Origin of the sequence: Bartonella refiksaydamii (assembly GCF_902652675.1) — a bacterium.
GTDB lineage: Bacteria > Pseudomonadota > Alphaproteobacteria > Rhizobiales > Rhizobiaceae > Bartonella > Bartonella refiksaydamii.
On sequence record NZ_LR736289.1, the window covers coordinates 1 to 229,296 of the forward strand.

A 229,296-nucleotide genomic window follows, 5' to 3' on the forward strand; every position below is an offset into this window, starting at 1 on the left:
AATGATTGTATTTCAAGATACTATCTAGATACCATCCACTATGATCAGAATAAGTAGCATAGGCACCAACGCTATAAGTGTTTATGTTACTTATACCACCTCGTGCATGCGCTACACGTGCTTGATCATAACTACCGAAACCACCAATATAAAGCTCTCCATTCATCAGCTCGCTTAAACCAGTTATCCCTAAAACTATACCCGTCTGCTCAAGCTTAAAATCTGTATGATCTTTTGCAATATTTTCTTTACTCTTAATTGCATATGTCCATAGCGCCGCATTTTTCTTATTTCTGTCTAGAATCCCTCTCCCCACACGTACAGCTTGTAACTCATTGTGAAAGACAAGCTGAGGAGCCACAGACATAGACAACACAGCATCCGTAGAGGGAGTAGTCAAAAAGTTAGAAACTGAAGGTTCCTGCCTCAATTGTGTAAAAGATTGATCCTGATTACTCGAACGCAAAATCATCTGATTGCCTAAAGATGAAGCATCTACAAAAACAACAGACTGCTGTTTCTCCTCAAAAGGATGATGGCTTCTACCTAAACGTGACACCCCAATAGCTTGATTGCTTGGAGATGAGACAGTCACAAGAACAGGAGAGGAACGTCTATGACGGAAACGCAGACAGCTACTATTCGAACATAATGACTTATTAACCGAATCTTCCTGAGTTGGGATAGTTGAAAGAAAAGAAACCTGTTGATTTTGGTCTAAATTTCGGAGAAATCTACCCCTACGCGGCAAACTGTCAATGTATACTGCAGACAAATACTAATTTTTTTTGCTTCCATCCTCACCTCTTTTTTTCAAACCATACACATAAATTCCTCCATCCGCAGTTTTAGCTTTTTCACTGGGATGATTTTTTTTTAAAAAATGAGCTTTTCCACTTTTATCAGTAATTAAATTAAATGGATGGAAAAAAGAATTTGAAATTTCAGCACTAGAATCCATAATTCTTACTTATATGCTTGCTCTCCCCCTTCTTAATTCAAAGATAATCACCATAGCGCTCTGCAAAATTAGCATTCAAATTGAAATATATACTGCCCGAAAGATCACTTAATATAAAGCAGAGTATAATATGGGCTAGACTCTGCTGAATTAGAAAAAACAAAAGTGAAAATAATACTCCCTTCATCAGTTAACTTTTAAATCAGAGAACTTGATCCATCAACTTCAGGGGCAATAGAGTATAATTTTGCTTCTTTTCCCTTTAAAATAATTTCTTCTGCTTTAGTTCGATGCTCGCCACTTCTGGCGTAAAAATGAAGCCGTCCAAAACCATCAATCTTTACTTCTCCTTGCAATACAGTACCGGAGTAAATTAACGAATTGGCTCCACTATTAATCGTTAAAGTTTCCACGCGTCCACCAGTACAGACTTCTTGTTGTAGAACTCCATTTTCCAAAGCAACGGTGTTTGCCTTACCTCCGACGAAAACGCTCTGTAGCCCCTAGCAAAAAACCTCGTATCTACGGCCAATCCCCTTGAATCTTTTAACTTTGTACTAAGATTTTGTTCTCCTCCACTCATAACATCTGTGAAAAACGCCGCTCCATCATCATACACATTCTGTTGCCCCGATGTTTCACATTCACCATGAATTTCAGCGTTATAAGCACAGCTTCCCTCTCCTAAAACACTCTGCACACCACCATAAACTTTAGCCTCCTCTGTTTGTCCTCCATACTCAACGCTTTGTAACCCATATTTACCAATAGAGTGCCTTTTGAAACATTTCCGTTCCCAACAGTTTCAACTGTACCGTTCTTAATTGTAAAATTCTCACTTACGAGCTTCTTGCCCATTTTTCCTAACTGCTCACTTACACTTGTTGATGTTAATGATTTCTCTCCTAGTGAAGTTACTTCCTTTGCAATCTTTACAAAAAACTACCAGCCATTAATGCACAAAAACTTATCCTCAATTTGCGGTGCATTCTCAACACTCCATAACTTCAAATGAAAAATTTTTTATATTTGGAAAAAGTGCATATATAAAAACAACACATCACACCTGCTCAATCTTATTTTTTCAAAATGATAAATCGTTGTATATAAAGCACCCAGTGCACTGAACCCTGATTCATTAAACACCACCGTGTGTGTTAAAACTTATACACAATCAAATAATGAAAGTAATTATTAATACACTTAAAAAGTGTTATAATTATATTCATAAGAAATTTTCTGAATATTCTTGAGATACTAAATGCTGATCTAAAAAATCAGCTGCTTTTTAAATAAACTAAAATAGTATCATGTTTTAAAAGACACAATAATACGAGATTAATGAGATGACATTGTTTATAGAAAATATAAATATGTTTTCATCTTCTATGGCATTTAAAATGGTGTCTTTAATTGTATTCAATTCGGATCATCTTACAGTGCAAACATCATTCTAAAACATTTGAGGCATACTAATATCGACTCGACACTGATTTGAAATTTCTATAACTATAAATAATTAGTTTCATAATTTGGTTTGTCATATACTGAAAGGGACATTTATGTCTATAAGCTTAGAAAAACAAGGCTTAAACCCCAAAAACTCGCCTCGTCGAATTTTGTTTGCAAGCCTTATTGGTACAACAATTGAATTCTTTGATTTTTATGTTTTTGGAACTGCTGCAGCTCTCATATTTCCTCATTTATTTTTTCCAACACAAAACGATCAACTTGCTATTCTGCAATCTTTCCTCGTTTTTGGTGCTGCTTTTTTTGCGCGGCCTTTTGGATCGGTCATTTTTGGACATCTTGGCGATAAAATTGGACGGAAAATAACACTGATCGCTTCTCTCCTCATGATGGGTATTTCAACAGTTGTCATTGGTATCCTTCCCACGTATGAAACAGCCGGTTTATTGGCGCCACTCCTTTTAACCATGTGCCGTATTGGCCAAGGAATTGGATTAGGAGGAGAATGGGGAGGAGCTGTTTTGCTCGCAACAGAAAATGCTCCACCAGAAAAACGTGGTTGGTATGCAATGTTTCCACAATTAGGCGTTCCACTGGGTTTATTTCTATCTATTGCAGCTTATTTAGGAATGTTGGCTGTATTTGATCATGACGAACTTTTTTCATGGGGATGGCGTGTTCCATTTATCGGCTCAGCTTTCCTCACAATTGTAGGATTATGGGTGCGTATTTCGATCAGTGAAACCTCCGAATTCAAAAAAACGCTTGAGCGTGAAGAGCGCGTCAAAGTGCCTATCATGGACGTGGTATTCAAACACTCACGAATCTTATTTTTAGGTACCTTTTCCGGCATAGCAACATTTGTCTTATTTTATTTGGTTTCTGCCTATTTGCTAAGTTATGCAACAAACCATATGGGATTGCCATTTAATCAAGCACTTGAAGTAGAATTGATCGGTGCAGTTTTCTGCGGCATTTTTACTATCCTAACCGGAAAGATCGCTGATCGCATTCGGCGCAGAACTTTGATGATTTGGGTAACGATAATCATTGGTATCTATTCTTTTGCAATTCCTTATCTCCTAGATTCTGGAATTGTAGGACTCTTTGTAATGTCCATTATTGGCTTATCGATCATGGGAATGATATATAGTCCTCTTGGTGCCGTTCTTGCTTCACCATTTCCGACAGAAGTTCGATATACTGGCGCATCTATAACCTTTAACTTAGCCGGTATCATAGGTGCATCTCTTGCACCGTATACTGCAGAATATTTGGTGCAAAACTTCGGTATTGCTTATGTTGGCTATTATCTTCTTCTTTCCTCTTTTATTTCACTGACTTGCTTCATTGGATTTACGGATGATGAAATATCAAACTAAAACACAATAAAAAATAACAAGACGAGTGCTGGCGGGAAAAATGCCGCCAGTTTCATTTTTAAAGACATTGTTTTAGGTACGCTCCACCATAGTATTCCAGCAAACAGCGCACTCAAAAAAAAGAACAAAATATCTGCTATAGTGCCAATATACGTGACTGAAAACATTCGTGATAAGATATGCGTTGTACCTAGCCATGAAATACAAAAAAAAGCTAACATCACAGCCCATAAAACAAGCAAAATCTGGTCAATGATCATCATCATGCTATTTAATTTTCTCGATTGTAGGACACATCTTTCGTGCTCCCAAAATAAAAATTACAATAAAAAACCAACGCCCTCCTCCTGATCCTTCCGCAATAAAGAATGCTGGATTCATCATTCTTATCAGCTCTACACAAATCAAAATAGCAGACGCTACACTCATCAAACCTGTTTTTCCCAACAGCGATCCTCAGTTTGCTGCCAATAAGCTAAATCATGATTTTCCATTTTATATTTTTTCCACTGTGCACGAACAAGATTCAACTGCTCATCATTTCGACCATCAAATATCACTGCAAGCCGTTGATAAGCATTAATATCTAAGCACACTGCTCCCTCTATGAGAAAGCGTATTTTTGAATCATTCGGATTTTCTTGTCCTGTAGTAAGAAATACAGGCTGTAAATTTGGATGCTGATCACACTCAGTACCATGTCCAATAAATGCTTCATCAGCATAAACCCATAGACGCATATCTATAGCATCACATTGTTCTTTACTCACACATTGTATTGTTACCCTACCAAAACGATCTAGTGCACGCTCCACAAGCGTTGGTAAAATATCTTCTAGCGTTGACTGCGTTAAATGATAGAAAAGAATATCCATCTTCTTAGCCCTCATCACTCTGATTATAAAAAAGCCAACACCTTTTTGGAGAAATTTTTATACCTTCAACACAAAAGGAAATAGTTGAAAATATAACGATTCCTCTTTTTCTAATTGTATGTATTATCTTTTTTTTCATGGGTATTAAAGATAGAAAAAGAAAAAAGGCAAATCATCATTTTAAAGCCTTGTAAAAAGGTTCATTTTAGTTCGTCTTCTAGTTTCTCTATAGACTACCATTGAAAATGGAATATAATGTATGGCAGAATAAGTTGAAGTTTGCTAACTATCTTATTGTTCTTTGATTTGGTAAAAATGTGCAATAGATATAAAGGTAATTTTTAAATTTTGGTTATATTTTCTAACCCAAGGTAGTGTAGAGTATCTGCTCTCTTCATTAAAGACTGAGGATGTTACCCAATCTATGCGTATTATTGAGCTATACATCCTGAAGCGCGTTCTTATCTTATTCAGTGCTGTTATGATTGCAGCAATCAGTATCAGTTGGACAGTGCAAATTCTTGCTCGGATAAACTTTCTCACAACAAGTAAACAAACGCTCTTCACGGTCTTGCACTTTTCACTTTCATTGGTTCCTTCTGTAATTTTTCTTGTCATTCCATTTGCATTAGTAATTGCAATTACAAGCACTCTTTCCTCAATGAATCAAAATTCCGAGCTTGCGATCATCAGTGCCTCTGGATTTCCAAAAAGTACTGTTTGGAAACCTATTCTTCTTCTCGCTATTATTGCATCATGTATCTCCTTTTCTATAGCCAATTTTGTTGTTCCTCAAGCACGTCTTAATATGCGACAAATGTTAGCAAGTGCTCATTTTGATCTTATTAATCTTTTCATCAGTGAAGGCAGCTTCCAAAAACTCACCAATAATCTTTACATAGAAATTGGTGAACGGAATCCAAATGGAACACTTGGGCGTCTTTTCATTGCTGACCAGCGCGATCCTAAGACTGATCTTTTTTATTACGCAACAGACGCCTCAATTGTAAGCAATAACAGCGGCAACTTTTTAGTCCTTCATAACGGTGAAATAGAAAGAATTAATCATCAAAATGACAGTGTTTCGATCGTTCAATTTAGCTCATATACCTTTAACCTAGGAGAGTTCATCCCCAACAATAAAACGCCTTCCCTTTATCCAAAAGATCAGCCTCTTTCTTATTTACTAAATCCTGATCCGAAGGATCCTTACTATCAGCGAAAACCCCTCCAATATAGAGCTGAATTTCACCGTAGGCTTACAGAATGGCTCTATCCAATTGTTTTTTCATTGATTGCATTAGCGGCAGCAGGAGATGCGCGCTCATATCGGCAAGTACGTTACTCTGCAAACTTTTCTGCAATTGCCTTTTCTTTACTGGTATATTGGATAGGATATTTTTTCGCTGAAAAAGCAAAAAGCGATCTTGCGTACGTTCCTCTTCTTTATATTACACCTATAGGAATGAGTGTATTTACTTTTTTCATGCTCTTAACAGATCATAAAATTGGTATCCCCATAAAACTTAACGAGGTTATTCAAATAGCTTTTCAAAAGTTGATCAACAAATTTGAACATCGGAAATCTCAATATCCCTCGGATGAGGTATCATGATTGGATGGACTCTTGGACGATATTTTTTTATACGTTATTTCAAAACAACCTGTTATTTTTTTTGGGGTATTTTTATTCTTGCTCTTTTAATTGACTTTACAGAAAACTCTGGTCGGCTATCCCACCTTCCCCGTTATACGGCAAAAGATGCATTTCTCGTCTCTATTTTACGCATCCCTTTTATCATGCAACAACTTATCCCCTTTATTGCACTCTTTTCTGCAATGGTAATGCTGATCTCGCTTAATCAAAAACTTGAACTTGTTGTGACTCGTTCAATCGGTGTTTCTGCATGGCAATTTCTCATGCCTGCCTGTTGTGGAGCTTTTCTTTTTGGATTATTTTCAATTCTTCTCATTAATCCACTTGCCGCATGGAGCTTTTCTCAAGCAGAAAAAATAATGACTGAATGGCGTAGTAATAATGTACTAACACCTCTTCATCATACGCGCATCCCATGGTTCACACAACGTACACATTCAGGTAGAACGACTATTGGTGCTAAATCTATCACGGACAAAGGACTTTCTCTTGTTGATGCAACCTTTGTACAATATAACGATAATGCAACAGTTAAAAATTGGATTAATACCAGAAAAGCAACATTAACAAACGGCGCTTGGCTGTTAACAAATGGAACAATCTATAAAATAGGGCATCCTCCTGAAAAATTTACTGTGTTTCAAATAAAAACCAATCTAAAACCTGAATTTTTAACTGAACGTTTAGTAAATCCAGCGACTATCCCGTTTTACCAATTGCCCCAAAAAATTATGATTGCACGTTCATTTGGCTATTCTGCCAATAATTTTGATACGTATTTACAATCTTTGATTGCATTACCTGCACTACTTGTGGCAATGACTCTCATTGCAGCAACTGTATCCTTAAACTTTACACGCTTCGGACAATCTGGAATGTTGATTCTTGGTGGTATAATCGCCGGATTCACGCTTTATGTTATTTCCATACTCGTTCAAGCTTTTGGTAATGCCGGATATATTCCACCAATTATTGCCGCTTGGACACCCGTTATTATTGCATTATTTTTGGGAATCTCCTTTTTACTTCATAAAGAGGATGGCTAAGTGAAAGCATTAACAAATAAAAAAACAATTTTAACAAAATTAGCTACACTCTCTTTAGGAAGTATTATTGGCTTTATCCTAAGTGTATCTTTATGCTGTTATGCATTCGCGCAAAACCATACCCCAAATTCCGTCCATCCTCTCTTGCTCTCTGCTGATGAACTTATCTATAATCGTGATACAAATACTGTTTCTGCACAAGGGAACGTTCAAATCGAATATGATGGAAATAAAGTTGTCGCTAAAAAAGTGACTTATAATCAAAAAACAGGCAGAATCATAGCACAAGGAAACGTTAAAATTGTTCAAAAAGATGGTAATGAAATTTATTCCGACCAAATTGATATGACTAAAGATTTTGGCGAAGGATTCGTCAATGCCTTGCGCATCGATACAGCAAACAATATCCATTTTGCAGCTGCCAGCGCTACACGCAGCAACAGCCAGACAACCGTTTTCGACCATGCCACCTATACAGCCTGTGAACCTTGCTCTTATAAACCGGATAGAGAAGTTTTATGGAAGATTAGAGCGAGAAAGATTGTATGGAACAACACCACCAAAAAAATTCGCTTTGAAAACAGCCGTTTTGAAGTTTTTGGTGTACCTATTGTACAGTTTCCAAATTTTGAGCTCCATGATCCAACTGTGAAACGTGTTAGTGGTCTCCTTGCTCCTCGTCTTTTTTATTCTGACTATCTAGGCTTGGGCATAAAAAATTCTTATTTCTGGAATCTCGCTCCCCATTATGATTTTACACTTTCTTCTACGCTCTATACCCAACAAGGACTCTTAACTGAGGGTGAATGGCGTCAACGTTTTAAAACGGGCAATTACAACATTCGCTTCGCTCATATATACCAAATGAAACCTCACAACTTTGACCATGATACGATTGATGCACAGCATAAAAACCGTTATATGCTAGCAACAAAGGGGGATTTTCGTATTAACTCACGTTGGACTTATGGATGGGATATTTTTGCACAGTCTGATCGAAACTTTAGTCGTGCCTATAAACTTGAAAACTATAGTAATCCTACACAGCTTTCTCAAATTTATTTGAATGGTCTTGCAGGTAGGAATCACTTTGATATGCGTTTTTACCATTTCAAAATTCAAGATCTAATATTGAATGACTCCCATTATGAACGCCACTCTCGGCAAGCGTGGGTTCTCCCCCGCATTGATTATTCTTTCACACCAGATGAGCCATTTTATACTGGGATACTTACCTTTCATAGCAATATGCAATCAATTTATCGTCGTCATACTGACTTCAATTTTACCGACTGGAACAATCATCCTCTTAATACAACTAGGCTTTCTGGTATAGCTGGAAATAGTTTTCGTTTAACAAACGAGCTCGAGTGGAAAAAACGCTTCAACACACGCGAAGGACTCATATTAACCCCTATTTTCTCTCTACGTGCTGATATTATTACAGCAAATATACACAAAAACCATTCTGCTTCTATAACAAAAGATTCCTCATCGATATTTCGTGGCTCAGCACTCCGTGGCATAGCAACGGCAGGTTTGGAATTACAGTACCCCTTCCTCATTACATTGAGGAGTTCTACACATATTATAGAACCAACAACACAAATTTTTATTCGTAATAATGAACAATATATCGGACAAGTCCCTAATGAAGACGCGCAAAGTTTTGTATTTGACGCAACAACTCTCTTTCAACGTAATAAATTCTCTGGTTATGACCGCGTAGAAGGTGGAACAAGAGCTAATATAGGTCTCAGATATTCCGGAAACTTTAACAATGATTGGTCTCTTTATGGTCTTATTGGACAATCCTTTCATCTTGCAGGAAAAAATTCTTTTGCAGAAAAGGACTTTGTCAACGCAGGTATTCATTCTAGCCTCGAAGCAAAACGTTCAGACTATGTTGCAATGTTTGGCGCAAACTATAAGAATAGTTTTTCTCTGGAAGCTCGTGGACGTTTTGATAAAAAAACAGGAAAAATTCACAGTAGTGAAATTGAGGCATCACAGAAATGGGAAAATTTTGGAGCAGCTGTACAATATGCCTATATCGCAAACCAACCAGATTATGAATATCCACAAGAGCGCCAAGAGATTTCTTTTCAAACTGATATTAAACTAGCTAACTATTGGTCTCTTAGCAGCAATGCTGGTTATGATTTGGTATCCGGTACATTCATAAAGCGGGGAATCAGCCTAAGTTATACAGATGAATGTTTTGGACTAACATTCGGTTATCAGCAGGTCACTAATCCAGGAAAAAAAACACCTTTGCAAAATTTTAATTTCTCTCTTTCATTGCGTACAATTGCCGATATTGGAAAAAGATAAACTCAAATTTATAAAGAGAATGTATAATAAGTTTAACTTATCGTTGTTTTTATGACAAAAAACGTATATTTTAAGTAATTAATTAGAATTCATGAACAATGCGAAGGCCTACTTACATGAAAAAATTTAAAAAGGGTATTCTTGCTTTATTTTGTATTACACCTTTGAGTATAAACAACCTGATGGTAAGTCAATTTTTAATTCCGCCAGTCTTCGCGCAAACTGTCATTGCTGTCACAGTCAATGGCAATCCTATCACAAATTATGATATACAAAGACGTGCTGCTTTTCTCAGATTACAACAAAAACAAGGTAATCTTGTTGCACAAGCTAAGAGTGAGCTTATCAATGAAATACTCAAAAACATCGAAATAAAGCGCCGTAATATTGAAGTAAGCAATAACGAAGTCGAGAGTGCTTTTGAGAATTTTGCAACACAAAATAATATGAGCATTGATCAGCTCAACCAGATTCTAATTCAAAATGATATCACAGTGCAACACTTTAAAGATTATATTCGTGGTCAAATAGGATGGGGACGTCTTGTTAATGCGCGCTATCAATCTGAAGCGACTATAATCACCGAACAAGAAGCTGTACGCAGAATATTAAAAAATGGTGGTGTGAAACCTTCAACCAATGAATATACACTACAACGAATTGTTTTTGTTATTCCTGCGCATCGTCGTTCAGAAATCTTTGAAAGACGTCAGAGAGAAGCAAACAATTTTCGTGCACATTTCCGAGGATGTGCTAACACCAGAAAACAGGCAAGTGGTATTTTAGATGTTACTGTCCGCAACTTGGGAAAGTTTCTCGAACCCCAGCTTCCTAGTGCGTGGGAGCAAGCTATTCTTGCAACGCCTGTAGGAAAAATGACCCAATTGCAAGAAACATCTGATGGAATTGAAGCGCTTGCTGTCTGCAAAATAAAAAGAGTTTCTGATGATTATGTTGCACGACTCATATTTTCTATTCAAGATAACAAGCAAAAAAGCTCACAAGAACTTGAAAAATTAAGCGAAAAATATTTGGAAGAATTACGGCGGGTAGCGCGTATTCAAAACTCATAATGGCTGCACTTGTTGTTAGTGGTGGTGATCCTGCCGGAATTGGTCCTGAAATAGTACTAAAAGCGTGGAGTTTGCGTGTTACACGTCAAGTCCCACCCTTTGTGCTTCTTGCTGATCCAAACGTTATTCGTTCGCGCGCTCGTTTTTTACATATAGATGTTGAGGTGGAATCTGTTTTAATAAATAATCCTGTAAAAAACTTTCAAGCCGCTCTTCCTATAATACCATTAAAAAACCGACAAAGCGATAAACTAGGCTCACCTTCACCGGATAATGCTGCTGGAATAATTGAAGCGATTAAACGCAGCGTTCAGTTGATTCGAGATGGGCATGCATGCGCACTCATCACTTGCCCTATTGCAAAAAAAAAACTTTACGACGCTGGGTTTAAATTTCCAGGTCATACAGAATTTTTAGCTGATTTGGCCTATACAATCTTTAACAAATGCTATCATCCGGTTATGATGTTATCTGGACCTCGATTAAAAACAGTTCCCATTACTGTTCATATTCCATTCACTGAAGTCCCCTCACATCTCACCCGCGATTTAATTATTCAAACGGCATTAATTACTGAAAACGACTTAAGAACGCGATTTAAAATAACTTCGCCTCGTCTCGCTATTGCTGGCCTTAATCCTCATGCTGGAGAAGAAGGTACAATGGGTAAAGAAGATATTGAAATTATCATTCCTGCGGTTGAATACCTTAAAAATAAAGGACTCAATATTGTAGGTCCACTGCCTGCCGATACAATGTTCCATGAAAGAGCGAGACAATCATATGATGTTGCCCTTTGCATGTATCACGACCAAGCCCTTATTCCTGTTAAAACATTAGACTTTGACAGCACTGTCAACATCACTTTAGGACTCCCTTTTATTCGTACTTCACCAGATCATGGAACTGCTTTTGATATTGCTGATAAAGGAATAGCCTCTCCTGAAAGCTTTATTTCTGCTCTTAAACTTGCAAACCAACTTGCAAAAAATAGTTTGATACCATGCCAATAGATAATCTTCCTCCTCTGCGTGAAGTAATTAGTAAATATCGATTACAAGCTCATAAATCTTTGGGACAAAATTTTCTTTTTGATCTTAATTTAACATCTAAAATTGCTCATCAAGCAGGAAATATAGAAGGAAAACCTGTTATTGAAGTTGGTCCAGGTCCTGGAGGTCTGACACGTGCCTTACTTGCAAAAGGTGCCATTGTAACAGCGATAGAGCGTGATGAACGCTGTATACCAGCTCTTTTAGAGATAGAACAGCACTATCCACAAAAACTAAAACTTATTTGTAACGACGCACTGAAGCAAGATTTCTCAAAACTCTTTGCAACATATCCAGAAAAACCACGCATTATTGCAAACCTACCCTATAACATTGGAACACAACTGTTATTAAATTGGCTATTATATGAACCATGGCCTCCTTTCTATGAATCAATGACATTGATGTTTCAACGTGAAGTTGCCCAACGTATTATTGCAAAACCTCAATCAACCCATTATGGACGTCTTAGCGTCTTAACTGGATGGCGTACCACTGCTAAAATTGCTTTTGATGTGCCACCTCAAGCCTTCATACCAGCACCCAAAATAACTTCTTCCGTTGTTCACATCATTCCGCGAACACAACCTCTTACCTGCTCCGCGCAAAAATTAAGCTTTGTCACAAAAAACGCTTTTGGTCAAAGACGAAAAATGCTTCGTCAAAATCTCAAAATACTTGGAGATGAAATGCTTTTTAAAAAAGCTGGAATCGATGGAACACGCCGTGCTGAAACTCTTTCAATTGCCGAATTTGTGGCTTTAGCTAATTTGGTGATTTAAAAAGCAAGCGTTTTTCTCATTATTCCTTTTCAAAACAATAAGAATATCAATCAATCTCTTCAGCAATAAGCTCATCAATAAAAGGTTCAAGAAATGAGCATCGCTCACGTTTTGCTGTTTCAGCTAAATAAATCGATTTAATAAGCGACAAAGACTGATTTAAGTCCTTATTAATAACAACATAATCATAAGAACGCCAATGCTGCATTTCCGTCCGTGCATTCTCCAATCGCAGATTAATGATGTCTTGGCTATCTTCTGCTCGACGATATAAACGTGAAATGAGCTCTTTCATTGATGGTGGAAGAATAAAAACAGATACGGTATCTCCTAGCATCTTTTTTTGAAGCTGCTCTGCGCCTTGATAATCAATATCAAATAACATGTCTTGTCCAGCACTCAACGCATTTTCAACGCTTTCACGTAAAGTGCCGTAATAATTCCCATGAACTTCTGCCCATTCAATAAACTCTTCACCATCACGCTTACGTTCAAACTCTTTCTTTGAAATAAAATGATAATGAAGACCATTCACTTCACTAGGACGTCTTTTCCGTGTTGTCATGCTTATGGAGAGTTCTAATTGTCCATCTTTCAAAAGTAAGCGAGAAAGGGTTGATTTACCAGCTCCTGAAGGTGAAGAGAGAATAAATAAAAAACCGCGACGTTTATCTCTTTTTTTAGCAGCCAATTCATCCTCAAAGAATGTCATCATATTGTTTTACTTTTTTTAACTTTTCTTCAAAACTTCAATAATACGTTTTTTATAGTCCTCAATTAATGTGTTGCTCTTAATGCTCGCCATTTGCGAACATTCATATTATGTTCCTCCAAAGTTCTAGAAAAAACATGCCCTCCTGAACCATCCGCTACAAAATAGAGCACATCACTGCTCGGCGGATGCGCTACCGCTTTTAAAGAATCGCGGCCTGGATTCGCAATAGCTGTCGGTGGCAAACCATTAATTTTATACGTATTATATGGTGTTTCCTTTTCAAGATCTGAACGGTAAATTGCACGACCGGATGGCATTCCTTTTCCACCAAAGAGACCATAAATTACCGTTGGATCAGATTGAAGACGCATATGTTTTGCAAGACGGTTATAAAATACAGCAGCAACCTTTGGTCTCTCTGCTGCAATTCCTGTTTCTTTCTCCACAATAGATGCCAATATAACAAATTCATCAATGGTTTTGATTGGTAAATCAGGTGAACGCGTAGCCCATATAGCATGAATTAATTTTGTCTGTCCTTCGCGCAGTCTATTTATAATTTCTTCACGCGTTGTTCCCCGAATAAAACGAACAGTATCCGTCATCAAACTGCCTTCTGGTGGCAAAACTTTTGGAAGATCTCCAATTAAAATTTCATTAGCAGCTAACCGATCAAAAACTTGTTGAACCGTTAAACCTTCCGGCACTGTAAACGTATATTCAACAGATTTTCCTTTCACAAGGATATCCATAATATCCCGCATCGAAGCACGAGCTGGAATTAAATATTCACCAGCCTTAAGATGTGTTGTCTTTTGATGGTAACCAACCCCATAAACAAAAATATCCGATGATCGAATAAGACCGCGTTTTTCAAGCAGTGAAGCAATTTCACGAATTCCCGTTCCAGGATAGATAAAAACGACTTTCTCTCCCTCTGCCATCCCCTTTCCTTCAAAAATACTTTTTCCAATATAAAGAGGAACACTTATGGCTAAAATAACAACCACAACCATCATCAGAAAAAAATGACCAAGAACTACCAGCGGATTACGTACGATAGATGACTTCTTTCGTTTTTTATGTGCTAACATACCATTATTATCTGCTAAATTATTTAAAGAGAAATCACCTCTGTCCTTTAGTGCTCTTTTATTTTTCACATCGGACACGACTACCAACCTCTATAACTTCTAGGTAGTATATTATAATTTCTCACTCAACCCCTATAACTAAAGAATAAAACTCAGAAGCAAAAGAAACAAATAAAACTCTTTACTATCCCTTAAAACGTCGCATCACCAAAGATGCATTTGTCCCACCAAATCCAAAAGAATTGGAAAGAATTATATCAATCTTTCGTTCTCGCGGTTTATGTGGAACAAGATCAATTTTTGTTTCAATAGATGGATTGTCAAGATTAAGTGTTGCTGGAGCTATATTATCTCGTATGGCTAAAATACAAAAAATAGCCTCAGCAGCACCGGCTGCACCAAGTAAATGACCCACAGATGACTTCGTTGACGACATGGACACATGTGGTGCATAATGTCCTAAAACACGTTCAACAGCAGATAGCTCGATGACATCAGCCATTGTTGACGTTCCGTGAGCATTAATGTAATCAAGTTCACTTACATTCACTTGTGCACGCTTAAGAGCCGCCATCATACTGCGCTGTGCACCTTCACCACTCTCTGAAGGAGCTGTAATGTGGTAAGCGTCACCAGATAAACCATAGCCAATAATCTCAGCATAAATACGAGCGTCTCGCTTTTTTGCATGTTCAAGCTCTTCTAAAACAACAATTGCAGCTCCCTCTCCCATTACAAAGCCATCACGATCAGCATCATAAGGACGTGAGGCTCGTTCAGGTTCATCATTACGACAAGTAGAAAGAGCTCTACAAGCAGCAAAACCAGCAAGAGATATTCGATTTATCGGCGATTCAGTTCCACCCGCCACCATTACATCTGCATCACCCAACACAATTAAACGCGCTGCATCACCAATTGCATGCGCTCCTGTCGAACAAGCTGTTACAACCGAATGATTAGGACCGCGCAAACCATATTTTATAGACACATAACCAGAAGCAAGATTAATCAAACGTCCTGGAATAAAGAAGGGAGAAACACGCCGTGGACCTTTATCACGAAGCGTATAACCAGCCTCAACAATGCCTTCAATGCCACCAATCCCCGAACCAATTAATACGCCTGTGCAAATCTGATCTTCATCATTTTGAGGAAACCACCCAGCATCTGAAAGTGCTTGCTCAGCAGCAGCCATTGCATAAACAATAAATGCATCCACTTTACGCTGCTCCTTGGGGTCCATATGCAAATCTGCATTATATGTACCACCTGTTCCATCTCCCAAGGGGATGCGAGCAGCAATCTGGCATGGCAAATCGGACACATCAAATTCAGTAATACGTCGAACTCCACTTTTCCCTTCAAGAAGTCGTCTCCAACTATACTCGACATCACCAGCTAATGGAGACACCAATCCTAAACCAGTAATAACAACACGTCTCATAACTTCTAACCTTGAATTGAGATTGCTCCCTCAAAGCTCACTTCTCAAAACAGCCCCAAAGAATATAGGCAAAAGTATTTTACACTTTTGCCTTTCAGTTATCACGCAGAAGCTTTATCGATAAACTTTACTGCATCACCAACTGTGAAAATCGTTTCAGCGGCTTCATCTGGGATTTCTACACCAAACTCTTCTTCAAAAGCCATAACGAGCTCAACCGTATCAAGGCTATCTGCTCCTAGATCATCGATAAAGCTTGCATTTTCTACGACCTTATCTGCATTAACACCAAGATGCTCCACGATAATTTTCTTAACGCGCTCTACTGTATCACTCATGTTGAAATCCTCAAATTTATATTATTTCCTATAATTTGGTTAGCTATATCTGGTCATCTAATCAAGCAATAGATGCATTATTCTAAAGATTTTAGCAGCGATTTAAAACATCCTGTGGATATCCCCTACAAAATAAACCAATCTGACACCCTGACATAAATTGATTAACTCACCATGTTAAAGAAATATATGTGTCTTTTCATTTCATTACTATCTAAAATAATAAAACTTATAAATCAATGTGGAATAAAGCAAATACTTAGATCATTGCCATCCCACCATTGATGTGTAGTGTTTGTCCTGTCATATATGCTGCCTCATCACTCGCTAAATAAACAGCAGCGAAAGCTATTTCTTGTCCCGTCCCCATACGCTTCATTGGAATCGCAGCCATAATGGTCTCTTTTTGTTTTTCGTTAAGTTTGTCGGTCATTGCAGACTTAATAAATCCCGGAGCAATACAATTAACAGTAATATTTCGTGAGGCAATTTCTTGCGCCAATGCTTTAGAAAAGCCTATTAAACCAGCTTTTGCAGCACAATAGTTGGTTTGCCCAGGGTTTCCAACAATTCCAACAATAGATGTTATGTTAATAACCCTCCCATAGCGACGTCGCATCATAGAATGTATCAATTCACGTGTTAAAGTAGAAGCAGCTGTTAGATTAACCGCTAAGACATCATCCCAGTCTTGATCTGGCATACGTACAAAAAGACCATCACGGGTGATTCCAGCATTGTTAACTAAAATATCAACACCACCCATCTCCTTTTCTGCTGCTTCAGCTAACTGCTTAATAGATTTACGCTCAGAAAGATTAGCTGGAAATACAAAAACATCTTGTCCCAGATCTGTGGCCACTTTTTTAAGCTTGTCTTCGCGTGTTCCATGGAGCCCAACAATTGCTCCTTGCGCATGGAAACACCGCGCAATTGCCTCACCAATTCCTCCAGATGCTCCCGTCACAAGGGCTTTACGACCTGTTAATTTAAACATTTTTTAGACTCCTTACGATTAAACACCAAGCACCTGTAGTGCCGCTTCTATTTCTTCAGCTGTCCCAATTGTTAATCCCTTTATGTCTTTGTTAATACGACGCGCTAAACCTGTTAATACTTTTCCAGAACCAACTTCAAAAAGCGTATCAACCCCATTAGCACCAATCCACTGTATTGTTTCACGCCACCGCACTCTCCCTGTGACTTGTTGAACAAGAAGCATAACAATGCGCTCTGGATCGCTTTCTGGCGCAACAGAAACATTAGCAACAAGAGGAACAACAGGAATCGTTCTACTAACAGTCAAAAGTGCATTCTTCATGGCATCCGCAGCAGGCTGCATTAAAGTCGAATGGAAAGGTGCAGAAACTGGAAGAAGAAGTGCGCGCTTAGCACCTTTTTGGGATGCAATCTCTACCGCTATCTTAACTGCTTTTGCTTCACCTGAAATAACAATTTGCCCACCACCATTATCATTAGCGATTTGGCATCGTCCTTCTTCAGAAACAGTTTTGCAAATTTCTTCCACATCTTGCTCATCCAAACCAATAAGTGCTGCCATAGAGCCTTCACCAACAGCAACAGCAGCTTGCATAGCATTTCCACGAATACGCAAGAGTCTTGCCGTATCAGTAAGACTAAACATACCAGCAGCGCAAAGAGCCGAATATTCTCCTAAAGAATGACCCGCAACAAATTTTATCTTTTCTTTTATATTAAGCCCCAATTGTTCCATCACACGAATAACAGCCATGGATACAGCCATTAATGCTGGTTGTGCATTTGCTGTTAACGTCAAAATATCTTCTGGCCCTTCAAAAATGATATCTGATAATTTCTCTCCTAGGGCATCATCGACTTCTTCAAAAACCATCCGCGCTGCAACAAATTGCTCTGTAAGTACTTTGCCTATACCAACACGCTGACTCCCCTGCCCTGGAAAAGTAAAAGCTGCCACCATCAAACGACTCCTAAATTGTGCAATTAAATTATCCTCTTTTGATCTTATTCATAAGCACAAATCAAGACAAAGTGCCTTATTTTGAATAAATATCTCTCTTAAAGTTATATTTTAATGGCGGTATTTGATATAAAAACTTAGGGAAATACGGTACTATAAACTGAATAACACCCCAACTTATGAAACTTCCTAAAATTATACCAGCTAAAATATCAAAAGGATAATGTACACCAACAAAGATACGCCCCCAACAGACCAAACATAAAAACACCGCTGCAAACTTAGAAGCAATTTTGTATCGATAAAAATAAAGATTCGCTATATAAGATGCAATAGTTATGGCGTGATTGCTAGGAAAAGAAGCTGTTGCACGGTGCTTAATCAGGGGTGTAGTCAAACCCGCAACAAATGGGCGTGGATGAAAATAAATAAGAGAAATAAGATAACCTATAAAAAGAGACACACAAATGCTTACGCAGATGCTTAATGCTATGCGCCGCGGTTCTATAGTTCCACCGAAAAACCACAACACACAAAGATGTAGAGGGATAACATAAATCAAAAATTTTGCACAAAAAATACTAAATGCAACTAAAACCGACCATGATTGATGATTGCCGGCGAGCATTTGAAAAAGTGCAACATCAATTCGGTTTAAAAAATTCATTCTTCTCTCCTTCATGTTTGTAGCTTTACAGCTTTGTATCTATTGCAAATAGTATGAAACGTACAAAAATATATCGAGATTTGATAAATTAATTTTTTATACGCATAAACTTGCTATTTTTAAAGATAAGCTGTAAATGTCAAACGTTCGTTATCGGCACTTTAGCTGGAGGTTGAACGGAGGGCTGGGAAATAACCAGTAGGAGATGCAATGTTTCCGACCTCCTGTGTCTCCGCTCTCGGATGTCTCAAATTGTAAACGCGTCCTTTCTTCTTTGGATTTCCAGAAAAGACAAGTCGCAGAGGCTTTGCGCTAAAACCGATAAAGTTTAATTGAAGAAAGGCAAAACAATGGCTCTTTATGAACATATGTTCCTTGCTCGACAAGATATTGCACCGCAGCAAATTGATGAACTTTTGAATGTCTACAAAGGTGTCATCGAAGCGCACGGTGGAAAAGTTGGGCGTGTAGAAAATTGGGGACTTCGCTCCCTTGCATATCGTATTCGCAAAAACCGTAAAGCTTATTATATACTGGTTAATATCGATGCACCAGCCGCAGCGATTGCTGAAGTTGAACGTCAAATGCGCATTAATGAAGATATTTTGCGTTACCTGACCATTCGCGTAGAAAAGCACGAACAAGAGAAGTCTGCTATGTTCTCACGCTTTGATCGTAATGACCACATTGGTCAAGATGAACAACGCCCTCGCTTCTCGCGCCGTCAACGTGAAGATGTCATAGAAGGAGTAGAATGATGAATGATACTAATCAAAGTGCAACACGTCGCCCCTTTCATCGTCGTCGCAAAACATGTCCGTTTTCAAATGCTAATGCTCCCAAAATTGATTATAAAGATGTTAAATTATTACAGCGTTATATTTCAGAACGTGGAAAAATTGTTCCTTCACGGATTACGGCTGTCAGCCAGAAAAAACAGCGTGAATTGGCTAATGCCATTAAACGTGCTCGTTTTCTAGGCTTGCTTCCCTACGTTATAAGGTAAGCTATTAGACACTATGCAGCCGTGGAATCTCTAGCTGCTTTTCTTGTGTGGTTCAAAAAACATAGCTGATTACGGGCTATACGAAGATATGTAAAATCCAAAAGTTGGGGCGTCGTGGTGCCCCTAACTGCAGAAGGCAGGACAGCAATCAATGAAAGACTTTCGTGTTTATAAAATAACGTCCGGTATTTTGGCGGGACTGTTTGCTGTTGTGATAGGAATGGCAATCATCAGCGTCGCGAATATCGCTCCCTATTTTTCTCTTCTTCTTGGGTGTTTTCTTTCATTCCCAATTTTCATTGTTGCGTTCGGTCAAGGGACATTAGCTAGTCTTGTTGCCTTAATAAGCGCCACCGCTGTTCTGGTCATAACTACTAATGTCTACGTTGCTCTTAGCTTTATGCTATTATTTTTCCTTCCTGCTGTTTATGCTTCTTGGCTCCTTGGGCTTGCACAACCAGCGCAAAAGGAAAATGCGCTGATATGGTATCCATTATCATCGGTTATTCTCCATTTAACTAACTTTATCGCTCTTATAGCAACCTTCATTGGGCTTTATGTCCAAAGCCGTCCATCCATACCCCTCATTACAAAAAAAATTACTGCAAACATAGCACAAGCTATGCAAAAGTCCCAGTCTCTAAAAGAAGCCGATATACTCACTTTTAATGAGTTTCTAATGACGCATGCAGCAACTTTGACAGCTATTGCTTTAACAATTTATAGTTTAATTTTTCTCATTGGTAATCTTTATTTTTCGATGATAACAGCACAACATATGAAGTGGTTAAAAAGACCTCGTGATGATTGGAGCCAGACTCTCCGCCTTCCAATCTCTGGGATTTTTATTTTCATTATTGTTTGCACAGCATCAATGGCTGAATTTAGTGCGACTGTTAATCTAAGTACCCGTGTCTTTAGCACTGCATATACTGTCATCATATCAATCAGTGGTTTAGCATATCTCCATGATATTACAAAAGGAATCAACGGCAGGATTATTATCCTCTCTCTTGTTTATATTGCCATTTTAACTGTTGTTTTTGCTCCACCCATTTCTTTCATGATGCTTTTAATGGGCATTTGGGCTGCTATTCAATACAACTTTCAATTACGAAAAAAACTTCACTAAATTTATTTATTCGAAAGGAAAAACTATGGATATTATTCTACTCGAGCGTATTCCTCGTCTTGGTCAAATGGGTGATATTGTCTCAGTTAAGGATGGTTATGCACGTAACTTCCTCTTGCCTCAAGGTAAAGCTTTACGCGCGAATGAAGCTAATAAAAAACATTTTGAAATACAACGCTCTCAACTTGAAGCACGTAACCTTGAACGCAAAAGTGAAGCACAAAAAATTGCTGAAAAACTTGATAATAAATCATTTATTGCCATTCGTTCAGCTGGTGAAACAGGGCAACTTTACGGTTCTGTCTCAACACGTGATATTTCTGAAATTATAACTGTTGAAGGGTTTTCTATTGGAAGGAATCAGGTTGAACTTAACCATCCAATAAAAACTATCGGTCTTCATACTATTACTCTTACCCTACACCCTGAAGTTCAAGTTTCTGTAATCATTAACGTTGCACGTTCAGTCAATGAAGCACAACGCCAGGCAGAAGGTGAAACTCTAATTTCTGCTGAAAAAATGTATGATATTCCGGAGGAACCCTTAACAGGCAATCAGGAAGAGCCGTTGACAGAAGAAATGAATGACAACGATGTAAATAATGTGAAAGAAGAAGTTTAATTTCTCTTCCCCCTGTCTTTATTGTATTTTTATTTTTCTACTGTTTAACATATTAGCATGTTATAAAACCCTTAGCTTTAAAAGCTAAGGGTTTTATAATTCATCCTAAACAATAAATTTGTATGGGAGAGGCAGTCCTTAGTATATTATATAATAGCGTAAAAAACAAAAAGCTATCAATGAGGCACTGGAAAACTCTTTCATACGTTATTTGTCCAAAAAAGAAGTAAAAAACTTAAGATTCGGCATTAAGAAAATAAGCTTAGTATGGATGATAATTTTTTACATCCTTACATTATCTAAAATAATTCCAACCAAAAAGAAAAGTAATCTTCCATGCTTCAATTGTGATAAGTCCATGAAATGTTAAAATATTAGAAATACAGTCTCACACTTTGAGAACGCTGAAAACGTAATTTTGAAAATTTACTCAACACTCTCTAAAATTTTTAAGTTACAAAAGATAAAGGAATATTTACATACAAGTGCTACATATATTGTTAGTAAGTGATTGAAGCTCAGAATTTTAAAAAAAATGAACGTGTGATTTTAATTTAAAACGAAGATGTGTAATCCTATTCTTTAATGTACAACACTCGATTTATTATTTAGATAGCCAAACGCAAAATCTTAGTGGAAAAAACGTTATGGAAAAAAAAAGCGCTGTCAATTTCAGCTCTTCACAAAAGGAAGATCCTCCTTCATTCCAACAACTCCCGCATAATATTGAGGCTGAACAAGCGTTGCTTGGAGCAATCCTCATTAACAATGACGCACTTGATCGCGTTTCAGATTTCTTAAAACCAGAACATTTTTTTGAACCTTTACATCAAAAAATCTACGACGTTTTGTCTTATATTATCAAAAACGGGAGGCTCGCAGAACCTCGTACTATTAAGTCCTTCATTCCAGCTGAAGAAAAGGTTGGAGATATCACCGTGTACAATTACGTTGTGCGTTTAGCTACAGAAGCGGTGACAATCATTAATTCTGAAGACTACGGACGGGTCATCTATGATCTTTTTATCCGACGCTCTTTGATTAATCTTGGAACTCAAGTTGTCAATACAGCCTTTAATGCTCCTATCGAGCTTACGCCATCCCAACAAATTGAAACTATTGAACAGAATTTGTTTGAATTAGCAGAAAAGGGGAAGTATGGGGGAGGATTTGAAAATTTCAATGAGGCGATCAAAAAAGCCGTTGACATGGCAAGTGCTGCCCAAAAGCGTTCTTCACGGTTATCAGGGATAGCCACCCATATTAAGATGCTTGATGAAAAAATGGGAGGGCTACAACCATCTGACTTAATTATTCTTGCTGGACGCCCTGGTATGGGAAAAACTTCACTTGCTACTAATATTGCCTTTAATATTGCTAATGCTTGCAATCGTGATGCTAAAATACAAGAAAATGAGGGAGGAATTGTGGGATTTTTTTCGCTGGAAATGTCAACAGAACAGCTTGCAACCCGTATTATTTCAGAACAAACAGAAGTCTCTTCCTCTGATATCAGGCGTGGTAATATTTCAGAAGAACAATTTTCAAAAATAATCCGTGCAATGAATAGCTTACAAAAAGCACAGCTCTATATAGACCAAACAGGTGGTATATCAATTACACAATTAGCTGCTCGTGCACGTCGTCTCAAGCGGCAACATGGTTTGGATGTCTTAATTATTGACTATATCCAGTTAATGACAAGCCATTCAAAGCGTTCATCAGAAAATCGTGTTCAAGAGATTACAGAAATTACTACAGGGTTAAAAGCATTAGCTAAAGAACTAAATATTCCTATTATTGCGCTTTCACAGCTTTCGCGCCAAGTTGAAAATCGAACAGATAAACGACCACAACTCTCAGATTTGCGAGAATCTGGTTCAATTGAGCAAGATGCCGACATCGTTCTTTTTGTCTACCGTGAAGAATATTACCTCAAAAATGAAGAACCTAAGATAGGTAGCCCTGAATATGTGAAATGGCAAGACGCAATGGACAAAGCTTTTGGAAAAGCTGATGTTATTGTAGCAAAACAACGCCATGGACCAACAGGAACTGTGCATCTTGCTTTTCAGTCTGATTTCACGCGTTTCAGCGATTTGGCAGAAAGTAATTATCTTCCAGAACAAATTGGGTAAGTCACTATGGCACGCAACCGTATTCAATTTATCTGCCAAAATTGTGGAACCATTTATTCACGTTGGGCTGGAAAATGTAATTCTTGTGGCGAATGGAATTCCCTTATTGAAGAAAATACGAATACTGGCATAGGCACTGGTCCTATGCAAAATGTCCGTAAGGGACGCATAGTTGCCCTTACGTCTCTTTCTGTAGATCTTGAAGATGCTCCCCGTATCCATTCTGGCATTGCTGAACTTGATCGTGTCACCGGAGGAGGCTTTGTGCGTGGATCTGCATTACTTGTTGGTGGCGACCCAGGTATTGGAAAGTCAACATTACTGACACAAACAGCAGCCGCCTTATCGCGAAAAGGACATCACGTCATCTATGTTTCAGGTGAAGAAGCTATCGCGCAAATCTGCCTTCGTGCACAAAGGCTTGGAGCAGCCAATACAGAAGTTAAACTCGCGGCTGAAACGAATGTTGAAGATATCCTTGCAACTTTAAGCGAACATAAAAAACTTGATATGGTTATTATAGATTCCATTCAGACTCTATGGTCAGATGCAGCTGATTCAGCACCAGGTACCGTCACACAAGTACGCATTGGCGCTCAAGCAATGATCCGCTTTGCTAAAAAAACAGGAGCAGCTGTTGTTCTTGTCGGACACGTTACCAAAGATGGACAAATTGCTGGTCCTCGTGTTGTCGAGCATATGGTCGATGGTGTTCTCTATTTTGAGGGTGAAGGTGGACATCATTATCGAATCCTTAGAACTGTAAAAAATCGTTTCGGACCAACAGATGAAATTGGTGTTTTTGAAATGTCCGATAAAGGATTACGTGAGGTAACCAATCCATCTGAATTGTTTTTGGGTGAACGAAATGAAAAAGCACCAGGCGCTGCTGTTTTTGCAGGAATGGAAGGAACACGCCCAATACTAGTAGAAATTCAAGCACTTGTTGCTCCCTCTTCACTCGGAACACCACGACGTGCTGTGGTGGGATGGGATGGGAATCGCCTTTCAATGATTCTTGCTGTTCTAGAAGCCCATTGCAGTGTTCCCTTTGGACAACATGATGTTTATCTTAACGTTGCAGGTGGATATCGCATATCAGAGCCAGCAGCTGATTTAGCCGTTGCAGCAGCCTTGGTATCCTCTCTCGCAAATATTCCTCTCCCAACAGATTATGTCTATTTTGGTGAAATCAGCCTTTCAGGAGCTATCCGCGCTGTTGCTCACTCAACACAGCGCATCAATGAAGCAAAAAAACTTGGCTTTCAGGGGGCTGTTCATCCTACTACAACGACTAAAATAGCGAAATCACTAAATTTTCAACGAAAAACAATCTCCAACCTCCCTGAGCTTGTTGCCGCTATTAGCTCAGGTAAAAAATAATCTACACCACACACATGATAATATAGAAAAAATTTTACAAAATACAAAAGATCTTTGCTATAAGAATAGAAAACAGCATAACAAGAAATGCATTTATATATAACTTAAAAGAACACAACTTTATGTATAAGGAACAAACAAATGGTCATAACAGTCCTTGATGGAATTGTCGTAGCTGTCATCCTGTTGTCCGCGTTTCTCGCTATGCTCCGAGGGTTTTCGCGCGAAGTGCTCTCTTTGGTTTCTTGGGCAATCGCAGCTGTTGCTACACTGTTTTTATTCAAGCCTGTCTTGCCCTTCTTTGAGCAATATCTCTCTAATAAAATGATTGCGTTGATCACAACACTGGTCACAATTTTTATTATTATTCTCATTATTACTTCAATCATCACAATGAAGATCTCTGATTTTATTATTGATAGTCGAATTGGCATCCTAGACCGTACTATCGGTTTTGTTTTTGGAGCACTCCGCGGTTTATTTATCATGGTCATCGGCATGTTACTTATTAATGCGCTTATTAAACCTGAGAATCAAACTCATTGGTTAAAAAGTGCAACAACAAAACCTATCTTAGATTCATTAGGACAAAAAGTTTGGGAAATGCTTCCCAAAGATCTCGACATTGTTCTCGAAAAGGCAGAAAATTTTTTTAAAAGAGACGATACGAATATGCACAAATAAACACTCTCATTAAGGGGTGATTTGGCAAAATGGGGAGTAGTTCATTATAGACAAAAAGTTTTAAATAATATGGGAAATATGATATAACTATCTTGTATATTACAACTGAAAGAATATGATGACAAAGAGCGACATTTCCTGTCAGGATTTTTCATTGGATGACGATACTCTACACGAAGAATGTGGAGTTTTTGGTATTCTTGGCCATGAAGATGCGGCAACATTAACAGCTCTCGGGCTTCATGCACTGCAGCATCGTGGGCAGGAAGCAGCTGGTATTGTTTCTTACTACAACAAAATGTTTCATCAAGAAAAACATCTAGGTCTTGTTGGTGATCACTATACAAACCCTGCAACACTTTCCCGTTTACCGGGGAATCGTGCTATCGGACATACCCGTTATTCAACAACTGGAGAAATAGCATTACGCAACGTTCAACCTCTTTTTGCTGAATTAAAAGTTGGAGGTATTGCTATTGCCCATAATGGCAATCTTACCAATGGTCTTACATTACGCCGCCAACTCATTGCTTCGGGTGCCATCTGTCAATCAACATCAGATTCAGAAGTTTTTCTTCATCTCATTGCACGTTCACGTTATGAATCATCATCTGATCGTTTTGTTGATGCTATTCGGCAAGTGGAGGGTGGATATGCCATGTTAGCGCTCACGCGCACTAAGCTCATTGCAGCGCGCGATCCAACAGGAATTCGCCCTCTCGTAATGGGTGATCTTGATGGTAAACCAATTTTTTGTTCTGAAACCTGTGCACTTGATATTATTGGAGCAAAATATGTCCGCGATGTTAAAAATGGAGAAATTATCATATGTGAAATAGAAAAAAATGGCGAAATTACTAAAAAAATTATAAAATCAGAAAATAAGAAACCAGAAAAACTTTGCCTTTTTGAATATGTCTATTTTGCACGTCCTGATTCAATCGTTGGAGGACGGAGTGTTTACACGGTCCGTAAAAACATGGGAATTTGTTTGGCCCAAGAAGCTCCTTGTGAAGGTGATGTCGTAGTTCCCGTTCCTGATGGCGGAACACCTGCTGCAATTGGCTATGCACAAGAAATTGGAATTCCCTTTGAACTTGGTATCATTCGCAATCACTATGTTGGCCGCACTTTTATTGAACCAACACAACAAATTCGTGCTTTTGGGGTCAAATTAAAGCATTCTGCAAATCGTTCTGTCATCAAAGGAAAACGTGTTATTCTCGTTGATGACTCCATTGTCCGTGGAACAACATCCCTCAAAATTGTGCGAATGCTCCGTGATGCAGGAGCAAAAGAAGTTCATATGCGCATTTCTAGCCCTATGATTTTCTATCCCGATTTTTATGGCATTGATACACCTAAAGTTGAAAGCCTATTGGCTAATCAATACCCAGATTTAAAATCCATGTGCAATTTTGTCGGCGCTGATTCATTAGAATTTCTTTCAACGGATGGTCTGTATCTTGCTGTAGCAGGAGAAAAACGGAATAACGCCGATCCACAATTTACTGACCATTATTTCACTGGGCAGTACCCTACACATCTGGTTGATCAAGAAAGCATCCCCAAAATTCATCAATCATCTGTCCTTAAAACAAGAGATTAATGATGACAAAACTTGATTTTAGTCTCTTTGGTCGTGTTGCACTTGTTACTGGTGCTTCAAAAGGTATTGGCTACCATTTAGCATTGGAGCTTGCAGCACGCGGTGCTCACATCATAGCACTTGCACGAACAGTGAATGGACTCACTGAACTTGATAATCAAATCCGAGGAAAAGGTGCTTGTGCAACGCTCGTCCCACTCGACTTACATCATATGGAACACATTGATAATCTTAGTGTTTCAATTGCTAATCGCTGGAAAAAACTTGATATTATGGTTGCAAATGCAGGAATTCTTGGAACGCTCTCACCAATAGCTCATATCGAGAACACGGTATTTGAAGATGTTTTTCAAATAAATCTTATAAGCCAATGGCGCTTAATGAAAGCCATGGAACCTTTATTGCGTAAATCTGATGCTGGACGAGTGATTCTGCTATCTTCAAGTGTCGCTCATATTGCACGCGCTTTCTGGGGACCTTATGCAGCCTCTAAAGCTGCTTTAGAAATTATTGCTCGTTGTTGGGCGGAAGAGTTAAAGCAAACCCTTATCAAAATTAATTGTGTTGACCCCGGTGCAACACGTACTGCCATGCGTGCACAAGCCATGCCCAGTGAGGATTCTCAGACTCTCCCTTCACCACAAGAAGTTGCAACAAAAATAGTTCACTTATCATCGCCTAATTTAAAAGAGACAGGAAGACTATTTAATGTCCGTAAAAATCGGTTTATGGATTACCATATACCTTATTAAGTCAACGCTTTGATTTATAAAAATAATTTATTATTTTGCGACTTGAATGAAAATTCTGAATACAGTAAACTTTTTCATATCGAATTCTTCTATGATGCATTAGAGAGAATCTCTTGTACATCATAAGAGGAATCAATGTGTGGATAAAGGACATTTAAAAAGAGGGTAGATACGCCTCTCATGGAGAGTCTAAATGCAAGGAGTGGTTGTGTACATTGGGAGCTTGTAAAATTATAATGATGGTGCAAGGCTTATATCCTCATAAGCATAAAGATAGCAGAACACAATGGACTTTTCGTTATATCCTTTACAAGTTTCCGTTGTAAAATGAGCTTTAGAGAAACAAATGTATTTTTTAAAGAAAGTCCATGAACTGCAGATAATGGTATAGTATTCTTAGTAAGAGATGTACCTCCATTAATCCATAGCCATAGATATGAAATGACCAATCTGAATTAAACTTCTCTCTACTTCTATTATTCTTTTTCAAAAATAAAATATAAAGTTTTATGTTTCTTGAGGAGTTTTAGCGCTGCTCTTTTTTTCTTCCAAAGCAGCCCGTTTATTATACGCTATGAAACTACAGGGGAGAAAAATCATATAGCCAACAGCTGTAATCAATAAAGTGTGCCATGTGTAAGTTGCAAGAAAACCCACATAAATAACAACGCCCAATATGCACGGTACGACAATATCACGCCTCAAACTTTGATCAATCGTTTTTGCATTCCATACCGGTAAACGACTAACCAATAGAAAAGCAATAATCACAGTATAAAGACTAAAAAATAACGCCCATCCCCAACTCGGCATCAAACCAAGAGCTCCTAGATACATAGGCAATAAAAGTAACAACGCCCCTGCCGGTGCAGGAACGCCAATAAAATAATTTTCCTGCCATTTTGGTATATCCATGTTATCTAACATCACATTAAAACGCGCTAACCGCAAACAACAAGCAACACAATAGACAAGGGCTGCTACCCAACCTACTTGATGAGCTTGAGTCAAAATAAAGGAGTAAACAATAAGCGCTGGTGCAACACCAAAATTAACCACATCAGCAAGAGAATCCATCTGCGCTCCAAAAGATGAACTCCCATCCATCAAACGAGCAACACGACCATCAGCACCATCTAGGATTGCTGCCAAAAGAACCATTAAAATAGCAGCCTCATAGCGATGCTCAAAAGCCAAACGAATGCTACTCATTCCTGCACAAATCGCCAAAACAGTGATAATATTAGGAATGATATATCGCATGGGTATAGGTGAACGCCACCGATTTGCAGCATCATCATGCTGCTCCTCAGGATTAAATGAAGAAAATAGTGAAAAATTTTTCATTGTTTGTCCTAATCAAATCTGAAGTCAGTTGTAGCACTCTTATCATCAAAAGAGCCTAGCACTGTTTCTCCAGCAATTGCTGTCTGTCCAACCGCAACACGCAATTTCATTTCAGTGGGTACATAAATATCAAGGCGAGAACCAAATCGAATCAATCCAAACCGTTCTCCAGTAATGACGGAATCCTTTTTTTTTGACCAACAAACAATCCTGCGAGCAACCATCCCAGCTATCTGTACCATACCAATTTTACCGTGCATGCTGTCAATCACCAGCCCATTACGCTCATTAAACTGGCTAGCTTTATCAAGCTCGGCATTTCTAAACTGACCTGGGTGATAAACTATAGATTCTACTGTACCACTTATGGGAATACGGTTAATATGGCACGAAAAAATATCCATAAATACGGAAACACGGATCATTTCTTTACTACCCAATCCTAATTCTTCAGGCGGGACACATTGCTCAACAAATGAGATCCGCCCATCAGCAGGAGACATAACCCAATTGGGATTCAAAGGGATCACACGCTCCGGATCGCGGAAGAAGTATATACACCACACCGTGAGAACAAGACCACACCAAAACAACGGACTCCATACCCAACCCAAAATGAGCGAAATAATAAAAAACACTACAATAAAAGGATAACCCTCTTTATGAATTGGCACAAAGCTATTATGGATCGATTGTAGAATACTCATGTAATTTCCTATTCATAGTATAACTTAAACAAGTAATAAATCTCTTTGTTCCTCCTTACCTTATTTGTACTTAATCAATCGCTCCATATAAAGTTATAAGTTACATTTTGCGCAGCTTATTTTTTACGATTAACAACGCCTGCCTCATCTTCTTCACGCATTTTACGTAATTTTTCTTCAGCTTGCGATGCTTCAAGCTGCTTATTCCACATTGAAGCATATAAACCTTTCTTACGTAAAAGCTCTGCATGAGTTCCATTTTCAATAATACGGCCATTTTTGAGAACTAAAATTTCATCCGCATTTATAACAGTAGAAAGACGATGCGCAATTATCAATGTTGTCCGTCCACGGCTTACGATATCCAATGCTTGTTGAATTTCCTGTTCCGTTGTCGTATCAAGAGCCGCAGTTGCTTCATCTAGAATAAGAAGTGGAGGAGCTTTTAACAGCGTCCGTGCAATAGCCACACGTTGTTTTTCTCCACCTGATAGTTTGAGTCCACGCTCACCTACCATAGATTGAAATCCTTCTGGAAGCATCCCAATAAATTGTGATATCTGTGCCATTTCAGCAGCTTTACACATCTCTTCCTCTGTAGCACTTGGGCGCCCATAGCAGATATTATATGCAATTGTATCATTAAATAACACCGTATCCTGCGGTACCATGCCGATAGCTTCACGCAAACTTTTTTGTGTTACATCACGAATATCTTGCCCGTCAATTGTAATGGAACCCGCATCCACATCGTAAAAACGAAAAAGTAATCGAGAAATTGTCGATTTACCAGCACCTGATGGACCAACAATTGCAACTGTTTTGCCTCCAGGGATTTCAAAATCAATATCTTTGAGAATCTGACGAGTCGGATCATAGGAAAACTTTACCTGACTAAACCGGATACTACCATCACGCACTATCAATGGTTTGGCATCTGATTTATCAATGATTTCCTGCTGAACATCTAAAAGATCAAACATGGCTTCTATATCAGTTAATCCTTGTCGAACGTCACGATAAATTGAACCAATAAAATTCAGCGGAATAGAAAGCTGTATTAAAAGCGCATTAATAAAAACGAAATCCCCTAAAGTCTGGGTCTTATGAAAAATTTCATAAGCTGACATCAACATCAGAATAGTCATTCCAATACCAAAAATAAGAGCCTGACCAAAATTAAGCCAGCTTAATGATGTCCAAATTTTTGTTGCCGCTTTTTCATAATTTGCCATAGAAGAATCAAATCGACGCGCTTCCAGAGTTTCATTGCAAAAATATTTGACAGTTTCAAAGTTCAAAAGAGAATCAACAGCGTGCGTATTAGCCTCAGTATCTGCAATATTCATTTTTTGCCGAATTCGAATGCGCCAATCACTTGCCTTGATTGTAAACCAAATATACAAACCAACCATCGTTACAACTATGAACAAATAATGCCATCCATAGCTTATGTAAAATACAAATGCTGTCAAAACAAATTCTAAAACTGTTGGCACTGTGTTCAGAATTGAAAATCTGACGATAGCTTCAATTCCCTTCGTACCACGCTCAATCACACGAGAAAGTCCGCCCGTTCGCCTTTCTAGATGAAATCGCAAAGACAATTCATGAATATGTACAAAAGTCTTATAAGCTAATTGGCGAATAGCGTGTTGACCAACGGTTGCAAAAATGGAATCACGTAACTGGTTTAATCCAGCCTGAATAATACGCGTAACATTGTATGCTAAAACCAAGATGATGGGAATAGCCCAATTGGATGGAAACCATACAGGGAGCTTAATGCTTGCATCAAGTGCATCCGTAGCATATTTAAAAAAATATGGCACACATATGAGAACGAGCTTGGCTAAAATAAGATAAAATATCGCCCATAGTACACGGATTTTCAGATCGCGCCGATCTACCGGCCACATATAAGGCCATAAATTATAAAGCGTACGTAGAATTTGCCCCGCACCTGATGACACGGTTTTTGTCATTTCACTCTGTTCCATAAAGTCCTTACTGTTTTATATTCACTCAACAGACGATAACCATCCTGTTGCTGTTTACAGATCATATCATCTCTTTGTCTATGCCTCCGGCAAACTATACGCCTTAACCTTGAGGTTAGACTGTTTTTGAAAAAGGAACAAGAAATAATCCGCCATAAGATTTATTATTTTGGTCTGTACGCTCATACCATTCTGCTGCAAATAAATTCTCAATTTTTACACGCTTTTTTTTCAATTCTGCTTGAAGCCACGTCTTTGATTTACCAATCTCTTTAAGTCCATCATCGATAATTTCGCCATTTTCTACTAAAATGACGGACTTCTTTCCCTCGTCCTTTTTAACGACAGAACACTCACCACTGGTTTCTAAATGAACAAAAGCGGCTTCATGTAAACTACAACCTTTAATTCGCAACATTGTAATCAAATCATTTACGCTGATACCTAAATTCTTAATCTTATCTATTTGAAATATACCATCTAAAACTAATGTGATATTTCGCCCTGCAATAAGACGACGAAAAAAAACTGAGTAGCGTGCAAAAAAATTAAGAGATGTCACCAAAGCTTGCCAAATACATAAAACAATCAGCAATTGAACACTACTAATATTCGGATTATAAACAACTCCTCCAATGATACTCCCCATCACAAAATTACTTACCAAATCAACTGGTGTCATTTGACTGAGGCTTCCGCGTCCCGTTGTTCTTAAAATCAGGAGGAAGGCTATAAGACCTACAACCAATTTAAATGTGACATACCCGTAATGATATAAAAAATCCATCAAACTTTCTCCCTTGTTATGAAAGCTGCTAGAATACGGAAATTATAAGCGTTTTATTTCCCACACGGTTATACGTTCACCAGTTTGTGAATCCTTGCTATCTTTGAGTAAAACCCCCTCGGCTGCAAGCTCATCACGAATTGTATCCGCAGCTTCCCACTCTTTATTATGGATAAGCTGTAACCTTTCGGCAATGCGTTGATCGATAATTTTTTTATCAAGGAAAATTTTTCTTACAAACAATGGGCATTCTACATCTCCAATCCACTCTTGCCGCAAGAGCCCAAATAAATTCATCCCATTTGCGAGAGCTGTAGCATTTCTTGCTTTATAAAATTTTCGCAAAAGAGTAAATGCACTCGGAGTGTTAAGATCATCACTGAGTGCGTTTAGCAAAGATTCATCAATCGATTCGTTGTTTCTTACTCCTTCTTTTTCACAGCGAAGCAATTGATACCAACGATAGAGTTCGCTACTAGACTGTGCCAAACGTTGAGCTGTCCAATTTAACGGTTCACGATAATGCGTTTGTAACATCGAAAAACGTGCAGACAAACCAACCCAATTTTTCTTCATTTCTTCTGTTAAAATACTACTAATCTCAACCAAATCACTCTCTAAAATAGAACGAATAGTTATAAAATTTCCAAGGCTTTTAGACATCTTTTTGCCTTCAACTTGCAAAAAACCATTATGCATCCAAAGATTAGCCATCCGCTCAGTTCCAAAAGCTGAACAACTTTGTGCAATCTCATTTTCATGGTGAGGAAAAATCAAATCGATACCACCACCATGGATATCAAAAATATTCGCTGTTGGATCATCACAGAACAAACCACCACCATAGGGTGCTAACAGCTTTGCCATCGACATCGCAGAACATTCGATATGCCATCCCGGACGACCTAAGACAGGAATTCCTGCTGGCGATACCCAACCTGGTTCCCCCTCCACAGAGGGCTTCCATAAAACAAAATCCATCTCTTCCCTTTTATAAGCAGCTACATCAACACGTGCACCAGCTCTCATTTCACCTAAAGAGCGTCTTGCAAATGCCCCATAATGGGGATGTTTTTTTATGCTGCTCACAGAAAATAATATATGATTTTCCGCTTTATAAGCATGCCCCTTTTCAAGCAACCTTTCAATCAAAGAGCGCATTTCTCCTAAATGATCAGTTGCACGCGGTTGACTCGTGGGCAGTAAACAACCAAGTGCTAGTGTGTCTTGTTGAAATTGAAAATATGTATGTTCCGTCAATTGGCGAATAGCTTCGTTAAGTGCTAGCTCTGGATATTCATAAACTGCTCGTGCATTAATTTTATCATCCACATCTGTAATATTACGTGCATATATAACATGATCACTGCCATAAACATGACGCAATAAGCGAAATAAAATATCAAAAACGATCACAGGACGTGCATTTCCTATATGCGCATAATCATAAACCGTTGGGCCACAAACATAAAGGCGTACCTTAGTTGCATCTATCGGTGTAAAATTTTCTTTTTTACGTGTAAGCGTATTATAAAATCGCAACTCTCTCATAAATTATACTCCGTTAGCGATACTACTCACCATTCTGCATGATGAATCTTACCCAAGATTATTGCATTATGTAGTTAGGTTAAAACTTTCATGTCTCTTATGTAAAATCCTCATAACTTCCCCCCTTCATCTAAGCTGTATCCATCATCTGTCACAAAAACAATCCAATTTATTTGATTGGATAAGAGCATTTTATCGATAAAAAGCATACCTTTCCTTGATGAGGAAACTGTCTTAAGAGAAAATTTGCAACGCGCTATATAACGTAAATTCATACAAAAAACGAATTACATATAAAAAATCTAAAATCTTTAACCACATAAAGATTTGTCGGAACTTTTTATAACCTCATGATGGTTTCCTTATTCTCTTTCATGCCCTAAATTCTATAACACACTCACTATTGGTAATAATACACAAAGCATTTTCGCCCTATTTTTTAACATATTCTCTACAACAAAATCATTTTATCCGCGATTGGAATCTACAAAGTCTTACTAAAAAGGAAAAGTAAAACAATGCGTAATATACTGATAAATATTACTTTTTTAACATTTTTTCTAGCTTTAACACCAACTTTTGCGCAACAATCTCCTCCCTATGAAACAAAATTGCTACGACTAGCAGAAATTTTGGGATCTTTGCACTATTTGCATAATCTTTGTAAGACTCCAACAAACCAATGGTATGACTACATGACCGCATTGATCGAAGCAGAACAACCAATGCCACAAAGACGCGCTTATTTTTACGAAGCATTTAATGAAGCGTATCGTGCCTTTTCAGAAAATTATCATCGTTGTACACGATCAGCAATTGAAGCAAATAAAAGATACGTTAAAGAGGGTAGAGCCTTGTCCGAAAGCCTTCTTACGCGTCTTAACAATTAACCCATAGAAAAATTCTCAAGCTTTCAAGATAGCTTGTCTTCACAAAATCGTTATGAGAACTTTCTACACGCACAAAATTATTCTACAAAGCCTCCTAAATCTTAATCTTGTCACGCCAAAGCTTCTATAAATTTAACAGGCTCACCTTGCGAAGGTGTGACAATTTCGCCTTCCCACATGACACGCATACCACGAATAATGGTCCCAACAGGCCAACCTTTAACTTTTTGACCATCATAAGGTGTCCAACCGGCACGCGAACCAATTAATGCATTCGTAATAATTTCTTCCCGCTTAAGATCAACAATGGTTAAATCGGCATCATATCCAACAGCAAGGCGCCCTTTACAGCTTATACCAAAAATCCGGCTAGGACCATGCGAAGTGAGATCAACAAAACGTTCAAGAGAGATCTTTCCTGCATTTACATGTGTTAGCATAATTGCCGTTGTTGTCTGTACACCAGTCATCCCTGAAGGTGAAGTTGGATAAGTTTTAAGCTTTTCCTCAAGCGTATGAGGAGCATGATCAGAACCTAACACATCAATAATACCTTGCTGAACGCCGTACCAAAGAGACTCACGATGGCGGCTTTCACGAATAGGTGGATTCATCTGAATTAATGTGCCAAACTGCAAATAATCATCAGCAGTTAACGTCAAATGATGCTGCGTAACTTCAATGGTTGCCACATCTTTATGTTTTTTTAGAAAATCAATTTCTTCCGCAGTAGAGAGATGAAGCACATGAATGCGCGCCTTCGTTTCATGCGCGATTTTCACCAAGCGCTGTGTACATTTTAGTGCTGCGACTTCGTCACGCCAAACTGGGTGTGATGATGCATCCCCTTCGATACACAACATTTTACGCTCTCTGAGCCTTGCCTCATCTTCAGAATGGAAAGCTGCACGACGGTGAATATTCTTCAAAATAAGACGCACACTCTCATCATCATCCACTAAAAGATCACCCGTAGAAGACCCCATAAAAACTTTAATTCCAGCAGCTCCAGGAAGTCTTTCTAACTCGGCTAATTCATATACATTTTCACGTGTTCCTCCAACCCAAAAAGCAAAATCACAATGCATCCGATGAAACCCGCGTTTTACTTTATCAGACAAAGCTTCCTCCGATGTGGTTAATGGATTGGTATTAGGCATTTCAAATACTGCTGTAACCCCCCCTAAAACCGCGGAATACGAACCACTTTCTAAATCTTCCTTATGTTCATTGCCTGGCTCACGAAAATGAACTTGACTATCGATAATCCCTGGTAAAATGTGAAGCCCTGTACAATCAATTACTTCACTAGCAGATACACATGTAAGATCCCCAATTTCAGCAATGCGGCCATTTGTAATACCAATATCACGCTTACTCCTTCCATCATGATTTACCACTGTTGCGCCTTTAAAAATTGTATCAAATGTTTTAAACATAGCCGTGCTCCTCATATATCCTTTCTTTATCGATTATGTAACTTTAGGCAGAAAGGCAAGATCCATGATTGAAAAACAAAATGCCATTCTCTTTAAAAACCGTAGAATTATTAAAGTTACTGGTGAAGAAGCAACACATTTTCTTCAAGTCCTTATCACGACAGATGTGACACAAATCGGCCCACAAGAAATTTTCCCTGGAGCTCTCTTATCTCCACAAGGAAAGGTTATTGCTGATTTTCTTATCGGTAAAAGAAATGATGGTTATCTGATTGATATCATTGCATCTTTAGCTGATACCCTCTACAAGCGTCTGCTTCTTTATAAGCTGCATACGAAAGTAGAAATTACACAACCATTACAAAAACTTGTTACAGTTTTTTGGAATAATGAATCAAATACTTTAAATTTTGATTCAAGTTTTATTGATAAGCGATTTACACAAAAAGAAAAAATAATACGATCCTATGGAAAAATACCTTTTTTTGCTCCAGAATATAATGATAAGTGGGATCGATTACGTATTCGTTATGCAATTGCAGAAAGCGGTCAAGATTACGAAATAGGTAAAGTCTTTCCTCATGATATTAATTACGATCAAATCAGTGGGCTAGCATTTAATAAAGGTTGCTATATCGGGCAAGAAGTTGTTTCAAGAATACATCATCGTCGCGCGGCACGTCGCCGTGTTTTAGTCGTAAAAAGCCAGCACGAATTAACCAAAGGCTCCAGCGTTAAAGCAGGAACAAAAATACTTGGTTCCCTAGGGACATGTGCTGCAAACGAAGCCCTAGTTTTAATACGCATAGATCATGTCAGAGATGCTATGAATAACAATATCCCATTTACAGTAGAAAATTCTCCCGTCACAATAAGCATTGCTGAGAATATGAATTTTACCTTCCCTGAAAGCACTGTGGAAACGCACTAATGGCTAAAACTGAATTATCAAAAAATGGAGAAGCACGTGCTTGGCAAAGAATGCTTTCTGGCCGGCGTCTCGATTTGTTAAACCCTTCTCCTTTTGATGTTGAAATCGAAGATATTGCCCACGGACTTGCCCGTGTTGCACGTTGGAACGGTCAAACACGAGGAGAACATGCCTATTCTGTTGCACAACATTCACTTTTGGTAGAACAAATATTTCAAAAGCTTTTTCCCCAATCATGTAGCAATGAGTGCTTGTGTGCCCTTCTTCACGATGCACCGGAATATGTCATCGGTGATATGATTTCGCCCTTTAAAGCTGTCATAGGAAAACAATATGAGCGCATCGAAAGACGTCTACAAGATGCTATCCACATGCGCTTTTCCCTCCCCGTTAATCCTTCTCAAAAGCTCTTAAGAAAAATCAAACAAGCTGATCGCATTGCTGCATTCTACGAAGCTATCACGCTTGCTGGATTTAATACAGAAGAAGCTCTTCGTTATTTTGGCTCTCCAAATAATATTTTACCCGATGATCTCAATTTGCAACCACACTCTACACAACAAATTGAAAATACCTTTTTAATCCGTTTTAGTAACCTTGATGCCCAGAGAGTGTACTAATATTCTTCTTGTATCATTCATCCTTTATTATTTTAGTTGAGAAGAATGCATGTATTAAGTTTTTGCCTTTTCTCTTTAACGCTTACTTGAATGAAATTATAAAAAGAATAATCCTCCCTCTTCCGTACATTATCCTATAGACATTGTTATACTCTACAACTTCTACCTCTATAATAACTTACAGCTTAAAACTAACGAAAAGCACATATTATTAATTTTAAGTTTTTGTGATATACTATCAATAAAAACTTCGAAACCTTTATGAGTTCACGAGTCAATAATATATAAATGAAATGATATATTAAAAATTACAGCTCAAATTGAATACAAACAAGAAATATATGAAAGAGTATACATTCATTATCAAAGCCCGATAACAAATGTACCCTTGGCAAACTTTTCATATTAAAGTGGATTTTATTTCAGTTTATAAACTTCTTTACCAGCTGGAAAAGCACGCGATACGACATCTTCTGCATAATTCTTGATTGCGGTCTCCATTGCTTGTTCAAGAGCACCATAACGACGCACAAATTTTGGTACATAAGTACTATAGCCCAACATATCTTCCATAACCAATACCTGTCCATCGCACTGATTAGACGCACCAATACCAATGGTCGGAATAGAAAGTTTTTTTGTAATCTCCACCGCTAAAGGTTCGACAACTCCTTCCACAACCACAGCAAAAGCACCAGCTTCTTCAATCGCTGTCCCGTCGGCTTCAATCCTTTGCCAATCACTCTCCTTGCGTCCTTGTGTTTTGAAACCGCCAAAACGATTTACCGCCTGTGGTGTCAATCCGATATGCCCCATAACTGGAATACCACGTTTACACAAAAAATCAATTGTTTCTGCTATATAAACACCGCCCTCAAGCTTAACTGCCCCACACCCTGTTTCTACAAGAATACGCGACGCATTAGAAAAAGCTTGTTCTGGACTTTCTTCATAAGAACCAAAAGGCATATCAACAACTACAAGAGCTTTCTTGGACCCACGCACAACCGCCTGTCCGTGCAAAATCATCATGTCTAAATTAACAGGAAGTGTTGTCTCAAACCCATACACAACCATACCAACACTATCACCAACCAAAAGTAAATCACAATATGGGTCAGCAATTCGTGCAGTATAAGCCTGATAAGCCGTCAAAGAAACAATCGGTTGTTGCCCTTTTCTTGATCGTATTTCAGAAGAAGTTATACGTTTCGTAGTTTTATTATGTACACTCATTTTCAGGCTTCTCTTGCAATATGTATTGATCAATAAGCCTCACTGTACCAAAGCGGACGGTGAGAAGCAAAACTGCAGGTTTTTTTAATCTCCCCTTAACCTCGCATAAGGTTTCCATATCTCGCAAATCCACCGATTCAATGATTGCGCGCGATTCTTGCTGTAAAATATCACGCACGATTTTGCATAATTTATCAACCGAGCGTTCACCTTGGCGATAAAACTTTTCAGCAGTCTTACCACTTTGAGGAATAATTTTTGCAGCTTTACGATCTTCTAATGTTAAAAGCTGATTACGTGAAGAACAGGCGAGTCCATCTTCTTCACGTAAAACAGGCACTCCAACAATTTCAATAGGAAAAGCCAAGTCTTCAACCATACGACGAATAATCAAAATTTGTTGAAAATCCTTTTCTCCAAAAAAAGCCTTATCTGGCTGGACAATGTTAAAAAGCTTAGCAACAACGCTAGTCACACCACAAAAATGCCCTGGACGTAATCTCCCTATCAAAATACGTGATAATTTTCCTACCTTCACAACTGTGTCATTTCCTAGTGGCCACATTTCTTCTAGAGAAGGTGCAAAAACATACTCAACTCCTGCTTTTTTCAACAAAGCATAATCACCCATCAAATCTTTTGGATATTTATCAAAATCCTCGTTGGGAGCAAATTGTTTTGGGTTGACAAAAATAGAAACAAATACTCTATCACACGTTTCCTTGGCTTGCTGCACTAATGCCAAGTGACCTTCATGCAGTGCCCCCATCGTTGGAACAAAACCAATCGAAAGTCCTAAACACCGTTCTTCTGCAATATATCGACGTACTTCAGAAATTGTTTTCAAGATTCGCATTTTCATATTTTATTGACTATTTATCAATTTATCAAATCAACAAATTAATGCTTGCATATGAAATTGGCGTTCAAATAATTGTATCAAATTCATGCGTACTGATGGCTGCTTTATATCCCGTGGTTCCCAGACATGACGCATTAAAAAGAAACCTGTTAGAATGAAACCGTTTATTATATCATTAAAATTTACAGGACGTGTCGTTCTTTGCACAAGAAACTGTGGTAAAATGAGAAGTTTCTCTTTCCAAGGGCGCCCCGCCTCCTCACATACAGCTCGTCCTGATTTTGGTGATACATAACAAAGTCTTTCTGTACTGCCCGTTGCAGCACAATGAGACAAATCAAGGCCAAAGCCAAGTTCTTCAAGAAGCCGCATTTCAAAACGTACAAGCAATTCTGCATTTATAAACCGCTCGTCAAAATTTTGCATAAAGAGATATAAAATATCGTATAAAATGGGATGCGGATCACGCTCAGGAAGAAGGCGTAAATGAAAAGCTATCAACTGCAGAGTATAGAGTGCCTCTGGGAAAAGAATTAATCGTGCAGCATGTAAGTTAAGCGCTTCAAGCCGAAAAAGCCCCAAATGTTCGTCTAAACGTGCCCACCATTCAGCCTCAACAAAATTCCCAGGTTGAAGAAGAGCTGCCAGACGACGCGAACGTCCCCCTTTTACTACTCCCATATAACGCCCACGCTGACGCGTCATAATTTCAAGAATAACACTTGTTTCACCATATTGGCGTGTCCCAAGGATAATGGCTTGTTCTTTCCATTTCATTTTGTTTTCAAAAATCCAATCGCATTTCGCGATAACGCTCTGGATCGGTATCCCAATTATCACGCACTTTCACAAAGAGAAAAAGATGGACTTTCTGTTCCATAATTTCCATTAATTCTTTACGTGCAGCTTGTCCAATCGCTTTAATTGTATCGCCTTTTGCTCCTAAAACAATTTTTTTTTGACTCTCACGCTCTACATAAATGACTTGATTAATTTTAACTGAACCATCCGAATACTCTTCCCAGCTTTCTGTTTCGACTGTTGAAGTATAAGGAAGTTCATCATGGAGACGGAGAAAAAGCTTTTCACGCGTGATTTCAGCAGCAAGATGACGCATGGGTATATCTGAAATTTGATCTTCCGGATAATACCAAGGACCCTCCTGCATCATTGTACTTAATACATGAAGCAAATCCTTACAACCAGAACCGTTTAAAGCCGAAATCATAAATGTCTGCACAAACGTCACTCGCTCATTAATTTGAGAGGTTAACGCTAAAAGGGATGATTTAACGACTGTGTCAATCTTATTAAGAACGAGAATCTTATCTTGTTTAATATTGTTCACAATATCTAACATTTTACAAACTTCATCCGAAAGACCACTTTGAACATCAATCAAAACTAAAAGGACATCAGCACTTTTAGCACCTCCCCAAGCAGCAGACACCATAGCACGTTCTAAACGCTTGTGGGGACGAAAAACACCTGGAGTATCAACCAACACAATTTGCGCATTATCATGAACAACAATACCACGAATTAAAGTTCGCGTTGTTTGTACCTTATGCGTTACAATTGAAATCTTCGTCCCAACTAACTGATTAACCAACGTAGATTTACCGGCATTAGGCATTCCAATAAGCACAACAAAACCAGAACGCGTTTTGGGAAGGTCATTCATGATTACTTTTTCCTATTGTTCCCATATTCCCTCTCGCCGTAAAATTTTTTCAGCCGCCATTCTTTCAGCACATCTCTTAGAATTTCCCTGCCCAATCTCCGGTGCAAAACCTAAAATGCTCACCTCTACCATAAAAACAGGATTATGATCTGGACCAGAACGCTTTATAACTCGATAATGTGGTTGTACACCGCCTTGTATATGCGCCCATTCTTGCAACTCTGTCTTGGCATCACGTCGACCAGCGTCCATCTGCTTTGCCCGACTTTGCCAATATCTTCGAATAAAGGGACGAACACTCTCCAATCCTCCATCAAGATACATCACAGCAATCAAAGCTTCAACCACATCAGCGTACATATTCGTAAGTCGACGCCCCTCGAAGTTTCTCATCTCAAAACCAACATGGATCATATCAGGTAAGCCCATTTCTTGCGCAATATCAGCACATGTCTGTGCATTAACTAAACCATTTAAACGTACTGATAATTCCCCTTCACTTGCCTGTGGAAAAAATTGATACAGCATTTCTGCAATCAAAAGCCCTAGAACCCGATCACCTAAAAATTCCAACCGCTCATAATTTCCCTGCCCAGAATCTTGTACACTAGAATGTGTTAATGCTTTTTTTAATCTCTCTTCATCTTTAAAATGATGCCCCGTCAGTTTTTCAAGCTGATCAATCATTGGACGCTTCATCGTTGATCCCTTGCTTGACAAGCGGTAAATCATGAACGGTATTGATAAAAGAAAACAAACGATTCCAACGTATATCAAATGGCCAGCGCCAAATCTGCCAAGCACTTGAACCATTACTTATAGAGAAAAAAATTATACTTGCTCGACCAATAAGATTCTCCTCTGGAACATAGCCCACATCCAAACGACTATCATCTGAATTATCACGGTTATCACCCATCATAAAATAATGCCCTAATGGAACTTCGAAAACTTTCGTGTCATCCACTTGCGGGATAAACGCTAAATCAAGTGTATTGTAGCTAACACCATTCGGCATTGTCTCACGATAAACGTCAACAGGGTAATTAACCTCTGTTATATCAGAATTATCAACCTTTCCCATAAAGTGGCGTGAAACAGCCTCGTCATTAATATAAAGAACACTTTGACGAACTTGTACACGATCGCCTGGTAGTCCAACAACACGTTTTATATAATCAATTTCTGGATTACTGGGTAAACGAAAAACCACAACATCTCCACGCCGAGGCTGAGATGCCCAAATACGTCCCGAAAAAATAGGGAGAGAAAAGGGTATGGAGAAACGAGAATACCCATATGCATATTTAGAAACAAAAAGATAATCCCCCACGAGCAAAGTAGGACGCATTGAGCCAGAAGGAATACTGAAAGGTTGAAAAAAAAGTGTACGAATAACCCCAGCTAAAAACAGAGCTTGTATTAAAACTAAAATAAATTCAAGAATTCCACCTTTTTCTTCCTTTTTATGCATTTTCTCTTTCTGGATCATTACAGACTACCTTCCCATAACAGATATAACTTATTTTTTATCATAATGTTTAAATAATAAAAGTACAATCTCCTGCAATATCTATCCACGTGGAAGCGCTTCGATAATAATAAATGCCTGCGCCCAAGGAAAATCATCCGTTATACTAAGATGAATGGCAGCCTCATGATGAGGAGGTAATAACTTTTGTAATTGTATTTGCGCACGATCTGTTAATTTCATAATTGGTTTTCCGGATGATAAATTGACTACCCCCATGTTTTTCCAACTCACACCACAAGCGATTCCTGTCCCCAGAGCCTTAGCACATGCTTCTTTGGCAGCAAATCTTTTGGCGTAAGAAGAAGATCTTTTTCGGAGATTTTCAGATTTTGTCTGCTCAACATCAGTAAAGATATGTTGAACAAAACGGTCACCATAACGAACCAACATTCTTTCAATGCGTCTTATATCAATCAAATCATTTCCAAGACCAATGATCATAAAATATCACCCAAATTTCCTTGTCACAAATGCTTTTTTTTTATTATTTTTTGATATCGCTTTTGTTGAAACCGGACGATTGCTCTATAAACACCTATATAAGATAAGCTACCCAGAGTAAAACCCAAAAGGGTACCACCTAAAATCATAGGTCTCATGATTGAATTCCATGCGTCCTTAAAAAGCATAGATACATTCGACAGTGTCAAACCATTAAACAGAAAGCGAATTTGAGAAAGAGAAATCTCATCTACATTGCTAAAAAGCGATAAACAAAAATAGCCTACCTTATAATCAGCCATAACGATTAGCAAAAATGTGAGCGGATTAGAAAAAACCGTCCCGATAATCGCTGCTGCAAAGTTTCCACGAAAAATCCAAGAAAAAAATATTGCCAAAATGATATGCATTCCGAAAAGAGGTGAACAAGCTAAAAAAACGCCGATAGCAAACCCCAACGCAACTTTATGAGGCGTCGCTGATATACGTAAAATACGCTTACGTATGTAGCAAAATGAGCGAGAAAATGAACGACGTGGCCATAACCAAAGTCGAACACGTTCTATAAAATCTACTGGTTCTCGACGACGAAAAAGCATATGATTCTCAATATATATCTTATGACAATGAAATAACCCGTATAATCCAAATTAATTTCTCCAAGCTTTTGCATAAAAAAAAGTAGAAAGACAATTAAATATTTCGACTTCCTGGCTTGATCGCTGGAAGCATAGCAAGTTCAACAGGGAGTGCGTCACTAGCATAAGATGCTATCTCATATTCAGCAAGTGCAACCAACGGAACTCCGACATCAGCCTTGCCACCAGAACGATCAAGAATACATGCACTCGCCAAAACATCTGCTCCTGCTGCCACCAGAGCCTCAGCCGTCTCATTAATTGAAAGACCTGTTGTCACAATATCTTCAACAATCACAACTCGTGCACCCTTCTTGATTTCAAAACGACGCAATTCAAATACGCCATTTACACGCTCTACCCAAAGAGAAGGCACACCAAGATGACGTGAAGTTTCGTACGAAGGAATAAGTCCTCCAATCGCGGGACCAACTACATAATCAATTTTTCCCTCAACAGATTTTTTTATTTTTTCAGCTAATCCACGACATAATTTTTCCGTCAAGTCAGCATGCATGAATACTTTCGCCTTCTGCATATAAGTCGCACTATGACGTCCCGATGTTAAAATAAAATGCCCTTCCAAGATAGCATCTGCTTGTTTAAAAATATCAATCACATCTTTTGTATTCATCGCAAAATCTCTCTTTTTCATCCATGAACCCGCCGTACTACACTAACCGAACCTGCCTCTTTTAACTGAGAAAAAATACGATTTAAATGTTTTAAATCCCAAACTTCCAGATCAATCATAATTTCTGTGAAATCTGGTGCTGTACGGATAAAAGATAAATTTTGGATATTGGCATCATTAGCAGAAATCACTTGCGTAATTTCAGCCAAAGAGCCAGGACTATTAACAACCAGAATATTAATCCGAGCAGGAAAACGCTCACTCATTTGGGCATCTATATCCCAGCGGACATCAATCCATCGTTCTGGCTGATCATCATACGCCATCAAAGCCGAAGACTGTATCGGATAAATAACAATCCCTGCCCCCGGTTGCATAATACCAACAATTCGATCTCCCGGCACTGCCCCTTCAGGAGAAAATCGTACAGGAATATCTCCATGAGTTCCTCGAATAGGTAAAGCTTTGGATTGAAACCTTTCTACCGTTGCATCCTTTTCGTTTTCTGGAACTTTAAAAATCATACCTTGAGCATTTTCAATGTTAAACCAACCTTCTTTCCCAGGCTTAAAAGACGACTTTTGTACTACACGGTGATCTTGATAATCAGGATAAACCGCTTTAATCACATCAGCGGATAGTAATTCACCACGGCCAACAGCAGCCAATACATCTTCCACATCTTTGCGTGCTAAGCGCGGCAAAACTTGCTTAAGAACATCTTCAGAAAATTGTTTTCCCATATATTCAAACGAACGCTCTAGTATACGATATCCCAAGCCTGAATATTGCTTACGTACTGCTGCACGGGTTGCTCGACGAATAGCTGAACGTGCTTTCCCTGTTACAACAAGGAATTCCCATGCCGCTGGGGGAATTTGAGCTTGTGAACGTATAATATCAACTTCGTCACCATTTTTTAATTTAGTCATTAAAGGCATAATACGACCATTGATTTTTACCCCCACACAAGAATCACCAATATCAGTATGAACGGCATAAGCAAAATCGATAGGGGTGGCGCCTTTTGGAAATGCAATCAAGCGGCCTTTCGGAGTAAAACAAAACACTTGATCTTGAAAAAGCTCAAGCTTTGTATGTTCTAAAAACTCCTCTGGATTATCCCCATCAGACAAAGATTGAATCGTTTGACGTAACCATGCATAAGCATTGGTTTCATTTGATAACTTCAAAGTCGAATAATGAGAACCATGGTCTTTGTAAATAGAATGTGCAGCAACACCATATTCAGCAATTTCATCCATAGCGGCAGTTCTAATCTGCAGTTCAACACGTTGCCTCGAAGGCCCTACAATTGTTGTATGGATGGAACGATAATCGTTCTGCTTCGGTATAGAAATATAATCTTTAAAACGACCTGGTACCATTGGCCACGTCGTATGGATGATACCAAGAGCACGATAACAATCATTCACTGTTCCAACAATAACGCGAAATCCAAAAATATCGGATAATTGTTCAAAAGATAATGCCTTGCTTTCCATTTTGCGAAAGACTGAATAAGCCTTTTTCTGACGACTTTTAACGTCTGCTTTAATGCCATGCTCGAAAAAAAGTTTTGTCAGTTCATTTTCAATCCTAGAAAGTAAATTACGATTGCGCTTCGATAGTTCAGAAAGCCGGTTGGTAATCGTACGATAACCCTCTGGATTTAAATAAAAAAAAGAGAGATCTTCTAATTCTTCGCGCATATCCTGCATACCCATACGGCCTGCAAGTGGCGCATAAATATCCATTGTTTCCTCAGCAATTCGCCGACGCTTATCATCACGCATAGCACCAAGGGTGCGCATGTTATGAAGACGATCAGCAAGTTTAACTAAAAGAACACGAACATCATCAGAAATAGCTATAAGAAGTTTACGAAGATTCTCCGCTTGTACTGCCTTCTTAGATACAAGATCAAGCTTATTAAGTTTTGTGAGCCCTTCAACCAACTTGCCAATTTCAGATCCGAAAAGTTGGTCAATTTCTGCTCGCGTGGCACTTGTATCTTCAATTGTATCATGCAAAAGAGCAACGGCAATTGTTGCTTCATCCAACCGCATATCTATCAAAATAGCAGCAACTTCTAAAGGATGAGAAAAATAAAGATCCCCAGAAGCACGTTTCTGGTGAGCATGCTTTCGCATTGCATAATCATAGGCTCTATTTAACAAAGCCTCATCTACGTCAGACTTGTAACGCTGAACACGTCCAACAAGCTCACACTGACGCATCATACGAGCATATCCTTTACATTCTCATAACCTAACCCTTATTGAACATGAATATCTCTTCAATAAAAGACAAAAAAATAACCGCTGTCGCACGATACCGTATATTTGTTCCCGAAAACAATCAATAATCGTCGTTTTTCTCTGGAACAACCAAACCTTCAATACCTGCTAAAAGGTCCTCTTCCGACATATAATCGAATGAACTACTCTCTTCTTCCGATGATGTGCCAAAAACACCTTCAGATTCACCTGAATGAGAAATCAGTTCACCTGCTATTTCTGGCTCATCCACTTCTACGTGTTTTTGCAACGAATGAATAAGATCTTCTTTCAAATCAGCAGCCGATAATGTCTCTTCTGCTATTTCACGCAAAGCAACAACCGGATTCTTATCATTATCACGATCAACCGTCATCTGCGCACCCTGTGAAATCTGACGCGCCCGATGCCCTGCTAAAAGCACCAATTCAAAGCGATTACCGACTTTATCAATACAATCTTCTACTGTTACGCGTGCCATCCATGCCTCTTTCTTAAAGATTAATAAATTTCATGGTAGGGACGAATTATATACAATAATCAAAATAAAATACAAGGAAAACAACATACACTTTAATATTTTTTGCTAAAAGAGCTTATAAAAAAAGCTTGGAAGCTTTATAAAAAGCGCAAACCCTATTCGAAGAAGTTATCAATGCCACTCTAACATGAAAAGTTCTAACGTACCGGATTCAAACGAATAAAGTACCCTCATCTAACAAAATAAATCTTCCTAGAGACTTCAGGCTTTAAAATTATTCATCACTCAAATTTATTATAAATCTTTAGAATAATCTCATGCGCACCATTTATGATAACGTATCAATTAAATTGTTAAAAAATTTACATCCACTAAACACTGTTAATTTAACATCTTTCGCATCAAAATAGGGCATTTGCAAATTTATCTCTCTTTGCAAAAATACTTAACGATATTATGAAATAGCTCATCTATTTAACCGTAAGATTGTTTACAAAGATATAATCTATTGTATACCCCATAAGCAGCTCAAAAGGATTTTGTTATAATAATGATTAATGCCTACCACCATGAATAGTCCATTAACATCTCTTTGCCCAGAACCACCGCAAAATTGCAATTTATGCCCCCGTTTACACGAATTCATCGCTGATTGGCGTATAAAAGAACCGACTTGGCATAATGCACCGGTGCGCCCGTTCTTTCCCTATAAAGGCGCAACGACAACCCGCCTTCTCATTGTCGGTCTCGCTCCTGGATTACGCGGAGCCAATCGAACTGGACGCCCGTTTACTGGTGATTATGCTGGACACTTGCTGTATTCCACTTTAAAAAAGTTTGGTTTTGCGCAAGGTACTTTTGAAGAAAAAGCAGACGACAATCTTGAACTGATTGATACAGCAATTGTTAACTCAGTTCGTTGTGTTCCACCGGAAAATAAACCCACTAGTGCAGAAATTAACACTTGCCGATATTTCTTTTCGCCTCTTTTAACAAATCTTCCCAAACTTAAAGCTGTTATCACCCTCGGCACTATTGCGCATCATTCAACATTACGTGCCCTCAATGCAAAAATTTTAGCCCATCCTTTCGGACATGGGGAAATAAGCAACATTGGAAGATTACGCATCTTTTCAAGCTATCACTGTTCACGCTATAATACCAATACTGGCCGTTTAACAGATGCTATGTTCCATCAAATTTTCAAAGCAGCAAAAACATATCTAGATCAATGTTGAAATCTTCTGAGAAACACTATTAAAAAGATATACAAATTGATCCCATCATCCATATTTTTTTAAAAGTCGTGCTTTTTCACGTCCCCAATCACGTTTCTTTTCAGTTTCACGCTTATCATAAAGCTTTTTCCCACGTGCCAGAGCAATTTCCAACTTCGCACGCCCTTTTTCATTAAAATACAGTTTAAGAGGAACAAGCGTCATTCCTTCACGAGAAGTTGCATTAAAAAAACGTGCCATTTCACGTTTTGAAATTAATAACTTACGCAAACGACGTGGCTCATGATTAAAACGATTGGCTTGCGTATATTCAGGAATATAGCTATTGATTAACCATAATTCTCCATTTTCAAAGCTAGCGTAACTCTCAGAAATATTCGCATGATTGGAACGTAAAGACTTCACTTCTGCTCCCTGAAGTACCAGACCAACCTCAAGATTATCGAGAATTTCATAATTAAAACGGGCTTTACGATTGTCAGCAATTATTTTCCGTACTGGAGCATTCCTTTTTTTATTCATGGCTTATTATATCATTTTATTTTTTAACCAGACCAGCGTGGCACAGAGCAGCATCAACAATCTTCTTTGTGGTATCTGCTAGTGGAACAATCGGTAAGCGAACAATATCGCCACAAAGTCCTAATTTCGCAGCAGCATATTTAATGCCTGCTGGGCTTGGTTCAATAAATACTGCACGATTGAGAGGCATCAAACGATCATTTAATTCTAGGGCTGTTTTATAATCACCACGTAAACAAGCAGCGTGCAGTTCTGCACAGAGTTTTGGAGCAACATTGGACGAAACCGAAATACATCCTACACCTCCATGTGCATTAAAACCTAATGCTGTACAATCATCACCAGAAAGCTGTACAAAATCTTTTCCACACTTCTCACGTTGTTCACTAACACGCTCAATTTTGCTCGTCGCATCCTTAATACCAATGATGTTTTTAAAATCGTGACAAAGGTCTCTCATCGTTTCCACAGCCATATCGATAATAGAACGACCGGGAATATTATAAATTATAATAGGTATAGAAATAGCTTTCGCAATGGAAGAAAAATGCCTGTATAAACCAGACTGATTGGGTTTGTTATAATAGGGAGTGACAACCAAAACTGCGTCTGCGCCTGCCTTTTGTGCATGTTGTGCAAGCTCTACAGCTTCACTTGTGCTATTTGATCCTGCTCCAGCAACAACAGGAACACGCTTAGCAACCTGCTCAACACACAATTCTATAGCCCTCTTATGTTCTTCATGACTTAATGTTGGTGATTCACCCGTCGTCCCAACAGGGCTTACACCATTAATACCTTGTGCAATTTGCCACTCAATAAAATTGCAAAATGCCTTCTCATCAATAGCGCCCTCATCATCAAATGGTGTGATAAGTGCTGTCACAGCTCCCTTGAGCATGATAAACTCCCTGTAATGTTCTCTTTATTTTTTTTAATAGCTTCTATAAATTACCAATGATAAAGCATAATCTTGCTCTATAATTGAAGCAAGATGTATTTCACAATGTCTCTCAAAAGATTTAGCATGTCTCTCCTTCAATTCTGAACATTTCTTTAAAGTGTCAGCTTACATTAACCCGTTTTTCACGCTTCTGTTTTAGAAATTGTTGGGTGTTTCCCAAAGATGAGGTTTCAAGGTTTTTTCTCTATGCGTGCATTATTCGTTCCCCTTTTTGTACAAACCTTTACTGCATTTATACTGGCAACAACAATTTTATTTTCAAGTGCATGGGCACAATCACCCCTTTTGCATAGGAAAGTACCAATCCCTTTGGTTCGCCCTACCTCCTTTGCCATAAAAAAAGAAGCACATAAACCTCTTAGACAGTTGCACACGCCTCCCTACAGTTCCCCACCATCCAGTAATAACTCTACACTTAAACAACTTAAAGCTGGGCTAGATGCACTTTCAAACAACAATATTGCAAAAACAATAAGCCTTCGTAATTCAATGGTAAAGAATAGCCTTGACCGCCATATTTTGACATGGGCGATCGGTATATCAAACCAAGCAAATATACCAAGCTCTGAAATATTCAATGCAATCAATGAGCTAAAAGGATGGCCAGGCATAACCACTATGCAACGTAATGCTGAACGTGCTCTTATCAATGAAACCAATTTCACACACGTGATCCTTCAAAAATTTTCTCATCATTCTCCTCTCACAGCACAAGGTATGGCTCTGTTCGCTAAAGCCCTTATTGCAACTGGACAAACCGTTCGTGCTCAACAAATCATTGCACCGTGGTGGCATAAAGAAAAGCTCAATGCAAAAGAAGAAGAGCTTATTCTGAAAAGTGCAAGCACTGTTTTAAAACCTATCGATCATCTGAAGCGTATGCAATTTATGCTTTATACACATCACTTTGATTCAGCTGAGCGCGTTGCAAAATTGGCCCATGCTCACTCTCTCTTTAATGCTTTTGTTGCCGTTGAAAAAAATGATCCTAGGGCCATGAAAAAATTACAAGCTGTGGAGCGATCATGGCAAAAAGAGCCTCTTTTTCAATTTGCCCGAATTCGCTATCTTCGGCGAACTGGACAATATAGTGCAGCTGCAACACTCATGATGAAAACGCCTAGAGATACATTAAAACTTATGAATTCTCATGCATTGTGGAAAGAGCGACGCGCCCTTTCACGTGAGATGCTTGATTTAAACAAACCTAAAATTGCCTATCAACTTGTTGCTACACATACAGGTATGACATCTTTATTGGCTGTCGATGCTGAATTTCATGCAGGATGGTATGCGCTACGGTTTCTGCATGATCCTCAATTGGCAATGAAGCATTTTTCGCGTATTCCTCAATTATCTTCTGCTCCTCTTTCTGCATCTCGTGGATATTATTGGATGGGGCGAACAGCAGAAGCTTTAAAAGAACATACAAATGCCCAAAACTATTTTCATCGCGCAGCTTATTTTGCTGCAACTTATTATGGTCAATTAGCAGCTTCACGGCTTAACCAAAAAAAGCTCAAAGTCTCCTTTCCAAAACCAACAACCGCTGAACGACAACGTTTTAACGCACGAGAAGTGATTAAAGCAATTCAACGCCTCGAATCAGCCGGCTATACTGATTTTGCTAAATTTTTTTATAGAGAACTGGGGGAAAAAATAGAAAGCCCTGGAGAACTAGCTCTTCTAGCTGTCATGGCAGAAAAAAATGGTGACTATTATACCAGCCTTAAAATTGGAAAAACCGCTGTTTTTCAAGGTAAAAATGTTGGTGCACTTTCTCATCCTATAGGGGCGATACCATCCTCTGCCCATGTTGCTTCCGCAGGACAAGCGCTTGTTTATGCCATTGCTCGCCAAGAAAGTGAGTTTAATCCAACAGCCATATCAAAAGCAGGCGCACAAGGCATTCTCCAATTATTGCCTACGACAGCAAAAACACTTGCAAAAAAGTATTCAATCACATGGTCACCCCAAAAACTTAGAAATGACGCCAGTTACAATGCTACATTAGGTGCCTATTTTCTAAGAGAACAATTAGAACGTTTTAACGGATCTTACGTATTGACTCTTATTGGTTACAATGCAGGTCCCCGTCGTGTCAATGAATGGATAAAACGCTATGGCGATCCTCGTGGACAATCTCTTGATAAAGTAATCGACTGGATTGAACGCATCCCTTATACAGAGACACGTAATTACGTGATGCGTGTTATGGAAAATTATGGGGTTTATAAAGCAAGATTTACTGGAAAAACAGATATAAAAGCCGATCTTCTCTCTGGTTGATGTAAATAATACAACCTAAATCCACCCTAAAGTAGTTCATTCTCATTTCTCAACGCATAAACCATAACATCGTAGTAATTATAAATATCAAAGTGTGTGAAAATTAACCAGAAAATCTGTGAAAATCAGCTAAATATCAATGATACTCTGATAATTTTGTTCACTTTTGCTGGAGGAGGAGGAGGAAACGAACCGACACGGTGAAGTGCCGCCATAGCTAACCGGTCAAGTTCCGGATCACCAGCAGAGATCACAACACGGCTAGAAAAAATACTTCCCTGCTCATGCACCCTAAATTCTAACTTCACCGTTCCTTTTGCACGACTGATACGCCGTTCTACAACATATTTTTTTTGCGTTTCTAATTGTGCCTGTACCTTTGCCAACCATTCTACTAACAACGCATCCTCAAGAGCTGCTGTATCACCACCATGACTGGTGATAGACGAACGTACTGCCTTTACAGAGGGCTTCTTTTTTACTATAGTCTTTGGCATCGGTATCGATTTCTTATCGAGGGGTTTATGCTCCACCTTTTGAGGAAGAGTTTTTTCCAAAGATTTGAGAACTGCAACATTATCTTTTTCCACAGTATGTTGTGGCTCTTCTGGATGAGCCTTATCTATCGGTTCCAATATCTCTGACGCTTGCTCTGTAAGATCAGGCTGCAATACTTCTGCCTCAGTGCTAATATTTGATAGATCTGTATCAATATCCGGCGAATCTGTATTAGCATCCGAAGATACAGTCTCTTGCACAAAAGTTAGAAGAATCGTTGATGAGTGTGTGTTATTACTTACACCAATAGTATGAAAATAAAACTGTGCTCCCAATGCTATATGCAAAGAGAAAGCACAAATAAACGCACCAACCCAAAGGATTAATAATCGCCTCATACTTGTAGAATCCATAGTTTCTTCCGCCGCTATTCTAGGCTTAATATTATTATTCAAATTCATTAAAACAAGCTATTTTGAAATTGCAACTTTTTTCTTGACTGATTTTGTCATGTTTAATATGGTTTCTCCGTGGTTTTGTACTGAGGTCAAATCACTCTTGCTTGGCTGGCTAATTTGTAATTCGGTGAGTCAAGTGTTTTTATATGTCAAGTTTCTAGCTAGAGAGGGGATATTTAAGAAAAGGTTATGATGTGTTATGCGAATAAAACGAGAGAATATCCATAAAAGCTGCGTGATTTTAAGTGCATTGTCGGTCTGTATACCTTCATTTGTTTTTGCACAAAACAGTGAGAGAGGAGCTGTCACTGAGCTCAAACCAATTGTTATTAAAGGGAAAAAAATAGAGGATGCTTCAGGTTCAGTAACAATTCTGACCAATCGTAAAATCGCTAAGGATATTGATGAGAAACAAATCAGTGATGTCCATGAAATTAGTCGTCTTGAACCGTCCGTAGCCTATAATTCTAAGAAGAATAGTTTTGCGATTCGTGGCTTAGATGCAGACCGTGTCCTCACAACAATGGATGGTATTGTTCTTCCGTGGCTTAATGATATATTGCGTGGTAATAGTGGAAATACAACGTTCGACTTTAGTTCTCTTTCCACATTTGATATTATTCAAGGTTCGGACTCTAGTCTTTATGGGTCTGGTGCGCTAGGAGGCGTTGTCGCTTTGCGTACTCTTAATCCTGAAGACCTTATCACTGAAGAAAAGAATTGGGGTAGTCTTATAAAAGGTGGTTATCATTCTGTGGATAATAGTTGGCGCATAAATCAAGCTTTTGCTGTGCGTGCTCAACAAACATTTTTGCTTTTTCAAGGATCTCACACGGAAGGTAATGAGCGAAAAAATATGGGAACTATAGGGGGATACCATAATGAACGTACACGTAAAAATCCCGCTCATTTTGACCAAAATAATTTGCTTTTTAAAGTTCATCAATATCTTAATGACAACCACCGTTTTGGTTTTACAGCAGAACGCTTTGATTATAGCAAAAATACGCATTCATTAAATATGGACACAAAGTACTCTCCAGGTTCCGTTTATGAACAGGACAATAAACGCCGTGAACGTCTTTCTCTTTCTTATGACTATAACGGCGACGGAGATGCGTTTTTTGATGCGTTTCGTGGGCAACTTTATTGGCTAAAACAATCAAATACTGATATTACAAGGGGATTTCGTGTTAGAGCACCAAAAGGAGATTATTTGAGAGATAATTTCGTGCGTGATACCAATTATGGTTTAAATGCTCACGCTCTCAAAAAAGTGAAGATTGGCTCTGTAAGCCATACGTTAAAGCTTGCCACTGATGCTTTGTCATCTCAATTTCATCATTATTTGCTAGGTAAAGATAGTTGTCATTTGGAAGAAAATGCACAGGCATGCCTCTTTGTGCCTGCTAATCGATCAGATTCACCGGATACAAATAGCTACAGTTTTGGTTTGGCTTTTGAAAATGAAATTGGCTTTGCTCATAATCGTTTCCGTGTAACACCTGGAGTTCGTTATGATTGGTATAAACGTATCCCTCAAAAAACTTCTTCTTATGAGAAAGCTCTGATTTCTGACAGATTTCCTTCAGAAAGAAATGGTTCACATTTCTCTCCTAAATTACGTATGGAGTGGGATATTCGCAATCAAGTGACGCTTTATGCTCAATGGGCGCAAGCTTTTCGTGCACCACGTGTTTCGGAACTTTACATCTCTTATATCAAGCCATCTGCTTATTACTCAAAAGGAAACCCTGATCTTAAAGCAGAAACGAGCAATGGGTACGATATTGGCGTAAGATATGGCGATAAAAGCTTCGGTGGTTCACTTAACGCCTTTTTCAATCAGTATAAAGACTTCATAGATACCATAGATAAAGGGCCATCAGAAGAATTCCGGTTTGCACGGCGACATTACATGAATCGTTCGAATGTACGTATTTCTGGCGTGGAAGCAAGAGTACATTTGGCTTTTAATAGTGGATTGCGTAGCAATTTTGCCCTTGTCTATTCGCAAGGAAAGGATCTTGATAAAAATGAATATCTCGACTCAATTCCACCTTTAAAAACGGTTATTGAACTAGGATATGCAAAAGAATTCTGGGGGGCGGACGTCGTACTTACTTCATCTGCAAAACGTGATAAAGTTACGAATGGATCTGACTCCAAAAAAATTCCGGGATATAACATTATTGATATGTCAGGGTGGTGGAAACCACTTGGTGAAAAAGGGCCTATTGTAAGAGCTGGTGTTTATAATCTGTTCAATACAAAATATTGGAATGTATCTGATCTTCCTTCAAGTAAAAGTGCAATAGCAAATGATTATTTTAGTCAACCTGGTCGTAACTTTAAGGTATCGTTCGTGCAAAAGTTTTAGTCACTTCTGTTAACTATTAAACCAATATTAAAATTATATCGGTAAAAGAGTAGATTATTGTGTTTTTGTTCTCGTTGTTCTTTAAATCACGAAGACTTGAAAGAAAAGCTTTAATTTTTTCTAATTTATCGATTTTTGCTTGTTCTGCTGTTTATAATAGGGGTTTATTTGGTGAAGGGTTGAGTTATTCTCTGAGAATAATCAACCCAGTGTTGTGATTGTAAAATTTTGGAAGTTAACTCTCTAAGTGACATAAGGAAAGCCCATGTTATATACAGCCGAGATGATTATTCGTTTACGTGAAGAAAAAAAAGAGATGCGGAACCGTGATTTTGCAGTCTCTATTGGTATATCTGAAGCAGAACTTGTTGCTGCCTACTGTACAATCGGCAAAGCAAAAAGACTACAAACTGATATTGCCACTCTCTTAGAAAATGCTCCTCAACTTGGAACAGTTATGGCATTGACACGCAATGAATATGCTGTTCATGAAATAACAGGATGTTTTGAAAAAATTGTTCAAAACCAACATGTCCCTATTACACTTGGTGAAATTGATTTGCGTATTTTTTCAAAACAATGGAAATTTGGTTTTGAATATGATATGATCGTTCTCGGAAAGCCTACAAAAAGCCTGCAATTTTTTGATCAATATGGCGTTGCTGTTTTAAAAATCTATTCTAAAGATACAACGAATATGGAAAAATGGAGCGAACTTGTTGAGAAGTTGCTTCATGAAGATCAGTCGTCTATTCTTGACGTCCTTCCCGCTTCTATCCAAACTCAACGTGACAATACTACAGGGTTGGATATTGAACAATTCCGAAATCGTTGGCGGCAAATGACTGATGTACATCAACTTCATAAAATTATTTCGGAATTTGAAATTAATCGACATGATGCTGTAAAATATGCTGGTAGTGAATTTGCTAATGAATTGGGAGTAGAAGCTATTGAAGTGATGCTTAACCAAGTCGCACAGCAAGGAGTACCTATTATGTGCTTTGTTGGCAATAGAGGGTGTATCCAAATTTTTAGTGGACAAGTAAAAAATATTAAGCAAATGGGACCATGGCTTAATATTCTTGATCCCAAATTCGATATGCATTTGTTACTTTCAGGGGTCAATAAAGTGTGGCATGTTCGCAAACCTACGAATGACGGTTATGTCAGTTCACTTGAAGTTTTCGATAAAAATGGCGAGATGATTGTTCAGTTCTTTGGTCTGCGAAAGGAAGGTCAGAAAGAGCGTGAAGATTGGCGCTCTTTATTGAATAGTTTGCCCTCGTATAGAGAAACAGCAATTGCCTAGAAAGGTAAATCGAACATGCTTATTTTGTGTAGACTACTGAGATTTTTTCTTATTTTTATATTGCTTTCTCTTCACCCCTTTTCTCAACCAGTAATTGCTGAACCTACAACACACTTTTCTGAAAATGCGCGTATCGTCTCTATTGGCGGCTCTCTTACAGAAATCGTTTATGCATTGGGAGCTCAAGATCAACTTATTGGCCGTGATAGTACTAGCGTTTATCCACAAGATGCGCTCAAACTTCCTGTGCTTGGATATATGCGTGCTCTTTCACCTGAAGGTGTTTTATCACTTGCTCCAGAAGGCATATTGCTCGTTGAAGGAAGTGGACCTCCTGCCACAATTGACATTCTTAAAAAAACATCAATCCCTCTAGTGGTCATACCAGAGAACTACTCCCGCGAAAATGTTATAGAGAAAGTTCGCCTTGTTGGCAAAGCCATTCATCGTGAAGCACAAGCAGCTGAATTGATTAAAAAAATAAGTCGTGACTTTGTGGACAATGATGCACTTTTAGCAAAAGTGACAAAACCAAAGCGCGTTCTTTTTATTTTTTCCGTGCAAAATGGGCGTATTATGGCATCTGGAACAGATACAGCTGCAGATAGTATGATAAAGCTTTCAGGTGGTATCAATGCCATCACCGATTACAAGGGATATAAGCTAATAAATAGCGAAGCGTTATTAAAATCAAACCCTGATATTATTTTACTTGTGAAGCATGGTAAGAGATACACTAATATTGAAAAGATTTTAGCTATACCAGCAATTCAAGCAACAAATGCAGCAAAAAATCATGCCATTAAACAGATGGATGCTATGTATCTTCTAGGATTTGGTCCACGCACTGCGGAAGCATCGAGAGAGCTCATTAATCTGCTTTATGGTACAAACAAAAATGGTAAGAGCTGATAGAAATGGTAGATAGCACATCCGTAATGTATGCATCTAAAACAAAAGAAAATAAAAAAATAGACCGTATAAATTTGAGAAAGATTGTATTATTTGGTCTTATAATATTTCTCATCTTCAGCATTTTTGCTGGAATTTTGAATGGAGCTTCAAGCGTTTCTTTTTTTGATTTTTTTCATGTAATACTTACACAAGACTTTTCAGTGAGTAGTAAAACGCGTGATTATCTCGTGCTTATTGATATTAGGCTCCCCCGTGTTATATTGGGGGTATTGATTGGATCAGCTTTAGCTGTCTCTGGTGTTCTCATGCAGGGGCTTTTCCGTAATCCTCTTGCCGATCCTGGGATTGTAGGCGTATCAGCAGGAGCAGGTCTTGGCGCTGTTTTAGCAATTGTTGTCGGTATTGCCTTCCCTGCCTCATTAGTACCTCTATTAGAGCCTTATAACGTCATCATAGGTGCCTTTTGGGGTGGACTTCTCTCAACAATTGTTCTTTATACAATAGCAACGCATCATAATTTTACCTCTATTGCGACGATGCTTCTTGCAGGTATTGCTCTTGGTGCTTTAAGCAGTGCTGTTGTTGGAACACTCATCTTTATCGCAAATGATCAACAACTCCGTGATATTACTTTCTGGAGTCTTGGCTCTCTTGCAGGTGCCACATGGTTGAAAGTTTGGCTTGTTCTCCCTTTTATATGTATTGGTCTTCTGTCTTCACCCTTTTTATCACGAGCGCTTAATGCTCTTGCTCTTGGAGAAGCCGTTGCTGGCCATATTGGTTTCCATATTCAGCATATTAAAAATATCGCTATTCTTCTTGTTGCACTTATGTGTGGTAGCGCGGTTGCTGTCAGTGGTGGTATTGGTTTTATCGGTATTGTTGTTCCACATATTTTACGTCAGCTGATTGGTCCAGATCACCGTTATCTTATTCCCTATTCTGCTCTTTTGGGGGCGGCATTACTTATTTTTGCTGACACCTTTGCACGCTTAATTGTTGCCCCTGCGGAATTACCAATTGGAATCGTTACGGCACTTTTTGGTGCACCTTTTTTCCTATGGATCCTTATCCGCAAACGAGGAACAAATTTTCATGATTGAGGCAGTCAATGTTTGCGTTCAACGCGGGAACAAACAGATTCTTAACCATATAGATATCCAAGCTAAAAGTGGTGATCTTACCATCATTATCGGTCCCAATGGATCTGGAAAAAGTACTTTTGTCAAAGCACTGAGTGGAGAACTCCCCTATGGTGGAAAAATAACCTTGAATGGTTATGATATTAGCCAAACGAAAACCTATGAAATGGCAAAAATGCGCGCAGTATTACCACAATCAACAATGCTAGTATTTCCATTCTTAGTCCATGAAGTTGTAGAACTTGGTCTTTCTGCAAACCAATTTACCATTACCAAAATCGAATTACAAAATCTTACCCAAAAAGCTTTAGAATGCGTCGGCCTTGCTGACTATGGCAACCGATATTATCATCAATTATCAGGGGGAGAACAAGCTAGAGTACAACTTGCTCGTGTGCTTTGTCAAATATGGGAGCCAGTTTATAATGGAGTTTCTCGTTGGATGATATTAGATGAACCTATTGCGAGCCTCGATATACAACATCAGCTTGTTGTTATGGATATTGCCAAAGATTTTGCCCGTCGTGGTGGTGGCGTTCTTGCTATTCTCCATGATCTCAATCTTGCTGCACATTACGCAGATAAAATGATATTGCTAAAGCAGGGAGCAATTTATTGCGAAGGAAGTGCCTCTACTGTTTTGACAACAAAAAATCTACGCGATGTTTATCATTGTGCCTTAATTGTTTCTGAATTGCCTAAAGCAGATATTCCGTTTATACTGCCTCAAACAGCAGCCTGCCTGTAAAACAACATAATTTTCCGAAAATCTGTTTGCTTAAATCAAAGAGTTAAGATGCATAGCAAAATAAAATAAACAGATACATCCAAGAGTCATTTTATCTTTGAGTGAACTCTCTTCTATATTGTGGTATGTCATCTTTTGAAAAGGAGCATACATCCCCCAAAATACCTCAGGAAAGAAAATGTGCGTGTTTAAAAGCCTTTAAGACTTTACTTGATAAAAACGTTTGAGACTTTGTTGTGCTGTTACATTTTCTTTTATAACATCAATAGGAATTGTTTCTCTATTCCTACCACTCTGATCTTTATGAAAATGACATAAAAGATGCACACGAATGATTCTGTAATGATAAGAAGGCGTAAAGTCAGATGTGTCTATTGTCATTGTTTTGCTAAATCCCCTTGATAGAATTTAGTATCTCTTTTTAATCCATCGGAGATTTATTTGTGACTTCATGGCGTTGCTTTGCTCATAAAAACGTATGTTTTATCTGTTGTTATAAATAGATAATATATTGATTTACAATGATAATTTATCAAATTTTATATTGAATAAGAACACTTAATACAGTAGTGTTTTCTCACTTACAACTTACTTTTTCTTGCAACAAGCCATACCCTCAGCCCTACAGGTATTTGAAATTGCTTCCTTATCACCCACAAAGAGTGTTTTTAAACACTCTCAAGTATCTTATTAATTAATAGCACGTGAATTCTTTAATTATTTACATAAAAAAGTAACGCGGATTTACTCCGCGTTAACAAAATCATCAATGACGAATAAATTATTTATTAACCAATAGCTTTATGATTTTATTGCATAAACAACCGTTGTATTAACAGGTCTCGTTTCTGCTTCACCCGTTGAAGAAAGAGTTACTTCATGCGTGTGCGCACCAGCTGTTTGTGTGGTCCCTGTAATGGTTTGATAGTGATAAGAGGGGTTCCTTCTGCCAATATCATTGGCACTCCATCCAACTCCAGCATACTGAAAATTGTGCGTATGCTTACCTGCCTCTTTAATGGTGCAAATATGCGTATGTGATTTAATGCTATCTTGCTGCTCATTTGCAAACAGTCTATCTGCATCTAGACCGCGACCATCATCAAAACCGCGTAAAAACATTCCTCTAAAATCAGGAACTTTAAAGGTTGTATCACTGTTTTTTCCCCATTTATCACCTATTGCCTTGAATAATTGCGGATAATCTTTGCGTTCATAGGTAGCACCATCGCATAAAAGCCAACCGTTTGGGATTTCTTGCATAGCAAAAGTTGCAATAAACCCGCAAGGAAAGGTTTCTATCTTTGGTGGTGGAAGAGGTGTAGGATTTAATAAATACCAACCATCACGATCTACCATTGAAACATTGCTATTATATACTATCTCATAGATACCATTTGTTTGTAACTCTCCGCCTTCTAATGGGATAACACCCACATCGGTTGCTTTATAGAGCGGCTTCTCCCCTAAGCTATTAACTGTTATCGTCGTTGTGCCGACGTTCACACCACGAGACTTAAAACGTATTATGATATCATTTTTATATTTCGCTATAGGTGAAGCTGTTTTCAACGTGATCAATGTTGTTTTATCTTCCGCATTTACCATAAAATTTGAGCCAATAGAGCCACCACTATCTGCAAGATATTCACGCATACGCTGCATCATCGCCCGCGCACTATCATTGACAGAACTAGGTGGCTGACCTTCTGCCCAATTAATGATACTATCTGAATGGGCATTCTCATCGGCCTTTAGTGACCAATCGTAAATATCAGACATTATAACCCCCCTTATCTCAATAACCCTTCTAGCAATTTCTTTTCCGTGCACCAGAATATAGCTCTCCCGCAATTCTTCGTTGATACATTACATACTGCTGCACTACCCGTATTTATTCATTTTATTTTCTGCACTTCTTACAATTAAATAAACTAAATCCATCACAATTTATTTATAACATCAGTATCAATGCCTCCCATTGCAATGTAATCACTTCATTTGACATTGCTTACCCATTGTTGCTTTATTGTAGTTATGCGATTGTATTTTCAAACTTTTCATATTATTGTAAAGTTTACAAATATTGTTCACAAAATCCCTTGCTCTGGATTTCATATCATCATCATTGAATATAATAACTTATCAAACTCATAGGAAACTACTGACCTATTTGGACTTTTAATGAGACCTACACTATTTTCTAACATTTTCGCTATCTTAAAACTTTCCAGTCAGAAATACTCTATAGCATCTCTTTTATATTTTATCCCTATACTTTGAACAAACAACCTCTGTCTCTTGAGCTATGATTGTAAAACTTTTATAGTTTGTTTTGCTTTATTTTTATTAAAAATAGACTACAACTTCTTTGACTATCATCTGTACCAAACAAATTGTAAAAGTTTGTTCCGGACATTTTGCATTATACATTACATCTTTATTTGCACGCAGATACCTTTTAAAACATACCCTGTTTTGTTAAATTGTTCCTGAAACTAGCTTCACCAGATAAACACCGGCACCTTTTTCGAGCACTTCTTGTCCCAGTCTATCTCACCACAGAAGATGTTCTTAATCTGTTAAATTCGTTGCCCTTTAACTTAATCTAGAAATGATATACCCTATATAAATGGGTTGAAGATACACAGCATACCTTCATCAAATCTGGAAGATACATCCGATTTCTTTACGTGAACTGAAAAATACGAACCAAGTCCCCCCACTCTCTATAAAATGCGCATTACTGATCTTTGAAAACTGACTCGCTGTAGTCGCCCGTTGCCCTCCCACACTTAGCACAACTACTTTTCTATGTATTCTATTATATATAGAATTCTTTTGCAAGGATAATAAACTCTTCTGAATAGCATCATGCAATTATCGGCATCCACCCTTCTCATTACAATACCAGAGTAAGCATTTGCCAAATTGATAATTTCTCAACTTAATAATAGTTCTTTACAAAGTCATAGCTTTCAATGTCCCATTTAATCTCTTCCAAAGAACTCTCGGCGAGCAAATTCTGAAACTGATGAGCACAAAGATTGAGCCTAGAATATCCCTCCAATACCTAATGTATGGCTTTTTAAAGCTTCTATCAAAGTATAAAATCTTGTCTTTTTAGTTCCTCTTTCTTCCAAAGCCGCACGGACCTTCTGTTTTGCCTTTAAATATCGGTATAAACTTTGTAAAACCTTAATCTGTCTGGTGCCATTTACCAAAAGCGCTATTTTCATACACCCGATCATCCCCATGGCAAGATACTGATTTATAATAAACAGCGCCAAATAAGCCTTTTGCACATAAATAAACGCTTTTGATTTATAGATATTGTTGCGCAGCATCATATTGCCTTTGAGAAAGCTAACCTTGCTAATAAAGTTGCTCTATATTAAGTGCAAGCAAGAGAATGTTTGCCTCTTGTAAGATCAAACCAAAACGCTTAGCGCCCATTTCTATTCTATTGCCAATCGATAAATAGGACTCACATAATATTTTACACGTGAAATGCATCCTTTGGCTTCTCTTGCTTTCCCAACTATTTTAAAGCATCAATGAAGGATAAGAAGCAAAAATCTTTAAAAAATCCATAAACCATCCACTCTCCCCTTAACAATAATTTTTTAATCTTATCTGTCTGTTTATAAAAACTTTATAGTTAATTACTTCATGGTACCCGCTTTCATTTCTACAAAATATATAAAAACCGTTAAAGATATATCTTTGGGATTGACAATATAAGCATTTAAGCCAACCATATCCTTGTAAGTAAAAATTTTTTAAGTGGGGGATAATGCTAATATTATGAGAGCTATTGCATCAATTTTTTCAATAAAGTTTCTTGATTTTTATCTGGTGTGTCTTGGTATAAGACCATACTACATACACTCCTTAATGCAAGCACACGTGATTGATAATTTTAATGTTTCTCTATGAACATTGCAACCTGTTTTTTTTACTATGTGTTTATAAGGAAAAAGTTTATATGCAAAAAAATATTCTATCAATTAGTTGCAACCCCTTCTCGGCCTCACGCAAAATTTATCAACAGAGTCTCCTCTTCTCCGATGTGCGTGTACCATTGCGTGAAATTTCATTAACAGACAGTAGCGAAAAACCTTTACACATCTACGATACTTCTGGTCCTTACACTGATAAAAATATGATCATTGATATTACAAAAGGCTTGCCAGCAATTCGCTCAGCTTGGCTCTCTAAGCGTGCTGATACCGAGCCTTATACTGCACGACCAATCAAACCCGAAGATAATGGAGTAGCTCATAATCAAATCCCTATACCAGCCTTTGAACAAAAACAGCCTGTTTTGCGAGCAAAAAAAGATAAAGCAATTACACAGATGGCTTATGCACGCGCAGGTATCATTACCGCTGAAATGGAATACGTGGCTATACGAGAAAATGAAGGACTAACAATAAAAGAACAGCAAACAACGCAACCGGATGCATCATTTGGTAAATCAATACCGGAAATTTATACTGCCGAGTTTGTTCGTAATGAAATTGCCTGCGGGCGTGCTATTATTCCCCAAAATATCAACCATCCAGAATGTGAACCAATGATTATTGGACGCAATTTTCGTGTTAAAATTAATGCCAATATTGGCAATTCAGCAGTTACTTCATCTATGGCAGAAGAAGTTGATAAAATGGTTTGGGCCACTCGTTGGGGAGCAGATACAGTTATGGATCTCTCAACAGGGCGGAATATTCACAATATTCGTGAGTGGATTATTCGAAATTCACCAGTTCCCATCGGAACTGTTCCTCTTTATCAAGCGCTCGAAAAAGTACAAGGTATTGCTGAAAATTTAACATGGGATATTTTCCGAGACACCCTTATTGAGCAAGCAGAACAAGGTGTTGATTATTTTACCATTCATGCGGGATTAAGATTACCTTTTATCCCTCTCACTATTGATCGGGTAACAGGTATTGTTTCACGAGGTGGTTCTATTATGGCAAAATGGTGTTTGTATCATCACAAAGAAAGCTTTCTCTATGAACATTTTAATGAAATTTGTGATATTGCACGCACTTATGACATTTCTCTTTCCTTGGGGGATGGATTGCGTCCTGGCTCTATTGCCGATGCTAATGATGAAGCGCAATTTGCTGAACTTAAAACTTTGGGGGAATTGACAAAAATTGCTTGGGGAAAAGACGTACAGGTTATGATTGAAGGACCTGGGCATGTCCCAATGCACAAAATTAAAGAAAATATGGAACAGCAATTCAATCTCTGTCATGAAGCACCTTTTTATACTTTGGGACCTCTTACAACAGACATTGCCCCTGGTTATGACCATATTACTTCAGCAATTGGTGCCGCTATGATTGGATGGTTTGGAACCGCCATGTTGTGTTATGTAACGCCCAAAGAACACTTAGGACTCCCTGATAAAAATGACGTTAAAACTGGCGTGATCACTTATAAAATTGCTGCACATGCTGCTGATCTTGCCAAAGGTTTGCCCAGAGCACAATTGCGTGATAATGCCCTTTCACGTGCACGATTTGATTTCCGATGGTATGATCAATTTAACCTTTCTCTTGATCCAGAAACAGCCTGTGCCTTTCATGATGAAACAATGCCTAAAGAAGCTCATAAATTGGTGCATTTTTGTTCCATGTGTGGACCAAAATTCTGTTCTATGAGTATTTCTCATGATATTCGTGAGGCAGCAGCAACAATAAAAACGAAAGGGGAAGGTATGATTGCTATGTCCGAGAAATATCAAAAAAATGGTGACCTTTATGTAGATGCTATTCCTGTTCAAAAAAAGAGTGTCAACAGTTGAAGAATATTCTTATCAAAGGTGCAGGAGTAGGGGGATTAACAGTTGCCTTTATGTTACAGCAAAAAGGTGTTTCTGTTACTCTATCGGCTCCCCCTCATTCACCTATAGGAAGTGCTAGTTGGTATGCGGGAGGAATGCTTGCACCTTACTGTGAAAGGGAAAATGCGGAACAAATTGTTGAAGATCTTGGTATACAAGCTATACAGTGGTGGCATAAAATGCTCCCCAATTTTGTTATACGAAAAGGTACTTTGGTTGTTGCTCCTACACGGGATAAGGTAGAACTTGAACGATTCGCAGTGCGTACACATAATCACAAAATGATAAACGGTACAGAGATCGCTTATCTTGAACCGGATCTTGAGGAACGTTTTAATTGTGCACTCTTTTATGAAAATGAAGCACATCTTGATCCACGCAAAGCACTTATTACTTTAAAAGACAACCTTATAAAAAGTGGAGCCTCTTTTGTCGATGTAGAAATATCTGAAACAAATTTTGATATTGTCATTGATGCAACCGGAATAGCACGTTTAGGAAAAGACAAAAATATACGAGGTGTACGCGGAGAAATGCTTCTCGTACGCAGCACAGATATTAAAATTTCTCGTCCAATTCGCCTGCTTCATCCACGATTTCCACTCTATGTTGTCCCTCGACAAGATAATATTTTTATGATTGGTGCAACAATGATTGAGAGTGACCTTGATGGCGCCATATCGGTGAGGTCAATGATGGAATTGCTCAATGCGGCTTATACTTTACATCCCGCTTTTGCCGAAGCAGAAATTATTGAATCTGGAGTTGCTATACGTCCATGCTATCCTGATAACTTTCCTTCCGTGTACAAGCATGGTAATCATATTTTTATTAATGGATTTTATAGACATGGTTTTCTTTTATCTCCAGAAATGGCAAAGCAAGCAATGAAGTTGGCATTGGAGTAAAACATGCAAATATTTGTTAATGGTGAAAAAATCCAAACAGGGGTTATCACTCTCGATCTCTTACTTAAAGAATTAGGTTATGAAGGAAATTGGCTAGCAACCGCTGTTAATTCGGAAGTTATTCCTGTAAATGCACGAAGCCAATTTGTCTTGCATGAAGGAGATAAAATTGAAATTTTAAGTCCAATGCAAGGGGGCTAAAACTATGCTGGATCTTTATGGACGTAAATTCTCTTCTCGTCTTATGTTAGGTACGGCTCAATATCCTTCACCAGCAATCCTTCGTGATGCTATTCATACATCTCATACAGAAATTATAACAGTTGCGTTGCGTCGAGAAACCGCAGGTGGAAAACAAGGTGGACAATTTTGGCAATTTCTTACAGAACTGGGTATAACAGTACTTCCCAATACTGCTGGTTGTTACACTGTTAAAGAAGCTATTACAACGGCAAAGCTTGCACGCGATCTTTTTAAAACATCTTGGATTAAACTCGAAATTATTGGGAATCCCGATACCTTACAGCCAAATGTTTTTTCCTTAATCGAAGCAGCACAAATTTTAAACAGTGAAGGTTTCAAAATTTTTGCTTATACAACAGATGATCTCATTGTTGCTGAAAAGCTCTTAGATGTTGGATGCCAAGTCATAATGCCTTGGTGTGCTCCTATTGGATCTGCCAAAGGCCCTCATAATACCGATGGATTGCGTTCTATCCGCGCTTACCTTCCTGATATTACTCTTGTTATTGATGCTGGCATTGGACGCCCATCACATGCTGCTGTTGCTATGGAACTTGGTTATGATGCAGTGCTTCTTAACACCGCAGTTGCCAAATCAGCTGATCCTGTCTTAATGGCTGAAGCGTTTTCTAAAGCTGTTCAGGCAGGGCGCATGGGATATAAAGCAGGACTTCTCGAATCACGTGACACAGCAGTTCCTTCAACGCCAATTATTGGAAAAGCAGTCTTTTCATGAAACTGGACCCATTCTATCTCATTGTTGATAATGCTGATTGGGTTGAACGTTTGATTCCTCTTGGAGTCAAACTCATACAATTGCGCATGAAAAATGAAAATTTAAAAGTAATCCGTCAACATATTAAGCATGCAAAAAATATATGTGATAAATTGGGAATACAATTAATCATTAATGATCATTGGGAAATAGCAATTGATGAAAAATGCAATTTCATTCATCTTGGACAAGAAGACTTAAGCAGTGCTGATCTTCTTGCAATTCGTAAAAATGGTATAAGGTTTGGTCTTAGCACACATGATGAACAGGAATTAGATATCGCACTTTCTGTTAATTCTGACTATGTTGCACTTGGTCCTATTTATCCAACAATCTTAAAAGAAATGAAATGGAAACCTCAAGGGCTAGAAAAAATCAAACGATGGAGAAAACGGATTGGTGCTATACCTTTAGTGGGCATTGGTGGTTTAACACCAGAACGCGCTCTTGGTGTTTTAAAAGCAGGAGCCAATAGTGCTGCTGTTGTAACCGATATTATCCTCCATAAAAAACCTGAACAGCGTGTCCAACAGTGGTTAAAAGTAACAAAAGCATGGCGTTGAAGCCTTCTATTCTCATTGTTGCGGGAACTGATCCAACAGGAGGCGCCGGTATTATCCGTGATATAGAAACAGCTGCACATTTTCAAATAAAAGCAAATTTAGCTATCACCTGCGTTAACGTACAAGATGATAATCATGTTGCTGAAATTGTTCCAATGCATGGAAAACTTATCACTGCGCAAATGCGCAGTGCCTTAGAAGCGAATCCAATAAGCGCAATAAAAATCGGTATGACGGGGACCAAAGCTATTGTAACAGCAATCTGTCATGTCCTCAAAGATTATCCTCATATTCCAGTTATTCTTGATCCTGTACTTGCCGCCTCATCAGGAGGAAAACTAACAACAGAAAAAATCACAGAAATTATGATCAATAAACTTCTCCCTCACGTTGATCTTTTAACACCCAATAGAGAAGAACTCGCTATTCTTAGCCAAAGTCCGCTGGCATCCCATCATAAGCAAGCAATACAGCAAGCAAAAAAACTGCTGTCATTTGGTCCACGCTCTATCTTAATAAAAGGTGGGCATGCAAACGGCCCCCTTTCAACAGATAGCTTCATTGATAAAACTGACATCATAAATATTTCCGCTCCCCGCTTGACGGGGGCAATGCGTGGCACAGGTTGCATCCTTTCAAGCGCTATTGCAGCCAATTTGGCATTAAATGAATCTATGACTCAAGCTATTAAAAATGCAAAAGCATATATTCAAACATTGCTGTTAAATCACAACCAAAAAGGTTATTAAAATCTTAATACGATGTCACAATTTTTTAAATATTCTGGCTATATTTTTTAGTTTATATGTTTTTTTCTTAAAATTAATGTAGCTTTATAACTACAGGATTATTTATCTTAATAACAAAAGAATATTTACGCTAAAAAATTTTATTGTAGACCGTTTCGGTATATCATCTTAATGGATAAGACAACGTATTTGAAAAATGCATATAATTGCCAATACTTTCCAGTGTTTTTTGTTAAAATAAAGAGGCTTATCATTGTTTGGTACATAAATTACTAAAAAACACATCATAAATCTTGAAGGATAATGTTATATGCTCTATTCCTAGGGGGTAGATTATCAGAAAAAGTAAAATGTTAAATCGAACACAGTGCTCAATCTCATATGAAGAACTCTTAAACTTTTATAAAGAAAGTGGTGCGGATGCTGTCTTAACAGATTCACCTGTCGATCGCTTTAGTCAATCTGCTTCCTTAGAAAAAAAGCTAACACAAACAATAAACACTTTTCATAATCAACAAGCATCACCAACCATAAAGTTATCCAATCATCCACTGTCTATTCCTAGTATTATACAAGGTGAACCTTCAGCTATAGAGAGTGCAAAAAATGCGAATACACTTGATGAATTAAAATCTGCTCTCCTCGCATTTAATGGATGCTCATTAAAATTGACAGCAAAAAATACCTGTTTTTCAGATGGAACAGCAGGAAGTTCGCTCATGCTCATAGGAGAAGCACCAGGACGAGAGGAAGATATACAAGGAATTCCATTTGTAGGAAAAGCGGGCATATTACTGAACAAAATCCTCGCATCAATTGGCTTAACAAGAAACAATGTTTACATAGCCAACACTATTCCTTGGCGCCCACCAGGAAATCGTACGCCTACACCAAGAGAAGTAGCATTATGCCGCCCTTTCATTGAACGACAAATTCATTTAGCTAAACCTCGTATTCTTATAGCACTAGGAGGAGTTGCTACACAGTTTCTTACGGGAGCTCAAAATGGAATTATCCGAACACGGGGGAAATGGCTTACCTATGAAGGCGAAGACAACGTAAAAATACCTGTTATGCCAACTTTTCACCCTGCTTACCTGCTCCGAACGCCCAGTCAAAAAAAGCTCACATGGATAGACTTCTTAGAAGTAAAAAAACGCTTAGATAGCTTTTTGTAACTCCTTAATTCTACCCCTTGCATCAAAACACAAACGCTTTTTCAAGTCTTTAACTTTTAAAATACAGTCAGGAAAAAATTATGCAACAATCAGCAGTCCCCATTTATCGTCTGGAAGACTACCAACCAACCCCTTATGTTATCCCCAAAACACAACTTCACTTCTCTTTACAACCGACAAAAACCCTTGTTACGGCAATATTATTGATTGAAGCGCGTCAAAATACGAAAGAAAGAACACCTCTTGTTCTTTCTGGTGATGATCTTATTCTTATTTCTGTTGCTATTAATGGCGAAACATTGTCTGAAAATGCTTATAAAAGCACGCCTTCACGTTTAGAAATTACTACCCCACCAACGGCTCCTTTTACATTGCAGTTAGTTACGGAACTAAACCCTGAAAGCAACCGCCAACTCATGGGACTTTATCTTTCGAATGGTGTTTATTGCACACAATGCGAAGCAGAAGGTTTTCGTCGTATTACTTATTTTTACGACCGCCCAGATATTCTTTCTACTTATACAGTAAAAATCGAAGCAGATTCTCGAACAATCCCTATCTTACTTTCCAATGGTAATCTCGTGAAAACAGGAACTCTTGAGAATAATCGTCATTTTGCTCTTTGGGAGGATCCTTATCCAAAACCATCTTATCTCTTTGCTTTAGTTGGTGGTGATCTTGATAAGTTAGAAGACTATTTTACTACTATATCTGGTCGACATATCAAACTTGGTATCTATGTGGAAAGAGAAAAAACCAAACGTGCAACATATGCAATGGACGCCCTCAAACGTTCCATGCGTTGGGATGAAGAATGTTTTGGACGCGAATATGACCTTGATGTTTTCAATATTGTTGCTGTTTCGGACTTTAACATGGGTGCAATGGAAAACAAAGGGCTTAACATCTTTAATGATAAATATGTTCTTGCAGATCCTGAAACAGCAACCGATCATGATTATAGAAATATCGAACGTGTCATTGCTCATGAATATTTCCATAATTGGACCGGTAATCGTATTACCTGCCGTGATTGGTTTCAACTTTGTTTAAAAGAAGGACTAACAGTTTACCGTGATCAAGAATTTTCCTCAGATCAGAATGTACGTAGTCTACAGCGAATTGAAAACATAAAAATATTGAAAGCTACACAATTTGCCGAAGATGCTGGTCCGCTTGCTCATCCTGTACGGCCTCGTCAATATAGCGAAATCAACAACTTTTACACCACAACCGTTTATGAGAAAGGTGCAGAAGTCGTTCGCATGGTGCATACCATTTTAGGTCCTGCTCTCTTTCGTAAAGGAATGGATCTCTATTTTCAACGTCATGATGGGCAAGCTTGCACAATTGAAGATTTTATCACCTGTTTTGCTGAAGTCTCTGGTAGAGACTTTTCACAATTCATGCTGTGGTATGAACAAGCAGGAACGCCTAATGTGGAAATAGACCACCATTATAGCGATGGTACTTTGACGATTCATGCAAAACAACATATTCCAGCAACACCGCAACAAAAAACAAAAAAGCCTATGCTTATCCCTATCACTTTTGATCTCTTAGGAAAAAATGGAGAATCTCTCATCTATGAGGCTGATGCAGATATTCAATCAGATGTTATGTTTCTCTATAAAGAAAACCAAACGTTCACATTAAGGGGACTGAATGAAAAACCCGTTTTATCACTGCTTAGAGATTTCTCTGCACCTATCAATCTACAAACTCCGTTCAATGAAAACGAGCTGATCTTTCTTGCCAAAAATGATAGCAATCAACCTAATCGTTGGCAGTCACTTGATCATTTGATGATGCAAGCTCTGATTCAAGCTATTCAAGATAAAACACAAGCAAAAGAAGGTATGCCTTCCTCTTTGCTCAAATTGATTGAAAACATCCTTAAAGATGAAAGTCTTGAACCAGAGTTTCGCGCATTTTGTTTAAATTTACCCAGCGAAATTGAGCTTGCTCACACAATTGGTAAAAATGTTGATCCGGATCGTATCCATTCTGTGCGCAATCAGTTTTTAACTTCACTCGCGCATACACATCAAGAGCTCTTCACAAAAGTTTATATGCAAATGGAAATTCATGAGCCCTATTCACCAAACACTACGCAAACTGGGAAACGAGCGTTACGGAATATTGTGCTAGATTATCTTTCCATTGCCGAAGCCCAACCAAACCGTTCTGCCATGCAATATGCAAAAGCTGATAATATGACTGACCGCATGGCAAGTATAACAATTTTAGTGCAGCATTTTAACAAAAGTAAGCAGGCACAAAATGCCTTAAATGATTTTGAAAACCGATATAGGCATGATCCTTTAGTCATGGATAAATGGTTTTCCATTCAAGCAATGATTGCAGGAGCATCAACACTTGACCATGTTCAAAAACTTATAAAGCATCCGCTCTTTTCACAAGATAATCCCAATCGTGTACGAGCCTTAATTGGTGTCTTTGCTTCTAATAACCTAACAGGTTTTAATAGGGTTGATGGTGCATCCTATGATTTTCTTTGCCAAATCATTTTGGAAATTGACAAAAAAAATCCTCAACTTGCTTCGCGATTACTCACAATAATGCGTTCTTGGCGACAATTAGAGCCTGTTCGGCAACAAAAGCTTGAAACCGCATTAAAAACAATTGCAGCAGCTCCTCAATTGTCAAACGATGTAGCAGATATCATCACTCGCATCCTTGCTTAAAAGAAAAAGTATTTATAATCAATGTATTATATTCTTATTGATGAAATAACATCAAAGTAGTTCTTCAGTAACAATAACACCATAAACAGATAATTTAAGCCTGTTTATGGATAATGTTAGCTTTTTTTTCATTTTCATACTCCGTGCTTAGAAGCAGTAAAATTACTTTTTCTAAAAAAAAGACTGGACAGAAGACTCCTGTTTTGATTCATTGCGGTCATGGAGTTTTATTATGAATACTGAAACAGTTTTTCAGTCATATTATTCCATAATTAGAGGAACTTAAAATGGCTAAATTGGACGCATATAATGCGCCATCAGAGATGCACGCCGCTGCAAAACCGAGCACCAAAAACCACAAGGTGCGCACAGTGTATGTCAATCTGCTTTCGGATTCAGCCTATCAAAAACTTCTCTTCATTGAACCTTGGCTGCGGCGTTCACTTCCATTTATTATTAGTATATTTCTTGTTGTGCTTGCAGCAATTCGCTTCACATCAATCTATGATTGGCGCCATACGATTGATAAAAGTACACGTTCTACCATCACTCTCTTAGCTTCTCATGTTAGCAATATCATTGATCGTGACTTACTTGCCGCCACTCAGCAAAAAAAAGCTTCTGTTCTTTCTCATCATCATTTGCAAAATATCCTTACCAATTTTCGTAACCAAGGTCTTATCAATACCAACACTGTTATTGCTATAGTAGATCAAAAGGGCAATGTCTTAGCCTCATCAAGTTCAGAGATCATTTTAGGAAAACCCTTACAAGATTTTACCCCTGAGAGCATTGCTTTACAGTCTCTTGGACAACACGCCGGTGCAATGCAAATCACAATAGGAAGAGATGAACCAGCTCTCGCTTCGTTTTACCAAACAGACAATGGACAATATGGTGTCTTCATCAGTGAAAAAACGCAACATACCTACATGGGATGGCGCAAGTTTTTCTCGTTAAATATGGTCCTTTTTCTAGGAACTACCAGTGTTATTTTAACTCTTCTCTATGCTTATTACAATCAAATCGTACGAGCACGCAATACGGATTTGATTTCAGAAAAAATTCAAAATCGTATTGATATGGCAATGATGCGTGGACGCTGTGGACTGTGGGATTGGAATATGGCAAGCGGACGTGTTTACTGGTCGCAAGCAATGTACGAAATGCTCGGCTACCTGCCTCAAGACGCACTGCTCTCAATTTCTCAAATTACCGCTATTATTAACCCAAACGATGCTAATTTTTTTGATCTTGCTCAGGAATTAATGAGTGGTAAAAAAAAGCATATCGATATTAATGTCCCCATGCGTCATGCCGATGGTCATTATGTATGGATGCGTATTCGTGCTGAAGTTACAGATGAAGAGGAACCCCATTTAGTTGGTATTGCCTTCGATATTAGTGAACAACGTCAACTCGCAGAAGAAACAGCGCAAGCCGACCTTCGTATCCGTGATGCGATTGAAAATATTTCGGAATCTTTTGTCTTATGGGATTCAGAAGGGCGTTTAGTCATGTCCAACAGCAAATTTTGCGAATATTCAGCTATTCCTAAGCAGGTTCTACAATCAGGAATCCAGCGTGCAACCGTCGAAGCAATATCCCGCCCTGCAATCAGTGAATATCCCCTCAAAGATGATGGTTCTGGTAACTTAACCAGCATTCGCCAAACAGCAGATGGTTGTTGGCTCAAAATTAATGAACGGCGGACTCAAGATGGAGGACTTGTTTGCATTGGTACAGATATTTCTGAACTTAAACAACAACAAGAAAAATTTGAAGACAGTGAAAGACGCCTTTTTTCTTTTATTCAAGAACTCAAACGTGCTCGAGGAAGTGCCCAACAACGTGCCACAGAAGTTGAAAAGCTTAATAAAAGTCTCAAGGCAGAAAAAGAGCGTGCTGAAAGTGCTAACAAAGCAAAATCAGAATTTTTAGCCAATATGTCTCATGAATTGCGCACTCCACTTAACGCTATTCTCGGCTTTTCAGATATCATGTTGCAATCTACCTTTGGTCCTCTCGGCTCGCAACGTTATAAAGAATATATGCATGATATTTACAATTCAGGAGCTCATCTTCTAACCCTTATCAATGATATCCTTGATATGTCTAAAATCGAAGCTGGAAAATTTACCCTTGATTGTAAAAGTACTAATCTTGAGCCCATCATCAGTGAAGCGGCGCGCACTCTTACACCCCAAGCTCAAGAAAAAAATATTTCTGTTACAACAAATATTGCTTCAGAACTCTACGCAGAAGTTGATAGCCGTGCCATGAAACAGATCTTCCTTAATCTCATCTCTAATGCTGTTAAATTTACACCTTCTGGCGGCAATATTAATGTTTGCGCTTTCAAGAAAAAGAATAACTTTGTTTGTAAAATTAAAGATACAGGAGTTGGCATTCCTCAATCAGCCATCAAAAAACTCGGACAACCTTTTGAACAGGTTGAAAATCAACTTACTAAAACCCATGCAGGCTCAGGACTTGGCTTAGCCATTTCGCGTTCCTTGCTAGAACTACACAAAGGAAAACTTGAAATTATCTCTAAAGAAATGAAAGGTACAACTGTAACCATTACAATGCCTATCAAACAAAGTTAAATTCATTTTAAATTTTTCTCCCTTGTTCCCGTTGTAGAAAAATCTGTTTCCACCTAAAACCCCAACAATATCCAGAGATAAAACCATTCTTACGCACCACACGATGGCAGGGAATGATTAATGCCAATTCGTTACGCTCACATACATTAGCAACCGCACGAAAAGCCTTTGGTATACCAATACGTTGCGCTAACGCCTCATATGAAATTGTTTCACCACATGGCACTCCACATAATACCATCCATACTTTCTGCTGAAAGATTGTGCCCTTTATATCTAAGGGAAAATTATGTCGTCTTACCAACTTAGGCGTTTCTATCATTGCGACGATATGTGCAACTTCTTTCTTAAATGTGTCATCATCATCTACTTGTTGTACATCATCAAAGCATACCGTAAATTCTTGTAATAATTGTTCTGTAGTGTCTCCCAACATTATATTACAAATCCCTTTATGGGATTTGACCACCAGAAGCTCTCCTATTGAAACATTTTTCAGACAAAATATTTTCTTTTTGGGAATGTTCGGCATTTTGACTTTTTTATATTTTTAAAAGATTATGAATACAGCAAATGAAATAAAGATAAGCTATCTTTTATGTCTGAAGCCTCATAACTATATGGGACCAAATGATGATGATCTTAAAGTGTAAAACTCTAGCATATTAGAACAAATGCAGTAAGTACTTTTACCTAAGGCTCTAACAATTTGCTTATCTTTTGATAAGGATTATCAATCAGCTTTACATTAAAAAACATAAAAGATTTTCTGAAAGAGTGAAATTCCTAAAATGCCTCTGTATTAGCCACATCTCAGAAGTATTCTATATGATAGAGCATAAAATTTTTATAAATAATGCAAGTAACTGAATAAAATTTCTTTTACAGTTGTACATCAATTTCTTGGTATAATAGCATATTATTATTTTAATAAATAATCTCATATACTGCTTTAAAAGCAAGTATCTTTTTTACGTATCTTATTGAATTGCTGGTATTGCCCTTAATAGTCTCAACTGCTCTTTTTTATAAAAGTCATAGAGAGCTTAAGAAACTTAAGCTTATTTGAAACAAAGATTGAAATGATTGAGTACTTTCCACTTTAACAGCTTTTGTATACTAGATAGAAGTTAATATGTTTTGATATTGTTCCATGCCATTCGCTAACATGAGAGAACAATTACAAAAAGAAAAGAAGAGTTCATCGATAGATAGCACAGATGCATGTGCTCCAGAATCCTCATTTAAACTCACTCAAGAAACTAAAAGCATTACGCTATTGCCTTCCTTTCATACCACCAATCAGAGTGGTCAATATATTCTTCGCAATCCAATATTCATGAATATGTTCGCAAGAAACGTATAAAAATATCTATAAGAATAATCAAACATAAAGCAACAAGTATATTGTTGTTTCGCTAAAAGTTTGATAGAAGGCTATCACTTTTTTTCAATCAATAACTGATATATTTTGTGTTTTATAACATTATTTATTCATAAGGTGCGTACGCTATTCCCTGTCAATCAGTCTCTCCCTATACAACAGCATGTTTGAAAGAGCTCTTAGACTTTTCTTTCAATTCTCTTCCTAGCGATACCTATAATGATATATGCAAGATCTACTTATACAACTATCTCTCACATTCGTGGAATAACAAAACAGCACTACCATTATATTTCCCCTCCCCCAATGTTGTTCTACGAATCTTGAATTAAGGTGAATTATAAAACTGTATTTAACTCATTCTGAAAAAAACTATTCACGCGTCAATCCATATTTTGATAAAAAGTATCTTTTTATTCTTAATATTATTCTTAATAAAGGTTATAATTATAAAATATAATATATTTTCTATTTTAATATAGCATTATATAACACTGATTTCTTTTCTTCATTCATCTCTTGAATGACACTCTTATTTTTTCTATCATCACTTCGCAAAACTGTTTACATAGGTTATGTCAATGCTATTATATCTGTTGAGGCATATTACAATAGTAATCCTGTTATTTAAAAATTCCCTATATTTGTGCTCTTTGTTTTTTATCTAAATGAAATATTTTATGATAACGAAAAAATAAAAGCCCCATTCGAAAATGGAGCTCTTTAATAGTTATCTTACAATAAATTAGAATTTGTACGCGACACCAACGCGAAAGTCATTCGTCTTATAACCTAATTCAGTTCTTTCATGGGCAAATTTCTTTTTGCCAAAATCTGAATAACGATATTCTGCACGCATAATAATATTATCAGTCATTGCAAAATCAACACCACCTCCAAGGGTATAGCCAACCATCGTCTTTTTTTCATCATGCAATGACTCAGAAAAACCCATTGCCCTATTTTTTGTATCAGCTTCCTTTAGCTTAAAAGTATTTTGAAGTTGCGCGTAAGCAATCCCTCCTGCAATATAAGGCATCATACGATCAATAGCAAAACCAACTCGTACCCGCGCAGCACCAGACCATTTTTGCTTTAAAGTATGTTGCACACTTTTCGTAACTGCTACTTCTTCTTCCCTTTGATATATTGCTCTGAGCGCTACACCCTCTGCATCTTCCGATACTACTCTGTTTTTCTTTTCACTCGGTGGTTTGACATCTTTCGTATCCTTTTTATCAGACAAAATCACATCCGTATCGATACCTATAATAAAGCCATTCTCGATATCAATATTGAAACCGGCATAAATACCACCTATGAAACCAGAAAGTTTAGGTAAAAATTCCTTGTCTACTGGAGTCCATTTTTCTGTATTACTCTCATCTTTCAAATAACTTAAAGTATTTTTACTGGAAAAACCACCAATTTTGCTTCCCAAGTAAACCCCTGTCCAAGAAAAAGCAGGAGATGCAACAACAGGGACCGGCTGCTCTGGTATAGTAACATCCGCCGCCTGTATTGCAGAAACTAAAGTTAAAGAAAAAATAGATGTTGTGATTAAATATTTTGTAATCATAATTGCTCCCCTAAAAGCTAAATAACAAAATAATAGGTAAATATTTTCATATTTTTTTCAAAAAATATGTAGTAAAAATGATACAGTTATAAAAAAAATAACATATCTATTTAAAAATCGTATTTTAATATTTAGATTTTATATAGTCTTTCCTTCAATAGAATTCTCATAAGCTTTCATTCGCCTCGTATATCTCATTATTTTCCAACGTTATAAACATAGTCGTAATATAAATCTTAAAAAGAAAAAGAGATTCTTTAACGTGGTCAATAAAGATTCTTCTCTCACCTTTCTCAATGTATTTCCGTCATCAGCAGTGGAATAAAGAATGATACATAGCCTACAATTTTTTGTAACATTTTGCCTCAATTTATAGAATAAAAACGATATTGTTCGTTTTTCCTAAAAAACTTTGTAACATCTCTGAGCGCATAAAAGCATCTCACTTGATATGCTTCTTTCTATAAATGAGCAATATTATTATAATGCGCATTGCATTAATGAAAAAAGATAACAAATAATAATTATTCATTAAAAACTATATATAATAAAATATATTATTTAAAATAAATTCAATATTTCATTATTTGTGTAAAAATTGAATATACTGATTGCCCAGTTTCCTCGATTAACTTTTCAACACGAAGTAAATCAGGTTCTCCAACGCTATTTAACAAAAGGTCACTTAATCCGAGTGGCATATCATTGGGATCAAGAGAAGCATTCAAGCAAAGTCGTATAATTTGGCTCAAATTTGTATAGAGGCTATAGGCATGGAGTAAATCAGAAATAAACATCTGATTAAGAAAACTATTTGGTAATCGAGACAAAGTCTCCACCGTAGTCGCTCCAATTTGAAACGCAATCACATGCGTAATAAGAGCAAATTGAGCAATAAACTCCAGATCCATGATACCGCCAGGCATCGTTTTCAAATCCCATCGATTCTCTGGCGGTTTTTCTTTTTCAATCAAAGTACGCATTTCACATACTGCTTTTGCTACATTCTTCTTATTACGAGAAAAAGAAATAATTGCACAAACTTCATTTTCTAACTTTTGTAAAAAATCATGATCCCCCGCAACACCTCGTGCTCGAGTCAAAGCAAGATGTTCCCATATCCATGCTTCCTTGCGATAATATTTCTTAAAAAATTGAAAAGAAACAGCAACAGGCCCCTTATTGCCTAACGGACGCAATCTTAAATCAACAGCATAAAGAACTCCCTGATTTGTAAGAGTAGATAAAGCTGCGACCAAGCGCTGTGTGAAACGGGTATAATATTGAGGGATAAAAAGAGGCTTTTTTCCATCAGATATTTCCGCATCCTCATCATGTTCATAAAGCACAATAAGATCCACATCCGAACCAGCAGTTAATTCACGACTTCCAAGCTTCCCCATCCCCAGTATGCCAACACGTCCTCCTTTAACATTACCATGAAGACGCGAGAATTCCTTTTTAACTACAGAAAAAGTTTTTGCTATCATAAGATCAGCAAGCGCAGTAAATGCAAAACCTGCTCTCTCTCCTGTAATGGCACCATTTAAAATTCTAATACCAATCAAAAAACGTTGCTCATCAGCAAAAATTCTTAAATGGTCAAGAATTTCTTCATGAGAAAGAACATCTTCAAGAAAACATTCAAGCCGTTTTTCTAGATACGTTTTGGTAGGCAATTCTGAAAAAATGGTTGGATCTAACATTCCATCAAAAACATGTGGTTTACGTGTAATAATTTCTGCAAGACGTGGAGCAGCTCCCATGATAAGCACTAACATCTCCAAAAGAGAAGGATTCGACTGCAAAAGACTAAAAAGCTGAATTCCTGACGGTAGCCCCTGTAGAAAACTATCAAAACACAACATTGCTTCATCAGCTCGTTTTGTCGCGCCAAAAGCTTTTAAAAGCGCGGGAGTTAATTCTGTTAATCTCTCACGCGCTTCCGCAGATTGTGTTGCTTTATAACGCCCACAATGGAGTGTGCGCATGATACGACAAATATCACTCGCTCTTTCAAAACCTAAACGACTTAATGTTATTAATGTCTCTGGATCATCTTCTTCACCTGTAAAAACTAAATTGCCAATTTCTAAACCAAGTTCTTTCTCGTTCTCAAACAGTGCCGCATAATGTTTTTCAACAACTTGAAGCGTTTTTAATAAATCGCGGATAAAGCTGCCACTCTCTTGATAGCCCATCAAATATGCAACACTCGTAAATTGAGAAACATCATTGGGGAGAAGATGCGTTTGTTCATCTGCAAGCATCTGAATACGGTGTTCCACATTTCGTAAAAAAGCATAACTTTTTACAAGGCTATCTCTCGTTTTTTCACTAATCCAACCAAGCGTATGAAGTTCTGATAACATTGCAACTGTCTGACGTCCACGCAATTGAGGAAAGCGACCACCCGCAATGAGCTGTTGTGTCTGAACAAAAAACTCAATTTCACGAATACCCCCTCGCCCTAATTTTACATTATGACCATAAGCAGCAATTTGACCATAATTTTTATATGCATGAATTTGACGTTTTATCGAATGAATATCAGCGATAGCTGCATAATCTAAATATTTCCGCCATACATAAGGAAAAAGCTCTTTGAGAAAGTTAAATCCTGCCCTTTTATCGCCAGCGACTGGACGTGCTTTAATCATAGCAGCCCGTTCCCAATTTTGTCCTCGACTCTCGTAATAACGCAACGCAGTTCTTACTGGTAAAGCCAAAGGAGTTGAACTTGGATCTGGTCGAAGCCGAAAATCGAGACGGAAAACATATCCTTCCGCAGTGCGTTCTTGAATGATACGGATCAATCGGCGTACTATTTTAGAGAATACATCGATACTCTCAGAAAGATTACCAATATGAGGTGACATTTCATCAATAAAAACAATAAGATCAATATCGGAAGAATAATTAAGTTCTCCTGCTCCCAATTTTCCCATACCTAAAATGATTAAACCACAATCTTTTTCTGGATCATCACGGTTCGACAAATTTATCTTACCATGATCGTGTGCCTCTCTTAAAAGAAAACGTAGAGCAACACCTAATGCTGCTTCTCCTAGACGTGTCATCCAAGTACATGAAATTTCATAAGTAAAAACACCACTTAAATCAGCTAAAGCAATGAGGACATGTGCTTCACATTTTTTTCTCCTTAAATTAGCCATCAATGAAGTTTCATTTATAGATTCATTCTTATCAATGGCTGCAATACCATCTATGATTTCGCTCAACCTTGTTTCTATATTAACATTCAATAAGGGAGCAAGATACGATGGATTGGCGATCAAAACCTCGCGCAAAAAAGGAGATAAGGTCATAACCGCACTTATGAATTCAATCTGCTCTCCCTTATCTAAAATAGTGGAAACAAGCGATTCTAAATTTTCTTTCCTTGCTTGTTCTTCAATGTCTCTCAGCCATTGAGAGCCACTCTCATCAAGGGGGCATAAAGGAAGGAGGTGTGTTTTAAAAAAAGCACTTTTCATCTACATTCCCCTGAAAAGCATTTCATCTTTCCACTGTATTATACGCAAAAGGAAAATAGTCATAGATATTAAAATCAAATAATGAAGAAAACATACCTTTAAGGAAATAATAAAACAGCCCTAAGCCCTGGATTTGCATTTTCAAGCAACAGCTCTCCTCCATGAAGCTTCATAACCGCTTTTGCTATACTTAAACCAATACCAAAACCAGGCTGTGTTCGACTTTCTTCAAGCCGAACAAAGCGTTCTGTTACTTTTTCACGTTTATCCGCTGCAATTCCTGGACCATTATCACTCACAACAACCAACAAATGTTCACCACGATATTCCATCGATAAGCAAACCTTCGCCTTTCTTCCATCCTTAGACGCATATTTAATAGCATTATCTATAAGATTAAAAATCGATTGTGCAATAAGCTCACGATTCAATCTAAGCTCTTTATCAAATGTATCCCCTAACCGCAAAAGAACACCCGACTCTTCAGCAAAAGGCTCATAAAGTTCAACGGCATCTTCAAGGATCAATTTCATATTCATAATCTCAAGATGCTCAATTGTACTGCTAGCTTCAATACGTGAAATCATCAAAATAGCATTAAAAGTACGAATAAGTTGATCTGATTCAATGATGATACCGTCAAGTGCCTGACGATATTCAAGCTTTGTCTTTTGCCCCGAAAGCGCTTCTTCAGCGCGATTTCTAAGGCGTGTCAGCGGTGTTTTAAGATCATGGGCAATATTATCCGATACTTGACGCAAACCAATATTTAATTCTTCAATGCGGTCTAACATAACATTAAGATTAGCAGACAATCGATCAAACTCATCACCCACCCCAGAAACAGGCAAACGCCCACTGAAATCACCATCCATCAAGCGTTGTGATGCCGCTGTAACGTGATCAATTCTTTGCAATGCTCGCCTACCAACAAAAAACCATATGAGTAAGGCCCCTCCAACCATTGCCGCAAGAGCAATCATGACTGCTTTACGAATAACCGCTGCAAAACGTTCTGGTTCATCCAAATCCCGACCTATAAGAATCTTCATCGCATTGGGCAAATCAACAACTATTGCCAAAGCGCGATGTTCACTTGTTTTGCCATGTTCTCCAAAACGTGAATACAAAAAAGAATTTGCAATAAAGCCACTACGGTTCAAAAGACCGAACTCAATACGCGCAACATTACCTGCTAAAACGCGCCCCATAGGGTCAGTAACAAGATAAAGAAAAGCTCCCGGTTGTCGTGAACGATAATCAATAGTACGCATTAATAAAGAGAGCCCACCATAATGATAAGCATTTTCAATATACTTTAATTCTTCATTTAAAGCCTGTTCTGTTTGCTCCATTAACAACGAAGCAGAAAATGCCGTCATATAAATAGTGAGTCCTGTTGCAACTAACCCAAATAATAAAACATAAAGTGCTGAAAGCCTTAGCGCAGTTGTACGCATTATATTGATCAAACGATTCATGTTTTGTTATCTGACGCTTTCAGCATATATCCAGCTCCACGCACAGTATGGAGCAGTGGAGCATCAAAATCTTTTTCAATTTTTGCTCTCAAACGGGATATATGAACATCAATGACATTTGTTTGCGGATCAAAATGGTAATCCCAAACATTTTCCAAAAGCATAGTGCGTGTAACAACTTGGCCAGCATATCGCATTAAATATTCAAGTAAACGAAACTCTCGTGGTTGTAATACAATATTTCTATCACCCCGTTTCACTGTATGTGCTAACCGATTAAGCTCAAGATTACCCACGCAATAAACCGTTTCAGCCTCTTTAGGATTTTTCCGACGTTGTAACACTTCAACACGAGCAAGAAGCTCAGAAAAAGCATAAGGCTTTGTCAAATAATCATCACCCCCTGCACGCAAACCCATCACACGATCATTCACTTGCCCTAAAGCAGAAAGGATGAGAACTGGTGTTTCATTGCCTTTAGCTCGTAATTCAGTAATAATAGACAGTCCATCACGATGCAAAAGCATTCTGTCAATAACCATCACATCATAATTTTCTGTTTCCGCTAATGCATATCCAGTATCCCCATCATATGCAACATCAACTGAATGTCCTGCTTCAAAAAAAGCTTTTTCGAGATAACGCCCCGTCTCACGATCATCTTCGATAACGAGTATCTTCATAAAACGGCATCTCCGTTATTTTATCAAGTTGCGTTGTAGGACAGAAATCTAAAAAAACTTCTATCCTACATCAACAAAATATTATTTTTTGAAAATTGGAAGGGGAACAAAACGACTTTGACCATTTGTTCGCACTTGTAAGAGTATGGCTGGTCGTCCTAGATTTTGCGCACTTTTGATTGTATCAGTAATATCAGAAGCCCTTTTAACAGGCTTATTATTCACTGTCACAATCACATCACCAGGTTTTATTCCTTTATCTGCAGCATCTGAATCTGAATCTACATCAGTTACAACCAATCCTACACCATCATCAGAAGGCGCTACAATCAAACCATAATCTTCCAACGTTTCATCTGAATTACTGCGTTCATTTGAATATTTTGACACTTCTTTCTTATCTTTACCTTCAGGCATTGAATCAAGCTTAACCTTGATACTATTCTCTTTACCAGATCTCACAATACCCAAAGTTGCTGTTTCTCCCGGTCTAATATTTGCAATACGCTTCGCCAGTTCACGAGTACCAGCAATCTTTTCACCATTTACTGAGATAATGACATCACCTGCCTTAATACCAGCCTTTTCTGCTGGTCCTTTTAACGGATCAGTAACTAAAGCACCTTTGGCCTCTTTCAAACCCATTGAATCAGAAATCTCTTTCGTCACAGGCTGAATCTGAACCCCAAGCCAACCACGCTGGACTGAGCCTTTTTCGATAAGTTGTTGCACAACCTGTTTTGCTGTCGCTGCCGGAATAGCAAAAGCAATACCAATATTCCCCCCATAAGGAGAATAAATCGATGTATTAACGCCAACAACCTTGCCATTCAGATCAAAAGTTGGACCACCTGAGTTTCCCCGATTAACAGCAGCATCAATTTGAATAAAATCATCATAAACATCAGCGCCAATCTCTCGTCCATGTGCCGAAACAATACCCGCTGTCACAGTTCCACCAAAACCAAATGGATTACCAATAGCTACAACCCAATCACCTACGCGAAGCTTTGAATCATCACCAAAATCAACATACGAAAATTTTCTTTTGTCATTTACTTTCAATACTGCAAGGTCGGTTCGTGGATCTGCCCCAATGAGTTTCGCATTCAACTCTGTACCATCATCAAGAACAACAGAATAGCTTGTACCTTCAGAAATCACATGATCATTGGTCACAATATAGCCATCAGACGAGATAAAAAATCCTGATCCATAAGCTACAGAATGGAGTTTATGTGAACGCGACGATTTAGGCTTATCAAAATCATAAAACTCTTTAAAAAATCTTTTCAAAGGATGTTGATCTGGTAATTCGTTAATAGCTGGACCACTAAAAAAATTGTTAAAGAACCACTCTTTTTTCCTTTTATTGCCCTTCACGTGCACTGTAACAACCGCAGGTTTTACTTGAGAAACAATATCTGCAAATCCCTGCTGTTGCATTGACGAAGTAAATACAGGATTTGCATGAACTGCTGTCGTCCATAAGCTCGATCCACATCCACTAAAAAACAGTGCACCTCCCAACACCGCAGAAAAACTCACTGCGACTAATGTTTTAGAGAAAGTTTTTTTTACCATTTGGTATATGCTCCTATTTAATCATATTTTTATGCCAATTTCGATCTCTTATAAAATAGTAGACCTTACCGTTTTCTGTCTAAATTGTTAAAGTTTTGTAAGGTTTAAGGTCACAACAACACATGATTATCAACAAAGCTGAATTACAAATTGAAATACAATCATTTTTTTCCTGTCGTGTCTCTTTTAACCTAACAGTATTTTTGGCTGTTTTTCTTCACCAACATTTGAAATCATTATTTTTTTATGCTTACACCGTTTTATCCGAAAAAATATAGCGTTTGCACCCATGGTGATAATTATCAAAGGTGACAACCATAAAAACCAAGTTGTTTTATTAAATGGCGGTTTCAGAAGGATAAACTCACCATATCGCTCAACAAGAAAATCAATGATTTGCTGATTGGTATAACCCATTCTTAATCGCTCCCTAATCAAAAGCCGCAAATCACGCGCTAGGGAAGCATCTGAATCATCAATTGATTGATTCTGGCAAACCGGACAGCGCAAATATGATGAAATATCTCGTGCACGCAATTCAAGAACTGAATCGTTTAAAATTTCATCCGGCTCCACTGCTATTACTAACCGCAAAGGAAAAATAACGATTAAAAAAAGCAAAGTCCAAAACAACACATTTTTCATCTCAATGTCTTTCCAAAAAATTTCAAGCAAGAAGCACTCTGTTTGTGCGCCCCAATACGAAACAAATAAAAAAGGGAAAGACAACCACCCATAGCCATCATTAATGCTCCTAACCAAACACACATTACGTAAGGCTTCCACCATATATGCAAAACAAGTCCTCGATCATCTATACGTCCGGGTACAATATATAGCTGGGATAAGCCGTGACTTTGAATACCAACTTCCGTTGTTGATGTATTTTGGCTAGAATAAAATCGCTTGGATGCAGTTACATAGCGCACGGAATTTTTATTTTCATATATTGTAAAATTAAACTCTATTGCAGAATAATTCGGACCAGCGCTATTACGTATTTCATTCAAATAAAGGGTTTTACCTGCTATTGCTACCTTATCTCCTATGTGCATGGTTAGAACACGCTCCTGCCCAAAAGATGCAACACAGATAATACCAAATAATATAACGCCTAACCCCATATGCGCTACTGCTGCACCAAAAACAGACCATGGTAATCCAATAAGTCTCTTAACCCGTATCAACAAAGCTAGCTTGCGATGTCCACTCTTTCCCCAAAGATCAGCTAAACTGCCTAAGAAAACAAAAGCGGAAAGTCCAATTCCTAAAGCAGCAAAAATATCACGCCAAGATGTAACATAAAATATTATAAAACAAACTGCACAAACTAATGCAAAAACAAGCCATAGCCGTTCAAAAACTGCAAGAAAATCACCACGTTTCCACGCCATCATTGAGCCAAATGGAGCCAATAATAACAATAAGACCATTAAAGGCCCACAGGTGAGGTTAAAAAAGGCTGCACCAACAGAAATTCGTTGCCCTGTTAATACCTCAATAAAATAAGGATAGAGCGTACCAATCAATACTGTTGCTATGATTGTTGTAAGTAACAAATTATTTAAAACAATAAAACCTTCACGCGAAATTGGCTGAAAGTATTTTCCTGTTGTCAAAACAGGTACGCGCAAAGCAAAAAGAAGCAAAGCCCCTCCTGTGAAAAAGAATAAAAGTGCAAGAATTGCTCGCCCACGTGCTGGATCAACAGCAAAACTATGAACGGAGATCAAAAGACCAGAACGAACAAGAAAAGTTCCCATGAGAGAAAGGGAAAAAGTAAGAAGAGCTAAAAATAAAGTCCAACTTTTTAATGTTTCTCGCTTTTCAAGAACAAGAGCAGAATGCAAAAAAGCTGTTCCTGAAAGCCAAGGCATAAACGAAACATTTTCAACGGGATCCCACAACCAATACCCTCCCCATCCTAGCTCATAATAAGCCCAATAGGACCCCACCATAATACCTAATGTTAAAAAACACCAAGCAAGTAAAAGCCAAGGACGAACCCAACGCGCCCAAAGCCCATCGGCATATCCCATAACCAATGCAGCGACTGCAAAAGAAAAACAAAGTGAAAAACCAACATAACCTAAATAAAGAAGGGGTGGATGAATTGCTAACGCGATATCTTGTAAAAGAGGATTGAGATCTTTTCCCTGCAATGCTGGTGGATTAACACGTAAAAATGGGTTAGACATGAAAAGAATAAATAAAAGAAAAGCGCTTGTAATCCAACTTTGGCATATTAAAATTAATGCCGTGAACTGTTCTGGCAAATGTTGGCTAAAAGACGCCAGCAATGTACTAAAAAAAGCAAGACTTAAAACCCATAATAACATAGATCCTTCATGGTTTCCCCAAACACCAGTGATTTTATACAACATCGGTTTTTCTGAATGAGAATTCTCAACAACATTCAAAACAGAAAAATCAGAGACAATATGAGCATGAACAATAATCAAAAAAGATAAGAACAATAATGTAAAAGTAATATATGTCAGGGGAACAGCTGTTTGCATTAATGAACGCTCTTTCCACCAAAAACCTATAGAGGGCAAGAAAGCCCCTAACAAACTCACGGCAAAGGCTGCAGATAAAAAAATATGACCCAGTTCAACAAGCACAATCGAATTATTTCTCCACACTGTTATGTTTATTCAAGCGATCAGCTGTTTCTTTAGACATATAAGTCTCATCATGTTTTGCCAAAATGCGCGTACCTTTAAAAAAACCCTGTTTATCAAAATGTCCTTCTACGATAATACCTTGGCCTTCACGAAAAAGATCTGGTAAGATACCATTGAAAATTACTTTTTCGTGTTCTGTATTATCCGTTACAAAAAAAACAACACCCATCTCTCCAACATATTCAATAGTTCCCTTTTCAACAAAACCGCCTAAGCGCAAAGGGCGTCCCGTTAAAATATCTTCTTTTGTAATTTCAGAAGGCATTCGAAAAAAACTTACCGTATTACGCATTGCATATATGAGAAGACTTGTCGCAATTGCCAAAATCAAGCAACACAATAAGATTGTCAGCAATCGCTTTCTTTTTCGCTGCTTTAAAATAGCTTTTAGTGAAGGAAAACTTTTTAAAGATTGATCGTTCATAGGCACTCTACGAAAACTCTTTTTATAAAGGCATTATATAAATATTAATTCATATGGCTTATCTTCTAAAAGAGCTTGGCACATCTTACATACGGGTGCAACTTTTATCCAATATCTTCGCTTCTCTCGAATCCCATCTCTGATTTTATAGTCTTAAACTGTTCATAATCACTTCCTGAATATTCTAATTGGGTGCATCACGTAACTGAACTATCATGGCTTCAATACGTGATCGTCCTGAAAAATCCTCAGGCATTGTATCAAGAAATTTTTGTAAAAGATGCACTGCCTGCAAAGACTTTCCAGCCTGATGAAGTGCTTCAGCTAGTAATAAACGAGGATAAAAATCATTTGGCTCTAAATCGGCTGCTTTTTGAAAAATATTTTGTGCTTCTTGTGTAATCATTCCACCCTCATAACCAACTAATGCCAAACCATACCCAACAAGTCTTGGAGCTGATTCTCCATTCAAGCGAAGCGCATCTAAATAAATGTTCACTGCATCCTGAAAATGACCTTCCTCGAGGTATCCTACTGCTAATGCATCTGCTAATTTTCCATCATGCGGTGCACGAAAAAAAAGTACTTGTAAAAGAACAAGCTGTTCACGCTTACTGAGTGTTTTTGGATTCTTATCCATTAACTCGCTAAAAAAATAACTTTTAACTTCTGGATTTCCTGTCAGAGCGTAAATATTCCATGTCATAAGAAGAACAAACAAAATACTCAACGCTTTAAGAGTATATCTATTTTTGTAATGCGTATAAGTCTTCTCAGATACAACCGAATACATATGACTTCTATAACTATCAACGGCTTGAACTCTCCACTTTTCCCCAGTCCCATAGTTATGTAGCGAAAGAAAAAGGATACACACCAAAAAGGTGAGAAAAAGCGATGACAAAATTAGTAATAGCATATCATTTTTGTACCAACACGAAAATCAAAAAGTATAACCAATTTATCCTCCCTTCCCCCTCTTTTATTCACAAAAAACTGATACCTGCTTACAAACTTCAAAATACATGCTTTAGAAAAAAATATATTTACCTCCTGCTTGGTAATAAAACTTTTGCACATAACCCACCCAAATCAGAACGCGATAAAAAAAAACTTCCACCATATTCACTGACCATATCTGAAACAATCGCTAACCCTAAACCTGTTCCAGGCTTGCTTTCATCAAACCGCCGTCCTCTTTTTAACGCTTCATCAATTTTATCTTCTGTTAAACCAGATCCATCATCTTCTACGAGAATGCTAAAGTATTCTGTTTCTTCAACATTTTTTTCTAAACGACAGGAGATGAGAACTTTTGTGTGAGACCATAAAGCAGCATTTTCAATCAAATTTCCTACAATTTCCTCTAAATCTTCTCTCTCACCAGAAAAAACAATATCATCGGCATCCATAACAAATCGGAACTTTTTTTCAGGAGTAAGCTTTTCCATAACCCGCACTAAACGACCAATCACTCTGCGAACAGATGTATGATAAACGATACTATCGCATTGTGCTGCAATCCGCGCACGCTGAAGGTAATGATTTATTTGAGCCTGCATTATTTTAGTTTGCTCTCTCAATAAAATGGCTTGTTCCCCGTACATCTTATCAACCTCATTTATAATAACTGATAAAGGCGTTTTTAATGAATGAGCAAGATTGCCAACCTGTGTACGAAACCGTTCAATAATACGCTGATTATTATTGATGAGAGCATTCATCTCTCGTACTAGTGGCATGACCTCACTTACTAAATCCGTACTCACATGATAAACTCTACCCTCGCGAATATCATTTAATGTACGTCGAATAAGCTTCAACGGTTGAAAGCTAAAGAAAATGATAGCAATATTTATAAGAACACTGCCTATACCAAAACTCCAAAGAAAAATCTGTAAAGTCCGTTCAAATTCCCGTACTTGTGCATGTGCCTCATCGATATTCCCAACGAGACGAAAACGCGCAATATGATTCTGATTATCAAGAACAACATCACTTTCAATGACTTGTAATTTCTGATCATTGTTGCCCTTTATCCGATATGACCGAAAAAATTTGCTGTCAAAAGGTATATCGACATCGCTTGGTGCAAATATGCTACCTGTTCCTAATGATGGAGATGCCAATCTTCCTTTTAAATTATGTGATATAGCAACAACTTCCCAATACCATCCTGCCGTTGGATCGGAATAACGAATATCATCAATCCCAACACTTCCTCTCAATTGCCCTTCTGGTGAAACCGTCACTGTCGCAATAAGACTATAAAGCTGAGCATAAAGGACACGCTCTAAGCTTTGTTCACTTGAGCGCCTATAAAATAAAATACTAACTGCAGAAATTGATGAAAGTGAAATAACAACCCATAATGTTGATAAGATCATAACGCGTAAGCTGAGAGATCTACTCACTAAAAAAAATAGCCTCCTAAAACGGTTATTCTTTTTTAAAACACTCATTAATCACCTAGTGTTTTCACGCGATATCCCATTCCTCGAACAGTCTCAATCAAATCCACCCCAAGCTTTTTACGCAATCGCCCCACAAAAACTTCAATCGTATTTGAATCCTTATCAAAATCTTGATCATAAAGATGCTCGATAAGCTCCGTCCTTGACATCACTCTATCACAATGATGCATGAGATACGAAAGAAGTCTAAATTCATAGGATGTTAATCTAATCAACTGACCATCAACAAAAACACGAGAAGTTTTAGTATCTAATAAAACCTGACCACAGCATAATGTGCTTGTTGCATGCCCAGCAGCTCGACGAATTAACGCCCGCAACCGCGCCATCAATTCCTCCATATGAAATGGCTTAACAACATAATCGTCGGCACCTGCATCAATTCCAAGCACCTTATCAGACCATCGGTCTCGCGCTGTTAGTATTAAAACAGGCATAAAATACCCTTCTTTGCGCCATTTTTCAACAACACAAATTCCATCTCTACGCGGTAAACTAATATCGATAATTACAGCATCATAAGACTCTGTACTTCCTAAAAAATAAGCTTCTTCACCATCAAAAGCACTATCTGAAACATATCCCACACTCCTTACAGCTTCTGCTAATTGATGATTGAGATTCCTATCATCTTCGACAATTAAAATACGCATCACAATATCTGCCAATCACTAATTAGCGGGGACTAAAACCTCAACACGACGCAGCTTTTCACCATCACGAGCAGGCACAACAACCACAATCATACACATATTTTTTCCATCCTGAACAGCCGACTTTGAACGTACCAATACCCCATTTTCTTGGGTCGCAACCTTTCTACCCACTTCAGCACAACCAGTAGCAAAAACAGAATCCGCCCCCATAAGAACTGCTATCATCACAAACAAGCCAAACTTTTTTATCATAGATATTTTCATAATCCATTCTTGAGTATAAAATGATCAATGGTTTTTTGTTTATTCAAAAATCATCTATCGAAAATAATAGGTAGATATTATTCTCAAATTTGGCAATTTTAAAATAAAATCTTTTTAAAGACTATAAAAACAATTGAGATAGAAACTTTTAAAAACATAAAACTAAATACATAATCTATGATAAATAGGTCGCCATAATCCTAAAATAACTATAAATAAACTCTTTTTCTGCTGGCACTATAGCAAAAAATTACTGCTACTCCATATAATCATTGTAGATTTTTTTGTTGCATTGCTTTGCTATAGGCTCTTTTTAAATGTTTAATTTTTTTAAAAAAAAGAAAGCACAATACAATAAGCCATTCCATAGTCCTGCACTTATTGAATTAGATGCACTGTTCGACACAACACTTTATCGCATCCGTTCTGCTAATAGTTCCTTCTGGAATAAAACACAGATCATCTCGCAATGTTGTCACCCCCGAGGATGGAAACGCTTTATAGTAGAAATTCTTAACGAAACACTGACATTAGGATTGATTGGTTTTACTCTTTTTACCATTGTTGGCATTTCCATTTTCGAATTAACCAAAAAAGATTGGTATTCTCCCAGGAATTTTTCTATTCTTTTTCTAGATCGCTATGGAAACCCCATCGGTCATCGTGGCGCATTACCGGCTGTATCCGTTCCCGTTGAAGAAATGCCCAATTTTGTTATTAAAGCGGTTCTTGCGACAGAGGACCGCCGTTTTTTTGATCACTGGGGTATTGATTTGCAAGGTCTCACACGGGCGATCTCACAGAATATGCGGGCTAAAAGTGTTGTTCAAGGTGGTTCAACCCTTACACAACAACTGGCTAAAAATTTATTCTTAACAAATGAAAGAACCATAACACGCAAAATTAAAGAAGCCTACCTTGCCCTTTGGTTAGAAGCAAACTTCAGCAAAAAACAGATTTTGCAACTTTATCTTGACCGTGCATATATGGGAGGAAACAATTTTGGTATTGCAGCAGCAGCAAAATTTTACTTTGGGAAAAATGTACGCAATATATCTCTTAGCGAATCCGCTATGTTAGCAGGTCTCTTCAAGGCCCCGACTAAATATGCTCCTCATAGTCACCTTTTTGCTGCTCAAACACGTGCCAATGTGGTACTTGCTAATCTTGTTAATAGCGGTTTCATGACTGAAAGCCAAATTATCAATGCCTATCGTCATCCTGCAAAAGTACTTACAAAAATAAAAAATACTCAACCTGATTATTTTCTTGATTGGGCATTCGACGAAGTCAAAAAAATGAATGACCAACTTCCAAGTCATACTTTGATCATTCAAACGACTCTTGATCCAGATATTCAAAAAGTAGCAGAAGAAGCAATCGCCTATCATTTACACCAGTATGGTCAACAATATCACGTAACACAAGCGGCCACCGTAATACTCGATAATAACGGAGCTATCTGTGCAATTGTTGGAGGACTGGATTATAGTAAAAGCCAATTTAACAGAGCAACACAAGGCGGTCGACAACCGGGCTCTTCATTCAAGCCTTATGTTTACGCAGCCGCAATGGAACGTGGTTTGTCTCCTTCAACAATAGTCTTAGATGCCCCCATCAATTGGGGAGGCTGGTCACCCAAAAATAACTCGGGTCGTTATCTTGGTAAAATCGATTTAGCAACAGCTTTAGCTTTTTCTATCAATACAGTGCCTGTCTATCTTACCTCCCAATATCTTAACCACAATACCCAACCTATCATAGATCTGATCAAAAGCATGGGCATTCATGCACATATTTTATCACACAAAACTATGGTTCTAGGCACATCCAATATGACACCGATGGATCAAGCAATTGGTTTTAATGTCTTTGCGAATGGTGGCATTGCTGGAAATCACCATGGCTTCACGCAAATCAGGACAACAGATGGACATGTAGTTTGGAACTTCGAGCATAACGGTAATAAACCACATCGAGTCCTCAGTGGACAATCCGCAGCTTATATGAACCAAATGATGGTTGGTGTTACAACACGAGGATCTGGTAAACGTGCTGCTCTCCCTATGACCCTTGTTGCTGGCAAAACTGGAACATCACAATCCTATCGCGATGCGTGGTTTGTTGGCTTTACTGGTAATTACACTGGGGCTGTATGGATGGGAAATGATAATTTTTCACCGATGAATCGTGCTTTTGGTGGTGGTGTTCCTGCCATGATATGGCATAGCATTATGCTCCATGCACACCAAAATATCATGCTAAAACAACTCTATGGTGTCAAAGATTCACTTCTCCCTTATCAGCCGCTTCCCACTTCCCGCAATGATTCTGAGGTTGTGCCTAAAATATCTTATACGCTTTCCCCCGCAACATTGAATATTGTGCGACTGATTAACAAAGATCTGAAAAAACCATCTGTAATCTCTTTGAAACTAGAAACACTTGGAGCTTTAACACATTGAATTCGAAATATTCTACAATGTTTGTTAATATTGCTGTGCCCTTTTTTATCCTTACTTTTTCTATTTTGTGTGGAACATTTAGCGTCGACTATATGCTCAATTCCTTCAATAATTTTGGACGCTTTACAATTGATAAATGGAGTGCTTACCCAGAAGCAGGAACGGCCAACACTGATCCCTATACCCGCGCACGCACTGCCAAACGAGGTGGCATTTCACTCGGGCACACAGAAGGGCTTATTTTTCAACTTTGGGAAGACAGTCATGGACATCCGCTACGCCCCCATTGCCATTATTTACTCAAAGGTCACATTCCTGAAGCCCGCCTCTTTACACTTTATACAGCTGATAAATCCCTAAAACCTTATACTTCTTCCAAGGAAATACCTTTCGAACTCTATACCAACAATGTTACCTATGAAAGTGATGGCTCTTTGCGTATCAACATCGCACCAACACCACAAACTGGAAATTGGCTTGCAACGATTAGTCAAAAAGAATTTGGACTTATTCTTACTTTATACGATACCTCAATCATTTCCGCAACGGCATTACAAACGCTTACAATGCCCTTGGTAGAACAAATTCCATCAGGACAAAAAAACTGTGACTAGATTTATTCATGCTGTGCTTCTTGCAAGCATTGGTGCTGTTATTGTTCATATTTGCGTTTTATTTCTGCTCCCCTATTGGATGCGAGATAATATATGGATAGGGCTTAAAAAATCGGGGGCTCCTTATCAATTCATTGACTTAGATGCTCGTAATCCTATTCAACAGTCTGCTGATCCCCTCTTTCTTCTTAAAGTCTGCAGATTTGATCTCGAAAATGGCCCTGTTCATTTAAAAGCTTTAAAAACAATACAATTTTGGTCACTAGCAGCCTACACATACGACGGAATGATTTTCTATAGCCTTAATGACAGAACATCCCCTGATGCTACGCTAGATCTTATCATTGGAAAACCGGTACAAATAATAGAGCTTAAACAGCCAAAATCTAAAAACAATGCCAATTCAGTTTTAATTGCTAAAAATGTAAATAAAGGTTTTGTCGTCTTACGTAGCTTTGCTCCTACAGCACTTGCAAAAAAAGAAAGTGAAGCCTTCCTTTCATCTGCCACCTGTCACATGTTCAATGGATAAAAGCACAGCGATCTTTAACTAGACTAATTTTTTCTATAAGAGTAAACAAAATATACACAAAATGGTTATTTTCAGCCTCAATTAATCAAATATCAGAATTAAAATGGGATCTTTATTCTAACTTTTAAGCAACTTAATTTTTTATTAGAGTCAAAAACCATTCTATAATCCTCACAACCCTCTTCCATTGAAACATAAATCTGCTGTACAAGTAGATGAAAAAGTAAGCATATTGATTATAAATATCAAATAGAATGAAACCTCTGTAGCACAGAATCATATCATATTCGATAGAAAAACCTCTTTTAAACCTAAAGGTGATAAGGATGGCTAAAAATTCTAAGAAAACACACTTAGAGAAACCGTAAAGCTTATCATCTAAACTTATTTCTATGTGATTACAAACCATTCCCATAAAAATTGGAACGATTACATGATAAACTATAGAGGGAGTAGTTGTTCTTTCAGAAAATGAACGAGAACAATTATAGGAGGTTATGGATTCCAGAGCATACTTGACCTAAAAAATAAGTGCTTTACTTTTGTTATGTAACTGGAAACTTTCTATAAGATATGAAATTTGAAGAAAATTCTGTTTCATGGTTGAGGGGGAAAAGGCTTCATGAAGAAGGTATATGTTCGGTTAATTTCAAGGGCAGCGGTATGGTCTCCCCGTTTTGGTGGATTGGCGTTCTTTATTTTGTTATTTGCAATGCTTTTACAGCGCTTTTCCGTGATTGACGTAACCGACTTCATAATTTTAATAGTAATCTCTGCTTGCTGTGTTGTTGTTTCTCTTTTTCTTGCTGTAAAAGCACTTTACAGTTTGTGGTGGTATGGCGCTCTAGGAGGAATGCGAGCTTTAAGAGGGATCATTTATTCGTTGATCACTGCCACACCATTGGTGTTATTCTGGGGATTTTGGTTTGCTTTACCAGCTCTTCATGATGTTTCTACTGATACCCAAAGACCGCCAGCTTTTTTTCGCACGATACGCCCCAATGATGCTTTGCCGCTTAAAAGTGTTTTAACTGAACAAGCAGCATTACAAATATCTGCGTGGCCGGAAATGTCAGGACGTCGTTATGATGGTTCACCTGATCGTATTCGTAAATCCGTTCTCAATGTTTTAGCAGCCTACGGTTGGCCTGTTGTGGCTCAACGAGAATTTAAAGGTGAAGAAAACGAGATTTATATTGAAACGGTAGCAAAAACTTTTTACCTAGGTTTTATTTCGGACATCATGATACGTTTAACCGATGAAGGGGATACAACTTTTGTTGATATGCGTTCTGCTTCGCGTTATATGCCAAGAGATTTGGGTACCAATGCTGCTTTTATTATCGATTTTATGGATGTCCTTGATACAGAAATCGCTTCACTTCCTCTCCCACAAGATGATGGATAAAAATCAAGAGAGATAAGGCACTTTATTTCATAAAAATTGCTTATTTTTCAATAAATATGATCCATAAGAAGAGAATCACTTTTCAAAAACTATAAACTGACAATTCTTATACAAAAGACAATAATCTCAACAACCCATTCTTGAAATAATTAAAAAGATTCAAAAATAGGAAATAAAAAACATAACTCTTGATGATAATGCTTGATATTAAAGACACTGTCTCACTGTAATCAGTAAACATTTTTTTAAAGATGAATAGTATATAAAAATAATAACTATGCAATTATTATAACAAATATATCTCAATAATAAAAAATAAGGTTTTATTATTACTTAATAAGATATAAAATCAATATTATAATTTATTTCATATATTTAATACACTATTAAATAACTTAAATTTATAAAATATATTCATAAAAAATATTATAAAAATAATTATAAAAATTAAACTTATTATTAGTAATAATATATTTTTTTTGTATTCTTTTGTATTATAATTTTTATATTTATTTAGTAATAATAAATAATATATAATTGTAACTACACTTATTATTGAAAATAACATATTTACAACAAAGCTAATAAAATTCATCCACATTAATAATAACCACCAAAATAGTTAATAAAAAAATATAAATCATTATAAATAATACAATTATCTAAAGTTAATTTCATTTATATAAGATTCTATTTGTACGTGAGCAAAATAACTACTCATAAAATATAAAATACATCGATATTTTATATAATATTAATTTATCAAATAATAAAGTCCAAAATATATTATAAAGTATATAATAATTGTAATTAATCCTAATTTAATAGACTTTTTCCAAGTAGGAAATTGTAATTTAGAAAAAAATATACTTAAAATTAAAAAAATGTTTGTTGCAAGTAACGCATTTTTAATATTAAACATAAGGTCAATCATAACAAACTCCAACTTAAATATATTAAGTTATATAAAAATTAACTAAAGAAAATAATAAAAAGAAAAATACAAAAAATAAACCTATTCTTATAATTGAACTTTTTCTAATATCTTTTTTAAGACAATTTTTATGTTTGTAATATAATTCAAATAAAGATATAAATATTATTAAAATAGATATCGACGTAAATAATTCAATTAATTCATTAATAATATGAAAAACACCCATAACGTATAAAATTTCCAAATTAAAATATAGAGTTATTATATAACTAAAAGCTATTTTATCAACACATATAGACACGTTAATAAAAAATATGTCTATAAAATTATTATAAACTCAGAGATATATTTCTAAATACTTTATAAATTAATAATAGAACGCGTTATACTGAGCATTTAAACCTATACCTGCTCCTACCCCATAGCCAAGACCTGCACCGGTTCCTGCACCTGCAATTATACCCGATCCGCCTGATGCAAGACCTCCGACTATACCGCCTACAAATACTCCACCAGTTCTTCCCATATCTCTTCCCACCCCTCCGTATGAACCTGCTGTAGTGAGGTAATTTCCAACAGTACACCCAGGTTGTAATCCATTGCTTGAAAAATTCATTGATGAAATATTAGACCAACTATTAGACAAACTAGAAAAACCAAATGAACCAAACATATAAATGCTCTTCTATTATTAACAAATACTTAATCATAATGATTCAGTGGAAAATTCATTATTATTCAGTTTAGAAAATGTCAAATATAATTTTAAAATTAGAAATAAAAACACTGTATAAACAATAAATATATTATGTTTATATTTATGCATGCAAAATGTATATTTTGTTTAGTAATAATACTATTTACAATACTGTTAAAATATGCGACATCCATCGTTCTTTATCTTAAATAAAATCATAAATTCAAATGAGTTATTCACAAGAAAAGCTAGTATCCTTCTCTTGGTTTACTCAAACCACCAAGAAATATATTCATTATGTCATCGAACTCAGTTGTGTAGCCATTGTTTTGCGCTTACTTGGCTTGGTGAATCCTTTTATTTTTCAGGCAATTATTGACCGTATTCTCCCTTTTCAGCGTATTGAAAGTCTTTATGCTATCGTTGTCCTTATGGTCGCTATCATGCTGTTTAGCACGGCTCTTAGCTCTCTATCAGGTTATTTGGGGGCTTATTTAGCCAATAGGCTGACTCTAGAATTTGCGCGTCGCATTTATACCCATCTTTTAAGCCTCTCCTTGCCTGTCTTACAAACTTGGCAAATGAGAGAGAATTGTTCACACATATCGGAGAAATTTATATGTTGCTAAAAACTAATAATATAATATAAAATAATATAAAAAACATAATTAATTTCAATATTTCTTTTTTAAAACTTTTTCTCCAATCATTACCTTTTAATATATAAGTAAAAATCCTATCATAATTGTTGTCAATAATTATTGAATAAAAATATTCATAGCAAAAAATTAAATATAATTATTATTTTCTACAAACCAATATACTTAATAACATAATTAAAAAAAATTATTACTATAAATACTATAATCCCCATTGACAATGATTCTTTTGCAGCGTGTTTCCAACTATAACTGTTAAATCTATAGCACAACATACCTACCAAAATACCCATAATTAGTGGAAGAAATAATTTTATAAGTTTATAAATAATATCCATAACAAAAAATCCCCCAGATATCTATTTATCATAAATAATAGATATCTCCGAAATCAGTTGTGCCATAGCTTTTAAATTATGTTACAATATTACTGATCTCAGAGACATTCAGCATTCTTTCACTTTACCTGTGAGAGCATTCGTCTATCTTATCAATCAAGGCATTACCACCTTGCTCTGCAGCACCTATTGCCGCTCCATAGCCAATACCAGATGGTCCTTTAAAGATACCAATTGCTCCTCCTACTACTGCGCCTTTAATACCATTTGCGATCACATCATAAGCATAACCACCCGCATCACACCTTTCAGAATGAAACCAACTTGATGAATGTGAACTACTACTTGAATCATTCGATGAGCTTGAACTACCCATTTTTATTCTCCTTTAATTTCTCATTATTTCTTAAAATAACGTATCGACATGATACGTTTTAAGTGACTATCACGCGTTTTAGATTAATGTCAAACATAATTTTTAAAATAGTGATAAATTATTTATAATAATATAAATACATTATGTTTATATTACATTCATGCAAAATGTATTTATTATTTAGTAATAATAATATTTACAATACTGTTTAAATATGCGACATCAATCGCTCTTTCTCTTAAACAAAATCATAAAATCAAATGAGCAATTCACCCGAAAAGCTAGTATCCTTCTCTTGGTTTACTCAAACTACCAAGAAATATATTCATTATGTCATCGAACTCAGTTGTGTAGCCATTGTTTTGCGCTTACTTGGCTTGGTCAATCCTTTTATTTTTCAGGCAATTATTGACCGTATCTTGCCCTTCCAGCGTATTGAAAGTCTCTATGCTATCGTTGTCTTGATGGTTGCTATCATGCTGTTTAGCACGGCTCTTAGCTCTCTATCAGGTTATTTAGGGGCTTATTTAGCCAATAGGCTGACTCTAGAATTTGCGCGTCGCATTTATACCCATCTTTTAAGCCTCTCCCTGCCTGCGTTACGTCATTGGCAAGTAGGGGAACTGTTTTCACGTATTGGAGAAGTTGATACAATTCGCGGTTTTTTAACGGGAACTATTGCAACAACTGTATTGAATGTTCTGTTCGCAATCATTTATCTTGCTGCACTCTTTTCCATTAGTCCGAAACTTACCTTTATTGTCCTTATCATTTTACCTTTACAAATGGGCTCTTTAGCGTTGGTTGGTCCTTTTTTACGCCGCCAATTACGCCGTGCTTTCACCCTGCAAGCGGCCCATAAATCACGCCTTATTGAAAGTTTTACCAATCTTGAAGCCATCAAAGCGCATGTAAAAGAAGCTGCTCATACGCTACGTATGCAAGAAACTTTAGCTCGTAGTTTGGATCAAAGCCTTACAACCAGTAAATTACATCTTCTCAATGGGGCATTGAGCCATATTTTTGGCGATCTTTTCACCATTTTTATTATCTTTTTTGGTGCTCAGGCAGTACTGCAAAATCAGATTACGCTAGGGCAACTTATTGCTTTTCATCTCCTCGCTGGCAATGTTTCTGGTCCTATCTTAAGCCTTGCCTCTTTATGGGAAGAATGGCAACATTTAAAAATCTCTCGCCTTCGTTTGGGTGATATTCTTAACTCCCCTTCAGAATGGGAAAAGGAAAAACCATCTCTTCAACTCACCACAACGCCCCATCTTGAAACCAGAGATATGTGTTTTTCTTATGGAGAAAAGAAAATTATCAATCATCTTGATGTATCTTTACAACCTGGGCAACCCATTATGTTGCTTGGTCCTTCAGGGTGTGGAAAAACAACCTTGGCTAAGCTCCTTTGTGGTCTCTACCACCCAACAAGCGGAAAAATATTGATTAACGCACAACCTTTACAGAATTTTGATGTCCGTAGCGTGCGTGAAACAATCGCATATTTTCCCCAAAATCCTTGCCTTTTTTCCGGAACTATTCTTGAGAATATGCTTCTTGCCAAACCAGATGCCACTAAAGATGAAATTGACGCTGCACTATATGTTAGTGCTTGCCATGATTTGATTGCTCAGTTGCCTCTAGGACTCAATACCCAAGTAGGAGAGCAAGGTGGCTTTTTATCAGGTGGACAACGCCAACGCCTAGCATTGGCTTGTTTTTTCTTGATAAACCCGCGCCTTCTTATTTTGGATGAACCGACTTCCGCATTAGATGAAGCTGCTAGCACACAGATTGTTGAGTATTTATATAAACTTTCGCAAGAGCGCATGGTTCTCGTCATTACCCATAAACATGACCTTTTTCCTCAGAACGCAACCATATTAAATTTCAATGATTTGGAGGCAAAAAATGGCAGATAAGATACCTAGCTTACGTCCCTTATCGCCAACACTTCATATGGTGGTTGCTGTTTTGATTGCTTTATTTTTCTTTATTGTGATCGGCAGCTTTATCGCAAAAACAGAAATTGTTGCACGAGGGCAAGGAAGTGTTATTCCAACCGCCTATGTTCAGCTGGTCCAAGCGCAAAATACAGGACGCATTGAGAAAATCCTTGTAAAAGAAGGGCAATTTGTTCATCAAGGTGATCTCCTTATTCAATTAGATCCTCGTGAAGCCTTAAATGAGCGCGCACGGGTTCAAGCCGATATCGCTCAACAGACTCTTCAAGCGCAAATTGCTGCTGCTATTTTAGCAGCACTGAGCGAAAGCAATCCTTTGGATAAAGATTTTGTAACAAAAGGACTGGCTTATTTGCAAATTCCTCCCTCCAACAACAATACTGCAAGAATAGAAGGGGGAAAACTCATTAGCGCTACCCTTCAATCTCTCCAAGATAAATTAAAAGCGCTAAAAGCCCAAGCTGATCGGGTCATGCGCAGTGGTGCAACACAACATGCGCAATTAGATAAGCTAGAAGATGATCTTCAATTAAGCCAAGGAAAACTAAAAGCTGCCAAAAGCCTGATGGAAACAAAAGTCATTAGCCAAGCCGTTTATTTAGAGCGTTTACATGACCTTAAAAATGTGCAACATGAAATTTTAACCAATCAAAGACGCTTAGAAGAAAATGCCGCCGAAATAGACACCCTCCGCCAACAACGGCAAAGCCTCATTTCCGATGAAATCGCTCGCTATCGGCAACTTTCGCGTGAAACAGAACTGAATCTTCAAGGGTTAAAAGCAAAACTTGATAGTACTCAATACCGCCTTGATCACTTATCACTTTATGCACCCGTTGATGGGCGTATCGATGATTTAAGTATCCATACTTTGGGCGGATTTGTAGAAGCTGGTAAAACTTTAATGCGTATTGTCCCTGGCACAGGTGGCCTCATTGTTGAAGCATTTTTTGATAACCGAGATATTGGCTTTTTAGAAAAAGACCAACGTGCTTACATCAAGTTTTCTGCTTTCCCGCCTGAACGTTTCGGCGTTATCTACGGTACAGTCGTTAATGTAGGTGCTACAGCACGCTATGATAAAGAAATTAATGGTGCTTATGCCGTTTTAATCAAAATTGACCAAGATTACATCACTTTGAATGGCAAACAACTTAAATTTATTCCCGGCATGACAGTGACAACGGATGTCATTACCTCAAAACGGCGCTTAATTTCCTATTTCTTTGAGCCTATCACCAAAATTTTAGAACAATCTCTAAAGGAAAGATAATGTGCGTAAATGAAAACCCTTCATCATCACTCATAGCTCCTCTTACAGCTTTGGGAGCTATGATGGTTTTAATGCTTCAATCCCCCTTACACCGCCGCTGGCGGATTTGGGATATCGAATTTAATGTAGGACCTGCCTTACGAACTGGACAATACAAACTCTATAAAAATGAGCGTGGAGAATTTTGTGCCTTTATCACTTGGGCTTTTTTAGATGAGAAAAATCATCTGTCTATGCTTGAAAAGGGAGAGCTTTTACCCAATGCCGATTGGCAGGGCGGAGAGTATATATGGTTCATTGATTGTGTGGCACCATATGGCCATGCTGTTACTCTCGTGCGCGATATGCAACGGCATGTATTTCCCAATCAGCAGTATTGTTATGCTATCAGACGTAATGAAGACGGTGGGATACGGAAAATTGCCCGCTGGCGTTCCTATAGAGCAAAAAATCCATCAAAATAGATTTTATAAACCAAGTATTGAAAATGAATCATTTGAGTTTTTCTCTCCCATACGCTCTTAGGAATAAGATTTCCGAAAATCAATTATTGGGAGGGATATTTGCTTATGATCAAACTGGGTACACTATCTAAAGACATTACTACGAGTGATATTTTTAGCGTAACAGCTTGATATGAATGATCATGGACAATCCAGCGGATTAGTTATGCCTTCTAAAACCTGGTAAAACCTCCTTATCCTTGCGCTTTATTTCATCCGACATCATGCCTTTTAAGACCTAAAGAGCAAATTTTGAAATCATAATGCCCCAAACTTATCAAAAGAAGAGAAGACTGTCATAATGCTTCACAAGTCAACAAGTTTAAAGCCATTTTTCTGTATGCATACGCTATCTTTTATCTGATCGCTGATTTTAGCCCCTATTTACACCATTGCCAAAGCATTTTATATGTAAAATGGATTTTTATTGTCTCACAATTTAAAGCTGTCAAGAAGTAAAATAAGCCACCTAGGTAAATATCATCACAATATAGGAAACCTTTTCAGCCGAAAATATTAAAAATGACATTGGCACGTATTAAGATAAATCTCTCCATCAAAAACGATCAAAAGAATTGATGAAATACCGAGGTCTAAACCATATGCATGGGGCGAAAAATATTAACCAACCAACGATACCAGCACTGAGAATTTTAAAGAACAAAGGTTTAGAAATAATGCGGTGAGGATGGGTAAACCACCCTTAGGGATATTGCACTATAGTAAGATTGAATTGGTGCAACTGTTTCCTTTTATTATGAGAGCCTATTGGAGTGAATAACAAATACAGCACTGTTCCCAAAAGAGCTGATAGGATGTAAAATTCATAACAAAAACTTGTATCTCATTTACACCTCTAAATTCGCACCTCTAAAATAGAGTGGGTCCTCTGTCAGCTATAAATATAAAGCAATTAGCAATCAAATTAGTAAAAAACTTCAAAAAATCTAGGGATAGGTAGAAAACAAGTTAAAAGAATCAACGGAATTAAAACTCCCGAACTTTTATATCCTATAAAAACATTGGCTGGGGTACCTGGATTCGAACCAGGGAATGCCGGTACCAAAAACCGGTGCCTTACCGCTTGGCTATACCCCAAAAAAAATATGCTCACGACCGCTTCTGCACCTTATAGCGATTCCTGTGAATGTGCGCAATATCTGAAAATCAAAGCTTTTACTTTTTTATCATAAAATTTTGAAGTCTTGTTAATACTGCACTGATGCAAAATTTGTAACAAAAACTTGTACTTGTTTATAACGATAACACAAACAATAGTTATTTAACTATTAGTCATTTTACATTTTTCGTATTTTACCATTTTATTCATTCATTTCAGGACAGGATAAAATACAAATTTTGTACTGCATCGTTATTTAATAGATTATCATGGGCTGCATTTTTTTTGATTCACTCAACTCTAAACTCTTTGACATGAAACAGAAAAACAAAAGAGCTTTATGTGTTGATGATTTATTATCTTTTAACTGCATTCTTGTTTTTTTTCAGTCTAAAATAAATCATCTTCCCCAACACACAGATTGGACCGATAATGCATAACGAAGATAATTAGCCTATCGTGGAAAATCCCATTTTTGATTAATATGTGCAAACTGTCAGTTGTAATTGGAGTTATAAAATGTTTTTAAAGTCTGTGCAAAAATCAGTAGTATCTGCAAAAGATAACCACTAATGCTCCGTTGCAAACACTGTGATAAAAACTGGGGAATACTCATATAAATAATCCGGAAAAGACCTAGTAAAAATTGAAAGCATTTTGTGAGATAGTTAAAGAAATTTTTAGGTAATAAAAACAAAGACTCATAGCTGTCTAAATTTACTTTTCATTCTTTAAAAAAAGTCATTGCATTTTTTGTTAGTCTACATATGTAAAAATTTTTCAACAGAAGTATTTGTATAACTTAATGATATTTTTTGATTAAGCGCATACATCCCCAAAAACACCTTTATAAAAAGATAATCATAAAAAATTAATTTAACACAAGCAAGCATTCAACATTTGCTTTTAGATGCTGTAAATGGCAAATTAAGTTTGTGGAGTGAGCTTAACAATTAGAATCGAGGAGATTTTTAAATGGCTTTTGAATTGGCCCCTTTACCTTATGATTATGATGCCCTTTCACCTTATATGTCACGCGAGACGCTTGAATATCATCATGATAAGCATCACCTCGCTTATCTTACCAATACCAATAATTTCGTGAAAGATTTAGGCTTAGAAAATGAAAGCCTTGAAACTATTGTGAAAAAAAGTTTTGGAAACAATATTGGTTTGTTTAATAACGCAGCACAATACTACAATCATAACCATTTTTGGCTTTGGATGAAAAAAGGCGGTGGCGGTCAAAAACTACCTGAAAAATTAGCAAAAGCTATTGAAGCTGATCTAGGTGGTTATGACAAATTTCGCGCTGATTTTATCGCTGCTGCTGGGACACAATTTGGTTCTGGGTGGGCATGGGTTGCTGTTAAAGATAGCAAGCTTGAAATTATGAAAACGACTAATGGTGAAAACCCTTTAGTTCATGGCGCTCAACCTATTCTGGGCGTCGATGTGTGGGAGCATTCTTATTATATTGATTATCGTAATGCCCGCCCGAAATATCTTGAATCTTTCGTAGATCATTTAATTAATTGGGACTATGTTCTGAAACTTTATGAAGATTGTGGATTTTAAGCTTTTTGTGCAACCTTTTATATTGTATTAAAGGCTCTATAATCTCATAAATTATGGAGCCTTTCAAAAAGAAGAACAGATGTTTAAATTAACAGCAGTTTTTCCCCACTATTTTTAGGATATATGCATAGATATATGCGACTTCTTCTAGCTTTGAAAAACGTCCAGCTGCACCTGCATGACCTGAGTCCATATTAATGCGCAATAAAATCGCATTATCGTCTGTTTTTAGGTCTCGTAATTTTGCTACCCACTTCGCGGGCTCCCAGTAAGTTACACGAGGATCTGTTAACCCTGCGATCACAAGTATAGGAGGATATTTTTGAGCTTTGACGTTATCATAGGGCGAATAAGAAGCGATAAGATTATAATCCTCTTCTGATTCAAGAGGATTTCCCCATTCCGGCCATTCTGGAGGCGTTAATGGCAGTGAAGCATCTAACATGGTAGCTAAAACATCAACAAAAGGCACATTTGCTACAATTCCAGAAAAATCCTGTGGAGCTATATTGGCAATGGCTCCCATCAACATCCCCCCTGCTGAACCACCATGAGCAATGAGTCGGTCATGGGACGTGAATTTATTATTTACAAGGTAGCGCCCACAAGCAATAAAATCTGTAAACGTATTGTATTTAAAAAGGTGTTTCCCTTTCTCATACCATTCGCCCCCCTTTTCTTTTCCTCCTCGAATATGGGCAATGGCATAAATAAAACCTCTGTTAACCAAAGAAAGTACATTGCTATTGAAACTGGCTGGAATGGAGATTCCATAGGCGCCATAACCGTAAAGCAGACAAGGTGCACTACCATCAAGAGCAGTAGTGTTGTGATAAAAAAGCGAAATAGGGATTTTCTCGCCATCATCTGCACTTGCTGTAATACGTCGTGTTACATACTCATCTTTATTATGCCCAGAGGGAATTATTTGCGTTTTTAAAAGCGTTCGTTTACGACTTTTCATGTCATAATCAAACACTTGATCAGGAGTTGTCATAGATGAATAGGAAAAACGAATGGTTTGGCTATTATACTCTGTAGCACCTTGTAGACCTAAAGAATAAACATCTTCTGTAAAAGTAATGGAATGAATCTGTTTAGTGGTACGCTCCATTACTTTTATACGAGGAAGCCCCTCAAAACGTTCGAGCCAGATAAGAAAATCTTGATATGCATCATGGGATAGTATCAAACGTCCAAGCTGATGTGGCACAAGTTCAGACCAATTTTCTGATTGTGGAGATGCATACGGGGCTATCATAATCTTGAAATCTTTGGAGTTATCTAGATTGGTCAGAATATAAAAAATATCACCGCCTTCTGTAAGTGAATATTCAATACCTTTTTGTCGCTTCCGTACACATTGGGGAACAGTGAGAGGCGCTTTGGCAGAAATCAACCAAATCTCTGACGTTTCATGATCATGAATATTAATATAAACCACATCATTAAGCTTAGAGCCACTTACATATAAAAAAAATCCTGGATTATCCTCACGAAAAATAAGCTTATCTTGCGATTGATCGGTGTTTAATCGGTGATAATAAAGTTCAGAAGGACGGTGGTTTTCATCCATCTTCGTATAGAAAAAACCTTCAGAATTAGCATCCCACACAATCTGTCCAGATGTATCAGTAATGGTGTCTACACAGTCAGATAATGTTTCCAAATTACGAATTTTAGCTTTGTAGAATTCTGATCCTTTGTCATCGTAGGTCCATACAACATGTGTATGATCAGGAGATTCTTGAACTGAACCAAAATTGAAATATTCTTTGCCTTCAGCCAAATCATCACCATTAAGGTAAATATTTTTTTCTCCGCCATTCCTTGGTGTCCGAAAATAATGTGGTTGTTGACCTCCGATAACATAAGAGACCCCATAGGCAAAAGGGCCGTGTTTTATAGGAACGGAACTATCATTCTCTTGGATGCGGCTTTTCATTTCGGAAAAAAGCAAATCTTGTAATGGCTTTGTATCAGCCATTTGATCAACCTGATAAGCATTTTCCTTTTCAAGATGATGTCGAATATTTTCGTCAAGACAACTAGGATTCTTAAAAACCTCTTGCCAATTAGATGCACGTAGCCAATGATAAGGATCATCACGACAAATACCGTGATACATTTCTTTATGAATGATTTTGGACGCTTTAGGCGGAATTACAGAAGAGCGAGTCATATACGATCCTATAAAAAGATGTTAACAGTTTCGTTTATATGTTAGAATCATATTGTTTATGCAAGTGCGTAAATCTATAGATCCCGTGCCTTTGCAAAAATATAGCTGTGATAGTTTCTATAATGACACTATGTACTTCTGTTTATCACATATCACGTGTATCATCTTTTATAAGCATAATGCCACTTTTATAGAAGTGACAAACTGAGAAAATAAGGCTATTTGGTAACGAAATTAGATTTTTCTTTAAACAATAGAACTGAATTTTGGATATACAAAGTAAAATTTATTTTAGAAATGTATTGGGAATATTGGTATTACTGACTAGAAGGAAAAAGCTTATCCTATCATATTGGATAGGCGATTTTTAAATTTATTTACTGTATTTTTTGAATTAAAAAAATATTTTAAGCTATTTTTTATATTAAATAAAGCTCTATTATGAAACAAATTTGAAATTTAGAAAGATGAACATTAATTTATAAGTATATAAAATAAAAATATTAAATTATATATTATCGTCTTATATTTAATGTTTTTAGTTCTATGCTCGCTAAAAAAATAAATAACTTTATGCTATATTATTTTTTATATGTATGATATATTTTATTCCATGCACGATATTTTATAGAACAAAAATATATTCTAAGAGGTAAGAAGCTGTTTCTTCTTAGTATATATTATGACAAAAAAGGGGTATTTATTTGATTTTTTTGTGTTTTGGCAATTTTATAGAATAATTGAATTGACAAAAAAGATTTTTGTACAATATGAAATCTATGTGCATGAGATCTCTGTATCATGAGTATGTGTGCCGTATCTCGATTTTAAATTACTCGTTAAATTAAAGGAAACAAGAATGGAACATCGTCCAGTCTTAGAGACTGAAAGCAATTTAGTTATTACATTGGTTGCTGATATTGTTGCTGCCTATGTGAGTAATAATTCTATCCGACCGACTGAAGTGCCAAGTTTGATTGCTGATGTCCATGCCGCTTTTCGTAAAGCGGGGAATGTAGAATTAACAGAAGTTGAGGTTGAGAAGCAAAGGCCGGCCGTTAACCCAAAACGCTCAATTTTTCCGGATTATCTTATCTGCCTTGAAGATGGGAAGAAATTTAAATCTTTAAAGCGTCATCTTATGACTCATTATGGAATGTTGCCGGAAGAATATCGTGAAAAGTGGCAATTGGACAGTTCTTATCCTATGGTGGCACCTAATTATGCAAAAGCGCGCTCGGCTTTGGCAAAGGAAATGGGACTTGGGCGCAAAAGCAAACGAAAAAAAAACAAGTAAACACATTTTTTTGAACAAAAGAGCGTCTTTGGTATATAAAAATGCTTTTTAGCGGATATGTTTTTGTAGAAGTTTTGCGTAGCTTTTTCTACGCTGATTTAATTTTATACATAACTCTCGCTACGAATCCGTTCAATCATTGATTTAAGACCATTTGATCGTTGTGGCGTGAGATTTTCGTTTAAACCAAGTGTTTTAAAGAGTCCTTCAGCATCCGCATTGCGAATTTCAGAAGCTTTTTTGCCTGAATAGAAGGCAAAAAGAATGTAGATAAGCCCACGCACTATATGGGCATCAGAATCACCTTGAAACGTTAATGTTGGATTTTCTGCATTATTACGTGAAGATAAAAGCCATACTTGGCTAACACATCCAGGCACTTTGTGAGCATCATTTCGCGCACTTTCAGGAAAAGGCGGTAATTCGTGCCCAAGTTCAATCACATAACGATAACGATCTTCCCAATTATCCAAAACAGAGAAGTTTTCTATAATATCATTGATTGTTTCTGCCATAATCTCAGTCCTGTCTTGTTTTTATGATTATGCTGAATGTAATTGGTTGACGGATAAGCACTTATTCTTCTTAATATAATACCAATGGCAAACATTAAAAATTTTGTTTTAAGGTGATGTTGAATGTTCCTGTTTTTGTATAGAATCCTGTAGCTCGACATTGGGAGCAATATTTGGAGAGACTGTCCTATTCTTGTCATCTAATATACGTCCAAAATATTCGTAAACTGCTTTTGCACCATAACGTGCGCGTTCGCTAAGTGAACTTAAAAAGGTTTTTCCAACTTTGCAGGCTTCTGTATTACGGTCACAAAATGCTCCTAAATCATTTAAAGCTTCCTTAAAAGCCATAATCACATCGCTCGTTGTTGTTTCACTATTTCTTTGGGTAGAGGAATGATGATTGTTAGGCTTTGCTACAAAAAATGAAATGATGACAAAAAGAAAAAACAAAAATAATAATAATTTAATCAAAAAACGTATCATGGGCAGCCAATGTACCGCAGTTATGAATGAAACAAAAATAGCAACCTATACTCTTCTTCTTTATAAAAAATTTATAAAATTGAGCATTTGTTTATCAGATTTATATCGTTAATTACGTCACAATCATAGATGATGCAGCTGTACAAAAACGAGATGCATTATCTTTTTGTTAAAAAATTAACATCAAAATTAATTATACAATAAAAAACAAGAGCATTGCAAATATGTGAGCTTACACTTTCACTACGTGTAACGAGAACGAATGTAAATGAGATAGAAAGAATTATGCGTAATAACCATAGTAGTGCATGAAAGTTACTATACTGTACAACACACATTGTAATTTTCTGTTTCTTAAAAAAACACATATATAAAAATTATATGGATTAAGCAGATAGCCTATTCTCTTGCAGAGATTTTAAAAATGACTTCCGTTGTTATTTATAAAATTTATTGAATATTAGTAGAATGAATTTATACGAGAACATATATGATATTGAGAGGCAAGTATGCTTATCATATCATTTTATGAGGATGTAATCCTATGCAGATGTACAATATTTGAAAGAAATACACGTCGCTTCAATTCTACAGCGTGATAAGCAAATGTGTTTCAGTTTTATTTCAAATGCTACACAATATATACGCAAAAAATAAGGAAATAACATAGCACTTTCAGTTTAGATGATGATATGTGATTAATGTGAATTACAAGCGTAAAAATGGTGTCGCATAGGTAGAAGCTTAAAAAATGCTGTAGAATATAAAACTGAGAAAATTGGATGAAGGCTATTGTTGATTTATCTGCTCATACATTTGTGTAAAAAGATCGTTGATTTTAACAGTTGGAAAGGAGAGAGCAACAATGTAGATGCTCCTCCCTCTTGTTATCGGAAATGAGAATAGTTTATTTTCGTTTCTGTGTAAGAAGTAACTGTAATTGGAAATAAAAAATAATGACAAAAAAACAGAAAACACGCAGAATAAAACATCGTAAACGCTATAGTAGTATTGTTATAACAATTCTTCTCATAAGTGGTCGTTTTCTCTTTTGGATTGCAAAAACATTTTATTTCCATACACGTAAAAATGCTTTTTTTTTCATTGGAGCTCTTCTTTTTACTATTAGTTTTGGATTTGTTTCATTTAATGCTTTGTTTTCGCAAATGACAATGCAACAGGATGTTTTTACTAAAATGAAGTTCACCTTCGCTCCGAATATAGAGCAAAATTCTACTTTGTCAAAAAAAGAAGCAAAATTTCATACAGTTTCTCGTGTTGCTTCTGTACCTTTCTCAAACCCTCTACACAAAAATTTATCTTCACAGCCTCTGTCAGAAGACACACTAGAAATACAAAAGAAGCTAGCAAAACTAGGACTTTATGATGGTCCTTTAGATGGGATAGAGGGACCTAAAATGCGTCGAGCCATAGCACTATGGAAACAGCAAGCTACTCGAAAGAGGCAAAACGATGTTTCACCCAACTCCACAATAGATGAAATTGCAGTATTAATTAAGCAAAGCGAGATAGAAATAGCAAATGAATCAACAAAAACAAGCGCTATGCCGCGCTCGAAAGAAACTGTTTTAGAACCTCCTGTTACAGATATTATACAAGTACAAAAAGCTTTACGTATTTTTGGTAACAGGGAAGTTATTATCACAGGTGTAGAAGATCAAAAAACAAGCGAAGCCTTAAAACAGTTTCAAAAAATGTTTGATCTTCCCATAACAGGTAAAATTGATCACATAATTTTGATGAAAATGCGTGAAGTTGGTTTGTTGAATTGAAGAAAAGCATCTATCTTACAAAGCAAACACTGAAAACATAGCGACAATATACTCTTTTACCTTATGCTTTTTTTCCTAAATACATCAAAGGAAAGCTTTTCTCTCTCCCACGCATAAAACTAAAATGTATATTGGAAATTTTCCTTTTAGTGAAAAAAATAAGGAATACATATAATTTATTCTATGCAATTAAGACAACATATTGATTTATAATAATTAACCGTTTTTATAACTTGAATGAAAGTTCCAAGTACAGCAAGATTACCTCATTTCAAACTCTTTTATGAAAGAACTTCGCTTGCATGTTACAAGAGAGAGTAGCTTTTAGATAAAAAACTTTTAAGAAAGGAATAAATATGCTTTTTATGAATTGTCTAAATGCAAGAATTGCCGCCACACAATAAAAAAACTCAAAATCTTTGTGTCTTTTTTGCAATAGCTGACTGTGCCGCTGCTAAACGCGCAATTGGAACTCGAAAAGGAGAACATGAAACATAATCTAGATCATTTTCTTCACATAAAGCAATAGAAGCAGGATCACCTCCGTGTTCACCACAAATTCCCAGTTTAATATTTCCACGCTGTGAACGACCACGCTGTGCAGCAATAGAAATAAGTTCCCCTACTCCATTGCGATCAATGGATACGAAAGGATCTTGTTCTAAAAGTCCTTTTTGAAAATACGTTGCCAAAAAAGGAGCAGCATCATCACGTGAAATTCCAAAAGTGGTTTGCGTTAGATCATTGGTTCCAAATGAAAAAAATTCAGCAGTTTTGGCAATTTCATCTGCCCGAAGAGCTGCTCTTGGAAGCTCAATCATCGTCCCAACCATATATTGAATGTCGCTTCCTTCTTTCCTTATAACTTCATCAGCTATTTGATCAATACGAGCTTTTACAAAATCAAGTTCAGATTTTAGTGCAACAAGCGGCACCATAATTTCGAGCATAACAGGAGACCCAGATTTTTGAGCAGCGTCTGCTGCTGCTTCAAAAATGGCCCGTGCCTGCATTTCGGCAATTTCTGGATAAGTAATGGCCAAACGGCATCCGCGTAATCCAAGCATAGGGTTGAATTCGTGCAACTGCTGCGCGCGTTCAGCAAGCACTTCAGTAGGAACTCCCATAACCGTTGCAACATCAAGAATTTCCGTATCCGTTTTTGGCAAAAATTCATGGAGAGGTGGATCTAGCAAGCGGATAGTAACAGGCAAACCACGCATAATTTCAAACAATTCAGCAAAATCTGAACGCTGCATTGGCAAAAGTTTATCCAGTGCTTTACGACGACCACGTTCATCATTACTTAAAATCATTTCACGCATGGCAACAATACGTTCACCAGAGAAAAACATATGTTCCGTACGGCAAAGTCCAATCCCTTCAGCCCCAAAAGAACGTCCCATACGTGCATCAGTTGGTGTTTCAGCATTGGCACGAACTTTTATCCGCCTCATCCCATCAGCCCACTCCATCAATTTTGCAAAATCTCCACAAAGCTCAGGTTGTAACATTGCAACCTTTCCTTTGAAAATTTCTCCACTTCCACCATCAATCGTAATGACATCACCCTTTTTAAAGCTCTGCGCTGAAACAATCATTGTATTTGTGTTATAATCAATCCGCACACTATCTGCACCAGAAATACATGGTTTTCCCATACCGCGCGCCACAACAGCAGCATGACTTGTCATGCCACCACGCGTTGTTAAAATCCCTTCTGCCGCATGCATACCATGGATATCTTCTGGACTTGTTTCTACGCGTACTAAAATAACTTTGCGACCTTCTGCCGATGCACTTTCTGCTTCTTCCGAAGTAAAAACAATTTCACCAGTTGCCGCCCCTGGAGAAGCAGGTAAACCACGTGCAACAACAAAACGTGCTGCTTTGGGATCAAGTGTCGGATGTAAAAGTTGGTCAAGCGATTTTGCATCAATACGCATCACCGCCTCTTCACGGCTTATCAACCCCTCCTCAACCATTTCGATTGCCATTTTTAAAGCTGCACGAACCGTTCGTTTTCCTGAACGAGTCTGTAACATCCACAATCTACCTTTTTCAATCGTAAATTCAAGGTCTTGCATATCCCGATAATGCTGTTCAAGCTTCTGCGCAATTTGACACAGCTCCAAAAAAGCTTCTGGTATAATCTCTTCTAAAGATGGTTTATTTGAACCCGCAATAATACGTGCATTTTTCGTAATATTTTGGGGAGTTCGAATACCTGCCACAACATCTTCACCCTGCGCATCCATTAAAAACTCACCGTAAAGTTCTTTTTGCCCTGTCGATGGATTCCGCGTAAAAGCAACACCTGTTGCTGAATCTTCACCCATATTGCCAAAAACCATAGCTTGTACATTAACCGCCGTTCCCCAACTTTCAGGAATATTATGTAAACGCCGATAAGTGACCGCACGAGCTGTCATCCAGCTGGAAAAAACTGCTCCAATCGCTCCCCATAGCTGTTGTTCAGGATCTTGTGGAAAAGGCTTCCCTAACTTTTCTTCAACATATGCTTTATAAGAAATAATAACATCTTTCCAACTATCTGCTGTCATTTCTGTATCGTCAGCATAACCATAGCGTGCTTTTGCCTCATCAAGAATCTCTTCAAAATACGAATGATCCAATCCCAAAACAACATTAGAATACATTTGGATAAAACGGCGATAGCTGTCATAAGCAAAACGTTCATTATTGGCTTGCAAAGCTATTGCTTTTACAGTCTCATCATTCATACCAAGGTTAAGTACTGTATCCATCATCCCTGGCATAGAAGCCCTAGCCCCTGAGCGAACAGAGAGTAAAAGTGGACTTTTTTCATTACCAAATTCACGCCCCGTTTGTTCACCAATGCGCTTAAGTGCTTGCTTAATAACTTCCCGTAATTCTTCTGGATATGATTTATCATTTGCATAATAAAAATTACAAACTTCCGTTGTAAGAGTAAATCCGGGAGGTACAGGCAAACCAAGATTACTCATTTCTGCCAAATTTGCCCCTTTGCCACCAAGAAGACTGCGCTTACTAGCATTTCCTTCCGCACTGCCATTGCCAAAACTATAAACCCATTTTACCATTGCACAAATCCTCTTATATCAGCATAAAAACATCATTTGATCTAGTCCCACAATCAAAAGCAATGATTCGACTCAAAATTAGCTAAATCAAAGAAAACATCGCTTCATAAATGCAAAAAACTAACCTTCTGAAAAGGAAATGACCATAAATATCAAATCCCATCTTTTGTAAAAAATTAGTTTTTAAGGAAACTATCAATCACCGAAAAGAAAGATTCTACCCTCATGGCACCTTCATACTTATTACCATTGATAAAGAAAGTAGGTGTCGCTTCAACACCAAGCTCTTTACCACGCTCAAAAGATGCATTTACTTCATCTAGAATGGACTGATTTGTTAAGCAAGCCTTAAAACTTTCGTCCGTAAAACCCGCCATTAAGCTAATTTTCTTCAATGGTGTTTCAGCATCTTTCCCCCAAGCCCACTCTTGCTGTTTCTGAAATAAAACTTCTATCAGAGGAAAATAGCGATCTTCTGGTGCACAGCGTGCCAACATAAAACCTGCTGTTGCTCGTAAATCAAAAGCATACTCTCGAAAAATAAGTTTCACTTTTCCTGTTTTGATATATTTTTTACGAATTTGAGGAAGTACATCGTTATAAAAGGATGCACAATGAACACATGTCAATGAAGCATATTCAATAATTGTTACCGGTGCATTTTCTTCCCCCTCAAACCTATCTTTAACCTTCCCCGATTGAAGAAGTTTAGCCATATCAACAGTTGAAACTGGTTTAGCCCCATTAGCTAAAGCGATAGCTGCATTGATTTGTACAGCTGTTATGAAGAGAAAAATCATCCCGAAAGATAAAAAAGAGCGGTACTTTACCATAAATAATACTTTTCTGTTGTTATTAAACGGATAAGAATCTAACACTCTCTCATATACTTAAAGAAAAATATATAAGATACCTTGCTATTTATTATTTTTTTCTGCGAAAATGCAACAGCCAAGTTTATAAAGTGATTGACGTAAATTTGCATTTTCAACTTCTTCAAGCATTTTTTCTATACGTTTTTTGTTTTTTTCATTTGGTCCTAGCTTTATCGGTAAGTGATTTGTTAGAGTAGATATAAACCTTTGCTCAATCTTGATATGATCAATAGCGACATATCCAAAAAAAACATTAATTCTATGGAGTAATTCATCTTTTTCATGCATAAATTTTAAGACAGCCCCTCCTTCACACGCCACAACAAGTGTTGCAGGTTGGAAAACTTCTTCTTGATGTACACGACGTTTCCAAATAATTTTTAACGGCATTGTATATTCACTAACATCACAGCCTACAATCTGTGACCAATGTTCTATAAGTGCAATATTAAGTCCTGTCCGCTTGTGCAAAACCGGATCAAGTATCTTGGATACCGTCTCAGAGAGAGAATAAAAATGACGTTTTTGAAATTTTTTGCTCATTTTTCTAAATCATCATCAAATCATTTATCAAATTATAATAATTTTCTCTTTTATCTCAGTGCTCTTTTCCTAAAGACTCATCAAATATCGCCGAAATCCGATATTTATCTATCCAGAAGTTCTATAATAAATGGACAAAAACAAACCATAAATTGCAAAATAAATGCTTTTTCCTTTTGCATTTTATATCTCTTTATGGTTGAAGACAATCATGCATGAAGTCTCTTCGCGCCTCCTTTTTTGGTACGATCAGAATCACCGCCATTTACCATGGCGTATTACTCCTGAAAAACAAGCACAAGGCACCCGCTCTGACCCCTATCGGATTTGGCTCTCTGAAATCATGCTTCAACAAACAACTGTCGAAGCTGTAAAACCTTATTTTCAGAAATTTTTGAAACTTTGGCCTGATCTCTTCTCTTTAGCAAAAGCTTCGCAAGATGATATCATGAAAGCTTGGGCTGGTCTTGGCTATTATTCACGCGCACGTAATCTTAGAAATTGTGCTAAGCAGCTTATCGAAAACTACGGAGGGCAATTTCCTCAATCCGTACAAGCATTGCGAACTCTCTCGGGTATTGGAGACTACACTGCAGCAGCCATTGCTGCAATTGCTTTTAACCATCCTGTAGCAGTTGTTGATAGTAATGTGGAACGCGTGGTAGCCCGCTTATTTGCTATCGCTTCAGTACTGCCAAAAGCAAAAACAGAAATTAAGGAAAAAACACAAAAAATTATTGCTTTAAAACGCCCTGGTGACTTTGCTCAAGCAATGATGGACCTAGGAGCAACCATTTGTACACCGCGTAAACCATCTTGTTACCTCTGCCCTCTTCAAAGTTTGTGTAGAGCAGCAAAAATGCAAATGACAGAGTCCTTCCCAGTCAAAGCCCCTAAAAAAGAACGCCCTTCAAAAACTAGTAGTGCTTTTGTTATACTGAATGAAAACAGACAAATTTATTTAGAAAAACGACAGGGGAAAAAACTTCTAGGTGGAATGACACAAATTCCTAACAATATTGGAATAGACAACAAAAACGGACTCCAAAACGCGCCCTTTAGAGCCAATTGGCAATTCAAAGGACAAATTAAACATGCTTTTACTCACTTTTTTCTGAAACTTGACGTTTACTACACCAATAGTATTCACGAAATGAATCATGAAAATGGCTGGTGGTGCGACATTCAGTATCTTTCCGAAGAAGCACTCCCCATTGTTATGAAAAAAGCCATTTCCGTAGCGATTCCCAATTCGTTTAGATTAAAATAACTCTCTTCACTGAAAAAACGAACTTTTTAATTCAATATGTAATGTTTCATTTTTTATAAAATACATTGATTTATAATGATAATTCATCGCTTTTCTGCTTGAATGAGAACCTTTAATATAGTGAGATTCCCTCATGTCAAATTCTCTTATGATGAATTATTAAAAAACGTTCACTTAAACATCACAAGCAGGATTGGTATGTGGATAAAAACATTCAAGAAAATAATCAATATACTTCTTATGAAACGTCTAAATACAATAACAATATTGAAAGTTCGGAAATATAGCGATGATGCCAACTTGCTACTTCACAGAACACCGGTTTTCAACATCTGTGAACGTATTATCATTCTTAAATTATCTATGGACTTCAACCTTCCGTTTTCCTCATAATACCAAAAAGTCCAACCGTTACAGCTTTGTGAATCTTGAGCCTTTCTTCCCATTGCATGAATAGAACCAGCTTCACCACCATGCATGATTGTACCATCAGCTCTTACAATAGCAGATACTTGCTTCTTCCTATCATAAAGAACTTCTCCAGGATACAGTAAACCAGCTTCAAGTAAGCTGTTGAATGCTACACGCGGTTCTGCTTTTTTTCTATCCAAAATTGCCAATTCTGGTTTGTCTAAAGGTTTAACCCCAGCAATCCTCTCACACGCCGCATCTATGTAATCTTGCTCGCGTTCAATACCTACAAAATCACGCCCCAGAAGTTTGGCAACAGCACCTGTTGTTCCTGAACCAAAAAATGGGTCAAGAATGACATCACCTGGCTTACTAGAAGCCATAATAATACGTGCTAATAACGCTTGTGGTTTTTGTGTTGGATGTAATTTATGCCCTGCCTCATCTTTTAAACGTTCAGCACCAGTACAGAGAGGGAAAAGCCAATCTGAACGCATTTGTAAATCTTCATTCGCAGCTTTTAAGGCGTCATAATTAAACGTATACTTTTTATCTTTTTGATCTCGAACAGCCCAAATAAGTGTCTCGTGAGCATTTTGAAAGCGACGTCCTCTAAAATTAGGCATGGGATTATTTTTACGCCAAATGATATCATTAAGCATCCAAAAACCTAAATCTTGTAATGCCGTACCAACTCGGAAAATATTATGGTAGGATCCGATAACCCAAAGCGTTCCATTGGGTTTTAATACACGGCGACAAGCAAGCAACCATGCACGCGTAAAAGCATCATAAGCAGCAAAACTTTCAAACTGATCCCATTTATCATCAACCGCATCAACAAGAGAATGATCTGGACGGTATAAAACACCATCCAATTGCAAATTATAAGGGGGATCAGCAAAAATCATATCAACTGAATGTTTTGGAAGTTTTTCCAGTACGGCAACACAATCCCCTTTGAAAATTTTATTGCGCCATAGAGTCTGTGAGGAAGTACGAACGAAATCTTTTTGAAGCTGAATAACTGTCATGAAAAACCCAACAAAATGAACTGAATTTACCCTATAATCAATCAAAATGGCTTATAGGCCCGCATTATCAGCCTATATTTACAAAATAGAGTAAACGTATCGTTAAATTCCTACGGAATTGTTATTCATTTTTTCTTTTTCAAGAAAAATAAAGGAATTTCATACTGAAAAATCCTTATTTTTCTTCCTTTCAACACACTGTTCCCATATTTTTTATTTCGTCAAATAGATAAGAATCACTTTCAAAACGTATTTTTATGAAATAAAATCGTCTCAATCGCATTTTCATGAAAGTTTTCAAGCTATAAATAATACGTAAAGGAATATCTCATGCCTCAGATAGATCTCATTATTTTTGATTGTGATGGAGTACTGGTAGATTCTGAATATCTCGCAGCAAAAATTGGATCTCAATTACTGAAACAAGCAGGATATGAAATAGCACCTGAGGAATTAAGTAAGCGTTATGCAGGACTCATTTTTTGTGATATTCTTAAACAAGTTGAACAAGAAACAGGAAAGCCAATTTCTGCTCATCTTATTGATCAAATGTCAAATCTTTTTCGGATACAAATGAAAACCGAGTTACGTGCTATTGATGGGATAAGAGAAGCTGTAGAAAATGTTAAATCTCGCTATCCTTACTGCATCTGCTCTAATGCAAAAAGTGTAGATATAAAGGAAATGCTCACTATCGTTGATCTTTATGATCTTTTTGAGGATACAATATTTTCTGCACCTGAAGTTGGGACGAAAAAAACTAAACCTGCCCCTGATGTTTTTCTTTTTGCTGCACAACAATTACATGCCAAGCCTCCAAATACTATTGTCATAGAGGATTCACTTCATGGCGTACATGCTGCAATAGCAGCGGGCATGCGCACTATTGGTTTTACTGGAGGATCGCATAGTTACCTTGGTCACTCTAACGCGCTTGCAGATGCTGGAGCTGAAACGACCATCAACAAACATGCCTATTTAGGAGAAGTCTTAGAAGCAATGGCAGTATGGCAAGACGTATCATAAAAAAGTTCCTTGAACGCATATCAGCTCATAAACTCTCTTAAAAAATATTTTAATATTTTTGCTAGGCAGTTCTTCTTTAAATTACAGTATGCTTTATTATAAATAATTAATATATAACTGCATTGGCTATATATGAAAAATAGCTTGGTATACGCCTATACCATTGTTATAGTCAGTAAAATTTTCATCCCTATACAATTTAAGCTCTGCTTCTTGTTCTTATGAAAAAATATAAATTTTGTTTTGTCTTTATAATATAGCTTTAAATTAGTACAAGCACAGATATACATATTCATTCATGTGGTTATGATAGCGTAGAGAAACGTTATAATGGATAATCCTCAAACCATGATCTCTAGATATGGGTCATAGAAACTTTTATTACGGATAATATTCTATCCATAAACTTGGTATTGATAAAGTATAGAAAAATCCTATTGATGAATTAAAAGTCAAAACTTTCAGGATGTTTATTACATGCACATTGGGAGCTAAATCAAGCATTCAATCAATTTATTATCATCAAAGTTTTGAATTAGAAATTATAGCTGAATATATTTCAAAAAATGCAATATGATCCAAACTACACTATATCATCTGTTTGAATAATTTTAAGTTTTATAAAATAGATAAAATGAATATTTTTTTATTCTCTCTATAATTAAATTTTTCTAATTAGCTGCTTATGTTATTATCTAATCATTGATTATCTTTGCTTCATATACCATATACTTGTCTATACCATGCAAACAAAATATCTCAAAAAATGTATTAAACGACAAAAAATATTCATTCTTTATTATAAAATTATCCTATTATCATAATAATTTTCTTATTCGATAAACTTTTTAAATATGTTGTTTGATTAAGTAAAATACATAATAGAACTATATTATCCATATTATTTTACAAAAAGTATTTTTTAGTTGACAATAAGCAACATAATGATATATATTGTATGTGCACAATGCAAACAATAAGTGAATTTGATATTTTTAAGTTAACTTATTGTCTCTGTAAGCATGTCTATATAACAATATTAATAACAGAAAGTACTTGAGGTAAAATTATGGTAAAAGTGTTTAAAAATCATGTGTTAAGTATTTTTATAGCAATTGCTTTTTCTCTTACACAGGTTGCGAATGTTAATGCAAACTACTTAAAAAATAGCTCTCAGCAGGAAACTACCTCTCTATCCGCAGTAAAACAAAAAGTAATCAGTATGGCTACTCTCTACGCCCACAGTTTAAATTATGGAGTAGAAAATAAAGCTATTATTGAAGGAAAAGTTGAAAAGGTGGTTGAACCACTCACAATAGGATTTGGATTACTGGCTGCTGGATACGCAATAAGCTTCATAAGTTCAATCATAGGATGGATAAAGGACATGGTATTAATATTCAAATAAAGCGGTTTAGTATAAATTATTAAGAGGTAGCTTCATTATATTTTTGTAATAATATTATAAAACACATAATGAAGCGCCTTCTTACACTGCCAAATAAATATGAGTGCGTGTGCGTCTATCTTTGCATTTACTGAGTATTGCTGCATTCGCTTACTTACATCGAAACTAGAAAATATATAAGGTAAAACTATGATGAAGGTTTTTAAAAATTACGTGTTAAATATTTTTATAGTATTTGCTATTTTTTTTTCACATGTTATGAATGTTAATGCAAATCATATGAGAAACAACCCTCAAGAAAAAAACGCTTTTATTTCCGTAACAGAACAAGAAAGAAAGAAAACGACATATATGTCTGTTTTCTATATTCCAAGTTTAAATTATGAAGCGGGAAATGAGGCTGCCTTTGAAGAAAAAGTTGAAAAGGTAGTTGAGCCTATTACATTAGGGACTTTTGGTATTGGAGTTGCAATTGGATATGCCACAACTGTTGTAGGTATGTTACTCGGGTGGGTAATAAATCTCATCAAATCTGCAATACGATAGCACCCTTTCACATCTTTTATAGTAGAACTTCATAGAATTTTTAAACAAAACGTAAATTATAACATCACGCTATATTTATTTCCATTTACAAAAATACATAATGAACTATAATATCGTGAATATTGAAAGCTCTAACTATATCTGTCTCTTTCGGCATGCTCATTGGATTCATCAAAGTGTTTGCCCAATTATATTAAAAATAAAAGTATTTGAGGTAAAATTATGGTAAAAATGTTTAAAAACCATGTGTTAACTATTTATATAGCGGTCGCTTTTTCTCTTACACAGGTCGTGAATGTTAATGCAAATAATGTGAGAAATGCCTCTCAACAAGAAAGTATTCCTGTTTCCATAATTGAGCAGGGAAAGAAAAAAGCTATCAGTATGGCTGCTCTCTATGTTCCAAGTCTAAGTTATAGAACAGAAAATGAAGCTCTCATTGAAGGAAAAATTGAGAAGGTATTTGAACCCATTACTCTAGGATTTTTCACTACAATAGGAGCTCTAGGTTTTGGCATCTTTACAGGAACTTTTATGGGTATAATTACTGGAATACTCGGATGGGCAATAAGTAAGTTTCAAGGAAAAAAGTAAAATAATTTAAAGCCATTAGCTCTTTTTTCTTTGTCAAAGGGAGAGTGATTGAATTGCATCCCGCCTTAAATCATCAGGAGGGATGCCTTTTATTCTTTCCATGAATGACTTTGCTGAAATTATTAATAAGGCTAATAAATATAATACCTATCAACATAAAAATTGACAATTTATACTAAAAAAACAACTCAATATGCGTAATCTACACGCAATACCCTAGGGTTCTCTGATCAACTCTCTCACATAAATCATAGCTAAAAACTTGATTGTGATGAATCTTTGATTGCCTAAATTAGAACCGAAAACAGACACTCCCCATTGAATTTTTATAAAAGGCTTTGAGAAATACTACTTTGTATCTTCAAAATATTCAAGAAACTTAACAAAGCAGCATAAATTATAAAATAAGCGCCCCTCCAAATAGAATTCTCTACCATAAACAAAAAAGTCCTTCGTTTTACCATTTAAATATTTTTAAAAACATGAAATATAAAATTTTATCAGTTCACTAAAAATAAATGAAAGAAAAGATTCATGAAATATATTAGCACAAGAGGTGAAGCTCCTATTCTAGGCTTTACTGAAACGATCATGACTAGCCTAGCTAGTGATGGTGGGCTTTACCTTCCAGAAAAATTTCCTCAATTATCACCTGATGCATTACGAGCGCTCCGTGGACAATCCTATACTACAATTGCTAAAACCGTTCTTTGGCCCTTTGTGAATAATGAGATCGAATATAAACCTTTCGAGAATATGATTTCCGAATCTTATGCCACCTTTCGTCATCCAGTAACCTGTCCATTATTGCAAACTGGAACAGATGAATTTATTCTTGAGCTTTTTCACGGTCCTACTTTGGCATTCAAAGATGTCGCAATGCAGTTTCTTTCTAGACTGATGGATTACGTTCTCACTAAAAAAAATAGACGCACAACAATTATTGCTGCCACATCAGGAGATACTGGGGGAGCTGCAATACAAGCCTTCGCTGGAAGAGAAAACTCAGACATTTTTATTTTGTTTCCTAAAGGGCGTGTATCACCCGTTCAGCAGCGACAAATGACTACCAACCACAGCACAAATATTCATGCTATAGCCGTTGAAGGAAATTTTGATGATTGCCAAGCACTCGTCAAAGCAATGTTTAACGACCATAATTTTCGACGAAAAAAAGCGCTTTCGGGAGTTAATTCTATAAACTGGGCACGTATCATGGCGCAAATTGTTTATTATTTTTCATCTGCACTTGCTTTAGGTGCTCCCGATAGAGCTGTTTCATTTACTGTTCCTACTGGAAATTTTGGTGATATTTTTGCAGGTTATGTCGCTGCCCGTATGGGATTACCCCTTGCCAAATTGGTTATTGCAACAAATGATAACGATATCCTCCCACGCACATTAACCAGCGGTACTTATGAAACACGACCAATAATCCATACAACATCACCTTCGATGGATATTCAAGTCTCTTCTAATTTTGAACGCCTACTGTTTGAAAGTGGCGAACGTGATCCTGTATGGATTCGTAATGCGATGGAAAATTTGAAAAAATCAGGATGTTTTAATCTTAGTGAGAAGCAGCTCAAGAATATTCGTTCTCTGTTTTCTGCTGGGAAAAGTAACATGACTGAAACGGCGCAAATGATTGACCATGTTTATAAGGAAAGCGGCTATCTCGCTGATCCACATACAGCTGTTGCGCTTAAAGTAGCGCGCGAAAATAAGCAACCATATATTCCAATGATCGTCCTTGCCACCGCTCATCCTGCTAAATTTCCTGATGCCATCAAAAATTCCTGTGGGATTAATGTCCCATGGCCATCTTGTCTCAATGATTTAATGGAACGTGAAGAACGCTTTATAAGTCTTGCTAATGATGAAAAAATAGTAAAAGATTATATTTCTTTAAAAACACGTGCATCTTATTAATGTTAGTTGCATTAATTCGAATCAAGAATATTCCAATTGCCCTGATAACAAAGCAATTGGCTTGTTAAATGGAGTTGGAGACACATGCGTGTAGATATAAGTCGCCTCAGTAATGGCTTGACTATCGCCACACACACAATGCAACAGCTTGACAGTGTGGCACTCGGAATATGGGTAAAAGTTGGCTCACGCAATGAAACTTTCACACAACACGGTATAGCCCATCTTCTTGAACATATGGCCTTTAAGGGAACAGAAAACCGCACAGCCTTTCAAATTGCAAGCGATATTGAAGATGTTGGCGGTGAAATCAATGCCACGACCAGTACTGAAACAACTGCCTATTTTGCGCGCGTTCTCAAAAGCGATGTCCCCCTTGCTATTGACATTCTAGCCGATATTTTGATGCATTCAAAATTTGAAGACAATGAATTGGAACGAGAAAAACAAGTGGTTTTTCAGGAAATTGGTGCCGCTCGGGATGTTCCTGATGATATTGTTTTTGATCACTTTACTGAAACAGCATTTCGTCACCAATCCCTTGGTCGCTCTATTTTAGGCACTCCACAAACAATTCAATCATTTACATCTGCTGACCTCCATAATTTTATGAATCAACAATACAGCGCAGACCGTATGATCGTAGTTGCGGCAGGAGCTGTACAGCATGAGAATTTCCTGCAAGAAGTTGAAAGCCGTCTTAGCACTTTTCGCCCCCATTCAACAGCGCCTCTCACTAACCTTGCAAATTATGTCGGCGGTGATTTTCGTGAATATCGTGATCTAATGGATACACAAGTTGTTCTCGGATTTGAAGGGCGCGCTTATCATGCTCGGGATTTTTATGCTACCCAAATTCTTTCCATTATTCTTGGCGGAGGCATGTCATCGCGTCTCTTTCAAGAAATAAGAGAAAAGCGTGGATTATGCTATTCTATTTATGCTTTTCATTGGGGATTTTCAGATACAGGGCTCTTTGGAGTTCACGCTGCTACGGGACAAGAGGGGCTAAAAGAACTACTCCCCGTGATTCTTGATGAGCTTTCTAAAACAAGCAAAAATATTCATGCCAATGAACTTCAACGTGCACAAGCACAATATCGTGCTAATCTTACAATGTCACAAGAAAGCCCATCTAGTCAGGCGCATCTTATTGCCCGCCAAATACTTCTTTACGGTAGACCAATTCCAATATCTGAAACCATTGAACGCTTAGATCTCATTACTCCTGTAAGATTAACTAATTTAGCGCATCGTCTTTTTATCAATTCTACTCCAACATTGGCCGCTGTTGGACCTATCGGCCCCCTTATGAATTTTGATGATTTAACATCAATTCTTTCACACAAAATCAAGTAAGATTAAATAGAATTTTCTCCAAATGCTTTCGTGTATATTGGAGATATAGAAAACTGTTTTAAAAAGCAGTAGCATAACAATGTGCTCAGGCTTTACGCTAAAATTTACCACAAAAGTTCTTTTCATTGAATAAGTTTGGGAAATATTCATCAAAGAGGCGTACAAAACTACCTGACTTCCACTTCATGTGATAAAGTATCTTATAAACGAAGGTATATCTATGAAATCTGAAAACTCATGGTTTAATTTTGCCCTACAAAAATATAAAAATCTATCAAATTCAAACTTCATTGAGGCAAGTAGATGTTTGGTTTATTTTTGTATAAAATCGTATAATTTTTCAAAAAAACAACAACCGCTTGTTATGCAGCTCAAACTATAAAAGGTAGACGTTTTTTCTTGAAAATCTAAGTTAAAATTAAACATCATAAAATATTAAGAGTGGGACATTGTGAAGAGTTTGCGTAAAATTATTGACATCATTTACATTGTAATCATCAGTTCTTTTGTCCACCTTACGTCAGCACAGGCAATTGAGCCAGTTAAAATTTCTTCTCAGGATGCTGCTCTTGACCTCTCAAAAGCAATTGAAATTCACCATACAAACAGCTCTATCTTTCAAACAAGTACAGCACCAGGACCAGATGGCATTGTATGGCGCATTGAAGTGCAAGCAAAAAGTGAAAAATTTTCTGGAAACTGGGCAGTATTTTCCCTTGCAAACCCAACAGATGAACAAATAGATCGTCTTATCGTTGCACCCCATTATCGTATAGCTCATTCAGGCTTTCTTTGGCCAGACCTCGGATCAGCGCGGATTCAATCCATAACTCCAAGCGAAGGTTTTTCTCTCGATCGCCACGCCAGTGCGAACTCTGATATTTTTCGTATTACACTTAACCCTGGTGCTGTGGTTACGTTTGTAGCAGAACTTAACTCTGCAAATCTACCACAAATTTATTTATGGCAACCTGAAGCCTATAAAGATGCAATCAATTCCTATACGCTTTATCATGGTATTCTGCTTGGTATATCAGGTCTTTTAGCACTCTTATTAACTGTTCTCTTCGTCGTTCGGGGAACCGGTCTCTTTCCTGCAACAGCTGCCATCGCTTGGGCGGTACTCTTTTATATTGGCATCGACTTTAATTTTTTAAATAAATTCTTTGCAGTGACGTTAACAACGCAACCCATTTGGCGTGCTAGTACAGAAGTAGCGCTTGCCGCTACTCTCTTCATTTTCCTTTTTACTTATCTATGCCTTAACCGTTGGCACTATCACTTTAGTTATGGTGCAATTGTATGGACCATCGCTCTTTGTGGTTTGGGAGCATTTGCTATTTATGACCCGACCAGAGCAGCGGGCATCGCTCGTATGTCATTTGGCCTCACCGCTGTGCTTGGTATCATTTTAATCAGCTATTTTTCACTCCGAAGCTATGACCGCGCAATCATGCTTATACCGACATGGCTGCTCATTAGCTTTTGGTGTGTCGGAGCTTATGCCTGCATAGCAGGGTATTTAAACAATGATATTATCCAGCCAGCATTAGCGGGAGGATTAGTGCTCATTGTTCTTCTTATCAGCTTTACTGTCATGCAACAAACTTTTTCTAATGACGCTTTCCATGAAGGAATATTTTCTGATCTTGAACAACAAGTACTTGCAGCAAAGGGGGCTGGAAATATTATTTGGGACTGGAATGTTGAACGTGACTGCATTGTTGTACATCCAAACATGGCAACCCTCTTTGGTACTGAAACCCATAAACTCAATGGACCTATGAGCAACTGGATTTCAGCCTTGCACTATGAAGATCGTGAACGCTTTCAAGCTATATTGGATATCATTCTTAAAAAGAAAAAAGGACGTATCGATCAAATTTTTAGGCTCTCTTCCGGTGGTGGTTATTATCATTGGTTTTCCCTTCGCGCACGCCCAGCTATGCAAAAAGATGGAAAAATTACACGCGTCATTGGGACGATTGTAAATATTACCAACCATAAAAAATCTGAAGAACGCTTATTGGATGATGCAATTCACGACAGCTTAACGGGACTTCCTAATCAACAAATCTTCTTTGACAGGCTACAAAATTATACCGCTTTGGCTAAAGCAAATATCAAAATTAAACCAACTGTCTTTATGATCGACTTTGATAATTTCCGTCAAATTAATCGTAAATTAGGCATAGCTGTTGGTGATACTGTATTACTCATCATCGCACGCCGTTTAAGCCGTCTTATTAATTTTCAAGATACCTTATCACGTCTTTCCGCAGACCGTTTTGCAATCATTTTACTCAGTGAAACTGAACCACAGAAAATTGCAGCATTTGCAGATCATCTGCACAAAACAATCTCAGCACCTATTTCACTTACAGAAAAAAAAATAACACTTTCAACTTCAATTGGATTGGTTACATGGAGTGAAAGCAGATCGACCGCTAAAGATATTTTAAATGATAGCGAACTGGCAATGATCCGAGCAAAACAAATGGGGGGCAACCATATTGAACCTTTTCACCCCAATTTTCGTACCTTAGGCATTGAACATAACACTATGAGGAAAGATATTCATACTGCCATAAAACGTAATGAAATAAAAATCCTCTACCATCCTATTCTTAATTTATCAGATGGACACATTATTGGTTTTGAAACAATTGTAGAATGGCATCATCCAAGTTATGGAAATTTAAATGTCTCTGATTTTATCAAGATTGTAGAAAATGAACAAATCGTTATGGATTTGGCACAATTTATCATTGATAACGCCGTTATGGATCTTACAAATGTACAAGAAAAATTTTCCAAACAATCTTTCTTCATTTCAATTAATTTACCAAGTACAGAAATGGTTCATTCTCGCTTTATCAGTCAATTGCGCTCCGCCCTGCTTCGCTACCCACTCAACAAAGGGGCGGTGATGATAGAAATATCCGAGTTTGTCTTAAGAAAAAACCCTGAACAATCAGCACACTTTCTTGAACAAATTAAAGCTCTTGGAATGAATCTTGCTTTAGATAATTTTGGAACAGGTTATTCGTCACTTACTTATCTCGTACGTTACCCATTCGACATGGTTAAATTGGATCGTTCACTTATCTCAATAGACTCTCGTAAGAAAAAGCTTGTTCTCAAATCTATAATTAATATGGCAACTGATCTTAATTTGCAAATCATCGCAGAAGGTGTGGAAAATGAAAAAGAAGCGATCTTCTTACGCCAAGAAGGCTGTAAATATGTTCAAAGCACGCTTATTACTAAGCCAATTGCTATTGAAGAATTAATCACTCTCGTTCAAAATCATTTCCCTTATACAATTAAAACATAATGGTAGGACAAAACACCATGGATAACACATTGTATAAAATCAAAAACTCGGAAAATACGTGAAACTTTACGCGTGCCCCATGTCAGAAACAAGATAGGTCGGGTTGATTCCCATGCGGGTCAAGCTTTCATCATATTTGCAATTTAAATTGCTTTCAAAAAGAAAACTAGGTGATGTAGAGCTAATCAACCAACCATTCGCAGAGATTTCTGCCTCGAGCTGTCCGGCTTTCCACCCAGCGTAGCCTAATGCTATCAATGCATGTTGTGGACCTTGTTCACAACTGATTGCTTTTAATATATCAATCGTTGCAGTAAAACAGATCTTATCTGCAATAGAAACAGTTTCTTCACAAACGTAATCATCAGAATGCAATACAAAACCACGTGAAGGATCAACAGGCCCACCATAGCGTACTGGAAATTTTTTTATTGGTTCAGAAAGACATTTTTTTTGACCACTGTTTATAACCCCAAGATGAAGCAAAAGCTCTGGAAAATCAATGTGGTGCAACTGATTGAGAATAATTCCCATAGCACCAGCATCAGAATGCGCGCAAACATAAACAACAGAACGAATAAAGCGTTTATCATTCATCCCTGGCATTGCTATGAGCAACTGCCCACCCAAAAAGCCATTACACTGCTTCATCAATCTGTTATTCTCCATAATTTACATCATAAAATTCAACTCAGTTCGTACAAAAGGAAAATAAAGCTCCAATGAAAAAAATTCAAATACTTATAAACTTACAAAATATCGCAACTTTTTTTTATAAAAAATTTTTAGTTACTTTAATCTTAACATTCATATTTTTAGAATTTCTTAACATCCCCGTCTGTGCTCAAAAAAAACAAAACGCATATCTTTTTCCAACATCTTGGCATGAATCAGATGGTGGTTGTATCAGATTAGCTATTACCGAACCCTCTCTTTCTGGAATAAGAGACGGTATTATTGAAATTCTTCTTAAACCAGGATGGAAAACCTACTGGCGGAATCCCGGCAATTCAGGCTTTGCACCATTTTTCACCTTCAACCAACAAGTTTCTTATGAAATCTTTTATCCTACACCACAGCTTTATGAAACCGAAAATGACTGGTCATTAGGCTATAAAGATAAAGTAGTATTACCCTTCAGTATTTCCGGTTCAAGCAAAAATTTAAGTGGCACTTTAACTCTTGGATTATGTAATAAAATCTGTCTTCCGCTTACTGTTAACTTTGATTTTTCTCTATCTATTCAAAAAAACAAACACCTCCCGTTATCCCTATTAAAGGAGGTTCAAGATGCCCTACCCCGTACAACGCATCCTGAATTTAAAATAAGCGCTGAACAAGAGAGAGACACCCTTTTCATCAAAATACAAAATAATAACAAAATCATACCTTCTTCTCTCTTTTTAGACGGAGGAGAAATGCAAATTGGGCCAGCAAAAAAAGTGATTGAAAACGCAGAATATACACTCTTTAGTGCTCCCATCTCCTTCACACCAAAGGAAATAAACCAAACAGTTTTTTATACAGTTGCCTTTAAAAATTATGCCTTAAGTGGAACATTCATACTCCATACGCAATCAAACTCTCTTGCTACTCCGTGATAAAAGACAAAGATTTCAAACAAAGATTACGTCGGAAAGTATCCATTTTCACGATATTTAGTAATTGCTTTCCGAGCAAGTGCATCTGCACGCTCATTATCTGGATGTCCCGCATGCCCTTTTACCCAATGCCATCTGATAGTATGATGAGAACAAACATCTTCAAGAGCTTGCCATAATTTCACATTTTTCACAGGATTATTTGACGCCGTACGCCAATGATTTTTCTTCCAACCTTCAAGCCACTTAGAGATACCGTTGCGCACATACACAGAGTCTGTATAGAGATCGACAGAACAGGGTTCTTTAAGCGCCTTCAATGCATAAATAGCTGCCATCAATTCCATTTGATTATTGGTCGTGTGCACTTGTCCACCATAAAGTTCACGTTCATGACCATTCCAGCGTAAAACTGCTCCCCATCCTCCAACTCCAGGATTACCAGAGCAAGCACCATCTGTATAAATTTCAACGACTTTTTGTTGATTTAACATAAAATTCAAAAACCCAATTCACTGAGTGAATCTATACTACTGAAAAAACATAGCTTGTGCCAATATTCACGTGGATCTTTCTTAACCACAAAACTATCCGGCGGTGTATTAAACCAATCATAAAGGCGCGTAAGAAGAAAACGTAAAGACGCACCACGTGCTAATAAAATAATCGCCTTTAATTCTAAGGGAAGTAATGGCCTTATTTTTTGGTAGTTTTCCAATAACTTATGTGCTTTTGAGAGACTATAGGAATGATCTTGTTCAAAACACCAAGCATTCAAGCAGATTGCTAAATCATAAGCCCAAAAATCATTACAAGCAAAATAAAAGTCTATAATACCAGAAAGATGGTGATTCAAAAAAAACACGTTATCATTGAATAAATCAGCATGAATAATGCCTGTTGGCAAATCTGACGGCCAATTTTTGTGTAAAAAAGCCAATTCCATATCAATTTTTTGCCCAAACTCCTTTAACAATGCATCTTTGCTCATTTGGCAATGTTTCCACAATAACTTCCAGTCCATAACAGAAAGGGTATTTTTACGGCTGAGTGTAAAATCCCGTCCTGCTAAATGCAGCTGCGCTAAACTCGTTCCAACTTCACCACAATGGCATATATTGGGCTGACGAATCCACATCCCTTCCAAAAAAGTAATAATAGCTGCAGGACGTCCTGCTAGTTCACCAATCGTTGTCCCATCACTTTGTACCACTGGTTGAGGACAAGGAATTCCACGCTGGCTTAAATGCTGCATAAGGCTGCAAAAAAAGGGTAAATCATTTTTTGAAATACGTTTTTCATAAAGTGTGAGAACAAACCTCCCTTCTGTTGTATACAGTATGAAATTAGAATTTTCTATTCCCTCCTCTATCCCTTGATAGTACAAAAGCGAACCTATCGAATAACGTTTCAAAAATACCTTCAAATCATTTAGATGGATATTTGTATAAACTGCCATTATTTTGCTTTCGTCATAGGCATGTGTGTATTCTGATTTTCATTTTTCAGCGTCTTAGCTCGACCATTAACAAAAGTCATATCTTGAGGTGTTAAAGTGATATCACGTAATTCGCGACTCACCAAAAATGTTTCTGTTTCCACCACTGTTTCTGCTAATTCTATTGTAACGTCATAACGCTCACGAAAAGCTGAAATGATTTCATCAATAATAATTTCGGGAGCAGAAGCCCCCGCTGAAAGACTTACAACGGAAAGAACTCCCAGACAATTAAAATCAATTTCATTAGCACGCTGAACTAAAACAGCCCGTTGCGCACCAAACCTTTCAGCAACTTCTACCAAACGTCGCGAATTAGAGGAATTGGGCGCTCCAACAATCAAAAACAAATCACTCCCCAACGCTGCTGCCTTAACAGCATCTTGTCTGTTCGTAGTAGCATAGCAAATTGATTCAGCAGCTGGAGCTTCTAATTTAGGAAAACGCCGTTGTAGTACAGCGAGAACCTCTGCTGTATCTTCAACAGAAAGTGTCGTTTGTGTAACAAATCCTAATTTATCTGGATTATTTGGTTGATAATGTAAAGCATCTTCAATCGTTTCAATTAATGTCACATCTCCTTTTTCAAGCTGTCCCATTGTTCCTATCACCTCAGGATGACCAGAATGACCAATCAATATAACGTGACGTCCATGACGTTGATGCCGTATTGCTTGTTTATGAACTTTAGAGACCAACGGACATGTTGCATCGAGATAAAACAAATTATAGCGACGTGCCTCTTCTGGTACAGACTTCGGTACGCCGTGGGCAGAAAATACAATAGGTTGACTGCGGTGTTCTTCTGGAATCTCATCAAGTTCTTCAACAAAAACAGCACCATGTTGCTGCAATCCTTCAACCACATAGCGATTGTGCACAATTTCATGACGAACATACACTGGAGCACCATATTTTTTTAATGCAAGAAGGACAATCTGAATAGCACGATCAACCCCAGCACAAAAGCCACGCGGACCGCAAAGACGTATTGTCAAAGGAGGAAGTACATACATAAACTATCCTTAATATCTATACCTTTAACCATATGTTCAAACGGGCTATCTTTATGCACTACACAAACAGTGTAAAGAGAAAAACCGTCAATACCACCCTCTTCTACAATAGTACACCATAGAGAGCACTCTTATGACATTTTCTTCAGGCAAAAAGCTTTTTTAATTGCTCTCTCTTTCATTGTATTAGAGAATAAAAAAGTACCATACAAGAGATTCAATCAAAAGAATTCCAAAAAGAGAAGCTAAATAAAATAGCGAAAAGAAAAACATTTTTTTTGCCATTAAAATAGTTTCATCATGCCTATCAGTTTTCCACAAGCGGTAGGCAAAATAAACGAAGATAATGCTCAAAATTGTCGAAAAAATACCATAAAAAATTCCTGCGAAACCTATAATGTAAGGACCTGCAGCACATATTGCCATAAGCACAGTATAAAATAAGATCTGTTTTTTTGTTGAATGCTCACCTCGTACATTAGGCATCATAGGAACGCCTGCTGCATTATAATCAAGAGAGGAAAATAAAGAAAGAGACCAAAAATGCGGAGGAGTCCACATAAAAATGATCAAAAATAATAAAAAACTCTCAATACTCACTGTACCCGTTGTCACAGCCCATCCAATCATTGGTGGGAAGGCACCAGCTGCACCACCAATAACAATATTGTGCGGCGTGATACGTTTTAGCCAAATCGTATAGATAACAACATAAAAGAAAATTGTGAACGCAAGCAAAAGTGCTGCAAACCAATTAATGAAGCGCCCCATAATTAATACAGAAAGTATAGAAAGAACCATGCCAAAAATAAACGCCTTCTTAGGGCTGATTTTGCCAGTAGGAACGGGGCGATTTTTGGTACGTTCCATCATAGCATCAATGTCAGCATCATACCACATATTAAGTGCTCCCGCACCACCACCACCTATAGCAATACACAATATTGCTAAAAAACCATAAAATGGATTCACAGAAACAGGTGATATCACAAGTCCAACCAAAGCTGTAAATACAACAAGTGACATCACCCGTGGTTTTAACAACGTGATATAATCACCAATACTGGATTTTGGTGGAGTTGATCTACCACTTGCAGCCGATAATTCTCTTAGAACAGACATTCCACTCAAAAGCCTTTTTCATTTCTGTCATCCACAAGACAAATACTATCTAGCATGTGCGAATGACCAATTAATATCATAGTGTTTTGAAAACATACTAGGATACCTCTCTTGTACGTGTCCCCTAAAAACAGATGAAAATATTCGCAACAAAAATACATTTTTTCAATACACATTATCTATTATAAAAACGTACCGTAAAAATAATCATACCAAACATTATAAAGCAAAGCTAATAACCTTTTCTGCTATGACATTTTTGCTACTTTTTTATTTCATGCATATGGATTAATATGTTTGGGCAGATAATGATTTTGTGTTATAATTTCGGCTCGAGAACTTATTTTATGTAGAGCTACGTATAATAATGCAGTGTTGATATGGTTGGGACTTTCTGTGGTACTTTATAAATTGCTCAAAAAAACTTTCTTTGTTTGTGTTATTATTTACACGCTCTATAGTGCTTCTATCAATCATGCACTTGCACAAACATCTCATGAACAAAATGTTCCTGCTCCACAAAACTACGGTGCATGGACAAAAATTTGTTCTCTGCCTCCAGGTACACCTAATATGCAATGTGAAGTTGTACAAAATGTACATACACAAAATCGTCATGACATCACTCTCCGTGTTACGTTTTACAAACTCCCTAAAAATCAAGGAGCTTTGATGCGCGTTTTTGTTCCAATCCGCGTTGAATTGCGCCCTGGTGTTGGTCTTAAAATTGATGATAAAAATATGGGAAGAGTAGAATATCGCCGTTGTCTTGGTGATAATTGTGTTGCTGAAGCTGTCCTTAGGGAAGATATACTACAGCTCTTTTTTAAAGGTAAGATGGCAACTTACTTTATTTTTACAACTCCTGAGCAAGCAGTTGGAGGATCTGTTGATCTCCATGGTCTTAGTGATGCTTATGCAACTTTACCAACATAATAAAATTTACGCACATTAAATGATTACAATCTCATAGCATACTTTACAACTTCTTAAACAAGCCAAATAGGAATTTTCCAAGTTCCCATAAAATAGGGTAACCACTATGAAATCACTGATTGACTATTTTGATATTGCCTCGTCTAAAGTGCAATCACTTGTAAAAGAAACGCTTCATCACGCTGATGATGGTGAACTTTACCTAGAATATACAGAAAGCGAAACGCTTTTATTTGACAATGGACAGCTTAAAAACGGCTCCTTTCATCAAGATATGGGGTTTGGTCTGCGTGTTGTTGCTGGAGAAGCTACCGGATATGCACACTCTAGTGAATTATCAGCTGCTGCACTCAAACGTGCCGGTGAAGCAGCGAAAGCTGTTACTTATAATAATCATGCTGGACCTTATAATGCAGCACCTCAAAGAACAAACAAAAGACTTTATCAACCTCATAACCCCCTTGTTGCTCCATCATTTGAGAAAAAAAGTGCACTTTTGCAAAAAATTGATGCTTATTTACGAGCAAAAAATGATAAATTGCATCAAGTTACTGTTTCTCTTTCCGGTTCACTACAGCATGTCGAAATTCTACGTGCAGATGAACATCTAGTTCGTGATATTCGCCCTCTTGTGCGGCTTTCTATATCTGTAGTTGCCGCTGATGGTAATCGGCGTGAAAATGGCTTCTATGGATGTGGCGGGCGGCAAGCCTTTGACCAATTCATTAGTGAAGAAAATTGGAAAAATGCTGCTGATGAAGCCTTGCGTATGGCTCTCATAAACTTAGAAGCAGAAGCAGCACCAGCCGGAACATTTGATGTTGTCTTAGCCAATGGATGGCCAGGCGTTATGCTTCATGAAGCCGTAGGACATGGTTTGGAAGGGGATTTTAACCGCAAAAAAACATCTGCTTTTGCTGGACTCTTGGGAAAACAAATTGCCGCAAAAGGTGTTACCGTTGTTGATGATGGTACAATTCCCCAATGTCGTGGCTCACTCACCGTCGATGATGAAGGTACACCTTCAGGATATAATGTTCTTATTGAAGATGGAAAACTTGTTGGTTACATGCAAGACAGACTCAATGCTCGTCTTATGGGGGTTACTCCAACCGGAAACGGACGTCGTGAATCTTATGCACATGTACCAATGCCGAGAATGACAAATACGATCATGTTAGGAGGAGATAAAACACCTGAAGAAATTCTATCCTCACTCAAAAATGGTATCTATGCTGTTTCATTTGGCGGTGGACAAGTTGATATCACTTCTGGAAAATTCGTCTTTGAATGTACCGAAGCTTACAGAGTGGAAAATGGTAAAATTGTAGCCCCAATCAAAGGGGCAACACTTATCGGGAATGGGCCAGATGCTATGAAGCGTATTACAATGATTGGAAATGATAGCAAACTTGATAATGGTATCGGTATGTGCGGAAAAGCCGGACAAAACGTTCCTGTTGGAGTCGGGCAACCTCACTTGCGAATCAATAATATGACAATTGGTGGGACAGCTCTTTCATAAAATATACCAAATGAACTTGGTTTTAAAATTTCTCAAATAAATTCAGGAAAGCTTGTCGATTTAGGCTAAAGCTTCCAACTTGTCTTTACTTTGCGCTTGCTCAAAACAGCAACAATTTCAACATGTGGCGACCATAAAAACTGATCAATCGGTATAATTTTTTCTACTGTATAACCACCTGCAACAAGAAGAGATAAATCACGAGAAAATGTAATAGGATTGCACGAAATAGCGACAACACGTGGTATTGTTGCCTTAGCCAACTCACGTGCTTGCTCTTCTGCTCCAGCGCGTGGAGGATCAAAAACAACACACTCAAAATACTCAAGTTCTTTTACAGAAAGTGGGCAGCGAAAAAGGTCACGTTTTTCACAAGTTACTGTTTTTAAACCAGCAGCAAAACGTGCTGCTGAATCTAAATGTGCTAATGCTATTTCATCATTTTCTACCGCATGAACATTCATTTTCTTAGCCATACGCAATGCGAAGGTTCCAACTCCTGAAAACAAATCGGCAGCATTTTTTGCTTTTTTAAAATGAGTCAAAATAATATTGCTTATAGTATTTTCTGCTTCAAAAGTTGCTTGAAGAAACCTACCAGCCGGAAATTCAACACACACATCTCCAAAGTAAATCAATGGTTTTTCTTGTTCAACCAAAACTTCCCCTTCGACAGACAAACGTGTAATTCCAGACAAAATGGCTGCACGCACCATTTTCTGACGAACAGAATCGTGTCGTATAACACAACCGCTTAAAGCAACATCAAAACCATTTTCAACTTGTGTTATCGTGATATGAAACCGTTTTACATGATTGCTTAGAAAAGCACATAACATCCTCACATCATCCAACTTAGATATAAGCTCTGAGCGACTCACAGGACATTCTTTAAGAGCCACAATATCATGAGAAAAATGACGATTAAAACCAACTCTCTGACCTTGTGGTGTCATAGATGCTGTTAAAGTAATTCGTCGGCGGCTATAGGGTTTACATTCAATTAAAGGTGAAATGGTCACATCAAGTCCATATCCTTTGAGCGCATCGACTACTAGCTGTCGTTTCCATATGCGATAAACATCGGCACGCCAATGCTGAAGTGCACACCCCCCACATTCTCCAAAATGCTGGCAAAGGGCATCAATACGTTCTGGTGATTTTTCCTTTAATGCTATGAGTGTAGCATATTTTCCATGAACAGCGATTTCAGCAAATTCTCTTGGTAAAGTAAAAGGAACATAAACAGATCCATGAGGTGTGTTGGAAACACCATGACCGTTCGTTTCAATATGGTCGATTATGACATTATCATTCACTCTTTTTTTCCCCGAATAATAAATATTCTAGATTACCATCACCACCAACAATAGGTGAGGGAAGCAAACCTTTTGCACTCCATCCTATTTGCATATTCAACCAATTAAAAAGTTCTTCAGCAACTTGTTTAGCCATTGATGGATCTTTCAATATCCCTCCCTTACCAAGATGCTTACGGCCAATCTCAAATTGAGGTTTTACCAATAAAATAGCTTGTGCTCCCTTTTTGGCCAAAGATAAAACAGGAGGCAATGCAAGCTTGAGAGAAATAAAACTGACATCCGATACTATGAGATTAATTTCTCGGCCGTCTAAATGTTTTTGTTTCAAATCTCTCACATTCAAACCTTCTAATAAGGTTATAGCACTATTGCCCGATAAACGCACATCAAATTGATTATGACCAACATCAATGGCAATGACATGAGCCACCCCACGTTCTAAAAGAACTTGCGTAAAACCACCTGTTGATGCACCAATATCAATGGCAGTCACTTTATCGGTTACAATCTGAAATGCATCAAGTGCACTGATCAATTTTAACGCTGCACGTGAAACATAATTCTGTGCTGGATCGCAAACTATAATTTCCACATCATTAGAAATAATTTGCCCAGCTTTAACAACTATTTCGCCGTTAACCTTAACTGTTTTGCGCACGATAGCATCACGTGCTCGTGAGCGCGTCGTAAAAAAGTTTTTTTCAACTAAGAAAATATCAAGCCTTTTTTTGACGTACATCTCATACTCGATTTTTCTGCACTATCCCAACTTCACGTCCCAAAGCAGTAAAAACCGTGTTGATAATACCAACAGCATCAAGTCCTATACGTGAAAGAACTTTCTCTGGTGAACCATGACTTAAATATTTGTCAGGAAGTTTTAATGTACGGACTTTCAAACCATGCTCTAAAAGCCCTTCTTGTGCCAAAAACTGCAATAAATGCGCTCCAAATCCACCCATTGCGCCTTCTTCAATTGTCACTAATACTTCATGTTCACGTGCCAAACGACGCATCAAATCCTTATCCAAAGGCTTTGCAAACCGTGCATCCGCAACTGTCGTAGACAACCCTTCTGCTTCTAACATACTAGCAGCCATCAACACTTCCGACATCCGCGTTCCAAAACAAACCAAAGCTATCCTGTTTCCTTCACGCAAAATACGCCCTTTTCCAATCTCTAATAACTCACCACGCTCAGGCAAATCCATACCAACACCTTCACCACGCGGATAACGAAAAGAAAGCGGCCCCTCATCATAAGCTGCAGCAGTACGTACCATATGCATCAATTCAACTTCATCAGAAGGCGCCATAACAACAAATTCAGGAAGAGTTGTCAAAAAAACAATATCAAAACTGCCAGCATGCGTCGCACCATCTGCCCCTACAAAACCTGCTCGATCAATCGCAAAACGCACCGGTAATTTTTGAATCGACACATCGTGGATAATCTGATCATAAGCGCGCTGTAAAAAAGTAGAATAGATCGCGACAAAAGGCTTATACCCTTCACAAGCAATGCCCGCAGCAAAAGTTACAGCATGCTGTTCAGCAATACCAACATCAAACATTCTTTCCGGAAATTTTTCAGCAAAAGCATCAAGACCAGTGCCTGTAGGCATTGCTGCCGTTATCCCTACAACCTTATCATCATAACTGGCTTCCTCTATTAAAGCCTTAGAAAACACCTTGGTATAGGAAAGAGATTTACTTTGTATCTTAACCTGTTTGCCTGTAACAATATCAAAACTATTAACACCATGATATTTATCATATGATGCTTCCGCAGGTGCATACCCCTTACCCTTATGGGTTACTACATGCACCAAAACAGGACCATAAGGATATTCACGAACATTTTTCAAAACAGGCAACAGATGCTCTAAATTATGACCATCTATTGGTCCAACATAGTAAAAGCCAAGTTCATCAAATAAAGTTCCTCCAACCAAAAAACCACGTGCAAACTCCTCTGAACGACGTGCCTTCTCCCCAAAAAACTTTGGCAATTTTTTGCTGAGCACTTTTACCCGTTCACGCAAACTACGGTAAGCGGGACGAGAGACCAACCGTGCAAGATGAGCACTCATAGCACCCGTAGGAGGCGCAATAGACATATCATTATCATTAAGGATAACAATCAAGCGAGCATCCAAAGCACCAGCATTATTCATCGCTTCATAGGCCATACCGGCAGACATAGCACCATCACCAATTACAGAAATAATATTTCGTTTTGTTTCCGCCTTCAAAGCACTCGCCATCGCCATCCCAAGTCCAGCTGAAATAGAAGTAGAAGAATGACCAGCTCCAAATGGATCATATACACTTTCTGAACGCTTCGTAAAACCTGACAATCCACCCTCTTGACGCAATGTGCGAATTTTATCTCTACGCCCCGTCAAAATTTTGTGGGGATAGGCTTGATGACCAACATCCCAAATAATTCTATCCTCAGGTGTATTAAAAACATAATGCAACGCAACAGTGAGCTCAATAACACCGAGCCCTGCACCAAGATGACCACCTGTTACGGAAACCACATCAATTGTTTCTGACCGCAACTCATTAGCTAATCGTACTAAATCAGACTCAGGCAATGCCCGCAAATCTTGTGGAACACAAATATAGTCAAGCAATGGCGTTAATGGCCTAGACAAAAGAAACTCCTTATATCTATTTTATCAAGAGAGCGAGATGAAGCTACACACCTTTCCTTACTTTGTTCACAGTGTGTTCTATTTTTTACTGAAATACTTTATCTGTTTGAAATTATCTACAGATTTTCCTGTTTCTAACCCATTTCATAAAAAAGGAACTCCTAAAATCTGTTCTTTGTAAATGAAGGTTTTTTCCCTTAATAACCCAACAAATACAGAAAAAATTACTGAATATCATTCAGAATCTAGAGGCTCCACACCTTTCGGAATACCTTTATCTGAAAGCTGAATCTTTTCAACTTTAGCTTCAGCTACCTTCAAGAGTTTTTCACAATGTTTTTTAAGAGCTTCACCACGCTCATAAATATCAATTGATTGTTCTAAAGGGACATCCCCACGTTCCAAATTTTCAACTATAATCTCAAGCTGCTTAAGTGCTTCCTCGAAACTTAATGCAGTAACGTCTTCCTTTTGTATCTCTTTTTTCATACAAACCTCATAAGATATCTGTTCTGGATATGCGAATGCCAAAACCCTCTAAACCAACATAATGACGTTCTTTAGAAGCATAAACAATAACGGAACTAATCCCTAAATGTTTTAGAATTTGCGCTCCTAAACCAATTTGGCGCCATTCTTCTTCGCGTTCAATCGCCTGCGCGTGGTTTTCTAAACCTCTCATTGCCTTTGTCTGACCGTTAATAACTGATTGCACACCAATGGATCCTTCACGCAAATAAACAAACACACCACGTTTCTCTTCTTGCACCATACGCCGCATGGTAACTGCAATCTCTGAAGAGTGACCAAAAACATCGTTTATAATATTTTCGCGATGCAGACGCACAGGAATATCTTCACCGTCACGGATATCACCAAAAACGATTGCAATATGCTGAACATTTTCCCAAGGAAGTTGATAACTTTGAAGAACGGCTGCCCCCGCTAATGTTTCAATAGGTATTTCTCCAACATGCCTGATCAACATCTCTTTACGCTGGCGGTAAGCGATAAGATCAGCAACCGTAATCACATGTAATTTGTGATCTTGCGCAAATTTCGTAACTTCATCCCCATGTTTAACACTGCCATCGTCATTCACCAACTCACCAATAACGCCAACTTGTGGTAGACTAGCTAATTTACATAAATCAACAGCGGCCTCCGTGTGGCCTGAACGCATAAGGACTCCCCCTTCATGTGCAATCAAAGGAAAAATATGTCCTGGACGAATAAAATCGCTCGCACCAGCATTCGAATTCGCAAGATTACGGACCGCTAATGCGCGATCATGTGCTGAAATACCCGTCGTTATTCCATGTTTAAAATCAACAGTAACAGTAAATTGGGTACGGTGCGCTGAATTATTATCTGATACCATAGGCGCAAGATTAAACCGTTGTGCTTCTTCTTTTGGCATAGGCGCACAAACAATACCCGTTGTGTGACGAATAATAAATGCCATTTTTTCTTCTGTACAATGGACAGCTGCAACTGTTAAATCACCTTCATTCTCACGACCGTCATCATCTGTAACCACAACGATCTCACCGCGTTCAAAAGCCCTAAGGGCAGAAACGACTTTTTTCTGATCATATATCATCACGTTCCTTTTAACCACAACCAACCTGACCACGATGTCTCAGATAATGATCAGCAATAGCACAAGCGACCATCGCTTCCCCAACAGGAACAGCACGAATCCCAACACACGGATCATGACGCCCTTTCGTGATAATATCTACATTATTACCATCAATATCAATGGAACAACGAGGCGTTAAAATTGATGACGTAGGCTTCACAGCAAAACGTGCAATAATTGGCTGTCCACTCGATATTCCACCTAAAATACCGCCAGCATGATTAGATAAAAAAAGTGGTTTCCCATCATTTCCCATACTCATTTCATCTGCATTTTGTTCTCCTCGCAAGCGAGCTACTGCAAAACCATCCCCTATTTCTACACCCTTCACCGCATTAATTGACATGAGTAACGATGCAATATCTTGGTCAAGCTTTGCGTAAATAGGTGCCCCTAACCCCGCTGGAACATTTTCTGCAACAATCTCAATAAGAGCACCAACTGATGAACCAGCTTTCCGTAATTTATCGATATAATCACTAAAAACATGCACTATTTCTGCATCAGGCGTAAAAAAAGGATTGTTATCAACTTCTAACCAATCCCAATGATTGCGATTAATATTATGAGGACCAATTGCTATCACCGCTCCCCGTACAATCAAACCAGGAACAATTTTACGAGCAACAGCACCTGCCGCAACACGTGCTGCCGTCTCACGCGCTGAAGCCCGCCCTCCACCTCGAAAATCACGGATACCATATTTCACATCATAAGTATAATCTGCATGACCCGGACGGTACTGATGAGCAATTGAGCCATAATCTTTAGAACGCTGATCCATATTTCGAATCAAGAGGGAAATTGGCGTACCCGTTGTCACCAATGTTAGCCCATCATCTTGAACAATAGTTCCTGAAAGTACTTCTACTTGGTCTAGTTCTCGACGCTGCGTTGTATATTGAGATTGTCCTGGTCTACGTTTATCAAGATAGGCTTGAATTTCTGAAAGAGTAAACGTAATTCCCGGAGGGCAACCATCGATAACGCACCCAAGAGCAGCGCCATGACTTTCACCCCATGTCGTTACACGAAACAAATGACCAAATGTATTATGCGACATAAAAAATGATCCGCTCCTCCGTCAAATATACGCCATTACAGCCTTTTTCAAAGAATATCACAGCCGTTTTAAATTCGGTCAAGTCACCGTTGTAAAAGAAAATTTTGTAAAAAACTTTATTCTTTAACGACAGAAATGTCTGGCGCATCGACAGCTTTCATACCTATGATATTATAACCTGAATCCACATGATGCACTTCACCCGTAACAGAACGAGACAAATCTGAAAGAAAATAAAGCGCAGAATCACCTACCTCTTCAATTGTCACCGTACGACGTAAAGGAGCATTATATTCATTCCATTTTAAGATATAACGGAAATCACCAATCCCCGAAGCAGCCAACGTTTTGATCGGCCCAGCAGATAGAGCATTAACACGAATATGCTGTGGTCCTAAATCCACTGCTAGATATTTTACGCTTGCTTCAAGAGCTGCTTTTGCTACTCCCATTACATTATAGTTAGGAACAACCTTTTCTGCACCATAATAGCTCAGTGTTAAAATGGAGCCTCCATCCGACATCAATTTCTCTGCACGCTTTGCCAAAGCCGTTAAGGAATAAACGGAAATATTCATGGTCATCGCAAAATTTGATTCGCTAATATCAATATAACGACCGCTTAATTCGTCTTTATCAGAAAAACCAATGGCATGAACTAAAAAATCGAGCTTGCCCCATTTCTTCTCTATTACTTTAAAGACTGAATCAATAGTTGCACTATCAGAGACATCACAATGACCGCAAACCAACCCTTTTACTTGCTCAGTCAAAGGCTCAACACGTTTCCTCATCGCCTCACCCTGATAGGTAAAAGCAAGCTCTGCTCCTGCAGCGCTTGCCGCTTTAGCTATTCCCCAAGCTATAGAGCGATTATTGGCTAATCCCAAAATTAAACCACGCTTTCCGTACAATAAACCATTACCCTTAGCCATCAGCACTGCCCCATTGTTACCTAAAATTAATATTGTTTATCTGCCTATGACATAGGTCAACTTTTTCTTCAAGCAATTGGTTTCAAATCAAACAAAAACTATGCTTTTATATAATTAAAAAATTAACCTTTTCGCATCTGCAGGAACTGTTCTAATGCTGCATCTCTACCTTCCGGCAACATGACACGAACATGCACATAAAGATCATCTCTTTTGCCGTTTTTTAAACGAAGCCCTTTTCCTTTCAACCGTAAAACACGATCAGAGCTTGACCAAGCTGGAATAGTCAAAACCACACGCCCTTCCAAAGTCTCAACTTCTTCTTTTGCTCCCAGAACAGCATGTGTAAGAGAGACTGGTAAATCAAGATGGAGTGCCCTTCCTTCAACCCGCAAACGAGGATGTTTTTGAATATATATAGTTACCAACGCATCTCCTGCTTGCCCATAAGCCACCTCTTCTCCTTGTCCTTTTAAGCGAATAATTTGACCATCTTCAACATAATCTGGAAGTTTAATTTTTAATTTTTTTCCATTAGGAAAAATTGCTTCCACCTTTTCTGCACCAACCATTTGCTCCAATGTAACGGAAAGATTGGCACGAACGTGCGCCCCTTGTTGAGATCGATCATATTTTGCAGAATTTGAAAAACCTCCTCCTCTCCTAAATAGATCGCGAAAAATATCACCCGCATCAAAACCTGCGTTGCCTGAAGAACCAAAATCAAAACCTTTTGCTCCTCCTGAAAAAGGATTGTGACTATTTCTAAAATTTTCTCCAGCACCATAGGCTTGATACAGTGGTTTTCCTTCCATATCAATTTCACCACGGTCAAATTGCGCTTTTTTGTCTTTATCACCTATAATTTCATAGGCTTGATTAATTTCAGAAAACTTTTCTTTAGCCTTTGCATCATCCATATTGTGATCTGGATGATATTTCTTTGCTAATTTTCTGAATGCCGACTTAATCTCTTGCGGTTTTGCGGTACGTGCCACACCCAGAATCGTGTACGGATCACGCATATTGCCCTCTTTTCAATTTTTGTGTTTTCAAAATATTAACTGATATGTTTTTCAATATTCCTCACAGCTTCATCAATCTCTTCTAAAGAATGATTTTCTCTCTTTATATGTCTATAAAGAAACTAAAATACCAGATAAAATAAATATTTTATTTAATATAGCGCATTGTTTTCTACGCTAATAACAAAAATGATTAAGATACCATCCTACATAGGATATAATAGCATTGGCTTTTTGAAATAAGAGAAAAACAGCGCTTTATTCCTTAATGACAAAGTAAGTTAAAGAGCTTCTCAGTCATACTTGCCGACATTTGGAGATCCTATGAACAATAAAATACAAACAGACGACGATTTTATGCAAATGCAAAAACCTTTTGCGCTTTTTGAAAAGTGGTTTGAAGAAGCAACATTAAGCGAAATAAATGATCCTAATGCTATGGCATTAGCAACAGTTGATGAAATGGGTTTGCCTAATGTTCGCATGGTTCTTCTCAAAGATTACAATCCCCAAGGCTTCGTCTTCTACACCAACTATGAAAGCCAAAAAGGACAAGAAATTTTAAAATCAATGAAAGCATCCTTAGGTTTTCATTGGAAATCGCTCCGTCGGCAGATCAGAATTAGGGGAGTTGTTGAAAAAGTCAGTGATCAAGAAGCAGATGCGTATTTCCAATCACGTCCACGAGGTAGCCGAATTGGAGCATGGGCGTCCAAACAATCTCAACAATTAAAAAACCGTTTTGTCCTCGAAAAAGCAATTGCCCAATATACCGCGCGTTATGCAATAGGAAATATCCCGCGTCCACCTTATTGGTCTGGATTTCGCGTTAAACCCCTTTCTATCGAATTCTGGCGTGATCGCCCATTTCGTTTACATGACCGCTTGCTTTTTACACGTGATTCTGTTGAACATGATGATTGGAAAAAGCAAAAACTTTATCCCTAATTTTTCAAACTTTAATTATTGTTGAAGACTTCGTTTTTATAACAATTTAAAAAACTCTTTGCGAAATGAAGAATAGATCTTTGTTATGAAACTTGACTGATAACCACTTTTTCCACTATGCTCTTTGAAAAAAGGTTACAATTACAAACTCATCCAAGCAAGAATGTATATTCTGTTAAAAAATCGGTAAAGTGTCACCAATAATATTATAATGGAGCGTAAGAAGATAACATGATCTTGCACGTCTCAATCCTAATGAAATTAGGTAAAAATGCATGATTTGAATTAAGATTAAGAGTGGTTGATTCACTTACTCTTACTAAGGTTTGTTTTCAGTTTATCTGATAAAAACGAGGACTTCGACAAAATTGCAATTTTGTTATTGGAAAGAGCTCTAAAGCTGAGATACATAGCTTAGCTATAAATGCAAACAGACACAAAAACTGCAAAAATAAGAAATTTCATCCTTGGCTTTTTATTTTCTTCTCTTCCAACGTCGCATAGCATATGATTTTACTTTTAATTTATTGTAACTAAACAAAAGAATAAAGCATCTTCCATATACCACCGCATATCAAACCAACAAAAATTATAAAACCAACAAATGAATTTGATTTAAAAAGCTTCAGGCATTGTGAACTATCATTTATATCAATCTCTTTAATTTGAATAAACATGTGGATGCTTGCCATAAAAATTCCTAAGAAGCTGAGAACAGGAACTTGCGCCAAATAAAATGCTAAGCTAACGAGCACCACAAAACTACCATACAAAAATATCAAAGCACGCTTGGTACCTTCATCAAAAAGAAGTGCCGTGGAACGTACACCAATCGTAGCATCATCTTCCTTATCCTGATGCGCGTAAATTGTATCATACCCTATCGTCCAAAAAATAGATCCCACATAAAGTAAAATTGGTGCCCAACTTAAGCTTCCAAACACAACTGCCCACCCCATTAATGCCCCCCAATTAAATGCAATACCTAAAAAAAACTGCGGCCAATATGTCACACGTTTCATAAAAGGATACACTGCAACCGCTATCAATGACGAAATACCTAGAAAAAAACTGAACTTATTAAATTGCGATAAAACAGCTAAACCGACCAAACATTGCAAGAGTATAAAAATTTTTGCCTGAAATCGGCTCACATGTCCTGTTGGCAATGGACGAGAACGTGTTCTCTCCACCTGAGAATCAATTTTATGATCAATAAGATCGTTCCAAGTACACCCTGCCCCCCGCATAGCTACGGAACCTAGAAAAAAAAGAAAGAGATACCAGAACCAATGAAGTAACATTGTTAAAAAAGGATATCGATGCATTTCATAAGAGAGAAAAGCCATTGTTGTTGACCAAAAACAAGGCCACATCAATAACTGCCATCCGATAGGCCGATCCCAACGTGCCAATTGAGCGTAAAACCACAATGAACGGGGAAGAAAATTGTAGACCCACTGTTTGGAGGAGGCATCCATTACCCTTCCCTGACTTTCACAGGATTGAATATGTGCAATATCTTTACTTTTTTTCATCACATAATTTTACCTTTAGTCTTGCGATAGAGGCATTTCATTCTTATGACGAGAAAACGCATTTAATCATCTTCTGTAATAGGAGCAAGCAATGAACATTCTTCTTATCGGCTCAGGTGGACGAGAACACGCTTTAGCATGGAAAATAGCAACATCACCACTACTAACAAAATTATATTGTGCTCCGGGGAATCCTGCAACAATGGAACTTGGTGAAAATATTGATTTGAATATTGATGATCATCCTCTCGTTATTGATTTTTGTAAAGCACATTCTATTGATCTCGTGATTGTTGGACCAGAAGCTCCATTAGTGGCGGGTATAACAGACTCTCTTAATAGTGCCAATATCTGTGTATTTGGACCTACTCAAAAAGCTGCTCAATTAGAAGGTTCAAAAGCTTTTACAAAGGATTTATGCCGTAAGAATAATATTCCTACTGGAACTTACCAATGCTTTAATGATGCTACAAAAGCCAAAGCCTATATTCATCAACAAGGTGTTCCCATTGTCATTAAAGCTGATGGCTTAGCTGCCGGTAAAGGTGTTGTTGTTGCAACGACTGTGGAAGAAGCATTTAACGCAGTTGATGCTTGCTTTAAAAGTACATTTGGCAATACAGGAGAAAAAATTGTTATAGAATCTTTTCTTGAAGGTGAAGAAGCAAGCTTCTTCTGTCTTTGTGATGGTAAAATTGTTCTTCCTTTTGGATCTGCTCAAGATCATAAACGTGTAGGCGATGGAGATACTGGAGCAAATACCGGTGGCATGGGAGCTTATTCACCAGCTCCCATCATGACCAAGGAAATGGTTAGTCGTACCCTTAAAGAAATTGTTGAACCAGCTCTACACAGTATGAACAAAATGGGGGCTCCCTTTAAAGGGATCCTCTTCGTCGGATTGATGATAACGCAAAAAGGACCTGAATTAATTGAATTTAACGTACGATTCGGCGATCCTGAATGTCAAGTTTTAATGATGCGATTAAAAGATGACATTCTTCCACTTCTTCTTGCCGCAGCTCAAGGGAATCTTGAAAATAAAACCCTTCAGTGGTCTGAAAAAACTGCCTTAACCGTTGTTATGGCCGCTAATGGTTATCCAGACTCTCCCCAAAAAGGTACTGTTATTCGTAATCTTGATAAAGTGAACGCTTTTTCTGATGTAAAAGTTTTTCAAGCCGGAACAGCATTACACAATGGAAAACTCATTGCTAATGGTGGACGCGTTTTAAATATAACAGCAATAGGGGAAACCATTACCCAAACGCAAAAACGCGCCTACGAAGCTGTTGATTGTATTGATTGGCCAGAAGGTTTTGTCCGCCGCGATATCGGATGGCGAGCTATTGCACGAGAAAGCTAAATCGTTTGAGTAGTCTTTTTCATAATTTCACATAATAGCATAACGCACACATCTGCTTACTATTCTATATTGTTCATGATTTTAAAAAAATACTGACTATGCAATTTTGATTGTAACCCCGTGATTATCTTGTTGCTTATCTAAGCTTGGAAACAAGTGCCATGCGCTGTCATTGCCTTTGCATAGAGAAAACCCGTGAAATTTCCTCTATTATAACTTACCAACGTATGTTGTCAAACAGAGCTCTCACACAGCTAATAAAATGTAACATATAACGATACAGTAAAAATAAATGCATCTAACAGCACAATAATAAAAAATGAATGTGCGCCAATACTACTGTAGCGCAACTCGATTTGCGATCACCAAACGTAAACCTAATGGATTGCTACAACGAAGTGAAAAATACTTTTGTTTAGAATGCATCGTCGTACCAAAAAAACGACGTAAATCAGAACGATCTTTGACAACCATAACACGATTATCTTCATTGATCATAAGCATAGGAAGGCCATAAGTATCCGCCCATAATCGCCAATCTAGAAGAACATTATTCAAATCTCTAGAAACTAAAAGCGGGATGCAAGTTTCCTCATCTGCATGAAACAACTCTAATGCAACAGCTTTTTCTCCTGAACGCGTTTTTACAGCGCGCGCCGCAATTCCTTTAAAATGATAAGACGGCACTAAACGTGATAAACTCGAGAGAGTATCCATTTTAAAAAAAACACCGCGCTCATTTAACGAACAAATTATTTGATTGCCTGTTTTTGATGAAAAATATGCCGTTGTTTGTGGCAAATGGCACGGATCTAACCGAAACTCAAGCACCGCTTTTGCCTGATTAAAGCATTGATTAGCCATATATAGTGTCCCAATTTATTTTAAATAATATACACCCTTTAACAGCTTTTCCCCACTGGATTATTAAAAGATTGAATAAAAAACAACTGATTTCTTTTTTTGGTTATTGAATTCTAAACAAAAACACGTGACAAAATTCATTTTTCTCGAATTATAATATTTTTCTAGGATTCATAATCCCTAAAGGATCGAGCATTTTCTTAATCCCTTGCATAATATCCAACGCAACAGGTGATTTGAAAGCGCGAAGTTCCTCACGCTTAAGTTGACCAATTCCATGCTCAGCAGAAAATGCACCTTGATAATGCATTACTAGACTATGAATCCGGTGATTCATTTGTGACCATAATTGCAAAAACGCTGCAGTATCAGCTCCAACAGGCTGCGTAATATTGTAATGAAGGTTCCCATCGCCCATGTGTCCAAAACAAACCACCCGCGCTCCTGGAGCAATATCTTCAACAATATGTGCTGCCTCAGCGATAAAATCAGGAATAGAAGCAAGAGGCACCGCAATATCGTGCTTAATAGACCCTCCCGCTAACTTCTGTGCAGATGATATACTTTCACGCAATTGCCAAAAAAAATCTTGCTGCTTTAATGATTGCGCAACAACTGCCTCTTCTATCACAGCATTCTTTAAAGATTCTTCCAAAATAACACTTAGTACTGATAATGCCTCTGCATCGCTCTGCAATGATGAAATATTAATCAATACATACCATTCATGCTCATGCTCAAGAGGAAGCTTCTTACACATCTTGTAGTTTAAAGCCATTTGCAAGCTAATTTTTCCCATAAGCTCAAAGCCAGTTAACATCCCTCCTCCATGACATTGAGCAAGAGATAAAAGAGCTAGAGCCTTCGCTGGACTATCCAAGCCTACCAAAGAAACTGCTTTTCCTTTAGTCCTTGGAAAAAGCTTTAAAACTGCTGCTGTTATAATGCCTAAAGTGCCTTCCGCACCAATAAAAAGGTTTTTCAAATCATAGCCGCTATTGTCTTTCTTTACAAAACGCAAATCATCCAAAATACGGCCATCAGGCAAAACAACTTCTAAACCAAGACAAAGCTCACGCATATTGCCATACGCTATAACAGCGGTCCCTCCAGCGTTAGATGAGAGATTTCCCCCTATCTGACAAGAACCTTCTGAAGCCAGAGAAAGAGGAAAAAAACGACCAGATTCATCCACTTTTTTCTGTAAATTTTGTAAAATAACACCAGCTTCCACCACAGCAAAATTACCCTCAAGATTAAGACATCTAATCTTATTTAATCGTTCCATAGATAAAAGAACGCCACACCCTTTTTCATCTGGCAGTTGACCACCTACGAGACCTGTATTCCCCCCCTGAGGTACAATCGGCGTGTGTGTTTGGTTAGCTAGTCGCATAATTGATGAAACCTCCGCTGTGGAAGATGGACGTAAAAGCAACTGTGTTTTTCCATGAAAAAGCCCACGTTCATCAATCAAATATGGTGCGATCAATGCCTGATCCGTTACAGCATGTGCCACGCCAACAATTTTTCTAAAGCTCTCAATTAGCTCCTGCTCCATCTTCATTCCTCCTTTGGAGCTGCAGCACGTATTAAACGATCATTAATAGCCTCACCTAATCCATATGACGGAATAGGCTCCACTGCAATACATCTCACCTTGAGTGCATCCAATTCCTTCATGTATTGAAATAAATGACAAGCAGCTTCTTCCAACTTCCCTCTTTCGCTAAGATTTAAAACAGAAACGGCGTTTTCACTATGTGCAATGCGTTTAGGTCCAAATGCTAAAAGCGCTTCACTACTTTCTACCTTTTGCACATTCAAACGCACCGCCGCATTGGGTGCATAATGCGATTTTAACATACCAGGCGCCTCAATCGCAGCTCGTTGATCTATCCGTTTCAGCGATTTTTCTGCAACTTTTTCAATCTCTTCAGCCGGAAGCCCTCCAGGACGTAAAAGATAAATACTTTCATTACAAACCTTAATAATCGTTGATTCAAGCCCTATTTTAGAAGGTCCTCCATCAAGTATCAGAGGAACAGATTCCCCTAAAGATGCAAAAACAGCTTCAGCCGAAGTGGGACTAAGACATCCTGATCTATTTGCACTAGGAGCAGCGAGAGGTCGACCAAAACATTGTACAACTTCTGCAAAATGGCTATCTGGAAAACGAACAGCCAATGTATTCAAACCAGAAGTAGTTAAAGGATGGATATTATGCTGTGTCTTTAAAGACAGAACTAACGTCAAAGGCCCTGGCCAAAATACCTCCATCAATCGACGCGAAAGAAAATCAATTTCAACGTAGCGTTCCGCCATGCTAATACTGCTTACATGCGCAATAAGAGGATTAAATTGTGGTCGCCTCTTTGTGAAAAAAATAGAAGACACTGCCCTCCCATTGGTTGCATCACCTGCCAGTCCATAGACAGTTTCTGATGGTAGAGCCACTAACTTCCCTTGTTTAAGAAGTGCAACTGCCTCTTTTATCGAAGCACTATTGAGAGGAAGAATTGTCATAACCTATCATCCCTATAGCGCTCTTTGCGTGATATTATACTCCTTTTCATTCATATATCCCATTGATTTTTATATTTTTTCAAGGTACAGGGTTCGTAAATAAAGGTTAGGGAATAGTTTTTTTCCAACATGTCTCTACAAAACATATCTTGTTTTGGCAACTTCCTCCATTAATTTTTTGAATTCTGCTAAGTCTTCTTGTGAAAAAACATTTAAAATTCTAACAGACATGTCAACAATTTCATAACTCAAAGAATTTAAAGGCTTTATTGCAAAACTCTCACGACAAATATGTGCTTCTTTTTTCATAGAGAGAAGCAGTCTCATTGTAGCTTGACAGCAAGTCTTGCATAATTTGCCACTAGGTTATGCAGCAATTTATTTTTTTCACAGGGTTTTCACGAGAGTCTCAAAGGGGCTTCAAAGGTCCTTCAAAGTATTTTCCAAGACCTTTCAAAGCCTTCTCTCATTTTTAGCACTAAATTCCGATTTTTACGATTTTTCACTCTTTTTTGCAATTTGGGGTGTCAAAATCCATTTTGACAAAACGCGCATTTAATGGTAAAAAACACGCATAAAAACAACAAATTACCACTTATCCTAACTAATCAGACCTCTCCCCACTTAGTACAAAACCTACTGTCAAACTACAAGTTCATGGAACCTATGGAACGTAAGAGTTTGTCGACAACTAGAAAAGCGCACTTGCCGAATTACAAGGGCTTATACTTCCTAAATCCAAAACCGGTAAACTTGTTGAAGGGTCATTTGCATGGCTGCTTAAACAGTATTTTAATAGCTCAAATTGGCATAACCTTGCTAAAGCTACGAAAAGGCAAAGAGAACTCATCCTTATGAAGGTATGTGATACTATAGGAAATATTCCATACCAAGCAATCGAAAAGAAACATATCATAGCCGATGTTGAACGGCGCAAAGAAACACCAGCAATGGCTGTAAGTTTTCTAAAAGCACTTAAAGGGCTTTTTAAGTGGGCAATTGAACAAGATCTTTTAGAAAATAATCCAACTTTAGGGGTCAAAAGAACTGCGTGCAAAAAAACAAGCGGCTTTCCTGTTTGAACAGAAGAAGATGTTGAAAAATATTATAAACAATGGACTTCAGGTACGCATGAACGCGTCTGGATTGATGTTCTTCTTCACACGGGTTTGCGTCGTGATGATACGGTACGAATTGGTTGGAAAGATGTCAAAGATAATATCGTTCATCTTAAGATAGAGAAAAGCAAATATCAAACAGATGTTTTTCTCCCAATTTTGACTGAATTAGCAGAAACTCTTAAAATTGGTCCTATTGGTGAAGAAACATTTATTTGTAGCAAATGCGGAAAAAAACATCTAAAGATAACTTTAGCAAAATGTTTTATAAAGCATGCAACCAAGCAGGTATTAAAAAATCAGCACATGGTTTGAGAAAACTAGCAGCAACACATGCTGCTAATTCAGGGGCAACGGTATCACAATTGAAAGCACTTTTTGGTTGGACGGACGACAGCATGCCATCCCATTATACAAAGAGCGCAGATCGCAAAAGATTAGCACTAGAAGCGATAAAAAAGCTCCAAAAAAAATTAGGGATTGAGGCAAAAAAACATAATAAAATCAATAACCACTAAATCCCTTGCTCTTATAATAAGTTATTGATTTTAACCACATTTCCTACCCTTTGAGTGGTGCAAAACTATAACGATGTAATCCCACAACTGGCCCGTATTTATTAAGAGCCGCACGATGCGCTGGCGTTGCATAACCTACATGCTTTTCTAAACCATAATCTTTATAAACTTGTCCTGCACATTCCATCATCCGATCACGCGTCACTTTGGCAATAATAGACGCTGCTGCAATTGAAACCGAACGCTGATCACCTTTAATCAAAGCTGTTGCCGAACATGGCAGCTTGGAAGGAATATCACGTCCATCAATGAGTGCATAATGTACCGGAATTGCTAATCCTGTAATACAACGACGCATCGCTTCTAAAGTTGCTTTTCTAATATTAGACTGATCAATCGTACGGGCACAAAGACTAGCAACTGAAATCGCTAATGCACTTTGCAAAATTTTATTATATAGCTTCCTACGTTGTAGAATAGAAAGTTTTTTTGAATCATTTAGCCCATCAGGAATATGGTCTTTATCCAAAATGACTGCTGCTGTCACGACAGGCCCAGCGAGAGGTCCACGTCCGACTTCATCAACACCCGCTATATAAAAAAAACCCTGTTTCTGCAAATCCAATTCACGTGAAAAATTTGGCTGAAGCGGTAAATTAAACATCTTTCATAAATCACAAATACAATAAAACCACATTTTTGTAGCCTGCCTCTTTTCTGCAAGCCCTACAGGGTAAAAAGCTTACCAAACATCTTAGTGAACTCTTGCACAGACATAAAAACAAAAAAACTCAATACAGAATACCCTGCACTGCATTTGATTCCTCTTTTAGCGTATTATCCTAGCATGTACTAACTTGATCTGAAAAATAAAAAACGCCTACTCTCTTGCTTAATCTCTCTATTATACATAACAGAATCTTTATTAAGCAAATCTTTTACCTTTATATTTGTCTCTTAAGTCTTTCCTAAAGTCATGATAGGTTTCACAAACCAATTTGGATGCAGTAATTTGATAAAAAAAGCTGCCTTTTGGGCTGCTTGTTGATCTTTAAAAATACCAAAGCAAGTTGCCCCCGTCCCAGACATACGAGAAAAAAGAGAGCCACATTCATCTAATATAGATAACACTTGTGTTAATTGAGGTGCAATTTTTAAAGCAGGAGCAAAAAGATCATTACGCGTTTCCCTCAAAGCTTCAACTAATGAATCAACAGTCTTTAAGGCTACGGGATCAATTTTTAGAGGAGAATGATTGCAATTTTCTAAAGCCATAAAAACAGCTTTCGTTGCAATTTGTTGACCATGATTAACCAATACCATTGCAAGAGAACAAGTGTCTTTTAGTCGTGTAATATCCTGCCCAATTCCTTTCACAAAAAGTGACTGCTGATATTCCAATGCAAAAAGACACATTGGCACATCAGCGCCAAGCTCTAAACTCATTTTTGCTAATTCTTCACAAGAACAACCAAGATTCCACTGCTGACGCAATAGACTCAAAACAGCGGCCGCATCACCAGAACCACCACCAATGCCTGAAGCAACAGGTAACGTTTTAACAAGTTGAAAAAAGATAGGTTTAGCACTTTCAGGAAAATTTTTGCGCATAAAATCATGTGCGCAAATAACTAAATTATCTGAACCAGAAGCAAGCTCATCCGCAAAAGGACCCGTCAAAATGAAGTGATCCCTTATAAAAGGTGCACAACCTAAACAATCACCGCTAAGACTAAAATAAATCAAACTTTCTATTAAATGATAACCATCAGAGCGCTGTCCTACAACATGTAAAGCTAAATTCAATTTAATGGGTGTAAATACATAAGAATGTCCTCTGAATGGAGCTTGTACATCCGATATCATCTGACGTCATATTCGCCTGTATAAGGATCCTTTACCAATGTGTTCCTTTTACCCGTATTTTGCGTAGCTTCGACACGGTAAATACCCCGCAATCGTTTCCTCAAAAAACAACAAAGAAGGAGGACTATAATACAAAACAAACTGAATGCAATTCGTATCATTTCAAGGCTTTTTACCTCTCACCACTGCTATTTCAGTAAAATTATTAATTAAATTTAGCATATTATAGAATCACTATTATAATCATAAACCATAACGCTGCCAAAGCGCGCGCTCTTCCACCGCTGCCAATGCACTATCAACTGCTGTATAAATTACATCAGCAGTAACTCCTGAAGGAATTTTAGGCCCCAGAAAACTTTTTGGAGGAGCAATTAATCGCAGTTTGGTATCATCTCCAAAACGCTCTTTAATAACAGAGCGTACATCATTCAATCCGTCAACGAGACCAAGTTCAAGGCCTTTCTTTCCACTCCAGAACATTCCTGTAAAAATATTTGAGTCGTCTGATAATTTTTCTCCACGCCGTTCCTTAACTAAATCGATAAAAGTTTGGTGAACTTCGAGTTGTAGAGATTTTAAATGCTCAACATCCACCTTTTTTTCTGGCTGGAAAGGATCTAATGTAACCTTGTTCTTTCCTGCTGTATAAACGCGCCGCTCGACGCCAATTTTCTTCAAAAGCTCAGTAAAACCAAAGGAAGCTGAGACAACTCCAATGGAGCCAACAATTGAGGAAGGATCAGCAAAAATTTCATCCCCAGCACAAGCGATCATATAACCACCCGATGCTGCAACATCTTCAATGAAGACAAGAACTTGTTTATTCTTTTTCTCAGCTAAATCACGAATACGCTTAAAAATAAGACGCGATTGCACAGGTGATCCACCAGGAGAATTAACAACGATGGCAATAGCTGGTGCTTTTTTGTAAGAAAAAGCCTTGTCTAAAAGATTGGCACACCTGCCCAACGAAAGAGTACGTGCTATCAATGAAGTTGAATCCAGAATTGCTCCATGAAGACGCACGACAGGAATTTCAGGTTTACTGGAACAAAAACGGTTTGGAACAAGATTTTTGATAAAATCCATCAAAATAGACTTTCCTTATAAGTTAGGGAAAAAGACAAGGGAATAAAAAAGGGAGAGCATAACTGAACAGAAAAGTGCAGAAACAGCTCCAAAATGCAAACTCACAGCCGATTTCATCCATAATAAAAATCTCCTAAAAAGCTAAAAGTTTAACCCGAATTTAAATAATAAATTGAAAAACACAAGATATTATTTAAAAAATTCCCACAAACTTATGCGTCCATTATTAATAGCATCAATCCAAGGTGAAAAAGCATGATCACCACTCTCATGCATAACTAACGCCGGCAATACAGATAGATTCGCTCTGCTTCCTCGTTTTGCATAAAATAAAAAGCGAATTGCTGCCGTTGCAGCGCGTGCGTGAATAGGAATTATACATATACCACCAAAGCGCCCCTCTGAAGCACGCAATACGTCAATCAACGATTGCGGACGTGCAATTAGCCCTAAATACCCGCCCGGCTTAACAATCGCCGCTGCACCCCGCAACCAATTATTAAACATAGCCTCAGGCATAACATGCGCCTCAAGCTTTTGTTTATCGGGTGTTTTGCGATCAGAAGGACTATTAAAAGGTGGATTCATAATTGCAAAATCAAAAGAATTATCCGCTAATCCTGCTTTTAAGCGTTCTTTGCCTTTAAAAGTAACATCTGCTTCTAACAAGCACACTCGCTTAGCAAGTTTCTTATTTTGTTCTAGCGTAAGCGTTTTTTTAGCGTAAGATGCCATAAAATCTGACCGTTCAACCAATGTAACATGAACCTCTAAACAACGCGAGGCGACCGCTAATCCAGCTGCACCAGCCCCAGCCCCTAAATCAACAACCTTACCCTTAAAATCATTGGGCACTAAACTGGCCAACAACATAGCGTCTACGCCAGAACGATGACCATATTTACGTGGTTGAACCAAATAAAAATTTCCACGATGAAAACCGTCAATTGTTTCATCATTTTGATTCGCTATTTCGTCCATTTAAAAACCTAATGTCCATCTTTATAAACTACATTTTTTACTATCAATTGCTGTTAAAAAACTGTTTCAAATTTTTCCCACAACTCCATTACAACAATATTACACAAGTTTTTAAAATATTCCTTGCCAATATCAACCAAGACTTCTGCTTCAAAATAACCATCAAAAGCTTGAGTCAAAACAAAAGCCCCTTTATGCTAGTAGACAAAATAGAATTCATATATGTCCATTGCAATACTCTAGGAGCAAACACATTGAGTGTAGCCTCAAAAATAAATCAAATATCTCTCCAATCCCTTATTAATCTTACCCAACATGATATGGAGCGCGTAAATCAATTTATCCTCTCTATGGCAAAATCAGAGGTTAAAATGATTCCTGAAATTTCCAACCGTCTTATTTTATCAGGTGGAAAGCGATTGCGCCCAATGATCACATTAGCTTCTGCTCATATGTTTGGTTATCAAAGTGATGGGCATATAAAACTTGCAACAGCTGTTGAATTTATGCATACAGCAACCTTGTTACACGATGACGTGATTGATGAAAGTAATTTACGACGCGGAAAATCTACTGCTCGAATGATTTGGGGAAATCAAGCAAGTGTACTTGTTGGTGATTTCCTGTTAGGACAAGCTTTTAAAATGATGGTTGATGTTGGTTCTATAGAAGCGCTCTCTGTCCTAGCGAACGCTGCTGCAATTATTGCTGAGGGGGAGGTTATGCAACTTTCTGCGGCAAAAAATATACAAACCAGTGCTTCAGACTATCTCAAAATCATCAATGCAAAAACAGCAGCACTTTTTTCAGCTGCTGCTGAAGTCGGACCAATTATTGCAGGTTATAAAGATAAAGAGCGTTCTGCATTACGTGAATATGGTACATTGTTAGGACTAGCTTTCCAATTAATTGATGATGCGCTTGACTATGGTGGCACAGCTAAACATTTAGGAAAAAATATAGGGGACGATTTTAGAGAAGGTAAAATCACAATGCCTGTTATTCTCGCATACGCACGTAGTAATACAGTAGAAAAAGCATTCTGGGAACAAGCTCTTGAAAACGGCAATAACAATGATGAAGCTTTCGCACATGCGCAATACTTAATAGAAAAATATGATAGCCTCTCAGAGACAATAGAGCAAGCACGCATCTATGGAACACGTGCAATCGCTGCTCTTGCCTCAATGAACAAAAGCCTCGCTCACAATGCACTCGTCGAAACTGTTGATTTTTGTATTGCACGCGTAAACTGATTATTTGCAAGAATCATAATATTTTTCAACAAAGTAATCGGATATAATCTACAAACCACAAAATCTATTGATTATCTTAAAAAGGACTAGCTCTATGCACAGTGCGACAATATCCCGCTTTTTTACTCTCTTTATTGCGGGTATCATGTTGATGACTTCAGCTACCTACAGCAAAATAAATGCCGCTATAAATACCACTTCATTTGCAGGCGCCTATTTAGCTGGAAGGGTCGCAAATCATGAAAATAAAACAGATCTTGCTATCAGTTATTTTAAACAAGCACTTGCTCATAAACCTGATAACATTGAAACACAAAAAGAGCTCCTTGAAGCCATGCTCTCCATGGGAATATTCAAAGAAGCTGTTCAGCAAGCAAAAAAATTAAAAAAACAAAATATTATAACTCCCTTTGTTTCCTTAACGTTATCGGTAGAAAGCCTTATAAAAAAAGACTACAAAAATGCCAAGCTTCTTTTGCAATTAAAAGCACCTCCAGCATCCAATAATCCAATAATTGAACTCATTGGTGCGTGGATTACATTCGGATCTGGACAAAAATCTCAAGCAATTGCTGATCTTGAAAAAATCAAAGGGCCTGATTGGTACAACCTTTTTATACACTATCATCTCGCACTCATGAGCGATCTTGCAGAACGTACACAAGACGCAAAAAAATATTTTATTCAAGCACTCAATAACAAACAAGGAACTCTTATCGCCCCTAATACCTATGAACGTATTATAATAGCCTATGCTTCATTTCAATTGCGCCATAAAATGCGTAACCAAGCTCTTCAAACTCTCAAACATGGAGAACAAAAGTTGTCAGGCAGAGAAACACTCAAAAACATACGAAAAAAAGTTGAAAAAAGTGCTTCCTTAGAAAAGTTCGTAAAAACACCCCAACAAGGAGCGGGAGAGGTATTGTACAACTTTGGAACAGCCCTCAACTACAAAAACTCAGGACAAATTGCACTTATTTTCAAACAGTTATCTTTCGCCTTGTACCCTCAAAATGACGCAACATTATTTCAATTGGCAAATATTTCTACTAAATTGGGGAATCCTAATCAAGCCATTAAACTTTACCGCGCCTTACCGCATCAATCCCCTTATTATAGAGATGGACAACTTCAACTTGCATTTCTCTTTGCAAATGATGATAATTACAATGAAGCTATCAAATTACTCTTGTCATTAAAGAAAAAATTTCCCAACGATCGCTCCATTTTGATAACGTTAGCCGCTTTTTATATACAAGATAATAGATTTGTCGAGGCTATCCAAATTCTGAATCATGCCATTGCAAGGATAAAAAAATTTCAACGAGATGATTGGAAACTTTTTTACCAGCGCGGTATCGCTTTCGAACATTCGCAACAATGGACAAAAGCCGAAATTGATCTGCGAAAAGCACTTGAATTTTTCCCTGATCAACCGCAAATCCTTAACTATCTAGGCTATTCACTTGTTGAACGTGGTGAAAAGCTTGAAGAATCACTCCATATGTTGCAAAAATCCTCTACATTACAACCGCAAAATAGTTACATCCTTGATTCTCTAGGATGGGCTTATTACAAACTTAAACAATATAACCAAGCTGTTCAAGTACTAGAAAATGCTGTCAAATTACATCCTGAAGATCCAACATTAAATGATCATTTAGGTGATGCCTATTGGCAAGTTGGACGCAAACGTGAAGCAATATTTCAGTGGAATCATGCAATTGACGGGGACGCAAAAAACGCGAAGGAAATTCAAAAGAAATTGAAATTTGGTTTGCAATAAATAACGATGCTTGACCGTAACCCTATGAGACAATAGACAAGTATAGAAACCGAAGTTCCTTTCGTTTTTGTCTATTGATTAAATATTAAAGAGTATAAAGCGTGAAACTACCTGAACATCTTAATCCAACACGTTCTTTTCAGGGGCTTATCTTAACTTTACAAAATTATTGGGCTCATTATGGATGCGCAATTTTGCAACCTTATGATATGGAAGTCGGGGCTGGAACTTTTCATCCGTCTACAACATTACGCTCATTGGGGCCACGCCCTTGGAAAGTGGCATACGTTCAACCTTCTCGACGCCCAACAGATGGTCGATATGGTAAAAATCCAAATCGCTTACAGCACTATTATCAATTCCAAGTTCTTCTCAAGCCTTCTCCCCCCAATTTACAAGAACTTTATATAAAGTCACTACAAGCCATTGGTCTTGATACAAAACTTCATGATATTCGCTTTGTTGAAGATGATTGGGAAAGTCCAACCTTAGGAGCTTGGGGGCTTGGGTGGGAATGTTGGTGCGATGGAATGGAAATTTCTCAATTTACTTATTTTCAACAGGTTTGTGGCATTGAGTGTGCTCCAGTTTCAGGAGAGCTCACCTACGGGCTTGAACGTCTAGCAATGTATATACAGGGTGTTGATAATGTCTATGATCTTAACTTTAATGGCTTAGATGACGAAAACAAAATAAGTTACGGGGATATTTTTTTACAAGCAGAGCAAGAATATTCATACTACAATTTTGAGTTTGCTGATACCAAATTGCTACACCAGCATTTTATCGATGCAGAGCGCGAATGCATCGCACTTCTTGAAGCTGGAAAACCAAATCAAGAAAATGGTCTACATCTGTGTGTTTTTCCAGCTTATGACCAATGTATTAAAGCTAGTCATATCTTTAATCTTTTGCAGGCACGTGGCGTTATTTCTGTGACTGAGCGACAAAGTTATATTCTTCGCGTTCGTGATCTCGCACGCCGCTGTGGAGAAGCTTTCTTGCTCACAAAAGCCGGTCAAATACCCCCTAAAGGAGAGGCCTAATGTCTGATCTTCTTCTGGAACTTTTTAGCGAAGAAATTCCTGCTCGGATGCAACGCAAAGCTGCTGCCGACCTCAAAAAGTCTGTTACGGATCAACTTGTAAAGGCGGGATTAACCTATAAAGCTGCTCGTGAATATTGGACACCTCGTCGGCTAACATTAGACGTACGTGGAATTTCTATGCGCTCAAAAGATATCTATGAAGAACGCAAAGGCCCCAATATAAAATCACCACAGCACGTAATTGATGGCTTCCTACGCGCGACAGGACTGAGCAACATTTCTGAGGCACACATTGCACATGATCATAAGAAAGGCGATTTTTATACCGCTAAAATCATCAAAAAAGGTCGGAATGCAGAAGAAATTATTGCCGATATTTTACCAAATATTATTCGCAACTTTCCATGGCCGAAGTCTATGCGTTGGGGTAAAGATTCAGCAAAAAGTGGAGTGCTAAAGTGGATTCGATCTTTACAAAACATTCTTTGCGTCTTCGGACCAGAAATTGGTGAAACACATGTTATTCCATTTACAATTGATTCTCTCAAAAGCAATAATCTGACCTACGGTCATCGCTTCTTAAGTGAGGAGAAACCACTCCAAATTCGCCGTTTTGATGATTATATCGCCCAACTTGAAGCTCATAAAGTTATTCTCGATGCCGAAAGGCGAAAGAATATTATTTTGGCTGATGCCCAAAATCTTTGCTTTGCAAACGGTTTAGAACTGGTTCAAGATAATGCTCTCTTAGAAGAAGTTGCTGGACTTGTTGAATGGCCTGTTGTTCTTATGGGTAATTTTGACAAATCTTTCCTTGATATCCCTCCAGAAATCATTCGCTTGACCATTCGAGCCCATCAAAAATGTTTTGTAACCCGTAAACAGGGCGAAAAAATCAAGCTCTCTCATCATTTTATTCTCGTTGCTAATATCCTTGCAAATGATGAAGGCAAAGAAATTTCTAAAGGAAATAGTAAAGTTGTCTGTGCTCGTCTTTCCGATGCGCTCTATTTTTGGCAGACAGACCAGCATAATTTGCCCGATATCAAGCAATTGGAATCTTCTGCAAAAAAATTTGATCTTGATTTAAAGAAGCCTCTTGATCAAAGGATGGCACGACTTGATCATTTAAATGTAACTTTCCATGCAAAATTAGGTACACAAGGTGCAAGAGTAGAACGAATTGCTATCATAGCACAAAAAATTGCTCCTTTAGTGCAAGCAAATCCTCTCTTAGCTAAACGTGCAGCAGTACTCGCAAAAGCTGATTTGCAAACAGAAGTAGTTGGAGAATTTTCTGAACTGCAAGGACTCATGGGACGAAAATATGCTCTTCTTCAGGGAGAAAATCCTCGCGTAGCTGAAGCAATCGAAGACCACTATAAACCTCTAGGACCAACAGACCGTGTTCCACAAGAACCTCTTGCTATAACAATTGCGCTGGCTGATAAAATTGATACGCTCATTGGTTTTTGGCTCATTAATGAAAAACCAACCGGTTCAAAAGATCCTTATGCGTTAAGACGAGCAGCATTAGGAATTATTAAGCTTGTGCTTTCGCGTGACTGGAAAATCAATCTTATGCCACTGTTTAATTTGGCAACAAATCTTTTTTTACAACAAAAAATAAAACATGAAATATCCCCAATAGAAACTGAACAGTCGCAGAATATACTTCCAGAAAAAGTACAATATGTTTTAACAGACTTGTTGTCCTTTTTTCATGAACGTTTGAAAATCTATCTAAAAGAAGAAGGTGCCCGTTATGATGCTATTGAAGCAGTCTTAAACAAAGATGCTGATGACTTTTTATTAATCACGCGTCGTGTCGAAGCACTTATTGCCTTTATCAATACAAGTGATGGAAGCAGCTTTTTGGCCGCTGCAAAACGCACTGTAAATATTCTTGAAAATGCATTCCCAAAAGGCACAATAATAGCAAATGAAATTACTCCTGAACTCTTTATTGAAACAGAAGAAAAACAGCTTTATCAAGAAATCATTGAGGTAGAAAAAAAAGTTCGTGATCACATCAATACAACAAATTTATCAGGTGCACTCACTACGCTAGCGCCACTTGGGAAACTTATCGATATATTTTTTGAAAAAGTATTGGTGAATGATAAAAATCCTGATATTCGCACTAATCGCCTTACTCTTCTCAAACGTATCCATACCATTACAGAAGCAGTAGCAGATTTCTCAAAACTTGTAGTATAAAATTTAAACATTCTCTAAATAAAAAATGATGAAGATAAAATTTCTCTACTTGCTGTTATTAAATATTAAAAAATATTATGGGAAAATTCCAGCATGAATTTTGGTATAATTCTAAAAGCAGTTGTAGAATTTGTAATGCAAATATTACTTTATGATAACTGCTCAAAAAGTTGTGTAATTATCAAACAACAAGATATTAGCTTATAATGGTATTTCATCGTTTTACATACTCTATGAGAAACATTAAATACAGTAAGAACTCCCTATGAATAACAAAACGTTTATTTTTACTTCACAGCAGCGCATAGGGAAAAACTATTTGAAAATGGTAAATACACTTCCCATGAACCGCCTAAATACAAGAACAGCCACAACATTTCAAGCTAGTAAATTAAAATAATAGCGTCTTACAGATCTTGCGTTATACCATCCATGACAGTGTCAAAAGATGAACTTGAGGACAAGGTAGAGCATTTCTCTAAACTAAGTGCGAAAATTAATAGTACGAGAAAAATCTGAAAAAGATAAAACACTCAATATTAAAAAGGCACTATGCTGTTAAAATTAAATACTCCAAACTGCCATTAATCATTAATTAAGATATGCTTTCATTTTGGTAAGAAATTCTTCACCAAGAGACTCTTTAATAAGTTCATTCGCTTTATTAGAATCTAATTCTTTTGCTATAAGTGTACGTGCAGCAGAAACTGCTAAATCGATAGCAGATGAAGAAACCATACGTATTGCATGAGCTTCTGCTTGAGCAATTTTTTGCTCTGCTAACTTATTGCGATTCCTTACATATTCTTCCGTTTTTGTACGAGCCTGAGCGATAATAGCCGCAACTTCATGCTTAGCTGCTGCAATAATCTCTTGGGCATCCTTCTCTGCTTCTGCGTGTTTGCGCTGATATTCAGCCAGCACCTCCTGTGCCTCTTCACGAAGACGCAGAGCTTCATCAAGCTCCTCTTTTATACGCTTTGCTCGTGCATCAAGATGGTGTACAATCATCTGTGGAATTTTGAAATAAACCAAAAGAGCTAGAAAAAGAATTAACCCAACAAAAGCCCAAAAAGTATCAGTCATTCTCGTATCCTTCAGTAATCAGCAACTTTAATAACTGAACGAACAGCCTCTTTGCTCATATTAACATCAGTCAATTTTTTCACGATTTCAAGAGCTACTTCTTCGGCAATAGAGCCAACATTTTGCATAGCCTTATCACGAATCTTTATTATCTGTTTTTCAGCATCTGCTAACTTTTTTCCTAAACTTTCTTCAATTTCCTTTTGTTCAAGCTCTATCTTTTCTTTTAACTCTTCACTCGCCACTTGCGCTATATCATGAGCCCGCAAACGAGCCTCAGCCAATTTCCGCTCGTAAATTTCAACTACGGTATCTGCTTCCTGCTTCATACGCATTGCCTGATCTAAATCAGATGCGATTCGATCTCGACGTGTTTCAATAACACCACCAATACGCGGTACAATTACACGAGAGATAAAGAGATAAAAAAAACCAAAAGAAATTGCCAGCCAAAAAAAGTGCGAACCAAAATACACAAAATCAAAAGGCGGAAACACACGATCCGCATGCTCTGCCATATTCTTGATATGTTCTATAGGCGCTTCAGTAGTCTGTGCATAAGCGTTGGAAACAAACATCTTCTTTCATCTTTCAAAAAACTCATTAAAGCCCCCCAACAACCGATGACAATTAACTAACGTTCTTTCCGTTAAGAAAAAAGGGGGATACCTGCCTCTCATTATAGAAAACAAGAACCCCCTTAAGACAATAATCAAACCCCAAAAAGAAGCAACAAAGCAATGAGCAATGAAAAAATACCCAAAGCTTCCGTCACAGCAAAACCAAAGACGAGACGACCAAACTGACTATCTGCTGCTGATGGATTGCGTAATGCCCCAGAAAGATAGCTACCAAAAATATTTCCAAGGCCCAAAGCTGTCCCAGCCATACCAAAGCAAGCAAGACCAGCGCCAATATATTTTGCTGCAAGCACTAATTCCATATTATTCTCCTTTTAGCGAAATTATACTATTCGACGGAAAACCGCCAATTTCATTAATGTCCTGGATGAACTGCATCATTAAGATACATACAAGTCAGAACCGTAAAGACATAAGCCTGAAGAAATGCAACCAAAAATTCAAGAGCAGTAATCGCTACGGTCATGACAAGCGGCAAAACCGAACCGCCAACACCTACAATCCCTACCCCAATCATTGAGACAATAAAACCAGAAAATACTTTGAGAGTAATATGACCAGCAAGCATATTAGCAAAAAGACGAAGTGAAAGACTAATAGGACGAGAAAGAAACGAAATAACCTCAATCATCGTAACCAGAGGCAAAACCACAACAGGCACACCACTGGGAACAAACAATCTCAAAAAACTGACTCCATGCTTATAAAAACCATAACCAATCACTGTCAAAATTACTACCATAGCCAATGAGAACGTAATCATAATCTGAGAGGTAATTGTATAAAAATAGGGAAAAAGACCAATAAAGTTAGCAACCAAAATAAAAGTAAACAAGGAAAAAACTAAAGGAAAAAATTTCATTCCCTGCACACCAGATGATTCTCGTAAAGTCGACGCTACAAATTCATACGCAACTTCTGAAAAAGACTGCATTCGCGTTGGAACTAGCCCACGACTTGATGATGAAATGAAGAGAAAAACTGAAGTTACAACAACTGTAGCTACTATAAAAAATGATACATTTGTAAACGATAAATCCATATCTCCTATGGAAATCTTTATCAGCCGCGAAACCTCAAATTGATGGATAGGATCTGGAGCGTGTGATGTCACTTCAACCTCATTTATCGGACCTCTTATCGGTCCCTTTATCTGGGCGCAATACGCCTTTTTGCCTTAATCGACTGGAAGGAATATACCCCACAGTTCGAAGAACACTCAATACACCAGCAGCAAATCCGAGAAAAAGAAAAAACACCAACCCCCATGGTAATGAACCTGCTAACTTATCAAATCCCAACCCCAAAACAACGCTTACAACAATACTCGCCAGAAACTCACTGGAAAGCTTAATCGCATGCGCTACCCTCCCTTGTGACTCTCCTCCCTCATTCTCGTACTTCTGCTTCTCTAATGCTTTCTTACGCATTAAAGCTCTACCTAAATTTTCACTCCGACATTCTAAATCCTCTGAACGAAAGCGTCCCCCTTGCTCTTTTTCTTCAGCTCCTTCCCGTGACACAACGGGTTCACCGCCCTCCACCATAATTAGCTCCTTAGTCAAAAAGCAAAGTAAGAACGTATCTCATAAAACCTTGGACATCATATTGTTCCTGAATTTATTCGTCAAGACGCTAAAAGAAATCTATCACAATTTATCGCATGAATAACGTATCTTTCAATTTTATACATCCAATTACTAATGCACCTTAAAACGATCAGTCTCACCTGCGAATAATATGTTTCCACCTCACCTCTAGCAACCCATATCTGTTCTCACGCCGCAGCTCTAAAAACATTCTGGGAAAATATCCTCCTCAACAAGCCAAATATTGTACATTTCATCCATCATTAGTAAATAGACTATCATCGATGATGACTTCTACATCTTTTAATGCACAACATAGCTCTACAATTTAATATCCATTATGCAGTAAGATTACGTAAATAGAATTTTAAACACAAGTTCTAAACTACTTTGTATAACTGTAATCAACTTTTTCAGTCCTTCTCCTTGTACTTGAAATATTAATAAATGGAAAAATACTTTTGTTTTTTATTTGCATAGTCCGCCGCAAATTAGCATCTGACCTACAATTTCATAGATATTAAGTTTTCCTTTACGCAAGCCAGCAAAATACTCTTTGCTTGGCGCTAGTTGTTATAACTACTCTTGCATTAAGATAATTCATGTCTTTCTGGAGCGTGCTGCAAAAGGATTATCAGATGCTCGTAATGATATGCGAATTGGTACACCAAACATATCAAATGTATTACGTAATTCATTGGAAAGGTAACGTACATATGATTGAGGCATTACCTTTGGTCGTGAACAAGAAATCACAAATCCAGGAGGACGTGTTTTAACCTGTGTTATATATTTAACCTTAAGGCGGCGCCCCGAAATCGCAGGTGGTGGGTGATGCGTAACAACCGTTTCAAGCCATCTGTTTAATTTAGCCGTAGAAATACGGCGGTTCCATACACAGTGCATTATCATGACATTTTCCATCAGTTTATCAATGCCTTGACCATATTGACCCGATAAAGGGATAGCTCTCAAACCACGAACCTGAGGGAGAAGACGAGTACATTTTTCATGCAAATCAATTAATGTTGCCTGCCTATTTTCAATAAGATCCCATTTATTAAAAGCAATAAGCGGAACCCGTCCTTCACGAATCACAAGATCAACAATTTGTAAATCCTGCTTTTCAAAAGGCGCAGTTGCATCAAAAACGATCACTACAACCTCTGCGAAACGAATTGCACGTAAAGTATCCGCAACGGAAAGTTTTTCTAATTTTTCTTGAATTTTTGATTTTCGACGCAAGCCTGCAGTATCAAAAAGCTTAACATGACGACCGTTCCATTCCCAATCTACAGAAATGGAATCGCGTGTAAGCCCCGCTTCAGGCCCTGTCAACAAACGATCCTGTCCTAACATTTTATTGATAAGGGTTGATTTTCCTGTATTTGGACGACCAGCAACCGCAATTCGGATGGGTTTACTTTCATCGTAAACAGAGTCCTCTTCCTCAAAATCATCCACATCATAACCAACAGATACAGGCTGTACAGCAGTATGTTCTTCTTTGATCCTACTCTTTAAAGCTTTTTCTTTACCAATAGCATCGATAATTGCATCACGAAGATCTGAAAAACCTAAACCATGTTCAGCAGATATTGGGCAAGATTCCCCCAAACCTAATGACCACGCTTCATACTCTCCCCCCATGGCTGCTTTTGATTCGGACTTATTAGCAACAAGCACAATCGGTTTTCCTGACTTGCGAACCAATGAAGCAAAATTTAAATCACTCGGCGTTATTCCACTCTTTGCATCAAACATGAATAAAATGAGATCCGCTTCATCAACGGCAACCTTCGTGTGAGAGCGCATACGACCTTCAAGTGTATGATCACCTGCTTCTTCAAGCCCAGCCGTATCAATTACATCAAATCGCAGATCTTGAAGTTTTGCCGCATGAATACGCCTATCACGAGTCACACCTGGCTTATCATCAACCAAAGCCAATTTTTGCCCAACCAAACGATTAAAGAGTGTTGACTTCCCAACATTGGGGCGACCAACTATAGCAATGGTAAGGCTCATAAATTTATTCCTTATTTGCCTTGCCTTCAGCTTGCATAAGCTCAAGCATAATCCGAGCTCGATCTGTTATTTTTAATCCGAGCGCACCTTCTTTAGAAATCTTTCGAAAATAATCAACTGCCTCATCTATTTTATCAGCTTTATATGCTGCTAAACCCAAAACCTCTCTAGCAGACATCCGCATAGGATCAATATCATTTTCCATATCTTTGACGCGCTTTTTGACATCATCTAAGGTCCCTGTATCAACCAAAATATAAGCTGCCCGAATTTTTGCAACTTTCCGCAAAATTTGCGGTGCTTTTTCATCGTCCGCGACAGAATCAAAGACCTCCACTGATTTGACAACATCACCTTGTTCCATGAGTAAAGAAGCCTCACGCAAACGAGCCAGAAAAGGATACCCTCCAAAGTTAGAGACTTTAACACTTTCCAATTGCGTCATAGCTTCATCAAAATGACGTGTATCCGCAAAATCAAGGCTTTTTACAAATGCATCACCAATATATCCAGCTTTCTTTATTTGTTCATGATGATAAATTTGATAAATGACGATCATCAGGACAAAAATAATGGCAGCAACAACAACTGAAACACCATAACGTCTCCAAAACGCAAGAGCCTTTTCCTGACGAAATTCAGCATTAACTTCAGCAATAAAACTATCATATGACATGATTCATACCTTGGAAAAAATTTACTTTCTGTGCTTTTACGCGTAAATAGACAAAGATGGTAGCCCTAATCAACCAAAAAACCTAAAATTACGAGCTCATTAATTTCAAATAGATGCGTATCTGAATCGCTTGAACTTTTGCAACCGTATCAACAAAAAACGATATAATTGCCTTTTAGTTCATATTATAGTTTTTACATCTCTTTAAATTTTGTAAAAAAATTATCACAGCCTTAATATCCACCATACATGCTTGCCTATAATCTCAAAAGCTATTTGTGCTCCCCTCCTCGTTGTATGACAGAAATCTCTCTTTAAAAATCCTAAAAGCAATGATTACATTGTACTTTTCAAAATTCTCAGTTGTATAATTACTTAAACAATAAGAAACCAATTCATAAAAAAAATCTTTTACAAGAAGTGTATCTCCGCAATTTAGCTTCATCCGATTGACGACCTTTTGTAATTGATACTTACGGTATCTGAAAATGTTCTATTGTAATGGCCAAATCCACATGAGCATTGGAACAGCAACAATAACTATCAATACTGCCAATGGAGCCCCAAAGCGTGGGTAATCACTAAAACGATATCCCCCTGGTGCCATCACGAGCATATTACTTTGATGCCCAATAGGTGTGAGAAACTCACACCCTGCACCAATTGCAACCGCCATCAAAAAAGCTTCAGGCTTATAATGAAGAGAATGAGCAAAACTCGACGCAATGGGAGCTACCATCATAACTGTTGCTGCATTATTCAAAAATGGTGTTACCAACATGGCTGTAATTAACATAAGTGCCAATGCACCAGATGGTGGAAAAAATACCGCCAATTGGCTAAGCCATTGACCTATGAGATCTGTGCATCCTGTCTTCTCTAGCGCTTCACTTACGGGAATAAGTGTTGCTAATAATACTAATATTTGGCCATCTAATGCTTGATATAAATCACGTGCTGGCAAAATTCGAAAGATAACCATTGCTGCTGCTGCAGAAAAAAAAGAAAAGGCAACTGGTACGATATGAAAAGCTGTAAAAATGATCGCTATAAAGAGAATAGCTAAAGATACGAAACCATGTCGTAAATTGCCAAATACAATATTACGTTTTGCTAAGGGTAAACATTTCAACTCCCGTAATAAATTTGGAATAACCATATCCTGTCCCTGCAAAACAATCACATCTCCAAGATGGAAAACAATATCACCAAGCCTTCCCCGTACCCTTTCATGCTGACGGCTTAACGCAAGCAAATTTACATCATAGTGATCAAATAGCAAAAACTCTTTCGCACTGATACCAATAAGAGGGGAATTGTGTGTAATGACAGCCTCAATAATATCGATATCACTATCCTTATCACCCGTAGAAATAATTCGCCCCGTAGAAAATTCTAAGCGAGCAAAATTCATAACACTTTCTAATCCTGTATGCGAACCTTCTAGCAAAACAATATCGTTTTCAGATAAAATAAAATCTGGTAATGGCGATATAGATACTGCATTTCTGATGATTTGAATCACCATCACATCACCACCTGATGGTTTAACGAGATCAACAATAGTTTTTCCCACAATCGGTGAGTTCGTTGGAATGTGCACTTCCGAAACATAGTTACGAATATCGATAGCATCATCAAAAGATACACCTGAACGTACACGCACAGGTAAACGCCAAGAAAAAAAGACCAAATATAATACACCAGCAGTAGCAACAGCTGCACCAACCGGTGTAAAATCAAACATAGTAAAAGGAACCCCAGTTAGACGTTCTCGCATAGCTGAAATGACAACGTTTGGAGAAGTCCCTATCTGCGTCATAAGACCGCCCAACAAAGAACCAAATGCCATGGGCATTAAAAAGACAGAAGGTGAAACCTGAGAACGACGAGCAAATTGAAAAGCAATCGGAAGCATGATAGCTAAAGCACCAATGTTTTTAACAAACATCGATAAAACCACTACAGAAATAACTAAAAAAGCCAATTGAAAACGCACTGATTTCACATCTGGCCATATCCGTTGAATAATAAATTCCATTATACCAGAACGCGATACAGCCGTACTAACAACAAACACACTTCCTACAATAATAACAATATCATTACTAAAACCGCTAAACGCCTCCTTCGGACTGACAAGGCCAACACTACAAGCAATCAATAATGTACAAATAGCAACAAGATCATAACGGAATCGATCCCAAATAAAAACAATCATCATAAGACCAATGATAGAAAAAGCCATTATTTGATTTTCTGTCATGACTCCCATCTCTCCCCGTTAGATTACAATAAAAAACATCCATTTTATATTTTAACTGTTCCTATAAACAGCAGCAAGATAAAAGCAGACATGGGTACCCTTGAGAATGTTTTAAAGCGATAAAAAATTATGATCAGCATATACTTCCCTTATATCTGTGAGTAATTTTTATAAAATACCAAAACCAAAGAAAATTGGTGACAGTTTATAAAAGCATATTGTAAAAAATATTAGAATGCCTCTACATATAAAAGGATTAGAAGTAGATAACTGTTGAAACTGGTGCACGCATATTTTAACCTTTACATTGCTTAAAGAAATTTATCTCCACTTCTCATAAAAAATGATAAAAGCGAAAGAAAAAATGATGGGCAATCTTAACAGTGGGTATCGAGAAAAACTAAAATACTGGCTAACTTGTATTATTGGATTTATTGCTATTCTGGCAATTATAGTTGTTGGTAGTTTTTATATGGCAAAACCTTATCTAGACAGTTTTGTGAGACGAGAAATAGCCCGCCGTTCAATAAAAGCAGAGACATCAGAAGTCAGTATTATAGGCAAAGTCAATTTAACAAACGTTACACTACCAGCCCCTGCCGGCATATCACTTAAAATTGGTGCCGTTTCTGCCCGCCCTCCTATTTCCTTTATTCCTGGGACTTTTATTCTTTATAATGTTGACCTACAGCATAATAATATTCATATACAAATTCCTCAAATTTCTCTTAAGGGTGTGTCTTTAAAAGAAAAAAACACTGCGATCACATCACATCTCTTACAATTAATTACGCGTATTGAACTTGCATCAATTATTGCTCCAGATATACTGCTTTCTATAAAAAATAAAAATAAACTAACCGAAAAAGTTGAAATAAAAGATTTTCAGCTTTTTGGCTTTAAAAATGGTCATATCCGTTCTGTTGGCATAAAAAATATGGACCTTACTACGACAGCCGCAAATGGTGGTAAGCAAATGCATCTTACCGCCAAAAGCAGTACAATGAAGGCTCATGATATCGACATCAATTACGCTTATTCTATCATTTTCGGAAAGAATACTGCTCTCAATCAAGGAGAAGCTATTACAGGTCCCATTTCTCTAAATAATATAATAGTTGATATTTTTGAAGATACAGAACAAAATGCCTCTTTTTCTCTCGGCCAATTTAAAACATCTGGTCTAAAGATGAAGCCACTCGAACAAACACCTGAAAAATTGTTCAAAGCTTATCTTAACGCAAAGAAAAAAAACAATCTGGTTGCTGAAAAAACAGCACGGAATGATATTCTTCTAAACACACTTTTCGCCATTACCTCAGCTGATGCCAAAGTTGATAATGTCACTGTTGATATACCGCAGTTTAAAGCAATGCTTGGATCATTCCAATTCAAACCAAGCTTGTGGAAACAGCCTATACCAAAAAAACTTTTTCTTTCTCTTGATAACCTCTCAATTTTACCTAAAAAAATGGAAGAAAAAGACTTAGACTTCCTCAAAAAAATGAACTTTGAACGCTTTGATATGTCCGGAAAACTTGATATTTCTTACGATGAGAGAAAGCGTACGATACTTCTGAATGCAATAACTTTCAACATAAAAAATGTTGGCTCTGGGGAAATATCAGCTAAAGTTATTAATGTTGATGAAAAACTCTTTTCTGGTCAGAAAAATGTAATGATTACAGCCTCTCAAGATCTTGGAATTCATAAAATTGACATACGCTATACTGATGCAGGTTTCATTGATAAGCTTTTTTCTTATCTTGCAAAAAGTCTTAATGATAGAAAACATGACCTCAAACAAGAACTCTATGATGATTTTTATCTGATGATGACACAAAGTCCAAAAATATTTCTAAAAGATCATGATGAAGCTGAAAGTATCTCAAAATCTTTTGGTGACTTTGCTAAAAATCCCCAAACATTGACCATTAAAATTAAAGCAAAAGATAATAAAGTCCTTACAATAGCTGATCTCGAATCCGCACTACAAAATGATTTATCCACAGCTTTGAGCAAAGTACATTTAACTGTAAAAAATGAAGCTTCACCCTAAAAAAACATGCTTAGCTTTAAAGATGATAATCTTGTCTATAAATTTTTAAGAGCTTTATTCCTCTTCGTTTCTTTTGTATGATACGAGAGAGCGTCATAGAGTAGTTTACGTAAAGAGTATATGTTCGTAAAATTGTCGATACTTGGAATTGTTCATGTCTGATTTATCTTCAAATCGCCTGCCTAATCGCGCTTCTCGCGTTACAAATCGAGCGCTTTCCGCTATCGAACGTTTTCTCCATATTGAGGCTCTCAGCGGCATTGTGCTTTTATTAGCTGCCGCTGCTGCACTCGTTTTTGCCAATTCTGAATATGCTTCTCTCTATGAATCCTTTTTGCATACACCTTTTGGCTTTAAATTTGGCCATTTTACCCTCTCATGGGATTTGCATTTTTGGGTTAATGATGCCCTTATGACTGTTTTCTTTCTTGTCGCTGGAATGGAAATCCGACGTGAAATTCATGAAGGTGCTCTCGCTAATTTTAAACAAGCAATTTTGCCAATTGTTGCAGCAATAGGTGGCGTTTGTTTCCCTGCAATTATTTATCTCAGCTTCAACTTTAACGGGGGACATACACACGGTTGGGCTGTGCCAACGGCCACAGATATTGCCTTTGCGCTAGGCATTCTAGCTCTTCTTGGAAAAAAAATTCCTTCTAATCTCCATATCATTCTCTTATCCTTAGCAATTATTGATGATATTATCGCTGTTCTTATTATTGCTTTCTTCTACTCGACGAACATTGATCCTAATGGTTTAGTTATTGCAGCTGTAGGTATTGCTTTAGTGTTATTTTTTCAATGGATTGGCCTCGCATCAGCATGGCTTTACGTTCTACCCGGTGCAATCATTTGGTGGGGCTTAATGGTAACAGGTGTTCATCCATCACTTGCTGGTGTAATTCTAGGTATGATGACTCCAGTTTTTCCTACTCGAACTCTTGTAGCACCGCTCACAATGTTAAGCAGCGCAATGCAAGTTCTTCAAGAAAAAAATACGAAAACAGACCTGAATCATATCTCAACCGCGTTGAAAAAAATGCGTAAAGGACAGCGTGATATGATTGCTCCAGTAACACGTGTTCAGAAAGCATTGCATCCATGGGTCGCGTACGGCGTAATGCCGATTTTTGCCTTTGCAAATGCTGGTGTTAGTTTTACAAATTTTGACCTTTCTTCTCATGAGTCATTCTTGATTGTATCCGGTGTGGTTATTGGTCTCTTTGTTGGTAAACCTTTTGGTATTATCACTGCTAGTTATTTGTCCGTAAAATCAGGACTATGCCGCCTACCTCCTCATATGACATGGACAGGTATTTTACTCATTGGATTTTTAGCAGGAATTGGCTTTACAATGTCTATTTTTGTTTCAATGCTTGCTTTTAAAGATATTATTTTGCTTGATTCCGCAAAAATCGGGGTACTTTGTGGATCTAGTTTGTCTGCTCTTGTCGGCCTTGGATATGGAGTCATTTACATCAAGCGCAATAAAAAAATGCCTCATAGCTCCCAATAAACCAAGTGACAATGCGCTTTTGTACTCATTTTTAAAAGCGCTTTCCCTCTGAACCTAACCCCTATTTATAAACTTTATAAGAGAGATTTAATCAAAAACAATACGTAATTTGTTCCAATAATATGCCTTCATTTTATTAAAACATTAAAATTTTGATGGATTAATCAAATGGATGATGTATATTGAAATAATTAACAAATAGGCAATGCAGAACGAATTGTTTATTGCAAATGTTTGTACTAAAATCGCAGGTGGTAATTTCAAACATCTCAACTTATTGTTATTATGCAAACTGCAGCTTCGATAACAAAGCGCATATCGTGTGATTCACTGAAAGCTATGAGAAACTTTTTTCTGCATATGATGTCAATAAACTCATATCCAAAGCCGACTATAGAAAATAAACCAAGAGCTATACAATCGGTATGCTAAGGGAAAAGAAGGCTTTAGCGTATTCTTTAAATTGAAAATATTTCTTTTATAAGCAATGGCTGCACAAAATCTTCCTATCAATTTTTACTCACTCTTATGAAAAGAGTATAGTATACATATAAAGTTCCCACCAATCATTTGAGAAAAGCAAATCACTAATGGAATATATCTCATCAGCTCTGTTTTGCATAATTGCGCGAATAATCTGATGTAGTCTAGCTCAATATTCATAGAAATTCCTACGTAACATGCATTAGAAAAAGTGGTGTATTTCTCCTCTCACTAGCTTGTGTATGGCGTTCTCCTTCTTTCTCACCACATATAAATGCTTAATATTATTTAGAGTTTTTTTAGCACTAAAAAATGGTCAGCCCTTCTCAAGTCCATAAACAGCATGTAATGTTCTAACCGCAAGTTCAGTATAAGCGCTATCAATTAAAATGGAAATTTTAATCTCTGAAGTCGTAATTGCTTGAATATTAATACCTTTTTCAGCCAATGACTTAAATGCTGTAGCTGCAACACCTGCATGGCTGCGCATTCCAATACCAATAACAGATACTTTGGCAAGATCACTTTCAAATTGGATAACATCAAACCCAATCTCTTTGCGATTTTTCTCAAGAAGCGCAACAGCTTTATCTACATCTGCTGATGGTACAGTAAAAGTCATATCAGTTTTTGAGCCATCTTCAGAAATATTTTGCACAATCATATCGACGTTAATTCGCTCTTCAGCTAAGGGGCCAAAAATTGCTGCGGAGATCCCCGGACGATCTGCAAGTCGACGGAGCGAAATTTGCGCTTCATCCTTAGCAAAAGCAATACCAGTAACATTCTGTTGTTCCACGATTTCATCCTCATCGCAAATAAGTGTTCCAGAAGAATTCATTGGATCACCCGTGCTTAATGCATCAGGATCCTCAAAACTCGAGCGCACGAAGGTACGGACTTTATGAACCATTGCTAATTCAACAGAACGAACCTGTAAAACCTTTGCTCCAAGAGAAGCCATTTCAAGCATTTCTTCAAAAGCAACTTTTGGTAAACGGCGTGCCTTAGGTTCTATCCGCGGATCTGTTGTATAAACACCATCCACATCTGTATAAATATCACAACGATCAGCTTGTATAGCGGCTGCTATAGCAACAGCACTCGTATCTGACCCTCCACGCCCTAAGGTAGAAATCCGATTATCCGGACCTAATCCCTGAAAACCAGCAATAACCGCTACCTGGCCTTCCTGAAAACGCTGTATTAAAAAAGAACCATCAATATCTGTAATACGTGAACGGCTATGCGCGCCATCTGTATGAATAGGAATTTGCCAACCAAGCCATGAACGCGCGTTCACTTCCATTGCTTGGAGTGTAAGAGCCAATAAACCTGCTGTTACCTGCTCACCAGAAGCAACAACTACATCATATTCGTAAGTATCTTTGTGTATTGGTGAAGCGTCGCACGTCCACTGAACAAGCTCATTGGTTTTTCCAGCCATCGCGGATACGACAACCGCAACCTCATTTCCTGCATCCACCTCTCTTTTGACATGCCGTGCAACATTATGAATACATTCAATGTTTGCTACAGACGTTCCGCCAAATTTCATAACAATCCGTGCCATCAATAACACTCTTACCTTTACATTTCTTATCTCAAACAACAATGGAAATGGGGCCTTGCTTTGTATTAACAAAGTACTTTTCCACATACAGAATATCTATCATTTGTGCAAGTTCAGTTATGTTTATATTAATTTCTCTTGGCCTTAGATAAAATCGATCCGACTAAATTATAACAAATAAAAGGAGAGCAACTAATAAATAGAAAACCACTTAACATTATGCTCTCTAGTAGAATCTTACCATAATTATACAGAAGAGGCACATGATAGGCGAATTTCTTTTAAAAAATTGTCATTGCTTAATTTGATATAAGCCCCTGTGTACAAGAAAGAATATGAAAAGTTCAGTCTTATTACAAATGAGTGCGAGAGCATAAAGGTTGGAATAAAAATGATATAGGTATTGATCTGATTGTGAAGCTACGTAATCGAGATGATTATGTGCCACTCAATGTAAGTTTTACCCCATCATACCACTGGAGCTGTGTTGGAAACAGACAACCGTGAATCTGAGTTTATCAAGGGTCATGATAACAGCATTATTAGGGGGAAAACATCTATACATAGCAGTGCCCTCGCGCATTTTTAGTGACACTGCAAAGATTATCGGCTGCTATCGAGCTCTTACTAAAATAGATAAGAAAGCCGCTGTTGATGATAATACAGAGCCCATGCGTAGTGTTTTATCTCTTTGCAAAGATATCAATACCTCTAAATATGCAATGCATTCAATCAAATTATTAAATCTCATATAAATGATTTCCTGAAAACTGTTCTCTTTCTTGACTGTACAGTAAAGCATATTGATGGAACACTTAGTATGAAGACACTCAATAAAGGACCGGATTGGCTTAAAGAAAATGCCGGTAAAAATGTTTGTCGAATATTAAGCAATGTACGCTGTCTTTCAGAAGAGATGGAGATTCCTGCTCTTGAGGCAATACTGTTTCTACACCCGCGCAATAGCCAAGTGGATGTGATATAGGCAGTGAGATGCGTGATGCGTCGAGCAGAAGAAATTAAATCCTATCAGGCATATCAAGACAATTTTTCTGAAAATATTTGAAATAACAGATTATGAGAAGTAATCGAGCAGACAATGTAGCAGAAATCGCACAAAATCACATACCCATCTTAAAAACATCCTCTCTGATGGGGAAAGCGAAGCATATTTTGATACGTTTCATCGTGAAATAAAGAAAAACTATATGACAATGTTGAGCAAAAGAAAACACTTGAGACTAACACAAGATCTTATAGCATATATAGTTTTAAATCTTTGAGGAAAATGGGTTTGTACATATGAATGCAGTCGCTCAAACTATGGAAAATATCTTAGCTGAATTGGATAAAATAAATATTGAAGAAGAAACGAAAATCTTAAAGAATTTTGTTATCAAACTTTATAAAAATCCTTTGCAAAAACTTTCAAAAGGATAACCAATAGGCTCGAGATTGTTTACATTCAGATTGAAATTATCGATTTTATCTTAATGACATCAACGATGTTTTAGAGTAAAATCTTGAACAAAGCCTGAGTTCTCGTAGTGTCTCTAATTCCTTTACCAGAGCAGGAAATTTTATCACGCGGCTTTTGCAATCAGGTCTGATTAAACCAGAGGATATATAAGTTCCGTTATAATATCCATGCTAGCAAAATTTTCTTGTTGGTCTATTGTATTGCTACCATACATATTGAAACGACTCTTTATAGTTTCATGAAAGGAGATCATATATCCTTTGAAGGAATTTGTTTAACCGATACATTTCTTATGCTTTTGAAAACCCTAGAAATGAAAAAAGGAAGATAATAAAGAACTGTTTTTTTACCTTTACGCCTTTATGTCCTTTCAAAATGGGGCTGTCTTTCCGTTTCAGAAATTTCTCAAACAAATTACACAATATACTTACCTCAATAAGGCTAAGACTGACTCTACAATACTGAACCGTTTTAATCTTTTTCTCAGGTATGTAATAGCATGAGGATTGGAAATTGATTTACAAACAACAGCTAAAGCACAAACTTAATGAGGCATTTGCTTCTCCAGATTTATGGAGTACAATTTGTAAAGCCTTTACTTCTTAGACTTATGAAAGCTCTTATGCTATTAAAGAAATTAAAGCTTTGGACAATTTCTTTGTCGAATCGACGCACAGCTCCCCACTGGCTTGGGTTCATTGCCTTTATTGAAAGTTCTGTTTTTCCAATACCAGCAGATGTTTTGTATATTCCGATGGCACTTATTCATCCTCGTCAAGCTTATCAATACGCTTTTATTGCTACCATATGTTCTGTTTTAGGAGGAATTGTGGGTTGGTTCATTGGACATTTTGCCTATGACACTATAGCTAAACCGATTTTAGAATTTTACGGTCAAGTTGAAAACTTTCAAACGTTACAGAACAGTGCAACACTGAAATTTCTTATAATTTTACTGATAACTTCAGGTTTTTTACACCTTCCCCCTATCAAGATTGTCACGATTTTGGCAGGTGTTATAGGCGTACATCTTGAACTTTTCATTCTTACCTGTATTTTTGCTCGGGGAGCTCGTTTTTATCTTCTCGCGTGGCTTATTCAACGTTTTGGACAACAAGCAATGAATTTTCTTACCCATCACTTCAAATGGATTGTCCTGATTGGTTGTGTTATTCTCCTATTGGTCTATGGAATTTTCATAGCCTTTGTGAACAAACACCTTTTCTTTTAAGGACATGCTCAATGGCACACATTTTTTCTTCTCAGCATATTTTGCACAAGCACTTTCATCTTGAACCAAGCAGAAAAGAACAAAGTTTATGGGCTTTTTTTCTCGCTTTTTGCATGTCAGTCACTATAGGACTAGCACTTGGTTTTGAACATATAGGAGGATATCTTCCTTGTGATTTATGCCTTATTGAACGTTTTCCATATTATGGTGCTATACCATTTTTGCTTTTAGCAGGTTTTGGGGCATGGTTTTTTCGCATGTCTTTTTGGGTCCAACTTTTATTTTTATGTGTTTTTGTCTTAATGACCATCAGTCTTATTTTAGCGGTATATCACGCAGGTATTGAATATGGCTTTTGGACAGCTCCCTCCAGTTGTGGTTTAAGTGCAATGAGAAGAACAACAGACGTCAATCAACTGTTCAACCATTTGAATAACATCCATCCTCCTTCTTGTTCTGAAGCGCCCATGCGATTTCTTTTTCTCTCATTTGCCGGTTGGAACGTCATTGCCAGCCTATTTTATGCACTTATCAGCTTTACTGTTGCTTCAAAAGGGCTTCTTGCAAGCTATAAAAAATGATAACTGCAAAACACGAACGGGACCACGTGCAATCAAAATTGCAAACGATACAGTGCATACATTTTGCCGCTAGATGGAAAGATAGATGGTGTCATTTATTATACCACTACACCTTTTACAGATGGTCGAGAATCGCCTTTTTTAGAATCGATGAAAAAATAAGCTTTTATGAAATTTGAAGGAAAGCAAAAATAATAGATGCTCCTTCTCATGAAGTCATTTTAGATTTTTCAAAACTCCAAGAATATTTAAATGAAGTCCAAGAAATGAACATTTAGAATTTTTAGACATAAAGCAATACAGATCAAAGAGTTATTATCATGCATCTAGACTTCGGTATTTGGAGACACTATGAGAAGTTTCAAGAAAGACTATTCATCATTTTACTTGAATTAAAAACCCGAATATCGTAGAATCTCCCTATTCTTTTCTTCTCACTTTAAATCATAGCTGCGAAAGTCTTACATTAAAGCAACGATGAGAGAATTGCCCGCTACAAACTGCATATCTCCTCTGCCTTGAGGTTAGCACCTTAAAGCTTCATATTACTGCCTGAGACAAGGCAATACGTCACAATTGGTGATAATGCCTTTGGGCAGTACCCTATTTTTTATAATTTTTTTGAAATTTCTTGAGAGCAGCTATTTGTTGTCCTTTTTCCGAATAGACCTTGCCATTTTTTTCTTCTAAGAATGAGGCTACCCTTAGTTGGAAAAGCTTAATTTATTGCAAGCTTTTTTCCACCAGTCCAATCAAAGTGTAGCTTAATTGTTTGGCTTTTTCTACTTCTTTAGCTAAAACTAGTGCGTATTCAAGATGAATCTTTTTGAATACTATTATCAAAACCTAAATGATCTTCCATAGCGAAACTTTGATTATAAAACTGCAAGGTCTCAGCATCACTCAATAAAGCAAGAGTAGCAATATGAAATAAATCATAATGCGCGTCATTCATCTTGATCACCTCACAGGCAGCAGCAAAAAATGCCAGTACTAACAGAGAAACTCCGTCATAAAATTGTGGACAACTTTTGGTGATTTTGTCACTATAATGAATTTGCACTTCGCGATTTGACAATTGATAGGGTGCCATATAATCGCTGTTTTCCTCGATTTTTAAACTGTCTAGTCTAAATCCTTAAAAAGCGCTGTTGTACTCTCCGTGGTAAGAAAAGTTTTTTCTTCTACCTCAAGAGGGACTGTATCTAAATCAAAAGTCAAAAGTGAAGCAGATTTCGGCAGCCTGAATCGATAACACCGTGTGAAAGAACTCGATCAATAAGATATTTCGTTATTTCTTCTGCAAAATCTAAACGATCGCCTACCCTAAAACTTTCCTTATAAAATTTGAGTTTTTCAACATCCTCAATCAGCACAAGCAAGAATATCTGTACATGTTTTTTTAAGTTTCCCTAAATACAACCCAATAGAAAATATTGTATACCCCCCTTGCGCGTTCTTCAATTCTTTGGAATTATAAAAATACAGTGTTAAATGAACTAACAGAAACTGACAAAAGAATTTTGATATTAACCCTATGACATTATAACGATTTCAAACCTTTGCCCTCCTTAATACTGTAATCTGGAAATGCTACCAATAGATATAGATTTTATATTCTCTAATTTTTAAAATTGTAGTTTTTGCATTTTATGTGTGATTAACGAGACAATCATTAAAACGAGATGTGATTCCTAAAAACACACGCAATTTATGTTATCGACAATTTTAAATAATTGAACTTTTAACAATGCGGTTTGTGTTGTGGTAAAGTTGCATTATAAACTGTTATGATGATGTTTGTTTGTATTTGCTTTAATTACTTATATGTATCATCATATTTGTAGTGTCATCTGCTTTTTATATTTTGTTCATGCATGGTAATTTTTATAAAAAATGGTCAATTAAATCACACATTAAAGTGTGAATTCTGAAAAGATTTAAACACTATAAATTCATATTAATATATTGACTTTATTGTGTTTTTATATTAATCACGCGTGATGATGAATGAAGCGCATACCACTATTGATCAAAGTGAAATTAATCATTTTTCGCGTATTGCTGATGAATGGTGGAACCCACAAGGAAAATTTCGACCGCTTCATCAATTCAATCCAACACGTCTTTCTTACATTCGAGAAAAAATCTGTTTAGAGTTTCATCGCGATCCTCTTTCACTTATGCCCTTCGAAAATTTGAAAATTCTTGATATTGGTTGTGGAGGCGGTTTGTTATGCGAACCCATAGCACGCCTTGGCGCTATGGTTATCGGAGCTGATGCTGCGCAAACGAATATTGAAGTCGCAAAAATCCACGCAGCCCAAAATAACCTTTCAATTGATTATCGTACTACTACTGCAGAAGCCTTAGCCAATGAAGGGGAGCAATTTGATATCATCCTCAACATGGAAGTTGTTGAACATGTGGCTGATGTTAACCTCTTCATAGCAGCCACAGCAAAAATGCTCAAACCACAAGGATTGATGTTTGTCTCAACACTCAACCGCACATGGAAGGCATGGGGACTGGCTATTGTAGGTGCTGAATATATTTTACGTTGGCTTCCAAAAGGAACTCACAATTATAAAAAGTTCCTAAAACCTCAGGAACTTAAACACCTCTTATCAGAAAATGCTCTGACTATTGTTGATGAGATCGGTATTACCTATAATCCATTAAAAGACCGCTGGAATCGTTCAAAAGATATGGACGTCAATTATCTGCTTCTTGCTAAAAAGTCTTAGGTGTAATCTGCAACTACTATACGTCTTGCAACAAAGAATCAAGCTTCCCTTTGTTTTCTAAAGCGTAAAGATCATCGCAACCGCCAACATGGTAATCACCTATAAAAATTTGTGGGAATGTATTGCGCCCATTTGCTCGCTGCACCATTTCTTGGCGAAGAGAGGTTGATGCATCAATATCTATGTATTTGACTCCCTTTTTATCAAGCAAATCACGTGCTTTCATACAGTAAGGACAGTTAGGACGTGTATAAAGTTTTATTTCTTTCATATTATTATTCTCCAATTTTTTCCAAATAGTGTCAACTTTAAAATTTTCTCAAAAATCAGGAAATATAGAAGATTCTTTTAGTACACGCGAAAAAGTTAGCACATCAACCTGCCGTGCACCCGCACATTTTAATGCTGCAGCTGCGGCTGTAACTGTCGCACCTGTTGTGAAAACATCATCAATCAACAAAATAGAACGTCCTTTTAGATATTTTTTAATTTTACATGGCACTTCAAAAGCATTTAGCATATTCAATTTTCGTTCCCTAGCAGATAAACTAACCTGCGGACGGGTATGCCGACAACGCACAAGCCAGCTGGGTTTAAAAATCTTTTTCCGCGCTACTGCAATATAACGAGCAAGCTCAGCAGATTGATTATAACGCCTTTTAAAAAAGCGACGAAAATGCAAAGGAATGGAAATAATAACATCACAATCATCAATAATTTCGCGCCCAGCAAAAAGCATCCAATTAGCCATAAAAGATGCCAGTTCTATGTGATCACCATATTTCAATCGCGTTACCAAAACTTGCGCCACCCCTTTATGAACAATAGCCGAGCGAACACGCGAAAAAGGAAGAGAATTTTGAAGAGCTTCACCACTGAGAAAACCATCCCCCATATCACAAACAAAAGGTATTCCCATAACAGGACAATAAGGTTTTGTGATAAATTGGAGACCTTTCCAACACTCGGAGCAAATCGTACCATATGCAGAAACTCTTTGCTTGCATCCAGGGCAAATGGGCGGATATAAAACCGTAAGTAAGTGCTCAATGAACTTACTCAATATATTCCCGCTATTTAAAGCCATTCCTTGAAAGCATAACATCACTAAATTCTGCTTTTATAGCTTCCCTGCTCAAAAAAAATCTTTTGTATTTTCTAATTGTAATTCCTTTAAAAACTCTTACTCTTTATAAATTTATTTTCTTTCACATCATAAACTGCACAAAGCTTGCGCAAAAATGAACCTTCTCAAAATATAACTATATTACAGATCGAAAGACTTTAATGATATGTCACATCCTTTAATTTTTGATTATGACCGTATTGAACAATACCGTAAACGTGCTTTCCAAAAAGCAAAAAAGGGATACGATTTCTTACTGTCTTATGTATCTGAGGATCTCTATAAACGTCTCAGTACCGTTGATCGTCGCTTTAAATTAGCTCTAGATCTACACAGTCATACAGATCTTGCCGCGCAAATTTTAATGAAGTCTGGAAAAGTCCATTCCGTAGAACGCGTTGAAACCGACATACTTTATCAAAGCCATGATAAAAAATTTCATTTACGTCATCGAGAAATTCTTGATTTTCCTAAAAATTATTGTGACCTTATCGTTTCACTTCTTTCATTACAATTAACCAATGATACCCCTGGTGTTCTAAGTCAGATAAAAAATATCCTTAAACCAGATGGCTTATTTCTAGCAGTTATGGCTGGAGCTGGTACACTAGTAGAATTACGTGAATGCCTCCTACAAACTGAAATTGAAATCTATGGCGGAGCAAGCCCTAGAATCTATCCTTTTGCTGACATTCGTGATGTAGGTGCTCTTTTACAGCGTATTGGTTTTGCTTTACCTGTAGCAGATATTGAAGATATCACTATACGCTACAATACAATGTTTGATCTTATGCATGACCTTAAAGCTATGGGAATGCAAAATGCGCTCATCAATCGCTCACGACGTCCTGTATCCAAGCGTTTTTTTCTCCGCGCGGCTGAAATCTATGCACAACAATTTAGCGATCCTGATGGCCGCATTCGCGCATGTTTTTCTTTCATTTGGCTCTCTGGTTGGGCTCCTCACCCAAATCAGCAAAAACCTCTACAGCCAGGTTCTGCGCAAACATCCCTTGCAGATGTTTTAGTAAAACAACCGAGAAAACTATAGACTCAACATAAAAACTATTTTTCAAAGATGCTTTTATCCGTTGTCCGTAACATCTGGCTGGTTATAGTTCCAGCCAACATTGAATCACTTACATTTAGAGCTGTACGCCCCATATCAATTAAGGGTTCGATAGACATAAGTACAGCAACCAAAGAAACAGGAAGCCCCATAATTGGCAAAACGATCAATGCAGCGAAAATAGCACCACCACCAACACCAGCAACACCAATAGAACTTAACGTTACAACACCAACAAGGGTAGCAATCCAAGTAGGATCTAGGGGATTAATTCCTACCGATGGTGCTATCATAGTCGCAAGCATTGCTGGATAAAGACCTGCACAACCATTTTGTCCAATTGTTGCTCCAAAAGAGGCTGCAAAACTCGCAATTGACTGTGGTACACCAATCCATTGTGTTTGAGCCTCAATATTCAAGGGAATACTTGCAGCACTTGAACGACTGCTAAAAGCAAATGTTAAAACCGGCAAAACCTTTTTAAAAAAACGGAATGGATTAATTCCTGATACACCGAGCAACACACCATGAATTGCAAACATAAGGATAATACCAACATAGGAAGCAATAATAAAAACCAATAAATCTAAAATATCTGTAACATGCGAGGTTGCTCCTACCTTCGTCATAAGTGCATAAATACCATAAGGAGTCAAAGCAATCACAATACGGACTAACCGCATAGTCCAAGATTGTGCTACTTGAATAAATAAAAGCGCTTTTTCCCCTTTTTCTGCATCATCTTTCTTTAAAAGAAGAACTGCTGCTCCTAAAAAGGATGCAAAAATAACAACACTGATAATTGATGTACGCTTGGCTCCAGTTAACTCAGCAAATGGATTTTTAGGAATCAAGGATAAAATCATTTTTGGTACACTCATATCTCCAAGTTGAGAGATACGATCCTCGAGAGCAACAGAAACATTTTGCCCTTCATGTACCAAACCATGCGCCGTTAATTCAAAAACATTAACGACCAAAACACCCACCAACGCTGAAAGGGCAGTTGTAAAGAGCAATATTGAAATTGTCATTATACTCATTTTACCAACAGCATAAATAGAATGCAAATGAGCAACCGCTGAGACTATAGAAACAAAAACCAATGGCATAACAATCATTTGTAGTAACAAGATATAGCCATCTCCAACAATGTTAAACCATTCAACAGATTTCAACAAAGTAGCTTCACCTTCTCCATAAATAACCTGCAAAACACTTCCAAAAATTAAGCCAAGGATAAGCCCCAGCATAACACGTAATGAGAGGCTCCATTCCATCCTCTTACTTTGAACAAGCCATAACAAAAAAATAACAAATAGAAATAAGTTGATGAAAAAATTAAATGTCATTGTTTATACCCACTATTGTTATGCTTGGTATTGAATGAGATGATGCGTAATATCTGGAGATAACATATAAACCTTATGAGTTTTTTACAAAATCATTATTTTTTTAATTTATCGGTTAGAAGAGAATTTTTTATCTACTAATAACCGTTTAAAGGAGATAAAAAATCGAATGAAATTATTCTCCTAATTATTGATAATTTTTTTAACAGGATAAAATATGGACAACGTTTATTGCATCTTAAAACTAAGAGAAAGATTTCTATATATTTTATCATGTGAATAGCGTTATCATTCTTCCTGCTATGTAAAATGATAAGCTCCTTAGTAACAATAGATAAGCTTCCAGACAACTCCATAGCTTATGTCTCTTAACACAAAGATATCAAACCATCCTTGCCAATTTTATTATCGACAGTTTCAGCAATTTTCATTGCCATCTGTTGTGAATTATCTGCAGTCATAAAATGTTCCTTCTAAATACAAACGCGAAGATTTTTAAATTCATAACGTTATGTTGATATGCAATAGGATACATACAATACATATCATTAAATATAATCTGGAATAAATTATCAATAAAAACAACACACATCATATAATCATGTAGATCAATTAAGTGTCATCAACCATAGTAATATTTGCATTAAAAATTCGACTGTTTATTAAAACAAAAAGCTAAATTTTCTATAATGCATACTGTAATATTTATAGCTTTACATTCCGTATTAATATTATTTGAATAGACTAAGATAAATATTTAAAATCATTACAATAAGCTTTATCAAACGTACTAAATAAAAACTACAGAAGTTTAGAATACCGCGAAAAAGTGAAAATAGTAAAAAAATATATAAAAGTTTTCAAGAAAATTATAAAGTCCGTCATACTTATAGAATATGATAAAGGGCGATTTTCGAGATATTTAATAGAGTTGATAACTAATCCAGCATTTGGTATTCTAAAGCATTATCACATAATCTTTGTTTTTTGTGAACGCTTTACTGATTTGTTGCAAAGAAGATAAAGAACTATCAACTCTACTGTCTAACAACTAAAAAAACGAAACTTAAGGCTTTTCAAGCTAATACAATCCAATACGATGTTAACTGGAATAATTTAGAAGGAATTTTCTTTTTAGCAAAACTTGAAAGAAACTTTTATGATTCGATATTTGAGTACACAAAAAATTCTAAATTCCTAACTGACATTAACCAAGAAGAGCAAATTATGAATACAGAGAGAATGATAACACACAATTCTATAACTCGTTTTAAAAATACAGCTGTTGTTTGCGCTCTTTCTACACAGATATACCGCATCATGACACAAAAAGAAAGACAATATCACCAGTAAGATGTGATACAAAAAACGCTATAAAACAAATACAAACAATGAGTAACAGAATAAACATTAATGTTGAAAACGTATTTTAAAAAAATGCTCTATTAGCATAGTCTATTGATTTGTAATGGTAATTTATCGTTTTGCCACTTGAATGAGTATACTGAATACAGTAAGATTCTCTCATTCTAGACTCGTCTTAAAGTGAATCAAAAAAAACCGCTTATTTGCACATCACACGCGAGATGAATGTGTGGATAAAAAATGTTTTAGAAAGGGCTAAATAAGTCATTTTAATGCAAAAGAAAATACAATTTTAGATTAACGAAGTATCACTATAGTCCTGATCTGTTACTGGTATAAGTCAAGAAAACAAGGCCCACTAAATCTTCCATTCTATCCTTCGTGAATAACACAAGGGGATGCAATGTCTCTTTTAAAAGAAAGTCCGTGAATGCACAACAACAATAATACACACTTCTCTAAATGCGTAAAATATTTTTCTCTCTTCCTCAAATTTAATAGGCACATTCTAAAAATAGAGGTTCCACAGTCCCATCCCAAATAGAATGATAAAGGGACAAAAATTTATCAGCATCTGTTTGACCCATTGCGATCACCTCTTCTAGGGAATCTAGAAAATTTGTCTCATCAAAACCATCAGCATCATATTGCCAGCGATTTTTTAAACCCTTGCGTGAAATAGCAACAGCTTCACGAGCTATTTCTAAAATTATGGTTTGACGAAAAGGTGTTCTTAATCCTTCTTTAGGAACACGTTTGCGCATATCTAAAACTTCTTCAAAACACCAATCTTTTGTCAAAGCTTCTGCTTCATTAAGCGCTTCACTATCATAAAGAAGCCCAACCCAAAAAGCCGACAACGCACATATACGCTTCCAAGAACCGCAATCAGCACCTCTCATTTCCAAAAATCGTTTTAAGCGCACTTCAGGAAACAAAGTGGATAGATGATTAATCCAATCTCCCATATTAGGCATTGAATTTGCAATCTTGTCTCTTAATGCTCCATTCATAAACTGACGAAAAGTTATATGTGTACAATCATAATAACGACCGTCGCGCACAACGAAATACATTGGTACATCAAGTGCCCAGTCAACGTAATCGGCAAAACCAAAACTCTCAGAAAATACAAAGGGAAGAACTCCAGATCTCTGATTATCCGTGTCACACCAAATTTCAGAGCGCCAAGATAAAAAGCCATTCGGACTGCCTTCTGTAAAAGGTGAACTGGCAAATAATGCTGTTGCAATGGATTGTAACTTCATTGATACTTGCATTTTTCGCCGCATATCAGTTTCAGATGAAAAATCAAGATTAACTTGAACAGTCGATGTGCGATACATCATATCAAGACCACTGTGACCAACTTTTGGCATATAATCGGCCATAATCTGATAACGTGATTTAGGCATGCGGGGAGTTTCCGCCAAAGTCCACTTCGGACTAGCACCCATCCCGAGAAAACTAATCCCCAATGGTCCTGAAATCTTCTTGAGAAGTGCTAAATGTTCCATCACCTCATAATAAGTATGACAAATCGTTTTCAACGGTGCACCAGATAATTCAAATTGTCCTCCAGGCTCTAAAGAAATAGCACCTTGATCAACTGATCCAACAAGGCCAATAATATTTCCTTCATCTAGAATAGGATTCCATCCTAAAGCTTCTTGCATTCCTTCTAGAAGTGCGCGAATTCCTCTTGTCCCTTCATAGGGGACAGGACGAAAACCATCTCTATAGAACGGAAATTTTTCATGCTCTGTACCTATACGCCAATCATTTTTTTTCTTACACCCCCCTTGGAAATAACTAACCAAGGAATCTAAGTTATAAATTTCACTTTCATCAGTTATATCAAGCGCCATAACTTATCGTATCCTGTCATCAGTTCTATCATTTTTAACGAATTGTTTAGAATAATTTTACGAACTTCTCAATTAATTGACCAATCCCCCACGGTAACATTAAGAAGGGCAAAAGCAGCAACAGCTGCAGTATCGGCGCGTAAAATACGCGGACCCAAAGATATCGGAATTACAAAAGGATGTTTTTTTAAAAAATTCCGTTCTTCTTTACTAAACCCACCTTCTGGTCCGATAAGAACACCAGATGTTGTAATTTTATAATTTTTTAAAAGATGTAATGGATTATGCGGTATTTGCACTTCATCACAAAAGAACAAAGGTTGTGTCTCATCCCAATGTGCTAAAAGTTCTGTCAACGAAACAGCTGATACGCATTCAGGCAAAGATAAAATGCCACACTGTTCAGAAGCTTCAATAACATTAGCCTCCATACGCGCCATATTGATACGCGTAACCTGTGCGTGTTGCGTTATAACAGGCTGCAAAACCGATACCCCCATTTCAACAGCTTTCTGCACCATATAATCCAAACGCGCATTTTTAAGTGGAGCAAAGCAGTAAATAAGATTCGAATGCGTCGTTTGCAATCTTTCTTGATGGATAAGCTGAACTACAACAAATTTTTTCTTAATAGTGATGAGTCTAGCAAGCCACTCACCATCCTGTCCATTAAAAAGTAAAATTTCGGCTCCTTCTTGCATCCGCAAAACACGTATAAGGTAAGAAGCTTGCGCCCCTTCTATCTTTATTTCTTTATCTAAAGCAAGAGGTTGCCGGATAAATAATCTTTTAAGTTTATAATTTATGCGCATAAAAAGTCGTATCGAAGCTAACTATAATTATCGAAAAAATAGAGAAAAACATATAACAAAAAGAAAAAAATATATCTATAGAACTATAATAGAGAAAGAATTATAGAGTTTTTTTAGCTTTATGAGATAATAGTGGAACAAATAGGTCACTAAGTGATTCTTCTTTCACACGATTTCATAAAAACACACTGTTCACCATCGCAATCAATCATTGATCGCATAATTTGAGGAAAAATATGTCTGCTAAAAAAGCCACAGTTATTACTATTGCTACCCTCTTAACTTTTATTCTGATCACTATCGGAATTGGTTCCGTTGGAGCGGATGAGAAACATACAATCGCCAAAGATGGCTATGGTATTTCTTCGGAAATTCAATAAACACCGGTTAGCTTATCCCTAAAATTTTACGACAACATGATATTTTTTAGTAATTTTCTAAAATCCCCACCAATGCTAAATGAAAAACGGTTATCAATCTGCATTAATATCTTTTTTGACAAAAAAAATTCCGTGCCCCTGTTCTGTAGAGCTAAGAGAAAAGTTAAAAGGCCGCACAAGGCTATTAGCGAGGCATTGGATATCTCTGCATACAGTTTCTGAGCTATTACTTTTTCGTAATTGTGCCTGTAATGTAAACTCGTTTTGCTGGTCTTTCATGACAGTAGATGCAATTATTCCCCAAAGGGATAGATTCCAGTCCGCCGTACGCATTAATGATTCTGTTATCTTGATCGTACCATCTGAAAAGCTTGTTTGAATATCCCAGAGATCAAAAGCTGTTGAAAGGGCGTCGTGACTCTTTAAGACAAATTGTTCACTTTTTGAAAGCTTTGACTGTAATTCATTCAAATCATATCCTAATAGTCGACCAGAAGACATACTCAGTGCCAATTCTCCTTTTATTTTCGTAAAAACTTCTGACCAAGAACTAGCGAGCGTTTGTACCGTCATGGTAAAGCTCGCTTTGCTTTGTGCAAATGGGATAATTCCCAGAACTTCTAAAACATCCTGTATATCAACGGAGGTCCCTGAGGCACGTCCCTCAATAAGTACTTTCTGACCAGCTGTTGCAATTTCAATATTGCTTTGGAATGATCCACCAAAAATATTTGCATGTCCAAGATCAAAAATGCCATGCCCATTTCTTATTTGTATCGCAGCCGCTAAATTCGTGAGCGCAATATTACCTATTTTTGCTTGTGGTGATGAAAGCCGAACATCCACCCCAATACGATCAAAAATTGCCATATCACAGGATGGCTTCTTCCCTTTAACTGAAAAAAATACTGATCCCAATAGGTTAAAATCTAGATTATCAAATGCTAAAGATCCTATTATAATCGGTACATAATCCTGATAATCAAGTTCTAAAGCTCCACGTGCATTTGCTGTACCTATTGTAAATGTAACATTATTCATTTGAATATGCATTGGCTGCGCTAAAAAACGAGACTCCCATACAATAGGAGTTTTTAATTTATATCCCCAAAACTGGTTACCTCCAATCCAAGTCAATGTCTGATTCCACCCCGGAGAGCGCATCGATACCTTTCCGTCAAAAATATAGTATTCGGATAATCGTGCCTGCCCTACAAAAGTTATACCACCACGCACAGAATTAAGACTTGCCTTGATTTGGCTTTTACCTCCTGCTAAAAGCAGCAACGCTTGATCGGCATCAATTGATAATTTTGTCAACTCTCCACGCCAACGAGCATCTGCACGAATCCGCACTTCTTGGGTCGTTTCGGGCCAATCTAACGTTGCATTTAATCCCGTTATTTTTTCCGGCATACCGGAAATACCATCATGATACACAAGTACACCATTTTCGATCACAATCCGTCCGAAGGGTTGCTTCAAAAGACGCTCTATATCTGGCTGATCAGGGTTATGTTTAATTATTTCACGAGCATTGCGTATTGCTAATCCTAATACACCCTGTGACCGTGAAAAACTATCAAAAAGATCTGCTACTGTTTTAACGGGCTTTTCCATAACAAATTGCGGATGCACAATTCGCGTCTCTGAAAAAGAAACATGACCCCAAAGAAGATCCATCAAAGAAAGATCAACTTCGATTGATTCAGCTTCCATTAACGGTACAGTATTATTCATTTTTGATGTAAAAGTAACACCGGAAAGATATGCTTTAGGGTAAGGAAAAAGATTTAACCGCGGTGGATCACGCAATTGCACATTATAGCCCGTCCATGCACTCAAATCCTGTGCTAAACGAATACGTATTGTATCTGTAGACACAAGATAAGGTAAAATGAGAATACCAACTCCAAACAAAAAAATAATTGTAATGAAAATTCCGCTCAAAAATTTTATTATTCTGGCGCGCACAATATTCCTCTAAACGTTTACCTCTATAACAGATTGAAAGAAAACCTAAATAACTGTTAAAAAGTTTCTTATAACCCTCAAATCCGTCAGATCTTATTTGAGAACTTCATTATTCTTGTTCTTATCCAAAGTTTATTGAAACAGCAATGTTGCTGCTTCTTTACAAAGCAATTATTTTAAAGGTTTGCAAAAATTATAAAATACACAAAACTATCGAACCATTCTTATTGTTCTCATAGGAATATTGCTAATAAAACTCTATTGTATTGTCAAAAAATGCTTTACAAAAAAATAAACAGCCTTACCGAAAGGATCTCCCTTATGAATAATATCATCGACGGAAAAAAACTCGCTGAAGAGATTATTACGAAAATTAAGGCTGAAACGACAAAACTCCGCAATAACTATAATATACAGCCTGGTATCGCCGTTATCATTGTTGGAGAAGACCCCGCAAGTCAAATATATGTCACATCAAAGAGCAGAAAAGCCGAAGAATGTGGTTTTTTGTCAGTAAAACATATGATTTCCAAAGAAACACAAGAACAAAAACTTCTTAAACTCATTGCAACCTTAAACTATGACCCTAAAATTCATGGTATTTTGGTGCAACTTCCCTTGCCCCCCCATATTAATACAAACCGCATAACACAAGCCATTGCTTTCCAAAAAGATGTTGATGGCTTTCATTATATCAATGTAGGAAAACTCGCAGCTAACGCATTTGAAGACGCTATCATTCCCTGCACACCAGCTGGTGCCATGATGATGATTGAACAACAATGCGGACGAGATTTATCTGGTCTTGATGCCGTTGTTGTTGGACGCTCTAATATTGTCGGAAAACCTATGGCCACTCTCTTAACAGCAGCAAATGCTACTGTGACGATTGCCCACAGTCGTACACGTGATCTCGATGACGTATGTCGTAGCGCTGACATTTTAGTAGCAGCTGTAGGTCGTCCGCAAATGATTAAAAAAGACTGGGTTAAAAATGGTGCCATTGTTATTGATGTTGGCATTAACCGCATCGCAGCACCAGAAAAGGGTATGGAAAAAACACGCCTTGTCGGTGATGTTGATTTTGAAGAAATAAAAGGAAAAGCCGCCGCAATCACCCCTGTTCCAGGAGGAGTTGGTCCTATGACAATTGCCATGCTCATGGTTAATACGCTCAAAGCAGCTATTCAAATCAATAATCTACCCATGCCAAAATTCTAAGCAGTTTTCCGCATGTTCATTACATGCATATTACTTTAGTTTTTTTCGCATTTTACTCATACTATCAAAACAGATGCTCCTTGATCTGCACGATTAACAGATTGACGAAAAATACGAAAAAGCTCACGTCCAACGCCATACTCATTTTTTGAAAGATCAGGAGGCATGATTGTTCGCGCATTAAATTTTACTCCATCTTCTAAAATAGCTAATTTACCCACATGAGCATCAAGACAAACGATATCACCATCTTGCAAACGTGCAATGGGCCCCCTCTCCAAAGCTTCTGGTGTTACGTGGATTGCGGCAGGAATTTTTCCTGATGCACCTGACATGCGCCCATCCGTTACCAACGCCACTTTTTGTCCCCTATCTTGTAAAACACCTAAAATTGTCGTTAATTTATGAAGTTCCGGCATACCATTCGCTTTCGGCCCTTGATAACGAATAACAGCAATAAAATCTTTATCATTCAACGCCCCAGATTTAAAAGCCTTTTGCAATTCCTCTTGATCATTAAAGACAAGAACTGGAGCTTCAATCCGCCAATGCTCAGACTTAACAGATGAAATTTTCATAATAGCTGTACCCAAGTCTCCCGATAAAACACGAATACCACCATCAGGCTGAAACGGCTTTCTCCACCCTACCAATATCTTATGATTAGCGCTTTCATTGAGAGCAGGTTCACGCACCACACTACCATCAGCGTAAAGCTTTACTTCAATTGCATAAGCATTGAGACCTTTACCAAAAACTGTACAAACATCTTCGTGTACTAAACCCGCCTCAATGAGCTCGCGAATAACAAATCCCATACCACCAGCTGCATGAAAATGATTTATATCAGCAAAACCGTTAGGATAAATCCGTGCCAAAAGAGGAACAACTGACGAAATTTCTGCAATATCATGCCATGTCAATCGAATACCACAAGCAGCTGCCATAGCAATCAAATGAATCGCATGATTGGTAGATCCTCCTGTTGCATTTAATCCTACAATAGCATTCACGAAAGAACGCTCATCAACTATCGTACCAAGTGGCTTATAATCATCGCCAAGAGCTGTCATTTCAAGTACACGCTTAGTCGCTTCCTTTGTTAAAGCATCACGTAACGGTGTATTCGCATTGATGAAAGAACTTCCCGGCATATGTAACCCCATCATCTCCAATATTACCTGATTTGAGTTAGCAGTCCCATAAAATGTACATGTTCCTGGCTCATGATAAGAACGTGCTTCTGATTCTAGCAATGTTTGGCGATCTATCTTATTTTCCGCGTAAAGTTGGCGTATCCTCGCTTTTTCATTATTACCTTGACCACTTGTCATAGGACCAGCAGGAACAAAAATTCCTGGTAAGTGACCAAATGTTAACGCCCCGATCACTAAACCAGGTATGATTTTATCACAAACTCCAAGATACAATGCAGCATCAAACATATCGTGTGATAAGCCTATAGCCGTCGCCATTGCAATCACTTCACGCGAAAAAAGTGAGAGCTCCATCCCTGCATTCCCTTGTGTTATACCATCGCACATAGCAGGAACACCACCCGCCACTTGTGCTACACCACCAGCCACACGGGCTGCCTCTTTAATTAAGCGAGGAAAAGTCTCAAAAGGTTGATGTGCTGAAAGCATATCATTATATGCGGTAATAATGCCAATATTCCCAGCAGTATTAAACTTTAAACGTTCTTTATCTATTGGACAACAAGCTGCAAAACCATGGGCCTGATTGGCACATCCCAAAAAACTTCGCTTAGGATGATTTGCCTGTGCTGTAACAATACGATCTAAATAAATTTCTCTCGTTGGTAGAGAGCGTTCATAAATTCTCCGTGTAATCTTAGCAACTGTTTTGGAAAGTGCCATGTTTGTCCCCCATTCCATCATCAAAGATGAGATTGCGTGTCATCTGCATTCGTATCATATTTTCACTTCACTTATTTCATTTTCTTCCGGTGACCAATAAACCTGAACAAGATGATTGGCATTACGTAAAACAGCGCGAACAGGCATTTCCATTTCAGACCCATCCTGACAAACCTCTTCAAAACAATCACGTTTCTGAAACCCTTCAAAATGGAGAATAATGCAACGAGATTGCATTATGACTGGCAAAGTCAGCGTAAGCCTTGGCTCAAGAGCGCTTTTTGCATGAAGTGGTAAAACAAGTGCCCGCGTCCGAAGATCAAGCGCTTCCTTCAAACGATTAGCATCAGGAAAAAAGGAAGCAGTATGTCCATCAATACCCATGCCTAAAACAATAACATCAAAGGGTTTAGGCAAAGTATTAATACGACTGGCTGCCGAAAAAGCCGCAAGCTCAGCAGTAATTGCCTTCTGGTAAAGTCCTACAAAATGTGCTTTAGCCGCAAAATTTTGTAACAAATGACGCCGTACCATATGTTCATTTGAACGCTCAAGATGAGCAGATACAAAGCGCTCATCAACTAAAGTAATGATAATATTTTGCCAATCAATATCTGCTTTTGACAAATAATGAAAAAATAATTCTGGTGTTTTACCACCAGAGACTGCTAAAATTGCGCGCTTACGCTCAAGAACTGCTACACTAAGCTCTGCTGCAACGCGATCAGCCAATGCCAAAGCGAGAGTGGTAGGTGTTTCAAAATTTAAACGGTCAATATTCATTCCATGCATACTTATTTCTCTAAACTAAATTGTTCCATATACGTCCATCACGTTCCATCAAAAGTGTTGAAGCAAATGGACCCCATGAACCAGCTCTATATCCATAAACAGGCTGCTTTATTGTTTGCCATCCCTCAAGAATAGGATCAATCCAACGCCACGCAGCTTCAACTTCATCACGACGCATAAACAGTGTTTGATCTCCACGAATGACATCCATCAATAAGCGTTCATAAGCATCAGGATTACGTTCAGAAAACGCAGACGCAAAACTCATGTCCAACGGAATATGACAAAATCGCATACCTCCAGGACCTGGATCCTTAATCATCAACCATTGTTTTACACCCTCATCAGGTTGGAGACGGATAACGAGTCTATTAGAAAAAATTTCATCTGAATCCGTATCAAAAATATTATGAGGGATGGATTTGAAAACGATAACAATTTCAGACATACGCGCAGCCATACGCTTACCAGTTCGTAAATAAAAAGGTGTATCCGCCCAACGCCAATTATTAATCTTAACCTTAAGCGCCACAAATGTTTCACTCTTACTGTTTTTTTTTCCCAGATCATCAAGATAAGATCCTACAGAGATACCGTTCAATACACCAGCGAGATACTGCCCTCGCACAGTATGTTGCTCTACATTATGAACACCAAGAGGTGTTAAAGAATGCAAAACTTTCAGTTTTTCATTACGCACGGCATTTGCTTTATTAGTACATGGAATTTCCATAGCAACCAAACAGAGCAATTGTAGCATATGATTCTGTACCATGTCGCGTAGCGCACCCGTACTCTCATAATATTCTGTACGCCCCTCTAATCCTAAAGACTCAGCAACCGTTATCTGAACGTGATCAATGTAATTAGAATTCCACAACGGCTCATAAAGCGTATTAACAAACCGCAATGCCATCAAATTTTGAACCGTTTCCTTGCCAAGATAATGATCAATGCGAAAAATTTGATCTTCATCAAATATTCTTACAAATATATCATTGAGTTCAACGGCTGTTTTTACATCGCGGCCAATGGGTTTTTCAATGATAATCCGTGTTTGTTGCGTCACCAAACCATTTTGTCCTAATCTCATCGCAATATCATAAAAAAGTGACGAACTAACCGCTAAATAAAAAGCTCGAATATCAGCTGGATTTTTTGACAGCAGTAGAGCTAAATCCTCCCACCCTCGATTTGATGTGATATCAATAGAAACATAGGTTAAACGTGCAAGAAAACGATTAAGTTGAATTTGGTTGAGATCTTTTGGAGAAATATGTTTCTCCAAAGAAGCACGAACAAAATTTTGATATTCTCCATTACTCAACGTAGAGCGTGCAACCACAATGATACGCATTGGCTCGTTAAATTGCCCAACACACTGACAATGATAGAGAGCAGGTAAAAGTTTGCGTGCTGCCAAATCACCATTGCCACCAAAAATAACACAATCAAAGGGAGAGACTGGAATAATTTTACTTACCATGAACCTGTCTCTCTTCCTCTTCAATTACAAAAGCTTAAACAATTTATAGAAGCTTCAATCATTAAAGCAGATAGATACTAAATAAGCCATTAATTTTCTTCATTGAAAACGGTATCCAGTTAAAAATGATCCATTAAGGAAAACCAATGCATTGCCAAAAATACAAGCGGATAACGCAGGACTCTACCACCTGGAAAAGATGAAATCTTTAAGTCTTGAAAACACGCAAAACGCTCACGCTTCCCAGTCAACCATTCAGCATATAATTTCCCCATAAAAGGAGCAAGCATAACTCCATGACCAGAATAACCACCACAATAAGTTATTCCTGCGAAAAGTTGGCGAACATAAGGCATACGCTCAACCGTAATAGCAACTGTCGCTCCCCAGCGATGGGTCAAATTTATAGAGTGTAGATGAGGATAAATTTCGGCAATCTGTCGTCGTATACGTTCATCTAAATTTTTAGGATGCTGATTATCATAACTTTCTACACCGCCAAATAATAAGCGATTATCAATGCTTTTGCGAAAATAGCGAACCATAAAACGAGAATCATCTACCGATTCGCCTCCTCGAAGAATCGGACTATCTTTTGATAACGGTTCCGTTGCTCCAATGTAAGAGCGGATAGAAACAATATTTTTCTCAACAAAATGCTGAAGTCCAAGCTTATAGGCATTGGTTGCCAATAAAATTTTCTCAGCCATTATATTTCCTCGTTCTGTTACCACCCTCCAATGGGCATTATTACGCTCTATCCCCGTTACTTGTGTCTTCTCATAAAGACTAGCACCAACACTTTTTGCTTTTTTTGCCAACCAAATAACCAGCTTTAAAGGATTTATATGGCCAGTGTCTGCATCATGAATACCACCATAATAAAAAGACGAGCCTAGCCGCTTGGCCGTTTCATTCCTGTCCATAAAAGTAAGACCATGATAGCCATAACGCTGCATTGTCTCAACATGCCGTTGATAAGATACAACCTCACATTTTTTATGAATTACGGAAAGCTGTCCTGCCATAAAATCGCACTGACAATCAGACATAGCACACCAAGATAAAATATCCCTTTTGGCTTCTTCAGCTAAATCAAACAGCGCTTTACTTCGCTCAAAACCATACTTTTTTTCTAGTGTTTCCACCCATTGTCGTTGACCCGTTCCCAATTGCCCACCATTGCGCCCTGAAGCACCATCACCAAACCGTGAAGCCTCCAACAAAACAACACTCACTCCAGTTTTTGCTAAATGACAAGCAGCTGAAAGCCCCGTAAATCCACCTCCAATAATAACCACATCACACTGCATCTGTCCGTCAAAAGATGGGTAAGAGGGGCGTTCTTCTAAAGCATCCTCATACCAAGAAACTCCTGGAGAAATTGGATTATATTCAATCATCGTGATAAACCTCAAACATTCAGCAAGAGATATTCGCGCTCCCACGGGCTAATCACTTCCATAAAAGTTTCAAACTCTTGTCGTTTGATTGCAGCATAAGTACTTACAAATACATCCCCTAGAATAGCACGTATCTCTGTATCTTGTTCAAATAAGTTAACAGCCTCAATAAGCCCACGCGGTAATTCAACATTATCAGCGTTCACATTACTTGTTGTTGGCTCATCGGGTTCAAGCTTTTGTTGTAAACCAATGAGACCACAAGCAAGAGAGGCTGCAAGTGCTAAATAAGGGTTAGCATCTGACGAAGGAATTCTATTCTCAACGCGCCGCCCTTGTGGAGCAGAACGTGGTACACGAAAAGCTGTAGTACGGTTATCATACCCCCACCGCAAATTAACAGGCGCAGAAATATCAGGCATGAGACGTCGATAAGAATTCACATAAGGTGCAAGCATCACAAGCACCCCAGCCATATGTCTTTGTAATCCACCAATAAAATGGCGAAAACAGATACTTTCTCCGCCATCATCCTCTGTAAAAATATTAGCACCCGTTTTCTTATCAATAACCGATTGATGAATATGCATAGCAGACCCAGGCTGCCCTTGGATCGGTTTGGCCATAAAAGTTGCATACATATTATGTTTAAGTGCCGCTTCACGAATTGTTCGCTTAAACATGAAAACTTGATCAGCCAATTCAATCGGGTCACCATGACGTAAATTGATTTCAAACTGACCGGCACCTTCCTCATGAATGAGGGTATCAATTTCCAACCCCTGCGCTTCTGAAAATTGATAAATATCATCGATGAACTCATCAAATTCATTCACACCAGCAATCGAATATCCCTGCCCTCCACCAATTGAACGTCCAGACCGACCAACCGGCGGAACTAAGGGATAATCAGGATCGGGATTCTTTTCTACCAAATAAAACTCTATTTCTGGCGAGACAACGGGCTTTAACCCCCTTTGCGTGTAAAAATCAATTACTTTTCGCAAAACATTTCGTGGTGTATAATCTACAATCTGCCCATTTTGATATACAAGGTCACAAATCACTTGTGCAGTAGGAGCATCTTCCCATGGAACAATGCATAACGTAGAAAGATCAGGCTCAAGACGTAAATCACCATCTGTTTTAGGATATTCAAAACCATGGCCATCTTCAGGATAATCTCCTGAAATTGTTGCCATAAAAACGGCTGAAGGCAATGCCAACGATGTCTCCGATGTGAATTTTTTAGAAAGCATCATCTTGCCACGCGGTACACCTGCTTGATCAGGTGTAATACATTCAATATCTTCTACATTACGGAAAGCAAGCCACTGCGAAACTTGCTCCCAATTATTTACACCACGTAAATTTTTGAGGAAACCAGAAACAGGCTTAGAGCCCTTGTTTCGCATTTGTTTACCATTTTTCACAGCCATAATACACCAACTAAAAAAAACAACAAAGGCTCGCTTTTATGGTATCACCCCATGCATGAAAGTCACGAAAAAACTTTATCAACTCAATTTTTTAAAGAATGCCACAATTTTCATCAAGGTAAAAGAGACCTTGTGATCACTATAGGCATCTTATCATCTCAAACATAGTGAAAAATTGGTACTGCACACGATACATCGGTGCTAACGTTCTCTTTAAAAACACACAGATAATTACAACCAGTTTCAAAAAACAGCCTTACCAATGAAGTACTAGCTAGAGGGTTGCATGCACAACGCAATAATGGCACACTGATTCCCGCAAGCGTGCTGCACATATTGTACGCGTAGCCTGTACAGAGTCTACCGCTCCTAAATACTCAGACGTAATGCTACTGGGTCGTACAGTGACCGCAGTTGCACCCTTAAACACCGGTTCCTACCATATCATAATGCTTGACAAAAGCATCATGCCATCATAGCAACCGCTTTGCGTATGGGTTCCACAACATAGTTCTACAAACTGTTGACGCATTGCCAAGCTAAGAGTTTTCTTGCCCACCTACGCCAATGAGACCATCACTATCCTCTTTTTGAATCGTAAAACAAAATGATTTACCATTAGCGATAAACCATCTGCTCAAAGTCAAGCTAGCTTAAACTCATAGCATTCTAAACCTTTAGGCTCGCTCTGCCCCCAAGGGGGGTATAGTCAGATAATATCACTTCCGTCACGTATTCACGCGCTGGGATAAAAAATCTGAAACTATGAGGCAACGCTGCATTTGTATGCAGCGTTGTTGTTAGGTATAAGCTTCTATTGAGATAGTTCTAATGGGAAGCACCCACAGCTAATGGTATAGGGATTAATTTGGATTCTTTCGAAATGCTATATATAAATTTAATGTGCCGCCCCACAACACACCATCAGTAAACCCACTTAAAAGACCAAAAAGAAGGTTAAAATCAAATGCATATTTCAAATCAGGTTCAACCTTGAGAAAAACAATCAATGTGAATTTGATGACAAAAGCGATAAGAATAAATGTCAGCGTCAACCGCGTACCAGGCAGAATAATGAAATCCGTTCCCTCTTTGATTTTTAAACGCGGAGTAGCACGCCAGAGCAACCAGCCAACGCCAAAGCCGATCATCAGTCCCCCCAACATTGCGATTGCTCCCCAGCGCGGGAACGCCAGTTGGTTAATCACATCGCTTGCGCCCAAAAAAAGAAAGACTAACGGCAAGAGAAAAAGGCAGTAAACCTTCATTTCCCTATCTTTCAATGCGATTATTCCCCTCGCGATGAGAAAAATAAGCAAAATCCAGGCCCATAAAGGGGTTCCGGTCAGAATATTAAACAATGACATATTATGCTCCATGATGTTTGATGCGATAAAAATATAGCATGATGTTAGGAAGATATTTAGAAAAAAGAATACCAGCACAAACTAAACCCATAGTGATTAACCAAATCTGGGGGGTCCATGCAAAAAAAGCCACTAGAAGACCATTGGCAAAAAAGATGATGACCCAAATCCATGTAATATATTTATTGATGCGATAAAATAGGATATGTTTGCGTTTTTCTTCAGAAATACCAGCAGGAGCATAAAAAATGGTAAAGGGTTTCTTTACCAGCAAGCTCATCAATGAAACCAGAGCAAGTGACAGATAGAAAAAAACTGTGGGATAGTTCAGTAAAAGTGTAGACCATCCAGCGAAATGATTAACAAACAGGACAATAACTGTTAAAATGATTAGTAATCATCACGGGTTCTCCCTGTCGGACAATTTTAATATTCACAGCAATAATGGACAATAAAATCACAGTTAAGATGAGAGAGCGTTCGACCTGAGTTAAAACGTTTTCACTGATAACCCAGGAGTAAATACTCCACGGAATAAAAGAGATTATTATGTTAAATATGGTGCATCCGCCTTTTTATATTTGATAGAAAACTTACCGCAAGTGCTTCGTTTTTTAGTTTCCGTATGAATATAAAAAACGCCACTTAGTTCATACTCTGTATCCTGTTTAATGGTCAACTGATAGGTATCTCCCGGATAAACTGCTTCAATGAACTTTACTTTTTTCAGTGCAACAGATGCGATATTTTTCGCCCTACCCTGCGTCGACAAAGCCAGAACCATCTCAATCAATAGTGAACCAGGACATACGGCGCGGGAGGGGAAATGTTCCTCAAAAAGCGGGTGATGCGCATTAAAGGAAAAAGTACAAGAATCTCCGGTTACGGAGGAAATCTTACATAAATCGCCTAGTAATGGAAGAGCGGCTTTCTCAGAACACGAGCCAAGGAAGCAGACCTTACTGACCATGATGATTGCCTGCGCAATAACAGCCTTTCCATTGTCATATGTGCTAGCCTTACAGTGAATACGGTAGGCCTCATTAATGCGTTCAATATGTCCTTCAACGCATAACCGATCGCTATCAAAATGGGTGGTAGAGAAAAACTGTTCAACCATAACAGGGAGATAGCGATAAGTAAGATCCGAGTTTTTAGCCACCATGGTGGCGAATCGAACTGAAAACTGATGCAAGGCTTCGAGTAACAAGCCCTGTTTCAAATAGTTATGGGCTAAATTCCAGTGAGAAATATCGATTTGCCCGCAAGCACGCATCGGTGCGGTTAAAGTGATACTCTGACATATACCCAAGAAATTTGGCTCGGTGCGATACTTCATAGCCATGATTGGGGGACCTTTTTATATTTTTCTCTTAAATCCTTTGATGATAAACCGAAGGAATGGCACTAAACCGCGCTTGATAGTGCGCGAGACGTATCGGCATACGACAAACGAAAAAAGCCAACAATCCCAGCTCATGAGAAGCCCGATATTTACTCATGATGCTTGCAATTAGAAAATCAACATTGGGTTGCAGTCCTGTATTGCCCGAAATAGATCGCGCAAGCGAATTGAAGGGGCGCATAGGCGCCTGAAAACATGAAAAAAAGAAAGCAACCCGGACATCCCGTTGCATAATCGGATGACCAAACCCTAGCCAGGGTTTGTCTTTGCAATAATGCGTTACCACCGCCTCAAGATTCCCAGCTTCAATCTCATGGAGGACACTAGAAAGTCACATGATAGCATATTTTTAGGCTCCCATATGCGCCGTGGCCAGTGGCACACCCTCCCCTCAATTAGTGCAGAAATGACGTCGCTCTTGGTACTGGACGCGTTACGTCGGTGCTAACCTTCTCTATTTTTTTGCAGAACAGAAAGCGCGTATCAGGCTCTCTAGCCATACTTAGAGTACGCAAAGTTATTCATCACTCTACAACACTTTAAGCGCGCAATTTTATGTTTTGTATTAAAGGATTTTTGCTTTCAAAATATACGAACAACATCACACAAAGTAGAATAAACAAGCTGCCCCCAACATTAAACCAAACCTTGTCTGTAACCAGCACTGTTACACCGAAACAGTTAACAATAGCGTGGACAAAAAAAGGCGCACACGCATAAAATTTAGAGCGCGTAACAACACCACGATAAGCCAAGCATGTATTGAAAATATGCATGAGTATGACGCTCATTAAAGCACACAAAAAAATACCCGCTTGCGTCCAGGAATAAAAAATTACATACTCACTGGCTAATAACCTAGATCGAATAGGCCAGCCATTATAAACAAGGAAAGGCCCTAGTGCCTTATAAACTAATTCGCATAAACCCCAGCCTATGCCAATATTCAGCGGCAAACGCCACAAAAAACTAGGCGAGCACCGATAAAACTTAGTAACTAACCAACGACGCATGGCTTCTTCTGCTACAACAAAAAAAACTGTAAATGTTAAAAATAAAAAAACAAGCGCCAGCCCCTGCTCTGCACGACTCTTGGTTTCAACAATACTCATCATATAAAGCGTTTTTATTACAGATTGCTCCCAAAAAGCAATAAGCCCGCCAGCAATGCAGCTAGCAACAAACCATCCCACAGCACCAGCGACAACCAATTTGAACTTCAGAAAATGATGAAACACACATAGAAGAAAAACAACGCCAAGCACTTGCAGTAAACGTAAGGCATCAAGTTTATGTTCTGTTTCCGAGTAACGCCATATTAACAGAACAATCACCCCAAAAACTATGCCGCTCAACAGCACATTTATCCAACTAAATGTAGAGCGAAAAAAATATAAATGACAGCGCCATAAATAAGGCCTGCGAGAAGCGAAGTAATAAATAAAACCAACATTATTATGCCCCCTCATTTACTACAGCGTAACTGCTATTTTTCTTCATGGATAATCTGTCTTGCACAAAATCATAAATTTGCCGCATAAAAGCAAACATGAGAATAGTAGCGATTGTATAATGCCCAATTGCAAGAAGTTCTGGCTCAGCGGCCCGCCATGAAAAGCGCGCCCAAGCCGCCAAGCATTGTAAAAGCAGGATAAGAACAAAAAACCGCCATTTCTTGTCAAAGCAAACCACAAGCATTAAGAAAGTTGATAAAAGATTCAGACCTATAATAAACGCATAATATATTACCGTCTCAAGTAAAGAAAGTAAGGCGTCCCTATCAAGACTAAAAGCCCCTTTTAGGATCATCACAGCTTCTGGTAGAGATGTAAGCAGTGCAAGCCCTATAGCAGCCCCCCAAATCCCCATTCCCACGCCCAGTGCTGCCTCTACACCATTGCCATTATCTTCTGCCACCCAATGAGAGAGCAAAAAAAACTGCATAATCGCCATGCCTATAGGGAATAGACCAACAGCAAAAACAATATTAGGCGTACTATAAGCAGAAAAATCAAAAATCAAACTGCCTATCATACGCATAAAGCCGTATAGAAAAAAAATCAAAAGCACATAACAACCAGCGCTTGACCCAATAATCGCCTTCGTGCCTTTAAACGCTTTAACCAAAGAGAGTAACCAGCGGTACCCCAATATAAGCGAAAGCGCCAAAACATAATAAGGAAAATAACTCACAGCGCCATAAACATAAAGAAAAACAAGACACAAAATAACGAGCAAGAAAACCAAATGTTCAACCAATGTTTTTTTCTTCATCAAAGGAAAAATAATCAGCACCAGACAAAAAACGGCGCCGATAACAGATAATGTCAATTTGTCAAGCATTATTGTAAGCCTTAAAAATAGAATTTATTAATATTGCATAGCCTGAAGAAATGTCAAACATAAACAAAAGACCAACCGAAAAATGAATTACAAAAGGCAGATAGGAATAGACCTTGCGCTTATCTTGGAAACCAAGATACATAAAGCGCGTATTTACAACATGCATCAATACAATCATGCCCGCGGCAATAAGATAGCTGATCGCTTGTGGACAAGATTCAAATGCGACATAGCCCACCATTTGTGGCGCCCTATCAACACGGTAATTCAAGTAAAGAAAAAGAGCTGAGAGGGTCTTATAGCATAAGTCTAGAACACCCCCCAGCCCAGCCCGAAATAAAGGACCTCACGCGCAGCTAATTCTGGCTTATATACGCGAAGCAACCACAAACGCAAAAGCTCCGCAGTTAAAACTGATATCAAAAGGATAAAAAAGGGATAGTTTGCAGCAACCAAACTCATGTAATGCACCACCTGCTACTGGCTATTATTAGCAGCAGACAAAGCAGGCAATGGCAACAAAGAGCTCAAATATACAAAACCTGCCCCAATACACAAGGCAGCAACTGCACCACAGAATCCAAGAACTAAATATTTATATAAGTAGTGCTCGTGCAAAATTAAAAGCATGCCAAGATAACATACCAAAAGCAAAGATAAGTCTGGAAGCCCACTTTCACTATGTGGATAAGCGAAGATGATAGCGCAGGAAAGGCCAGCTAGCCCCCCCAAAATGACGCGCTCGCCCAACAAGCCATTGTTTTAAAGGAGACAAGGGCTGGAACTTATCCCAAAACTAAGCAGCATTCCAAAAATTAAGTCAGACATATAATTTCCTTAAAGCGCCTTGCCCTCCCAAGCATACCAAGATATTATTGCGGGAGAAAAACTCCCTGCTAAGAGGCTGATAGCGTACCCCTTAGCAAGGCCTTTACCTTGTTAAAAAGCTAGGTCAAACAACAATTTCACCACTTAGAGCGAACACAATCCTAACCAGCTTTAGCAATATCCGCGGCTGCGCCACGGGACCCCGCCTACTATTGCTCTAGAAACTGCCCCTCCTGGGTTGGCTGCTCTAGGCTTTAGGATAACCCAAAGAACTATAGTCTCCTGTCTTCTCACTCAGTTTTCTTTTTAAACGGGTTAATCACGCTAAGCTTCACATTCTTTGATTTAATGTAACGCGCGTACACATAAACAACAAACATCAAACAAATCCAACTTCTAACCATTCCATAGTCATCATCTGTATGAACAAACGCTACATAATAAGAAACAAAGAGGCTAAAAAACAGCTCTGCAAGAACATCAAGGACCAACCAATAATATTTCTTTGTAGTAACAAAGAGAACCATCAAAAATGTCAAAAAAACTTGGCCCGTTAGAATAGCGAAACCAAACACTGCATAATCAAACATTTTTTTCACTGCCTCCCTGTTTGCAAAACCTATCTGTTGATAGATTTCTCGAAGGTCTGATAAAAGCAGTGATGACACAAAAAAGACACCTATGGCAAACCCACAGCCAATGCAAATGCTTAAATCTAGCACTGACATAGATTTTTCCTTCAAAGCTTTAGCAATTAGGACATAGCGAGCCCCCCTATCATCAACGGAATAATGAAAAGCAGATAAATATAGCTCGAAAGCTGCAGATCAAAAAAATCTAACAGAAGGTCATCACTCATAACAATAAAACCAGCTGCGATGAAAAAAATGGGGCAACTTGCGATAATGGCCAAACTAAAGCATTTTATATTGTTTACTATATTGGGTATAAATTCAATGCAAAAAGAAAGAAAGAACATAATTATAGCAGCATGAGAAGATGTTATCGACACACCGACTATATACTCAAAATACTCAAAGGCATAAATGAGGGGAGGGGTAACCAATGCCGCCACTATGAATGCAACCATATTCTCCCTGCCTAACATGCTTTTTCCATTAATAGCAATAGTTTTGAAGAATAGATACATGCCAAACCACAGACAAAAATAAACGAACACTAAACCAAACGCGTCCATAGCTCCTCCTGTGCAATATTCCAAACATAAAGGTGGCACCTTTTACAGTACCACCATTCTAGGCTTTAGGATAACCCAAAGAACTCCATCAAAAGTGCATCAATATGTCAATATCCCAACACCGTACAAACCACCTGAATTACTAATAGATTGACCCAAAAACTGTGTGCCACACTGGGCAGCAGCCACACCATAACCAACATAACCGCCTATGGTGCCTCCGAACTTATCGCCTACAGATAGCCCCAAGCTTGCTGCGGCCATGCCAGTATTAAAATTAAGCGTTGCCACTCCTACGCCAACACCAGCCGCAAGGCCAATCCCAGCACCATACTTGTCACCAAACGCAAAACCAGAGTTATAATTGTTATATTAAAATTATCGGCACTGCAATAATCGTACGAACGACTTGAAAATCTCATTTATTTTCTCCAATTTAGTGTATAAATAAATTCCCCCCAAGGTTACTTATGTCCCCGCGCCAGAATGGCTTACCCATAATCAACCACCGAAACACCCCCTGGAGATATGAATGCACTTTCATGCAAGTTCATATTTATAATATAGAGTTACAAAGTCAAAGATAATATGTCAAAAATATGGCATATTTTAGTAAATTTATGCTTACTTATTTTATTTATTTAAACTTTATAGTTTATATTATGAACAATAATAATGAAAGTCGAATAAGATTCTCTTGGTTTACAAAATATACTAAAAGTATATAAATATACTGATAGAGATATTTATTGTTGCAATTGCAATCAGAATCATAGATTTAGTTAACCCGTTTATATTTCAAGCGATTATTGATCGTATCATTCCGTTTTGGGCAAAATTTGAGAAAAATCATCCGCGCAAGGTCTCTGCTCCGTGACGGCTCACACGCAAAAAAGCCCGATAACTGCGGCTTTTAACCACAGCAAAAATCGCACTAAATAAGAATTAGAAAAGTTGTAACAAGATAAATGGTACGGTTGGTGGGATTTGAACCTACGACCTCTGGTGCCACAAACCAGCGCTCTAACCAACTGAGCTACAACCGCATAAAAATAAATGTACCATAACTGTTTACTATTTCGTAAACATTTAATTCTCTGTCTGTGTGACATAAGGAAGATCAGAAGAGTTTGCAAGCCCCTTTAAAAAAATCCTGTACTTTTTATCAAGAAAAAATAGTTTTGTCATAAAGGGAGCGCACGTTTTGCCCAATATTCAACACGGTGATCACGATAGGTTTTTATGGCATCAACACCGTCTTGTTGCATCATCTGCAAAATCTCTTGCAGAATAGTTATGGCAAGATTTGGACCTTCATAAACCATCCCACTATATAATTGAATTAAATCTGCGCCAGCTTTTACTTTTTCCAAAGCGGTTTGTGCATCCTTTACACCGCCAACACCAATAATGGCAATCTCCTTTCCTAATTTTTGACGCATTTTTGCAAGTACAATGGTAGAGCGCTCAAAAAGTGGACGTCCAGAAAGCCCACCCTCTTCATTACTGAGGTGACTATTGCTAAGACCTTGGCGTGCAAGAGTTGTATTAGAAACAATCAGTCCATTAAAATCAGAAAGTTTTATTTCTTCAGCAACATCATCTAATTCTTTCTCTGATAAATCGGGAGCAATTTTTAAAAAAATGGGAATGGAGAATCCATGCTTGTTCTCTTGCTCTTTTCGCGCTTGTGAAACCGCATTCAACAAAAGATGCAAACTGTCACGGGCCTGTAAATCACGTAAACCTGGTGTATTAGGAGAAGAAATATTAACCGTAAAATAATCAGCAACATCATAAAAATGAGCAATACCAACAGTATAATCATCAATCTTATCGACCGTATCCTTATTGGCTCCAATGTTGACTCCTACAACACCAGTTTTTTTACGCGCACGCAATCTGTTGTAAACAACTTGATGTCCATCATTATTAAAGCCCATTCTATTAATAATCGCTTCATCTTCTCTTAAGCGAAAAAGTCGCGGTTTAGGATTTCCAACCTGAGGCCTTGGTGTAACTGTACCAACTTCAGTAAAACCAAATCCTAAACGAAAAATAGCATCGACAACCTCTGCATTCTTATCAAAACCCGCAGCAAGACCAACAAAATTTTCAAACTTAAGATCCGCAACAGTCACAGACAAACGTTTATCAACGACCTTTCGACAACTGTTCAATCCACTCTTCAGTCCAATAATTGCTAAACAGTGCGCATGCTCTGGATCCAACATAAATAAAGCAGGACGACCAATACAACGAAAGAAACTCATCAATCCTTCTCCAAATATAAAATTGATCCAATGCACCACATGCCAATCTTTTAACCCAAAAGATCGCGAATAAAGATGAACCATCATCCAAATCAGAGCCTCCCTTCTACTACAAGAAAATTCGTAATATAACTACAAGAAAGTTCATAACATAATCGCTATGCATGTTTACGCACACTATGTAGGATGAGAGCCTTTTTGTCTTTTAAAAACTTTCTTTACCTTTTCACAATTGTTAAAATATTAAAAATTGAAATCATCTGCAAATAAGAGAAATGAATGTCCCATAAAATAGATTTTTTCAATATGTTAGCAAAAAGATTTTGTAATGATTGTATAAATGAATCATAGCTTCCTGATTTTATTTATAAAAAGAACAGATACAGCTTTTATAAAAAAGTTTTCCGTCACGTTGAATTCTACAAGATACTCCTTGGGTTAAATCAAGCAGAGCCCTTCATTAAACTTTTAAACATGTATAATATTCTTGGAAAAAATTCTTGGTATTTGTAATATAATATTTTAGAAAATAAAAACTGCCCTTTCCTTTTTCATAAAAAGCGATAATTAAAATTATCGTATATCTTTTATATAAAGGGGAAAACGCAATGCTTAAAGAATTCAAAGAATTTGCCCTAAAGGGAAATATGATTGATCTCGCTATTGGTGTGATTATAGGGGGAGCTTTTGGTGGCTTGGTCAATTCAATTGTTAATGATATTTTTATGCCAATTATTGGACTTATTACGGGTGGAATTGATTTTTCTAACATGTTTATTCAGCTTGCAGGAGAGAAACAAGCTACACTGAGTGCCGCTAAAGCAGTTGGAGCAACCATTAGCTACGGTAACTTTATAACTTTACTTATCAATTTTCTCATTATTGCTTGGGTCCTTTTCCTCTTTGTTAAAGCTATGAATAAAGTACGCCGAAAACAAGAAGAAGAGGAAAGCCCTAAGAAGATGTCTCTAGAAGAACAACTTTTGTCAGAAATCAGAGATCTTTTGGCTAAGAAAAAATGAATTTATGGATGGTTTGCCTCATGGAACACAGGAAAAAACATTTCCACAGTTGTTCCATGATTGGGTTTTGAAAATAATAAAAATTGACCACCACTTTCTTCTACCATTGCCTTACACAGCGGTAGCCCCAAGCCAGTTCCCATAAAAGCGCTATCACCAGAGCGGCCATCTTTACGCTCTATCTGACCATAAGGTTGCAGTGCCTGTACAATCTCTTCATCACTCATCCCGATACCGTTATCACTTACTGCAATCTTTACACGCTCTTTTTTTCCATGAGAAACATAAATCATAATTTGCCCACCTGATGGTGTAAAACGAATGGCATTGGAAAGAAGATTCCATACAATTTGCCGCAATATTTGCCGTGACACCCCAATAAATGGAACATGAGCTGGAGCAACAATACGCATGATAATCCCATTATGATTAGCCTGTGTTTCAAGAAAAGCCATGCTAGCACGCAAACAAGATATCACATCAAATGCTTCAGCTATAAGAGGCGTATTGATCCGATCATTTGAGCTAGAATAATTTGCTTTTGAGCATTCTAGTAATTGATTAACCAACGATAATATATGTTTTCCAGATGAGATAATATCGCGTAAATATCCACGATAACGCTCATTGTCTATCATACCAAAACGGCCATCTCTCATAATTTCTGCAAAACCAATGAGAGCATTCAAAGGCGTCCGCATTTCATGAACAACTCCAACTATTTTATTCTCTTCTGCTTTTTTATCTATCGGTAGAATTATTCCGGTTATATCATGCAATATAACAGCATAATTGTCTTGCCGTGCCAAAGGGACAATCGTAATAGAAACTGTTATATTTTTACGGCTTTTCGTCACCAACTCAGCTATCTCACGATTAAAAATCTGATTTTTTCCTTTTGTACGGATCAATTTAAAATATTTTTCAACTAAAAATTGGCTCTGCAAAGTAAATAATGATGATAATGGCTGTGCCTGTAATTCATTTATTTCATAGCCAGTTAAAGCCAAAGCAGCACTGCTAACCGATTGAATTAAACCCTGCCCATCCAACCAAAAAACGCTTTTAATCGCTGCATCCAACAATGATAAAACCACTGCTGGTTCTTTTATGAGAGTTTGTTCTATAGCATTTGCCGTCAATGTCTGTGCACTTGGCAACAAAACCGCCGTTTCTTTAACCAAAGGCTCGCATCTTACAGATGGATGCAACTCTCCACGCAATCGTTCTGCGATCTCACGAAAAGCTGAACGCTCTATCTCTGAAAGACTCTGCATTTTGGTATCCGATTCTTTATCTCTTTTCTCTTGAACTTTTTCTTGCATCTTCAAATCACGAAAACCCTTAAGCCACTGTTTGGCATAAAAAATTGGCCAAGCAGATAATTTAACACCAAGGTATTGAGGACAACCATCAACAAGTCATTAAACCGCCTATTCGCTCTAAGGCGCGGCTGCTTCACTAAGACCACTAAGTAATTGATACCGTTCATCATGAAATTGGTTAACGAATCCATAAAAGTAGGATCCTAAAATAAGAAAAAATATAGGTCCAACAATTTCAGCTAACCCTTTTGGAACATCACAAAATCGACCGTTGTTATCCATTTTCCAAGTGAAATATCGTAGCAAAAGTTCTGGCGTAAAATAAAAAGGTTTCTGCATAATCTTCAACTCATCTGCATTTAATGGCACGTATAAGACCAAAAAACTTAACGATTTTACTTCTAAGCGAATTACGAACACTTAGACTATAGGTAAAACAGTTTTTATTGGCATCTCATTATTAATTGTCTGTAGCAAAAATCTGATTGTTTCATCCACAAAACAAAAATGAGATAAAACTTCCAACAACGTTGCATATTCATCAACAACGGAAATAGACATTGTTGTGCTATCCAAAAGAGAAATATTTCCTTCCTGCAAAGCTTCTAACAAAAACGCTTACCTAAGAGAAATTACAAAGAGTTCAATGTAGTGCTTTAAACTATCTAGCGCAACAAAACTTGTACAATTGAACACCATTAAATATCTCGTGATGCTCCACTTAACCAAAAAATGCCTTTCTTTCATCATATCTGCGACAGAAAAGAATCCCTCCTATATGCCCGCCGCACTATGCAACTAAAGAATATTTTACAATCAGCGAAAAGAACAAAAGCTATCTTTTCCCGTATGAAGGCTTGTTTAATTTTTTCACATGCCAGATAATCTAAAAATGACAAAGACTTCTCCATCCCTTCCTTGTACCATCCTATACTGCACATTAGCAAACTTAATAAATATCGCTTCTATTTTATTGCTCCTCATTCAATATTTTTAATATTTCACAGTAGGAAAATAAGCACAACACAACATTGGCTCTCATCAAATAAAGCAAGCATTAGGCATTTTAAAAATCACGCATCCTTAAAATTACCTTGCTTATTATTGTCCCTCATTGATGAGAATTTCGCGTTTCCCAACATGATTAGCAGCTCCAACAATGCCTTTTTCTTCCATACGCTCAACGAGAGAAGCTGCTTTATTATAACCAATTGCAAGCCGGCGCTGAATATAAGATGTCGAACATTTTTTATCACGCATAACAATTTTTACAGCTTGCATATAAAGTTCTTCACCATCCTCACCAAGACTTTCTGCCGTCGAAACTTCAGCAACTGTATCAGCAAGCTCAACATCTTTGTTATCATCTTCACTATCCGTTACCGTTGCTAAATAATCAGGCTTTCCTTGCATTTTAAGATGTGCAACAATGGATTCAACTTCTTCGTCAGAAACAAAAGGCCCATGAACGCGTACAATACGCCCACCACCTGCCATATGGAGCATATCCCCTTGTCCCAAAAGTGTCTCAGCTCCTTGTTCTCCCAAAATTGTACGACTGTCAATTTTTGATGTTACTTGAAAAGAAATACGAGTAGGAAAATTCGCTTTAATCGTACCTGTAATGACATCAACAGAAGGACGCTGCGTTGCCATAATAAGATGAATACCTGCCGCACGCGCCATCTGCGCTAAACGCTGAATGGCATTTTCAATTTCTTTACCTGCCACCATCATGAGATCGGCCATCTCATCAACAATCACAACAATATAAGGCAGCTGCGTTAGATCCATCGCTTCTTCATGATAAAGCATTTCCCCACTTTCCTTATCAAAACCCGATTGCACAGTACACATGATCGTTTCACCTTTTTGTGCCGCAAGTGCAACGCGCGCGTTAAAACCATCAATATTACGTACACCTAATTTAGCCATTTTGCGGTAACGCTCTTCCATTTCACGGACCGCCCATTTTAAAGCTGTCACAGCTTTTTTGGGATCTGTTACAACAGGCGTTAAAAGATGTGGAATGCCATCATAAACAGAGAGTTCTAACATTTTAGGGTCAACCATAATCAAACGGCACTGCTTTGGTGTCATTCGATAAAGAATCGACAAAATCATTGTATTAATTGCAACGGATTTCCCAGACCCCGTTGTTCCCGCAACCAATAAATGAGGCATTTTCGCTAATTCTGCAATGACAGGCTCACCATTAATCCCCTTCCCCAAAGCAAGAGCTAGTTTAAATTGGCTTTTACGAAAAGAACTTGTTTGGATTAATTCTCGTAAATAAACTGTTTCACGAACCGCATTTGGTAACTCAATTCCAATAACATTGCGTCCAGGAATCACAGCAACGCGTGTAGAAATAGCAGACATCGAACGAGCAATATCATCGGAAAGATTAATGACCCGCGATGACTTTACTCCAGCAGCAGGCTCAAATTCATACATTGTCACCACTGGTCCTGGATGAACATGGATAATTTCACCCTTAATACCAAAATCTTCCAAAACACTCTCCAAAAGCCCAGCACCACGCTCTAATGTTTCCTGCGAAATTATCGCACCTTCATGAAAAATAGGTTCCTGCAATAAATTGATCGGAGGAAATTCATAAGTGCCATCGTCAAAAGATTGAACGTTTGACATAAAAGCAGAACTATAATTGTCTAACAACGTGCTAGCAGATCGCAATGCTTTGCCTTTTTGTTTTATCGCAGGAAAATCTTCTGAACTCTTTGCAATACTTTCTGTTCTACAATCGGTAATATTCTTGGCATTTTTAGTTGCTGTAGGAGTCTCTGCATCAGTAGGTTCTACATCACCTAACGTATCAGTAGAATTTTCAATACTGATCTCAGAGTGAGGCTTTTGATTCTTTTTAACAAGATCACTCTTTACATGCATCAAAGCGGAAGTCTTCTCAATTCCTCGGATATTCTTTTCTGGAGATTCGAATAGTGCTGAATCGTAAAACTGTGGAAAGCGGCATTCAAGAACACGATAAAGAGCTGTAATTGACTCATCGAATACAGAAGTAGTATCGGATGTGACTTCATTCCCCATGAACTCAATCGGTGTTATGTCCTCTCCTGAAGTTTTGGTGTCCGCCTGTTCTAATATAAAGGATTCACACTCAAAAAATGCGTCATCGGAAAGATAAAAAATAGGCTTTGTTTTTTGAACCACATTTTCTACTTGTAATTTATGCTTCTGTTTATCCTCCTTAAGCGGCGTACTAACAGCTTGCTGTGACAACTGCTTCAAAACTGTTAAATGGCAAATTGATGCTTTATTCTCTAGCGATTGAGGATTAACCACTCTTTTGATCGATGGAGAGTTTGTTGTTTTTTTGTCACAGTGTATAATATTCGTAAAATTTTTTCGCTCTTGCTTGGTCAAAACTTTAAACCGTTTGGCAAAAACTGGATCTGTTTCTATACGACGACGCAAGATTTCAACTTCTGGTGTTCGTGTAAAACGCACGTTTTGTCTGAGAGTAAATGCCTTTTTCCATACTTCTGGGTAAGGAAATATCTCTGCAATCTTAGTAGATGAACTGCTTTCTGATACATCTTGTACACTCTCATCAGAAAAAGAAGGCGTAGAAATAGATTTTTTTTTCGAATTATGCATGACACCCAACAAACTGATAGCAATAAAAACAATTAACTTTTCAAAAAGAATGCATAGAGACTATAGAGTATGAAGGTTAATAACCTTTTGCTGGATGTCACTTTTAATAAAAAAAATAACGCCATAATTTCTCTTAATAAAATTTTCACCACAAATACTGGGCAAATTGCAAAATTCATACTGCCTATAAGCTGTACTGCATTTGTTTTGAAAAAAACTCTGTAATAAAAAATTATGAAATTGCCAGTCGTTCTCTTTCCATTTTATAAGAACAGTTAATATAAAAAGCACTTTTTTAGCTTTTTGATCTCATTGTAATAAAACAAACCAGTTTCTTTACCTTTGATAAGATTATCCTTGTTATCCTTATTTAAAAAGGTTCAAATAGGAAAAAAATTTAATAACACAAAAATAGAGAGAAATTAGGGAGTAAATCATGTTGAATAAGCGGAAATTTTATATCAATGGTCTGTGGGATGATCCAAGCACTCCTCACGATCTATATGTTATTAATCCATCAACAGAAGAGGCTTGTGCTGTCATCAGCCTTGGTAGCATAAGAGACGCAGATAAAGCAATTAACGCGGCTCAAATAGCTTTTCAAACTTGGAAAACAACCCAACCTAGTGAACGTCTGGGTTTTGTTGAAAAAATTTTAGAAATCTATGAAAAACGCTCAGGCGATATGGCAAAAACCATTTCAATGGAAATGGGAGCACCTATTGATATGGCGCTCAATGCGCAAACCGCAACTGGGAGTTCTCATATTCGCAACTTTATCAAAGCTTATAAAGAATTTTCATTCCAAGATGTTTTAATAGAAGGAAATGAGCAAGCGATTCTTCATTATGATCCTATCGGCGTCGTCGGATTGATTACACCATGGAATTGGCCCATGAACCAAGTGACACTTAAAGTTATCCCAGCTCTTTTGGCTGGCTGCACTATGGTGTTAAAACCCTCTGAAATTGCTCCTCTTTCTGCTATGCTTTTTGCTGAAATTTTAGATGAAGCTGCTCTCCCAGCAGGCGTTTTTAATTTAATTAACGGTGATGGTGCCAACATTGGCTCTTACCTCTCTGCTCACCCAGACCTAGAAATGATCAGCTTTACCGGATCAACTAGAGCAGGAAAAGATATTTCTAAAAATGCTAGCAACACTTTAAAAAGAGTCTGTCTGGAACTTGGAGGTAAAGGAGCTAACATCATCTTTGCTGATGCCGATATAGACGCTATTCAACGTGGTGTACAACACTGCTTTTACAATAGTGGGCAAAGCTGTAATGCACCAACACGTATGCTTGTGGAACAAGCTATCTATGACAAAGCCATCAGAACAGCCAAAGATATTGCTGTAAAAACACAAGTGGGGCCAGGGCACCAAGCAGGAAATCACATTGGTCCTGTAGTTTCAAAACAACAATACGACAAAATACAAGATCTTATCCAATCTGGAATTGATGAAGGTGCAACCCTTGTCGCAGGTGGGTCTGGTTTACCAATGGGAATGGAACGCGGTTATTATGTGCGCCCAACAGTCTTTGCCGATGTGAAACCCCATATGCGTATTTTTCGAGAAGAAATCTTTGGCCCAGTCCTCTCGATTATTCCCTTTAATACAGAAGATGAAGCCATAACTTTGGCCAATAACACCGAATATGGTCTTACAAACTATATACAATCGCAAGATCGCGGCAAATGTCGTCGTATTGCTGCACAAGTACGGTCTGGGATGGTAGAAGTTAACGGACATGGATTACCCAGTGGTAGTTACTTTGGAGGAGTCAAATTTTCTGGGCGTGCTCGTGAAGGCGGTCACTGGGGAATTAAGGAATTTCTTGATACCAAAGCAATTTCATACTGGTAAAAGAATCTTATTCAAAGCTTTATAGGGATTGTATGATAACACAGCAAATAACGGATGAAGATGCTCTTGGGCAACGTCTCGATCAGTGGCTAGCTAAACAATATCATAATGCGCTGTCGCGTTCACGTCTGCAGACTCTCATCCGTGAAGGCTATCTTAAAGTTGATGGTCAATTAATAAAGGAACCGAAAACAAAATTAAAACCTAACCAAATTATCGAGTTGACGATGCCTACCCTTCGTGATGCAGAACCTAGCGGTGAAGCCATTGCATTGGACATTCTCTTTGAAGATGATCACGTCATTGTCATCAATAAACCAGCTGGTCTCGTTGTCCATCCTGGCAATGGCAATTGGAGTGGAACATTAGTTAACGCTCTTATCTATCATTGTGGTGAAAGTTTGTCTGGTGTTGGAGGTATTAAGCGCCCAGGCATTGTGCATCGTCTCGATAAAAATACAACTGGAGTCATGGTGGTCGCTAAAAATGACTTGGCTCATAAAAGCCTCAGTGCCCAATTTTCTGACCATGGACGTACCAGCGCATTAGATCGACGATATCATGCTTTGATTTGGGGATCTCCTAACCGTAATGTTTGGACAATTGATGCAGCTCTTGGACGCTCTCCCCATAACCGAACGAAGCAAGCTGTCGTCCATAACAAAAGCCCCCATGCTCGCCACGCTATTACACATTTTTCTCTCTTAGAAAAATATGGAACTTTTACAGATACAACATCTTTTGCTAGCCTTCTGGAATGTCGTCTAGAAACTGGACGTACACACCAAATTCGTGTTCATATGGCCCATATCGGACACCCACTCGTAGGTGATACTGTTTATGGAAATGCTTTTAAAACAAAATCAAATACATTCAATCCGATTATTAAAAATGCAATTGATCAACTCAACCGACAAGCTCTCCATGCAACCAGTCTTACCTTTGAACATCCCGCTACAGGTGAAATTATGTCTTTTTCTTCACCTCTCCCTCAAGATATGATTGAACTTATCAATCATTTTAAAAAAATGAATTGAAACTTTTAGTCTTCTCAGGATTTCACAATAAAATATCTCTTTTTGAACAAAATTAAAAATTATGCTAGAATAAAATCAGAAAGATATTTATAATGTCTGGAAATAGAATTTGCCTTATCAGGGAATTCATGCAAAAGGAGGGTGCTATATGGCCCATATGAATCTACTATCAGTGACCACAGGTGATGGAGGATTGAATCGTTATCTAGAGGAGGTACGTCATTTTCCTATGCTTGAGCCAAAAGAAGAATATATGCTGGCTCAGCGTTATCGTAAACATAATGATCTAAAAGCAGCCCATAGGCTGGTGACTAGTCATTTGCGTCTTGTAGCCAAGATCGCAATGGGATATCGCGGTTACGGCTTGCCCATTGGAGAAGTCATTTCAGAAGGAAATATTGGGCTTATGCAAGCTGTTAAGCGTTTCGAACCGGAACGGGGTTTTCGTCTTGCAACCTATGCTATATGGTGGATTAAAGCTTCAATCCAAGAATATGTATTGCGATCTTGGAGCTTGGTGAAAATTGGAACAACTGCTAATCAAAAGCGCTTGTTTTTCAACCTTCGTAAATTAAAAAGTAGGCTTCAAGCCTTTGATAATGGCGATCTCAATTCAGAGCAAATTAAAGAGATCTCAACAAAATTGAATGTCACAGAAGATGAAGTTGTGTCAATGAATCGTCGACTTTGCGGTGATACTTCACTCAATGCGCCTCTTCGCACAAAAGAAGGTGAAAATGGTGAGTGGCAGGATTGGTTAGTGGATCACTCTGACAATCAAGAACAAGTTTTGATCGAACAAAATGAATTGGAAAATCGTCGTTCTATGTTAACAAGCGCCATGGATAATTTGAATGAGCGTGAAAAGCGTATATTCAAAGCACGTCGTTTAAGCGATGAACCGTTGACGCTAGAAGAACTTTCAAGTGAATTTCACATCAGTCGGGAACGTGTAAGACAAATTGAAATGCGTGCATTTGAAAAAATACAACATTCTATCAAAGCTTCTGTTTTATCCCAAAATCAGGCATAAACTCCACAAAGGCGGATGTGAATTTAGCATGTTTGCGTATTTTTGAAAAAAATGAGAGCCAATATATATTGGCTCCGTGTTCTTGAAGCTCAAATGATAGATCCTTTTATCCAAGACTCGTGACGACTTTTTTCTTCATCCACGTGAATGCTCTATTCTTTTTTATCAAGATCTGTCGGCTTATTTGATTGTGCAAGCCATTGTCCAATAACTTCATTAAAAATGGATTCACCTTTTGGCCCTTTTGCAAAGGTCAATTCATTTATACGTCCGTTTTTATCAGCCAACACCAAACGCACCCAATCTAATTCTCGCATCAATTGTAGATTGCGGTCGAGAAATGGATGATTGTCGCTCAATGCAATAAGAAAAAAATTATCGCCAATCTTCGCTGCAACAGTCCTAGCTAAAGCTTGCCCAATGGAGTGTTCACTGGCCTTAAAAACTAATGTTTGAACATTGCTTATAGTTTCCCCTGAAAATTTATCAGAAAGATTAAAAATAAGATCTATAATATACGCAGCAGGGAGAGACAGATCGGTATTACGACGTAAAATCAACCGTAATGATAGCCCCTCATCTGGAATTGTTATATCACCTTGTATAATCGACTCTTCTGGAGCTCCCTTCACACGAGATTCTTTTATAAGCGTCCAACGAGCACTCCCCGTTGCCACTTTTTCTGCATCATAATCTGTACGCGCCTGATAAAAGATGGCCTCACCTGCTTGTCCAGTTGACTGCAAATTTGTGGTAACAACTGTTGAGGTTTCTTTCTCATTTGAAGAATTTTCCGTCTGATCTAAGCCTGTATCAACTTCGCTCCCATCCTCTAATAAGCGTTGCGTTAATTTTCTATTAACAGAAAATGCCTTTTGTAATACATGAGAAACTTGAACATTCCCCTGTGACAACTGATCATTATTTGATACAAATATACGCCCACCGACAAAACAAATACCAGTGGTTAAAGTGACCAAACTAGCGGCAATAGCAGTACCTATTGCGATACGCTTTTGCAGCGAAGACTGATTAGCACGCCGTATAGCTTGAGAAAAAATATGCGAAACAATATGCAGGTTATCTATTTGCGAAGTAGAAGCTAAAGGTGAAGATTTTAACGTATTCTTGTCAATATGCTGAGAAACCAAATAAGCATCCATATTGACAGGTTCGGCATCTGGCAATCCTGAAACAGACTCATCAAACACTTCTTTATCTTTTGAATTTGTAACTCTATCCTGTCTTCCTTCTATCATCACAACTGAAAACTCATGATCGTGTGGAAGCACAGAGCTTTGCGTGTGTTGGTAACCTTCAACTATACCTGTAGATTTCCATCCAATAACGGAAGAAAGCAACTCCTTTTCAACTGCTAAATATTCTTCTTCAACAGTTGCAATAGCACTTTGCAAAATCTGTCTTTGCTCATCTGCCATCGCTTGTGGTATTGTGGCCGCGACAAACTGATGTTCTAGTGTTTCAATAGCTCGTTTATAAATTCTCTGGCGCACTTGTGGTGTAACATTATTCTGCGCATCCATTGCCTTTTTTAAGATTCCAACGAAATCTACCATATCCTTTATAATCTTTCTCAAACTGAGAAAAAATCCCAGCCGCAAGGACAAAAACGCCCTTCTTTTAGCCCTCTAAATTGATTGTCATTTATATTGATACAACTATCGTCGCAGTTTAAAGTGAACATGGAAAATAAACAATGCTCTTTTGTACCTTTCCCTCACTTGCTCTTAAATTTCTATTTATACAAAAATACAGAGACAACATGAAAAAATCTCAAAATAATGATTAATTTTCAAAAGGATCAGTAACAAGGATAGTATCTTCACGCTCAGGGCTAGTAGATAACAAAGCCACCCGTGTATGGATCATTTCTTCAATATAACGTATATACCTAACTGCCTGCACTGGTAAATCCTCCCAGCTCAACGCATGCGCTGTTGCTTCCTTCCAACCTTCTAATGTCTCATAAATAGGATTTACACGCGCTTGAGCTCCCATGGAAGAAGGTAAATAATCGATTCTTTTACCATCAAGCTCATAACCAATACAGATTTTAATTTCATCCAAACCATCCAAAACATCGAGCTTTGTCAGTGCGATACCCTGAACACCACAAACCGTTACCATCTGACGTACTAAGACAGCATCAAACCAACCACATCGACGTTTTCGACCAGTTACAACGCCAAATTCATGTCCATGCATTCCCAAAAAATCGCCGATATCATTTATCTGCTCTGTCGGAAATGGTCCTTCTCCAACACGCGTTGTATAAGCTTTTGCAATACCTAAAACATAATGAATTGAGCTAGGCCCCATACCTGAACCAGTACATGCCTGTCCAGAAACTGTGTTAGATGACGTCACATAAGGATAAGTCCCAAAATCATTATCTAATAAAGCACCTTGTGCACCTTCAAAAAGAATATGTTTTCCCATCCGATAACTTTCATCTAAAAGACGCCACGTACAATCCATAAAGGGTAGAATTTCATCCGCTACTCGCATCAATTCTTCATAAAGTGCTTTAGAATCAATCTCTGCAACACCTATTCCACGACGCAAAGCATTATGATGTCCTAAAAGTCGTTCGATCTTAGCCATAAGCGTATCAGCTTCCGCCAAATCCATTACTCGGATAGCACGACGTCCCACCTTATCTTCATAAGCTGGGCCAATACCACGCTTTGTCGTACCAATTTTTAAACCAGATAATCCGCTTTCCCGACTTGCATCAAGATCACGATGCAAAGAAAGAATCAATGGAGCATTTTCAGCAATACGTAAAATTTCTGGTGTAATTCTCACTCCCTGATCACGTAGCTTTTTTAATTCTGCTACAAAATGATGAGGATCAACAACAACACCATTACCTATAATTGATAACTTCCCACGAACTAAACCAGATGGTAGAAGCGATAATTTATAACTAACCCCATCAACAACCAATGTATGACCTGCATTATGACCGCCCTGATATCTTACCACAATATCTGCTCGTTCAGACAACCAATCTACAATTTTACCTTTGCCTTCATCTCCCCATTGTGTACCGACAACTACTACATTGGCCATAACTTTCTCCGTCGTGTTCGTCAAATAAAACCAGCATTCAAAAAAATACTTCCTTATAACGAAACATTAGAGCAAGTGCGACTCTTCATTTCAGCTTTTTCCCAGTCTTCAGGTACTTAAATTTTCAGTTTCATAATAATAAAAGCAAATAAGTATAACCAAGACAAATAGTACCTTAAAGACGTGCTTTTTCAACCTGAAATGCCCATTCAAGCCATTGTGTTAAAATTTCGAGATCAGAAGCCTCAATTGTTATACCTGTCCAAATTCGAAGCCCTGGAGGAGCATCTCGATACGAACCAATGTCATAAGCGACTCCTTCCTCATCAAGACGATCCACTACCGCCTTTATAAAAGATACCCGTTTTTCAGTATCCAAAGCAGTAATCACTGGATCTACAATATCTAAACAAACAGATGTATTAGAACGTACTTGAGGATCCTTTGCTAGATATTCTAACCACGGTGTTTTACAAACAAAGGCATCAAGTATAGAAAAGTTTTTCTCAACACGCGCCCTCAATGCCTGTAAACCACCTTGTGACTTTGCCCACTTCAATGCATCAAGAAAATCTTCAATACACAGCAAAGAAGGTGTATTGATAGTTACCCCCTTAAAAATACTTTCGTTCAATTTTCTATCTTTTGTCATACAGAAAATTTGTGGCATGGGCCAAGATGGAACATAACTCTCTAGCCGTTCAACAGCACGCGGACTTAAAATCAACATACCATGTGCTGCCTCCCCTCCTAAAACTTTTTGCCATGAAAAAGTGACAACATCTAATTTTGAAAAATCAAGATTGTGTGCAAAAGCTGCTGATGTTGCATCACAAATTGTCAACCCTGCTCGCTTCTCTGGAATAAAATCTGCATTAGGAATACGCACACCAGAAGTTGTTCCATTCCATGTAAAAACAACATCACGATCAAAGTCAATTTGTGTTAAGTCTGGTAGTTCACCGTAAGGAGCTTCAAAACAGCGTACATCAGAAAGCTTTAACTGCTCAACAACATCTGCCATCCATCCTGATCCAAAACTTTCCCATGCCGCTATATCAACGCCACGTTCACCTAATAAAGACCACAGAGACATTTCAACAGCACCAGTATCCGAAGCAGGAACAATCCCTATACGGTACTCAGAAGGCACTTCAAGGATCTCACGAGTTAAATCAACAACTTCAGCAAGTTTTAGTTCTGCTTCTCTAGAGCGATGCGAACGTCCAACTAATGCATTTTTAAGAACTTCAGGAGTCCACCCAGGTCGCTTGCTACAAGGGCCTGAAGAAAAATTAGGATTATTTGGACGATAACTTGGTTTTCTTAACATTATCATTATTTCTCCCCTTTATATATGGCTAGTCTTTTTTAAAAAAAACGAATTATTATAAAGACTGTGCCAATAGTCTTTTTAGACAAAAATCAAAAATGTTTTCTTTTTATTTCGTTCGAACGCTTAAAATACGCGGAAACCTTTCAAAAATACCCCCTTAATCATGCTGCTAGATTGATTCTTAAAAAAAACCCTCGCGCCACCACCACGATAAGACAGCATCCTGATGATCATACACTAACGTATCGCAATATACCTATCAAGTGTATTTTATGGAAAGAATAATTACAATTTCTTAGAGTCAGGGAGATAAACTTATAAAAAATCAATTATTTTTCTTTTGATGACTGGACAGAGAGAATTTTAATGTTATAACCGCACACGTTTCACGTGTTTTGTGAGACGTGCCCAGATAGCTCAGTTGGTAGAGCAGCGGACTGAAAATCCGCGTGTCCGTGGTTCGAATCCGCGTCTGGGCACCGCTTTTTGTTTTTAATATATTGAAATATATAGATTTTTTCTTCAAACAACCATTTTTAGACCACCTTTTACGGTTTATACAACTTTATCTAATTTACTCCTATTTGCTCCTTATTTTTCTTTGGAGTGAGTGCCAAAATCTCTTTCTTTCTCCACCTCACTGCTCTACCTAGCTTATATGGCTCTAGAAATAATCCCTGAAGCCCCCTATTGCGAATCGTTGTTGTGGATACACTAAAAAGCTGTGCACACTCACGTGTCGTT

General features: G+C 37.6%; 196 protein-coding genes, 3 tRNA genes and 4 pseudogenes. 79 read left to right on the forward strand and 124 right to left on the reverse strand.

Going from position 1 to position 229,296, the window contains the following annotated elements:
* The 3 genes and pseudogenes from GQO39_RS00005 to GQO39_RS00015 all read right to left on the reverse strand — a co-directional run.
* Positions 1 to 397, reverse strand: a pseudogene (locus GQO39_RS00005) (autotransporter outer membrane beta-barrel domain-containing protein); the annotation flags it as partial.
* A gap of 381 nt (positions 398 to 778) precedes the next feature.
* Positions 779 to 961: a hypothetical protein gene (locus GQO39_RS00010; RefSeq protein WP_156850404.1), complete on the reverse strand. Its 183-nt coding sequence runs from the start codon at positions 959 to 961 to the stop codon at positions 779 to 781.
* A 197-nt stretch (positions 962 to 1,158) separates the two neighbouring features.
* Positions 1,159 to 1,419 carry a hypothetical protein gene (locus GQO39_RS00015; protein ID WP_156850405.1) on the reverse strand — a complete coding sequence of 87 codons (261 nt, stop codon included), beginning with the start codon at positions 1,417 to 1,419 and terminating at the stop codon, positions 1,159 to 1,161.
* A gap of 1,104 nt (positions 1,420 to 2,523) precedes the next feature.
* Between GQO39_RS00015 and GQO39_RS00020 the strand changes: the two genes are divergently transcribed.
* Positions 2,524 to 3,813 carry an MFS transporter gene (locus GQO39_RS00020; protein ID WP_156850406.1) on the forward strand — a complete coding sequence of 430 codons (1,290 nt, stop codon included), beginning with the start codon at positions 2,524 to 2,526 and terminating at the stop codon, positions 3,811 to 3,813.
* Here GQO39_RS00020 and GQO39_RS00025 read toward each other — a convergent pair.
* The 3 genes from GQO39_RS00025 to GQO39_RS00035 are packed head-to-tail and all read right to left on the reverse strand — an operon-like array spanning position 3,810 to position 4,688.
* Entirely contained in the window at positions 3,810 to 4,073 is a 264-nt protein-coding gene (locus tag GQO39_RS00025) for a hypothetical protein (protein WP_040298576.1), read from the reverse strand. The two genes, GQO39_RS00020 and GQO39_RS00025, sit on opposite strands and share 4 nt — an antisense overlap.
* 7 nt (positions 4,074 to 4,080) lie before the next feature.
* Positions 4,081 to 4,260, reverse strand: a complete 180-nt coding sequence (locus tag GQO39_RS00030; protein ID WP_156850407.1) for a hypothetical protein — start codon at positions 4,258 to 4,260, stop codon at positions 4,081 to 4,083.
* On the reverse strand, positions 4,242 to 4,688 hold the full coding sequence (locus GQO39_RS00035; RefSeq protein ID WP_156850408.1) for a DNA polymerase III subunit chi: 447 nt from the start codon (positions 4,686 to 4,688) through the stop codon (positions 4,242 to 4,244). The genes GQO39_RS00030 and GQO39_RS00035 overlap by 19 nt, the downstream gene beginning before the upstream one ends.
* A gap of 424 nt (positions 4,689 to 5,112) precedes the next feature.
* On the opposite strand from GQO39_RS00035, the gene lptF reads away from it, so the two are divergent.
* The 6 genes from lptF to rsmA all read left to right on the forward strand — a co-directional run bounded on the left by lptF (position 5,113) and on the right by rsmA (position 12,632).
* Positions 5,113 to 6,303: an LPS export ABC transporter permease LptF gene (gene lptF / locus GQO39_RS00040; RefSeq protein ID WP_156850409.1), complete on the forward strand. Its 1,191-nt coding sequence runs from the start codon at positions 5,113 to 5,115 to the stop codon at positions 6,301 to 6,303.
* Complete coding sequence (gene lptG, locus GQO39_RS00045; RefSeq protein WP_156850410.1) at positions 6,300 to 7,391, forward strand: LPS export ABC transporter permease LptG; 1,092 nt, start codon at positions 6,300 to 6,302, stop codon at positions 7,389 to 7,391. The genes lptF and lptG overlap by 4 nt, the downstream gene beginning before the upstream one ends.
* The gene (locus GQO39_RS00050) at positions 7,392 to 9,725 is read left to right on the forward strand and encodes an LPS-assembly protein LptD (RefSeq protein ID WP_156850411.1); all 2,334 of its coding nucleotides are present in this window, start codon (positions 7,392 to 7,394) and stop codon (positions 9,723 to 9,725) included.
* A 116-nt stretch (positions 9,726 to 9,841) separates the two neighbouring features.
* The gene (locus GQO39_RS00055; RefSeq protein ID WP_156850412.1) at positions 9,842 to 10,798 is read left to right on the forward strand and encodes a SurA N-terminal domain-containing protein; all 957 of its coding nucleotides are present in this window, start codon (positions 9,842 to 9,844) and stop codon (positions 10,796 to 10,798) included.
* Complete coding sequence (pdxA, locus tag GQO39_RS00060) at positions 10,798 to 11,811, forward strand: 4-hydroxythreonine-4-phosphate dehydrogenase PdxA (protein ID WP_156850413.1); 1,014 nt, start codon at positions 10,798 to 10,800, stop codon at positions 11,809 to 11,811. Before GQO39_RS00055 ends, pdxA begins: the two co-directional genes overlap by 1 nt.
* The gene (gene rsmA / locus GQO39_RS00065; RefSeq protein ID WP_156850414.1) at positions 11,802 to 12,632 is read left to right on the forward strand and encodes a 16S rRNA (adenine(1518)-N(6)/adenine(1519)-N(6))-dimethyltransferase RsmA; all 831 of its coding nucleotides are present in this window, start codon (positions 11,802 to 11,804) and stop codon (positions 12,630 to 12,632) included. The genes pdxA and rsmA overlap by 10 nt, the downstream gene beginning before the upstream one ends.
* 46 nt (positions 12,633 to 12,678) lie before the next feature.
* On the opposite strand, the gene gmk is transcribed toward rsmA, so the two are convergent.
* From gmk to GQO39_RS00100, 7 genes are all read right to left on the reverse strand, one after another.
* Entirely contained in the window at positions 12,679 to 13,344 is a 666-nt protein-coding gene (gene gmk, locus GQO39_RS00070) for a guanylate kinase (RefSeq protein WP_198039394.1), read from the reverse strand.
* Positions 13,345 to 13,409: 65 nt separating this feature from the next.
* Positions 13,410 to 14,519: an endolytic transglycosylase MltG gene (mltG, locus tag GQO39_RS00075; RefSeq protein ID WP_007552065.1), complete on the reverse strand. Its 1,110-nt coding sequence runs from the start codon at positions 14,517 to 14,519 to the stop codon at positions 13,410 to 13,412.
* Between the two features lie 106 nt (positions 14,520 to 14,625).
* Positions 14,626 to 15,888 (reverse strand): beta-ketoacyl-ACP synthase II, encoded by a 1,263-nt coding sequence (gene fabF, locus GQO39_RS00080; RefSeq protein ID WP_156850416.1) that lies wholly within the window; start codon positions 15,886 to 15,888, stop codon positions 14,626 to 14,628.
* Between the two features lie 101 nt (positions 15,889 to 15,989).
* Complete coding sequence (locus tag GQO39_RS00085; RefSeq protein WP_004860281.1) at positions 15,990 to 16,226, reverse strand: acyl carrier protein; 237 nt, start codon at positions 16,224 to 16,226, stop codon at positions 15,990 to 15,992.
* Positions 16,227 to 16,485: 259 nt separating this feature from the next.
* On the reverse strand, positions 16,486 to 17,223 hold the full coding sequence (gene fabG / locus GQO39_RS00090; protein WP_156850417.1) for a 3-oxoacyl-[acyl-carrier-protein] reductase: 738 nt from the start codon (positions 17,221 to 17,223) through the stop codon (positions 16,486 to 16,488).
* Positions 17,224 to 17,241: 18 nt separating this feature from the next.
* A complete protein-coding gene (gene fabD, locus GQO39_RS00095) occupies positions 17,242 to 18,186 on the reverse strand; it encodes an ACP S-malonyltransferase (protein ID WP_156850418.1) in 945 nt (314 codons plus the stop codon).
* 76 nt (positions 18,187 to 18,262) lie between these two features.
* Complete coding sequence (locus GQO39_RS00100; protein WP_156850419.1) at positions 18,263 to 18,853, reverse strand: undecaprenyl-diphosphatase; 591 nt, start codon at positions 18,851 to 18,853, stop codon at positions 18,263 to 18,265.
* 350 nt (positions 18,854 to 19,203) lie between these two features.
* Here GQO39_RS00100 and rpsF point away from each other — a divergent pair, with 350 nt between their 5' ends.
* From rpsF to GQO39_RS00145, 9 genes are all read left to right on the forward strand, one after another.
* The gene (gene rpsF, locus GQO39_RS00105; RefSeq protein ID WP_156850420.1) at positions 19,204 to 19,611 is read left to right on the forward strand and encodes a 30S ribosomal protein S6; all 408 of its coding nucleotides are present in this window, start codon (positions 19,204 to 19,206) and stop codon (positions 19,609 to 19,611) included.
* Positions 19,611 to 19,859 carry a 30S ribosomal protein S18 gene (gene rpsR, locus GQO39_RS00110; RefSeq protein WP_007552071.1) on the forward strand — a complete coding sequence of 83 codons (249 nt, stop codon included), beginning with the start codon at positions 19,611 to 19,613 and terminating at the stop codon, positions 19,857 to 19,859. Before rpsF ends, rpsR begins: the two co-directional genes overlap by 1 nt.
* A 151-nt stretch (positions 19,860 to 20,010) precedes the next feature.
* The gene (locus GQO39_RS00115) at positions 20,011 to 20,991 is read left to right on the forward strand and encodes a hypothetical protein (protein WP_156850421.1); all 981 of its coding nucleotides are present in this window, start codon (positions 20,011 to 20,013) and stop codon (positions 20,989 to 20,991) included.
* 25 nt (positions 20,992 to 21,016) lie between these two features.
* Positions 21,017 to 21,613, forward strand: a complete 597-nt coding sequence (gene rplI / locus GQO39_RS00120; RefSeq protein ID WP_156850422.1) for a 50S ribosomal protein L9 — start codon at positions 21,017 to 21,019, stop codon at positions 21,611 to 21,613.
* A 647-nt stretch (positions 21,614 to 22,260) separates the two neighbouring features.
* On the forward strand, positions 22,261 to 23,751 hold the full coding sequence (locus GQO39_RS00125; RefSeq protein WP_156850423.1) for a replicative DNA helicase: 1,491 nt from the start codon (positions 22,261 to 22,263) through the stop codon (positions 23,749 to 23,751).
* Positions 23,752 to 23,757: 6 nt separating this feature from the next.
* Positions 23,758 to 25,134, forward strand: coding sequence for a DNA repair protein RadA (radA, locus tag GQO39_RS00130; RefSeq protein ID WP_156850424.1), 1,377 nt, complete (start codon positions 23,758 to 23,760; stop codon positions 25,132 to 25,134).
* 141 nt (positions 25,135 to 25,275) lie between these two features.
* Complete coding sequence (locus GQO39_RS00135) at positions 25,276 to 25,818, forward strand: CvpA family protein (RefSeq protein WP_156850425.1); 543 nt, start codon at positions 25,276 to 25,278, stop codon at positions 25,816 to 25,818.
* Between the two features lie 115 nt (positions 25,819 to 25,933).
* On the forward strand, positions 25,934 to 27,427 hold the full coding sequence (purF, locus tag GQO39_RS00140; RefSeq protein ID WP_198039390.1) for an amidophosphoribosyltransferase: 1,494 nt from the start codon (positions 25,934 to 25,936) through the stop codon (positions 27,425 to 27,427).
* 2 nt (positions 27,428 to 27,429) lie between these two features.
* Positions 27,430 to 28,179, forward strand: a complete 750-nt coding sequence (locus GQO39_RS00145) for an SDR family NAD(P)-dependent oxidoreductase (protein WP_156850427.1) — start codon at positions 27,430 to 27,432, stop codon at positions 28,177 to 28,179.
* 507 nt (positions 28,180 to 28,686) lie between these two features.
* On the opposite strand, the gene pssA is transcribed toward GQO39_RS00145, so the two are convergent.
* The 5 genes from pssA to cysS all read right to left on the reverse strand — a co-directional run bounded on the left by pssA (position 28,687) and on the right by cysS (position 34,571).
* Positions 28,687 to 29,526, reverse strand: a complete 840-nt coding sequence (pssA, locus tag GQO39_RS00150) for a CDP-diacylglycerol--serine O-phosphatidyltransferase (RefSeq protein ID WP_156850428.1) — start codon at positions 29,524 to 29,526, stop codon at positions 28,687 to 28,689.
* Positions 29,527 to 29,534: 8 nt separating this feature from the next.
* Positions 29,535 to 30,233: a phosphatidylserine decarboxylase gene (locus GQO39_RS00155; RefSeq protein WP_156850429.1), complete on the reverse strand. Its 699-nt coding sequence runs from the start codon at positions 30,231 to 30,233 to the stop codon at positions 29,535 to 29,537.
* Between the two features lie 116 nt (positions 30,234 to 30,349).
* On the reverse strand, positions 30,350 to 32,233 hold the full coding sequence (locus tag GQO39_RS00160) for an ABCB family ABC transporter ATP-binding protein/permease (protein ID WP_156850430.1): 1,884 nt from the start codon (positions 32,231 to 32,233) through the stop codon (positions 30,350 to 30,352).
* A gap of 115 nt (positions 32,234 to 32,348) precedes the next feature.
* Positions 32,349 to 33,020 (reverse strand): DUF421 domain-containing protein, encoded by a 672-nt coding sequence (locus tag GQO39_RS00165; protein ID WP_156850431.1) that lies wholly within the window; start codon positions 33,018 to 33,020, stop codon positions 32,349 to 32,351.
* Between the two features lie 42 nt (positions 33,021 to 33,062).
* Positions 33,063 to 34,571, reverse strand: coding sequence for a cysteine--tRNA ligase (gene cysS, locus GQO39_RS00170; protein ID WP_156850432.1), 1,509 nt, complete (start codon positions 34,569 to 34,571; stop codon positions 33,063 to 33,065).
* A 518-nt stretch (positions 34,572 to 35,089) separates the two neighbouring features.
* Here cysS and GQO39_RS00175 point away from each other — a divergent pair.
* On the forward strand, positions 35,090 to 35,461 hold the full coding sequence (locus tag GQO39_RS00175) for a TIGR02301 family protein (RefSeq protein ID WP_007552086.1): 372 nt from the start codon (positions 35,090 to 35,092) through the stop codon (positions 35,459 to 35,461).
* A 110-nt stretch (positions 35,462 to 35,571) separates the two neighbouring features.
* Here the strand turns inward: GQO39_RS00175 and GQO39_RS00180 are convergent, their stop codons facing one another.
* On the reverse strand, positions 35,572 to 36,900 hold the full coding sequence (locus GQO39_RS00180; protein ID WP_156850433.1) for a dihydroorotase: 1,329 nt from the start codon (positions 36,898 to 36,900) through the stop codon (positions 35,572 to 35,574).
* A gap of 64 nt (positions 36,901 to 36,964) precedes the next feature.
* Between GQO39_RS00180 and ygfZ the strand changes: the two genes are divergently transcribed.
* Positions 36,965 to 37,831 carry a CAF17-like 4Fe-4S cluster assembly/insertion protein YgfZ gene (gene ygfZ / locus GQO39_RS00185; protein ID WP_156850434.1) on the forward strand — a complete coding sequence of 289 codons (867 nt, stop codon included), beginning with the start codon at positions 36,965 to 36,967 and terminating at the stop codon, positions 37,829 to 37,831.
* Complete coding sequence (locus GQO39_RS00190) at positions 37,831 to 38,451, forward strand: YfbR-like 5'-deoxynucleotidase (protein ID WP_156850435.1); 621 nt, start codon at positions 37,831 to 37,833, stop codon at positions 38,449 to 38,451. The genes ygfZ and GQO39_RS00190 overlap by 1 nt, the downstream gene beginning before the upstream one ends.
* A gap of 417 nt (positions 38,452 to 38,868) precedes the next feature.
* Here GQO39_RS00190 and panB read toward each other — a convergent pair whose 3' ends face one another.
* The 11 genes and pseudogenes from panB to rpoZ form a co-directional block, all read right to left on the reverse strand.
* Complete coding sequence (gene panB / locus GQO39_RS00195; protein ID WP_156850436.1) at positions 38,869 to 39,687, reverse strand: 3-methyl-2-oxobutanoate hydroxymethyltransferase; 819 nt, start codon at positions 39,685 to 39,687, stop codon at positions 38,869 to 38,871.
* A complete protein-coding gene (panC, locus tag GQO39_RS00200; RefSeq protein WP_156850437.1) occupies positions 39,674 to 40,549 on the reverse strand; it encodes a pantoate--beta-alanine ligase in 876 nt (291 codons plus the stop codon). Before panC ends, panB begins: the two co-directional genes overlap by 14 nt.
* A gap of 30 nt (positions 40,550 to 40,579) precedes the next feature.
* The gene (recO, locus tag GQO39_RS00205; RefSeq protein WP_007552093.1) at positions 40,580 to 41,326 is read right to left on the reverse strand and encodes a DNA repair protein RecO; all 747 of its coding nucleotides are present in this window, start codon (positions 41,324 to 41,326) and stop codon (positions 40,580 to 40,582) included.
* Positions 41,327 to 41,333: 7 nt separating this feature from the next.
* Positions 41,334 to 42,233 carry a GTPase Era gene (era, locus tag GQO39_RS00210; RefSeq protein ID WP_007552094.1) on the reverse strand — a complete coding sequence of 300 codons (900 nt, stop codon included), beginning with the start codon at positions 42,231 to 42,233 and terminating at the stop codon, positions 41,334 to 41,336.
* A pseudogene (rnc, locus tag GQO39_RS00215) lies at positions 42,226 to 42,932 on the reverse strand (ribonuclease III). The gene era and the pseudogene rnc overlap by 8 nt, the downstream one beginning before the upstream one ends.
* The gene (gene lepB, locus GQO39_RS00220) at positions 42,913 to 43,725 is read right to left on the reverse strand and encodes a signal peptidase I (protein ID WP_156850439.1); all 813 of its coding nucleotides are present in this window, start codon (positions 43,723 to 43,725) and stop codon (positions 42,913 to 42,915) included. Before lepB ends, rnc begins: the two are co-directional and overlap by 20 nt.
* 81 nt (positions 43,726 to 43,806) lie before the next feature.
* Positions 43,807 to 44,208 carry a holo-ACP synthase gene (acpS, locus tag GQO39_RS00225; RefSeq protein ID WP_156850440.1) on the reverse strand — a complete coding sequence of 134 codons (402 nt, stop codon included), beginning with the start codon at positions 44,206 to 44,208 and terminating at the stop codon, positions 43,807 to 43,809.
* Between the two features lie 23 nt (positions 44,209 to 44,231).
* A complete protein-coding gene (locus tag GQO39_RS00230) occupies positions 44,232 to 44,807 on the reverse strand; it encodes a DUF2062 domain-containing protein (RefSeq protein WP_156850441.1) in 576 nt (191 codons plus the stop codon).
* Positions 44,808 to 44,901: 94 nt separating this feature from the next.
* Complete coding sequence (pyrE, locus tag GQO39_RS00235) at positions 44,902 to 45,480, reverse strand: orotate phosphoribosyltransferase (protein WP_156850557.1); 579 nt, start codon at positions 45,478 to 45,480, stop codon at positions 44,902 to 44,904.
* A 17-nt stretch (positions 45,481 to 45,497) separates the two neighbouring features.
* Positions 45,498 to 47,723: a RelA/SpoT family protein gene (locus tag GQO39_RS00240; RefSeq protein ID WP_156850442.1), complete on the reverse strand. Its 2,226-nt coding sequence runs from the start codon at positions 47,721 to 47,723 to the stop codon at positions 45,498 to 45,500.
* A gap of 118 nt (positions 47,724 to 47,841) precedes the next feature.
* Entirely contained in the window at positions 47,842 to 48,240 is a 399-nt protein-coding gene (gene rpoZ, locus GQO39_RS00245; RefSeq protein WP_007552103.1) for a DNA-directed RNA polymerase subunit omega, read from the reverse strand.
* Positions 48,241 to 48,809: 569 nt separating this feature from the next.
* Between rpoZ and GQO39_RS00250 the strand changes: the two genes are divergently transcribed.
* Positions 48,810 to 49,478, forward strand: coding sequence for a uracil-DNA glycosylase (locus GQO39_RS00250; RefSeq protein WP_007552104.1), 669 nt, complete (start codon positions 48,810 to 48,812; stop codon positions 49,476 to 49,478).
* A 45-nt stretch (positions 49,479 to 49,523) separates the two neighbouring features.
* Here GQO39_RS00250 and smpB read toward each other — a convergent pair whose 3' ends face one another.
* Together smpB and dapA are read right to left on the reverse strand one after the other, a co-directional pair.
* Entirely contained in the window at positions 49,524 to 50,000 is a 477-nt protein-coding gene (smpB, locus tag GQO39_RS00255; RefSeq protein WP_156850443.1) for an SsrA-binding protein SmpB, read from the reverse strand.
* A 16-nt stretch (positions 50,001 to 50,016) separates the two neighbouring features.
* Positions 50,017 to 50,901: a 4-hydroxy-tetrahydrodipicolinate synthase gene (gene dapA, locus GQO39_RS00260; protein WP_156850444.1), complete on the reverse strand. Its 885-nt coding sequence runs from the start codon at positions 50,899 to 50,901 to the stop codon at positions 50,017 to 50,019.
* 249 nt (positions 50,902 to 51,150) lie between these two features.
* Here dapA and GQO39_RS00265 point away from each other — a divergent pair, with 249 nt between their 5' ends.
* Complete coding sequence (locus GQO39_RS00265) at positions 51,151 to 53,253, forward strand: lytic transglycosylase domain-containing protein (protein WP_156850445.1); 2,103 nt, start codon at positions 51,151 to 51,153, stop codon at positions 53,251 to 53,253.
* A gap of 125 nt (positions 53,254 to 53,378) precedes the next feature.
* Here GQO39_RS00265 and GQO39_RS00270 read toward each other — a convergent pair whose 3' ends face one another.
* Positions 53,379 to 54,164: an energy transducer TonB family protein gene (locus tag GQO39_RS00270; RefSeq protein ID WP_156850558.1), complete on the reverse strand. Its 786-nt coding sequence runs from the start codon at positions 54,162 to 54,164 to the stop codon at positions 53,379 to 53,381.
* A gap of 244 nt (positions 54,165 to 54,408) precedes the next feature.
* On the opposite strand from GQO39_RS00270, the gene GQO39_RS00275 reads away from it, so the two are divergent.
* The 5 genes from GQO39_RS00275 (at position 54,409) to GQO39_RS00295 (ending at position 60,706) form a co-directional block, all read left to right on the forward strand.
* Positions 54,409 to 56,589, forward strand: coding sequence for a TonB-dependent hemoglobin/transferrin/lactoferrin family receptor (locus tag GQO39_RS00275; RefSeq protein ID WP_156850446.1), 2,181 nt, complete (start codon positions 54,409 to 54,411; stop codon positions 56,587 to 56,589).
* 265 nt (positions 56,590 to 56,854) lie between these two features.
* Positions 56,855 to 57,901, forward strand: coding sequence for a hemin-degrading factor (locus GQO39_RS00280; protein ID WP_156850447.1), 1,047 nt, complete (start codon positions 56,855 to 56,857; stop codon positions 57,899 to 57,901).
* Between the two features lie 15 nt (positions 57,902 to 57,916).
* On the forward strand, positions 57,917 to 58,813 hold the full coding sequence (locus GQO39_RS00285; protein WP_156850448.1) for a heme/hemin ABC transporter substrate-binding protein: 897 nt from the start codon (positions 57,917 to 57,919) through the stop codon (positions 58,811 to 58,813).
* Positions 58,814 to 58,818: 5 nt separating this feature from the next.
* The gene (locus GQO39_RS00290; protein ID WP_198039391.1) at positions 58,819 to 59,919 is read left to right on the forward strand and encodes a FecCD family ABC transporter permease; all 1,101 of its coding nucleotides are present in this window, start codon (positions 58,819 to 58,821) and stop codon (positions 59,917 to 59,919) included.
* The gene (locus GQO39_RS00295; RefSeq protein ID WP_156850449.1) at positions 59,912 to 60,706 is read left to right on the forward strand and encodes a heme ABC transporter ATP-binding protein; all 795 of its coding nucleotides are present in this window, start codon (positions 59,912 to 59,914) and stop codon (positions 60,704 to 60,706) included. The genes GQO39_RS00290 and GQO39_RS00295 overlap by 8 nt, the downstream gene beginning before the upstream one ends.
* Before the next feature lie 198 nt (positions 60,707 to 60,904).
* Here GQO39_RS00295 and GQO39_RS00300 read toward each other — a convergent pair whose 3' ends face one another.
* The 3 genes from GQO39_RS00300 to GQO39_RS00310 all read right to left on the reverse strand — a co-directional run bounded on the left by GQO39_RS00300 (position 60,905) and on the right by GQO39_RS00310 (position 64,053).
* Positions 60,905 to 61,087 (reverse strand): hypothetical protein, encoded by a 183-nt coding sequence (locus tag GQO39_RS00300; protein WP_156850450.1) that lies wholly within the window; start codon positions 61,085 to 61,087, stop codon positions 60,905 to 60,907.
* A 420-nt stretch (positions 61,088 to 61,507) separates the two neighbouring features.
* Complete coding sequence (bgtC, locus tag GQO39_RS00305; RefSeq protein ID WP_156850451.1) at positions 61,508 to 62,488, reverse strand: gene transfer agent tail collar protein BgtC; 981 nt, start codon at positions 62,486 to 62,488, stop codon at positions 61,508 to 61,510.
* Positions 62,489 to 63,759: 1,271 nt separating this feature from the next.
* The gene (locus GQO39_RS00310; protein ID WP_156850452.1) at positions 63,760 to 64,053 is read right to left on the reverse strand and encodes a hypothetical protein; all 294 of its coding nucleotides are present in this window, start codon (positions 64,051 to 64,053) and stop codon (positions 63,760 to 63,762) included.
* A 641-nt stretch (positions 64,054 to 64,694) separates the two neighbouring features.
* Here GQO39_RS00310 and thiC point away from each other — a divergent pair.
* The 9 genes from thiC (at position 64,695) to GQO39_RS00355 (ending at position 76,299) form a co-directional block, all read left to right on the forward strand.
* Complete coding sequence (thiC, locus tag GQO39_RS00315) at positions 64,695 to 66,527, forward strand: phosphomethylpyrimidine synthase ThiC (RefSeq protein WP_156850453.1); 1,833 nt, start codon at positions 64,695 to 64,697, stop codon at positions 66,525 to 66,527.
* The gene (locus GQO39_RS00320; RefSeq protein WP_156850454.1) at positions 66,524 to 67,474 is read left to right on the forward strand and encodes an FAD-dependent oxidoreductase; all 951 of its coding nucleotides are present in this window, start codon (positions 66,524 to 66,526) and stop codon (positions 67,472 to 67,474) included. The genes thiC and GQO39_RS00320 overlap by 4 nt, the downstream gene beginning before the upstream one ends.
* A 3-nt stretch (positions 67,475 to 67,477) precedes the next feature.
* Entirely contained in the window at positions 67,478 to 67,675 is a 198-nt protein-coding gene (gene thiS, locus GQO39_RS00325; protein WP_156850455.1) for a sulfur carrier protein ThiS, read from the forward strand.
* 4 nt (positions 67,676 to 67,679) lie between these two features.
* The gene (locus tag GQO39_RS00330) at positions 67,680 to 68,453 is read left to right on the forward strand and encodes a thiazole synthase (protein ID WP_156850456.1); all 774 of its coding nucleotides are present in this window, start codon (positions 67,680 to 67,682) and stop codon (positions 68,451 to 68,453) included.
* Positions 68,450 to 69,055, forward strand: coding sequence for a thiamine phosphate synthase (locus GQO39_RS00335; protein WP_007553025.1), 606 nt, complete (start codon positions 68,450 to 68,452; stop codon positions 69,053 to 69,055). Before GQO39_RS00330 ends, GQO39_RS00335 begins: the two co-directional genes overlap by 4 nt.
* On the forward strand, positions 69,046 to 69,804 hold the full coding sequence (locus GQO39_RS00340) for a hydroxymethylpyrimidine/phosphomethylpyrimidine kinase (RefSeq protein ID WP_156850457.1): 759 nt from the start codon (positions 69,046 to 69,048) through the stop codon (positions 69,802 to 69,804). The genes GQO39_RS00335 and GQO39_RS00340 overlap by 10 nt, the downstream gene beginning before the upstream one ends.
* A 350-nt stretch (positions 69,805 to 70,154) precedes the next feature.
* On the forward strand, positions 70,155 to 70,982 hold the full coding sequence (locus tag GQO39_RS00345) for a uracil-DNA glycosylase (RefSeq protein WP_156850458.1): 828 nt from the start codon (positions 70,155 to 70,157) through the stop codon (positions 70,980 to 70,982).
* Positions 70,983 to 71,062: 80 nt separating this feature from the next.
* Complete coding sequence (pepN, locus tag GQO39_RS00350; RefSeq protein WP_156850459.1) at positions 71,063 to 73,690, forward strand: aminopeptidase N; 2,628 nt, start codon at positions 71,063 to 71,065, stop codon at positions 73,688 to 73,690.
* 287 nt (positions 73,691 to 73,977) lie between these two features.
* Positions 73,978 to 76,299 (forward strand): ATP-binding protein, encoded by a 2,322-nt coding sequence (locus GQO39_RS00355; protein ID WP_156850460.1) that lies wholly within the window; start codon positions 73,978 to 73,980, stop codon positions 76,297 to 76,299.
* Between the two features lie 7 nt (positions 76,300 to 76,306).
* On the opposite strand, the gene GQO39_RS00360 is transcribed toward GQO39_RS00355, so the two are convergent.
* The 13 genes from GQO39_RS00360 to GQO39_RS00420 form a co-directional block, all read right to left on the reverse strand.
* Complete coding sequence (locus GQO39_RS00360) at positions 76,307 to 76,831, reverse strand: methylated-DNA--[protein]-cysteine S-methyltransferase (RefSeq protein WP_156850461.1); 525 nt, start codon at positions 76,829 to 76,831, stop codon at positions 76,307 to 76,309.
* A gap of 1,597 nt (positions 76,832 to 78,428) precedes the next feature.
* Positions 78,429 to 79,262 carry an outer membrane protein gene (locus GQO39_RS00365; RefSeq protein ID WP_156850462.1) on the reverse strand — a complete coding sequence of 278 codons (834 nt, stop codon included), beginning with the start codon at positions 79,260 to 79,262 and terminating at the stop codon, positions 78,429 to 78,431.
* 572 nt (positions 79,263 to 79,834) lie between these two features.
* Positions 79,835 to 82,759: a bifunctional [glutamine synthetase] adenylyltransferase/[glutamine synthetase]-adenylyl-L-tyrosine phosphorylase gene (locus GQO39_RS00370; protein ID WP_156850463.1), complete on the reverse strand. Its 2,925-nt coding sequence runs from the start codon at positions 82,757 to 82,759 to the stop codon at positions 79,835 to 79,837.
* 98 nt (positions 82,760 to 82,857) lie between these two features.
* On the reverse strand, positions 82,858 to 84,240 hold the full coding sequence (locus GQO39_RS00375; protein WP_007553034.1) for a sensor histidine kinase: 1,383 nt from the start codon (positions 84,238 to 84,240) through the stop codon (positions 82,858 to 82,860).
* The gene (locus tag GQO39_RS00380; protein ID WP_156850464.1) at positions 84,237 to 84,923 is read right to left on the reverse strand and encodes a response regulator transcription factor; all 687 of its coding nucleotides are present in this window, start codon (positions 84,921 to 84,923) and stop codon (positions 84,237 to 84,239) included. The genes GQO39_RS00375 and GQO39_RS00380 overlap by 4 nt, the downstream gene beginning before the upstream one ends.
* An 81-nt stretch (positions 84,924 to 85,004) precedes the next feature.
* On the reverse strand, positions 85,005 to 86,507 hold the full coding sequence (locus GQO39_RS00385) for a Do family serine endopeptidase (protein WP_156850465.1): 1,503 nt from the start codon (positions 86,505 to 86,507) through the stop codon (positions 85,005 to 85,007).
* Between the two features lie 186 nt (positions 86,508 to 86,693).
* Positions 86,694 to 87,152 (reverse strand): cytochrome c-type biogenesis protein, encoded by a 459-nt coding sequence (locus tag GQO39_RS00390; RefSeq protein ID WP_007553039.1) that lies wholly within the window; start codon positions 87,150 to 87,152, stop codon positions 86,694 to 86,696.
* On the reverse strand, positions 87,149 to 89,131 hold the full coding sequence (locus GQO39_RS00395) for a heme lyase CcmF/NrfE family subunit (protein ID WP_156850466.1): 1,983 nt from the start codon (positions 89,129 to 89,131) through the stop codon (positions 87,149 to 87,151). Before GQO39_RS00395 ends, GQO39_RS00390 begins: the two co-directional genes overlap by 4 nt.
* Before the next feature lie 7 nt (positions 89,132 to 89,138).
* Positions 89,139 to 89,618 carry a cytochrome c maturation protein CcmE gene (ccmE, locus tag GQO39_RS00400; RefSeq protein WP_156850467.1) on the reverse strand — a complete coding sequence of 160 codons (480 nt, stop codon included), beginning with the start codon at positions 89,616 to 89,618 and terminating at the stop codon, positions 89,139 to 89,141.
* 184 nt (positions 89,619 to 89,802) lie between these two features.
* A complete protein-coding gene (locus GQO39_RS00405; protein ID WP_156850468.1) occupies positions 89,803 to 90,537 on the reverse strand; it encodes a tetratricopeptide repeat protein in 735 nt (244 codons plus the stop codon).
* Positions 90,538 to 90,664: 127 nt separating this feature from the next.
* Positions 90,665 to 92,080, reverse strand: coding sequence for a sensor histidine kinase (locus GQO39_RS00410; RefSeq protein ID WP_156850469.1), 1,416 nt, complete (start codon positions 92,078 to 92,080; stop codon positions 90,665 to 90,667).
* On the reverse strand, positions 92,080 to 92,745 hold the full coding sequence (locus GQO39_RS00415) for a response regulator transcription factor (RefSeq protein WP_156850470.1): 666 nt from the start codon (positions 92,743 to 92,745) through the stop codon (positions 92,080 to 92,082). The genes GQO39_RS00410 and GQO39_RS00415 overlap by 1 nt, the downstream gene beginning before the upstream one ends.
* Before the next feature lie 18 nt (positions 92,746 to 92,763).
* Positions 92,764 to 93,000, reverse strand: coding sequence for a hypothetical protein (locus GQO39_RS00420; RefSeq protein ID WP_040298903.1), 237 nt, complete (start codon positions 92,998 to 93,000; stop codon positions 92,764 to 92,766).
* 329 nt (positions 93,001 to 93,329) lie between these two features.
* On the opposite strand from GQO39_RS00420, the gene GQO39_RS00425 reads away from it, so the two are divergent.
* From GQO39_RS00425 to GQO39_RS00440, 4 genes are all read left to right on the forward strand, one after another.
* Positions 93,330 to 95,477 (forward strand): transglycosylase domain-containing protein, encoded by a 2,148-nt coding sequence (locus GQO39_RS00425; RefSeq protein ID WP_156850471.1) that lies wholly within the window; start codon positions 93,330 to 93,332, stop codon positions 95,475 to 95,477.
* 17 nt (positions 95,478 to 95,494) lie between these two features.
* Positions 95,495 to 96,091, forward strand: coding sequence for a DUF1214 domain-containing protein (locus tag GQO39_RS00430; RefSeq protein WP_156850560.1), 597 nt, complete (start codon positions 95,495 to 95,497; stop codon positions 96,089 to 96,091).
* Complete coding sequence (locus tag GQO39_RS00435) at positions 96,084 to 96,623, forward strand: DUF1254 domain-containing protein (RefSeq protein WP_007553051.1); 540 nt, start codon at positions 96,084 to 96,086, stop codon at positions 96,621 to 96,623. The genes GQO39_RS00430 and GQO39_RS00435 overlap by 8 nt, the downstream gene beginning before the upstream one ends.
* Positions 96,624 to 97,245: 622 nt before the next feature.
* Complete coding sequence (locus GQO39_RS00440) at positions 97,246 to 98,031, forward strand: DUF1499 domain-containing protein (RefSeq protein ID WP_156850472.1); 786 nt, start codon at positions 97,246 to 97,248, stop codon at positions 98,029 to 98,031.
* Between the two features lie 1,304 nt (positions 98,032 to 99,335).
* Here the strand turns inward: GQO39_RS00440 and GQO39_RS00445 are convergent.
* Entirely contained in the window at positions 99,336 to 99,641 is a 306-nt protein-coding gene (locus tag GQO39_RS00445) for a hypothetical protein (RefSeq protein WP_156850473.1), read from the reverse strand.
* 251 nt (positions 99,642 to 99,892) lie between these two features.
* Here GQO39_RS00445 and GQO39_RS00450 point away from each other — a divergent pair, with 251 nt between their 5' ends.
* Positions 99,893 to 100,294, forward strand: a complete 402-nt coding sequence (locus GQO39_RS00450; protein WP_246668493.1) for an ABC transporter transmembrane domain-containing protein — start codon at positions 99,893 to 99,895, stop codon at positions 100,292 to 100,294.
* A gap of 492 nt (positions 100,295 to 100,786) precedes the next feature.
* On the opposite strand, the gene GQO39_RS00455 is transcribed toward GQO39_RS00450, so the two are convergent.
* Positions 100,787 to 101,038 (reverse strand): hypothetical protein, encoded by a 252-nt coding sequence (locus GQO39_RS00455; RefSeq protein ID WP_156850474.1) that lies wholly within the window; start codon positions 101,036 to 101,038, stop codon positions 100,787 to 100,789.
* A 260-nt stretch (positions 101,039 to 101,298) separates the two neighbouring features.
* On the opposite strand from GQO39_RS00455, the gene GQO39_RS00460 reads away from it, so the two are divergent.
* From GQO39_RS00460 to GQO39_RS00470, 3 genes are read left to right on the forward strand one after another with little or no spacing between them, the layout of a single operon-like run.
* Positions 101,299 to 102,966: a peptidase domain-containing ABC transporter gene (locus GQO39_RS00460; protein WP_156850475.1), complete on the forward strand. Its 1,668-nt coding sequence runs from the start codon at positions 101,299 to 101,301 to the stop codon at positions 102,964 to 102,966.
* Positions 102,956 to 104,281 (forward strand): HlyD family type I secretion periplasmic adaptor subunit, encoded by a 1,326-nt coding sequence (locus GQO39_RS00465; protein WP_156850476.1) that lies wholly within the window; start codon positions 102,956 to 102,958, stop codon positions 104,279 to 104,281. The genes GQO39_RS00460 and GQO39_RS00465 overlap by 11 nt, the downstream gene beginning before the upstream one ends.
* On the forward strand, positions 104,281 to 104,745 hold the full coding sequence (locus GQO39_RS00470) for a toxin-activating lysine-acyltransferase (protein ID WP_156850477.1): 465 nt from the start codon (positions 104,281 to 104,283) through the stop codon (positions 104,743 to 104,745). Before GQO39_RS00465 ends, GQO39_RS00470 begins: the two co-directional genes overlap by 1 nt.
* 1,062 nt (positions 104,746 to 105,807) lie before the next feature.
* On the opposite strand, the gene GQO39_RS00475 is transcribed toward GQO39_RS00470, so the two are convergent.
* Positions 105,808 to 105,882 (reverse strand) — tRNA-Gln (locus GQO39_RS00475).
* A gap of 997 nt (positions 105,883 to 106,879) precedes the next feature.
* Here GQO39_RS00475 and GQO39_RS00480 point away from each other — a divergent pair.
* Complete coding sequence (locus GQO39_RS00480) at positions 106,880 to 107,482, forward strand: superoxide dismutase (RefSeq protein ID WP_156850478.1); 603 nt, start codon at positions 106,880 to 106,882, stop codon at positions 107,480 to 107,482.
* An 88-nt stretch (positions 107,483 to 107,570) separates the two neighbouring features.
* Here the strand turns inward: GQO39_RS00480 and GQO39_RS00485 are convergent, their stop codons facing one another.
* Positions 107,571 to 109,664 carry a S9 family peptidase gene (locus GQO39_RS00485; RefSeq protein WP_156850479.1) on the reverse strand — a complete coding sequence of 698 codons (2,094 nt, stop codon included), beginning with the start codon at positions 109,662 to 109,664 and terminating at the stop codon, positions 107,571 to 107,573.
* A gap of 859 nt (positions 109,665 to 110,523) precedes the next feature.
* Here GQO39_RS00485 and GQO39_RS00490 point away from each other — a divergent pair.
* Positions 110,524 to 110,961: a Ros/MucR family transcriptional regulator gene (locus GQO39_RS00490; RefSeq protein WP_006925549.1), complete on the forward strand. Its 438-nt coding sequence runs from the start codon at positions 110,524 to 110,526 to the stop codon at positions 110,959 to 110,961.
* A 104-nt stretch (positions 110,962 to 111,065) separates the two neighbouring features.
* Here the strand turns inward: GQO39_RS00490 and GQO39_RS00495 are convergent, their stop codons facing one another.
* Complete coding sequence (locus tag GQO39_RS00495) at positions 111,066 to 111,476, reverse strand: SufE family protein (RefSeq protein WP_007553064.1); 411 nt, start codon at positions 111,474 to 111,476, stop codon at positions 111,066 to 111,068.
* A 108-nt stretch (positions 111,477 to 111,584) separates the two neighbouring features.
* Positions 111,585 to 111,962 carry a DUF5330 domain-containing protein gene (locus tag GQO39_RS00500; protein WP_156850480.1) on the reverse strand — a complete coding sequence of 126 codons (378 nt, stop codon included), beginning with the start codon at positions 111,960 to 111,962 and terminating at the stop codon, positions 111,585 to 111,587.
* Here GQO39_RS00500 and GQO39_RS08770 point away from each other — a divergent pair.
* On the forward strand, positions 111,880 to 112,074 hold the full coding sequence (locus tag GQO39_RS08770; protein WP_198039395.1) for a hypothetical protein: 195 nt from the start codon (positions 111,880 to 111,882) through the stop codon (positions 112,072 to 112,074). The two genes, GQO39_RS00500 and GQO39_RS08770, sit on opposite strands and share 83 nt — an antisense overlap.
* A gap of 844 nt (positions 112,075 to 112,918) precedes the next feature.
* On the forward strand, positions 112,919 to 113,755 hold the full coding sequence (locus tag GQO39_RS00505; RefSeq protein WP_156850481.1) for a peptidoglycan-binding domain-containing protein: 837 nt from the start codon (positions 112,919 to 112,921) through the stop codon (positions 113,753 to 113,755).
* A 410-nt stretch (positions 113,756 to 114,165) separates the two neighbouring features.
* On the opposite strand, the gene ppdK is transcribed toward GQO39_RS00505, so the two are convergent.
* The 3 genes from ppdK to GQO39_RS00520 form a co-directional block, all read right to left on the reverse strand.
* The gene (gene ppdK, locus GQO39_RS00510) at positions 114,166 to 116,841 is read right to left on the reverse strand and encodes a pyruvate, phosphate dikinase (RefSeq protein ID WP_156850482.1); all 2,676 of its coding nucleotides are present in this window, start codon (positions 116,839 to 116,841) and stop codon (positions 114,166 to 114,168) included.
* Between the two features lie 176 nt (positions 116,842 to 117,017).
* Positions 117,018 to 117,674, reverse strand: coding sequence for a DsbA family protein (locus GQO39_RS00515; RefSeq protein WP_156850483.1), 657 nt, complete (start codon positions 117,672 to 117,674; stop codon positions 117,018 to 117,020).
* Between the two features lie 84 nt (positions 117,675 to 117,758).
* Positions 117,759 to 118,259 carry a DUF721 domain-containing protein gene (locus GQO39_RS00520; protein WP_156850484.1) on the reverse strand — a complete coding sequence of 167 codons (501 nt, stop codon included), beginning with the start codon at positions 118,257 to 118,259 and terminating at the stop codon, positions 117,759 to 117,761.
* 163 nt (positions 118,260 to 118,422) lie between these two features.
* On the opposite strand from GQO39_RS00520, the gene mutY reads away from it, so the two are divergent.
* Positions 118,423 to 119,529, forward strand: a complete 1,107-nt coding sequence (mutY, locus tag GQO39_RS00525; RefSeq protein ID WP_156850485.1) for an A/G-specific adenine glycosylase — start codon at positions 118,423 to 118,425, stop codon at positions 119,527 to 119,529.
* Between the two features lie 308 nt (positions 119,530 to 119,837).
* Here the strand turns inward: mutY and GQO39_RS00530 are convergent, their stop codons facing one another.
* The gene (locus tag GQO39_RS00530) at positions 119,838 to 120,974 is read right to left on the reverse strand and encodes a site-specific DNA-methyltransferase (protein WP_156850486.1); all 1,137 of its coding nucleotides are present in this window, start codon (positions 120,972 to 120,974) and stop codon (positions 119,838 to 119,840) included.
* A gap of 330 nt (positions 120,975 to 121,304) precedes the next feature.
* Here GQO39_RS00530 and GQO39_RS00535 point away from each other — a divergent pair, with 330 nt between their 5' ends.
* The 7 genes from GQO39_RS00535 (at position 121,305) to GQO39_RS00565 (ending at position 131,176) form a co-directional block, all read left to right on the forward strand.
* The gene (locus GQO39_RS00535; RefSeq protein ID WP_007553075.1) at positions 121,305 to 122,000 is read left to right on the forward strand and encodes an HAD family hydrolase; all 696 of its coding nucleotides are present in this window, start codon (positions 121,305 to 121,307) and stop codon (positions 121,998 to 122,000) included.
* 1,069 nt (positions 122,001 to 123,069) lie between these two features.
* Positions 123,070 to 123,408: a hypothetical protein gene (locus tag GQO39_RS00540; RefSeq protein WP_156850487.1), complete on the forward strand. Its 339-nt coding sequence runs from the start codon at positions 123,070 to 123,072 to the stop codon at positions 123,406 to 123,408.
* Positions 123,409 to 123,597: 189 nt separating this feature from the next.
* Complete coding sequence (locus GQO39_RS00545) at positions 123,598 to 123,954, forward strand: hypothetical protein (protein ID WP_156850488.1); 357 nt, start codon at positions 123,598 to 123,600, stop codon at positions 123,952 to 123,954.
* A 222-nt stretch (positions 123,955 to 124,176) separates the two neighbouring features.
* On the forward strand, positions 124,177 to 124,548 hold the full coding sequence (locus GQO39_RS00550; RefSeq protein ID WP_007553078.1) for a hypothetical protein: 372 nt from the start codon (positions 124,177 to 124,179) through the stop codon (positions 124,546 to 124,548).
* A gap of 534 nt (positions 124,549 to 125,082) precedes the next feature.
* Positions 125,083 to 126,480 carry a threonine synthase gene (gene thrC, locus GQO39_RS00555; RefSeq protein ID WP_156850489.1) on the forward strand — a complete coding sequence of 466 codons (1,398 nt, stop codon included), beginning with the start codon at positions 125,083 to 125,085 and terminating at the stop codon, positions 126,478 to 126,480.
* A gap of 84 nt (positions 126,481 to 126,564) precedes the next feature.
* On the forward strand, positions 126,565 to 127,839 hold the full coding sequence (locus GQO39_RS00560) for a M16 family metallopeptidase (protein WP_156850490.1): 1,275 nt from the start codon (positions 126,565 to 126,567) through the stop codon (positions 127,837 to 127,839).
* 451 nt (positions 127,840 to 128,290) lie between these two features.
* Positions 128,291 to 131,176, forward strand: a complete 2,886-nt coding sequence (locus tag GQO39_RS00565; RefSeq protein ID WP_156850491.1) for an EAL domain-containing protein — start codon at positions 128,291 to 128,293, stop codon at positions 131,174 to 131,176.
* Positions 131,177 to 131,242: 66 nt separating this feature from the next.
* On the opposite strand, the gene GQO39_RS00570 is transcribed toward GQO39_RS00565, so the two are convergent.
* Positions 131,243 to 131,827, reverse strand: coding sequence for a YqgE/AlgH family protein (locus GQO39_RS00570; RefSeq protein ID WP_156850492.1), 585 nt, complete (start codon positions 131,825 to 131,827; stop codon positions 131,243 to 131,245).
* A 71-nt stretch (positions 131,828 to 131,898) separates the two neighbouring features.
* Between GQO39_RS00570 and GQO39_RS00575 the strand changes: the two genes are divergently transcribed.
* Complete coding sequence (locus GQO39_RS00575; RefSeq protein ID WP_156850493.1) at positions 131,899 to 132,777, forward strand: protein-disulfide reductase DsbD domain-containing protein; 879 nt, start codon at positions 131,899 to 131,901, stop codon at positions 132,775 to 132,777.
* Positions 132,778 to 132,803: 26 nt separating this feature from the next.
* Here GQO39_RS00575 and rnhA read toward each other — a convergent pair whose 3' ends face one another.
* The 4 genes from rnhA to cyoE all read right to left on the reverse strand — a co-directional run bounded on the left by rnhA (position 132,804) and on the right by cyoE (position 136,413).
* Positions 132,804 to 133,271, reverse strand: a complete 468-nt coding sequence (rnhA, locus tag GQO39_RS00580) for a ribonuclease HI (protein WP_156850494.1) — start codon at positions 133,269 to 133,271, stop codon at positions 132,804 to 132,806.
* A gap of 5 nt (positions 133,272 to 133,276) precedes the next feature.
* Positions 133,277 to 134,236 carry a homoserine kinase gene (locus GQO39_RS00585; RefSeq protein ID WP_156850495.1) on the reverse strand — a complete coding sequence of 320 codons (960 nt, stop codon included), beginning with the start codon at positions 134,234 to 134,236 and terminating at the stop codon, positions 133,277 to 133,279.
* On the reverse strand, positions 134,236 to 135,291 hold the full coding sequence (gene ispH / locus GQO39_RS00590) for a 4-hydroxy-3-methylbut-2-enyl diphosphate reductase (protein WP_156850496.1): 1,056 nt from the start codon (positions 135,289 to 135,291) through the stop codon (positions 134,236 to 134,238). The genes GQO39_RS00585 and ispH overlap by 1 nt, the downstream gene beginning before the upstream one ends.
* A 186-nt stretch (positions 135,292 to 135,477) precedes the next feature.
* Entirely contained in the window at positions 135,478 to 136,413 is a 936-nt protein-coding gene (gene cyoE / locus GQO39_RS00595; RefSeq protein ID WP_156850497.1) for a heme o synthase, read from the reverse strand.
* 396 nt (positions 136,414 to 136,809) lie between these two features.
* Between cyoE and GQO39_RS00600 the strand changes: the two genes are divergently transcribed.
* Positions 136,810 to 137,349: an invasion associated locus B family protein gene (locus tag GQO39_RS00600; RefSeq protein ID WP_156850498.1), complete on the forward strand. Its 540-nt coding sequence runs from the start codon at positions 136,810 to 136,812 to the stop codon at positions 137,347 to 137,349.
* Between the two features lie 106 nt (positions 137,350 to 137,455).
* Positions 137,456 to 138,874, forward strand: coding sequence for a metalloprotease TldD (tldD, locus tag GQO39_RS00605; protein ID WP_156850499.1), 1,419 nt, complete (start codon positions 137,456 to 137,458; stop codon positions 138,872 to 138,874).
* A gap of 65 nt (positions 138,875 to 138,939) precedes the next feature.
* On the opposite strand, the gene GQO39_RS00610 is transcribed toward tldD, so the two are convergent.
* The 8 genes from GQO39_RS00610 to GQO39_RS00645 form a co-directional block, all read right to left on the reverse strand.
* Positions 138,940 to 140,193: a class I SAM-dependent RNA methyltransferase gene (locus tag GQO39_RS00610; RefSeq protein ID WP_156850500.1), complete on the reverse strand. Its 1,254-nt coding sequence runs from the start codon at positions 140,191 to 140,193 to the stop codon at positions 138,940 to 138,942.
* Positions 140,186 to 140,935, reverse strand: coding sequence for a TlyA family RNA methyltransferase (locus GQO39_RS00615; protein ID WP_156850501.1), 750 nt, complete (start codon positions 140,933 to 140,935; stop codon positions 140,186 to 140,188). Before GQO39_RS00615 ends, GQO39_RS00610 begins: the two co-directional genes overlap by 8 nt.
* A 1-nt stretch (position 140,936) precedes the next feature.
* On the reverse strand, positions 140,937 to 142,859 hold the full coding sequence (gene dxs, locus GQO39_RS00620; RefSeq protein WP_156850502.1) for a 1-deoxy-D-xylulose-5-phosphate synthase: 1,923 nt from the start codon (positions 142,857 to 142,859) through the stop codon (positions 140,937 to 140,939).
* 234 nt (positions 142,860 to 143,093) lie between these two features.
* A complete protein-coding gene (locus tag GQO39_RS00625; RefSeq protein WP_007553097.1) occupies positions 143,094 to 143,348 on the reverse strand; it encodes an exodeoxyribonuclease VII small subunit in 255 nt (84 codons plus the stop codon).
* 7 nt (positions 143,349 to 143,355) lie between these two features.
* Positions 143,356 to 144,462, reverse strand: coding sequence for a 3,4-dihydroxy-2-butanone-4-phosphate synthase (gene ribB / locus GQO39_RS00630; RefSeq protein ID WP_156850503.1), 1,107 nt, complete (start codon positions 144,460 to 144,462; stop codon positions 143,356 to 143,358).
* Between the two features lie 10 nt (positions 144,463 to 144,472).
* A complete protein-coding gene (aroC, locus tag GQO39_RS00635; RefSeq protein WP_156850504.1) occupies positions 144,473 to 145,567 on the reverse strand; it encodes a chorismate synthase in 1,095 nt (364 codons plus the stop codon).
* Between the two features lie 116 nt (positions 145,568 to 145,683).
* Positions 145,684 to 146,502: an enoyl-ACP reductase FabI gene (gene fabI, locus GQO39_RS00640; protein WP_156850505.1), complete on the reverse strand. Its 819-nt coding sequence runs from the start codon at positions 146,500 to 146,502 to the stop codon at positions 145,684 to 145,686.
* A gap of 122 nt (positions 146,503 to 146,624) precedes the next feature.
* Positions 146,625 to 147,527, reverse strand: coding sequence for a DnaJ C-terminal domain-containing protein (locus GQO39_RS00645; protein WP_156850506.1), 903 nt, complete (start codon positions 147,525 to 147,527; stop codon positions 146,625 to 146,627).
* Between the two features lie 324 nt (positions 147,528 to 147,851).
* Between GQO39_RS00645 and pdxH the strand changes: the two genes are divergently transcribed.
* Positions 147,852 to 148,475, forward strand: coding sequence for a pyridoxamine 5'-phosphate oxidase (pdxH, locus tag GQO39_RS00650; protein ID WP_156850507.1), 624 nt, complete (start codon positions 147,852 to 147,854; stop codon positions 148,473 to 148,475).
* Between the two features lie 533 nt (positions 148,476 to 149,008).
* Here pdxH and ubiA read toward each other — a convergent pair.
* The gene (ubiA, locus tag GQO39_RS00655) at positions 149,009 to 150,013 is read right to left on the reverse strand and encodes a 4-hydroxybenzoate octaprenyltransferase (protein WP_156850508.1); all 1,005 of its coding nucleotides are present in this window, start codon (positions 150,011 to 150,013) and stop codon (positions 149,009 to 149,011) included.
* Positions 150,014 to 150,104: 91 nt separating this feature from the next.
* Here ubiA and purD point away from each other — a divergent pair, with 91 nt between their 5' ends.
* Entirely contained in the window at positions 150,105 to 151,379 is a 1,275-nt protein-coding gene (gene purD, locus GQO39_RS00660; RefSeq protein ID WP_156850509.1) for a phosphoribosylamine--glycine ligase, read from the forward strand.
* 336 nt (positions 151,380 to 151,715) lie between these two features.
* On the opposite strand, the gene GQO39_RS00665 is transcribed toward purD, so the two are convergent.
* The 4 genes from GQO39_RS00665 to GQO39_RS00680 all read right to left on the reverse strand — a co-directional run bounded on the left by GQO39_RS00665 (position 151,716) and on the right by GQO39_RS00680 (position 155,078).
* Positions 151,716 to 152,243 (reverse strand): DUF6101 family protein, encoded by a 528-nt coding sequence (locus tag GQO39_RS00665; RefSeq protein ID WP_156850510.1) that lies wholly within the window; start codon positions 152,241 to 152,243, stop codon positions 151,716 to 151,718.
* A gap of 151 nt (positions 152,244 to 152,394) precedes the next feature.
* On the reverse strand, positions 152,395 to 153,804 hold the full coding sequence (locus GQO39_RS00670; protein ID WP_156850511.1) for an FAD-binding oxidoreductase: 1,410 nt from the start codon (positions 153,802 to 153,804) through the stop codon (positions 152,395 to 152,397).
* 2 nt (positions 153,805 to 153,806) lie between these two features.
* Positions 153,807 to 154,769: an L-threonylcarbamoyladenylate synthase gene (locus GQO39_RS00675; RefSeq protein WP_007553108.1), complete on the reverse strand. Its 963-nt coding sequence runs from the start codon at positions 154,767 to 154,769 to the stop codon at positions 153,807 to 153,809.
* 135 nt (positions 154,770 to 154,904) lie between these two features.
* Complete coding sequence (locus tag GQO39_RS00680; protein ID WP_156850512.1) at positions 154,905 to 155,078, reverse strand: hypothetical protein; 174 nt, start codon at positions 155,076 to 155,078, stop codon at positions 154,905 to 154,907.
* A gap of 347 nt (positions 155,079 to 155,425) precedes the next feature.
* Here GQO39_RS00680 and GQO39_RS09015 point away from each other — a divergent pair.
* A pseudogene (locus GQO39_RS09015) lies at positions 155,426 to 156,405 on the forward strand (tyrosine-type recombinase/integrase); the annotation flags it as partial.
* A gap of 43 nt (positions 156,406 to 156,448) precedes the next feature.
* Here the strand turns inward: GQO39_RS09015 and rnhB are convergent.
* From rnhB to GQO39_RS09375, 5 genes are all read right to left on the reverse strand, one after another.
* Positions 156,449 to 157,069, reverse strand: a complete 621-nt coding sequence (rnhB, locus tag GQO39_RS00700) for a ribonuclease HII (RefSeq protein WP_156850515.1) — start codon at positions 157,067 to 157,069, stop codon at positions 156,449 to 156,451.
* 293 nt (positions 157,070 to 157,362) lie between these two features.
* Positions 157,363 to 158,271 (reverse strand): 4-(cytidine 5'-diphospho)-2-C-methyl-D-erythritol kinase, encoded by a 909-nt coding sequence (locus GQO39_RS00705; protein WP_156850516.1) that lies wholly within the window; start codon positions 158,269 to 158,271, stop codon positions 157,363 to 157,365.
* Positions 158,272 to 158,514: 243 nt separating this feature from the next.
* Positions 158,515 to 159,363 (reverse strand): S49 family peptidase, encoded by an 849-nt coding sequence (locus tag GQO39_RS00710; protein WP_156850562.1) that lies wholly within the window; start codon positions 159,361 to 159,363, stop codon positions 158,515 to 158,517.
* 189 nt (positions 159,364 to 159,552) lie between these two features.
* Entirely contained in the window at positions 159,553 to 160,344 is a 792-nt protein-coding gene (locus GQO39_RS00715) for a tRNA1(Val) (adenine(37)-N6)-methyltransferase (RefSeq protein WP_156850517.1), read from the reverse strand.
* A gap of 53 nt (positions 160,345 to 160,397) precedes the next feature.
* Positions 160,398 to 160,523, reverse strand: a complete 126-nt coding sequence (locus tag GQO39_RS09375; RefSeq protein WP_256364618.1) for a hypothetical protein — start codon at positions 160,521 to 160,523, stop codon at positions 160,398 to 160,400.
* Between the two features lie 15 nt (positions 160,524 to 160,538).
* Here GQO39_RS09375 and GQO39_RS00720 point away from each other — a divergent pair, with 15 nt between their 5' ends.
* From GQO39_RS00720 to glyS, 4 genes are all read left to right on the forward strand, one after another.
* Positions 160,539 to 161,600 carry a polyprenyl synthetase family protein gene (locus GQO39_RS00720; protein ID WP_156850518.1) on the forward strand — a complete coding sequence of 354 codons (1,062 nt, stop codon included), beginning with the start codon at positions 160,539 to 160,541 and terminating at the stop codon, positions 161,598 to 161,600.
* A 94-nt stretch (positions 161,601 to 161,694) separates the two neighbouring features.
* Positions 161,695 to 163,389, forward strand: coding sequence for a tetratricopeptide repeat protein (locus tag GQO39_RS00725; protein ID WP_156850519.1), 1,695 nt, complete (start codon positions 161,695 to 161,697; stop codon positions 163,387 to 163,389).
* 101 nt (positions 163,390 to 163,490) lie between these two features.
* A complete protein-coding gene (locus tag GQO39_RS00730; RefSeq protein WP_156850520.1) occupies positions 163,491 to 164,435 on the forward strand; it encodes a glycine--tRNA ligase subunit alpha in 945 nt (314 codons plus the stop codon).
* On the forward strand, positions 164,435 to 166,657 hold the full coding sequence (gene glyS / locus GQO39_RS00735) for a glycine--tRNA ligase subunit beta (protein ID WP_156850521.1): 2,223 nt from the start codon (positions 164,435 to 164,437) through the stop codon (positions 166,655 to 166,657). Before GQO39_RS00730 ends, glyS begins: the two co-directional genes overlap by 1 nt.
* Before the next feature lie 591 nt (positions 166,658 to 167,248).
* Here glyS and GQO39_RS00740 read toward each other — a convergent pair.
* From GQO39_RS00740 to GQO39_RS00775, 8 genes are all read right to left on the reverse strand, one after another.
* On the reverse strand, positions 167,249 to 167,743 hold the full coding sequence (locus tag GQO39_RS00740) for a F0F1 ATP synthase subunit B (protein ID WP_007553125.1): 495 nt from the start codon (positions 167,741 to 167,743) through the stop codon (positions 167,249 to 167,251).
* Between the two features lie 11 nt (positions 167,744 to 167,754).
* Positions 167,755 to 168,321 carry a F0F1 ATP synthase subunit B gene (locus GQO39_RS00745; RefSeq protein ID WP_156850522.1) on the reverse strand — a complete coding sequence of 189 codons (567 nt, stop codon included), beginning with the start codon at positions 168,319 to 168,321 and terminating at the stop codon, positions 167,755 to 167,757.
* 134 nt (positions 168,322 to 168,455) lie between these two features.
* Complete coding sequence (locus GQO39_RS00750; protein ID WP_004860748.1) at positions 168,456 to 168,686, reverse strand: F0F1 ATP synthase subunit C; 231 nt, start codon at positions 168,684 to 168,686, stop codon at positions 168,456 to 168,458.
* Between the two features lie 53 nt (positions 168,687 to 168,739).
* Complete coding sequence (locus GQO39_RS00755) at positions 168,740 to 169,498, reverse strand: F0F1 ATP synthase subunit A (protein WP_007553128.1); 759 nt, start codon at positions 169,496 to 169,498, stop codon at positions 168,740 to 168,742.
* Between the two features lie 7 nt (positions 169,499 to 169,505).
* Positions 169,506 to 169,931, reverse strand: a complete 426-nt coding sequence (locus GQO39_RS00760) for an AtpZ/AtpI family protein (protein ID WP_156850523.1) — start codon at positions 169,929 to 169,931, stop codon at positions 169,506 to 169,508.
* 642 nt (positions 169,932 to 170,573) lie between these two features.
* Positions 170,574 to 172,001, reverse strand: coding sequence for a ribosome biogenesis GTPase Der (gene der / locus GQO39_RS00765; RefSeq protein WP_156850524.1), 1,428 nt, complete (start codon positions 171,999 to 172,001; stop codon positions 170,574 to 170,576).
* Between the two features lie 4 nt (positions 172,002 to 172,005).
* Positions 172,006 to 172,677, reverse strand: a complete 672-nt coding sequence (locus GQO39_RS00770; protein WP_156850525.1) for a DUF2659 family protein — start codon at positions 172,675 to 172,677, stop codon at positions 172,006 to 172,008.
* A 493-nt stretch (positions 172,678 to 173,170) separates the two neighbouring features.
* Positions 173,171 to 174,943 (reverse strand): SLC13 family permease, encoded by a 1,773-nt coding sequence (locus GQO39_RS00775; RefSeq protein WP_156850526.1) that lies wholly within the window; start codon positions 174,941 to 174,943, stop codon positions 173,171 to 173,173.
* A 367-nt stretch (positions 174,944 to 175,310) separates the two neighbouring features.
* Between GQO39_RS00775 and GQO39_RS00780 the strand changes: the two genes are divergently transcribed.
* Positions 175,311 to 177,002 carry an aq_1923 C-terminal domain gene (locus tag GQO39_RS00780; protein WP_156850563.1) on the forward strand — a complete coding sequence of 564 codons (1,692 nt, stop codon included), beginning with the start codon at positions 175,311 to 175,313 and terminating at the stop codon, positions 177,000 to 177,002.
* A gap of 154 nt (positions 177,003 to 177,156) precedes the next feature.
* Positions 177,157 to 178,518, forward strand: coding sequence for a Na+/H+ antiporter NhaA (nhaA, locus tag GQO39_RS00785; protein WP_156850527.1), 1,362 nt, complete (start codon positions 177,157 to 177,159; stop codon positions 178,516 to 178,518).
* Between the two features lie 799 nt (positions 178,519 to 179,317).
* Here the strand turns inward: nhaA and GQO39_RS00790 are convergent.
* Positions 179,318 to 180,574: an aspartate kinase gene (locus GQO39_RS00790; protein ID WP_156850528.1), complete on the reverse strand. Its 1,257-nt coding sequence runs from the start codon at positions 180,572 to 180,574 to the stop codon at positions 179,318 to 179,320.
* 781 nt (positions 180,575 to 181,355) lie between these two features.
* Between GQO39_RS00790 and GQO39_RS09475 the strand changes: the two are divergent.
* The 3 genes and pseudogenes from GQO39_RS09475 to GQO39_RS00810 form a co-directional block, all read left to right on the forward strand.
* Positions 181,356 to 182,067: pseudogene (locus GQO39_RS09475) on the forward strand (hypothetical protein); the annotation flags it as partial.
* Positions 182,068 to 182,676: 609 nt separating this feature from the next.
* Positions 182,677 to 183,285, forward strand: a complete 609-nt coding sequence (locus tag GQO39_RS00805; protein ID WP_040298955.1) for a YqaA family protein — start codon at positions 182,677 to 182,679, stop codon at positions 183,283 to 183,285.
* An 11-nt stretch (positions 183,286 to 183,296) separates the two neighbouring features.
* A complete protein-coding gene (locus GQO39_RS00810; RefSeq protein WP_156850530.1) occupies positions 183,297 to 183,866 on the forward strand; it encodes a disulfide bond formation protein B in 570 nt (189 codons plus the stop codon).
* An 811-nt stretch (positions 183,867 to 184,677) separates the two neighbouring features.
* On the opposite strand, the gene GQO39_RS00815 is transcribed toward GQO39_RS00810, so the two are convergent.
* Positions 184,678 to 184,959, reverse strand: a complete 282-nt coding sequence (locus tag GQO39_RS00815) for a DUF6990 domain-containing protein (RefSeq protein WP_156850531.1) — start codon at positions 184,957 to 184,959, stop codon at positions 184,678 to 184,680.
* A 124-nt stretch (positions 184,960 to 185,083) separates the two neighbouring features.
* Positions 185,084 to 185,242 carry a DUF6990 domain-containing protein gene (locus tag GQO39_RS09480; protein WP_439647145.1) on the reverse strand — a complete coding sequence of 53 codons (159 nt, stop codon included), beginning with the start codon at positions 185,240 to 185,242 and terminating at the stop codon, positions 185,084 to 185,086.
* 627 nt (positions 185,243 to 185,869) lie between these two features.
* Between GQO39_RS09480 and ubiG the strand changes: the two genes are divergently transcribed.
* A complete protein-coding gene (ubiG, locus tag GQO39_RS00820) occupies positions 185,870 to 186,613 on the forward strand; it encodes a bifunctional 2-polyprenyl-6-hydroxyphenol methylase/3-demethylubiquinol 3-O-methyltransferase UbiG (RefSeq protein WP_156850532.1) in 744 nt (247 codons plus the stop codon).
* A 16-nt stretch (positions 186,614 to 186,629) separates the two neighbouring features.
* Here the strand turns inward: ubiG and grxC are convergent, their stop codons facing one another.
* Positions 186,630 to 186,884: a glutaredoxin 3 gene (gene grxC, locus GQO39_RS00825; protein WP_007553148.1), complete on the reverse strand. Its 255-nt coding sequence runs from the start codon at positions 186,882 to 186,884 to the stop codon at positions 186,630 to 186,632.
* Positions 186,885 to 186,932: 48 nt separating this feature from the next.
* On the reverse strand, positions 186,933 to 187,718 hold the full coding sequence (locus GQO39_RS00830) for a ComF family protein (protein WP_156850564.1): 786 nt from the start codon (positions 187,716 to 187,718) through the stop codon (positions 186,933 to 186,935).
* Between the two features lie 187 nt (positions 187,719 to 187,905).
* Between GQO39_RS00830 and GQO39_RS00835 the strand changes: the two genes are divergently transcribed.
* Positions 187,906 to 188,790 carry a methyltransferase domain-containing protein gene (locus GQO39_RS00835; RefSeq protein ID WP_007553150.1) on the forward strand — a complete coding sequence of 295 codons (885 nt, stop codon included), beginning with the start codon at positions 187,906 to 187,908 and terminating at the stop codon, positions 188,788 to 188,790.
* Between the two features lie 14 nt (positions 188,791 to 188,804).
* On the opposite strand, the gene GQO39_RS00840 is transcribed toward GQO39_RS00835, so the two are convergent.
* The 3 genes from GQO39_RS00840 to GQO39_RS00850 form a co-directional block, all read right to left on the reverse strand.
* A complete protein-coding gene (locus GQO39_RS00840; protein ID WP_007553151.1) occupies positions 188,805 to 190,160 on the reverse strand; it encodes an L-cystine transporter in 1,356 nt (451 codons plus the stop codon).
* 1,859 nt (positions 190,161 to 192,019) lie between these two features.
* A complete protein-coding gene (locus GQO39_RS00845) occupies positions 192,020 to 193,393 on the reverse strand; it encodes a glutamate--cysteine ligase (RefSeq protein WP_156850533.1) in 1,374 nt (457 codons plus the stop codon).
* A 68-nt stretch (positions 193,394 to 193,461) separates the two neighbouring features.
* A complete protein-coding gene (locus tag GQO39_RS00850) occupies positions 193,462 to 194,205 on the reverse strand; it encodes a 16S rRNA (uracil(1498)-N(3))-methyltransferase (protein ID WP_156850534.1) in 744 nt (247 codons plus the stop codon).
* A 236-nt stretch (positions 194,206 to 194,441) separates the two neighbouring features.
* Between GQO39_RS00850 and GQO39_RS08775 the strand changes: the two genes are divergently transcribed.
* A complete protein-coding gene (locus GQO39_RS08775) occupies positions 194,442 to 194,585 on the forward strand; it encodes a hypothetical protein (protein ID WP_198039392.1) in 144 nt (47 codons plus the stop codon).
* Positions 194,586 to 194,678: 93 nt separating this feature from the next.
* Here the strand turns inward: GQO39_RS08775 and GQO39_RS00855 are convergent, their stop codons facing one another.
* On the reverse strand, positions 194,679 to 196,559 hold the full coding sequence (locus tag GQO39_RS00855) for an AsmA family protein (RefSeq protein WP_156850535.1): 1,881 nt from the start codon (positions 196,557 to 196,559) through the stop codon (positions 194,679 to 194,681).
* Between the two features lie 321 nt (positions 196,560 to 196,880).
* Between GQO39_RS00855 and folD the strand changes: the two genes are divergently transcribed.
* Positions 196,881 to 197,780: a bifunctional methylenetetrahydrofolate dehydrogenase/methenyltetrahydrofolate cyclohydrolase FolD gene (gene folD / locus GQO39_RS00860; RefSeq protein WP_156850536.1), complete on the forward strand. Its 900-nt coding sequence runs from the start codon at positions 196,881 to 196,883 to the stop codon at positions 197,778 to 197,780.
* Between the two features lie 56 nt (positions 197,781 to 197,836).
* On the opposite strand, the gene edd is transcribed toward folD, so the two are convergent.
* The 17 genes from edd to GQO39_RS00940 all read right to left on the reverse strand — a co-directional run bounded on the left by edd (position 197,837) and on the right by GQO39_RS00940 (position 214,194).
* Entirely contained in the window at positions 197,837 to 199,660 is a 1,824-nt protein-coding gene (edd, locus tag GQO39_RS00865) for a phosphogluconate dehydratase (RefSeq protein WP_156850537.1), read from the reverse strand.
* Between the two features lie 54 nt (positions 199,661 to 199,714).
* On the reverse strand, positions 199,715 to 200,452 hold the full coding sequence (gene pgl, locus GQO39_RS00870; protein ID WP_156850538.1) for a 6-phosphogluconolactonase: 738 nt from the start codon (positions 200,450 to 200,452) through the stop codon (positions 199,715 to 199,717).
* Between the two features lie 10 nt (positions 200,453 to 200,462).
* Positions 200,463 to 201,938 (reverse strand): glucose-6-phosphate dehydrogenase, encoded by a 1,476-nt coding sequence (gene zwf / locus GQO39_RS00875; protein ID WP_156850539.1) that lies wholly within the window; start codon positions 201,936 to 201,938, stop codon positions 200,463 to 200,465.
* Between the two features lie 119 nt (positions 201,939 to 202,057).
* Positions 202,058 to 203,341 (reverse strand): NAD(P)/FAD-dependent oxidoreductase, encoded by a 1,284-nt coding sequence (locus tag GQO39_RS00880; protein WP_156850540.1) that lies wholly within the window; start codon positions 203,339 to 203,341, stop codon positions 202,058 to 202,060.
* A gap of 11 nt (positions 203,342 to 203,352) precedes the next feature.
* Positions 203,353 to 204,780, reverse strand: coding sequence for a glutamine synthetase family protein (locus tag GQO39_RS00885; protein WP_156850541.1), 1,428 nt, complete (start codon positions 204,778 to 204,780; stop codon positions 203,353 to 203,355).
* 863 nt (positions 204,781 to 205,643) lie between these two features.
* Positions 205,644 to 206,147 carry a hypothetical protein gene (locus tag GQO39_RS00890; RefSeq protein WP_156850542.1) on the reverse strand — a complete coding sequence of 168 codons (504 nt, stop codon included), beginning with the start codon at positions 206,145 to 206,147 and terminating at the stop codon, positions 205,644 to 205,646.
* Position 206,148: 1 nt separating this feature from the next.
* Positions 206,149 to 206,427: a hypothetical protein gene (locus tag GQO39_RS09025; RefSeq protein ID WP_246668495.1), complete on the reverse strand. Its 279-nt coding sequence runs from the start codon at positions 206,425 to 206,427 to the stop codon at positions 206,149 to 206,151.
* Between the two features lie 267 nt (positions 206,428 to 206,694).
* On the reverse strand, positions 206,695 to 207,492 hold the full coding sequence (locus tag GQO39_RS09030) for an ApeI family dehydratase (protein WP_156850543.1): 798 nt from the start codon (positions 207,490 to 207,492) through the stop codon (positions 206,695 to 206,697).
* 28 nt (positions 207,493 to 207,520) lie between these two features.
* Positions 207,521 to 207,784 (reverse strand): hypothetical protein, encoded by a 264-nt coding sequence (locus tag GQO39_RS00905; protein WP_308418497.1) that lies wholly within the window; start codon positions 207,782 to 207,784, stop codon positions 207,521 to 207,523.
* Positions 207,785 to 208,091: 307 nt separating this feature from the next.
* Entirely contained in the window at positions 208,092 to 208,907 is an 816-nt protein-coding gene (locus tag GQO39_RS00910; protein WP_246668496.1) for a hypothetical protein, read from the reverse strand.
* A 100-nt stretch (positions 208,908 to 209,007) separates the two neighbouring features.
* On the reverse strand, positions 209,008 to 209,895 hold the full coding sequence (locus tag GQO39_RS00915; RefSeq protein ID WP_156850545.1) for a hypothetical protein: 888 nt from the start codon (positions 209,893 to 209,895) through the stop codon (positions 209,008 to 209,010).
* Positions 209,888 to 210,136 carry a hypothetical protein gene (locus GQO39_RS00920; RefSeq protein WP_156850546.1) on the reverse strand — a complete coding sequence of 83 codons (249 nt, stop codon included), beginning with the start codon at positions 210,134 to 210,136 and terminating at the stop codon, positions 209,888 to 209,890. Before GQO39_RS00920 ends, GQO39_RS00915 begins: the two co-directional genes overlap by 8 nt.
* An 877-nt stretch (positions 210,137 to 211,013) precedes the next feature.
* Positions 211,014 to 211,451 carry a hypothetical protein gene (locus GQO39_RS09035; RefSeq protein WP_246668497.1) on the reverse strand — a complete coding sequence of 146 codons (438 nt, stop codon included), beginning with the start codon at positions 211,449 to 211,451 and terminating at the stop codon, positions 211,014 to 211,016.
* Positions 211,452 to 211,477: 26 nt separating this feature from the next.
* The gene (locus tag GQO39_RS09040) at positions 211,478 to 211,921 is read right to left on the reverse strand and encodes a hypothetical protein (RefSeq protein WP_246668498.1); all 444 of its coding nucleotides are present in this window, start codon (positions 211,919 to 211,921) and stop codon (positions 211,478 to 211,480) included.
* A 99-nt stretch (positions 211,922 to 212,020) separates the two neighbouring features.
* The gene (locus GQO39_RS09045; protein WP_246668499.1) at positions 212,021 to 212,212 is read right to left on the reverse strand and encodes a hypothetical protein; all 192 of its coding nucleotides are present in this window, start codon (positions 212,210 to 212,212) and stop codon (positions 212,021 to 212,023) included.
* 678 nt (positions 212,213 to 212,890) lie between these two features.
* Positions 212,891 to 212,967 (reverse strand) — tRNA-His (locus tag GQO39_RS00935).
* A gap of 138 nt (positions 212,968 to 213,105) precedes the next feature.
* On the reverse strand, positions 213,106 to 214,194 hold the full coding sequence (locus tag GQO39_RS00940; protein WP_156850565.1) for a quinone-dependent dihydroorotate dehydrogenase: 1,089 nt from the start codon (positions 214,192 to 214,194) through the stop codon (positions 213,106 to 213,108).
* Between the two features lie 608 nt (positions 214,195 to 214,802).
* Here GQO39_RS00940 and mscL point away from each other — a divergent pair.
* A complete protein-coding gene (mscL, locus tag GQO39_RS00945; RefSeq protein ID WP_156850547.1) occupies positions 214,803 to 215,216 on the forward strand; it encodes a large conductance mechanosensitive channel protein MscL in 414 nt (137 codons plus the stop codon).
* A gap of 2 nt (positions 215,217 to 215,218) precedes the next feature.
* Here mscL and GQO39_RS00950 read toward each other — a convergent pair whose 3' ends face one another.
* The 4 genes from GQO39_RS00950 to GQO39_RS00960 all read right to left on the reverse strand — a co-directional run bounded on the left by GQO39_RS00950 (position 215,219) and on the right by GQO39_RS00960 (position 220,183).
* Positions 215,219 to 216,541 (reverse strand): sensor histidine kinase, encoded by a 1,323-nt coding sequence (locus GQO39_RS00950; protein ID WP_156850548.1) that lies wholly within the window; start codon positions 216,539 to 216,541, stop codon positions 215,219 to 215,221.
* 117 nt (positions 216,542 to 216,658) lie between these two features.
* Positions 216,659 to 216,880 carry a hypothetical protein gene (locus GQO39_RS09050; protein ID WP_246668500.1) on the reverse strand — a complete coding sequence of 74 codons (222 nt, stop codon included), beginning with the start codon at positions 216,878 to 216,880 and terminating at the stop codon, positions 216,659 to 216,661.
* An 81-nt stretch (positions 216,881 to 216,961) separates the two neighbouring features.
* Positions 216,962 to 217,153, reverse strand: a complete 192-nt coding sequence (locus GQO39_RS09055) for a hypothetical protein (protein ID WP_246668501.1) — start codon at positions 217,151 to 217,153, stop codon at positions 216,962 to 216,964.
* Between the two features lie 489 nt (positions 217,154 to 217,642).
* The gene (locus tag GQO39_RS00960) at positions 217,643 to 220,183 is read right to left on the reverse strand and encodes a DNA translocase FtsK (RefSeq protein ID WP_156850549.1); all 2,541 of its coding nucleotides are present in this window, start codon (positions 220,181 to 220,183) and stop codon (positions 217,643 to 217,645) included.
* A gap of 436 nt (positions 220,184 to 220,619) precedes the next feature.
* Between GQO39_RS00960 and GQO39_RS00965 the strand changes: the two genes are divergently transcribed.
* From GQO39_RS00965 to rpoH, 3 genes are all read left to right on the forward strand, one after another.
* On the forward strand, positions 220,620 to 222,050 hold the full coding sequence (locus GQO39_RS00965) for an aldehyde dehydrogenase family protein (protein WP_007553180.1): 1,431 nt from the start codon (positions 220,620 to 220,622) through the stop codon (positions 222,048 to 222,050).
* A gap of 32 nt (positions 222,051 to 222,082) precedes the next feature.
* Entirely contained in the window at positions 222,083 to 223,087 is a 1,005-nt protein-coding gene (locus GQO39_RS00970; protein ID WP_156850550.1) for an RluA family pseudouridine synthase, read from the forward strand.
* A 148-nt stretch (positions 223,088 to 223,235) separates the two neighbouring features.
* Positions 223,236 to 224,120 (forward strand): RNA polymerase sigma factor RpoH, encoded by an 885-nt coding sequence (gene rpoH / locus GQO39_RS00975; RefSeq protein WP_156850551.1) that lies wholly within the window; start codon positions 223,236 to 223,238, stop codon positions 224,118 to 224,120.
* Between the two features lie 152 nt (positions 224,121 to 224,272).
* Here rpoH and GQO39_RS00980 read toward each other — a convergent pair whose 3' ends face one another.
* The 3 genes from GQO39_RS00980 to GQO39_RS00990 form a co-directional block, all read right to left on the reverse strand.
* The gene (locus GQO39_RS00980; protein ID WP_156850552.1) at positions 224,273 to 225,697 is read right to left on the reverse strand and encodes a hypothetical protein; all 1,425 of its coding nucleotides are present in this window, start codon (positions 225,695 to 225,697) and stop codon (positions 224,273 to 224,275) included.
* Positions 225,698 to 225,926: 229 nt separating this feature from the next.
* A complete protein-coding gene (locus tag GQO39_RS00985) occupies positions 225,927 to 227,216 on the reverse strand; it encodes an adenylosuccinate synthase (RefSeq protein ID WP_156850553.1) in 1,290 nt (429 codons plus the stop codon).
* A 175-nt stretch (positions 227,217 to 227,391) separates the two neighbouring features.
* Positions 227,392 to 228,555, reverse strand: a complete 1,164-nt coding sequence (locus GQO39_RS00990; protein WP_156850554.1) for a phosphoserine transaminase — start codon at positions 228,553 to 228,555, stop codon at positions 227,392 to 227,394.
* Between the two features lie 403 nt (positions 228,556 to 228,958).
* Here GQO39_RS00990 and GQO39_RS00995 point away from each other — a divergent pair.
* A tRNA-Phe gene (locus GQO39_RS00995) sits at positions 228,959 to 229,031 on the forward strand.
* 90 nt (positions 229,032 to 229,121) lie between these two features.
* Here GQO39_RS00995 and GQO39_RS09060 read toward each other — a convergent pair.
* A partial coding sequence (locus GQO39_RS09060; protein WP_156850555.1) for a helix-turn-helix transcriptional regulator occupies positions 229,122 to 229,296 on the reverse strand: 175 nt, incomplete at its 5' end.

Bases quoted from the DNA above. Each gene is read 5' to 3' on its own strand.
- GQO39_RS00425 (WP_156850471.1), top strand. From the start codon at position 93,330: ATGTTTAATTTTTTTAAAAAAAAGAAAGCACAATACAATAAGCCATTC.
- GQO39_RS00145 (WP_156850427.1), top strand. From the start codon at position 27,430: ATGACAAAACTTGATTTTAGTCTCTTTGGTCGTGTTGCACTTGTTACT.
- GQO39_RS00880 (WP_156850540.1), bottom strand. From the start codon at position 203,341: ATGATTGAATATAATCCAATTTCTCCAGGAGTTTCTTGGTATGAGGAT.
- rnhA (WP_156850494.1), bottom strand. From the start codon at position 133,271: ATGTTAAATCAACAAAAAGTCGTTGAAATTTATACAGATGGTGCTTGC.
- GQO39_RS00165 (WP_156850431.1), bottom strand. From the start codon at position 33,020: ATGGATTTTTTATATCATTACGGGTATGTCACATTTAAATTGGTTGTA.
- GQO39_RS00085 (WP_004860281.1), bottom strand. From the start codon at position 16,226: ATGAGTGATACAGTAGAGCGCGTTAAGAAAATTATCGTGGAGCATCTT.
- GQO39_RS00115 (WP_156850421.1), top strand. From the start codon at position 20,011: ATGAAAGACTTTCGTGTTTATAAAATAACGTCCGGTATTTTGGCGGGA.
- GQO39_RS00505 (WP_156850481.1), top strand. From the start codon at position 112,919: ATGACAAAAAAACAGAAAACACGCAGAATAAAACATCGTAAACGCTAT.
- GQO39_RS00545 (WP_156850488.1), top strand. From the start codon at position 123,598: ATGATGAAGGTTTTTAAAAATTACGTGTTAAATATTTTTATAGTATTT.
- panC (WP_156850437.1), bottom strand. From the start codon at position 40,549: ATGAAAATGCGAATCTTGAAAACAATTTCTGAAGTACGTCGATATATT.
- GQO39_RS00355 (WP_156850460.1), top strand. From the start codon at position 73,978: ATGGCTAAATTGGACGCATATAATGCGCCATCAGAGATGCACGCCGCT.
- lptF (WP_156850409.1), top strand. From the start codon at position 5,113: ATGCGTATTATTGAGCTATACATCCTGAAGCGCGTTCTTATCTTATTC.
- zwf (WP_156850539.1), bottom strand. From the start codon at position 201,938: ATGGTAAGTAAAATTATTCCAGTCTCTCCCTTTGATTGTGTTATTTTT.
- GQO39_RS09030 (WP_156850543.1), bottom strand. From the start codon at position 207,492: ATGGCTATGAAGTATCGCACCGAGCCAAATTTCTTGGGTATATGTCAG.
- GQO39_RS00495 (WP_007553064.1), bottom strand. From the start codon at position 111,476: ATGGCAGAAACAATCAATGATATTATAGAAAACTTCTCTGTTTTGGAT.
- GQO39_RS00240 (WP_156850442.1), bottom strand. From the start codon at position 47,723: ATGATGCGTCAGTGTGAGCTTGTTGGACGTGTTCAGCGTTACAAGTCT.
- GQO39_RS00055 (WP_156850412.1), top strand. From the start codon at position 9,842: ATGAAAAAATTTAAAAAGGGTATTCTTGCTTTATTTTGTATTACACCT.
- GQO39_RS00725 (WP_156850519.1), top strand. From the start codon at position 161,695: ATGCACAGTGCGACAATATCCCGCTTTTTTACTCTCTTTATTGCGGGT.
- rpoH (WP_156850551.1), top strand. From the start codon at position 223,236: ATGGCCCATATGAATCTACTATCAGTGACCACAGGTGATGGAGGATTG.
- GQO39_RS00960 (WP_156850549.1), bottom strand. From the start codon at position 220,183: ATGCATAATTCGAAAAAAAAATCTATTTCTACGCCTTCTTTTTCTGAT.
- cysS (WP_156850432.1), bottom strand. From the start codon at position 34,571: ATGAGAGAGTTGCGATTTTATAATACGCTTACACGTAAAAAAGAAAAT.
- pyrE (WP_156850557.1), bottom strand. From the start codon at position 45,480: ATGAATACAAAAGATGTGATTGATATTTTTAAACAAGCAGATGCTATC.
- GQO39_RS00990 (WP_156850554.1), bottom strand. From the start codon at position 228,555: ATGATAATGTTAAGAAAACCAAGTTATCGTCCAAATAATCCTAATTTT.
- GQO39_RS00885 (WP_156850541.1), bottom strand. From the start codon at position 204,780: ATGGCTGTGAAAAATGGTAAACAAATGCGAAACAAGGGCTCTAAGCCT.
- GQO39_RS00280 (WP_156850447.1), top strand. From the start codon at position 56,855: ATGTTATATACAGCCGAGATGATTATTCGTTTACGTGAAGAAAAAAAA.
- pssA (WP_156850428.1), bottom strand. From the start codon at position 29,526: ATGAAAAATTTTTCACTATTTTCTTCATTTAATCCTGAGGAGCAGCAT.
- GQO39_RS00310 (WP_156850452.1), bottom strand. From the start codon at position 64,053: ATGCTGCGCAACAATATCTATAAATCAAAAGCGTTTATTTATGTGCAA.
- GQO39_RS00450 (WP_246668493.1), top strand. From the start codon at position 99,893: ATGAGTTATTCACAAGAAAAGCTAGTATCCTTCTCTTGGTTTACTCAA.
- GQO39_RS00835 (WP_007553150.1), top strand. From the start codon at position 187,906: ATGTCACATCCTTTAATTTTTGATTATGACCGTATTGAACAATACCGT.
- pgl (WP_156850538.1), bottom strand. From the start codon at position 200,452: ATGCATGGAATGAATATTGACCGTTTAAATTTTGAAACACCTACCACT.
- recO (WP_007552093.1), bottom strand. From the start codon at position 41,326: ATGAAATGGAAAGAACAAGCCATTATCCTTGGGACACGCCAATATGGT.
- GQO39_RS00625 (WP_007553097.1), bottom strand. From the start codon at position 143,348: ATGAAAAAAGAGATACAAAAGGAAGACGTTACTGCATTAAGTTTCGAG.
- rnhB (WP_156850515.1), bottom strand. From the start codon at position 157,069: ATGTTTAATTTACCGCTTCAGCCAAATTTTTCACGTGAATTGGATTTG.
- der (WP_156850524.1), bottom strand. From the start codon at position 172,001: ATGAGCCTTACCATTGCTATAGTTGGTCGCCCCAATGTTGGGAAGTCA.
- GQO39_RS00560 (WP_156850490.1), top strand. From the start codon at position 126,565: ATGCGTGTAGATATAAGTCGCCTCAGTAATGGCTTGACTATCGCCACA.
- GQO39_RS00490 (WP_006925549.1), top strand. From the start codon at position 110,524: ATGGAACATCGTCCAGTCTTAGAGACTGAAAGCAATTTAGTTATTACA.
- thiS (WP_156850455.1), top strand. From the start codon at position 67,478: ATGCAAATATTTGTTAATGGTGAAAAAATCCAAACAGGGGTTATCACT.
- GQO39_RS00515 (WP_156850483.1), bottom strand. From the start codon at position 117,674: ATGGTAAAGTACCGCTCTTTTTTATCTTTCGGGATGATTTTTCTCTTC.
- purD (WP_156850509.1), top strand. From the start codon at position 150,105: ATGAACATTCTTCTTATCGGCTCAGGTGGACGAGAACACGCTTTAGCA.
- GQO39_RS00920 (WP_156850546.1), bottom strand. From the start codon at position 210,136: ATGGTGGGCTATGTCGCATTTGAATCTTGTCCACAAGCGATCAGCTAT.
- GQO39_RS00965 (WP_007553180.1), top strand. From the start codon at position 220,620: ATGTTGAATAAGCGGAAATTTTATATCAATGGTCTGTGGGATGATCCA.
- GQO39_RS00415 (WP_156850470.1), bottom strand. From the start codon at position 92,745: ATGCGTATTTTAATTGTCGAAGATGATAGGAATCTCAATCATCAATTA.
- GQO39_RS00680 (WP_156850512.1), bottom strand. From the start codon at position 155,078: ATGAAAAAAGAAGCACATATTTGTCGTGAGAGTTTTGCAATAAAGCCT.
- ygfZ (WP_156850434.1), top strand. From the start codon at position 36,965: ATGATTGAAAAACAAAATGCCATTCTCTTTAAAAACCGTAGAATTATT.
- GQO39_RS00805 (WP_040298955.1), top strand. From the start codon at position 182,677: ATGCTATTAAAGAAATTAAAGCTTTGGACAATTTCTTTGTCGAATCGA.
- GQO39_RS00175 (WP_007552086.1), top strand. From the start codon at position 35,090: ATGCGTAATATACTGATAAATATTACTTTTTTAACATTTTTTCTAGCT.
- GQO39_RS00480 (WP_156850478.1), top strand. From the start codon at position 106,880: ATGGCTTTTGAATTGGCCCCTTTACCTTATGATTATGATGCCCTTTCA.
- folD (WP_156850536.1), top strand. From the start codon at position 196,881: ATGAATAATATCATCGACGGAAAAAAACTCGCTGAAGAGATTATTACG.
- GQO39_RS00710 (WP_156850562.1), bottom strand. From the start codon at position 159,363: ATGGATTTTATCAAAAATCTTGTTCCAAACCGTTTTTGTTCCAGTAAA.
- fabG (WP_156850417.1), bottom strand. From the start codon at position 17,223: ATGTTTAAATTAACAGGTCGTAAAGCCCTTGTGACGGGAGCATCTGGA.
- rplI (WP_156850422.1), top strand. From the start codon at position 21,017: ATGGATATTATTCTACTCGAGCGTATTCCTCGTCTTGGTCAAATGGGT.
- GQO39_RS00330 (WP_156850456.1), top strand. From the start codon at position 67,680: ATGCTGGATCTTTATGGACGTAAATTCTCTTCTCGTCTTATGTTAGGT.
- fabI (WP_156850505.1), bottom strand. From the start codon at position 146,502: ATGGCTAAGGGTAATGGTTTATTGTACGGAAAGCGTGGTTTAATTTTG.
- GQO39_RS00460 (WP_156850475.1), top strand. From the start codon at position 101,299: ATGAGCAATTCACCCGAAAAGCTAGTATCCTTCTCTTGGTTTACTCAA.
- lptG (WP_156850410.1), top strand. From the start codon at position 6,300: ATGATTGGATGGACTCTTGGACGATATTTTTTTATACGTTATTTCAAA.
- GQO39_RS00750 (WP_004860748.1), bottom strand. From the start codon at position 168,686: ATGGAATTAGTGCTTGCAGCAAAATATATTGGCGCTGGTCTTGCTTGC.
- ubiA (WP_156850508.1), bottom strand. From the start codon at position 150,013: ATGAAAAAAAGTAAAGATATTGCACATATTCAATCCTGTGAAAGTCAG.
- GQO39_RS00585 (WP_156850495.1), bottom strand. From the start codon at position 134,236: ATGGCAGTTTATACAAATATCCATCTAAATGATTTGAAGGTATTTTTG.
- aroC (WP_156850504.1), bottom strand. From the start codon at position 145,567: ATGTCGCATAATACATTTGGTCATTTGTTTCGTGTAACGACATGGGGT.
- thrC (WP_156850489.1), top strand. From the start codon at position 125,083: ATGAAATATATTAGCACAAGAGGTGAAGCTCCTATTCTAGGCTTTACT.
- cyoE (WP_156850497.1), bottom strand. From the start codon at position 136,413: ATGTCTGTTCTAAGAGAATTATCGGCTGCAAGTGGTAGATCAACTCCA.
- thiC (WP_156850453.1), top strand. From the start codon at position 64,695: ATGCAAAAAAATATTCTATCAATTAGTTGCAACCCCTTCTCGGCCTCA.
- pdxA (WP_156850413.1), top strand. From the start codon at position 10,798: ATGGCTGCACTTGTTGTTAGTGGTGGTGATCCTGCCGGAATTGGTCCT.
- GQO39_RS00720 (WP_156850518.1), top strand. From the start codon at position 160,539: ATGCTAGTAGACAAAATAGAATTCATATATGTCCATTGCAATACTCTA.
- GQO39_RS00160 (WP_156850430.1), bottom strand. From the start codon at position 32,233: ATGGAACAGAGTGAAATGACAAAAACCGTGTCATCAGGTGCGGGGCAA.
- GQO39_RS00665 (WP_156850510.1), bottom strand. From the start codon at position 152,243: ATGGCTAATCAATGCTTTAATCAGGCAAAAGCGGTGCTTGAGTTTCGG.
- GQO39_RS00845 (WP_156850533.1), bottom strand. From the start codon at position 193,393: ATGGCGCTTGATATAACTGATGAAAGTGAAATTTATAACTTAGATTCC.
- GQO39_RS00915 (WP_156850545.1), bottom strand. From the start codon at position 209,895: ATGCTTGACAAATTGACATTATCTGTTATCGGCGCCGTTTTTTGTCTG.
- GQO39_RS00300 (WP_156850450.1), bottom strand. From the start codon at position 61,087: ATGACAATAGACACATCTGACTTTACGCCTTCTTATCATTACAGAATC.
- GQO39_RS00290 (WP_198039391.1), top strand. From the start codon at position 58,819: ATGGTAGATAGCACATCCGTAATGTATGCATCTAAAACAAAAGAAAAT.
- GQO39_RS00675 (WP_007553108.1), bottom strand. From the start codon at position 154,769: ATGACAATTCTTCCTCTCAATAGTGCTTCGATAAAAGAGGCAGTTGCA.
- GQO39_RS00440 (WP_156850472.1), top strand. From the start codon at position 97,246: ATGAAGAAGGTATATGTTCGGTTAATTTCAAGGGCAGCGGTATGGTCT.
- GQO39_RS00890 (WP_156850542.1), bottom strand. From the start codon at position 206,147: ATGTCATTGTTTAATATTCTGACCGGAACCCCTTTATGGGCCTGGATT.
- GQO39_RS00155 (WP_156850429.1), bottom strand. From the start codon at position 30,233: ATGAGTATTCTACAATCGATCCATAATAGCTTTGTGCCAATTCATAAA.
- GQO39_RS00340 (WP_156850457.1), top strand. From the start codon at position 69,046: ATGGCGTTGAAGCCTTCTATTCTCATTGTTGCGGGAACTGATCCAACA.
- dapA (WP_156850444.1), bottom strand. From the start codon at position 50,901: ATGCTCAAGGGAGCTGTGACAGCACTTATCACACCATTTGATGATGAG.
- GQO39_RS00670 (WP_156850511.1), bottom strand. From the start codon at position 153,804: ATGGAGCAGGAGCTAATTGAGAGCTTTAGAAAAATTGTTGGCGTGGCA.
- GQO39_RS00275 (WP_156850446.1), top strand. From the start codon at position 54,409: ATGCGAATAAAACGAGAGAATATCCATAAAAGCTGCGTGATTTTAAGT.
- GQO39_RS00035 (WP_156850408.1), bottom strand. From the start codon at position 4,688: ATGGATATTCTTTTCTATCATTTAACGCAGTCAACGCTAGAAGATATT.
- GQO39_RS00360 (WP_156850461.1), bottom strand. From the start codon at position 76,831: ATGCCGAACATTCCCAAAAAGAAAATATTTTGTCTGAAAAATGTTTCA.
- GQO39_RS00020 (WP_156850406.1), top strand. From the start codon at position 2,524: ATGTCTATAAGCTTAGAAAAACAAGGCTTAAACCCCAAAAACTCGCCT.
- GQO39_RS00740 (WP_007553125.1), bottom strand. From the start codon at position 167,743: ATGACTGATACTTTTTGGGCTTTTGTTGGGTTAATTCTTTTTCTAGCT.
- GQO39_RS00970 (WP_156850550.1), top strand. From the start codon at position 222,083: ATGATAACACAGCAAATAACGGATGAAGATGCTCTTGGGCAACGTCTC.
- GQO39_RS00520 (WP_156850484.1), bottom strand. From the start codon at position 118,259: ATGAGCAAAAAATTTCAAAAACGTCATTTTTATTCTCTCTCTGAGACG.
- GQO39_RS09035 (WP_246668497.1), bottom strand. From the start codon at position 211,451: ATGTCAGTGCTAGATTTAAGCATTTGCATTGGCTGTGGGTTTGCCATA.
- GQO39_RS00575 (WP_156850493.1), top strand. From the start codon at position 131,899: ATGAAAAAAATTCAAATACTTATAAACTTACAAAATATCGCAACTTTT.
- GQO39_RS00285 (WP_156850448.1), top strand. From the start codon at position 57,917: ATGCTTATTTTGTGTAGACTACTGAGATTTTTTCTTATTTTTATATTG.
- GQO39_RS00465 (WP_156850476.1), top strand. From the start codon at position 102,956: ATGGCAGATAAGATACCTAGCTTACGTCCCTTATCGCCAACACTTCAT.
- GQO39_RS00615 (WP_156850501.1), bottom strand. From the start codon at position 140,935: ATGTACGTCAAAAAAAGGCTTGATATTTTCTTAGTTGAAAAAAACTTT.
- GQO39_RS00645 (WP_156850506.1), bottom strand. From the start codon at position 147,527: ATGCGTGATCCGTACACGATTCTGGGTGTGGCACGTACCGCAAAACCG.
- GQO39_RS00780 (WP_156850563.1), top strand. From the start codon at position 175,311: ATGGGCAATCTTAACAGTGGGTATCGAGAAAAACTAAAATACTGGCTA.
- GQO39_RS00025 (WP_040298576.1), bottom strand. From the start codon at position 4,073: ATGATCATTGACCAGATTTTGCTTGTTTTATGGGCTGTGATGTTAGCT.
- ppdK (WP_156850482.1), bottom strand. From the start codon at position 116,841: ATGGTAAAATGGGTTTATAGTTTTGGCAATGGCAGTGCGGAAGGAAAT.
- GQO39_RS00295 (WP_156850449.1), top strand. From the start codon at position 59,912: ATGATTGAGGCAGTCAATGTTTGCGTTCAACGCGGGAACAAACAGATT.
- GQO39_RS00540 (WP_156850487.1), top strand. From the start codon at position 123,070: ATGGTAAAAGTGTTTAAAAATCATGTGTTAAGTATTTTTATAGCAATT.
- GQO39_RS00405 (WP_156850468.1), bottom strand. From the start codon at position 90,537: ATGCTATTACTAATTTTGTCATCGCTTTTTCTCACCTTTTTGGTGTGT.
- GQO39_RS00100 (WP_156850419.1), bottom strand. From the start codon at position 18,853: ATGAATTTTTTAAACCGAATTGATGTTGCACTTTTTCAAATGCTCGCC.
- mutY (WP_156850485.1), top strand. From the start codon at position 118,423: ATGCTTTTTCCTTTTGCATTTTATATCTCTTTATGGTTGAAGACAATC.
- GQO39_RS00250 (WP_007552104.1), top strand. From the start codon at position 48,810: ATGAATAGTCCATTAACATCTCTTTGCCCAGAACCACCGCAAAATTGC.
- GQO39_RS00905 (WP_308418497.1), bottom strand. From the start codon at position 207,784: ATGCAACGGGATGTCCGGGTTGCTTTCTTTTTTTCATGTTTTCAGGCG.
- GQO39_RS00770 (WP_156850525.1), bottom strand. From the start codon at position 172,677: ATGTCATATGATAGTTTTATTGCTGAAGTTAATGCTGAATTTCGTCAG.
- ispH (WP_156850496.1), bottom strand. From the start codon at position 135,291: ATGTATGTACTTCCTCCTTTGACAATACGTCTTTGCGGTCCGCGTGGC.
- nhaA (WP_156850527.1), top strand. From the start codon at position 177,157: ATGTCTGATTTATCTTCAAATCGCCTGCCTAATCGCGCTTCTCGCGTT.
- GQO39_RS00810 (WP_156850530.1), top strand. From the start codon at position 183,297: ATGGCACACATTTTTTCTTCTCAGCATATTTTGCACAAGCACTTTCAT.
- GQO39_RS00265 (WP_156850445.1), top strand. From the start codon at position 51,151: ATGCGTGCATTATTCGTTCCCCTTTTTGTACAAACCTTTACTGCATTT.
- GQO39_RS00705 (WP_156850516.1), bottom strand. From the start codon at position 158,271: ATGATATCGGATGTACAAGCTCCATTCAGAGGACATTCTTATGTATTT.
- GQO39_RS00570 (WP_156850492.1), bottom strand. From the start codon at position 131,827: ATGAAGCAGTGTAATGGCTTTTTGGGTGGGCAGTTGCTCATAGCAATG.
- GQO39_RS00010 (WP_156850404.1), bottom strand. From the start codon at position 961: ATGGATTCTAGTGCTGAAATTTCAAATTCTTTTTTCCATCCATTTAAT.
- GQO39_RS00950 (WP_156850548.1), bottom strand. From the start codon at position 216,541: ATGCAAGAAAAAGTTCAAGAGAAAAGAGATAAAGAATCGGATACCAAA.
- pepN (WP_156850459.1), top strand. From the start codon at position 71,063: ATGCAACAATCAGCAGTCCCCATTTATCGTCTGGAAGACTACCAACCA.
- GQO39_RS00530 (WP_156850486.1), bottom strand. From the start codon at position 120,974: ATGACAGTTATTCAGCTTCAAAAAGATTTCGTTCGTACTTCCTCACAG.
- GQO39_RS00980 (WP_156850552.1), bottom strand. From the start codon at position 225,697: ATGGTAGATTTCGTTGGAATCTTAAAAAAGGCAATGGATGCGCAGAAT.
- ccmE (WP_156850467.1), bottom strand. From the start codon at position 89,618: ATGAACGATCAATCTTTAAAAAGTTTTCCTTCACTAAAAGCTATTTTA.
- glyS (WP_156850521.1), top strand. From the start codon at position 164,435: ATGTCTGATCTTCTTCTGGAACTTTTTAGCGAAGAAATTCCTGCTCGG.
- pdxH (WP_156850507.1), top strand. From the start codon at position 147,852: ATGAACAATAAAATACAAACAGACGACGATTTTATGCAAATGCAAAAA.
- GQO39_RS00345 (WP_156850458.1), top strand. From the start codon at position 70,155: ATGTTAAATCGAACACAGTGCTCAATCTCATATGAAGAACTCTTAAAC.
- gmk (WP_198039394.1), bottom strand. From the start codon at position 13,344: ATGACATTCTTTGAGGATGAATTGGCTGCTAAAAAAAGAGATAAACGT.
- fabF (WP_156850416.1), bottom strand. From the start codon at position 15,888: ATGAGACGTGTTGTTATTACTGGTTTAGGATTGGTGTCTCCATTAGCT.
- GQO39_RS00270 (WP_156850558.1), bottom strand. From the start codon at position 54,164: ATGGATTCTACAAGTATGAGGCGATTATTAATCCTTTGGGTTGGTGCG.
- GQO39_RS00430 (WP_156850560.1), top strand. From the start codon at position 95,495: ATGTTTGTTAATATTGCTGTGCCCTTTTTTATCCTTACTTTTTCTATT.
- GQO39_RS00850 (WP_156850534.1), bottom strand. From the start codon at position 194,205: ATGCGCATAAATTATAAACTTAAAAGATTATTTATCCGGCAACCTCTT.
- GQO39_RS00790 (WP_156850528.1), bottom strand. From the start codon at position 180,574: ATGGCACGGATTGTTATGAAATTTGGCGGAACGTCTGTAGCAAACATT.
- GQO39_RS00380 (WP_156850464.1), bottom strand. From the start codon at position 84,923: ATGAAGATACTCGTTATCGAAGATGATCGTGAGACGGGGCGTTATCTC.
- era (WP_007552094.1), bottom strand. From the start codon at position 42,233: ATGAATGACCTTCCCAAAACGCGTTCTGGTTTTGTTGTGCTTATTGGA.
- GQO39_RS00535 (WP_007553075.1), top strand. From the start codon at position 121,305: ATGCCTCAGATAGATCTCATTATTTTTGATTGTGATGGAGTACTGGTA.
- GQO39_RS00390 (WP_007553039.1), bottom strand. From the start codon at position 87,152: ATGAAAAATGTGTTGTTTTGGACTTTGCTTTTTTTAATCGTTATTTTT.
- GQO39_RS09040 (WP_246668498.1), bottom strand. From the start codon at position 211,921: ATGGACGCGTTTGGTTTAGTGTTCGTTTATTTTTGTCTGTGGTTTGGC.
- rsmA (WP_156850414.1), top strand. From the start codon at position 11,802: ATGCCAATAGATAATCTTCCTCCTCTGCGTGAAGTAATTAGTAAATAT.
- rpsF (WP_156850420.1), top strand. From the start codon at position 19,204: ATGGCTCTTTATGAACATATGTTCCTTGCTCGACAAGATATTGCACCG.
- GQO39_RS09025 (WP_246668495.1), bottom strand. From the start codon at position 206,427: ATGAGCTTGCTGGTAAAGAAACCCTTTACCATTTTTTATGCTCCTGCT.
- GQO39_RS00180 (WP_156850433.1), bottom strand. From the start codon at position 36,900: ATGTTTAAAACATTTGATACAATTTTTAAAGGCGCAACAGTGGTAAAT.
- tldD (WP_156850499.1), top strand. From the start codon at position 137,456: ATGAAATCACTGATTGACTATTTTGATATTGCCTCGTCTAAAGTGCAA.
- GQO39_RS00410 (WP_156850469.1), bottom strand. From the start codon at position 92,080: ATGAGTGTTTTAAAAAAGAATAACCGTTTTAGGAGGCTATTTTTTTTA.
- mscL (WP_156850547.1), top strand. From the start codon at position 214,803: ATGCTTAAAGAATTCAAAGAATTTGCCCTAAAGGGAAATATGATTGAT.
- GQO39_RS00985 (WP_156850553.1), bottom strand. From the start codon at position 227,216: ATGGCCAATGTAGTAGTTGTCGGTACACAATGGGGAGATGAAGGCAAA.
- GQO39_RS09050 (WP_246668500.1), bottom strand. From the start codon at position 216,880: ATGCAGAAACCTTTTTATTTTACGCCAGAACTTTTGCTACGATATTTC.
- GQO39_RS00125 (WP_156850423.1), top strand. From the start codon at position 22,261: ATGGAAAAAAAAAGCGCTGTCAATTTCAGCTCTTCACAAAAGGAAGAT.
- GQO39_RS00375 (WP_007553034.1), bottom strand. From the start codon at position 84,240: ATGAATCGTTTGATCAATATAATGCGTACAACTGCGCTAAGGCTTTCA.
- GQO39_RS00815 (WP_156850531.1), bottom strand. From the start codon at position 184,959: ATGGCACCCTATCAATTGTCAAATCGCGAAGTGCAAATTCATTATAGT.
- bgtC (WP_156850451.1), bottom strand. From the start codon at position 62,488: ATGTCTGATATTTACGATTGGTCACTAAAGGCCGATGAGAATGCCCAT.
- GQO39_RS00715 (WP_156850517.1), bottom strand. From the start codon at position 160,344: ATGGACGAAATAGCGAATCAAAATGATGAAACAATTGACGGTTTTCAT.
- panB (WP_156850436.1), bottom strand. From the start codon at position 39,687: ATGAGTGTACATAATAAAACTACGAAACGTATAACTTCTTCTGAAATA.
- GQO39_RS00485 (WP_156850479.1), bottom strand. From the start codon at position 109,664: ATGACTCGCTCTTCTGTAATTCCGCCTAAAGCGTCCAAAATCATTCAT.
- GQO39_RS00135 (WP_156850425.1), top strand. From the start codon at position 25,276: ATGGTCATAACAGTCCTTGATGGAATTGTCGTAGCTGTCATCCTGTTG.
- rpsR (WP_007552071.1), top strand. From the start codon at position 19,611: ATGAATGATACTAATCAAAGTGCAACACGTCGCCCCTTTCATCGTCGT.
- GQO39_RS00455 (WP_156850474.1), bottom strand. From the start codon at position 101,038: ATGGGTAGTTCAAGCTCATCGAATGATTCAAGTAGTAGTTCACATTCA.
- rpoZ (WP_007552103.1), bottom strand. From the start codon at position 48,240: ATGGCACGCGTAACAGTAGAAGATTGTATTGATAAAGTCGGTAATCGC.
- GQO39_RS00370 (WP_156850463.1), bottom strand. From the start codon at position 82,759: ATGAAAAGTGCTTTTTTTAAAACACACCTCCTTCCTTTATGCCCCCTT.
- purF (WP_198039390.1), top strand. From the start codon at position 25,934: ATGATGACAAAGAGCGACATTTCCTGTCAGGATTTTTCATTGGATGAC.
- GQO39_RS00830 (WP_156850564.1), bottom strand. From the start codon at position 187,718: ATGTTATGCTTTCAAGGAATGGCTTTAAATAGCGGGAATATATTGAGT.
- lepB (WP_156850439.1), bottom strand. From the start codon at position 43,725: ATGATCCAGAAAGAGAAAATGCATAAAAAGGAAGAAAAAGGTGGAATT.
- GQO39_RS00420 (WP_040298903.1), bottom strand. From the start codon at position 93,000: ATGATAAAAAAGTTTGGCTTGTTTGTGATGATAGCAGTTCTTATGGGG.
- GQO39_RS00385 (WP_156850465.1), bottom strand. From the start codon at position 86,507: ATGGTAAAAAAAACTTTCTCTAAAACATTAGTCGCAGTGAGTTTTTCT.
- GQO39_RS00335 (WP_007553025.1), top strand. From the start codon at position 68,450: ATGAAACTGGACCCATTCTATCTCATTGTTGATAATGCTGATTGGGTT.
- GQO39_RS00500 (WP_156850480.1), bottom strand. From the start codon at position 111,962: ATGATACGTTTTTTGATTAAATTATTATTATTTTTGTTTTTTCTTTTT.
- GQO39_RS00745 (WP_156850522.1), bottom strand. From the start codon at position 168,321: ATGTTTGTTTCCAACGCTTATGCACAGACTACTGAAGCGCCTATAGAA.
- edd (WP_156850537.1), bottom strand. From the start codon at position 199,660: ATGGCACTTTCCAAAACAGTTGCTAAGATTACACGGAGAATTTATGAA.
- GQO39_RS00775 (WP_156850526.1), bottom strand. From the start codon at position 174,943: ATGACAGAAAATCAAATAATGGCTTTTTCTATCATTGGTCTTATGATG.
- GQO39_RS00190 (WP_156850435.1), top strand. From the start codon at position 37,831: ATGGCTAAAACTGAATTATCAAAAAATGGAGAAGCACGTGCTTGGCAA.
- GQO39_RS00470 (WP_156850477.1), top strand. From the start codon at position 104,281: ATGTGCGTAAATGAAAACCCTTCATCATCACTCATAGCTCCTCTTACA.
- ubiG (WP_156850532.1), top strand. From the start codon at position 185,870: ATGATGAATGAAGCGCATACCACTATTGATCAAAGTGAAATTAATCAT.
- GQO39_RS00230 (WP_156850441.1), bottom strand. From the start codon at position 44,807: ATGCTTTTTCGTCGTCGAGAACCAGTAGATTTTATAGAACGTGTTCGA.
- radA (WP_156850424.1), top strand. From the start codon at position 23,758: ATGGCACGCAACCGTATTCAATTTATCTGCCAAAATTGTGGAACCATT.
- acpS (WP_156850440.1), bottom strand. From the start codon at position 44,208: ATGATCATTGGTCTTGGAAATGATTTGATTGATATAAGACGCATTGAA.
- GQO39_RS00445 (WP_156850473.1), bottom strand. From the start codon at position 99,641: ATGTTTGGTTCATTTGGTTTTTCTAGTTTGTCTAATAGTTGGTCTAAT.
- GQO39_RS08775 (WP_198039392.1), top strand. From the start codon at position 194,442: ATGTCTGCTAAAAAAGCCACAGTTATTACTATTGCTACCCTCTTAACT.
- grxC (WP_007553148.1), bottom strand. From the start codon at position 186,884: ATGAAAGAAATAAAACTTTATACACGTCCTAACTGTCCTTACTGTATG.
- GQO39_RS00940 (WP_156850565.1), bottom strand. From the start codon at position 214,194: ATGAGTTTCTTTCGTTGTATTGGTCGTCCTGCTTTATTTATGTTGGAT.
- GQO39_RS00760 (WP_156850523.1), bottom strand. From the start codon at position 169,931: ATGGTGGAGGGCGGTGAACCCGTTGTGTCACGGGAAGGAGCTGAAGAA.
- smpB (WP_156850443.1), bottom strand. From the start codon at position 50,000: ATGAATAAAAAAAGGAATGCTCCAGTACGGAAAATAATTGCTGACAAT.
- fabD (WP_156850418.1), bottom strand. From the start codon at position 18,186: ATGGTGGCAGCTTTTACTTTTCCAGGGCAGGGGAGTCAGCGTGTTGGT.
- GQO39_RS00365 (WP_156850462.1), bottom strand. From the start codon at position 79,262: ATGATTACAAAATATTTAATCACAACATCTATTTTTTCTTTAACTTTA.
- GQO39_RS00550 (WP_007553078.1), top strand. From the start codon at position 124,177: ATGGTAAAAATGTTTAAAAACCATGTGTTAACTATTTATATAGCGGTC.
- ribB (WP_156850503.1), bottom strand. From the start codon at position 144,462: ATGATATATGATCAGAAAAAAGTCGTTTCTGCCCTTAGGGCTTTTGAA.
- GQO39_RS00840 (WP_007553151.1), bottom strand. From the start codon at position 190,160: ATGACATTTAATTTTTTCATCAACTTATTTCTATTTGTTATTTTTTTG.